Annotated in this window: 207 protein-coding genes and 1 tRNA gene (2 of these 208 running past the window's edge); 74 read left to right on the top strand and 134 right to left on the bottom strand. The window is 68.8% G+C overall.

Annotation, left to right across the window (positions count from 1 at the left end; translation table 11 throughout):
• The 10 genes from HHL11_RS31490 to guaB all read right to left on the bottom strand — a co-directional run.
• Positions 1-766, bottom strand: partial view of an LD-carboxypeptidase gene (locus HHL11_RS31490; protein WP_342593305.1) — the 5' portion only. Its footprint begins 152 nt before the window's first position; only the first 766 of its 918 coding nucleotides appear in the window; it begins with the start codon at positions 764-766; its stop codon lies beyond the left edge, outside the window.
• On the bottom strand, positions 763-2118 hold the full coding sequence (tadA, locus tag HHL11_RS31485) for a tRNA adenosine(34) deaminase TadA (RefSeq protein ID WP_169422684.1): 1356 nt from the start codon (positions 2116-2118) through the stop codon (positions 763-765). The genes HHL11_RS31490 and tadA overlap by 4 nt, the downstream gene beginning before the upstream one ends.
• A 29-nt stretch (positions 2119-2147) precedes the next feature.
• Positions 2148-2360, bottom strand: coding sequence for a hypothetical protein (locus tag HHL11_RS31480; RefSeq protein ID WP_169422582.1), 213 nt, complete (start codon positions 2358-2360; stop codon positions 2148-2150).
• Positions 2360-2980 (bottom strand): FMN-binding negative transcriptional regulator, encoded by a 621-nt coding sequence (locus HHL11_RS31475; RefSeq protein WP_169422581.1) that lies wholly within the window; start codon positions 2978-2980, stop codon positions 2360-2362. The genes HHL11_RS31480 and HHL11_RS31475 overlap by 1 nt, the downstream gene beginning before the upstream one ends.
• Positions 2981-3004: 24 nt before the next feature.
• Positions 3005-3295, bottom strand: coding sequence for a DUF5710 domain-containing protein (locus tag HHL11_RS31470; RefSeq protein ID WP_169422330.1), 291 nt, complete (start codon positions 3293-3295; stop codon positions 3005-3007).
• 16 nt (positions 3296-3311) lie between these two features.
• A complete protein-coding gene (locus HHL11_RS31465; RefSeq protein ID WP_342593304.1) occupies positions 3312-5363 on the bottom strand; it encodes a RecQ family ATP-dependent DNA helicase in 2052 nt (683 codons plus the stop codon).
• A 13-nt stretch (positions 5364-5376) separates the two neighbouring features.
• Entirely contained in the window at positions 5377-6996 is a 1620-nt protein-coding gene (guaA, locus tag HHL11_RS31460; protein WP_169422580.1) for a glutamine-hydrolyzing GMP synthase, read from the bottom strand.
• A gap of 2 nt (positions 6997-6998) precedes the next feature.
• Positions 6999-7415 carry a PIN domain-containing protein gene (locus tag HHL11_RS31455; protein WP_169422579.1) on the bottom strand — a complete coding sequence of 139 codons (417 nt, stop codon included), beginning with the start codon at positions 7413-7415 and terminating at the stop codon, positions 6999-7001.
• Positions 7402-7710, bottom strand: a complete 309-nt coding sequence (locus HHL11_RS31450; protein WP_169422578.1) for a type II toxin-antitoxin system Phd/YefM family antitoxin — start codon at positions 7708-7710, stop codon at positions 7402-7404. Before HHL11_RS31450 ends, HHL11_RS31455 begins: the two co-directional genes overlap by 14 nt.
• A gap of 101 nt (positions 7711-7811) precedes the next feature.
• Entirely contained in the window at positions 7812-9281 is a 1470-nt protein-coding gene (gene guaB / locus HHL11_RS31445; protein ID WP_169422577.1) for an IMP dehydrogenase, read from the bottom strand.
• Positions 9282-9405: 124 nt separating this feature from the next.
• On the opposite strand from guaB, the gene HHL11_RS31440 reads away from it, so the two are divergent.
• Positions 9406-9882: a DUF4124 domain-containing protein gene (locus tag HHL11_RS31440; protein WP_169422576.1), complete on the top strand. Its 477-nt coding sequence runs from the start codon at positions 9406-9408 to the stop codon at positions 9880-9882.
• A 4-nt stretch (positions 9883-9886) separates the two neighbouring features.
• On the opposite strand, the gene HHL11_RS31435 is transcribed toward HHL11_RS31440, so the two are convergent.
• Positions 9887-10201: an RnfH family protein gene (locus HHL11_RS31435; protein ID WP_169422575.1), complete on the bottom strand. Its 315-nt coding sequence runs from the start codon at positions 10199-10201 to the stop codon at positions 9887-9889.
• Complete coding sequence (locus HHL11_RS31430; RefSeq protein ID WP_169422574.1) at positions 10198-10644, bottom strand: type II toxin-antitoxin system RatA family toxin; 447 nt, start codon at positions 10642-10644, stop codon at positions 10198-10200. The genes HHL11_RS31435 and HHL11_RS31430 overlap by 4 nt, the downstream gene beginning before the upstream one ends.
• Positions 10645-10701: 57 nt before the next feature.
• Here HHL11_RS31430 and smpB point away from each other — a divergent pair, with 57 nt between their 5' ends.
• The 5 genes from smpB (at position 10702) to HHL11_RS31405 (ending at position 13366) form a co-directional block, all read left to right on the top strand.
• Entirely contained in the window at positions 10702-11175 is a 474-nt protein-coding gene (smpB, locus tag HHL11_RS31425) for an SsrA-binding protein SmpB (RefSeq protein WP_169422573.1), read from the top strand.
• 71 nt (positions 11176-11246) lie between these two features.
• Positions 11247-11651, top strand: a complete 405-nt coding sequence (locus tag HHL11_RS31420) for a COG4315 family predicted lipoprotein (protein ID WP_169422572.1) — start codon at positions 11247-11249, stop codon at positions 11649-11651.
• An 11-nt stretch (positions 11652-11662) separates the two neighbouring features.
• Complete coding sequence (locus HHL11_RS31415) at positions 11663-12019, top strand: hypothetical protein (protein ID WP_169422571.1); 357 nt, start codon at positions 11663-11665, stop codon at positions 12017-12019.
• Between the two features lie 11 nt (positions 12020-12030).
• Positions 12031-12546 carry a sigma-70 family RNA polymerase sigma factor gene (locus tag HHL11_RS31410; RefSeq protein WP_169422570.1) on the top strand — a complete coding sequence of 172 codons (516 nt, stop codon included), beginning with the start codon at positions 12031-12033 and terminating at the stop codon, positions 12544-12546.
• Between the two features lie 4 nt (positions 12547-12550).
• Positions 12551-13366, top strand: a complete 816-nt coding sequence (locus HHL11_RS31405) for an anti-sigma factor family protein (RefSeq protein ID WP_169422569.1) — start codon at positions 12551-12553, stop codon at positions 13364-13366.
• Here the strand turns inward: HHL11_RS31405 and HHL11_RS31400 are convergent.
• The 9 genes from HHL11_RS31400 to HHL11_RS31360 form a co-directional block, all read right to left on the bottom strand.
• A complete protein-coding gene (locus tag HHL11_RS31400; protein ID WP_169422568.1) occupies positions 13363-14445 on the bottom strand; it encodes an enoyl-CoA hydratase/isomerase family protein in 1083 nt (360 codons plus the stop codon). The two genes, HHL11_RS31405 and HHL11_RS31400, sit on opposite strands and share 4 nt — an antisense overlap.
• Positions 14442-15314 (bottom strand): DMT family transporter, encoded by an 873-nt coding sequence (locus HHL11_RS31395; protein ID WP_169422567.1) that lies wholly within the window; start codon positions 15312-15314, stop codon positions 14442-14444. The genes HHL11_RS31400 and HHL11_RS31395 overlap by 4 nt, the downstream gene beginning before the upstream one ends.
• 68 nt (positions 15315-15382) lie before the next feature.
• Positions 15383-17215, bottom strand: a complete 1833-nt coding sequence (typA, locus tag HHL11_RS31390; protein ID WP_169422566.1) for a translational GTPase TypA — start codon at positions 17213-17215, stop codon at positions 15383-15385.
• Positions 17212-18165, bottom strand: a complete 954-nt coding sequence (truB, locus tag HHL11_RS31385) for a tRNA pseudouridine(55) synthase TruB (protein WP_169422565.1) — start codon at positions 18163-18165, stop codon at positions 17212-17214. Before truB ends, typA begins: the two co-directional genes overlap by 4 nt.
• Before the next feature lie 3 nt (positions 18166-18168).
• Entirely contained in the window at positions 18169-18537 is a 369-nt protein-coding gene (rbfA, locus tag HHL11_RS31380) for a 30S ribosome-binding factor RbfA (RefSeq protein WP_169422564.1), read from the bottom strand.
• Between the two features lie 146 nt (positions 18538-18683).
• On the bottom strand, positions 18684-21611 hold the full coding sequence (infB, locus tag HHL11_RS31375) for a translation initiation factor IF-2 (RefSeq protein WP_169422563.1): 2928 nt from the start codon (positions 21609-21611) through the stop codon (positions 18684-18686).
• Between the two features lie 21 nt (positions 21612-21632).
• Positions 21633-23129: a transcription termination factor NusA gene (gene nusA / locus HHL11_RS31370; RefSeq protein ID WP_169422562.1), complete on the bottom strand. Its 1497-nt coding sequence runs from the start codon at positions 23127-23129 to the stop codon at positions 21633-21635.
• Positions 23126-23704, bottom strand: coding sequence for a ribosome maturation factor RimP (gene rimP / locus HHL11_RS31365; RefSeq protein ID WP_169422561.1), 579 nt, complete (start codon positions 23702-23704; stop codon positions 23126-23128). The genes nusA and rimP overlap by 4 nt, the downstream gene beginning before the upstream one ends.
• Before the next feature lie 67 nt (positions 23705-23771).
• Entirely contained in the window at positions 23772-24125 is a 354-nt protein-coding gene (locus tag HHL11_RS31360) for a hypothetical protein (protein ID WP_169422560.1), read from the bottom strand.
• 233 nt (positions 24126-24358) lie between these two features.
• Here HHL11_RS31360 and HHL11_RS31355 point away from each other — a divergent pair, with 233 nt between their 5' ends.
• On the top strand, positions 24359-25771 hold the full coding sequence (locus tag HHL11_RS31355; RefSeq protein WP_169422559.1) for a selenium-binding protein SBP56-related protein: 1413 nt from the start codon (positions 24359-24361) through the stop codon (positions 25769-25771).
• On the top strand, positions 25768-26400 hold the full coding sequence (locus HHL11_RS31350) for a hypothetical protein (RefSeq protein WP_205964766.1): 633 nt from the start codon (positions 25768-25770) through the stop codon (positions 26398-26400). The genes HHL11_RS31355 and HHL11_RS31350 overlap by 4 nt, the downstream gene beginning before the upstream one ends.
• Before the next feature lie 42 nt (positions 26401-26442).
• Here the strand turns inward: HHL11_RS31350 and HHL11_RS31345 are convergent, their stop codons facing one another.
• The 12 genes from HHL11_RS31345 to HHL11_RS31290 all read right to left on the bottom strand — a co-directional run bounded on the left by HHL11_RS31345 (position 26443) and on the right by HHL11_RS31290 (position 40006).
• Entirely contained in the window at positions 26443-27057 is a 615-nt protein-coding gene (locus tag HHL11_RS31345) for a nucleotidyltransferase family protein (RefSeq protein WP_169422558.1), read from the bottom strand.
• The gene (locus HHL11_RS31340) at positions 27054-27977 is read right to left on the bottom strand and encodes an XdhC family protein (RefSeq protein WP_169422557.1); all 924 of its coding nucleotides are present in this window, start codon (positions 27975-27977) and stop codon (positions 27054-27056) included. Before HHL11_RS31340 ends, HHL11_RS31345 begins: the two co-directional genes overlap by 4 nt.
• A complete protein-coding gene (locus HHL11_RS31335) occupies positions 27974-29107 on the bottom strand; it encodes a vWA domain-containing protein (protein ID WP_169422556.1) in 1134 nt (377 codons plus the stop codon). Before HHL11_RS31335 ends, HHL11_RS31340 begins: the two co-directional genes overlap by 4 nt.
• Positions 29101-29991 carry an AAA family ATPase gene (locus HHL11_RS31330; protein WP_169422555.1) on the bottom strand — a complete coding sequence of 297 codons (891 nt, stop codon included), beginning with the start codon at positions 29989-29991 and terminating at the stop codon, positions 29101-29103. The genes HHL11_RS31335 and HHL11_RS31330 overlap by 7 nt, the downstream gene beginning before the upstream one ends.
• Positions 29988-30569: an SRPBCC family protein gene (locus tag HHL11_RS31325; protein WP_169422554.1), complete on the bottom strand. Its 582-nt coding sequence runs from the start codon at positions 30567-30569 to the stop codon at positions 29988-29990. The genes HHL11_RS31330 and HHL11_RS31325 overlap by 4 nt, the downstream gene beginning before the upstream one ends.
• 4 nt (positions 30570-30573) lie before the next feature.
• Positions 30574-32979: an aerobic carbon-monoxide dehydrogenase large subunit gene (locus tag HHL11_RS31320; protein ID WP_169422553.1), complete on the bottom strand. Its 2406-nt coding sequence runs from the start codon at positions 32977-32979 to the stop codon at positions 30574-30576.
• 10 nt (positions 32980-32989) lie between these two features.
• The gene (locus tag HHL11_RS31315) at positions 32990-33478 is read right to left on the bottom strand and encodes a (2Fe-2S)-binding protein (RefSeq protein WP_169422552.1); all 489 of its coding nucleotides are present in this window, start codon (positions 33476-33478) and stop codon (positions 32990-32992) included.
• Between the two features lie 12 nt (positions 33479-33490).
• A complete protein-coding gene (locus HHL11_RS31310; protein ID WP_169422551.1) occupies positions 33491-34357 on the bottom strand; it encodes an FAD binding domain-containing protein in 867 nt (288 codons plus the stop codon).
• Between the two features lie 109 nt (positions 34358-34466).
• Positions 34467-36071: an ABC transporter ATP-binding protein gene (locus HHL11_RS31305; RefSeq protein ID WP_169422550.1), complete on the bottom strand. Its 1605-nt coding sequence runs from the start codon at positions 36069-36071 to the stop codon at positions 34467-34469.
• Complete coding sequence (locus HHL11_RS31300) at positions 36068-37087, bottom strand: ABC transporter permease (RefSeq protein WP_240980517.1); 1020 nt, start codon at positions 37085-37087, stop codon at positions 36068-36070. The genes HHL11_RS31305 and HHL11_RS31300 overlap by 4 nt, the downstream gene beginning before the upstream one ends.
• 67 nt (positions 37088-37154) lie before the next feature.
• Positions 37155-38204: a microcin C ABC transporter permease YejB gene (locus tag HHL11_RS31295; RefSeq protein WP_169422549.1), complete on the bottom strand. Its 1050-nt coding sequence runs from the start codon at positions 38202-38204 to the stop codon at positions 37155-37157.
• A gap of 2 nt (positions 38205-38206) precedes the next feature.
• Entirely contained in the window at positions 38207-40006 is a 1800-nt protein-coding gene (locus HHL11_RS31290) for an extracellular solute-binding protein (protein ID WP_169422548.1), read from the bottom strand.
• Between the two features lie 42 nt (positions 40007-40048).
• Here HHL11_RS31290 and fabI point away from each other — a divergent pair, with 42 nt between their 5' ends.
• Complete coding sequence (gene fabI, locus HHL11_RS31285) at positions 40049-40831, top strand: enoyl-ACP reductase FabI (RefSeq protein ID WP_169422547.1); 783 nt, start codon at positions 40049-40051, stop codon at positions 40829-40831.
• 24 nt (positions 40832-40855) lie between these two features.
• Here fabI and HHL11_RS31280 read toward each other — a convergent pair whose 3' ends face one another.
• Positions 40856-43138 carry an arginine/lysine/ornithine decarboxylase gene (locus HHL11_RS31280; RefSeq protein WP_169422546.1) on the bottom strand — a complete coding sequence of 761 codons (2283 nt, stop codon included), beginning with the start codon at positions 43136-43138 and terminating at the stop codon, positions 40856-40858.
• Between the two features lie 114 nt (positions 43139-43252).
• On the opposite strand from HHL11_RS31280, the gene HHL11_RS31275 reads away from it, so the two are divergent.
• Together HHL11_RS31275 and HHL11_RS31270 are read left to right on the top strand one after the other, a co-directional pair.
• A complete protein-coding gene (locus tag HHL11_RS31275) occupies positions 43253-43675 on the top strand; it encodes an NfeD family protein (RefSeq protein ID WP_169422545.1) in 423 nt (140 codons plus the stop codon).
• Between the two features lie 29 nt (positions 43676-43704).
• Positions 43705-44661, top strand: a complete 957-nt coding sequence (locus tag HHL11_RS31270) for an SPFH domain-containing protein (RefSeq protein WP_169422544.1) — start codon at positions 43705-43707, stop codon at positions 44659-44661.
• On the opposite strand, the gene HHL11_RS31265 is transcribed toward HHL11_RS31270, so the two are convergent.
• Together HHL11_RS31265 and HHL11_RS31260 are read right to left on the bottom strand one after the other, a co-directional pair.
• Positions 44622-45002, bottom strand: a complete 381-nt coding sequence (locus HHL11_RS31265) for a hypothetical protein (RefSeq protein WP_169422543.1) — start codon at positions 45000-45002, stop codon at positions 44622-44624. The two genes, HHL11_RS31270 and HHL11_RS31265, sit on opposite strands and share 40 nt — an antisense overlap.
• Before the next feature lie 16 nt (positions 45003-45018).
• The gene (locus HHL11_RS31260) at positions 45019-46527 is read right to left on the bottom strand and encodes a MerR family transcriptional regulator (protein WP_169422542.1); all 1509 of its coding nucleotides are present in this window, start codon (positions 46525-46527) and stop codon (positions 45019-45021) included.
• A 253-nt stretch (positions 46528-46780) separates the two neighbouring features.
• Here HHL11_RS31260 and HHL11_RS31255 point away from each other — a divergent pair, with 253 nt between their 5' ends.
• Complete coding sequence (locus HHL11_RS31255) at positions 46781-47536, top strand: hypothetical protein (protein WP_169422541.1); 756 nt, start codon at positions 46781-46783, stop codon at positions 47534-47536.
• Here the strand turns inward: HHL11_RS31255 and HHL11_RS31250 are convergent.
• The 8 genes from HHL11_RS31250 to HHL11_RS31215 all read right to left on the bottom strand — a co-directional run bounded on the left by HHL11_RS31250 (position 47446) and on the right by HHL11_RS31215 (position 61310).
• Positions 47446-48615: an FUSC family protein gene (locus HHL11_RS31250; protein ID WP_169422540.1), complete on the bottom strand. Its 1170-nt coding sequence runs from the start codon at positions 48613-48615 to the stop codon at positions 47446-47448. The two genes, HHL11_RS31255 and HHL11_RS31250, sit on opposite strands and share 91 nt — an antisense overlap.
• Positions 48616-48659: 44 nt before the next feature.
• A tRNA-Ser gene (locus tag HHL11_RS31245) sits at positions 48660-48750 on the bottom strand.
• 43 nt (positions 48751-48793) lie between these two features.
• Positions 48794-50866, bottom strand: a complete 2073-nt coding sequence (locus HHL11_RS31240) for a hybrid sensor histidine kinase/response regulator (protein ID WP_342593303.1) — start codon at positions 50864-50866, stop codon at positions 48794-48796.
• A 12-nt stretch (positions 50867-50878) separates the two neighbouring features.
• Positions 50879-57475 carry a HAMP domain-containing protein gene (locus tag HHL11_RS31235; RefSeq protein WP_169422538.1) on the bottom strand — a complete coding sequence of 2199 codons (6597 nt, stop codon included), beginning with the start codon at positions 57473-57475 and terminating at the stop codon, positions 50879-50881.
• Between the two features lie 282 nt (positions 57476-57757).
• Positions 57758-58885, bottom strand: coding sequence for a branched-chain amino acid ABC transporter substrate-binding protein (locus HHL11_RS31230; protein WP_169422537.1), 1128 nt, complete (start codon positions 58883-58885; stop codon positions 57758-57760).
• A 165-nt stretch (positions 58886-59050) separates the two neighbouring features.
• The gene (locus HHL11_RS31225) at positions 59051-59344 is read right to left on the bottom strand and encodes a hypothetical protein (protein ID WP_169422536.1); all 294 of its coding nucleotides are present in this window, start codon (positions 59342-59344) and stop codon (positions 59051-59053) included.
• Positions 59344-59781, bottom strand: a complete 438-nt coding sequence (locus HHL11_RS31220) for a DNA polymerase III subunit chi (protein ID WP_169422535.1) — start codon at positions 59779-59781, stop codon at positions 59344-59346. Before HHL11_RS31220 ends, HHL11_RS31225 begins: the two co-directional genes overlap by 1 nt.
• Positions 59778-61310: a leucyl aminopeptidase gene (locus HHL11_RS31215; RefSeq protein ID WP_169422534.1), complete on the bottom strand. Its 1533-nt coding sequence runs from the start codon at positions 61308-61310 to the stop codon at positions 59778-59780. Before HHL11_RS31215 ends, HHL11_RS31220 begins: the two co-directional genes overlap by 4 nt.
• Before the next feature lie 39 nt (positions 61311-61349).
• Here HHL11_RS31215 and lptF point away from each other — a divergent pair, with 39 nt between their 5' ends.
• The 5 genes from lptF to HHL11_RS31190 are packed head-to-tail and all read left to right on the top strand — an operon-like array spanning position 61350 to position 66056.
• On the top strand, positions 61350-62456 hold the full coding sequence (gene lptF, locus HHL11_RS31210; protein ID WP_169422533.1) for an LPS export ABC transporter permease LptF: 1107 nt from the start codon (positions 61350-61352) through the stop codon (positions 62454-62456).
• Positions 62453-63553 (top strand): LPS export ABC transporter permease LptG, encoded by a 1101-nt coding sequence (gene lptG, locus HHL11_RS31205; protein ID WP_169422532.1) that lies wholly within the window; start codon positions 62453-62455, stop codon positions 63551-63553. Before lptF ends, lptG begins: the two co-directional genes overlap by 4 nt.
• The gene (locus tag HHL11_RS31200; RefSeq protein WP_342593302.1) at positions 63550-63906 is read left to right on the top strand and encodes a sirohydrochlorin chelatase; all 357 of its coding nucleotides are present in this window, start codon (positions 63550-63552) and stop codon (positions 63904-63906) included. Before lptG ends, HHL11_RS31200 begins: the two co-directional genes overlap by 4 nt.
• Before the next feature lie 48 nt (positions 63907-63954).
• Positions 63955-64899, top strand: coding sequence for a CysB family HTH-type transcriptional regulator (locus HHL11_RS31195; protein ID WP_169422531.1), 945 nt, complete (start codon positions 63955-63957; stop codon positions 64897-64899).
• Between the two features lie 2 nt (positions 64900-64901).
• Positions 64902-66056 (top strand): pyridoxal phosphate-dependent aminotransferase, encoded by a 1155-nt coding sequence (locus HHL11_RS31190; protein ID WP_169422530.1) that lies wholly within the window; start codon positions 64902-64904, stop codon positions 66054-66056.
• On the opposite strand, the gene HHL11_RS31185 is transcribed toward HHL11_RS31190, so the two are convergent.
• From HHL11_RS31185 to HHL11_RS31170, 4 genes are all read right to left on the bottom strand, one after another.
• Positions 66053-66757 (bottom strand): Rieske (2Fe-2S) protein, encoded by a 705-nt coding sequence (locus HHL11_RS31185; protein WP_205964764.1) that lies wholly within the window; start codon positions 66755-66757, stop codon positions 66053-66055. The genes HHL11_RS31190 and HHL11_RS31185 overlap by 4 nt on opposite strands.
• 48 nt (positions 66758-66805) lie before the next feature.
• Complete coding sequence (hrpA, locus tag HHL11_RS31180) at positions 66806-70609, bottom strand: ATP-dependent RNA helicase HrpA (RefSeq protein ID WP_240980509.1); 3804 nt, start codon at positions 70607-70609, stop codon at positions 66806-66808.
• Between the two features lie 131 nt (positions 70610-70740).
• Positions 70741-71973 carry a GGDEF domain-containing protein gene (locus HHL11_RS31175; RefSeq protein WP_169422529.1) on the bottom strand — a complete coding sequence of 411 codons (1233 nt, stop codon included), beginning with the start codon at positions 71971-71973 and terminating at the stop codon, positions 70741-70743.
• A 57-nt stretch (positions 71974-72030) separates the two neighbouring features.
• Positions 72031-73254 carry a 7TM diverse intracellular signaling domain-containing protein gene (locus tag HHL11_RS31170; RefSeq protein WP_169422528.1) on the bottom strand — a complete coding sequence of 408 codons (1224 nt, stop codon included), beginning with the start codon at positions 73252-73254 and terminating at the stop codon, positions 72031-72033.
• 79 nt (positions 73255-73333) lie between these two features.
• Here HHL11_RS31170 and argA point away from each other — a divergent pair, with 79 nt between their 5' ends.
• The 4 genes from argA (at position 73334) to HHL11_RS31150 (ending at position 77588) form a co-directional block, all read left to right on the top strand.
• Positions 73334-74683 carry an amino-acid N-acetyltransferase gene (argA, locus tag HHL11_RS31165; protein ID WP_169422527.1) on the top strand — a complete coding sequence of 450 codons (1350 nt, stop codon included), beginning with the start codon at positions 73334-73336 and terminating at the stop codon, positions 74681-74683.
• Positions 74684-74863: 180 nt separating this feature from the next.
• On the top strand, positions 74864-75550 hold the full coding sequence (locus tag HHL11_RS31160; protein ID WP_169422526.1) for a dienelactone hydrolase family protein: 687 nt from the start codon (positions 74864-74866) through the stop codon (positions 75548-75550).
• Positions 75547-76239: a phosphoribosyltransferase gene (locus HHL11_RS31155; protein ID WP_169422525.1), complete on the top strand. Its 693-nt coding sequence runs from the start codon at positions 75547-75549 to the stop codon at positions 76237-76239. Before HHL11_RS31160 ends, HHL11_RS31155 begins: the two co-directional genes overlap by 4 nt.
• Complete coding sequence (locus tag HHL11_RS31150; RefSeq protein WP_169422524.1) at positions 76236-77588, top strand: erythromycin esterase family protein; 1353 nt, start codon at positions 76236-76238, stop codon at positions 77586-77588. Before HHL11_RS31155 ends, HHL11_RS31150 begins: the two co-directional genes overlap by 4 nt.
• Before the next feature lies 1 nt (position 77589).
• On the opposite strand, the gene HHL11_RS31145 is transcribed toward HHL11_RS31150, so the two are convergent.
• The 7 genes from HHL11_RS31145 to HHL11_RS31115 form a co-directional block, all read right to left on the bottom strand.
• Entirely contained in the window at positions 77590-78117 is a 528-nt protein-coding gene (locus tag HHL11_RS31145; RefSeq protein ID WP_169422523.1) for a disulfide bond formation protein B, read from the bottom strand.
• A gap of 43 nt (positions 78118-78160) precedes the next feature.
• Entirely contained in the window at positions 78161-79279 is a 1119-nt protein-coding gene (locus HHL11_RS31140) for a sulfate/molybdate ABC transporter ATP-binding protein (protein ID WP_169422522.1), read from the bottom strand.
• Positions 79276-80175, bottom strand: a complete 900-nt coding sequence (cysW, locus tag HHL11_RS31135; RefSeq protein WP_169422521.1) for a sulfate ABC transporter permease subunit CysW — start codon at positions 80173-80175, stop codon at positions 79276-79278. Before cysW ends, HHL11_RS31140 begins: the two co-directional genes overlap by 4 nt.
• Positions 80172-81059 carry a sulfate ABC transporter permease subunit CysT gene (cysT, locus tag HHL11_RS31130; RefSeq protein WP_169422520.1) on the bottom strand — a complete coding sequence of 296 codons (888 nt, stop codon included), beginning with the start codon at positions 81057-81059 and terminating at the stop codon, positions 80172-80174. Before cysT ends, cysW begins: the two co-directional genes overlap by 4 nt.
• Before the next feature lie 10 nt (positions 81060-81069).
• Positions 81070-82062: a sulfate ABC transporter substrate-binding protein gene (locus HHL11_RS31125; RefSeq protein ID WP_169422519.1), complete on the bottom strand. Its 993-nt coding sequence runs from the start codon at positions 82060-82062 to the stop codon at positions 81070-81072.
• A 12-nt stretch (positions 82063-82074) separates the two neighbouring features.
• Positions 82075-82716, bottom strand: a complete 642-nt coding sequence (locus HHL11_RS31120) for a peroxiredoxin (RefSeq protein WP_169422518.1) — start codon at positions 82714-82716, stop codon at positions 82075-82077.
• A 97-nt stretch (positions 82717-82813) separates the two neighbouring features.
• A complete protein-coding gene (locus HHL11_RS31115) occupies positions 82814-83572 on the bottom strand; it encodes an IclR family transcriptional regulator domain-containing protein (RefSeq protein WP_169422517.1) in 759 nt (252 codons plus the stop codon).
• Between the two features lie 123 nt (positions 83573-83695).
• Between HHL11_RS31115 and pobA the strand changes: the two genes are divergently transcribed.
• A complete protein-coding gene (gene pobA, locus HHL11_RS31110; RefSeq protein ID WP_169422516.1) occupies positions 83696-84868 on the top strand; it encodes a 4-hydroxybenzoate 3-monooxygenase in 1173 nt (390 codons plus the stop codon).
• Between the two features lie 13 nt (positions 84869-84881).
• On the opposite strand, the gene HHL11_RS31105 is transcribed toward pobA, so the two are convergent.
• Complete coding sequence (locus HHL11_RS31105; protein ID WP_169422515.1) at positions 84882-85862, bottom strand: Bug family tripartite tricarboxylate transporter substrate binding protein; 981 nt, start codon at positions 85860-85862, stop codon at positions 84882-84884.
• An 86-nt stretch (positions 85863-85948) separates the two neighbouring features.
• On the opposite strand from HHL11_RS31105, the gene HHL11_RS31100 reads away from it, so the two are divergent.
• Positions 85949-87772 (top strand): CocE/NonD family hydrolase, encoded by a 1824-nt coding sequence (locus tag HHL11_RS31100; protein WP_169422514.1) that lies wholly within the window; start codon positions 85949-85951, stop codon positions 87770-87772.
• A 6-nt stretch (positions 87773-87778) separates the two neighbouring features.
• Here the strand turns inward: HHL11_RS31100 and HHL11_RS31095 are convergent, their stop codons facing one another.
• Positions 87779-88750: a tripartite tricarboxylate transporter substrate-binding protein gene (locus HHL11_RS31095; protein WP_169422513.1), complete on the bottom strand. Its 972-nt coding sequence runs from the start codon at positions 88748-88750 to the stop codon at positions 87779-87781.
• A 66-nt stretch (positions 88751-88816) separates the two neighbouring features.
• Complete coding sequence (locus HHL11_RS31090; RefSeq protein WP_169422512.1) at positions 88817-91030, bottom strand: YgiQ family radical SAM protein; 2214 nt, start codon at positions 91028-91030, stop codon at positions 88817-88819.
• Positions 91031-91205: 175 nt separating this feature from the next.
• On the opposite strand from HHL11_RS31090, the gene HHL11_RS31085 reads away from it, so the two are divergent.
• Positions 91206-92813: a methyl-accepting chemotaxis protein gene (locus HHL11_RS31085; protein ID WP_169422511.1), complete on the top strand. Its 1608-nt coding sequence runs from the start codon at positions 91206-91208 to the stop codon at positions 92811-92813.
• Positions 92814-92907: 94 nt separating this feature from the next.
• On the opposite strand, the gene HHL11_RS31080 is transcribed toward HHL11_RS31085, so the two are convergent.
• Genes HHL11_RS31080 through HHL11_RS31065 form a run of 4 tightly spaced genes read right to left on the bottom strand, consistent with a single transcriptional unit; the run spans position 92908 to position 96056 of the window.
• Positions 92908-93867: an aldo/keto reductase gene (locus tag HHL11_RS31080; RefSeq protein WP_169422510.1), complete on the bottom strand. Its 960-nt coding sequence runs from the start codon at positions 93865-93867 to the stop codon at positions 92908-92910.
• 57 nt (positions 93868-93924) lie between these two features.
• Entirely contained in the window at positions 93925-94119 is a 195-nt protein-coding gene (locus HHL11_RS31075; RefSeq protein ID WP_169422509.1) for a hypothetical protein, read from the bottom strand.
• Positions 94116-95702: an FAD-dependent monooxygenase gene (locus tag HHL11_RS31070; RefSeq protein ID WP_169422508.1), complete on the bottom strand. Its 1587-nt coding sequence runs from the start codon at positions 95700-95702 to the stop codon at positions 94116-94118. Before HHL11_RS31070 ends, HHL11_RS31075 begins: the two co-directional genes overlap by 4 nt.
• Positions 95703-95759: 57 nt before the next feature.
• A complete protein-coding gene (locus tag HHL11_RS31065) occupies positions 95760-96056 on the bottom strand; it encodes a hypothetical protein (protein WP_169422507.1) in 297 nt (98 codons plus the stop codon).
• Between the two features lie 60 nt (positions 96057-96116).
• Between HHL11_RS31065 and HHL11_RS31060 the strand changes: the two genes are divergently transcribed.
• Complete coding sequence (locus HHL11_RS31060; protein ID WP_169422506.1) at positions 96117-96668, top strand: DUF924 family protein; 552 nt, start codon at positions 96117-96119, stop codon at positions 96666-96668.
• Here HHL11_RS31060 and HHL11_RS31055 read toward each other — a convergent pair.
• Both HHL11_RS31055 and xth read right to left on the bottom strand, forming a co-directional pair.
• Positions 96665-97279 (bottom strand): hypothetical protein, encoded by a 615-nt coding sequence (locus HHL11_RS31055; protein ID WP_169422505.1) that lies wholly within the window; start codon positions 97277-97279, stop codon positions 96665-96667. The two genes, HHL11_RS31060 and HHL11_RS31055, sit on opposite strands and share 4 nt — an antisense overlap.
• Positions 97280-97371: 92 nt before the next feature.
• Positions 97372-98202 (bottom strand): exodeoxyribonuclease III, encoded by an 831-nt coding sequence (gene xth / locus HHL11_RS31050; RefSeq protein WP_169422504.1) that lies wholly within the window; start codon positions 98200-98202, stop codon positions 97372-97374.
• A gap of 87 nt (positions 98203-98289) precedes the next feature.
• On the opposite strand from xth, the gene HHL11_RS31045 reads away from it, so the two are divergent.
• Complete coding sequence (locus HHL11_RS31045) at positions 98290-98481, top strand: hypothetical protein (RefSeq protein WP_169422503.1); 192 nt, start codon at positions 98290-98292, stop codon at positions 98479-98481.
• Here HHL11_RS31045 and HHL11_RS31040 read toward each other — a convergent pair.
• Positions 98478-98705 (bottom strand): hypothetical protein, encoded by a 228-nt coding sequence (locus HHL11_RS31040; protein ID WP_169422502.1) that lies wholly within the window; start codon positions 98703-98705, stop codon positions 98478-98480. The genes HHL11_RS31045 and HHL11_RS31040 overlap by 4 nt on opposite strands.
• A gap of 32 nt (positions 98706-98737) precedes the next feature.
• On the opposite strand from HHL11_RS31040, the gene HHL11_RS31035 reads away from it, so the two are divergent.
• From HHL11_RS31035 to HHL11_RS31020, 4 genes are all read left to right on the top strand, one after another.
• Entirely contained in the window at positions 98738-99229 is a 492-nt protein-coding gene (locus HHL11_RS31035) for a hypothetical protein (protein WP_169422501.1), read from the top strand.
• 42 nt (positions 99230-99271) lie between these two features.
• Positions 99272-99442, top strand: coding sequence for a hypothetical protein (locus HHL11_RS31030; protein ID WP_169422500.1), 171 nt, complete (start codon positions 99272-99274; stop codon positions 99440-99442).
• 113 nt (positions 99443-99555) lie between these two features.
• Positions 99556-100515, top strand: a complete 960-nt coding sequence (gene ku, locus HHL11_RS31025) for a non-homologous end joining protein Ku (protein WP_169422499.1) — start codon at positions 99556-99558, stop codon at positions 100513-100515.
• Between the two features lie 22 nt (positions 100516-100537).
• Positions 100538-101200, top strand: a complete 663-nt coding sequence (locus HHL11_RS31020; protein WP_169422498.1) for a hypothetical protein — start codon at positions 100538-100540, stop codon at positions 101198-101200.
• Here the strand turns inward: HHL11_RS31020 and HHL11_RS31015 are convergent.
• Together HHL11_RS31015 and HHL11_RS31010 are read right to left on the bottom strand one after the other, a co-directional pair.
• Complete coding sequence (locus HHL11_RS31015) at positions 101139-101540, bottom strand: SRPBCC family protein (protein ID WP_169422497.1); 402 nt, start codon at positions 101538-101540, stop codon at positions 101139-101141. The two genes, HHL11_RS31020 and HHL11_RS31015, sit on opposite strands and share 62 nt — an antisense overlap.
• Complete coding sequence (locus tag HHL11_RS31010; protein WP_169422496.1) at positions 101540-102490, bottom strand: LysR substrate-binding domain-containing protein; 951 nt, start codon at positions 102488-102490, stop codon at positions 101540-101542. Before HHL11_RS31010 ends, HHL11_RS31015 begins: the two co-directional genes overlap by 1 nt.
• A gap of 79 nt (positions 102491-102569) precedes the next feature.
• On the opposite strand from HHL11_RS31010, the gene HHL11_RS31005 reads away from it, so the two are divergent.
• Both HHL11_RS31005 and HHL11_RS31000 read left to right on the top strand, forming a co-directional pair.
• A complete protein-coding gene (locus HHL11_RS31005; RefSeq protein WP_169422495.1) occupies positions 102570-102836 on the top strand; it encodes a DUF2917 domain-containing protein in 267 nt (88 codons plus the stop codon).
• Positions 102837-102942: 106 nt separating this feature from the next.
• A complete protein-coding gene (locus tag HHL11_RS31000) occupies positions 102943-103341 on the top strand; it encodes a response regulator (RefSeq protein ID WP_169422494.1) in 399 nt (132 codons plus the stop codon).
• On the opposite strand, the gene HHL11_RS30995 is transcribed toward HHL11_RS31000, so the two are convergent.
• Positions 103338-104078 (bottom strand): aldolase, encoded by a 741-nt coding sequence (locus HHL11_RS30995; protein WP_169422493.1) that lies wholly within the window; start codon positions 104076-104078, stop codon positions 103338-103340. The two genes, HHL11_RS31000 and HHL11_RS30995, sit on opposite strands and share 4 nt — an antisense overlap.
• Before the next feature lie 121 nt (positions 104079-104199).
• On the opposite strand from HHL11_RS30995, the gene HHL11_RS30990 reads away from it, so the two are divergent.
• From HHL11_RS30990 to HHL11_RS30965, 6 genes are all read left to right on the top strand, one after another.
• Positions 104200-104397, top strand: coding sequence for a hypothetical protein (locus HHL11_RS30990; protein WP_169422492.1), 198 nt, complete (start codon positions 104200-104202; stop codon positions 104395-104397).
• A gap of 151 nt (positions 104398-104548) precedes the next feature.
• Positions 104549-105157 (top strand): biliverdin-producing heme oxygenase, encoded by a 609-nt coding sequence (locus tag HHL11_RS30985; protein WP_169422491.1) that lies wholly within the window; start codon positions 104549-104551, stop codon positions 105155-105157.
• On the top strand, positions 105135-107327 hold the full coding sequence (locus tag HHL11_RS30980; RefSeq protein WP_169422490.1) for an ATP-binding protein: 2193 nt from the start codon (positions 105135-105137) through the stop codon (positions 107325-107327). The genes HHL11_RS30985 and HHL11_RS30980 overlap by 23 nt, the downstream gene beginning before the upstream one ends.
• Positions 107327-107788, top strand: coding sequence for a response regulator (locus HHL11_RS30975; protein WP_169422489.1), 462 nt, complete (start codon positions 107327-107329; stop codon positions 107786-107788). Before HHL11_RS30980 ends, HHL11_RS30975 begins: the two co-directional genes overlap by 1 nt.
• Positions 107781-109727 (top strand): hybrid sensor histidine kinase/response regulator, encoded by a 1947-nt coding sequence (locus HHL11_RS30970; RefSeq protein ID WP_169422488.1) that lies wholly within the window; start codon positions 107781-107783, stop codon positions 109725-109727. Before HHL11_RS30975 ends, HHL11_RS30970 begins: the two co-directional genes overlap by 8 nt.
• 120 nt (positions 109728-109847) lie before the next feature.
• Complete coding sequence (locus HHL11_RS30965; protein ID WP_169422487.1) at positions 109848-110177, top strand: hypothetical protein; 330 nt, start codon at positions 109848-109850, stop codon at positions 110175-110177.
• Between the two features lie 48 nt (positions 110178-110225).
• On the opposite strand, the gene HHL11_RS30960 is transcribed toward HHL11_RS30965, so the two are convergent.
• A complete protein-coding gene (locus HHL11_RS30960; RefSeq protein ID WP_169422486.1) occupies positions 110226-111005 on the bottom strand; it encodes a transglutaminase family protein in 780 nt (259 codons plus the stop codon).
• 218 nt (positions 111006-111223) lie between these two features.
• On the opposite strand from HHL11_RS30960, the gene HHL11_RS30955 reads away from it, so the two are divergent.
• The gene (locus HHL11_RS30955; protein ID WP_169422485.1) at positions 111224-113188 is read left to right on the top strand and encodes a response regulator; all 1965 of its coding nucleotides are present in this window, start codon (positions 111224-111226) and stop codon (positions 113186-113188) included.
• Here the strand turns inward: HHL11_RS30955 and HHL11_RS30950 are convergent.
• Positions 113185-115548, bottom strand: a complete 2364-nt coding sequence (locus HHL11_RS30950; protein ID WP_169422484.1) for a DUF3482 domain-containing protein — start codon at positions 115546-115548, stop codon at positions 113185-113187. The two genes, HHL11_RS30955 and HHL11_RS30950, sit on opposite strands and share 4 nt — an antisense overlap.
• 121 nt (positions 115549-115669) lie before the next feature.
• Positions 115670-115852: a DUF3606 domain-containing protein gene (locus HHL11_RS30945; protein ID WP_169422483.1), complete on the bottom strand. Its 183-nt coding sequence runs from the start codon at positions 115850-115852 to the stop codon at positions 115670-115672.
• Positions 115853-116003: 151 nt separating this feature from the next.
• On the opposite strand from HHL11_RS30945, the gene HHL11_RS30940 reads away from it, so the two are divergent.
• Complete coding sequence (locus HHL11_RS30940; protein WP_205964761.1) at positions 116004-116621, top strand: DUF2059 domain-containing protein; 618 nt, start codon at positions 116004-116006, stop codon at positions 116619-116621.
• 80 nt (positions 116622-116701) lie between these two features.
• Here the strand turns inward: HHL11_RS30940 and HHL11_RS30935 are convergent, their stop codons facing one another.
• Positions 116702-118858, bottom strand: a complete 2157-nt coding sequence (locus HHL11_RS30935) for an AAA family ATPase (protein WP_169422482.1) — start codon at positions 118856-118858, stop codon at positions 116702-116704.
• 493 nt (positions 118859-119351) lie between these two features.
• Here HHL11_RS30935 and HHL11_RS30930 point away from each other — a divergent pair, with 493 nt between their 5' ends.
• From HHL11_RS30930 to araD, 3 genes are read left to right on the top strand one after another with little or no spacing between them, the layout of a single operon-like run.
• A complete protein-coding gene (locus tag HHL11_RS30930; protein ID WP_169422481.1) occupies positions 119352-119858 on the top strand; it encodes a hypothetical protein in 507 nt (168 codons plus the stop codon).
• 30 nt (positions 119859-119888) lie between these two features.
• Positions 119889-120605, top strand: a complete 717-nt coding sequence (locus HHL11_RS30925) for a DnaJ domain-containing protein (protein WP_169422480.1) — start codon at positions 119889-119891, stop codon at positions 120603-120605.
• Between the two features lie 41 nt (positions 120606-120646).
• Complete coding sequence (gene araD, locus HHL11_RS30920) at positions 120647-122374, top strand: L-arabinonate dehydratase (protein WP_169422479.1); 1728 nt, start codon at positions 120647-120649, stop codon at positions 122372-122374.
• Here the strand turns inward: araD and HHL11_RS30915 are convergent.
• Entirely contained in the window at positions 122371-123213 is an 843-nt protein-coding gene (locus tag HHL11_RS30915; RefSeq protein ID WP_169422478.1) for a LysR family transcriptional regulator, read from the bottom strand. The two genes, araD and HHL11_RS30915, sit on opposite strands and share 4 nt — an antisense overlap.
• A 98-nt stretch (positions 123214-123311) precedes the next feature.
• Here HHL11_RS30915 and HHL11_RS30910 point away from each other — a divergent pair, with 98 nt between their 5' ends.
• The 4 genes from HHL11_RS30910 (at position 123312) to HHL11_RS30895 (ending at position 126018) form a co-directional block, all read left to right on the top strand.
• Positions 123312-124475 carry a mandelate racemase/muconate lactonizing enzyme family protein gene (locus HHL11_RS30910; protein WP_169422477.1) on the top strand — a complete coding sequence of 388 codons (1164 nt, stop codon included), beginning with the start codon at positions 123312-123314 and terminating at the stop codon, positions 124473-124475.
• Between the two features lie 106 nt (positions 124476-124581).
• A complete protein-coding gene (locus HHL11_RS30905) occupies positions 124582-124908 on the top strand; it encodes a hypothetical protein (protein ID WP_169422476.1) in 327 nt (108 codons plus the stop codon).
• Positions 124909-125008: 100 nt separating this feature from the next.
• Positions 125009-125461 carry a J domain-containing protein gene (locus HHL11_RS30900; protein WP_169422475.1) on the top strand — a complete coding sequence of 151 codons (453 nt, stop codon included), beginning with the start codon at positions 125009-125011 and terminating at the stop codon, positions 125459-125461.
• A 107-nt stretch (positions 125462-125568) separates the two neighbouring features.
• Positions 125569-126018: a YXWGXW repeat-containing protein gene (locus HHL11_RS30895; protein ID WP_169422474.1), complete on the top strand. Its 450-nt coding sequence runs from the start codon at positions 125569-125571 to the stop codon at positions 126016-126018.
• A 30-nt stretch (positions 126019-126048) separates the two neighbouring features.
• On the opposite strand, the gene HHL11_RS30890 is transcribed toward HHL11_RS30895, so the two are convergent.
• The 8 genes from HHL11_RS30890 to HHL11_RS30855 form a co-directional block, all read right to left on the bottom strand.
• Positions 126049-127437 (bottom strand): efflux transporter outer membrane subunit, encoded by a 1389-nt coding sequence (locus HHL11_RS30890; RefSeq protein ID WP_169422473.1) that lies wholly within the window; start codon positions 127435-127437, stop codon positions 126049-126051.
• The gene (locus HHL11_RS30885) at positions 127437-128651 is read right to left on the bottom strand and encodes an HlyD family secretion protein (RefSeq protein ID WP_169422472.1); all 1215 of its coding nucleotides are present in this window, start codon (positions 128649-128651) and stop codon (positions 127437-127439) included. The genes HHL11_RS30890 and HHL11_RS30885 overlap by 1 nt, the downstream gene beginning before the upstream one ends.
• A 1-nt stretch (position 128652) precedes the next feature.
• Entirely contained in the window at positions 128653-129225 is a 573-nt protein-coding gene (locus HHL11_RS30880; RefSeq protein ID WP_169422471.1) for a DUF3302 domain-containing protein, read from the bottom strand.
• A 93-nt stretch (positions 129226-129318) separates the two neighbouring features.
• Positions 129319-129771, bottom strand: coding sequence for an SRPBCC family protein (locus tag HHL11_RS30875; RefSeq protein ID WP_169422470.1), 453 nt, complete (start codon positions 129769-129771; stop codon positions 129319-129321).
• Complete coding sequence (locus tag HHL11_RS30870; RefSeq protein WP_169422469.1) at positions 129666-130103, bottom strand: metalloregulator ArsR/SmtB family transcription factor; 438 nt, start codon at positions 130101-130103, stop codon at positions 129666-129668. The genes HHL11_RS30875 and HHL11_RS30870 overlap by 106 nt, the downstream gene beginning before the upstream one ends.
• A 13-nt stretch (positions 130104-130116) precedes the next feature.
• Positions 130117-130518, bottom strand: a complete 402-nt coding sequence (locus HHL11_RS30865; RefSeq protein WP_169422468.1) for a VOC family protein — start codon at positions 130516-130518, stop codon at positions 130117-130119.
• Between the two features lie 17 nt (positions 130519-130535).
• Positions 130536-130883, bottom strand: coding sequence for a GFA family protein (locus HHL11_RS30860; protein ID WP_169422467.1), 348 nt, complete (start codon positions 130881-130883; stop codon positions 130536-130538).
• A 105-nt stretch (positions 130884-130988) separates the two neighbouring features.
• On the bottom strand, positions 130989-133418 hold the full coding sequence (locus tag HHL11_RS30855) for a DUF6351 family protein (RefSeq protein WP_169422466.1): 2430 nt from the start codon (positions 133416-133418) through the stop codon (positions 130989-130991).
• A gap of 167 nt (positions 133419-133585) precedes the next feature.
• On the opposite strand from HHL11_RS30855, the gene HHL11_RS30850 reads away from it, so the two are divergent.
• Together HHL11_RS30850 and HHL11_RS30845 are read left to right on the top strand one after the other, a co-directional pair.
• A complete protein-coding gene (locus HHL11_RS30850; protein ID WP_169422465.1) occupies positions 133586-134791 on the top strand; it encodes an acetyl-CoA C-acetyltransferase in 1206 nt (401 codons plus the stop codon).
• Positions 134792-134799: 8 nt separating this feature from the next.
• A complete protein-coding gene (locus HHL11_RS30845) occupies positions 134800-136941 on the top strand; it encodes a 3-hydroxyacyl-CoA dehydrogenase NAD-binding domain-containing protein (protein WP_169422677.1) in 2142 nt (713 codons plus the stop codon).
• Here HHL11_RS30845 and glnA read toward each other — a convergent pair whose 3' ends face one another.
• Both glnA and HHL11_RS30835 read right to left on the bottom strand, forming a co-directional pair.
• Positions 136942-138357 (bottom strand): type I glutamate--ammonia ligase, encoded by a 1416-nt coding sequence (gene glnA, locus HHL11_RS30840; RefSeq protein ID WP_169422464.1) that lies wholly within the window; start codon positions 138355-138357, stop codon positions 136942-136944. It lies immediately after the preceding gene.
• 83 nt (positions 138358-138440) lie between these two features.
• Positions 138441-139727 (bottom strand): M20/M25/M40 family metallo-hydrolase, encoded by a 1287-nt coding sequence (locus tag HHL11_RS30835; RefSeq protein WP_281068753.1) that lies wholly within the window; start codon positions 139725-139727, stop codon positions 138441-138443.
• Between the two features lie 82 nt (positions 139728-139809).
• Here HHL11_RS30835 and HHL11_RS30830 point away from each other — a divergent pair, with 82 nt between their 5' ends.
• From HHL11_RS30830 to HHL11_RS30815, 4 genes are read left to right on the top strand one after another with little or no spacing between them, the layout of a single operon-like run.
• A complete protein-coding gene (locus tag HHL11_RS30830) occupies positions 139810-140736 on the top strand; it encodes a bifunctional helix-turn-helix transcriptional regulator/GNAT family N-acetyltransferase (protein WP_169422463.1) in 927 nt (308 codons plus the stop codon).
• An 8-nt stretch (positions 140737-140744) separates the two neighbouring features.
• Positions 140745-141626: a DMT family transporter gene (locus HHL11_RS30825; protein ID WP_205964760.1), complete on the top strand. Its 882-nt coding sequence runs from the start codon at positions 140745-140747 to the stop codon at positions 141624-141626.
• A gap of 7 nt (positions 141627-141633) precedes the next feature.
• Positions 141634-142224, top strand: a complete 591-nt coding sequence (locus HHL11_RS30820) for a chromate transporter (RefSeq protein ID WP_169422462.1) — start codon at positions 141634-141636, stop codon at positions 142222-142224.
• A complete protein-coding gene (locus HHL11_RS30815) occupies positions 142221-142793 on the top strand; it encodes a chromate transporter (protein ID WP_169422461.1) in 573 nt (190 codons plus the stop codon). The genes HHL11_RS30820 and HHL11_RS30815 overlap by 4 nt, the downstream gene beginning before the upstream one ends.
• Before the next feature lie 6 nt (positions 142794-142799).
• On the opposite strand, the gene HHL11_RS30810 is transcribed toward HHL11_RS30815, so the two are convergent.
• The 7 genes from HHL11_RS30810 to HHL11_RS30780 all read right to left on the bottom strand — a co-directional run bounded on the left by HHL11_RS30810 (position 142800) and on the right by HHL11_RS30780 (position 147032).
• Positions 142800-143120 (bottom strand): DUF5615 family PIN-like protein, encoded by a 321-nt coding sequence (locus tag HHL11_RS30810; protein ID WP_169422460.1) that lies wholly within the window; start codon positions 143118-143120, stop codon positions 142800-142802.
• A complete protein-coding gene (locus HHL11_RS30805) occupies positions 143104-143322 on the bottom strand; it encodes a DUF433 domain-containing protein (protein ID WP_169422459.1) in 219 nt (72 codons plus the stop codon). Before HHL11_RS30805 ends, HHL11_RS30810 begins: the two co-directional genes overlap by 17 nt.
• 66 nt (positions 143323-143388) lie before the next feature.
• Entirely contained in the window at positions 143389-143718 is a 330-nt protein-coding gene (locus tag HHL11_RS30800; protein ID WP_169422458.1) for a hypothetical protein, read from the bottom strand.
• A gap of 3 nt (positions 143719-143721) precedes the next feature.
• On the bottom strand, positions 143722-144441 hold the full coding sequence (locus tag HHL11_RS30795) for an NAD-dependent protein deacylase (protein WP_169422457.1): 720 nt from the start codon (positions 144439-144441) through the stop codon (positions 143722-143724).
• The gene (locus tag HHL11_RS30790) at positions 144438-145553 is read right to left on the bottom strand and encodes an FAD-dependent oxidoreductase (protein ID WP_169422456.1); all 1116 of its coding nucleotides are present in this window, start codon (positions 145551-145553) and stop codon (positions 144438-144440) included. Before HHL11_RS30790 ends, HHL11_RS30795 begins: the two co-directional genes overlap by 4 nt.
• On the bottom strand, positions 145550-146293 hold the full coding sequence (gene rlmB, locus HHL11_RS30785) for a 23S rRNA (guanosine(2251)-2'-O)-methyltransferase RlmB (RefSeq protein WP_169422455.1): 744 nt from the start codon (positions 146291-146293) through the stop codon (positions 145550-145552). The genes HHL11_RS30790 and rlmB overlap by 4 nt, the downstream gene beginning before the upstream one ends.
• Before the next feature lie 46 nt (positions 146294-146339).
• Entirely contained in the window at positions 146340-147032 is a 693-nt protein-coding gene (locus tag HHL11_RS30780) for an ABC transporter ATP-binding protein (RefSeq protein WP_169422454.1), read from the bottom strand.
• Between HHL11_RS30780 and HHL11_RS30775 the strand changes: the two genes are divergently transcribed.
• Both HHL11_RS30775 and mnmH read left to right on the top strand, forming a co-directional pair.
• The gene (locus tag HHL11_RS30775; protein ID WP_169422453.1) at positions 147031-147678 is read left to right on the top strand and encodes an arylesterase; all 648 of its coding nucleotides are present in this window, start codon (positions 147031-147033) and stop codon (positions 147676-147678) included. The two genes, HHL11_RS30780 and HHL11_RS30775, sit on opposite strands and share 2 nt — an antisense overlap.
• A complete protein-coding gene (mnmH, locus tag HHL11_RS30770) occupies positions 147675-148727 on the top strand; it encodes a tRNA 2-selenouridine(34) synthase MnmH (RefSeq protein ID WP_169422452.1) in 1053 nt (350 codons plus the stop codon). Before HHL11_RS30775 ends, mnmH begins: the two co-directional genes overlap by 4 nt.
• Here mnmH and HHL11_RS30765 read toward each other — a convergent pair.
• Both HHL11_RS30765 and HHL11_RS30760 read right to left on the bottom strand, forming a co-directional pair.
• Positions 148724-149494 carry a DUF2189 domain-containing protein gene (locus HHL11_RS30765; RefSeq protein WP_425355231.1) on the bottom strand — a complete coding sequence of 257 codons (771 nt, stop codon included), beginning with the start codon at positions 149492-149494 and terminating at the stop codon, positions 148724-148726. The genes mnmH and HHL11_RS30765 overlap by 4 nt on opposite strands.
• Positions 149491-150681 carry a PLP-dependent transferase gene (locus HHL11_RS30760; RefSeq protein WP_169422451.1) on the bottom strand — a complete coding sequence of 397 codons (1191 nt, stop codon included), beginning with the start codon at positions 150679-150681 and terminating at the stop codon, positions 149491-149493. The genes HHL11_RS30765 and HHL11_RS30760 overlap by 4 nt, the downstream gene beginning before the upstream one ends.
• 39 nt (positions 150682-150720) lie before the next feature.
• Here HHL11_RS30760 and HHL11_RS30755 point away from each other — a divergent pair, with 39 nt between their 5' ends.
• Complete coding sequence (locus HHL11_RS30755) at positions 150721-151281, top strand: GAF domain-containing protein (RefSeq protein WP_169422450.1); 561 nt, start codon at positions 150721-150723, stop codon at positions 151279-151281.
• Between the two features lie 30 nt (positions 151282-151311).
• Here HHL11_RS30755 and HHL11_RS30750 read toward each other — a convergent pair whose 3' ends face one another.
• From HHL11_RS30750 to HHL11_RS30655, 20 genes are all read right to left on the bottom strand, one after another.
• Entirely contained in the window at positions 151312-151836 is a 525-nt protein-coding gene (locus HHL11_RS30750; RefSeq protein ID WP_169422449.1) for a phosphoribosyltransferase, read from the bottom strand.
• 13 nt (positions 151837-151849) lie between these two features.
• The gene (locus HHL11_RS30745) at positions 151850-153181 is read right to left on the bottom strand and encodes an adenylosuccinate synthase (protein ID WP_169422448.1); all 1332 of its coding nucleotides are present in this window, start codon (positions 153179-153181) and stop codon (positions 151850-151852) included.
• 32 nt (positions 153182-153213) lie between these two features.
• Positions 153214-154380, bottom strand: coding sequence for an ATP phosphoribosyltransferase regulatory subunit (locus HHL11_RS30740; RefSeq protein ID WP_169422447.1), 1167 nt, complete (start codon positions 154378-154380; stop codon positions 153214-153216).
• Between the two features lie 56 nt (positions 154381-154436).
• Positions 154437-154625 (bottom strand): DUF2065 family protein, encoded by a 189-nt coding sequence (locus tag HHL11_RS30735; RefSeq protein ID WP_169422446.1) that lies wholly within the window; start codon positions 154623-154625, stop codon positions 154437-154439.
• Between the two features lie 5 nt (positions 154626-154630).
• Entirely contained in the window at positions 154631-155542 is a 912-nt protein-coding gene (gene hflC, locus HHL11_RS30730) for a protease modulator HflC (RefSeq protein ID WP_169422445.1), read from the bottom strand.
• 9 nt (positions 155543-155551) lie between these two features.
• Positions 155552-156877, bottom strand: coding sequence for an FtsH protease activity modulator HflK (gene hflK / locus HHL11_RS30725; protein ID WP_169422444.1), 1326 nt, complete (start codon positions 156875-156877; stop codon positions 155552-155554).
• A gap of 41 nt (positions 156878-156918) precedes the next feature.
• Entirely contained in the window at positions 156919-158073 is a 1155-nt protein-coding gene (gene hflX, locus HHL11_RS30720) for a GTPase HflX (protein WP_169422443.1), read from the bottom strand.
• A 64-nt stretch (positions 158074-158137) separates the two neighbouring features.
• A complete protein-coding gene (gene hfq, locus HHL11_RS30715; RefSeq protein ID WP_425355232.1) occupies positions 158138-158386 on the bottom strand; it encodes an RNA chaperone Hfq in 249 nt (82 codons plus the stop codon).
• Positions 158387-158533: 147 nt separating this feature from the next.
• Complete coding sequence (gene der, locus HHL11_RS30710) at positions 158534-159871, bottom strand: ribosome biogenesis GTPase Der (protein ID WP_169422441.1); 1338 nt, start codon at positions 159869-159871, stop codon at positions 158534-158536.
• Positions 159872-159884: 13 nt separating this feature from the next.
• Positions 159885-161033, bottom strand: coding sequence for an outer membrane protein assembly factor BamB (gene bamB, locus HHL11_RS30705; RefSeq protein ID WP_169422440.1), 1149 nt, complete (start codon positions 161031-161033; stop codon positions 159885-159887).
• A complete protein-coding gene (locus HHL11_RS30700; protein ID WP_169422439.1) occupies positions 161030-161701 on the bottom strand; it encodes a YfgM family protein in 672 nt (223 codons plus the stop codon). The genes bamB and HHL11_RS30700 overlap by 4 nt, the downstream gene beginning before the upstream one ends.
• 109 nt (positions 161702-161810) lie before the next feature.
• Positions 161811-163151, bottom strand: coding sequence for a histidine--tRNA ligase (gene hisS / locus HHL11_RS30695; RefSeq protein WP_169422438.1), 1341 nt, complete (start codon positions 163149-163151; stop codon positions 161811-161813).
• A gap of 5 nt (positions 163152-163156) precedes the next feature.
• Positions 163157-164428 carry a flavodoxin-dependent (E)-4-hydroxy-3-methylbut-2-enyl-diphosphate synthase gene (gene ispG, locus HHL11_RS30690; RefSeq protein ID WP_169422437.1) on the bottom strand — a complete coding sequence of 424 codons (1272 nt, stop codon included), beginning with the start codon at positions 164426-164428 and terminating at the stop codon, positions 163157-163159.
• Positions 164429-165445, bottom strand: a complete 1017-nt coding sequence (locus HHL11_RS30685) for a helix-turn-helix domain-containing protein (protein ID WP_169422436.1) — start codon at positions 165443-165445, stop codon at positions 164429-164431.
• Complete coding sequence (gene pilW, locus HHL11_RS30680) at positions 165438-166271, bottom strand: type IV pilus biogenesis/stability protein PilW (protein WP_240980508.1); 834 nt, start codon at positions 166269-166271, stop codon at positions 165438-165440. Before pilW ends, HHL11_RS30685 begins: the two co-directional genes overlap by 8 nt.
• Positions 166268-167425 carry a dual-specificity RNA methyltransferase RlmN gene (rlmN, locus tag HHL11_RS30675; RefSeq protein WP_169422435.1) on the bottom strand — a complete coding sequence of 386 codons (1158 nt, stop codon included), beginning with the start codon at positions 167423-167425 and terminating at the stop codon, positions 166268-166270. The genes pilW and rlmN overlap by 4 nt, the downstream gene beginning before the upstream one ends.
• A 7-nt stretch (positions 167426-167432) precedes the next feature.
• Positions 167433-167858, bottom strand: coding sequence for a nucleoside-diphosphate kinase (ndk, locus tag HHL11_RS30670; RefSeq protein ID WP_169422434.1), 426 nt, complete (start codon positions 167856-167858; stop codon positions 167433-167435).
• 102 nt (positions 167859-167960) lie between these two features.
• Entirely contained in the window at positions 167961-169391 is a 1431-nt protein-coding gene (locus HHL11_RS30665) for a pseudouridine synthase (RefSeq protein ID WP_169422433.1), read from the bottom strand.
• A 6-nt stretch (positions 169392-169397) separates the two neighbouring features.
• The gene (gene scpB, locus HHL11_RS30660; RefSeq protein WP_169422432.1) at positions 169398-170150 is read right to left on the bottom strand and encodes an SMC-Scp complex subunit ScpB; all 753 of its coding nucleotides are present in this window, start codon (positions 170148-170150) and stop codon (positions 169398-169400) included.
• Between the two features lie 70 nt (positions 170151-170220).
• Positions 170221-171210 carry an RluA family pseudouridine synthase gene (locus tag HHL11_RS30655; protein ID WP_169422431.1) on the bottom strand — a complete coding sequence of 330 codons (990 nt, stop codon included), beginning with the start codon at positions 171208-171210 and terminating at the stop codon, positions 170221-170223.
• A gap of 93 nt (positions 171211-171303) precedes the next feature.
• On the opposite strand from HHL11_RS30655, the gene HHL11_RS30650 reads away from it, so the two are divergent.
• Positions 171304-172080, top strand: coding sequence for an outer membrane protein assembly factor BamD (locus tag HHL11_RS30650; protein WP_425355230.1), 777 nt, complete (start codon positions 171304-171306; stop codon positions 172078-172080).
• A 31-nt stretch (positions 172081-172111) separates the two neighbouring features.
• Here HHL11_RS30650 and yoaA read toward each other — a convergent pair whose 3' ends face one another.
• Both yoaA and HHL11_RS30640 read right to left on the bottom strand, forming a co-directional pair.
• Positions 172112-174118: a DNA repair helicase YoaA gene (yoaA, locus tag HHL11_RS30645; RefSeq protein ID WP_240980512.1), complete on the bottom strand. Its 2007-nt coding sequence runs from the start codon at positions 174116-174118 to the stop codon at positions 172112-172114.
• A 68-nt stretch (positions 174119-174186) separates the two neighbouring features.
• Positions 174187-174390 (bottom strand): YdcH family protein, encoded by a 204-nt coding sequence (locus tag HHL11_RS30640; RefSeq protein WP_169422429.1) that lies wholly within the window; start codon positions 174388-174390, stop codon positions 174187-174189.
• A gap of 83 nt (positions 174391-174473) precedes the next feature.
• On the opposite strand from HHL11_RS30640, the gene HHL11_RS30635 reads away from it, so the two are divergent.
• Complete coding sequence (locus HHL11_RS30635) at positions 174474-175238, top strand: PP2C family protein-serine/threonine phosphatase (protein ID WP_169422428.1); 765 nt, start codon at positions 174474-174476, stop codon at positions 175236-175238.
• A gap of 87 nt (positions 175239-175325) precedes the next feature.
• Here the strand turns inward: HHL11_RS30635 and HHL11_RS30630 are convergent, their stop codons facing one another.
• From HHL11_RS30630 to HHL11_RS30595, 8 genes are all read right to left on the bottom strand, one after another.
• Positions 175326-175976 carry a hypothetical protein gene (locus tag HHL11_RS30630; protein WP_169422427.1) on the bottom strand — a complete coding sequence of 217 codons (651 nt, stop codon included), beginning with the start codon at positions 175974-175976 and terminating at the stop codon, positions 175326-175328.
• Positions 175973-177070, bottom strand: coding sequence for a cell division protein ZapE (gene zapE / locus HHL11_RS30625; RefSeq protein WP_169422426.1), 1098 nt, complete (start codon positions 177068-177070; stop codon positions 175973-175975). The genes HHL11_RS30630 and zapE overlap by 4 nt, the downstream gene beginning before the upstream one ends.
• Before the next feature lie 124 nt (positions 177071-177194).
• Positions 177195-178613 carry a dihydrolipoyl dehydrogenase gene (gene lpdA / locus HHL11_RS30620; RefSeq protein WP_169422425.1) on the bottom strand — a complete coding sequence of 473 codons (1419 nt, stop codon included), beginning with the start codon at positions 178611-178613 and terminating at the stop codon, positions 177195-177197.
• Between the two features lie 10 nt (positions 178614-178623).
• Positions 178624-179895: a 2-oxoglutarate dehydrogenase complex dihydrolipoyllysine-residue succinyltransferase gene (gene odhB / locus HHL11_RS30615; RefSeq protein WP_169422424.1), complete on the bottom strand. Its 1272-nt coding sequence runs from the start codon at positions 179893-179895 to the stop codon at positions 178624-178626.
• A 90-nt stretch (positions 179896-179985) separates the two neighbouring features.
• Positions 179986-182856: a 2-oxoglutarate dehydrogenase E1 component gene (locus HHL11_RS30610; protein ID WP_169422423.1), complete on the bottom strand. Its 2871-nt coding sequence runs from the start codon at positions 182854-182856 to the stop codon at positions 179986-179988.
• A gap of 179 nt (positions 182857-183035) precedes the next feature.
• Positions 183036-185150, bottom strand: coding sequence for a methyl-accepting chemotaxis protein (locus HHL11_RS34775; protein ID WP_342593301.1), 2115 nt, complete (start codon positions 185148-185150; stop codon positions 183036-183038).
• Positions 185151-185249: 99 nt separating this feature from the next.
• The gene (locus HHL11_RS30600; protein ID WP_169422422.1) at positions 185250-187154 is read right to left on the bottom strand and encodes a propionate--CoA ligase; all 1905 of its coding nucleotides are present in this window, start codon (positions 187152-187154) and stop codon (positions 185250-185252) included.
• 73 nt (positions 187155-187227) lie between these two features.
• Entirely contained in the window at positions 187228-187824 is a 597-nt protein-coding gene (locus HHL11_RS30595) for an isochorismatase family protein (protein ID WP_169422421.1), read from the bottom strand.
• Between the two features lie 67 nt (positions 187825-187891).
• On the opposite strand from HHL11_RS30595, the gene HHL11_RS30590 reads away from it, so the two are divergent.
• Genes HHL11_RS30590 through HHL11_RS30580 form a run of 3 tightly spaced genes read left to right on the top strand, consistent with a single transcriptional unit; the run spans position 187892 to position 190705 of the window.
• Positions 187892-188881: an ATP-grasp domain-containing protein gene (locus tag HHL11_RS30590; RefSeq protein ID WP_169422420.1), complete on the top strand. Its 990-nt coding sequence runs from the start codon at positions 187892-187894 to the stop codon at positions 188879-188881.
• Between the two features lie 43 nt (positions 188882-188924).
• Entirely contained in the window at positions 188925-190019 is a 1095-nt protein-coding gene (locus HHL11_RS30585; RefSeq protein ID WP_169422419.1) for an ATP-binding response regulator, read from the top strand.
• Between the two features lie 32 nt (positions 190020-190051).
• The gene (locus HHL11_RS30580) at positions 190052-190705 is read left to right on the top strand and encodes a response regulator transcription factor (protein WP_169422418.1); all 654 of its coding nucleotides are present in this window, start codon (positions 190052-190054) and stop codon (positions 190703-190705) included.
• Here HHL11_RS30580 and HHL11_RS30575 read toward each other — a convergent pair.
• A complete protein-coding gene (locus HHL11_RS30575) occupies positions 190695-191816 on the bottom strand; it encodes a PQQ-dependent sugar dehydrogenase (RefSeq protein ID WP_169422670.1) in 1122 nt (373 codons plus the stop codon). The genes HHL11_RS30580 and HHL11_RS30575 overlap by 11 nt on opposite strands.
• A gap of 147 nt (positions 191817-191963) precedes the next feature.
• Between HHL11_RS30575 and HHL11_RS30570 the strand changes: the two genes are divergently transcribed.
• Together HHL11_RS30570 and HHL11_RS30565 are read left to right on the top strand one after the other, a co-directional pair.
• Positions 191964-192578: a C40 family peptidase gene (locus HHL11_RS30570; RefSeq protein WP_169422417.1), complete on the top strand. Its 615-nt coding sequence runs from the start codon at positions 191964-191966 to the stop codon at positions 192576-192578.
• 43 nt (positions 192579-192621) lie between these two features.
• Complete coding sequence (locus tag HHL11_RS30565; protein ID WP_169422669.1) at positions 192622-193101, top strand: pilin; 480 nt, start codon at positions 192622-192624, stop codon at positions 193099-193101.
• Here the strand turns inward: HHL11_RS30565 and lpdA (HHL11_RS30560) are convergent, their stop codons facing one another.
• From lpdA (HHL11_RS30560) to aceE, 4 genes are all read right to left on the bottom strand, one after another.
• A complete protein-coding gene (gene lpdA / locus HHL11_RS30560) occupies positions 193102-194904 on the bottom strand; it encodes a dihydrolipoyl dehydrogenase (protein WP_169422416.1) in 1803 nt (600 codons plus the stop codon).
• The gene (locus HHL11_RS30555; protein ID WP_169422415.1) at positions 194904-195491 is read right to left on the bottom strand and encodes an Ntn hydrolase family protein; all 588 of its coding nucleotides are present in this window, start codon (positions 195489-195491) and stop codon (positions 194904-194906) included. Before HHL11_RS30555 ends, lpdA (HHL11_RS30560) begins: the two co-directional genes overlap by 1 nt.
• A gap of 13 nt (positions 195492-195504) precedes the next feature.
• Positions 195505-197154, bottom strand: a complete 1650-nt coding sequence (gene aceF, locus HHL11_RS30550) for a dihydrolipoyllysine-residue acetyltransferase (RefSeq protein WP_169422414.1) — start codon at positions 197152-197154, stop codon at positions 195505-195507.
• Between the two features lie 61 nt (positions 197155-197215).
• On the bottom strand, positions 197216-199921 hold the full coding sequence (aceE, locus tag HHL11_RS30545; protein WP_169422413.1) for a pyruvate dehydrogenase (acetyl-transferring), homodimeric type: 2706 nt from the start codon (positions 199919-199921) through the stop codon (positions 197216-197218).
• Between the two features lie 184 nt (positions 199922-200105).
• On the opposite strand from aceE, the gene HHL11_RS30540 reads away from it, so the two are divergent.
• The 9 genes from HHL11_RS30540 to HHL11_RS30500 all read left to right on the top strand — a co-directional run bounded on the left by HHL11_RS30540 (position 200106) and on the right by HHL11_RS30500 (position 211984).
• Positions 200106-202643, top strand: a complete 2538-nt coding sequence (locus tag HHL11_RS30540; RefSeq protein ID WP_169422412.1) for a PAS domain S-box protein — start codon at positions 200106-200108, stop codon at positions 202641-202643.
• Positions 202640-203266, top strand: coding sequence for a response regulator transcription factor (locus tag HHL11_RS30535; protein ID WP_169422411.1), 627 nt, complete (start codon positions 202640-202642; stop codon positions 203264-203266). The genes HHL11_RS30540 and HHL11_RS30535 overlap by 4 nt, the downstream gene beginning before the upstream one ends.
• 121 nt (positions 203267-203387) lie before the next feature.
• Positions 203388-204236, top strand: coding sequence for a bifunctional methylenetetrahydrofolate dehydrogenase/methenyltetrahydrofolate cyclohydrolase (locus tag HHL11_RS30530; protein ID WP_169422410.1), 849 nt, complete (start codon positions 203388-203390; stop codon positions 204234-204236).
• A gap of 205 nt (positions 204237-204441) precedes the next feature.
• Entirely contained in the window at positions 204442-205788 is a 1347-nt protein-coding gene (locus HHL11_RS30525; RefSeq protein ID WP_169422409.1) for a substrate-binding protein, read from the top strand.
• A 25-nt stretch (positions 205789-205813) separates the two neighbouring features.
• Positions 205814-206689 (top strand): branched-chain amino acid ABC transporter permease, encoded by an 876-nt coding sequence (locus HHL11_RS30520; RefSeq protein ID WP_169422408.1) that lies wholly within the window; start codon positions 205814-205816, stop codon positions 206687-206689.
• Positions 206686-208524, top strand: coding sequence for an ABC transporter permease subunit (locus HHL11_RS30515; protein WP_169422407.1), 1839 nt, complete (start codon positions 206686-206688; stop codon positions 208522-208524). The genes HHL11_RS30520 and HHL11_RS30515 overlap by 4 nt, the downstream gene beginning before the upstream one ends.
• Positions 208521-209219: an ABC transporter ATP-binding protein gene (locus tag HHL11_RS30510; RefSeq protein ID WP_169422406.1), complete on the top strand. Its 699-nt coding sequence runs from the start codon at positions 208521-208523 to the stop codon at positions 209217-209219. Before HHL11_RS30515 ends, HHL11_RS30510 begins: the two co-directional genes overlap by 4 nt.
• A 70-nt stretch (positions 209220-209289) precedes the next feature.
• Positions 209290-211311 (top strand): M3 family metallopeptidase, encoded by a 2022-nt coding sequence (locus HHL11_RS30505; RefSeq protein WP_169422405.1) that lies wholly within the window; start codon positions 209290-209292, stop codon positions 211309-211311.
• Positions 211312-211345: 34 nt separating this feature from the next.
• On the top strand, positions 211346-211984 hold the full coding sequence (locus tag HHL11_RS30500) for a glutaredoxin domain-containing protein (RefSeq protein WP_169422404.1): 639 nt from the start codon (positions 211346-211348) through the stop codon (positions 211982-211984).
• On the opposite strand, the gene rpiA is transcribed toward HHL11_RS30500, so the two are convergent.
• Positions 211981-212652, bottom strand: coding sequence for a ribose-5-phosphate isomerase RpiA (gene rpiA, locus HHL11_RS30495; RefSeq protein WP_169422403.1), 672 nt, complete (start codon positions 212650-212652; stop codon positions 211981-211983). The two genes, HHL11_RS30500 and rpiA, sit on opposite strands and share 4 nt — an antisense overlap.
• 44 nt (positions 212653-212696) lie before the next feature.
• Between rpiA and HHL11_RS30490 the strand changes: the two genes are divergently transcribed.
• Positions 212697-213743: a quinone-dependent dihydroorotate dehydrogenase gene (locus tag HHL11_RS30490; protein WP_169422402.1), complete on the top strand. Its 1047-nt coding sequence runs from the start codon at positions 212697-212699 to the stop codon at positions 213741-213743.
• A gap of 3 nt (positions 213744-213746) precedes the next feature.
• Here the strand turns inward: HHL11_RS30490 and HHL11_RS30485 are convergent, their stop codons facing one another.
• Together HHL11_RS30485 and HHL11_RS30480 are read right to left on the bottom strand one after the other, a co-directional pair.
• Positions 213747-214859 carry an NAD(P)/FAD-dependent oxidoreductase gene (locus HHL11_RS30485; protein WP_169422401.1) on the bottom strand — a complete coding sequence of 371 codons (1113 nt, stop codon included), beginning with the start codon at positions 214857-214859 and terminating at the stop codon, positions 213747-213749.
• On the bottom strand, positions 214859-215716 hold the full coding sequence (locus HHL11_RS30480; protein WP_169422400.1) for an N-formylglutamate amidohydrolase: 858 nt from the start codon (positions 215714-215716) through the stop codon (positions 214859-214861). Before HHL11_RS30480 ends, HHL11_RS30485 begins: the two co-directional genes overlap by 1 nt.
• A 74-nt stretch (positions 215717-215790) precedes the next feature.
• On the opposite strand from HHL11_RS30480, the gene HHL11_RS30475 reads away from it, so the two are divergent.
• On the top strand, positions 215791-216588 hold the full coding sequence (locus HHL11_RS30475) for an efflux RND transporter periplasmic adaptor subunit (RefSeq protein ID WP_240980511.1): 798 nt from the start codon (positions 215791-215793) through the stop codon (positions 216586-216588).
• Positions 216589-216597: 9 nt separating this feature from the next.
• On the opposite strand, the gene HHL11_RS30470 is transcribed toward HHL11_RS30475, so the two are convergent.
• The 4 genes from HHL11_RS30470 to HHL11_RS34215 form a co-directional block, all read right to left on the bottom strand.
• The gene (locus tag HHL11_RS30470) at positions 216598-217626 is read right to left on the bottom strand and encodes a uroporphyrinogen decarboxylase family protein (RefSeq protein ID WP_169422398.1); all 1029 of its coding nucleotides are present in this window, start codon (positions 217624-217626) and stop codon (positions 216598-216600) included.
• Positions 217627-217686: 60 nt separating this feature from the next.
• Positions 217687-218844: a lysozyme family protein gene (locus HHL11_RS30465; protein ID WP_169422397.1), complete on the bottom strand. Its 1158-nt coding sequence runs from the start codon at positions 218842-218844 to the stop codon at positions 217687-217689.
• A gap of 95 nt (positions 218845-218939) precedes the next feature.
• Positions 218940-219266 carry an ElaB/YgaM/YqjD family protein gene (locus HHL11_RS30460; protein ID WP_169422396.1) on the bottom strand — a complete coding sequence of 109 codons (327 nt, stop codon included), beginning with the start codon at positions 219264-219266 and terminating at the stop codon, positions 218940-218942.
• A 104-nt stretch (positions 219267-219370) separates the two neighbouring features.
• Positions 219371-225569, bottom strand: partial view of an LEPR-XLL domain-containing protein gene (locus HHL11_RS34215; RefSeq protein WP_281068752.1) — the 3' portion only. 49607 nt of this gene lie beyond the right edge of the window; only the last 6199 of its 55806 coding nucleotides appear in the window; its start codon lies off the right edge, out of view — the gene reads right to left on this strand; its stop codon occupies positions 219371-219373.

The following is a 225569-nucleotide window of genomic DNA, read 5'->3' as shown; positions in this document are numbered from 1 at the left end:
CCACCGTGTGCAGCTTGTAGCCCTTGTCGTGCGGCACCGGCGTCCAGTTGGTGAAGTGGCCCAGGATGATCGCCTTCTGCTTCTGCAGCACGCCCGCATAGAGCAGCTGCGTCAGCATGCGCTCGACGCGATAGGGATGCTCGCTCACGTCCTCCAGGAACAGGATGCCGTTCTTCACCTGCGGCAGCCACGGCGTCCCCACCAGGGAGGCAACCATCGCGAGGTTGCTGCCCCAGAGCACGCCCTTGGCCTGCCAGGGTTCGGCGCGGGCTTCGGCCTTGGGCAGCTGCCAGCCGGTGCCTTCGCCCTGCTCCTCGACCAGGTCCTCGAAGCAGGCCTGCATGATGTCGTCCGGCTCGGACTCGCCGCCGAAATCCTCGCCGACCGCCGGGCCGGCCCAGGTGACGCGGCCCGTTTCGGCCAGCACCGCGCATTGGAACGCGGTGAAGTCGGAGAGGCCGACGAAGCGCGTCTCGCGGTCGATCGCCTTGGCGATGGCCTTGTACGGCAGCCGGGGCAGCAGGCGCGTCAGGCCGTAGCCGCCGCGCGTGATGATGGCCACGTCGGCGCCGCTGGCCGCCGCGCGCTCGATGCCGGCCAGCCGCACCTCGTCGTCGCCGGCGAAGCGCATGTGGGTGGAGAAAGCGCCGGGATCCAGTTCGACCTGGTGGCCCATCGCCTTGAGCCGCGCGATGCCGCGGCGGACGGCTTGCTTGTTGCGGACGGCGCTGGAAGGCGAATAGACGTAGATTGTTTTTGCGGTCACGGGTGGAAGTATCCCACTGCCTCGCGCGCGACCGCCTCGCCGTGCTCCTGCACGAAGTGCCCGGCCTGCGGCAGCAGCATCGGTTCGGGGCAGCCGCGGATCTGCGCGCGCAGCGCTTCCATCACGTGCACGCCCAGCACCGGGTCCATGGCGCCGACGGCCATGAAGCTGCGGCCGGCCCACTGCGTTCGCAGGAACTCGCGCGCCTCGCGCGAGAGCGCGGCGCCGTCGGCATCGGGCCGGTCCGGCACCATGGGCGGGAAGGCGCGCAGCGCGGCGCGGTGGCCGGCATCGGGAAACGGCGCATCGTAGGCCGCGCATTCGGCCGCGCTCATCTGCGGGTTGCCGCGCGCGAACAGGCGCGCGACGTCGAAGTTCGGGTTCTTCGCGCACATCTCGCGCCACGCGAGGAAGCCGGGGCTGAGCGGCGCGTCGCCCGTGCCCAGCGTGGTGTTCATCACCAGCAGGCCGCGGTAGCGGTCCGGCTCCGCCATCGGCAGGGTCAGGCCCAGCAAGCCGCCCCAGTCCTGCACCACCAGCACGACGTTGCGCAGGTCCAGCCGCTGCGCGAACTCCAGCAGCACCTGCCGGTGCCAGCCGAAGCCGTGCGCGGACTCGCGCTTGGGCTTGTCGCTGCGGCCGAAGCCAGGCAGGTCCGGCGCCACCACCCGGCCGCCCGCGCCCAGGAACACCGGGATCATCCTGCGATAGACGTAGCTCCAGGACGGGTTGCCATGCAGGCACAGCCAAGTGATGGGCGCGTCACGCGGCCCCTCGTCCAGGTAGTGCATGCGCAGGCCCGCGAGCGCCGGCAGGTCGTTCAGGTAACGCGGGGCCCAGGGATAGCCCGGAAGGTCCTGGAAGCGGGCTTCCGGCGTGCGCAAGGCGTCGTCGCGCAGCGGCTGCGCAATCGCGCGAGCTTCCTGCCGGCGCTGGCGGAAGAAGTCCGACAGCAGCGCACTGCAGTCCTCGGCCAGCACGCCGCCCTGCACCTGCGTCTGGTGATTGAGGCGTGATTCGGCGAACAGGTCCAGCACGGAACCGGCGACGCCAGTCTTGGGATCGGGCGCGCCGTAGACCACGCGCTGCACGCGCGCGTGCAGCATGGCGCCGCTGCACATGGCGCAGGGCTCCAGGGTCACGAACAGCTCGCAGCCGTCGAGGCGATAGTTGCCCAGGTGCGCCGCGGCCTCGCGCAGCGCCTGGATTTCGGCGTGGGCCGTCGGGTCGTGCGCACCCACCGGATGGTTGTGGCCGCGGCCGATGACCGCGCCATCGCGCACCACCACCGCACCCACCGGCACTTCGCCCGCCGCCAGCGCCAGGCGGGCCTGCGCCAGCGCCTCGCGCATGCAGGCAGCGTCGCCGGCGGCCGCTTCGCTCACTTGGATTCGTCGGGCATGGGGCGCGGGGTCTGCATCGCGCCTTCCACCGCCTTCTGGAATTGCTGCACCTGCTGCTGCGGCGTGGCGGTGGTGCCGGGCGCTGCGCCCGCCACCGGAGGCGCCACGCCTGCCGTCAGCTGCTTCTTCGCCAACACGCCCACGATCGCCAGCACCACGACCAGGCTCACGACGGTAAACACTGCACGCATCACTTCCCCTCCATGCCGAGCCGCTGCATCCAGGCGGCCAGTTCCTTTTCCTGCTCGCCGCCCGCGCCGTAGCCCTCGCGCATGCGCGCGTGCGCCTCAGGGCGGTGCTGGTTCAGTTTCAGCTTGCAGGACCATTCCTCCACCGCCAGCTCGAAGCCGACGATGCCGGCCAGCATCTTCTGCTGGAACTCTTCGCCCAGGCTCTTCCACTGCTGCGCGTAAGGTGGCTCGTGGTCGCCGATCAGCTTCTTCAGCAGCGCATCCTTGCCCGCGGCGTCTTCCACCAGCCGCGCGCGGACCTTGCAGTGCACGGCCAGGTAGTTCCAGGTCGGCACGCGCTGCCGGTCCGGGTAGACCGAGGGCGACAGGTAGGCGTGCGGGCCCAGGAAGGTCGCCAGCGCCTGCGGCCGCGCCTGCAGGTGGCGCCATTGCGGGTTGGGCTTGGCGCAGTGGCCCCACAGCACGAAGCCGCTGCCCTTCTCTTCCAGGTGCAGCGGCAGGTGCGTGACGAAGGGGAAGCCCGCGTCGTCGGTCGTGACCTGGCTGGCGAACGGGTAGCGCCGCATCAGCTCCGCGGCGATGGCTGGATCGTCCGTTTTGAACTGCGGCGGCTGGTACATGGCGCGATTGTGCCCCCGGTGCGATCACGCGCCGTTCGTCGGTGCCAGGCGGGTGTGGACGCAGGGCTCCCAGGGCAGCACGTCGCAGCCGCAGTGCGCGGGCGGCTCCTTCGGGCCCGTCCGCGGTGCCCGGGCCGGAGCCGACGCCGGCGCCGCCGCCGGCGCCGGCGCCGCGCCATCCTCGTTCAGCCACCGCGCGAAAGGCGCGAGGTCCTTGTCCTGCACGTACCAGCGCTTGCGGGTCGGGTCCCAGCGCGCACCGAGCGACTTCGCTTCGTCCTTTTCCGCGTAGGGGACGGTGAGGAATTTCTTCATGGAGTCCGTTCAATCTTCAAGGGAGTTGGTGCAACACCAGCGGCAGCACCGCAGCGGCGCCCGCTTCGCGCAACAGCGCCGCCGCCACGGTCATCGCCCAGCCGCTGCGATAGCTGGCGTCGACCAGCAGCAGCGGCCCGGCCGGTACTTCGGCCCCGGGCGCCAACACCAGGGCCTTGTTCAGCGCCGCGACCGTCGCGCCCGACGCCAGGTCGGCGTTCGGCGCAGGGCCCGCCAGGCGCAAGACATCGGCGACCGGCAACCGGCCCACCGAGGCCACATGCGACGCCACCGAGCGGACCAGTTGCGGATGCTGCGCCGAGGGCATGGGCACCACGGCGACCGGCCTGGTCGGCCAGTTGCGCCGCCAGCGACCGAGCACGCCGACGACGCCGTCCAGCAGTTCCGCGGGCGCTGGCCCGTCCGGCGCGGCGAACACGCGCAGCAGTTCCTCGGCCCAGCCGGGTTCGTTGGCAAAGGCCAGGGCGCGGCCTTCGCTGCAGCCCGCGATGCGGCCCTTGCGCGGGCCGCCCGCCGGCCACAGTTTGCGCGGCTCGATGACCACGTCCTGGCCACGCGCAAACACGCGGGCTGCCTCGACCCGCTCCGCCGCGGGCATCGCGCCCGGTGCAGGAAGCCTGCCGGTGCACACGCTGCAGCGTCCGCAGTCGCGCGGATCGGGGTCGTCCAGCGCTTCCTGCAGGAAGCGCATCAGGCAGCCCTGCCCCGCGGCGAATGCACGCATCAGGCCCGCCTCGCGCTCGCGGACCTGCGCCAGCGCCTGCCAGCGCGCGGCGTCGTAAGTCCAGGTCTTGCCGGTCAACGCCCAGGCCGAGCCTTCGCGCTGCACCACCTCGTCCACCGCCAGGATCTTCAGCAGCCCCTCGAGGCGTCCGCGCCGGATCGCAGTGGCGTTCTCCAGTTCCACCAGGCCCTGCGGCTTCTGCCCCAGGGCGGCGAGGACCTTGGCTACGCGCTGTTCATCGGGCACGCCGGCGGTCGCGAAATAGGCCCAGATCTGTTCGTCGGTCTCGGCCGGCAGCAGCACGGCCACCGCATCGTCCAGCGCCCGGCCCGCGCGGCCGACCTGCTGGTAGTAGGCGACGGGGGACGACGGCGAGCCGACGTGGATGCAGAAAGCGAGATCCGGCTTGTCGTAGCCCATGCCCAGCGCCGAAGTCGCCACCACGGCCTTCAGCGCATTGCGGCGCAAGGCATCCTCGACGTCCTGCCGCACGTTCGCCTCGAGCCCTCCGTGGTAGGCCGCCACCTCGAACCCGCAGGATTTCAGGAAGCCGGCCAACCTTTCGGTTTCGGCGACGGTCAGCGCGTAAACGATGCCGGAACCGGGAAAGGTGTCCAGCGCGTCGGCCACCCAGGCATAGCGTTGCAGCGAGCCCAGCCCGGGCACCACGGCCAGGCGCAGGGACGAACGCGCGAGCGAGCCGCGGAATGTCAGCGCCTGCGGGCCGAGCTGGCGGGCGATGTCCTGCGTGACCCGTTGGTTGGCCGTCGCGGTGGTGGCGAGCACCGGCGTGCCGGCGCCGATTCCGAGCAGCGTCTTCGCCAGGCGCTGGTAATCGGGGCGGAAATCGAAGCCCCAGTCCGAGATGCAATGGGCTTCGTCGATCACAACCAGCCCGGCGGCGCCTAGCAAGCCGGGCAGGCGCCGCGCAAAACCCGCGTTGCCCAGCCGCTCGGGCGAGACCAGCAGCACGTCCAGGCGGTCGGCGGCGATGTCGTCGAAGACCTGGTCCCAGTCCTCGAGGTTGGTGGAGTTGACCGTCGCTGCGCGAAGCCCGGCCTGCGCCGCCGCGGCGACCTGGTCGCGCATCAGGGCCAGCAGCGGCGAGACGATCAGCGTGGGCCCCTTGCCCGCGGCGCGCAGGGCGGACGTCGCCGCCCAGTACACCGCCGACTTGCCCCAGCCGGTGGCCTGCACGACGAGCACCCGCGCTTGTTGCTCGACGAGCGCCGCCACGGCCGCGACCTGGTCCGCGCGCGGGCGCGCCGCCGGCCCCGCCATCGCCGCGAGGACCCGGCGCAGGTGGGTTTCGGCCAGGCTCACCGCCGGACCCCGTTCACTCCCACTCGATGGTCGCCGGCGGCTTGCTGCTGACGTCGTAGGTCACGCGGTTGATGCCGCGCACCTCGTTGATGATGCGGCTGGACACCTTCTTCAGCAGCGCATAGGGCAGCTCGGCCCAGTCCGCCGTCATGAAGTCGCTGGTCTGCACCGCGCGCAGCGCCACCACGTAGTCGTAGGTGCGGCCGTCGCCCATGACGCCCACGCTCTTCACCGGCAGGAACACCGTGAAAGCCTGCGACGTCAGGTCGTACCAGGTCTTGCCGCTCTTCTCGTCGCGGAAGTTGCGGAGTTCCTCGATGAAGATGGCATCGGCGCGGCGCAGCAGGTCCGCGTATTCCTTCTTCACTTCGCCGAGGATGCGCACGCCCAGGCCGGGGCCCGGGAAAGGATGGCGGTACACCATCTCCGGCGGCAGGCCCAGCGCCACGCCCAGCTCGCGCACTTCGTCCTTGAACAGGTCGCGCAGCGGCTCCAGCAGCTTCAGCCCCAGCTGCTCCGGCAGGCCGCCCACGTTGTGGTGGCTCTTGATGGTGACGGCCTTCTTGCTCTTGGCGCCGCCCGACTCGATGACGTCCGGGTAGATCGTGCCCTGGGCCAGGAAGGTCGCGCCCTTGTGGCCGGCGCCGGACGCCTTGAGCTTGGCGGCTTCGGCCTTGAAGACGTCGACGAACAGGCCGCCGATGATCTTGCGCTTCTGCTCGGGGTCGCTGACGCCGTGCAGCTTGCCGAGGAACAGCTCGCTGGCATCGACGCGGATCACCTTCGCGTGCAGCTTGCCCTCGAACATGTCCATCACCATGTCGCCCTCGTTCAGGCGCAGCAGGCCGTGGTCGACGAACACGCAGGTGAGCTGGTCGCCGATGGCGCGGTGGATCAGCGCCGCGGCCACCGAGGAATCGACGCCGCCGGACAGGCCGAGGATCACCTCCTCGTCGCCGACTTGCTTGCGAATGGAATCCACCGCTTCGGCGATGTGGTCGCGCATCACCCAGTCCGGCTTCGCCTTGGCGATTTCGCGGACGAAGCGCTCGAGGATGACGTGACCCTGCACTGTGTGCGTGACTTCGGGGTGGAACTGCACGGCGTAGAAGCCGCGTTCCTCGTCGGCCATGCCGGCGATCGGGCAGCTGTCGGTGGACGCCATCAGCTTGAAGCCGGGCGGCATCTCGACCACCTTGTCGCCGTGCGACATCCACACGTCCAGCATGCCGTGGCCGTCCGCCGTCGTGCGGTCGGCGATGTCCTTCAGCAGCGCGGTGTGGCCGCGGGCGCGCACGGAGGCGAAGCCGAACTCGCGCTTGTGGCCGGCTTCCACCTTGCCACCGAGCTGCTGCGCCATCGTCTGCATGCCGTAGCAGATGCCCAGCACCGGCACGCCGAGTTCGAACACGGCCTGCGGCGCGCGGTCGGTGCTCTCCTCGTACACGCTGGCATGGCTGCCGGAGAGGATGACGCCCTTCAGCTTGCCGTCGGCCGCGTACTGGCGCACCCAGTCGTCACCGACGTCGCAGGGATGCACCTCGGAATAGACATGGGCCTCGCGCACCCGGCGCGCGATCAGCTGCGTCACCTGGGAGCCGAAGTCGAGGATGAGGATCTTGTCGTGTTGCATGGTCAGGGGAGATCGGTGATGTGCGGGTGGTCCAGCTTCAGGCAGGCGCGGCGCAGGGCCTGGTCCATGGTGACCAGGGGCGCCTTGAGGTCGACCGCGACCTTCAGGTACGCGGCGTCATACGGTTTCAGTTCCAGCGACTGGCACCAGGTCCAGAACTCCAGCGGCGAAACGCGCGTCGGCGCCAGCGTCACCGGCAGGCGCGCCAGCAACCGCAGCACGTGCTGGTGCACGCTGGGCGTGAAGCGGCCGCGGGCCAGCGCCTTGCCGGCCGCGTGCAGCGCTTCCAGCGGGAAGATGGAGGCGCTGGTCGCGCTCTCTTCCTCGGTCATGACGCGGATCAGCGCCTGGGAGACCTTGTCGCCGGTCTCGTCGGGAAAAGCCCAGCTCGCGAAGGCGGAGGCGTCAACGACCAGCACGGCTCGCCTTCGGTTCGTCGGTCCAGGCGTCGCCGCGCTCGTCGCGCTCGCGCTTGTGTTCTTCCCACAGCTCCTGGAAGCCGGGGCCGGCGCCCACCTTGGCGCGCAGCGCCGCGAGTTCGGCGACGATCGCCTGGCGGCGCCCCTCGATGCTCGGTTGCTCGGTTTCCGGCTCCTTGATCAGGCGGATCACCCGCTTGCCGTGCCGCGTCAGCACGACTTCCTCGCCCTGCTCCACAGCGCGGATCAGTTCGGAAAGCTGGCTCTTGGCCTGGTGGATGGGGACCGTTTGCATGAGCTTCTGGTCTGAATTGGGGAAGTCGGACCAGATTTTAAGGCGGCAAAAGAAAAAAGGCCAGAAAATTCTGGCCTTTTTACCTGGAAACCGCGGGGAACTCAGTCCGCGCGGTAGTTCGGCGCTTCCTTGGTGATCTGCACGTCGTGCACGTGGCTTTCGCGCATGCCGGCGGAAGTGATCTCCACGAATTCGGCCTTGGCGCGCATCTCGTCGATGCTGGCGCAACCGCAGTAGCCCATGGCGGCGCGCACGCCGCCCGCCAGCTGGTACACGATGCTGACCAGCGAGCCCTTGTAGGGCACGCGGCCCTCGATGCCCTCGGGCACCAGCTTGTCCGCGTTCGGGTTGGTGCTGGTCGCTTCCTGGAAGTAGCGGTCGGCGCTGCCCTGCTGCATGGCGCCGATGGAGCCCATGCCGCGGTAGCTCTTGTAGCTGCGGCCCTGGTACAGCACGATCTCGCCCGGCGCCTCTTCGGTGCCGGCGAACATGCCGCCCATCATCACGGTGTTGGCGCCGGCGGCGATGGCCTTGGCGATGTCGCCGGAGAAGCGGACGCCGCCGTCGGCGATCATTGGCACGCCGCTGCCGGCGAGCGCCGTCGCCACGCTGTCGATGGCCATGATCTGCGGCACGCCCACGCCGGCCACGATGCGGGTGGTGCAGATGGAGCCGGGGCCGATGCCCACCTTCACTGCGTCGGCGCCGGCTTCCACCAGCGCGCGCGCGGCCGCGCCGGTGGCAATGTTGCCGCCGATCACGTCCACTTGCGGATAGTTCTGCTTGACCCAGCGCACGCGGTCGATCACGCCCTTGCTGTGGCCGTGCGCGGTGTCGACGACGATGACGTCGACGCCGGCCTTCACCAGCGCTTCCACGCGCTCCTCGGTGCCCTCGCCCACGCCGACCGCGGCACCCACGCGCAGGTGGCCGCTGGCGTCTCGCGCGGCGTTGGGGAAGCTGGTCTGCTTGGTGATGTCCTTGACGGTGACCAGGCCCTTCAGCTCGAAGGCGTCGTTGACCACCAGCACGCGCTCCAGCTTGTGCTTGTTCAGGAGCGCCTTGGCGTCGGCGAGGCTCGTGCCCTCCTTCACCGTGATCAGCTTGTCGCGCGGGGTCATGATCTGGCTGACCGGGACGTCGTAGCGCGTCTCGAAGCGCAGGTCGCGACCGGTGACGATGCCCGCCACCTTGCCGGCGTCGATGACCGGGAAGCCGGAGTAGCCGAACTGCTCCTGCATCGCCAGCACCTGGCGCACCGTGTGCTGCGGGGTGATGACCACGGGGTCGCGCAGCACGCCGGATTCGTAGCGCTTGACGCGCGCCACTTCGGCCGCCTGCTGCAGCGGCGTCAGGTTCTTGTGGACGATGCCGATGCCGCCTTCCTGCGCGATGGCGATGGCCAGCCTGGCCTCGGTCACGGTGTCCATGGCAGCGGACACCAGCGGGAGGTTCAGCGTGATGTTGCGGGAGAGGCGGGTCGCGAGGGACGTGTCCTTGGGCAGGACCTGGGAGAACGCCGGCACCAGCAACACATCGTCGAAGGTGAGCGCTTTACCGAGGAGGCGCATTGATCAGAGCTCCAAAAGATGGATTGTACCCGCGTGCAAAAGTGCACGCTGGAACGCGGCTTGCAGGCAACGTTGGGGCAATCGCACTAAGGCCTAAGGATGACAGGCAGCTACACTGCGGCGCATGAAAGCGACCCGACTCGTCCTCGCCGCCCTCCTCTGCACCGCGCCCCTGCTGGCCTCCGCCCAGTGGATCTGGCTGGACAAGGACGGTCGCAAGGTCTTCAGCGACCAGGCGCCGCCGCCGGAAATCGCCCCCAACCGCATCCTGAAGCAGGCCGGCCAGCGCGCCCCGGCCGCCGACGCCGCCCCGGTTGCCGCCGCGACGGCCGCCACGCCCACGGGCAAGGACAAGGACCTGGAAGCGAAGAAGAAGGAAGGCGATGCCGCCGCCGCCGCCAAGAAGAAGGGCGACGAGGAGAAGGTCGCCCAGGCGAAGTCGGACAACTGCGCCCGTGCCAAGTCCGGCAAGGCCACCTACGAATCCGGCACCCGCGTGGTGCGCACCAACGACAAGGGCGAGCGCGAATACCTCAACGACGAGGAACGTGCGCGCGAGATGAAGCGGCTCGACGGCATCATCGCCACCGACTGCCACTGAGCGGCTAGTATCCCGGCTTCGCCCCGGGCCTGCGCTTCGCGAACAGGCCCGCGGCCCGCGCGCCCTGCTTCTGGAAACGCTCGCGGCGCGCGACCTTGGGATCCACCAGCAGGCCGCGGTAGATCTCCACCCGGTCGCCTTCGCGCAGCTGCGCGTCCGGGCTGGCCTTGCGGCCCCAGACACCGACTTCCGCGCCATCGGCGGCCAGCTGCGGGCAGGCCTGCAGCGCATCCCTCACCGTTGCGCCTTCCGGCAGTTCCAGCGGCCACTCCAGCACTTGGCGCGGCGCCGGCGAACAGGCAACGACCACGCGGATCATGCCGTGCCGTACACCTGTTCGGCGCGCTTGACGAAGGCGTCGACCAGGCTGCCCGCGATCTTGTCGAACACGGGGCCGACCACGGCCGCCAGCGCGGTGCTCTTGAAGCTGTAGCGAAGTTCCAGCGACACCTTGCAGGCGCGCTGGTCGCCCTGCCCCAGCGCCTGGAACTTCCAGCAGCCGTCCAGGTTGGAGAACGGGCCGTCCACCAGCTTCATGCGCACTTCGCGTGCGGGCACGTGCGTGTTGCGGGTGGTGAAAGTCTGGCGGATGCCGGCGAAAGCGATGCCGACTTCCGCCTTCATGCCGTCCGGCTCGATCGCCAGCACGGAGGCGCGATCGCACCAGGGCAGGAACTCGGGATATTTCGCCACGTCGGTGACCAGCGCGAACATCTCCTCGGCGCTGTACCAGATGAGGACGTTCTTGTGGATGGTTTTCATAGAATGCGGGACCCGGCGGCATTGTAGAGAGCGTGCCGTAACCCAACCTGTCAGTGCATGTCGACAAAGAAAGAAACTCCCCGCCGGATCGCCGATAACAAGAAGGCGGCCTACAACTACTTCTTCGAGGAGAGGTACGAGGCCGGCATCGTCCTGGAAGGCTGGGAGGTGAAGGCCCTGCGCGAGGGGAAGGTCCAGCTCACCGACGGCTACGTCGTCATCCGCAGCGGCGAGCTGTTCCTGATCGGCTGCCAGATCAATCCCCTGCTCACTGCCTCCACCCACGTGCGGCCGGACTCGGTCCGCAGCAAGAAGCTGCTGATGAAGAAGGACGAGATCCGTCGCCTCATCGGCAAGGTGGAGCAGAAGGGCCACACCCTGGTCGCCCTCCAGTTGTACTGGAAGGAAGGCAAGGTCAAGGCCGAAATCGCGCTGGCCAAGGGCAAGGCCGAACACGACAAGCGCAGCACCATCAAGGACCGCGAAGGCAAGCGCGAGGTGGAGCGCGCCATGAAGGAGCGGCACCGCTAGAAAAATCCGGGGGCCGGTGGAATAAACCGCCCCACCGCGTCGTTCATCCAGGAAACCACCTGGAGAACGCGATGAAGAAACTTGCCTCCCTCACGCTGGCCGCCGCGGTCGCGGCCTCCGCCCTGCTCGCCGGCTGCGAGTCCATGCAGTCCGCCATGGGCATGTCCAGCGCGCCGGCCAAGGTGGCCGACGGCGCCTGGGTCGGCCCCAATGGCATGACCCTCTACACCTTCGACCGCGACGCCATGGGCGCCGGCAAATCGGCCTGCAACGGCCCCTGCGCCGCCAACTGGCCGCCGCTGATGGCCAACGCGGGCGACCAGGCCGCGGGCGAATGGACCATCGTCGCCCGCGACGACGGCAGCCGCCAGTGGGCTTTCCGCGGCAAGCCGGTCTACTACTGGTCCAAGGACGCCAAGGCCGGCGACCGCACCGGCGACGGCTTCAACAACGCCTGGCACATCGCCCGGCCCTGAGGCGGCGCGGCATGCGCTCTCTCTCGCTCGGGCGGCGCCTGCGCCTGCTGGAAGCCGCCCTCAGCTCCTGGCCTTGGTACGCCCAGCCGGTGGCGGCACATCCCGCGGGCAGCGAACTGGACCCCGTGCGCGAGGCGATGCGCGCCGTGGCCCAAGCCACACCCGGCTTCGCCGCGGCCCGCCTGGTCGTCCTGGTGCGTTCGTGCAAGGACCTGCATGGGCTCTGGCACCTGCGCATGCCGCTCGCGCAGGCGTTGGCCGCGGCCGGCGGCGAGGCCCATGCACGGCGTGAGATGGTGCGCGTCGACGCCGCTTTCCGCGCGGTCTGGCCGGACGCCCCGGTTTCGCGCAGCAGCGATCTGAGGTAGCCTGCGCGCCCATGACTCCCGCTTCCGAGGGCCTCGTGCGCCACATCCCCGACCTGCGCCGCTACGCGCGGGCGCTGGTGGGCGACAGCTGGAGCGCGGACGACCTCGTGCAGGACACGCTGGAGCGCGCCTGCGAGCGCTGGAGCCTGTGGGCGGCCGGCAGCGACCTGCGCGCCTGGCTGTTCACGCTGATGCACAACCTGTTCGTCGACGGCGCCCGCCGCGCGCTGCGGCAGCAGGGCCAGCGGGTCGATGTCGACGACGTGGCGAACGAACTGGTGGCGCCGGCGGGAGGCACCGAGCAGGCGCTGGACCTGCAGCGCTGCCTGCTGCGGCTGCCCGAGGAGCAGCGCGAAGTGCTGCTGCTGGTGACCTTGCAGGACCTGGGCTACGAGGACGTGGCGCGCATCACCGGGGTGCCGGTGGGCACCGTGATGTCGCGGCTGTCGCGCGCCCGCAGCCGGCTGCGCGAGCTGATGGAAGGCGCGCGTCCCGCGGGAGCCGTGCCGCTGCGGCGGCTGAAGTGAAACCATGAACCAAGACAACAACCTGCTGCGGGACGAGGCGAAGCTCCATGCCTTCGTCGACGGCCGGCTCGCGCCGGACGAGCGCGCACAGGTGCAGGCCCGCCTGGACGCGGATCCCGAGGCGGCCCGCACCGTGCGCGCCTGGCAGGAGCAGAAGGCGATGCTGCAGGCGCTGTACGGCGAGGTCGCGGACGAACCCGTGCCCGTCCCGCTGCTGCACGCCGCGCAGCAGCTGCACCACCGCAGCAGCCGCGTGAACCGCTGGGCCCGCTGGGGCGGCATGGCGGCCGCCCTGCTGCTGGCCTTCGGCCTGGGCTGGGGCGGCAACATGCAATGGCAGTCGTGGCACGACGGCATGGGCTTCGGCATCGCGCGTGGCCGCGGCCCCGCCGAATTCGCGCGCCAGGCCCAGATGGCGTTCACGGTCTACAGCCCGGAAGTGCGGCACCCGGTGGAAGTGGAGGCGGCGCAGCAGCAGCACCTGGTGCAGTGGCTGTCCAAGCGCCTGAACCGGCCGCTGAAGGTGCCCAACCTCACCGAGCAAGGCTACGAGCTGGTCGGCGGCCGCCTGCTGCCCGGCGACCAGGGCGCGCGCGCGCAGTTCATGTACCAGAACGCGCGCGGCGAACGCATCACGCTGTACGTCGGCGCCATCGACCCCAAGGCCGGCAGCAACGGCGAGACGGCTTTCCGCTTCACCAGCGAAGGCGGCGTCAACAGCTTCTACTGGGTGGACCAGGGCTTCGGCTATGCGCTGACCGGCAAGGCGCCGAAGTCGGGGATGCTGGTTCTCGCGGAGAACGTCTACAAGCAGCTCTAACGCAGGTCGTGCAAGGGGTGCGCATGCGCCGGCCAGGGGCTGGCGAAAAACGCCTGCACCATCTCCTGCGTGACGTCCTCGATGCGCGGCGGATTCCAGCGCGGCGCATGGTCCTTGTCGACCGCCAGGGCCCGGATGCCTTCCATGGTCTCGCCCGCGGTGCCGGGGCGCAGCTGGAAACAGTTGCGCACCATCTCGCGCTCCATGCGCAGGTCCGACACCAGCGTCATGTGGCGCGCGCGGCGCACATGCTCCAGCGTCACGTGCAGCATCAGCGGCGAACGCTTGCGCAGCAAGGCGGCGGTCTCCGTGGCCCAGGCCGAGCCGTCGGCTTCCAGGCCCTGCACGATGTCCTGCACGGTCGCCAGGCCGAAGTAGCGGTCGATGTCGGCGCGCTGGCTGGCCAGCGGACGCGCGACCGAAGGCGCGTCCCGCAGGCGCTCGCGCAGCAGCTCGAAACTGTCCGCATGGGCCAGCGCTTCCCAGGCCGCCGGCAGTTCGCTGGACACCAGCACGCCGTCGGCCAGGCGCGCGGCCACCGCGTCGCCGCCGCCGATCACCTGCCCCGTGAGCGCCAGGTACTCCCCCATGCGGCCCGGGCAACGCGCCAGGAACCAGCCGCCTCCCACGTCCGGGAACAGGCCGATGGCGGTCTCGGGCATGGCCATCTTCGTGCGCTCGGTGGCGATGCGCAGGCTGTCGTCGCTGCCGTGCGCCGAGATGCCCATGCCGCCGCCCATCACCACGCCGTCCATGAAGACGACGTAGGGCTTGGGATAGCCGTGGATCAGGTGGTTGAGGGTGTATTCCTCGGTGAAGAAGTCCTCCAGCCGCGGGTCGCCGGCCAGCACGGCCTGGTGGAAGAAGCGGATGTCGCCGCCGGCGCAGAAGGCGCCGAAGGGGCCTTCGCGCCCCATGCCGCGCACGGCCACGCGGTGCACGCGCGGGTCTTCGGCCCAGGCCAGCAAGGTGGCCGTGAGCGCGCGGATCATGTCCAGCGACAAGGCGTTCAGCGCCTTCGGACGGTTCAGCGTGACGAGGCCTGCGGTGCCCCGGATTTCCGCAACGATTTCGCTCATGCCCTTGCCCTCCACCCTGCCAGCTCGTTGGCGACCAGCGCGCCTATGACCAGCGCGCCGCCGGTCAGCACCGCCTCGCTCGGGATCTCGTCGGCGCCGATCCAGGCGAGGATGATCCCGAAAATCACTTCCAGCAAGGCAAGCAGGGCAATCTCCGGTGCCTTCAACACCCGGGCGCAGAGCACGGCCAGCACGCACGGGATGGCCAGCTGCACCAGCCCCAGCAAGGCGAGCAGGCCGATGTCGTGCGCGGAGGCATGGAATGGCATGGCCAGCGGCAGCGTGACCACCGCGCTGATGGCGGCGCCGACCAGCACCGCCGGCACCAGGTCGACCTGGTGGCCCTGCGCCGAGGAGCGCTGCGTGACGGTCCAGTTCACGCCGGAGGCCAGGGGCACGAACAGGGCCACCACGGTCCCGGCGAGATGGCCTTGCCGGATCTGCGTGCCGTACATCCAGGCGATGCCCGCGCCCGCCACGAGGATGGCCGCCCAGGTGCGCGCCGGGATGCGGTTGCCGATGAAGGCGCGCGAGATCAGCGCGGTGAGGAACGGGCCCAGCGCCATGGTCACCAGCACGTTGGCCACGCTGGTCAAGGTGAGCGCCACCATGAAGGCCGTGAACATCACCGACCAGCACAGGCCGGACAGCCACAGCGCCCAGCCGCCATGGCGGATCTTCGTGAACACGGCGCGGCCCTGGAAGAAGGGCAGGATCACCAGCAGCGACAGCACGGTGAAGAAGCTGCGCCAGAAGGTCACCTCGAAGCTGCGCGCGTGTTCCAGCTGCCGGGTGATGACGCCCGCGATCGACCACATGAGGGTGACCGCGACCATGCCGAAGACTGCCTGGGTGTGGGTGAGTCTCATCGTTCTTGTTCTTGCGGACGAAAAAAAGGCGGGCCGCCGGGCCCGCCTTCGATCTTACGCGGCTTCGTTCAAGCCGCTTCGCGCAGCGCCCGCTTGCGCTCGTGCTCCTTGAGGAAGCGCTTGCGCAGGCGGATGGACTTCGGGGTGATTTCCACCAGTTCGTCGTCCTCGATGAACTCCACGCCGTATTCCAGCGTCAGGTCGATCGGCGGCGTGACCTTGATCGCGTCTTCCTTGCCGGACACGCGGAAGTTGGTCAGCTGCTTGGTGCGCGTCGCGTTCACGATCAGGTCGTTGTCGCGGTTGTGCACGCCGACGATCATGCCTTCGTACACCGGGTCGTTCGCCTTCACGAACATGCGGCCGCGGTCGTCCAGCTTGCCGAGGGCATAGGTGAAGATCTCGCCGTCGTCCATGGAGATCAGCACGCCGTTCTTGCGGCTGGCGATCTCGCCCTTGTAGCCCTCGTAACCGTCGAAGATGTTCGAGATCAGGCCGGAGCCGCGGGTCAGGTTCAGGAACTCGTTGCTGAAGCCGATCAGGCCGCGCGCCGGAATGCGGTATTCCAGGCGCACGCGGCCGCGGCCGTCCGGCTCCATGTTCACCAGCTCGCCCTTGCGCTCGCCCAGGGCCTGCATCACGCCGCCCTGGTGCTGCTCCTCGATGTCGGCCGTCACCAGCTCGATCGGCTCGCTCTTGACGCCGTCGATGTTCTTGAACACCACGCGCGGCTTGGACACGGCCAGCTCGTAGCCTTCGCGGCGCATGTTCTCCACCAGGATGGTCAGGTGCAGTTCACCGCGGCCCATCACTTCGAACACGCCTTCCTCGTCGGTCTCGCTGACGCGCAGCGCCACGTTGGACTGCAGTTCCTTCTGCAGGCGGTCCCAGATCTGGCGGCTGGTCACGAACTTGCCTTCACGGCCCGCCAGCGGCGAGGTGTTGACGCAGAAGTTCATGGTCAGCGTCGGCTCGTCCACCTTCAGCATGGGCAGCGGCTGCGGATTGGCGGGGTCGGTCACGGTCACGCCGATGCCGATTTCCTCGATGCCGTTGATCAGCACGATGTCGCCGGGGCCGGCTTCCTTCACCTGCACGCGGGTCAGGCCTTCGAAGGTCAGGACCTGGTTGACGCGGCCCTTGACCTGCTTGCCGTCCGGGCCTTCCATCACCAGCACGTCCGTGGATGGCTTGATCGTGCCCTGGTTGACGCGGCCCACGCCGATGCGCCCCACGAAGCTGGAGTAGTCCAGCGCGGAGATCTGCAGCTGCAGCGGCGCGCTCTCGTCGCCTTCGTGCGGGGGCACGTGCTTGAGGATGGTGTCGAACAGGGCCGACATGTCGGGGCCCCACTGCTCGCCGGCCGCGCCCTCTTCCAGCGAGGACCAGCCGTTGATGCCGGAGGCGTAGACCACCGGGAAGTCCAGCTGTTCGTCGGTGGCGCCGAGCTTGTCGAACAGGTCGAAGGCGGCGTTGATGACCTTGTCGGGGTTGGCGCCCGGCTTGTCGACCTTGTTCACGACGACGATCGGACGCAGGCCCAGGGCCAGCGCCTTCTTCGTCACGAAGCGGGTCTGCGGCATCGGGCCTTCCTGGGCATCGATCAGCAGCAGCACGCTGTCGACCATCGACAGCGCCCGCTCCACCTCGCCGCCGAAGTCCGCGTGGCCGGGGGTGTCGACGATGTTGATGTGGGTGCCGTTCCAGCTGACGGCGCAGTTCTTGGCCAGGATCGTGATGCCGCGCTCGCGCTCGATGGCGTTGTTGTCCATCACCGTGTCGACCACCTTCTCGTGGTCGGCGAAGGTGCCGGACTGGCGCAGCAGCTGGTCGACCATGGTCGTCTTGCCATGGTCCACGTGGGCGATGATCGCGATATTGCGGATTTGTCGATTGCTCATGTCGTTTCGGTCTCGGCCTGGCCGAGCATTTGCTGGATTTCTAGGGGGCTCAGCAGGCGCGAGGGAATGAGTTCTCCCGCCTTGATATGGGCAGTGCCCAAAAGTGCCCGCGGCGCGTCCCCGAAAACCGCGGCATGTTCTGTTTCGGCCCAACGGCCGCGCCGGCGCAGTCCGCTCAGGAACCGTCCAGCATCTTCCGTGCCCAGCGTGACCGGCGTGTGTCCGGGCAGCAGGGCTTCCACCGGCAGCAGCCGGGCCAATCTTTCAGACTCGGGCAGCGCCTCGAGTTCCATCAAACCTATGCATTGATCCATGCCGAATGGACCGGTGGCAATTCTGCGCAGGGCCGCCAGGTGGGCGCCGCAGCCCAGGGCCTGGCCGATGTCCTCGCCCAGGGTCCGGATGTAGGTGCCCTTGCTGACCTTGGCGACGATGCGCAGCAGGTCCGGCTCGACCAGGGCCAGCTGCAGCTCGAAAATGGTCACGTCGCGCGCGGCACGTTCCACCTCGATCCCGGCGCGCGCATACTCATATAGGGCCTTGCCGTCCTTTTTCAAGGCACTGTGCATGGGCGGCACCTGGCTGATCGCGCCCAGGAACTGTGCCTGGACTTCGGCCAGGCGTTCCGGCGTGATGGCCGGCACTTCGCGCCGCTCGATGACCTCGCCTTCGGCGTCGCCCGAAGTGGTGCGCACGCCCAGCCGCGCCAGGGCCTCGTAGGTCTTGTCGGCGTCCAGGTGCAGCTGGCTGAACTTGGTGGCCGCGCCGAAGCACAGCGGCAGCACGCCGGTGGCGCGGGGGTCCAGCGTGCCCGTATGGCCGGCCTTCTCCGCCCGCAGCAGCCACTTGGCTTTCTGCAGTGCATCGTTGCTGGACAGACCCAGCGGTTTATCGAGCAGCAACACCCCATGCACAGGGCGCCGCTGCACCCTGGTGCGTGGCGCGTTCAAGTGCTAGTCGTCCTTGGAACGGGAAGAAACGGCCTTGGCGATCAAGGCGTTCATGTCGGCCGCGCGCTCGGTGGTGCGGTCGAAATGGAAATGCAGCGTCGGCACCGTGTGGATGTGCAGGCGCTTGAACAGGTGGTTGCGCAGGAAGCCGGCGGCCTGGTTGAGGGCCTCCTCGGTTTCCTGCGGGTCACCCACCAGCAGGCTGAAGAACACCTTGGCGTGGGCGTAGTCCGGCGTGACCTCCACGGCCTGGATGGTCACCATGCCCACGCGCGGATCCTTCAGCTCGCGGGCGATCAGCTCCGTCAGATCGCGCTGGATCTGGTCGGCGATCTGGAAGCCGCGGTTGGGTTTGGCGGTGCGCTTCGGCATGGTGGTTGGTGCGCGTGCTGGGATTGAACTGCCCGACGCAAAAGTCGCAAAGGAACGCAAAGGTCGCAAAAGGAAAATCTAAGCGGATTTCTTTTGCGTCTTTTGCGTACTTTCGCGTATTTTGCGTCCGGCAGTCCGTCTTTGCCTTACAGCGTCCGCGCAATCTCCTTGACTTCGAAGAATTCGAGCTGGTCGCCTTCCTTGATGTCGTTGTAGTTCTTCAGCTTGATACCGCACTCGAAGCCTTCCTTGACTTCGCGCACGTCGTCCTTCATCCGCTTCAGCGACTCGAGTTCGCCCGTGTAGATCACCACGTTGTCGCGCAGCAGGCGGAAGTGCGCGCTGCGGGTGACCTGGCCGGACGTGACCATGCAGCCGGCCACCGTGCCGATCTTGGACGCCACGAACACCGTGCGGATCTCGGCCGAGCCGATGACCTCTTCGCGCTTCTCCGGGGCCAGCATGCCCGACATCGCCGCCTTCAACTCATCGACCGCGTCGTAGATGATGTTGTAGTAGTGGATGTCGACGCCGTTGCCCTCGGCCAGCTTGCGCGCGCCGGCGTCGGCACGCACGTTGAAGCCGATGATCAGCGCCTTGGAGGCGATCGCCAGGTTGACGTCCGACTCGCTGATGCCGCCGACCGCCGCGTACACCATCTGCACCTTCACTTCGCTGGTGGAAAGCTTCTGCAGCGATTGCGACAGCGCTTCCTGCGAACCCTGCACGTCGGCCTTGACGATGATGGGCAGGGTCTTCACCTCGCCCGCCGTCATGTCGGAGAACATGTTCTCCAGCTTGGCGGCCTGCTGCCTGGCCAGCTTGGTGTTGCGGAACTTGCCGGCACGGTAGGTCGCGATTTCGCGCGCCCGGCGCTCGTCGGACATCACCATGAACTCGTCGCCCGCCTGCGGCACTTCCGTCAGGCCCTGGATCTCCACCGGGATGGAGGGACCGGCCGACTTGATGGCCTTGCCGTTCTCGTCCAGCATGGCGCGCACGCGGCCGTAGGTCTGGCCCGCCAGCACGACGTCGCCGGTCTTCAGCGAGCCGGATTGCACCAGCACCGTGGCGACCGGGCCGCGGCCCTTGTCCAGCTGCGCTTCGATGACCAGGCCCTTGGCCATGGCATCCACCGGCGCCTTCAGTTCCAGCACTTCGGCCTGCAGCAGCACCTGTTCCAGCAGGTCGTCCACGCCCTGGCCGGTACGGGCCGAGACGTTCACGAAGGGCGACTCACCGCCGTACTCTTCGGGCACGACTTCCTCGACCACCAGCTCCTGGCGCACGCGCTCGGGGTTGGCATCGGGCTTGTCGATCTTGTTGACCGCCACGACGATGGGCACGCCCGCCGCCTTCGCGTGCTTGATGGCTTCCTTGGTCTGGGGCATGACGCCGTCATCGGCCGCCACCACTAGGATCACGATGTCGGTCGCCTGGGCGCCGCGGGCACGCATGGCGGTGAACGCCTCGTGGCCCGGGGTATCCAGGAAGCTGATGACGCCGCGCGGCGTTTCGACGTGGTAGGCGCCGATGTGCTGCGTGATGCCGCCCGCTTCGCCCGCCGCCACCTTGGCGCGGCGGATGTAGTCCAGCAGCGAGGTCTTGCCGTGGTCGACGTGGCCCATGACGGTCACGACCGGCGCACGCGGCAGGGCCTCGGCGGCCTGGCCCGACACTTCCTCTTCGGTGAAGGCTTCCGGGTCGTCCAGGGCGGCCGTGACCGCCTTGTGGCCCATTTCCTCGACCACGATCATGGCCGTGTCCTGGTCCAGCGACTGGTTGATGGTCACCAACTGGCCCATCTTCATCAGCGACTTGATCACCTCGGAAGCCTTGATCGCCATCTTGTGCGCGAGCTCGGCGACCGTGATGGTCTCCGGCACGTGCACTTCGATGATGCGCTGCTCCACCGGTGCGGAACCCATGCCGCCACGGTCGTCGCGGTCACGGTGGTCGCCACGGCGGCCACTGCCGCCACGCGGGCCGCCGCGCCACGAATTGCGGCCGACGCCGCCGGACGCATCGCCGCGGGTCTTGATTTCCTTCTTCTTCGCCGGATCGTTGGCCCAGCTGGAAGACAGCTTGGCCGACTTGACTTCCTTGCCGGCGCCGGGAGCCGCGGGGGCTCCGGCAGGCGCGGGCGCACCCGGACGGCCGGGTTGCGCCGGCGGCTTATGCAGCGTGCCCTTGACACCCGGCTTCGCGGGTTCCGGCGCCTTGGCCACCGGCTTCTCGGGCGCCTTGGCGACCAGCACCTTCTTCGGCGCGCTCATCATCTGGCGGATGGCGGCGGCTTCGGCTTCCGCCTTGCGGCGGCGGTCCTGCAGGTCGCGGGCGCGAACGGCTTCCTCGTCGGCTCGTGCCTTCGATTCGGCGGCGGCCTTCTCGCGCGCTTCAGCGGCGGCCTTTTCACGGGCTTCGGCTTGCGCCTTGGCCACGGCCTGCGCAGCCTCGGCTTCGGCGGCCTTGGCGGCGCTGGCGCCAGCCTGGGCGGCGGAATACGCCTCAGCGCGTGCGGCTGCTTCCCTTTCGGCGGTGGCGCGCGCTTCTTCCTCGGCGCGCTGGCGGGCTACCTCGGCGCGCTGGCGCGCTTCGGCTTCCTCGCGCTCGCGGCGGTTCGCGGCCAGTTCTTCTTCCTGGCGGCGGATCAGTTCGGCCTGGTGCTGCGCTTCCGCTTCGCGGCGGGCCAGTTCAGCCTGGTCCACGGCGGGCGGCGCGGGCGGGGCCGCCGGCGCCTCGGGCGCTTCGACGACGGCCGTGTCCGAGCCTTCGTCGCGCTTGACGAAGGTGCGCTTCTTGCGCACTTCCACCTGGATGGTGCGCGCCTTGCCGGTGGCATCCGCCTGCTTGATCTCGCTGGTGGATTTCTTCACCAGGGTGATCTTCTTGCGCTCCGGAGAGGCCGTGCCGTGGCTGGCCTGCAGGAAGCCCAGCAGCTTCTGCTTGTCGGCATCGCTCAGGGAGTCCGTGGGGGCGGACTTGGCTACGCCGGCGCTGCGCAGCTGTTCCAGCAGCGTGTCGGTCGATTTCTTGAGTTCGTTCGCGAACTCGGCGACGGTGGTACTAGACATGTGTTCTTTGTCCCCCTCCCATTACTCATGGGCGGCAGCGGCGTTGGCGAACCAGTGCTCGCGCGCCTTCATGATCAGGGCCTTGGCCTCGTCCGCGGACTGGCCGGTGATTTCGGTGAGCTCGTCGACCGCGAGGTCGGCCAGCTCGTCGCGCGTATGCACGTTGTGGTCGGCCAGCTTCGCGATCAGCTGCGGGTTGAGGCCTTGCAGGTCGCGCAGGTCCTGCGAGACTTCCTCGACGCTCTCCTCGCGCGCGATCTCCATCGTCAGGAGCGCATCCTTGGCGCGCGTGCGCAGCTCGTTGACCGTGTCCTCGTCGAAGGACTCGATCTCCAGCATCTCGGAGATCGGCACGTAGGCCACCTCCTCCAGGCTGGTGAAGCCTTCGACGATCAGGATGTCGGCGATTTCCTCGTCGACATCGAGCTTCTCCATGAACAGCGAGCGGATCGTGGACTGCTCCTCGGCCTGCTTCTGCGCGGACTCGTTGGCGTCCATGATGTTGATCTTCCAGCCGGTCAGCTCGGAAGCGAGCCGCACGTTCTGGCCGCCGCGGCCGATGGCGATGGCGAGGTTTTCCTCGTCGACCACCACGTCCATCGCGTGCTTCTCCTCGTCGACGACGATGGAGGTCACGTTGGCGGGCGCCAGGGCGCCGATCACGAACTGCGCGGGGTCCTCGGACCACAGCACGATGTCGACGCGCTCGCCAGCCAGCTCGTTGGTCACCGCGTTCACGCGCGAACCGCGCACGCCGACGCAGGTGCCGATCGGGTCGACGCGCTTGTCGTGCGAGACGACGGCGATCTTGGCGCGCGAACCGGGGTCGCGGGCGCAGCTCTTGATCTCCAGCAGGCCCTGCTCGATCTCGGGCACTTCCTGGCGGAACAGCTCGATCATGAACTCGGGGGCCGCGCGCGACAGGATGATGGGCGCGCCGCGCAGCGTCAGGTCCACTTCCATGATCATGGCGCGGACGCGGTCGCCGTTGCGCAGGTTCTCCTTGGGGATCATCTCGCTGCGACGCAGGCGGCCTTCGACCCGCCCGCTCTCCACGATGATGTCGCCCTTGTCCATGCGCTTGACGGTGCCCACGAAGATCTTGTCGCCGCGCGACATGAAGTCGTTCAGCAGCATCTCGCGCTCGGCGTCGCGGATCTTCTGCAGGATCACCTGCTTGGCGGCCATGGCGCCGATGCGGCCGATCGGCAGCGATTCGATGCCTTCCTCGATGTGCTCGCCCTCTTCCACTTCCGCCACGCGCTCCTTGGCGTCCATCAGCAGTTCTTCGGCGTCGGGGTTCTGCAGGCCCGCGGTGTCGGGCACCACCAGCCAGCGGCGGAAGGTTTCGTAATCGCCGCTGTCGCGGTCGATGGCCACGCGGATGTCGACCTCGCCCTGGTACAGCTTCTTGGTCGCCTGGGCCAGGGCCGCTTCCACGGCGCCGAACACCACGTCGCGCTCCACGTTCTTCTCGCGCGAGATGGCGTCCACCAGCATCAACAGTTCGCGATTCATTTCCCTTGCTCCTGAACCCCGGGACGTTTGCGCCCCTTGAAATCTACGATCGGCGCAAGACGCGCTTCCTTGAGCTCGTCCAGCGTGAAACCCAGCACCTGCAGGACAGGCGCCTCCTTCTTTTTCTTCGACGGCTTCTGCCCAGGCAGGGGCTCGGGCTCATCGCTCCACGTCACCTGCCAGCCGGCGCCTTCGGCCTTTTCCAGCGTGCCGCGGAACTTGCGGCGATTGGCAGCCACCTGGCCCGCCGCCGCCGCGCCCATGGGCGCCTTCAGCACGATGTCGACGACCTCGCCGGCGAAGCGCTCGAAGTCCTTGTCACCGCGTAACGGCCGATCGATGCCGGGCGATGACACTTCGAGCCGCTTGTAGTCGACGGCCTCGACCTCCAGCGTGTATTGCAACTGGCGCGTGACGCGCTCGCAATCCTCGACATTCACGAACTTTTCTTCTTCCGCACTGTTCCACGGGAAGTCGATCGTGACGCGCAGGGTGCCGCCGGCGGAACGTTCGAGTTCCACCAGGTCATAGCCGAGACCGGCTACGGTTTGGGCCACCAAGTCGTGCAATGCCAATGTGTGAAGCAAAAAAAACGGGCGGTTGGTACCCGCCCGTTTGGTCGTGAAGCCTAGATTGTAACGTCTAAAGCCTTGTCCTGCAAGGCTTTAGGGTGCATTCACGCAGTGTGCGGGCGGGGTTGCCGGGGGTTGCGCGCTGGCCGGCTCCGGCTTTGGAAGAGATGCCTCCCGGCGGCCGAAATTCAAGTGTGCAGCCAATCCGGCGCGCGCTCCCGCTGGGCCAGCGCCCGGCGGCCCCCGGGCCCGGCAACGCGAGCACGGGCAACAGGCTGCCGGCCAGCATGCCGAAGTGGGCGCGCGGCAGCTGGCTCCAGTGCCAACCGAGCACATCCACGGATTCCGCCTCGCCCGCGGTGCACAGCGCGGCCAGCCGCGCCAGCCCGCCGGCCCGGCTGTCGAGCCAGAGGCCCATCAGCATGCCGGCCGTGCCAAGCAGAAGGCTCCAGCGCGCGTGCGCATGGCCGGGCCGAGGCGGCCGCAGGCCATCGACAGCGGCCAGCCCTGCCAGCGCGACGGCAGCCGTGAATGCGGATCAGGCCCAGGTGTCCATCGATGCCCCTGCAATGTGCCCCGCCAATTGTCCGCAACGGCTTGACGCGGCGCGACCCCTGGCGAGACTTAAGGGGCCCTTGCCAACCCCTGGAGGCCCGCATGAGCACGTTCGAGTCGCTGCGCCCGGATCCCACCTTCCATCCCTCGCCCCGCCTCGCCATGGAGGCCGAACCGGAGCGACTGGCCTACACGGCGTTGCTCTCGCCGGACCGCTCGCGGCCCGATGCGCTGGCAGTGGTGGACGTGCAGCCCGGGTCCAAGAGCTACGGCCAGGTGTTGAAGCGCCTGGACATGCCGAACAAGGGCGACGAGTTCCACCATTTCGGCTGGAACGCCTGCAGCTCCGCGCTGGCCCCGATGTCGGGCCACGCCTTCCTGCAGCGCCGCTACCTGGTGATCCCGGGCCTGCGCTCCTCGCGTGTGTACATCGTCGACACGCAGCCCGATCCCGCCAACCCGAAGCTGGTGAAGACCATCGAGCCGGAGGAGATCTTCCGCAAGACCGGCTACTCGCGGCCGCACACCGTGCACTGCGGGCCGGAAGGCATCTACATCAGCTGCATCGGCGGCGCCGGCGCGGACGGCACGCAGGGGCCACCCGGCGTGTTCCTGGTCGACTGCGAAAGCTTCGAGGTGCTGGGACGCTGGGAGATCGAGCGCGGCCCGCAGAAGCTGCACTACGACTTCTGGTGGAACCTGCCGCGCGACTACATGGTGTCCAGCGAATGGGGGTTGCCGCCGCAGTTCGAGAACGGCATCGTCGCCGAGGACCTGCTGGCCAACCGCTATGGCCACCAGCTGCATTTCTGGGACCTGCGCGATCGCAGGCACACGCAGGTGATCGACCTGGGCGCGAACCACCAGATGGCGCTGGAAGTGCGCCCGGCGCACGACCCGACGCGCGAATACGGCTTCCTCGGCGTGGTGGTGGACACCACGAATCTCGAGGCCTCGATCTGGACCTGGTGGCGCGAGGGCGGCAAGTTCCAGGCGCGCAAGACCGCGACCATCCCGCCCGAGGCGGCGCCAGTGGACCGCCTGCCGGTACTGCTGAAGGGCTTCGGCGCCGTGCCGCCGCTGGTGAGCGACATCGACCTGTCGCTCGATGACCGCTTCCTCTACGTCGCCTGCTGGGGCACCGGCGAGCTGCGCCAGTACGACGTCAGCGACCCGATGCTTCCCAAGCTGGCCGGCAGCGTGCGCATCGGCGGCATCGCGCGGCACGAGAACCATCCCACCGGCAGGCCTTTCGGCGGCGGCCCGCAGATGGTGGAAGTCAGCCGCGATGGCAAGCGCGTGTACTTCACCAACTCGCTGTACAGCGCCTGGGACCCGCAGTTCTATCCGGACGGCGTGCCAGGCGTGCAGGTGATGTGCAATGCCGGCGCCGATGGCGGCATCGAGCTGGAGCGCGAGTTCTACGTCGATTTCGGCAAGGACTACGGCGCCCACCAGGTGCGGCTGCAGGGCGGCGACTGCTCCACCGACTCCTTCTGCTACCCCTCGGCTTGAGCGCCAGCGCCGCCCTCTGGGCCACCATCCTCGCCCTCGGCCTGTACCACGGCCTCAATCCGGCCATGGGCTGGCCGATCGCGGTGGCGCGTGGCCTCGAGCAGCGGCGCGCCGCCGCAGTGTTCGGCACCCTGCTCCCCCTGGGCGCGGGGCATTTCGCGGCGATGGCGGTGGTGCTGGTGCCGCTGGCGTGGCTGTCGTGGGTGCTGGCGTGGAGCCGGCCCATCCGGCTGGTGGCGGGCACGGTGGTGCTGCTGTTCGGCGTCTACAAGCTGCTGCGGCCGCGCCATCCGCGCGCGCTGGCGCGGATCCGGCCCGGGCAGCTTGCATGGTGGTCCTTCCTGATGGCGACGGCGCATGGCGCGGGCCTGATGCTGGTGCCCTTCATGCTGGGGCTGTGCAGCGAAGACGACATGTTTACTTCGCTGGCGCGCTCGGATGTCGCCACCGCGCTGGCGGTGGCCGTGGCGCACACGCTGGCGATGGTGCTCGGGGGGCTGGGGATGGCGTGGGTCGTGTACCGCTATCTCGGCCTGCAGTTCCTGCGGCGGGCGTGGTTCAACCTCGATGCGGCGTGGGCGGCAAGCCTGGTGCTTGCGGGTGGCGCGGGCGTGGCGATGGCGTTGTGAGGCTGGCGTTGCGTGCCGCGGTGCGCATTCGCGCAACCCAGCCTACAAGGCGACCGTCAGCCGGGAGAGCACGCGCCGGTAATCGTCCGGCGTATCCATGTCGCTCGTGAAGCGGTCGTGGGAAGCCTCGTGGTACCAGGTCTCTTCGGGATATTGCTGCGCCAGCTTGCGGCAGCCGATCAAGCGGCGGCCAGCTGCGACTTCGGGTGCATAGGAGGCCGCGAACACGATCGGGTTGCCGCGCGCGCCCTCGAAGCGCGGGATGACGATGGAGCATTCCGGATGCGCCTCGTACATCGCCATCAGCTCGCGCAGGTCGGCCGGCTCCAGCAGCACCATGTCGCCCAGGCAGACCAGGATGGCGTCGGTGGCCTGCGCCAGGGCGGCCACGCCGGCAGCGACCGATCGCATCTGGCCGTCCTCGTAGCGCAGGTTCGGCTGCACGGTCACCGGCAGGTCCAGCACGGCGCGCGCGACCTCGCGGCCCTGGTGCCCGGTGACCACCACGGTTTCCTGCACGCCTGCAGCCAGCACAATGCGGACGCTGCGCCGAATGGCCGGCTCGCCGCCCACGTCCAGCAGCAGCTTGTTCGCGCCGTCCATGCGAGACGATGTGCCGGCGGCCAACACCACGGCCGAAAAACGCTGGATGCTCATGCCGCCTCCTTCAGCGCGCCGCGCTGGGCTGCCTGGACGGCGGCATAGCGCGCCGGATCGCGCTCGAATTCCAGCTTGCAGCCATCGCAGCAGAAGTAGAAGCGCTGGCCCTCGTAGCTGAGGGTGTGCATCGCGGTGGCGGGATCGACGGCGGCGCCGCACACGGGGTTGACATAGGCCGGTGCGGGCCGGGCCGCGACCGGTTGCGCCAGGGCCGGCAGGCAGGCGATGGCGCCGCCCACCGCGGCCAGCGCGATGTGCGCCGGCGTGTGGGCACCGATGTCGGGGCCGGCCGGCGCCTGGATGGCCGCCAGCCGCGCCTCGGGCAGGCCGCGTTCACGCATCGCGGCACGCAGGCGGTCCGCTTTGCGCCGGCTGGCCACCAGCAGCACCTGCGCGGACGGGCCTTCCAGCGCGGCTTGCAACGCGGGCTCGTCGCCCTCGCCCTGCGTGGCGACCAGCGCGATCGCGGCCTGCGCCGCTTCCGGCGCGTCGGGCCGGCTCGCAACCCGAAAGCCGCACTGCAGGGCGAAGGCGCGCGCCTGCTCGGCGCAGGGCGTGGCGCCCAGCACCAGGAGCAGCGGCGCCGGCCGGTGCGGATGCACGAAGAGCTCGATCTCGCCATTGCTCGCACAGCGCATCGGATGGCGCTGCACGCCCTCTTCGGCCGCCTCCGCATTGCTGATCAGGACCAGCCGCGCGGCGCCATTGCGCAGCGCCTCCAGCGCGGCCTGCACCACGACCTCCTTGGCGCAGCCGCCGCCCACGGTGCCCTGCATCGTGCCGTCGGCCAGCACCAGCGCCTGGGCGCCGACGTAGGCGGAGGTAGGAGGGCTCGTCCGCACCACGGTCACCAGGGCATAGGGCTCGCCGCGCTGTTGCAGCAGGCGGGCCGCTTCGAGCAGGTCTTCAGGGCTCATGACAGTGCCTCCAGGATGCGGGGCAGGACGGCAGCGAGCGAAGCGAGGTCCGCACCGGGGGCCAGCAGGTCCAGATGGGGCAGCGCCGCCTGCATGCCCTGGCTCACGGGCGCGTAGCCGGGCCGGCTGCACAAGGGGTTGAGCCAGACGATGCGGCGCGCGCGCCGGCGCAGCCGCGCCAGTTCGGCCGCCAGCAAGGCCGGTTCGCCGGTGTCGTAGCCGTCGCTGAGGACGATGACCGCGGTGCGCGCATGCACGAGCCGCGCTGCGTGTTCGCGGTTGAACTGCGCCAGGCTTTCGCCGATGCGGGTGCCGCCACCCCAGCCCTGGGCCAGCAGGTGCAGCCGCTCCTGCGCGCGCCAGGGATCGGGGTCGCGCAGCGCTTCCGACACCGCCGTCACGCGCGTGTGGAAGATGAAGCTGTGGACGTCCGCCAGTTCGCCCGCAAGCGCTCGCGCGAGGCGCAGGTAGAAGAAGCTGTAGGGCGCCATCGAGCGGCTCACGTCCAGCAGCAGCACCAGCCGCGGCCGCACCCGGCGGCGGTCGCGCCAGGCCAGGTGCAGCGGCGTGCCGCCGGTGGCGACGCTGCGCCGGATCGTGGCGCGCAGGTCCAGCCGGCGGCCGTGCCGGGCGCGCGCTTCACGCCGCAGGCGCAGGTGCTTCAGCCGCCGCGCAAACTGCCGCATCAAGGCTTCCAGGTCCAGCTGGTGTTCGCGTTCCAGCAGCTCGCTGAAATCGGTGCGGGCCAGCAGCTCGCGCGCGCTCGCGGCGCGGCGCGCATCACGCGGATGATCCTGGCCCGCGCCGCGGCCCGCTTCGCCGTGCACGCCGCTCTCGAGGCCGGCTTCGAACTCGCGCGCTTGCGGCGCGCTCCAGCGATTGGGCGGCAGGAACCAGGCGTCGAACAGCTCGCCGAAGCGCCGCCACTCGTCGCAACGGCCGCACAGCAAGGCCTGCAGGCTCCAGCGCAGCAGCTCGCTATCGAGCACGCCGACGTGCTGCGCCGCCTGCAGCACCTGCTGCGCATCGCCGCCGCCCACCGCGAAGCCATTCGCGCGCAGGAAGCCGCAGAAGCCCGCGAGCCTTTGCGTCACGCGCGCTTCGAGTTCCGGATCGGCCAGGTTCAACATGCAGCCGCCAGGCGCGCGACCGCCTCGCGCGGAAAGGCCGCGCGATCCTCGCGCGTCTTCACCAGGGCACCGAGCGTCTGCAGGATGCGCTCGGCACCGTCCTTCTCGATGACCGAGATGCCCAGGCGCAGCAGCGAGGCCGTCCAGTCCAGCGTCTCGGCGATGCCAGGCTTCTTCTGCAGCTCCATGCGGCGTACGGCCTGCACGAAGGCCACCACCTGGCGCGCCAGCGCCGGCGCAGCCTGCGGCGCCTTCAGGCGCACGATGGCCAGCTCCTTCTCGTAGTCCGGATAGTCCAGGTACTGGTAGAGGCAGCGGCGCCGCAGCGCGTCCGACAGTTCGCGGGTGCCGTTGGAAGTGATCACCACGACCGGCCGGCTGATGGCATGCACCGTGCCCAGTTCGGGGATCGACAGCTGGAAATCCGACAGCAGCTCCAGCAGGTAGGCCTCGAAAGCTTCGTCGGCGCGGTCCACCTCGTCGATCAGCAGCACCGGCGGCTGCTCGCAGCTGATCGCCTCCAGCAGCGGGCGCTTGAGCAGGTAGCGCTCGGAGAAGATGTCCTGCTCCTTCTCGGCGACGCTGCGCGCGTCCTGTTCCAGCAGCTTGATCGCGAGCAGCTGGCGCTGGTAGTTCCATTCGTAGAGCGCGGCGTGCGCGTCCAGCCCTTCGTAGCATTGCAGGCGGATCAGGCGCGTGGCGCGCACGGCGGCCAGCGCCTTCGCGACCTCGGTCTTGCCGACACCGGCATCGCCTTCCAGCAGCAGCGGCCGGCCCAGGTCCTGCATCAGCAGCAGCGCCGCCGCCAGCGCGGGCTCGGCGATGTAGCCCGCCTCGGCCAGTGCCTGCTGCAGGCCCGTGACCTCGGCGAGGCGGTCGTTCATGCTCTCCGCGCGAACAGCGAATGGAGCCACTCGCGCAGCATGGCCCAGGCGAGCGCCAGGCCATTGAGCGGCTTCGCCTCGGCCGGTGGCGCGACAGCGGCGGCTGCGGGCAGGGCGGCGGCCTGCGCCTGCACCTTGGCGGCGAAGTTGCCCGCGAACTGCGCCAGCACCTGGTCCGCCACTGGCCCCATGAGGCGCGCGCCGAAGGTGGCGACCTTGCCGCTCATGGAGACTTCGCTCGTGCCCACCAGCCGGCTCGAGCTGCCGTCGACCGCCTCGATGTGCGCGGCCAGTTCCATCGACGCGCCCGAGGTGCCGGTGGCGTCGGTGCCGCGCCCGAGCAGGCGGATGGACCGGGCGCCGGCATCGAGCGCCTTCACCTCGATCTCGCCGCGGAAGCTGAGGCTGGCCGGCCCCAGCTTCACCGCCACCGTGCCCTTGTAGTGCGAGTCGTGGATGCGCTGCGTGATCTGCGCGCCCGGCATGCAGCCGGCCACGGCTTCCACATCCTGCAGCACGGCCCAGCCCGCCTCGGCGGACCCGGGCAGCGCGAAGCTCCGGGAGATTTCGACTTTCATGGTGTCAGTGCTGGTCCAGGCCCAGCGCATGGCACTGCTGCCAGACGCGGTAGGCGCTGTGCGGCATGTCCATGTGCTTGACGCCCAGGTGCGAGAAGGCGTCGATGACGGCGTTGCTGAAGCAGGGGATGCCGCCCACGTGCGGCGACTCCGCCACGCCCTTGGCGCCCAGCGGGTGGTGCGGGCAAGGCGTGACGGTGTGGTCCGTTTCCCAGTGCGGCGTTTCCACCGCGGTGGGCAGGAAGTAGTCCATGAAGCTGTTGCCCAGGTGGTTGCCGTTCTCGTCGAACGGGATCTGCTGCCCCATGGCGACGGCGAAGGCTTCGGTCAGGCCACCGTGGATCTGGCCTTCGATGATCATCGGGTTGATCCGGGTGCCGCAGTCGTCCAGCGCATAGAAGCGCCGCACCTTGACCTCGCCGGTGTACTTGTCGATGTCGACCACGCAGCAGTAGGCGCCGAAGGGATAGGTCATGTTCGGCGGGTCGTAGTAGGCCGTGGCGTTCAGGCCCTGCTCCATGCCCGGCGGCAGGTTGCCGGTGTGCGAGACCATGCAGATTTCCTTCATGGTCTTGAACTGGCCGGGGTTGCCCTTGACGGTGAAGCGGTCCACTTCCCAATCGAGGTCGCCCTCGCCCACTTCCAGCAGGTGCGCCGCGATCTGCCGCGCCTTGTCCTTGATCTTGCGCGAGGCACGGGCCGTCGCCGCACCCGACACTGGCGTCGAGCGCGAGCCCCAGGTGCCGGCGCCATAGGGCGCCTTGTCGGTGTCGCCCTCTTCCACCACGATGTCGCTGGCCGGCAGCCCCAGCTCGCTGGCGATGATCTGCGCGTAGGTCGTCGCGTGGCCCTGGCCCTGGCTCATGGTGCCCAGGCGCGCGATGACGGCGCCGGTGGGATGCACGCGGATCTCGCAACTGTCGAAAAGGCCGATGCCCAGGATGTCGCAGGCCTTGGTGGGCCCGGCGCCGACGATCTCGGTGAAGGTGGACAGGCCGATCCCCATCAGCTCGCCCTTCGCGCGCTTCTCGGCCTGCTCGCGCCGCAGGCCTTCATAGTCCACGGCCTTCAGCACGCGCTCCAGCGCCGTCGGGTAGTTGCCGCTGTCCATGGTCCAGCCGAAGGCGGTGGTGTACGGAAACTGTTCCGGCTGGACGAAGTTGCGCCGCCGGATCTCCGCCTTGTCGACGCCGACCTGCTGCGCCAGCACGTCGATCATGCGTTCGATCAGGTACACCGCCTCGGTCACGCGCAGCGAGCAGCGGTAGGCCACGCCGCCCGGCGCCTTGTTGGTGAAGACCGCGTCCACCCGGCAATAGGCGTTGGGGATGTCGTAGGAGCCGCTGCAGATGTTGAACAGGCCGGCCGGGAACTTGGTGGCCGACACGTGCGAATTGAAGGCGCCGTGGTCGGCTAGTGCACTGAAGCGCAAGCCCTTGATGCGGCCGTCGGCGTCCGCCGCCAGCTCGCCGGTGCAGTGGTAGTCGCGGGCGAAGCCGGTCGTGGAGATGTTGTCGATGCGCGATTCGATCCACTTGATCGGCACGCCGGTCACGATGGAAGCGACGATGGCGACGACATAGCCCGGATAGACCGGCACCTTGTTGCCGAAGCCGCCGCCGATGTCGCCCGAGACCACGCGGATCTTGCTTTCCGGGATGCCGGACAGCATGGCGAGCACCGTGCGCACCAGGTGCGGCGCCTGCGAGGTCAGGTACACCGTCAGCTGGCCGGTGGGCTTGTTGAAGGACGCCACGCAGCCGCAGGTTTCCAGCGGGCATGGGTGCACGCGCGGATTGAGGATCTCCTCCTTCACCGTGATCGCCGCACCGGCGAAGGCGGCGTCGGCCGCGTCCTTGTTGCCCGCTTCCCAGGTGAAGATGTGGTTCGGGTGGGTGCGCGGCCCGTGCCCCACTTCCTTCTTCTCCGCGATGTCCTCGCGGATGACGGGCGCATCCGGGAGCATGGCCTTCTTCGGGTCGACGATCGCCGGCAGCTCCTCGTAGTCCACTTCCACCAGCGCCGCGCCATCGGCGGCGGCATAGCGGTCGGTGGCCAGCACCATCGCCACCTCCTGCAGCTGGAAGCAGACCTTCTGGTCGGCCAGCACCGCCTGCACGTCGCCCCCCAGGGTGGGCATCCAGTGCAGGTTGACCGGCTTCAGGTCGTCGGCCGTCAGCACCGCCACCACGCCTGGCGCGGCCAGCGCCCTGTCCTTGTTGATGCCCTTGATGCGGGCATGTGCGTAGGGGCTGCGCACCAGCGCGCCGAACAGCATGCCCGGCAGCTTGACGTCGTCGACGTAGCTGCCCTGGCCGCGGATGAAGCGCGCGTCTTCCTTGCGCAGCAGCGAGGTGCCGAGGCCTTGCAGGGCCTCTTCCCTTTGATGCAGTTCGGACATGTCGCCCATGACGCTCTCCTCAGGCAGCGGCGGTCGCGGCCAGCTTGCGCGCCGCCGACTGCACCGCCTTCACGATGTTCTGGTAGCCGGTGCAGCGGCACAGGTTGCCGGAGAGCCAGTAGCGGATCTCTTCCTCGCTCGGGTCCGGGTTCTCCTTCAGCAGCCGCCAGGCGCGCGTCAGCATGCCCGGCGTGCAGAAGCCGCACTGCAGGCCATGCTCCTCGTGGAAGGCCTGCTGCAGCGCGTGCAGCACGCCACCCTGCTCCAGCCCTTCGACGGTCAGCATCTCGCTGCCCTCGCACTGCACCGTGAGCACCGTGCAGGCCTTCACCGAGCAGCCGTCCAGGTCCACCGTGCAGGCGCCGCAGTGCGAGGTCTCGCAGCCGATGTGCGGGCCGGTGTGCAGCAGTTTCTCGCGCAAGGTGTGGATCAGCAGTTCGCGCGGTTCGACCGCGACGTCGGCTTCCTTGCCGTTCAGGCGGAACGACACCATCGTCTTCTGGGCCATGTCGCGCTCCTCTCAGTGGCTGGCTCGGGAACTGGCGGCAAGCAGCGCGCGGCGGGTCATCTCGCCGGCCATCGCGCGCTTGTAGTCGGCGTCACCGCGCTGGTCGGCGACGGGGTCGCAGATGGCCATGGCCAGGCGTGCGGCTTCGGCCAGGCTCGCCTCGTCCAGGGCCTGGCCGGCGAGGAAGTTCTCGGCGTCGCGGGCCTTCAAAGGCGTCGTCGCGACGTTGGTCAGCGCGATGCTCGCGCTGGCCACCTTCCCGCCTTGCAGTCGCAGCAGCACGGCGGAGGCGGCCGTGGCGAAGTCGCCGACCTTGCGCTTCAGCTTCTGGTAGCTCCAGCCCGTGCCCGGCGGCGGCACCGGGATGCGGATGCGCGTCAGCACCTCGTCGGGCGCCATGTCCGTCGCATAGAGACCCTGGAAGAAGGCGTCGGCCTGCACCACGCGCTCGCCGCGCGCGCTGCGCAGCACGAAGGAGGCGTCGAGGGCGAGCATCAACGCCGGATGGTCGTTGCCGGGGTCGCCGTGCGAGATGTCGCCGCCGATGGTGCCGCGGTAGCGCACCTGCGGATCGGCGATGGCGCGGGCGCCTTCCACCAGCAGCGGCAGCTTGTCGGCCAGCAGCTTGGACCAGACGATCTCGTTCTCGGTGGTCATGGCGCCGATGTGGATCTCGCCGCCGGACTCGACGATGCCGCGCAGGTCCGGGATGCGGCGCAGGTCGATCAGGTGCGCCGGCTCCGCGAAGCGCAGCTTCATCATCGGCAGCAGGCTGTGGCCGCCGGCGAGCAGCTTGGCGCCGTCGCCGAACTGCCCGAGCAAGGCAAGGGCGTCAGGCAGGCTGGTCGGCGCGTGGTATTCGAAAGCGCTTGGAATCACGCTTGTCTCCTCCGCGGCCAGACCGCCTGCACGTTTCCCGGCCGCGGGGGAAACGCGAGCGGAAAGTACTCCTATTGCCGCAGCCGCGCAATGCGGGTTTGGGGGAGGTTCAGGTGGCCGCGGCGACCAGGGCGCGGGTGTACGGGTTGCGCGGCTGCGCCAGCACGTCGTCGACGGTCCCCGATTCGAGGATCTCGCCTTCCTTCATCACCAGCACCTCATGCGCCATGGCGCGAATGACGTCCACGTCGTGCGTGATCAACAGGTAGCTCAGCCCGCGTTCGCGCTGCAGGCGCTGCAGCAGTTTCAGCACCTGCTGCTGGATGGTGACGTCCAGCGCGCTGGTGGGCTCGTCCAGCACCAGCAGCTGCGGCTGCACGATCAGCGCCCGCGCAATCGCCAGCCGCTGCCGCTGGCCGCCGGAGAACTCGTGCGGATAGCGCTGCAGCAGGCCGGGGAACTGGGATTCCGCAAGGCCGACGTCCTGCAGCGTGGCAATGACCTGTTCGCGCCGCTGCGAAAGCGACAGCTCCGGCGCGTGCACCAGCAGCCCTTCGCCCACGATCTCTTCCACCGTCATGCGCGGGGACAGCGAGGAGAACGGGTCCTGGAACACCACCTGCACCTGCTTGCGGATGGGCCGGTTCGCCGCCGTGCCCTTGCCCCATTCCTGCCCCACCACCTTCAGCTCGCCGCGGTGCGGCACGAGGCCCAGCGCGGCGAGCGCCATGGTCGATTTGCCGGAACCGGATTCGCCGACGATGCCCAGCGTGCCGCCAGGCGGGACCTCGAACTCCGCGCCCTTGACGGCGACGAACTCGCCCTTCTTGAACCAGCCGCGGAAACCGGACAGCGGCACCGGGTAGACCACGCGCAGGTCCTTGGCCTGCATCGGCGTCGGCTCGCCGCTGCGGGGCTGCGGCACGTCGCGCTCCGGTCGGCTTTCCATCAGCTTGCGCGTGTACGGATGCTGCGGCGCGCGGAACACTTCGGCCACCGCGCCTTCCTCCACCAGGTGCCCGCTTTCCATCACCGCCACCCGGTCCGCGAAACGCTTGACCAGGTTCAGGTCGTGCGTGATCAGCAGCACCGCCATGCCGGTCTGGCGCTGCAGGTCGGCCAGCAGTTCCAGGATCTGCTGGCGCAGCGTGACGTCCAGCGCCGTCGTCGGCTCGTCGGCCAGCAGCAGGCGCGGCCGGCAGGCCAGTGCCATCGCGATCATCGCGCGCTGGCGCTGGCCGCCCGAAAGCTGGTGCGGGAAGTTGTTGGCGCGCCGCGCGGGCTCGGGAATGCCGGTGGCAGCCAGCGCCTCGATGGCGGCCTGCCAGGCCTGGCGCGGCGTCAGGCCCTGCTTCAGCTGCAGCACCTCGGCCACCTGGTCGCCCACGGTGTACAGCGGGTTCAGGGCCGTCATCGGCTCCTGGAAGATCATGGCGATGTCGCGCCCGCGGATGCCGAGCAGCTCGCGCTCGGAGGCCTGCAGCAGGTCGATGGGCGCGCCACCCGGCTGCTCGGGCGCCATGCGCGCCGAGCCGGTGACACTCGCGCCCTGCACCAGCCGCACGAGGCTGAGCGCCGTCACCGTCTTGCCCGAGCCGGATTCGCCGACCAGCGCCAGCTTCTCGCCCGCCGCGATCGTCAGGTCGACGCCATGCACGACCTCCTTGTTGCCGAAGGCGACGCGCAGGTCCTTGACTTCGATGAGAGGCGTCATGCGTCGGCTTTCCGGGGGTCCAGCGCGTCGCGCAAGGCGTCGCCCATGAAGGTGAGCAGCAGCAAGGTCACCACCAGCACCCCGAAAGTGGACAGCGAGATCCACCAGGCATCGAGGTTGGCCTTGCCCTGGTTGAGGAGTTCGCCGAGCGATGGCGTGCCGGGCGGCACGCCCAGGCCCAGGAAGTCCAGCGAGGTGAGCGCGAGGATGGCGGCGCTCATGCGGAAAGGCAGGAAGGTCACCACCGGCGTCATGCTGTTCGGCAGGATGTGCTTCCACATGATCCGGCTGTTGCCCACGCCCAGCGCCTTGGCGGCGCGCACGTAGTCCATCTGCCGGTTGCGCAGGAACTCGGCCCGCACGTAGTCGGACAGGCCCATCCACCCGAACAGCGACAGCAGCACCAGCAGCAGCCCGATGCTGGGCGATAGCACCGCGCTGAAGATGATCAGCAGGTACAGCTCCGGCATCGAACCCCAGATTTCGATGAAGCGCTGGAAGCTCAGGTCGGTCTTGCCGCCGAAGAAGCCCTGGATGGCGCCGGTGAGGATCCCGAGCAAGACGCCGGTAACCGTGAGCGCGAGCCCGAACAGCACGCTGACGCGGAAGCCGTAGATCAACTGCGCCAGCAGGTCGCGGCCGCGGTCGTCGGTGCCGAAGATGTTGTCGCGCGACGGCGCGGCGGGGTTGGGCTGGCTGGCGAAGTAGTTCAGCGTCCGCGGCCCGTAGGGGTTGAGCGGATAGAGCGCGAAGTTGCTGCCCTGCTTCAGCTTCTGCCGGATGAACGGATCGAGGTAGTCGGTGGGCGTCGGGAAGTCGCCGCCGAATGTGGTCTCCGGGTAGTCCTTCGCGATCGGGAAGTAGAACTGCCCTTCGTAGCGCACCACCAGCGGCTTGTCGTTGGACAGCACCTCGGCGAAGAGGCTCAGCACCACCAGCGTCACGAAGACCACCAGGCTGACGAAGCCCAGGCGGTTGCGGCGGAAGCGCACCCAGGCGCGCCCACCCGGCGACATGTGCTTGGGCGGCGGCGGCGCCGGCGGGGCCGGCACCTGCGGCTCCTGCGCCTGCACCGGCGGCATCTCAATCAAATTTGACACGCGGGTCCACCAGCACGTAAGAGAGGTCGCTGACCAGCTTGGTGACCAGGCCGATCAGGGTGAAGAGATAGAGCGTGCCCAGCACCACCGGGTAGTCGCGCCGGATCACGCTCTCGTAGCTCAGGAGGCCCAGGCCGTCGAGCGAGAACAGGGTCTCGATCAGCAGTGAACCGGTGAAGAAGGCGCCGATGAAGGCAGCCGGGAAGCCGGTGATGATGGGGATCAGCGCGTTGCGGAACACGTGCTTCCACAGCACCCGCCGCTCGTCCAGGCCCTTGGCCCGCGCCGTCAGCACGTATTGCTTGCGGATCTCCTCGAGGAAGGCGTTCTTGGTCAGCATCGCTGTCACCGCGAAGCTGCCGAACACCATGGCCGTCACCGGCAGCACGATGTGCCACAGGTAGTCGGTGACCTTGCCCAGCAGGCTCATCTGCGCCCAGTCCGGCGAGGTCAGCCCTCGCAAGGGGAACCACTGCAGCTGGCCGCCGAAGATCACCAGCAAGGCCACCCCCAGCACGAAGCCCGGGATGGCGTAGCCCACCAGCACGACCAAGGTGGTGGCCAGGTCGAAGCGCGTGCCGGCGCGCACCGCCTTGGCCACGCCCAGGGGCACGGCGATGCCGTAGCTGATGAAGAAGGTCCACAGCCCCAGGCTGATCGAGACCGGCATCTTCTCCTTCACCAGCTGCCACACCGCCTTGTGCTGGTAGAAGCTCTGGCCCAGGTCGAAGCGGGCGAACTGGCCCAGCATGCTGACGAAGCGTTCGGCCGGCGGCTTGTCGAAGCCGTACAGCTTGCGGATTTCGGCGATCTGCTTTTCGTCGATGCCCTGGCGGCCACGGTAGCCGCCCGCGCCGCCGAGGCCGCCGCCCCCGCCGGCGCGTTCACCACCGCTGTTCTGCCCCTGCAAGGTGGCGACCATCTGTTCCACCGGGCCGCCGGGGACGAACTGGATGACGATGAAGGTCAGCAGCAGCACCCCGAACAAGGTCGGGATCATCAGCAGCAGGCGCTTGAGGATGTAGGCAGCCATGATCAGCGGTTCTCGGGCGACGCCCACCAAGTCGACATCGCCCACCCGTGCACGTCATAGTAAGGCGGGATGACCGCCGGCAGGACGAAGCGCTTCGGCCGGTAACCGACCAGGAAATCGCTGCCGTACCACTGCGGGATCGAATACCAGCCGGCCCGCAGCACGCGGTCCAGCGAGCGCATGGCCGCGTCCAGGTCCGGCCGGGTCTGCGCGCCGATCACCTTCTGCAGCAGCGCGTCGATGGCCGGGTCGGCCAGGCCCCAGATGTTGCTGGAGCCATGCGTATGCGCGGCCTTCGAGCCCCAGCGATCCAGCAGTTCGCTGCCGGGCGCGACGCTCGCCACCAGCCGGCGCGAGGTGAGCTCGAACTGGAACTGGTCCATCCGCTGCTTGGCCAGCGACGCGTCGACGATGCGGTAGATCAGCCGGATGCCCAGCTTCTGCAGGGCAACCTCGAACGGCGCCACCGTGCGGTTGCCGGAAGGCTGGTCGTTCAGGTACTCGATCGTGAACTCCTCGCCCTGCGCATTGCGCAGCGCGCCGTCACGGTAGGTCCAGCCGGCTTCCTTCAACAAGGCCTGGGCGTGGCGCAGGTTTTCGCGCAGGCTGTGGGGCGGCTCGGTGGTCGGCATCGGCGGCGCCGGGCCGAACACTTCGGGCCGCAATTGCGAACGCAAAGGCTCCAGCAAGGCCAGCTCCTCCGGCTTCGGCAAGCCTTCCGCCTTGAACTCGGAGTTGGGGAAGTAGCTGTCGACCCGCTGGTAGATGTTGTAGAACAGGTTGCGGTTCAGCCAGGGGAAGTCGAAGGCGTAGTTCAGCGCCTGGCGCACCCGGAGGTCCTGGAACTTCGGGCTGCGCAGGTTGAAGATGTAGCCCTGGAAGTCGCCCGGGTTGCGGTTGGGGAAGGCGCGCTTGACGACGTCGCCGCTCCTGAACTGCTTGCCGTAGTACTGGCGGGCCCAGTTGCGCGAGATGAACTCGCGCATGAAGTCGAACTCGCCGGCCTTGAAGCCCTCGAAGCGCGCCGTGTCGTCCAGGTAGATCCGGAAGGTGATGCGGTCGAAGTTGTACATGCCCTTGCGGGTGGGCAGGTCGCGGGCCCAGTAGTTCGGGTCGCGCGCATAGGTGACGTCGCGGCCGCCCAGCCGGGTGTCGGCCAGCTTGTAGGGGCCGGAAGAGATCGGCACCTCCGTCACCACTTCGTCGAAGGCCTTGCCGCGGCCCCAGTCGCGGCTGAAGACGGGCAGGCCGCCCACGATGAGGGGCAGCTCGCGGTTCGGCTGCTTGAAGTCGAAGCGCACGGTGCGCTCGTCGACCGCCGTGACGCCCTTGACCTCGCCGAAGTACACCCGGTACTGCGGAGCCGCCTTGTCGCTGGTCAGCGTCTTGAAGCTGTACACCACGTCGGCCGCCAGCACCGGCTGGCCGTTCTGGAACTTGGCCTTCGGGTTCAGCCGGAAGGTGGCCGAAAGCCGGTCGGGCGCGACGGCCACGTCCTCGGCCAGCAGGCCGTAGGCCGTGGTCGGCTCGTCGGAGTTGCCCGTCAGCAGCGTGTCGAACAGCAGGTCGCCCTCGCCCGGCGGTTCGAAGCCCTTCAGCGTGAACGGGTTGAACTTGTCGTAATTGGTCGGCGTGGTCGGCGGGACCATGCGGATTTCGCCGCCCTTGGGCGCGTCGGGATTGACGTAGCTCCAGTGGGCGAAACCGGGCGGATACTTGATGTCCCCGAACTGCGCGTACGCATGGGCGGCCCAGGAAGGCGCCGCGGCAAGCAGCCCCAGGGCGATGAACAAACCTCGCATGCGACAATTCTGCCGAGTTTTCCTAATTCCGTGAGAAGAACCATGGGCTTTCTGACTGGCAAGAAACTGTTGATCACCGGCGTGCTGTCCAACCGCTCCATCGCCTACGGCATCGCCAAGGCCTGCCGCGAGCAAGGCGCGGAGCTGGCGTTCAGCTACGTGGGCGAGCGTTTCAAGGACCGCATCACCGAATTCGCGGCCGAGTTCGGCTCCAACCTCGTGTTCGATTGCGATGTCGGCGACGACGCCCAGATCGCCAAGCTGTTCGAGGACCTGTCGGCCACCTGGCCGAAGTTCGACGGCTTCGTGCACGCCATCGGCTTCGCCCCGCGCGAGGCGATCGCCGGCGACTTCCTGGACGGCCTGTCGCGCGAGGCGTTCAAGATCGCCCACGACATCAGCGCCTACAGCTTCCCGGCGATGGCCAAGGCGGCGCTGCCCTACCTGAACGACAAGTCGGCGCTGTTGACGCTGTCCTACCTGGGCGCGATCCGCACCGTGCCGAACTACAACACCATGGGTTTGGCCAAGGCTTCGCTGGAAGCCTCGGTGCGCTACCTGGCCGAGTCGCTGGGCCCCAAGGGCATCCGCGTCAACGGCATCAGCGCCGGCCCGATCAAGACGCTGGCGGCCAGCGGCATCAAGGGCTTCGGCAAGATCCTGGCTACGGTCGCCGAAACCTCGCCGATCCGCCGCAACGTGACGATCGAGGACGTGGGCAACGTCGCCGCCTTCCTGCTGTCCAACCTGGCAGGCGGCGTGTCGGCGGAGATCACCTACGTGGACGGCGGCTTCAGCCAGGTGGTCGGCGGCATCGCCGAATGAAAAAAGCGGCCTGTGGCCGCTTTTTTATTTTCCGTTCACGACGTCCAGCGCCACGCAATCCGCGTAGTAGCGCATCTTGCCGTCCTCGCCCACCTCGGTCACCAGGCCGTGGATGTCGGTCTCGAAGCCGGGGCATTCGGCGTTGAAGGCGCGGGCGAACTTCAGGTAGTCGACGATCTTCCGGTTGAAGACCTCGCCCGGGATCAGCAGCGGGATGCCCGGCGGGTAAGGCGTCACCAGGCTGGTGGTGATGCGGCCTTCCAGGTGGTCGATCTCCACCCGCTCGGTCTTGCGGTGCGCGATGTACGCGAAAGCGTCGCTCGGCTTCATGGCCGGCTGCAGGTCGCTCAAATAGATGTCGGTCGACAGGCGCGCGATGTCGTACTTGGCATACAGCTCGTGGACGTACTGGCACAGGTCGGCCAGGCCCATGCGCTCGTAGCGCGGGAACTTCTGGCAGAACTCCGGCAGGATGCGCCACATCGGCTGGTTCTTGGCGAAGTCGTCCTTGAACTGCTGCAGCGCGGTCAGCAGCGTGTTCCAGCGGCCCTTGGTGATGCCGATGGTGAACATGATGAAGAAGCTGTACAGGCCCGTCTTCTCCACGATCACGCCGTGCTCCGCCAGGAACTTGGTGACGATGGCGGCCGGGATGCCGGTCTTGGCGAACTTGCCGTTCAGGTCCAGGCCGGGCGTGACGATGGTGGACTTGATCGGGTCCAGCATGTTGAAGCCTTCGGCGAGGTTGCCGAAGCCGTGCCATTTGGCGGTGCGGGCCTCGCCCTTGATGATCCAGTCGTCGGCGCGGCCGATGCCCTCTTCCACCAGCTTGTCCGGCCCCCAGACCTTGAACCACCAGTCCTTGCCGTACTCCTGGTCCACCTTGCGCATGGCGCGGCGGAAGTCCAGCGCTTCCATGATGGACTCTTCCACCAGGGCGGTGCCGCCGGGCGGTTCCATCATGGCCGCGGCCACGTCGCAGCTGGCGATGATCGCGTACTGCGGGCTGGTCGAGGTGTGCATCAGGTAGGCCTCGTTGAACAGGTGGCGGTCCAGCTTGTTCTCGTTGGCGTCCTGCACCAGCACGTGGCTCGCCTGGCTGATGCCGGCCAGCAGCTTGTGGATGGACTGCGTGGCGTACACCAGCGACTTCTGCGGCCGCGCCCGCTTCTTGCCCATGGCATGGAAGGCGCCGTAGAAGGGGTGGAAGCCGGCGTGCGGCAGCCAGGCCTCGTCGAAGTGCAGCGCCTCGACGTAGCCATCCAGCATGCCCTTGATGGTTTCCGTGTTGTACAGGACCCCGTCGTAGGTGGACTGGGTCAGGGTCAGGATGCGCGGCTTGACCTTGTCCGGGTTCACGCCCTTCAGCAGCGGGTTGGCCTTGATCTTGGCCTTGATGCTGGCCGGCTCGAACTCGCTTTGCGGGATGGGCCCGATGATGCCGAAGTGGTTGCGCGTCGGCCGCAGGAACACGGGGATGGCCCCGGTCATGATGATCGAGTGCAGGATGGACTTGTGGCAGTTGCGGTCCACCACCACCACGTCGCCCGGCGCCACCTCGTGGTGCCACACCATCTTGTTGGAGGTGCTGGTGCCGTTGGTGACGAAGAAGCAGTGGTCGGCGTTGAAGATCCGCGCCGCATTGCGCTCGGAAGCCGCGACCGGGCCGGTGTGGTCCAACAGCTGGCCCAGTTCGTCCACCGCGTTGCAGACGTCGGCGCGCAGCATGTTCTCGCCGAAGAACTGGTGGAACATCTGGCCCACCGGGCTCTTGAGGAAGGCGACGCCGCCCGAGTGGCCGGGGCAGTGCCAGGAATAGGAGCCGTCCTCCGCGTAATCGAGCAGCGCCTTGAAGAACGGCGGCTGGATGCCTTCCAGGTACGAGCGGGCTTCGCGGATGATGTGGCGCGCCAGGAACTCCGGCGTGTCCTCGTTCATGTGGATGAAGCCGTGCAGCTCGCGCAGGACGTCGTTGGGCAGGTGCCGCGAGGTCTTGGTCTCGCCGTGGATGTAGATCGGCACCTCGGCGTTCTTGCGCCGCACTTCCTGGATGAAGTTGCGCAGGTTCACCACGGCGGGCTCCAGGTCCGGCCCGGGCGCGAACTCCTCGTCGTCGATCGACAGGATGAAGGCGCTCGCGCGGCTTTGCTGCTGGGCGAACTGCGACAGGTCGCCGTAGCTGGTCACGCCCACGACCTCGAAGCCTTCGGCCTCGATCGCCGCCGCCAGGGCACGGATGCCCAGGCCGGAGGTGTTCTCCGAGCGGTAGTCTTCGTCGATGATGACGATGGGGAAACGGAACTTCATGGGCTGTCCAGGGGCGAAAAAGGCAAAAGAGACGCGGAGTGTATGAAATCCGCGAGGCGGGAAAGTTGCACCGCCGAGCTTTTTGCCCACAATGCGACGAAAGGGGACTTAGAGATGGCGGACGCGAGCACCTGGTGGCTGCTGGCCGGCGCGGCGGTGGTCGTCGAACTGGTCACAGGCACTTTTTACCTCCTGATGCTGGGCATCGGGATGGCGGCCGGCGCCCTGGCGGCGCTTGCGGGTCTGGGGCAATCCGGCCAGCTGCTGGCCGCGGCCCTCGTAGGCGGGGGCGCCGTCGTCACCTGGCACTTCGTGCACAAGCGCCGCTTTGCCCAACCCAGCGACGCCAACACCAACATGAACCTGGATGCCGGCGAGATCGTGCAGGTCGACGCGTGGGCCGAAGACAACACGGCGGCCGTGCGCTACCGCGGCACGGTCTGGACGGCCGTGCCCGCAGGCGGCACGCCGCAGGGCACGGGCCTGCACAAGGTCCGGGAGTTGAGCGGCAGCCGGCTGGTGCTCGAGAAGGTCTGAATCCGGACAAGACAAGGAGAAGAAAACCCATGGAAGTCGCAGTCGTCATTTTTGTTGTTGCCGTCATCTTCGTGGTGCGGTCGGTCAAGGTCGTGCCCCAGCAGAACGCCTGGGTGGTGGAGCGCCTGGGCAAGTACCACGCCACGCTGACGCCCGGCCTGAATTTCCTGGTCCCCTTCGTGGACCGGGTGGCCTACCGGCACAACCTGAAGGAGATCCCGCTGGACGTGCCCAGCCAGGTCTGCATCACCCGGGACAACACGCAGTTGACCGTGGACGGGATCATCTATTTCCAGGTGACCGACCCCACCCGGGCCAGCTACGGCTCGTCCAACTACGTCGTGGCCGTGACGCAGCTGGCCCAGACCTCCCTGCGCAGCGTCATCGGCAAGCTGGAACTGGACAAGACTTTCGAGGAACGCGACATCATCAACGCGCAGGTGGTCCAGGCCATCGACGAAGCGGCGCTGAACTGGGGCGTAAAGGTGCTGCGCTACGAGATCAAGGACCTGACGCCGCCGCAGGAGATCCTGCACGCGATGCAGCGCCAGATCACGGCGGAGCGGGAAAAGCGCGCCCTGATCGCGGCCTCGGAAGGCCGGCGCCAGGAGCAGATCAACATCGCCACCGGCGAGCGCGAAGCCTTCATCGCCCGCTCCGAAGGCGCGAAGCAGGCCGAGATCAACAAGGCCCAGGGCGAAGCCGCTGCCATCGTGGCCGTGGCCGAAGCCACGGCGGACGCGATCCGCAAGGTGGCCGAAGCGATCCGCCAGCCGGGCGGCGAGCAGGCGGTGCAGTTGAAAGTGGCCGAACGTTCGGTGGACGCCTTCAGCAAGGTCGCCCAGGACTCCAAGACCACCCTCCTCATGCCGGCCAACATGAGCGAGGTGTCGGGGCTCATCGCTTCGGCCATGCAGATGGTCGCCAGCGTCCGCGCCACCCCGGCTCAGCCCTCGTCCGAACCGGGCGGCCGGCTGGGCCGGTAGCTGCCGTTCAGCGGGCTGGGCCGCGAGCGCAGCCCGCGCGGCAGGAAGTCGGTGAACAGCTCGCTCAGGTCTTCCAGCTTTTCGCGGGCGATGACCTCGCCGTGGCTGCGCGCGAGCATGTGCATCAGTTCGCCGCGCATGTACCACAGCGCCTCCAGGTCCGCGGCATAGCGGATGCGCCGGATCAGGCTGGCCGCGCGGTCGTCCGTGGTCAGGCCGGCGAGGGCCAGCATCGCTTCCCGCACGTCGTCCGGGCTGTGGTGGTGGCCCTCGGGCGGGGCCTCGCTCACGGACGTGCGCACGCTGAAGATCGAGTGGATGCTGCTGCGAAGCCAACGCATGGGACAACCTTTCTTGTCAGCCGGCGGCGCCCGCGGCGGCGGGCGGAGTCGGGAATTGGAGTTCTAGGAGTTCGGCCACGGCGAGCTCGGCGACACGCGCCGGCACCGAGGCGGGTGCAATTTCCGAGAGGCGCGCAAACGTGAAAAGAAGGGGTGCATCGCCCTCCCCGCGATGCACCCCGTACGTCAGGCGCTGCCGGTCTGGCGCCGGCAGTTTCCCGACCAGGCTGCGGGTGACCACGATGGCCCCCACGCGTGCGACCCGGGCCAACTGGTCCGCCCGGTCCGCAGCGTCGCCCAGCACGCGTACCTCGCGCTGGCCGGCAGCTCCCACGACACCCATCCACTCCTCGCCCTCGTCGATCCCGATGTTCAGCAGGATCTCGACGTCCCAGCTCTTGCGCGCGCGCCAGCGGCGGCTCACCTGCCGCATCGCGTCACGGGTCTGCTGGGCCGCCGCGAGGGCGTTCCACAAATAACTGCTGTCCGCGTCCGGCAGGAAATAGCAGGCCAGGACTTCGCCGGCCTGCCGCCCGGGGCGGCCCCGGTGCTGGCGGAAGACGCGGTCGAGTTCGGCCCCGACCTCGTTCAGCAGTTCGAAATATTCGGGCGCGGTCAGGCGCACCCACAGGCCGGCGGCGTCCTGCAGCGAGGTGACCAGCACGGCCACCGGCGTCAGAAGCGGCTCGGCCGCCGCCAGCGCGGACCGCGTTTCGGCGGCCTCGGTGGCCGGCTGCCAGGCGAACAACACGCCTTCCCGGAAATGCATGGCGTAGGCGACGCGGGCGGGATGGCCCGCGGCCGCCGGGATGCGCGCCTGCGTCACCACGCCCGGCTCGGTCTGCGAACCCTGGCGCAACAAGGCCTCGATGCGGCCGGCCTGCTCGGGCGACAGTTCGCGCACCAGTTCCGGCGCGGCGGCCTGGCGGTCGCGCGCGGCCTCGACGTGGAAGCGCAGGACCGCCTCGTCCAGGCCCAGCAGGTACGGAAGGATGGCCGCGCCGGCGGCGGCGCCGCTGCCCGCCAGCGGCGAAACGTGGTTCTCGCGGGCCTGCTCGTTCAGCCAGACCAGGCGGAAGCGGTCGTCGACCAGGTAGGCCGGCTGGCGCACGCCGGCCAGCGACAGGCGCAGCGGCGACTCGGCTGCGATGACGGCCAGCGGCACGGCCACCGCGGCGGCCGGCACCGAAGGCGTGGGCAAGTGGAATGGCAGCGCCGCGGACGCAGCCGACATGAAAGGTTGTGGTGCTGGCGCCGCGGGACGCTCATCGGCGACTGCGGCCGCGGGCTGGGCCGCGAAGTGCTGGGCGATCCGGGTGATGCTCCAGCCTTCCTGCTTCAGCCGCTGGATCTCCTGCACCCGCTCGATCGTGTCGTCCGGGAAGTAGCCGATGCGAGGCGCTCCACCATCCTGCGGACCGGGCGGCAGCACTTGCGGCCGCGGCACCAACCCGCTGCTGATGTAGTTGTTGAGCGTGGCACGCGAGATGCCGGTCCGCTCGATGATCTCTTTGCTGGTCAGCAAGAGCGCCCCTATGTCCAAGACTGTGTAGATGGACTGTAGAGATGTCCAATTGAACAGTCAATGAGTGTCTAGACACCTGTGTTGCAAAGGCAACGGATTTATTTGCAAGTCGCTGCACCGGCTGAGTGCAGGAAGTGTCCAAGTGTCTGTCTAATTGTCTAATTTGTCCTTGGTCACTGTCCAAATAACTGTCCAAATGGCTCGGCCGAGTATGCTTCTCGTTACATAAGCAACAGCGAGGTCTCTGTCGAGCATGCGCGTTCAGCTTTCTGCCGCCCTGGCGGCCGCCCTCCTCGTCCTGGCCGGCTGCGGCGGCGGCGACGACGAAACTCCCGGGCCGGCGCAAGCCGCCGACGGCCTCTGGATCGGCAGCACCGGATCCAACCGCACCGTCACCGGCCTCGTGTTCGCCGATGGCTCCTACTACGTGATGTACTCGTCGCCCGGTTACCCCAACGTGCTGGGAGGCGCGGTGATGGGCCAGGGCAGCATGACCGACGCGGCCTTCACGTCCGCCAGCGCCCTGCACCTGAACCTGGAAGGCCTGGGCGTGCTGCGGGCCTCGGTGGCGGCCACGGTCGCGAAAAAGCAGAGCTTCGACGGCACGATCAATTCCACCGGCATCCCGCCGGTGACCTTCACGTCCACGTACAACACCGACTACGAGCGCCAGGCCACCGGCGCCGCACTGGTGGGCAGCTACGCGGGCCTGCTGGGCACGTCCAAGGGCAAGCTGAGCGCGACCTGGAGCGTCCGCGACTCCGGCCTCTCTTCCAGCCTGGTCGCCCTGGTGGCCGCCAACGGCTGCACGGCGCAGGGCACCGCCCTGCCGCGCGGCGGCGCCAACGTCTACAACCTCACCCTGAGCTTCGGCCCGGCGCCCTGCCCGCTCGCCGGCCAGACCGTGAACGGCGTCGCCTACCTGCGCGCCACCGACAAGCAGCTGTTCGTGGCGGCTCCCAACGCCGACGGCTCCGACGCGGCGCTGCTGTCCGGCACGAAGCAGTAGGCGGTCAGCGGCCGGCAGGCAGGCAGCATGCGGCGCAGCAAGCGCTCCGCCGCTTCGCGCAAGGGCGGGCTGTGCAGGCAGGCCCCGCCCGCCAGCCCGGCCAGGCAGCCCAGCACCGTGTCGAGGAAGCGCGCGCGGATCAGGCCCTGCGGCAGCATCGTGCCGAGCTGGGCCCCTTCGGCCAGCAGCAGGGCGAGCGGCGTGAAGAAGACGGCGGCCGCCGCGTAGTGCCGCACCACGATCGATTCGACCACCAGCGTCAGCACCGTCACGCCGATGGCGATGGTCCAGGCATCCAGTGGCAACCAGGTTGCCAGCGCCCAGAACAGCAGCAGGCCGACGCCGGTGCCGGCGATGCGATGCAGCTGGCGCGTCCAGACCGCGCGGAAGGTCACGCCCTGGATCACGGCCAGGCAGCTGACCGGCACCCAGTAGGGCCGCTCCAGCCCCAGCAACTGCGCGATCGCCAGCGACAGGCCGACGAACAGGCCGATCACCACCGGATCGAGCACCACGAAACCGAAATCCCGCTGCACCGCCGGCGGCTGGCCGCGCGGATGGTCGACCCACAGGCCGTAGCAGAGAGCGATGCTGCAAGCCAGCACGGCGCCCATCGTCACCAGGCCGACCTGCCCCGCAAAGGCCGCCGCGCTCACCGGCGTATAGGCGGCAATCGCCGCAGCCATCACGAAGAACAGGCTGCCGGGCGGCGGCACCGCATAGAAGCGGCAGACCATGGTGACCAGGATCGTGATCAATGCCAGCATGGGCACGACCAGCGCCGGCAGCAGGTGGCACAGCAGGCCCAGCGTGTAGCTGCCGGCGAGGCCGAAAGCGCAGGCCATGAGCCAGGCCATGCGGTGCGACAGCGGCGTGGCCGGCATATAGAGAAAGGCGAGCCCGCCCAGCGACGCCGCCACGCCCTGCCCCACCTGGCCATGCCAGGCAGCGATCAGGAGGGGCAGCCCGCTCGCCAGCGCGGCCGCCAGCGGCATCTGCCAGGGCCGGTTGCTCGCGTTGACGACGGCAAGGTGCCGCCACTCGCGGGCGAGGAATGCGCGCAGGCCTGCGTTGTTCATGGGGGACAAAAACAAAACCCGCCGGGTGGCGGGTTGTTGTCGTTTGGCGGAGAGGGCGGGATTCGAACCCGCGGAGGGCTATTAACCCTCACACGCTTTCCAGGCGTGCGACTTAAACCGCTCATCCACCTCTCCAGCAAGCCTGCGATTGTAGCAGGCCGCGCAAGCATTCCTGAGATCAGGCTGTCACCGCGGCCTTGCGCGCTTCCTGCGGGTCGGCCAGCATAGCCAGCAGCACGTTCACGTCCGCCGGCTTGACCATGTGGAAATCGAAGCCGGCCTGCGCGGAGCGCGAGCGGCTTTCGGCCTCGCCGTAGCCGGTCAGCGCGATCAGCAGCGCCTGCCGTGATTCCGGCTGGCTGCGCAGCCCGTGCGCCACCTCGAAGCCGTTCATGCCCGGCAGGCCGATGTCCAGCAGCACGACGTCGGGCTTGAACTCGCGTGCCACGGCCAGCGCCTCCTGCCCTTCGTGCGCCATGCGCACCTGGAAGCCTTCCATCTCCAGCAGCGTCATCAGCGTCTCGGCCGAGGCCGCCAGGTCGTCGACCACCAGGATGCGCGAAGCGGCCGGCTTGCGCGGCGCGACGCGAACCGGCGCGGCCGGCTCAGGCGCCGCCGCGCCCGGCGCGACCAGCTGGCCGGGCAAGGACACCGTGAGCGTGGCGCCCTTCCCCAGGCCCTCGCTGCTGGCGGACACATGGCCGCCATGCAGTTCGACCAGGTGCTTCACCAGCGTGAGGCCGATGCCCAGGCCGCCTTGCGAGCGGTCCAGCGACTGGTCGGCCTGCGCGAACAGGTCGAACATGCGGGGCAGGAACTCCGGCGCGATGCCGGCGCCCTCGTCCTTCACCGCGATATCCAGCTCGCCATTGGCGAAGCTGGCTTCCAGCCGGATACGGCTGCCCGGCGGCGAGAACTTGGACGCGTTGTTGACGAGGTTGGACAGCACCTGCGCCAGCCGCACCGCGTCGCCTTCGAGCTCGATCGCTTCCTTGGGCAGCAGCACGTCCAGCACCTGCTCACGCTGGCCCAGGCGCGGCGCGCTGGCTTCCACCGAGCGCTCGATCAGCATCGCCAGGCCCAGCTTCTCGGGCTTCACCGCCACCTTGCCCTGCACGATGCGCGAGACATCCAGCAGGTCGTCGATGAGGCGCGCCATGTGGTCGGCCTGGCGGCCGATCACGTCGCGGGCCCAGGCCAGCTTGGCGGGCAGCTCCTGCGCCGCCGTCAGGATGTGCACCGCGTTCCGGATCGGCGCCAGCGGGTTGCGCAGTTCGTGGGCCAGCATGGCCAGGAACTCGTTCTTGCGCTGGTCGGCCTCCTGCACCGCCGAATAGAGGCGCGCGTTCTCCATGGCGATGGAGGCGCGGCCCGCGAACTCGCGGATCAGCGCCACGCGCGTGGCGTCGAAGAATGCGGTATCGGCCAGCAGCGCCAGCGCACAGTGGATCTCGTCGCCCGCCAGCAGCGGGCAGATGGCGGCGGCCCGGCCGTCGCCCAGCGACTGCACGCGCAGCTGCTTGTCGCGGATGACGCGGTCGGCGGCGGCGCGCAGTTCCGGCGTGAAAACCTCGGCGTCGTCGGCGCGCGGGGCCGGATGCATTTCCAGCCGGCGCACCCCGCCTTCCTTGTCCGGAATGCCCAGCACGGCGCGCTCGCCCAGCATCGGCACGCTCATGTCCAGGATGGCGGCGATGGTGTCGTCCAGGTTCAGGGACTTGGACAGCGCCTGGCTGGCCTCGGCCAGGAAGTCCGCGCGGTGGATGGCCTCCTCCGCCGCCGCCCGGGCCGCCTCGGAGCGCGCCAGCGCCTCGCGCTGCGCCGCCTGCTCGCGCAGCTGGCGGTTCATGCGGAACAGCTCCACGAACACGCGCACCTTGGAGCGCAGCACCTCGGGCACCACCGGCGAGGGGATGTAATCCACCGCGCCCAGCGCATAGCCGCGGCGCGCCTGCAGTTCGTCGACGTAGGCGGTGATGAAGACGATCGGCGTCTGCGAGGACTTCTTGTACTGGCGGATCAGGCTCGCCGTCTCCAGGCCGTCGATGTCCGGCATGTTGACGTCTAGCAGGATGACCGCGAACTCCATCTCCAGGATGTACTTCAGCGCCTCCTGCCCGGACCGCGCGCTGACGATGTTCTGCCCCAGGTCCTCGAGGATCGAGCTGAAGACGACGTGCTTCTCCGGCAGGTCGTCCACCACGAGGATGTTGACCTTGTCCGGAGCCTCCGGGGAGGACGCAGCGCTCACCTGATTTCCCATCTATTGCTGGAGCCAGGCGCGCAGGACCGCCAGCAGGTCCGGCGTGTTCACCGGCTTGGCGAGGTAGTCCCAGGCGCCTGCCTCGATGCACTTCTCGCGGTCGCCCTTCATGGCCTTGGCCGTGACCGCAATCATAGGCAGGTTGCGGCCCTGCGGGAGCTTGCGGATCTCCTTCATGGTCGCCATGCCGTCCATCTCCGGCATCATGATGTCCATCAGCACCACCTGGATGCCGGGGTCGTTGGCCACCCGGTTGATCGCCTCCCGGCCATTGTCGGCCCAGACGATGTCCATGCCGTGCTCCTCCAGCACGGTGGCCAGCGCGAAGATGTTGCGCATGTCGTCGTCCACGATCAGCACCCGCTTGCCGGCCAGCGGCTTGGTGGATTCGTAGACGTTGTCGATCACGTTGCGCTTCACCTCCGGCAGCCGCGCCAGGCTGCGGTGCAGCGCGATCAGCGTGGCGTCGAACAGCGGCGCGCCGCTTTCCACCTCGTGCACCGTGATGCCGTCGTCGGAGTGCCAGCCGTTGCGGCTGCCCGGGCCGCGGTACAGGACCAGCGGCACCGGCCCGATGCTGGCCTGGGCGGCGATGCCGCGCCGCAGGTCGCGCTGGTCGGCGCCGGCGAAGCCGTCCTCCAGCACCACCGCGTCGAAGCGGCCGTCGTCCAGCGCCTGTTGCAGTTGCTGTGCGCTGGCCACCACCGTCACGTCGACCTGCTCGCCCTCGATCTGCGCCAGCAGTTCGTTGCGCACGTCGCGGTCGTCCAGCGCGACCAGCAGGCTCTTTTCGGCGCGCGAGACGTAGCCGTGCAGCTTCTCCAGCATCGCATCCAGCACCTCCTTGGAGCGGATCGGCTTCTCGACGAAGGCCAGGGCGCCGGACTGGAAGGCCCGGTCCTTGGAGTCGTCGGTGGAGATCACGCACACGGGCACGTGGCGCAGCGACAGGTCGTGCTTGATGCGGTCCAGCACGCGCCAGCCGGCCATGTCCGGCAGGTGCATGTCCAGCGTGACGGCCGAAGGCTTGTGCTGGTTGGCCAGGGTCAGCGCGCCGGCGCCGGCGGTGCTGACCAGGCCCTTGAAGCCCTTGCTGCGCGCCGCATCCAGCAGGAAGCGGGCGAAGGCCAGGTCGTTCTCCACGATCAGCAGCACCAGGTCGCCCTGCTGGATGTTGTCGCGGTCGTCGTTGGCCAGGTTGTCGGCGGCCAGCAGGTCCTCCGCCTCGGTCGGAATGTCGACCGACTGGTCCTCGACTTCCTGCACCGGCTGCGGAGGCGCCAGCCGCTTGGGCTGCGAGGCCACCGTCTGCTCGGTGCGGTAGTCGGTGGTGACCCGGCGCGCCGTGCGCGTGGCCATGTAGACCAGCGGCAGGTACAGCGTGAAAGTGGAGCCCTGCCCCGGCGCGGAGATCAGGCGGATCTCGCCACCCAGCAGCTTGGACAGCTCGCGGCTGATGGCGAGGCCCAGGCCCGTGCCGCCGTACTTGCGGCTGGTGGAGCCGTCGGCCTGCTGGAAGGCCTCGAAGATGATCTGCTGCTTGTCCGGCGAAATGCCGATGCCGGTATCCGACACCGAGAAGGCGATCACCTGCTGGGCGCGGTTGAGGTCCTCGTTCTCGGGGTTCCAGCCGGCGAACACTTCCTCCAGGGTCAAGGTGACGTGGCCCTGGTGCGTGAACTTGAAGGCGTTGGACAGCAGGTTCTTCAGGATCTGCTGCAGGCGCTTCGCGTCGGTGACCATCGATCCCGGCAGGTTCAGGCCGGTGCGGACCGTGAAGTCCACGTTCTTCGCCTCGGCCACGTGGCGGAAGGTGCGCTCCACGTACAGCTGCAGGTCCGACAGGCGCAGCTCGTTGACGTCCACCACCACCGTGCCGGACTCGATCTTGGACAGGTCCAGGATGTCGTTGATCAGCATCAGCAGGTCGTTGCCGGACGAATGGATCGTCTTGGCGAACTCCACCTGCTTGGGCGTGAGGTTGCCTTCCGGGTTCTTGCAAAGCTGGTCGGACAGGATCAGCAGCGAGTTCAGCGGCGTGCGCAGCTCGTGCGACATGTTGGCCAGGAACTCGGACTTGTACTTGGAGGTCAGGGCCAGCTGCTTGGCCTTTTCTTCCAGGGCCTGCCGCGCTTGCTCCACTTCGGCGTTCTTGCGCTCCACCTCCTGGTTCTGGTGGGCCAGCAGCCGCGCCTTTTCCTGCAGCTCCTCGTTGGTCTGCTGCAGTTCTTCCTGGCGGCTTTGCAGTTCCTGCGCGAGGGACTGCGACTGGGCCAGCAGGTCCTCGGTCCGCATGTTGGCCTCGATCGTGTTGATCACGATGCCGATCGATTCCGTCAGCTGGTCGAGGAAGGCCTGGTGGGTCGGGTTGAAGCGCTCGACGCTCGCCAGTTCGATCACGCCGCGCACCTGCCCTTCGAAGATGATCGGCAGCACCAGCACGTTGAGCGGCGTCGACTCCGTCAGGCCGGAGGCGATCTTCAGGCTCTCCGGGAAGCTGGAGGTCAGCATGATCTTCTTCTTGTCGAACGCGGCCTGGCCGACGAGGCCCTGGCCGAGGTCGATCTCCTTGCCGTAGGCGCCGTGGCCGTCGGAGGCATAGGACGCCATCAGGCGCAGCTTGGGCTGCTCCTGCGTGTAGCGCAGCACGTAGAACTCGGCCTGCTGCGCGCCGACCACCGGCGCCAGCTCGGACAGGATCAGGTGGCCCACGGCGACCAGGTCGCGCTGGCCCTGCAGCATCCGCGAGAACTTGGCCAGGTTGGTCTTCAGCCAGTCCTGCTCGGTGTTCACCTGCGTGGTGTCGCGCAGGTTGCTGATCATCTCGTTGATGGTGTCCTTCAGCGCCGCCACTTCGCCCTGCGCTTCCACGGTGATGGACCGCGTCAGGTCCCCCTGCGTCACGGCGGTCGCCACTTCGGCAATGGCCCGCACCTGGGTGGTGAGGTTGGCGGCCAGCTGGTTCACGTTTTCCGTCAGGCCCTTCCAGGTGCCAGCGGCGCCCGGCACCTTGGCCTGGCCGCCTAGCTTGCCTTCCACGCCCACTTCGCGCGCCACGGTCGTCACCTGGTCGGCGAAGGTGGCCAGCGTGTCGGTCATGGAGTTGATGGTGTCGGCCAGCGAGGCGATCTCGCCCTTGGCTTCCACCGTCAGCTTCTGTTCGAGGTCGCCGTTGGCCACCGCGGTCACCACCTTGGCGATGCCGCGCACCTGCGAGGTCAGGTTGCCGGCCATGAAGTTCACGTTGTCGGTGAGGTCCTTCCAGGTGCCGGCCACGCCCTGCACGTAGGCCTGGCCGCCCAGCTTGCCTTCGGTGCCCACTTCGCGCGCCACGCGGGTCACTTCCGAGGCGAACGAGGAGAGCTGGTCCACCATCGTGTTGATGGTGTTCTTCAGCTCCAGGATCTCGCCCTTCACGTCCACCGTGATCTTCTTGGACAGGTCGCCGGCGGCCACGGCCTTCGTCACGTCGGCGATGTTCCGCACCTGCGAGGTCAGGTTGCCGGCCATGAAGTTCACGTTGTCCGTGAGGTCCTTCCAGGTGCCGGCCACGCCCTGCACGTAGGCCTGGCCGCCCAGCTTGCCCTCGGTACCCACTTCACGCGCCACCCGCGTCACTTCCGACGCAAAGCTGCGCAGCTGGTCCACCATCGTGTTGATGGTGTTCTTCAGTTCGAGAATTTCACCCTTCACGTCCACGGTGATCTTTTTGGACAGGTCGCCCGCGGCCACGGCAGTCGTCACCTCCGCGATATTCCGCACCTGCGCCGTCAGGTTGCCGGCCATGGAGTTCACCGAATCGGTCAGGTCTTTCCAGGTACCCGCCACGCCTTGCACATCGGCCTGGCCGCCCAGCTTGCCTTCGGTACCCACTTCGCGCGCCACGCGCGTCACTTCCGAGGCGAAGGACCGCAGCTGGTCCACCATCGTGTTGATGGTGTTCTTCAGTTCGAGAATCTCACCCTTCACGTCCACGGTGATCTTCTTCGAGAGGTCACCGGCAGCCACGGCCTTCGTCACGTCGGCAATGTTCCGCACCTGCGAGGTGAGGTTGCCGGCCATGAAGTTCACGTTGTCCGTCAGGTCCTTCCAGGTGCCGGCCACGCCCTGCACGTCGGCCTGGCCACCCAGCTTGCCTTCGGTGCCCACCTCGCGCGCCACGCGCGTCACTTCCGAGGCGAAGGACCGCAGCTGGTCCACCATCGTGTTGATGGTGTTCTTCAGTTCGAGAATCTCACCCTTCACGTCCACCGTGATCTTCTTGGTGAGGTCACCGGCGGCCACCGCCTTCGTCACGTCGGCGATGTTCCGCACCTGCGCCGTCAGGTTGCCGGCCATCGAGTTCACGGAGTCGGTGAGGTCCTTCCACGTGCCGGCCACGCCTTGCACATCGGCCTGGCCACCGAGCTTGCCTTCGTTACCCACTTCCCGCGCCACCCGCGTCACTTCCGAGGCGAACGAGGACAGCTGGTCCACCATCGTGTTGATCGTGATCTTCAGCTCGGAGATCTCGCCCTTCACGTCCACGGTGATCTTCTTCGACAGGTCACCGGCCGCCACGGCCTTGGTCACGTCGGCGATGTTCCGCACCTGCGACGTCAGGTTGCCGGCCATGAAGTTCACCGACTCGGTCAGGTCCTTCCAGGTGCCGGCCACGCCCTGCACGTCGGCCTGGCCACCGAGCTTGCCTTCGGTGCCCACTTCCCGGGCCACCCGCGTCACTTCGGAAGCGAAGGAGGACAGCTGGTCCACCATGATGTTGATGGTGTTCTTCAGCTCCAGGATTTCGCCCTTCACCTCCACGGTGATCTTCTTGGACAGGTCGCCGGCCGCCACGGCGGTCGTCACTTCCGCGATGTTCCGCACCTGCGCCGTCAGGTTGCCGGCCATCGAGTTCACGGAGTCGGTCAGGTCCTTCCAGGTACCCGCCACGCCCTGCACGTCGGCCTGGCCACCGAGCTTGCCTTCGGTGCCCACCTCGCGCGCCACGCGCGTCACTTCCGAGGCGAAGGATCGCAACTGGTCCACCATCGTGTTGATGGTGTTCTTCAGCTCCAGGATTTCGCCCTTCACGTCCACCGTGATCTTCTTGGACAGGTCACCGGCGGCCACCGCCTTCGTCACGTCCGCGATGTTCCGCACCTGCGCCGTCAGGTTGCCGGCCATCGAGTTCACCGAATCGGTCAGGTCCTTCCAGGTGCCAGCCACGCCTTGCACGTCGGCCTGGCCACCGAGCTTGCCTTCGGTACCCACTTCACGCGCCACGCGCGTCACTTCCGACGCAAAGCTTCGCAGCTGGTCCACCATCGTGTTGATGGTGTTCTTCAGCTCCAGGATTTCGCCCTTCACGTCCACGGTGATCTTCTTCGACAGGTCACCGGCGGCCACCGCCTTCGTCACGTCGGCAATGTTCCGCACCTGCGACGTGAGGTTGCCGGCCATGAAGTTCACCGACTCGGTCAGGTCCTTCCAGGTGCCGGCCACGCCCTGCACGTCGGCCTGGCCACCGAGCTTGCCTTCGGTGCCCACTTCGCGCGCCACCCGCGTCACTTCCGATGCGAAGGAGCGCAGCTGGTCCACCATGGTGTTGATGGTGTTCTTCAGTTCGAGGATTTCACCCTTCACGTCCACGGTGATCTTCTTCGAGAGGTCGCCGGCCGCCACGGCCTTGGTCACCTCCGCGATGTTCCGCACCTGCGCCGTCAGGTTGCCGGCCATGGAGTTCACGGAGTCGGTCAGGTCCTTCCAGGTGCCGGCCACGCCCTGCACTTCCGCCTGGCCGCCCAGCTTGCCCTCGGTGCCCACCTCGCGCGCCACGCGCGTCACTTCGGCGGAGAAGGTCCCCAGCTGCTGCACCATCTTGTTGATGGTCATCGCGGTGCGCAGGAACTCGCCTTCCAGTGCCCGGCCATCGGCCTCGAGAGCCATGGACTTGGACAGGTCGCCCTGGGCCACGGCGCCGATCACGCGCGCCACTTCGGACGTGGGGTGCACCAGGTCCGAGATCAGCGAGTTGATCGATTCCGCCGAGTCGCGCCAGAAGCCGCCGGCGCTGGGCATGGCGGCGCGCTCCTTCAGCTTGCCTTCCTTGCCGACCACGCGCGACAGCCGCGCCAGTTCCTGCGACATGCGCACGTTCTCGGCGACGACGTCGTTGAAGGCATCGGCGACCTTGCCGAACAGGCCGGTCCAGTCGTGCGGCAGTTCGGTCTGGAGGTTGCCCTTCTTCAGTTCCGTCAGCGCCGCCAGCAGCGTGCGGGTGCGCTCCGCCGAGCCCTCCACGTCGTCCAGCAGGTTGTTGACGCTGGCGACGTTCTCCTGCCAGAAGCCGGTGAGCTTCTCGTCACCGAGCCGGCGGCCGGCGCGGGCTCCGGCATGCGGCCCGTTCGCGAGGCCCTTCAGGCGGGAGTGGGTGCGCGAGGACTGGGACGAGAGATCGTTGAACTCGGCGGCGATCTTGCCGAAGACGCCGTCCCATTCGGTCGGCAGCGTGACGCCCTGCTCGCCACGGCGGAAGGCCGACAGCGCCTTCAGAACGAGTTTCAGGTCACCACCATCGCGGTGGTCCGTGGCGGGCAGCTTCGCCAGAACTTCCATGTCGTCATCCCCCAATGGGTAAGCAGTTGTTGGACGGGCCAACAGATTTCTGGGAGGGTAGCGGAAGCAGCATGGGCCGACAACGCGGCCGCGCTGCAAATCACCCGCAGAACCAGCACTGGCGCGGGTCGTAGGACTGGGCCGACAGCAAGTCTTCGCGCGAACCTACACGCACGAAGCGCCCGCGCAACGCCGGTGGAAGGCTGCAGCGGAAAACAAAAAAGCCGCCCCGGAGGGCGGCTTCATGATACAGGCGCTTACGCCCGATCAGCCAGGGGCCGATTAGAGCGCCGTCTTCTTGCCGTCGACGTACTTGTACAGGGTGGTCGCCGCGTTCTTCAGTTCGCCATTGGGCTCGAACTGGATGTTGGCGGTGACGCCCTTGTAGTTGGTCTTCTTCAGGAAGGGGATGTACTTCTTCGGGTCGGTCGAACCGGCGCGCTGCATGGCGTCGACCAGCACGAAGGTCGCGTCATAGGTGTAGGGGCTGTACACCTGGAACTGGTTCGGGTACTTCTCGTCGTAGCGCTTCCTCCAGGCCGTGCCGCCGGGCATCTTGGCGATGGAGGCGCCGCCTTCGGCGCAGATCACGTTTTCCAGCGTCTTGGCGCCGGCCGACAGCTTGGCGATCTCGGCCGTGCAGATGCCGTCGCCGCCGAAGTACTTGACGTTCGTCATGCCCAGCTGCTCCATCTGGCGCAGCATCGGGCCGGCTTGCGGGTCCATGCCGCCGTAGAAGATGGCGTCGGGGTTCTTGGCCTTGATGGCGGTCAGGATGGACATGAAGTCCGTGGCCTTGTCGTTCGTGAACTGCTCGTCGACGACCTTCATGCCCTTGGACACGGCGGTCTTCTTGAACACTTCGGCGACGCCCTGGCCGTAGGCCGTGCGGTCGTCGATGATGGCGACGTTCTTCAGGTGCAGCTTGTCCGAGGCATACAGGGCCAGCGCAGCGCCCAGGGCGTTGTCGTTGGCGATGATGCGGTAGGTGGTGTCGTAGCCGGGCTTGGTCAGGGCCGGGTTGGTGGCGGCGCCGGTGACGTGCGGGATGCCGCAGTCGTTGTAGACCTTGGAGGCGGGAATCGTCGTGCCGGAGTTCAGGTGGCCCACCACGCCGGCGACCTTGGCGTCGCACAGCTTCTGGGCGGCGGCCGTGCCCTGCTTCGGGTCGGCGGCGTCGTCTTCGGCCTGGATCTCGAGCTTGACCTTCTTGCCGCCGATGCTGACGCCCTTGGCGTTCAGGTCTTCGATGGCCATGCGGACGCCGTTTTCATTGTCCTTGCCGTAGTGGGCCTGCGGACCGGACAGCGGGGCGACGTGACCGATCTTGACGACCGTTTCCTGGGCCATGGCGAAACCGCACACGACCGCAATAGCGGCGGCGACCGTCAGTCTCAGCTTCATCTGCATAGAGAACCTCCAATATTTGAAAAGGGTTGAGATCCGTCTTGTGTTTGCTCAACGGGCGGGACCATATCGCAATTTCCGGGCCCGGGCCATAGGGAAAGCCTAGGTGGAGCGGCGTGGTCCCGCGGTCAACCCGCGGAGGGTTCCGGCGTTGACGCTTCCGCAGCGTCAGCGTTGACGCGCAGCCATCTCCTCGGCGACAGCGGCGGCGACGAGTTCGCGCACCGTGTGCTCGAGGCGTTCGCGCAGCAGCGGCACGAGGGCTTCGGTCTGTTCGAGGATGACGCTGGCCATGGCCTCGCGCAGGCGGCGCTCCAGCACGAGGTCGACCCGCTGCAGCACGCGCTGCGCGAGTTGCTCCTGCGACAGCGCGGCTTCGGCGGAAGGCGACAGTGGCGCCGCGCCGGAGTGCACGACTTCGGTCAGGGTGGGCACGAAACGGGGCGGCAGGCGCGTAGCCATCAGCGTGCCTCCGGCTGCGCGAGGTCGTGCCGCTTGATCGCGTAGCCGCGGTCGGCGTAATGCTTCCAGCGCCCGCGCGCCAGCACGCGGTCCTCGGGCTCCTGCGTCACCACCTCGATCAGGCGCTCGAAGCGCTCGAAGGACTCGGGCACCTTCTCGCCGAGGTTCACCAGGATGTCCAGGTGCGGGGCGGCGCGCGGCGAGTCCGCCAGCACCACCGGCGTCGCTTCCACCACCTGCGGCTGCGCCGAGGCGGTGTAGCAATGCGGGATGAACTCCAGCGCGGAGAAGCTCCACAGCTCGGTGTCCAGGCTACGCAGCATGCCGGGGTCGCCGGTGACCACCACGCGGGCGCCGGTGCGGTGCACCTTGCGCAGCAGGCGGCACGCGTAGGCCACCTTGTCGGGGACGTTGAAGTGGAACGCGACCTCGGTCATGCGCGCGCCGCGGCCTTGGACCGCTTATTCGCGGGCGCGGCCTTGGCAGCCTTGGACGCCTTCGCGCTCGCCTTGGGCGCGGCTGGGGCGGCGCCGTCCTGCGCCATCAGGAACTCGAGCAGCAGGCCCACCGGCCGGCCGGTCCCGCCCTTGGCCGCCCCGCCCTTCCAGGCGGTGCCGGCGACGTCCAGGTGAGCCCAGGGATAGGCCTGCGCGAAGCGCTGGAGGAACTTGGCGGCGACCACCGCGCCGGCGGCGCGGCCGGCCACGTTGGCGACATCGGCGAAGTTGGTCTTCAGGCCTTCGGCGTACTCGTCGTCCAGCGGCAGGCGCCAGCAGGGGTCGAGCGCGGCGTCGCCGGCGGCCTGCAGTTGCGTCGCGAGCTGGTCGTCGCTCGCGAACAGGCCGCTGCGGATGCCGCCCAGGGCCACCACGCAGGCGCCGGTGAGCGTGGCGATGTCCACCACCGCGCGCGGCTTGAAGCGCTCGGCATAGGTCAGCGCGTCGCACAGGATCAGCCGGCCCTCGGCATCGGTGTTCAGCACCTCGATGGTCTGGCCGCTCAGGCTGGTGAGGATGTCGCCCGGCTTGTAGGCGGCGCCATCCGGCATGTTCTCGCAGCTGGGGATGAGGCCCACCACGTTGACCTTGGGCTTCAGTTCCGCGAGCGCACGGAAGGTGCCCAGCACGCTGGCCGCGCCGCCCATGTCGAACTTCATTTCGTCCATCTCGCCCGAAGGCTTGATGGAGATGCCGCCGGTGTCGAAGGTGATGCCCTTGCCCACGAGCACGATCGGGGCGTCGCCGCGGCTGCCGCCTTCGTAGCGCAGCACGATGAAGCGCAGCGGTTCGGCCGAACCCTTGGCCACGCTCAGGAACGAGCCCATGCCGACCTTGGCCACTTCCTTCGGGCCCATCACTTCCACGCCGAAGCCGCTGGCCTTGGCCAGCTTCTTGGCTTCCTCGCCCAGGCGGGTCGGGGTGGCGTAGTTGGGCGGCAGATTGGCCAGTTCGCGGGCGAACTCGATGCCGACGGCGGCCGCCTTGGCGCGGGCGAAGGCGCCGCGCTGGGCGCCGGCGTCTGCCACGCCCACGGTCACCTTGCGCAGTTCCCGCCCTTCCGGCTTGGACTTGGTGGCGACGTAGACGTAGCTGCTTTCGGCGGTGCCGCAGACTGCGGCCCGCACCGCATCGCCGCCGCTGGCAGCGGGCAGCAGGATCGTGAGCTTTTTCGCGGCGGAGGACCGCAGCACGCCGGCGGCGGCCTGCACGGCCTGTTGCACTTTGCGGCCCGAGCCATCGCCCGCGCCGGCCAGGAGCACGCGCGGGGCGGCGATGCCCTCGCTGCGATAGGCCTGCAGCAGCTTGCCGGCCTTGGGTTCCAGGTCACCGGCGTCCAGGGCAGCTGCCACCAGTCGGGAGACGGGATCTTTTCCGGCCCGGAACGAATCCGTCACCAGGACCAGGAGCACGTCGCATTTTTCCGATGCAGCACCCGCCGCATCCAGGGTCTTGAGTTCGAAGTCCATAATCCGTTGTTGTTCCGCGTTAGCCGCGCCTGGCCGCCGATGTTATTCCATTCAACCGTTCGCAAGGAGCTGGCCCGAAGTTTCGGCGCCTCCCTGGTGGTGCTCGTCACCATCGTCATGACCATGACCCTGATCCGCACGCTGAGCCTGGCCAGCCGCGGCAGCGTCAACCCCGAGGAGGTCATGATGGTGATGGGCTACACCGTCCTTGGCTACCTCGCCACCATCCTCACGCTGTCGCTGTTCATCGCGATCGTGGGCACGCTCTCGCGCATGTATCGCGACAGCGAGATGGTCATCTGGTTCGCCGCCGGCCGCGGGCTGTCCTCGCTGCTGAAGCCGCTGTTCGGTTTTGCCTGGCCGGTGCTGCTGGTCGTGGCCCTGCTGGCGCTCTGGATCTGGCCCTGGGCCAACCAGCAGACGCAGGAACTGAAGGACCGCTACGGCCGCCGCGGCGACCTCGAGCGGGTCGCGCCCGGCCAGTTCCAGGAGTCGGCCAACGGCCGCCGCGTCTTCTTCCTGGACAAGGACACGCCGGACAACAAGTCGGGCCACAACATCTTCATCTCCAGCCGCGAGCGGGACCGCGAGACCGTCACTTCGGCGCGCAGCGGCCACGTCGAAAACATCGGCGACAGCCAGTTCCTGATCCTCGAAAACGGGCAGCGGCTGGAAACCTTCCTGGCCAACGGCGAGATGCGCATCAGCGAGTTCGAGCAGCACGGCAGCCGGGTCACGGGCACCGCCCTGGGCAACGTGCTGGAGGAAGGCCCGGCCAAGGCGCGCTCCACCCTGTCGCTGCTGCGGCAGCCGACGCCGGTGAACCAGGGCGAGCTGGGCTGGCGCCTGGGCACGGCGCTGGCCGCGCTCAACTTCGTCGTGCTGGCCATCACCGTGTCCAGCGTCAACCCGCGGGTGGGACGCAGCGGCAACCTGATCTTCGCCCTGTTCGCCTTCGTCGTGTATTTCAACCTGTTGAACCTGGGCCAGAGCTGGATCAGCGGCGGCCGCTTCAAGCTGCTGCCCTTCATGCTGCTGCTGCACGGCGGCACCCTGCTGCTGGCGGCGCTGTGGCTCGGCAAGCAGCACAACAACTGGTCGATCGCCGCGCTGCGGCGGCGCCTGCGTGGCGGGAGCCCCGCATGAAGACGCTGCGGCGCCTGATCTACGTCGAAGTCTTCTACGCGGTCCTGTACGTCTGCATCGGCTTCCTCGCACTGTTCTTCTTCTTCGACGTGCTGGACGAACTGCCGGCGCTGGACCGCCACGTGCAGGCCTACCGGCTGACGCAGGCGCTGGGCTACGTCGCGCTGCGGATCCCGGCCCACCTGTACGAGCTGCTGCCCATCGCGGTGCTGATCGGCACCATCTTCGTGATGGCGCGCTTCGCGCAGAGTTCGGAATACACCATCCTGCGCACCAGCGGCCTCGGCCCCTGGCGCGCCTTGCGCATGCTGCTGGTGCTGGGCCTGGGCTTCACTGTCATGACCTTCGTCGTGGGCGACTACCTGGCGCCGCTGGCCGACAACACCGGCCAGCTGCTGAAGGCGCGCGCCGACGGCGGCGTGTCCCTCGGCGGCACCGGCGCCTGGCTGAAGGAGCGGCAGCGCTATGCCTCGTTCAACGTCAACGTCAAGGTGCTGACGCCCGAGGGCGAGATGCGCGGCGTGCGCATCTTCGAGAACGATTCGCGCGGCTACCTGGTGTCCATCACGCAGGCCGGCGTGGCGCGGGTGGAGGAAGGCGCCTGGATCCTGAAGGACGCGGCGCGCACCGAGTTCGGCGCGGGCGACAAGCAGCAGGACCGGGTGCAGCACATTGCCCTGCCCACCCTGCGCTGGCCGACCGAGATCACGCAGGAAATGGTGTCGGTGGCGCTGCTGAAGCCGGAGCGCATGAGCACGGTCGCCCTGTTCCAGTACATCCGGCACCTGGAGGCCAACTCGCAGAGCGCGCAGCGCTACGAGCTGGAGTTCTGGCGCAAGGTGTTCTACCCGTTGTCCTGCCTGGTGATGGTGGTGCTGGCCCTGCCCTTCGCCTACCTGCACTTCCGCCAGGGCGGTATCACCAGCTACGTGTTCGGCGGCGTGCTGATCGGCATCAGCTTCTTCCTGTTGAACAACGTGTTCGGCTACATCGGCGTGCTGCAGAACTGGAGCCCCTGGATAGCGGCGGGCGCCCCCGGCTTCATCTACACGGTGATGTCGCTTTGCGCCTTCGGCTTCCTGGTGCTGCGCCGGTGAAAGGCGTCGTCCTGTTCGGCCACGGCTCGCGCGACCCGCTGTGGCGCCTGCCCATGGAGCAGGTCGCCACGCGCGTGCGCACCCAGCACCCGGGCGTGCCGGTGCGCTGCGCCTTCCTGGAGCTGGAGCAGCCGGACCTGGGCACGGCCGCGGCCGACCTGGTGCTGGCCGGCGCGCGCGAGATCGTCATCGTCCCGATGTTCCTGGGCGCCGGGCGGCATGCCCGGGAGGACCTGCCGGAACTGGTGCGGCAGCTGCAGGCCCTGCGGCCCGACATTCGCTTCACGTTGCAAAAGCCGGTCGGCGAAGACGGCCGCGTCCTGGACTTGCTCGCAAAGATTGCGCTGGAATAAAGACCGCGGGCATAATGAATTTCTGCCTTAGTAGAAATTCGCAATAAGATGAACCTGCATCAGTTCCGCTTCGTCCAGGAGGCGGTTCGCCGCAACCTGAACCTGACGGAAGCAGCCAAGGCGCTGCATACCTCCCAACCCGGCGTCTCGAAAGCCATCATCGAACTGGAAGAGGAGCTCGGCGTCGAGATCTTCGCCCGCCACGGCAAGCGCCTGAAGCGCGTCACCGAGCCGGGCCAGCACGTCCTCAAGAGCATCGAGCTGATCATGCGCGAGGTGGGCAACCTCAAGCGCATCGGCGAGCAGTTCAGCGCCCAGGACAGCGGCACGCTGTCCATCGCCACCACCCACACGCAGGCCCGCTATGTGCTGCCGGTGCCGGTGGCGAAGCTGCGCGAGGCTTATCCCAAGGTGTCGGTCAGCCTGCACCAGGGCTCGCCCGACCAGGTGGCCCGCATGGTGCTGGACGAAGTGGCCGAGATCGGCATCGCCACCGAGTCGCTGTCCGACTACCAGGACCTCGTCACCATGCCCTGCTACGAGTGGCAGCACGTGCTGGTGCTGCCGCTGGCGCATCCGCTGGCGAAGAAGGAGCGGGTGACGCTGGAGGACATCGCCGCCGAGCCGCTGGTGACCTACCACCCTTCGTTCACCGGCCGCACGCGCATCGACAACGCGTTCCACCAGAAGAAGCTGACGCCGCAGATCGCCCTGGAGGCGATCGACTCCGACGTGATCAAGACCTACGTGCGCCTGGGCCTGGGCATCGGCATCGTCGCCGAGATGGCCGTGCGCGACGAGGCGAACAACAGCGACCTGGCGGTGCGGCCCCTGGGCAACCTGGTGGGCCACAACCTCGCGCGCGTCGCCTTCAAGCGCGGCGCCTACCTGCGCAACTTCGTGTTCCGCTTCGCCGAACTGCTGTCCGACCGCCTCGACCGGAACCTGATCATGAAGGCGATGGCCGGCCACGGCTCCGATTACGATCTCTGACCATGAGCCGCACCCCCGCCATCCAGACCAAGTTCCCCACGATGGGGACCACGATCTTCACGGTGATGTCCGCCCTGGCCGCCGAGAAGAACGCCGTCAACCTGGGCCAGGGCTTCCCGGATTTCGACTGCGACCCGAAGCTGGTCGACGGCGTCACCGAGGCCATGCGCAAGGGCCTCAACCAGTACCCGCCGATGCCGGGCGTGCCGGTCCTGCGCGAGGCGATCGCCGCCAAGGTGGAGACGCTGTATGGCCGCAAGTACGACCCGGCCTCGGAGATCACGGTCACCGCCGGCGCCACGCAGGCCATCATCACGGCGATCCTGGCCATCGTGAAGCCGGGCGACGAAGTGATCGTGCTGGAGCCCTGCTACGACAGCTACGTGCCCAACATCGAGCTGGCCGGCGGCAAGGTGGTGCGGGTGCCGCTGGTGCCCCACAGTTTCCGGCCGGACTTCGCCAAGATCGCCGCGGCCCTGTCGCCGCGCACCCGCGCCATCCTGGTCAACTCGCCTCACAACCCGAGCGCCACGGTTTGGACGCGCGAGGAGATGCTGCAGCTGCAGGACCTGCTGGCGCCGACCGACGTGTTCGTGATCAGCGACGAGGTCTACGAGCACATGGTGTTCGACGGCCAGCAGCACCAGAGCGCGGCCCGCTTCCCCGGGCTGGCGGCACGCTCGTTGATCGTCTCCAGCTTCGGCAAGACCTACCACGTGACCGGCTGGAAGATCGGCTACGTCGCGGCGCCGGCAGCGCTGACCGCCGAATTCCGCAAGGTGCACCAGTTCAACGTGTTCACCGTCAACACGCCGATGCAGTACGGCCTGGCCTCGTACATGGCCTCGCCCGAGCCCTACCTGCAACTGCCCGCCTTCTACCAGCGCAAGCGCGACCTGTTCCGTGAAGGCCTCGCGCGCACGCGCTTCGAGCTGCTGCCCTCGCAGGGCAGCTACTTCCAGTGCGTGGACATCTCCAAGGTCAGCGACCTGGGGGAAGCGGACTTCTGCAAGTGGCTCACCAGCGAGATCGGCGTGGCGGCGATCCCGCTATCCGCCTTCTACGGCGACGGCTTCGACCAGCGGGTGGTGCGCTTCTGCTTCGCGAAGAAGGACGAGACCTTGCAGACCGCACTGGACCGGCTGGCGAAGCTCTAACACTGGATCGGGTTCCGGCAGAACTTCTCCAGCGGATAGACCACCGTCTTTCCATTGACCGGATCGTGCGCCTTCGAGCCCACGTCCAGGCTCAGCTTGGCCGCGTACTTCTTGAAGAACTCGTCGAACAGCTCGCCGCCCAGGGTGGCATAGGCCGTGAGGCTGTCCACCCGCGGGTCGTACGACAGCAGCACCGCGCACAAGGGCTGCCGGGCCGGCCCGGCGAGCACCTCGGCGCCGCGCGCGGGGTCGTACTGGCTGTGCTCGGCGCAGCAGTGGATCAACGCGTCCTGCACGCCGCGCTGCGCACGGGTCTTGCGGAAGCTGATGAAACTCACCTCGCGCGTGGGGAACACCAGCTGGTGCGCGCAGATGGCGGAGAACGCCACGACGCTGCGCTTGTTGCCCACTCCGCCCGGCCAGTTGTAGGGCTCGTGGCCCGCGGTGCTCAGCGCACGCGGCTGCGCGGCTTTCCCCAGGTCCAACAGGAACACCGGCGTGGCCAGGTAGGGATAGTGGAAGACGTAATTCGCCTGCTCCTTCAGGTCCGCGGCGCGCAGCGGGTCGCCGCGATCGGTGACCAGCAGCGCGGGCGCGTAGGCCCGGGGCTTGGCGTTGGCCCACGCATCGGGCCAGCTGGCCGCCAGCGTGAGCCCCGCGGCGCCCGCACTGCAGGATTCGATGAAACCGCGCCGGTCCATGCCCTCTTGTACTCCAGCGTCCACGCGGGAGCCAGAGGGTAAGAGGTATCAACTATTCAGCTGGGACCAGAGTTTTTCCAGGCGCTTGGTACTCACAGGCTGCGGGGTGCGCAGCTCCTGCGCGAAGAAGCTGACGCGCAGCTCCTCCAGCAGCCAGCGGAAGTCCTCCATGCGCTCGTCCATGACGCCCTTGCGTTCGGCGAGCAGGCGCAGGTAACGCTGTTCCTGCGGCTTGATTTCGGCCTGGCGCTGGCTGTCGCGCGCCGGGTCGGCGCGCAGCTTGTCCAGCCGCAGCACGATGGCCTTCAGGTAGCGCGGCAGGTGCTGCAGCCGCGTCCACGGCGTGGCGGCCAGGAAGCGCTTGGGCACCAGGCGCTGCAGTTGCTGCGCGGCATCGGCCGTGACCTCCGGCTGGATCTTCGTGTCCTTGATCTTGCGCGCGGCGGCCGCGTACTCCACGAGGATCGTGCCAGCGAGCCGCGCCACCTCGTTGGCGATCAGCGTCAGCCGGCCGCGGCCCTCGTCCAGGCGGCGCTTGAAGTCCGCGGCGTTCGCCGGCAGCGGGTCGAGCAGGAAGGCGCGGTCCAGGGCCACCTCGGTGACCTGGTCGCGCAGTTCCTCCATCGTCCCCAGCGGCATGAAGGCCACCGCCATCTTCTGCAGGTCGGGGATGTTCTTTTCCAGGTACTTCAGCGCGTCGCGCAGCTGCAGGGCGAACAGCCGGCGCAGGCCCGCGCGATGCTTCGCCGCCGCGACCTCGGGCTCGTCGAACACCTCGATGGCGACCGCCTCGCGATGGTCGATCAGCGCCGGGAAACCGACCAGCGAGGTGCCGCCCTTGCGCACTTCCATCAGCTCGGGGAGCTCGCCGAAGGTCCAGCTCGTATAGCTGGCATTTTCTCCTCCCCCCGCTGGGGGGAGGCTGGGAGGGGGGCTCGCGGGCGAGGACGTCGTCGCCGCGCGGGCGCCCCCACCCTGCCCTGCCCCGGCGGGGGAGGGAGCGTCGGGCTTGTTCGTCACCTTGAGGCCGGCGAGCGCCTGGAACGCCCCGCGCGCCTGCGCGCCCCACTCCGCTTTCAGCGCCGGCAGGTTGCGGCCCATGCCCAGCTGGCGGCCGTGCTCGTCGACCACGCGGAGATTCATGAACAGGTGCGCCGGCAACATGTCCAGCTTGAAGTCCGTGCGCTTCACGTCCAGGCTCGTCGCCTCGCGCACCTGCTTCAGCAAGGCGTCGGTGAGCCCGCCATGGGCGAAGCGCACCGGGTCGTTCATCACCTCCGCGAGCCGCGCCGCCGATTCCGGCAGCGGCACGAAGCGCGAACGCGGCTTCTGCGGCAGGCTTTTCAGCAGCGCCTGGATCTTGTCCTTCAGCATGCCGGGCACCAGCCACTCGGCCCGCTCCTCGCTGACCTGGTTCAGCACGAACAGCGGCACGGTCACGGTCAGGCCGTCGCGCGCATCGCCCGGCTCGTGCAGGTAAGCGGCCGCGCAGTCGACGCCCCCGAGCTTCACCACCTTCGGGAAGGCATTGCTGGTGATGCCGGCGGCCTCGTGCCGCATCAGCTCCTCGCGCGTCAGCTTCAGCAGTTCCGGCTTGCCGCGGCTCGCCTCGCGGTACCAGCGCTCGAAGGTCTGGCCGCTGTACACGTCGCGCGGCACCTGCTGGTCGTAGAAGGCGTAGATCAGCTCCTCGTCCACCAGCACGTCCTGCCGGCGCGACTTGTGTTCCAGCTCCTCCACCTGCCGCACCAGCTTCTGGTTGGCGGCCAGGAAAGGCAGGCGCGTTTCCCATTCGCCGGCCACCAGCCCGGCGCGCACGAAAATGTCGCGCGCACCCTGCAGGTCGACGCGGGCGAAGGGCGTGCGCCGCCCGCTGTAGATCACCAGGCCGTAAAGCGTGGCGCGCTCCAGGGCCACCACTTCCGCCGCCTTCTTCTCCCAGTGCGGGTCGAGCAGCTGCTTCTTCAGCAGGTGGCCGGCGACTTCCTCGATCCACTGCGGGTCGATGTTGGCGATGCCGCGGCCGAACAGGCGCGTGGTCTCCACCAGCTCCGCGCAGACGATCCAGCGCCCGGGCCGCTTCTTCAGGTGGGCGCCGGGATGGCGGTAGAACTTGATGCCGCGCGCGCCGAGGTAGGCCTCGTCGTCTTCCAGCTTGAAGCCGATGTTGCCCAGCAGGCCGGACAGCATGGACTTGTGCAGTTGCTCGTAGCTGGCCGGCTGATCGTTGAGGCGCCACTTGTGCTCGGTGACGACCGTCAGCAGCTGCGAATGCACGTCGCGCCATTCGCGCACGCGCCGCACGTTGATGAAGTTGGCCCGCAGCAGTTGCTCGTACTGCCGGTTGGACAGGCGATGGTCCGTGCCATGGCCGCCGCGCGACTCTTCCAGCCACTGCCACAGCCTCAGGTAACCCGAGAACTCGCTCTTCTCGTCGTCGAACTTGGCGTGCTGCTGGTCGGCCTGGGCCTGCATTTCCAGCGGCCGGTCGCGCACGTCCTGCAAGGACAGCGCCGACGCGATCACCAGCACTTCCTGCACCGCGCCGCGCTGGCGCGCTTCCAGGATCATGCGGCCCACGCGCGGGTCCAGCGGCAGGCGCGCCAGTTCGCCGCCCATGGGTGTCAGCTCGTTGTTGTCGTCCACCGCGCCCAGCTCGTTCAGCAGGTCGTAGCCGTCCGCGATGGCGCGCCGCGACGGCGCGTCGATGAAGGGAAAGTCCTCCACCACGCCCAGGTGCAACGACTTCATGCGCAGGATCACGCCCGCCAGAGAGGAGCGCAGGATCTCGGGGTCGGTGAAGCGCGGCCGGCCGGTGAAGTCCTTCTCGTCGTACAGCCGGATGCAGATGCCGTTGGCCACCCGGCCGCAGCGGCCGGCGCGCTGGTTGGCCGCGGCCTGGCTGACGGGTTCCACCAGCAGCTGTTCCACCTTGCTGCGGAAGGAGTAGCGCTTCACGCGCGCGGTGCCGGTGTCGATGACGTAGCGGATGCCCGGCACCGTCAGCGAGGTCTCGGCCACGTTGGTGGCCAGCACGATGCGCCGGCCGCTGTGGCTGTCGAAGATGCGGTCCTGTTCCGCCTGCGACAGGCGCGCGAACAGCGGCAGCACCTCCGCGTTGCGCGTCAGCGGGTCGTGCGCGAGGTGCTTGCGCAGGTGGTCGGCCGCCTCGCGGATTTCGCGCTCGCCGGGCAGGAAGACCAGGATGTCGCCCGGCGCGTTGCCGCGCCACAGGTCGTCGACGCCCTCGGCGATCGCGTCGTTCAGGTCGAACTCGCGCGACTCCTCGAAGGGCTTCCAGCGCTGTTCCACCGGGAACATGCGGCCGGACACATAGATCACGGGCGCAGGGCCTTGAGCCGAAGCGAAGTGCTGGGCGAAGCGCTCGGCGTCGATGGTCGCCGAGGTCACGACGATCTTCAGGTCCGGCCGGCGCGGCAGCAGCTGGCGCAGGTAGCCGAGCAGGAAGTCGATGTTGAGGCTGCGCTCGTGCGCCTCGTCGATGATGATCGTGTCGTAGGCGCTGAGCAGCGGGTCCGACTGCGTCTCGGCCAGCAGGATGCCGTCGGTCATCAGCTTGACCGAGGCGTCCTTGGCCAGCCGGTCCTGGAAGCGCACCTTGAAGCCGACCACCTCGCCCAGCGGCGTCTGCAGCTCCTGCGCGATGCGCTTGGCCACGCTGGAGGCGGCGATCCGCCGCGGCTGCGTGTGGCCGATCAGCTTGCCCTTGCCGGCGGGCGCATTGAGCTTGCCGCGGCCCATGGCCAGCGCGATCTTGGGCAATTGCGTGGTCTTGCCCGAGCCGGTCTCGCCACAGACGATGACGACCTGGTGGGCGGCCATGGCGGCCATGATCTCTGCGCGCTTGGCGGAGACGGGAAGCGCGTCCGGGAAGGTGATGGAAAGCGGGGCAGGCAAGGCGGAAACCAGCGGAAAAGCCCGCAATTATGGGCTGGCCCGGCTCTCCTCAGGATTCAGCCGCTTCAGGCGGCCTCGCGCTGCTCCCGCGGCTCCTCGGGCGGGAGCTCCGCGATCTGCCCGGCTTCGGTGTCGTAGCGGGCCAGCCGGCTGCCGTAGCTCCAGGCCGTGCGGGCCATGGCGCGGGCCGTTCCGACCGCCTGTGAGGGCCGTGCCTGGGTCGTGGTGCCCAGCACGCCGACGCCGACCTCGGCGATCCACGTCGTGCCGGCCGCGTCCAGGCCGGCGGCGTCGCGGCTGGTGCTGAGCGCCACCGGCCGCGCCAGTCGCTCGCGCACGGTGCGGGCCAGCTGCTCCACCCGGCTCATGTCGTCGCCGTTGCGCACCAGCAGCAGGAAGCCGTCCTCGCCCAGGCGCCCCATCTCCACGTACTGCGGCACGCAACGCCGCAGCCGCCCGGCGCAGACGAACAGCGCGTGGTTGAACGCGGCGCGCCCGTGCAGGTTCTCCAGCGCATACAGGTTGGCGATGCAGATCGCGATCACGCCCACCCGCTGGGCCTCGCCTTCGCGGCGGAAGAACACGTCGCCCACCAGCTGCCCTGTCTCGCTGTGCGAACGCATGCGCGTGACCGGGTCGTAGCTGGGGCCGTGCCGCATGACTTCGGCCAGCTCCAGCAGGTAGGAATAGCGCGCCCACAACATGCGGGCGATGATGCAGAGATAGGCGATGGCCGCCAGCGCGCTCACCGCATGCACCGGCCACTCGGCGGGCCGCTTCAGCGCGATCCACGTCAGGCCCGCAACCGACACCATGGCCAGCACCAGCACGGCGCTGGCGACCCAGCCGGCGCGGTCGCCGCGGCGGGCGCCGCGCACCGCCACCACGACCATCGCGGCGGCCAGCGTCATCGCGTAGAGCGAGCCCAGGGCGAGCTGCTGCGTGGGCTCCAGCAGCCAGCCCACGACGATCGCCAGCGCGCCGGTCGCGAGCACGGGCACCAGGGCGCGCTGGTTGACCGCCCCGCGCCGCAGCATGCCCAGCATCAGCATGAGCATCAGGGCCAGCGCGATCGCGGCCACGACCGCCACGTGCCCCAGCACGCGCGCTTCCACCTCCAGCCCGATCGGCAGCCAGCCGAGGTAGGCGACGACGAAGGCGGCGGAGACCAGCGAGGTCAGCGCCGCCATGAGGGCGACCCGCTTGTGCGACTGGACGAAGGCGGCCAGCGACATCAGCAGCATCAACGCCGCCGTGCAGAAGAAGGCTCCCCAGAAACCCGCCGCCACCCTGTCCATGGGCGGACGATACCCGAAAGGCGCAGCGCTTCCCCGGGTTGTGGCGCCAATACCGCGTCAGGCGACGCTGGCGGGCTGCAACGGCAGTTCGGCGATCCGGCCCTGCTCCGCGTCGTACACCGCCAGCCGGCTGCCGTAGCTCCAGGCCGTGCGCGCCATCGCGCGCGCCGTGGCGATGGCCTGCGAGGGCCGCACCTGCGTGCTGGTGTTGAGGACGCCGATGCCCAGTTCCGCCGCCCATTGGGTGCCCGCCGCCTCCAGGCCCGCGGGCTCGCGGCTGAGGCTCAGGGCCAGCGGCCGCGACAACCGCTCGCGCACGATGCGCGCGACCTGCTGCACGCGCTCCAGGTCGGACGGGTTGGGCAGCAGCAGCAGGAAGCCGTCCTCGCCCAGCCGCCCCATCTCCATGTTGGCCGGCACGCAGCGGCGCAGACGGCCAGCGCAGACGAACAGCGCATGGTTGAACGCCGCCCGCCCGTGCAAGTTCTCCAGCGCATACAGGTTGGCGATGCACACGGCGATGACGCCCACCGGCCGGGTCGCGCTGCCTTCGCGGCGGAAGAAGAAATCGCCCACCATCTGCCCGGTCTCGCTGTGCGAGCGCATGCGCGTGACCGGGTCGTAACTGGGACCGTGCGCCATCACCTCCGCCAGTTCGAGCAGGTAGGAGTAGCGCGCCCACAACGCAGCGGCCATCACCGAGAGATAGGCCATGCCGGCCAGCGCACTGATTGCGTGCACGGGCCAGGGCGTGCTGCGGTTCAGGGCGATCCAGCTCAGGCCGGCCAGCGCCACCAGCATGCAGCCCACGCCGGTGACGCTGCCCCAGGCCAGGCGGTCGCCGCGCATGGCACTGCGGACCGCCACCAGCATCATCAGCAGGCCCACGCCCAGCGCGGCCAGCGAGCTGAGCGCGAGCGCCTGTTCCGGCCGCAGCAGCCAGCCCACAACGATCACCGCCAGCGCGAAACCGCCCAGGCCGGCGAATGCGCGCTGCGCCCGCGCGCCCTGGCGCAGCAGGCCCAGCATGGACAGCAGCATCAGGGCCAGGACGCTGGCCACGCCCATGGCCACATGGGCCAGCACGCGCGCCTCGGGGCCGGGCTCCAGCGGCAGGAAGCCGAGGTAGGCGATGGCGAAGGCGGCCGACATCAGCGCGGAGAGGCCGGCCATCAGCGCCACCCGGCGGTGCGAGCGGACATAGGCGGCCAGCGACACCAGCAGCATCAATGCCGCCGTGCCGAAGAATGCACCCCAGAAACCCGCCGCCAACGCGTCCATCCCGCCACGATAGCGCAAAGGACGGGCTGGGCTTATACACTGTCGCGTCTTTGCCTCTCCCGAGCCTTCCAGACCGTCAATGTCCGCGATCTTCAACTTCACCTTCGTGCCCTGGTTCCGCTCGGTGGCGCCCTACATCCACATGCACCGCGGCAAGACCTTCGTGGTGGGCATCACCGGGGAGGCCGTGGCCGCGGGCAAGCTGCAGGCCATCGCCCAGGACCTGGCGCTGATCCAGAGCATGGGCGTGAAGGTGGTGCTGGTGCACGGCTTCCGGCCGCAGGTGAACGAGCAGCTGAAGGTCAAGGGCCATCCCGCGCGCTACTCGCACGGCATGCGCATCACCGACGAAGTGGCGCTGGACGCCGCGCAGGAAGCCGCCGGCCAGCTGCGCTACGAAATCGAAGCGGCCTTCAGCCAGGGCCTGCCCAACACGCCGATGGCGGGGTCCACCGTGCGTGTGATCTCCGGCAACTTCATCACGGCGCGGCCGGTCGGCATCCTGGACGGCATCGACTTCCGGCATTCGGGCCTGGTGCGCAAGGTGGACGGCGCCGGCATCAAGCGCACCCTGGACTTCGGGGCCATGGTGCTGCTGTCGCCCTTCGGCTTCTCGCCCACCGGCGAGGCTTTCAACCTGACGATGGAAGAAGTCGCGACCAGCGTCGCCATCGCGCTGCAGGCCGACAAGCTGCTGTTCCTGGCCGAAGTCCCCGGCGTGCGCATCCAGCCGCTGGAGCCGGAGAGCGAGGACAACCCGATCGACACCGAGCTGCCGCTGGCCGCCGCCAAGCAGCTGCTGGCCAGCCTGCCGCCGGCGCAGAACCCGAGCGACATCGGCTTCTACCTGCAGCACTGCGTGAAGGCCTGCGAGGCCGGCGTCGAGCGCAGCCACGTCATCCCGTTCGCCGTCGACGGCTCGCTGCTGCTGGAGGTGTACATGCACGACGGCATCGGCACGATGGTGGTGGACGAGAAGCTGGAGGAACTGCGCGAAGCGACCGCCGACGACGTGGGCGGCATCCTGCAGCTGATCGAACCCTTCGAGAAGGACGGCACGCTGGTCAAGCGGGACCGCACCGAGATCGAGCGCGACATCGCGAACTACTCGATCATCGACCACGACGGCGTGATCTTCGCCTGCGCGGCGCTCTACCCCTACCCGGAAGCGCGCACTGGCGAGATGGCCGCGCTGACCGTGTCGCCGCAAAGCCAGGGCCAGGGCGATGGCGAGAAGATCCTGCGGCGCGTGGAACAGCGCGCCCGCGCCATGGGGCTGGACAGCATCTTCGTGCTCACCACGCGCACGATGCACTGGTTCCTGAAGCGCGGCTTCGTGCAGGTCGACCCCGAGTGGCTGCCCGATGCGCGCAAGCGCAAGTACAACTGGGACCGCAAGAGCATGGTCTTCGTCAAGAAGCTCGCCTGAGCTTCCGCTGACCCGGGGCTGCTCGGCAGCAGCCCCTTCCCCTGCACGCGTAGAGCTGCCGGTGACAAAGCCCGGGCAGAGGACTATCTTTGTCCTGGCACGCTGGGCGTCCTACAGCGGCCGGGCACGATTCCGACACCGCCGAGGCGAGGCGCCCCCTAGCTTGCAGGAGGAGAAGCCATGGCCACCGCGCATCACGCCACGCCGCTGCAGGAAGTCCGCATCCCCTCCGCCGGCGCGTGGCTGCAGGGCGACCTGGGCCTGCCGGCCGAGTTCATCGGGCTCGTGCTGTTCGCGCACGGCAGCGGCAGCGGCCGCCACAGCGCGCGCAACCGCCTGGTGGCGCGCCGCCTGCAGCAGGCCGGCATCGCCACATTGCTGTTCGACCTGCTCACGGTGCAGGAAGAAGAGGTGGACCTGCGCACGCGGCAGCATCGCTTCGACATCGCGCTGCTCACCCGCCGCATGGAAGACGCGACGACCTGGGCGTCCACGCAAAACGCCGTGCGCGGCCTGCCCATGGGTTACTTCGGCGCGAGCACCGGCAGCGCCGCGGCGCTGATCGCCGCCGCCCACCTGGGCCACCGCGTGGCGGCCGTGGTGTCGCGCGGCGGCCGTCCCGATCTGGCGGGCCCGGCGGCGCTGGGCGCCGTCACCGCGCCCACGCTGCTGATCGTCGGTGGCGACGACCGCGAAGCGCTGCACCTCAACGAGGAAGCGCTCGAGCGCCTGCAGTGCCCCAAGCGCCTGTCCGTCGTGGCGGATGCCACGCACCTGTTCGAGGAGCCGGGCACGCTGGAAGAAGTGGCCGACCTGGCCGCGGCATGGTTCAGCCGCCACCTGCTGCGGACCGAACACCTGGTATGAGCGAAGCGCCGCGCCTGCCCTACACCGACCGCGAGGAAGCGGGCCGCGTGCTGGCGCTTGCGCTGGAGCACCTGCGCGGCCGCGCCGGCCTGCTGGTGCTGGCCCTGCCGCGTGGCGGCGTGCCGGTGGGCTACGAAGTGGCGCGCGAACTGGGCGCGCCGCTGGACGTGCTGATCGTGCGCAAGCTGGGGCATCCGGGCCACGAGGAATACGCCATGGGCGCCATCGCCAGCGGCGGCATCCGCGTGATGAACCCCGACGCCGAACGCTACGTGAAACGGGAGGACGTGGAACGCATCGCGCGGCGCGAACAGGAAGAACTGCAGCGGCGCGAACTGCTTTACCGCGGCGACGCGTCGCCGCTGGCGCTCTCCAACCGCGTGCTGGTCTTGGTCGACGATGGCCTGGCCACCGGCTCGACGATGCGTGCCGCTGCGCGCGCCGTGCGGCAGCAGAAGCCCGCCTGGACCTGCATCGCCGTGCCGGTGGGGGCGCCCGAGACGGTCGAAGACCTGCGCGCGGAAGCCGACGAAGTCGTCTGCCCGGCGCAACCCATTCCTTTCCGCGCGGTCGGCCTCTGGTACCGCGCTTTCCCGCAGACCAGCGACGAGGAGGTGCGCCACCTGCTCGACGCCGCCCGGCAGGACCTGCCGGCCGCTGCCCTGGCGTCCCCTGGAAGTACCGCATGACCACCAGCAATCTGCGCGCCGATGCCGCGCTGCTCGAGAAACTCCGCCCCCATCTCCGCCCCCTGCTCCCGTCCGCCTCCGCCGCCGACGACAACGTGCTGGTCGATCGCATTTCGGCCGCCCGCCTGGCCCTGCTGGGCGAGGCCTCGCACGGTACCCACGAGTTCTACGCCGAGCGGGCGGACCTGACCCGCCGTCTCATCACCCACCATGGCTTCAACGCCGTCGCGGTGGAGGCCGACTGGCCCGACGCCTGGCGGGTGAACCGCTACGTGCGAGGCCTCTCGGACGACACCGATGCGGCGGCGGCCCTCGGCGGCTTCGAGCGCTTTCCCACCTGGATGTGGCGCAACACCGTGGTCCGCGATTTCGTCGAATGGCTGCGCGAGCACAACCGCGCCCTGCCCCCTTCGCGCCAGGCGGGCTTCTACGGCATGGACCTGTACAGCCTGTACAGCTCCATGCACGCGGTGCTGGACTACCTGGATCGCACCGACCCGGAGGCCGCGCGGCGCGCCCGCGCGCGCTACGGCTGCTTCGACCACTTCGGCGAGGACTCGCAGGCCTACGGCTACGCCGCGAGCTACGGGCTGCAGGCGAGCTGCGAGGACGAGGCGGTCACGCAGCTGCGTGAATTGAACCAGCGTGCCGCGGCGCAGCTGGCCGGCAGCCAGGACGGCGACGACGTCTTCTACGCGCAGCAGAACGCGCGCCTGGTGCGCAACGCCGAGGAGTACTACCGCACCATGTTCCGGGGCCGCGTCTCGTCCTGGAACCTGCGGGACAACCACATGGTGGAGACCTTGCAGGCCCTGGAGAAGCACCTGCAGCAGCGCGGCACCGGGCCGAAGATGGTGGTGTGGGCGCACAACTCGCACCTGGGCGACGCCAGCGCCACCGAGATGGGCGACATGGGCGAATGGAACGTGGGCCAGCTCGCGCGCGACCGCTGGGGCGACGCTGCTTGCCTCGTGGGCTTCAGCACGCACCACGGCACGGTGACGGCCGCTTCGGAATGGGACGCGATGGCGGAGCGCAAGCGCGTGCGCCCCGGCTTGCCGGGCAGCTTCGAGGACCTGTTCCACCAGACCGAGGAAGAGCGCTTCTGGCTGGACCTGCGCGGCGACGCGGCGCTGGCGCAGCTGCTGCAGGAACGCCGGCTGCAGCGGGCGATCGGCGTGATCTACCTGCCGCACAGCGAGCGCCTGAGCCACTACTTCCACGCGCGCCTGCCGGCGCAGTTCGACGCCCTGCTCCACATCGACGCCACGCGGGCGCTGGAGCCGCTGGTGGCCGAACCGGAGTGGCACGCCGGCGAACCGGCCGAGACCTATCCGTCCGGCCTGTGACTCAGGCGAAGGCGTGGCGGCGCGCGCCGCCACGCAGCCGGCGACCCGCCAGCACCAGCAGGATCACCCCCAGCACGACGAAGCACACGAACGACCAGTTGGCGATCGAGCCGCCGAGGAAGGTCCAGTCGACCTTGGTGCAGTCGCCGCCGCCGCGGAAGATCATGGGAATCGCGCGCTTCAGCGGGAAGGTCTCGATCATCCCGTAGAAGTCGCGGCCGCAGGACGCCGTCTCGGGCGGGTACCACTGCAGGAAGCTCTGGCGGGCGGCGACGAAGGCGCCGAAGCCCGCGGCCAGCACGGCCAGCAGGCTGCCCGTGACGTGCACGGCGCGGCCCTTGAAGGAAGCCGCGACGCCGGCCACGAGGGCCACCAGCACCAGCGCATAGCGCTGCACGATGCACATCGGGCAAGGCTCCAGCCCCACCACGTGCTGCAGGTAGAGCCCGAAGGCCAGCATGGCCACGCAGGCCAGGGCCACCAGGGCCAGGACGCGCCGCGGCGCGGTATCGAACCAGTTCAGGACCATCCGTTCATTCCCCCAACAGCGGGCCGGCCGGTGGCTCCCGGGTTCAGCTCGCGTTCTCCACGAAGACACGGGCCCGGCGCGGCGTCACCACCAGCGTCTCGCCCTCCCGAAAGCCCATCTCGTTGAACTGCTGCGCAGGGATCTGCGCCTCGATCACGGACTCCGGTGCCGCATTTTCCACAGGTTTGTTGTCGTCGACCGGAATTAGTTCCAGCCTGGCGACCGGACCGACCACGATCGCCCGGGCCAGCTGCGCAACGATGCCGCGCGGCCGACCGGCGGCGTCCACGCCCGCGCCCGGCGAATAGCGCTCGACGTCCAGGTCGTGCGGGCGCACGTAGGCGTAGGCCTTCTGGTTCTGCGCGTCGGCGTGTTCCGGCGAGGACAGCTGCAAGCCGTCCAGCAGCACCTCGCCCTCGTGGGCGCGGCCGTGGAACAGGTTGACGTCGCCCAGGAAGCCGTAGACGAAGGGGCTGGCCGGATGGTCCCAGACCTCCTGCGGCGAGCCGACCTGCTCGATGTTGCCGGCGTTCATCAGCACCACGCGGTCGGCCACTTCCAGCGCCTCTTCCTGGTCGTGCGTGACGAAGATGGAAGTGACGTGCAGGTCGTCGTGCAGGCGGCGCAGCCAGCGGCGCAGTTCCTTGCGCACCTTCGCGTCCAGCGCGCCGAAGGGCTCGTCCAGCAGCAGCACCTTGGGCTCCACGGCCAAGGCGCGGGCCAGCGCGATGCGCTGGCGCTGGCCGCCGGACAGCTGCGAGGGGAAGCGGTCGGCCAGCCAATCGAGCTGCACCAGGTTCAGCAGCTCGTGCACCTTCTGCTTGATCTGCGCTTCGCTGGGGCGCTGCGAACGCGGCTTCACGCGCAGGCCGAAGGCGACGTTCTCGAACACCGTCATGTGGCGGAACAGCGCGTAGTGCTGGAACACGAAGCCGACCTGGCGTTCGCGCACGTGCACGTCGGTGGTGTCCTCGCCCGCGAACAGGATGCTGCCGCGGTCGGCGGTCTCCAGGCCGGCGATGATGCGCAGCAGGGTCGTCTTGCCACAGCCCGAGGGGCCCAGCAGCGCGACCAGCTCGCCCGAATCGATGTTCAGGCTGACGTCGCGCAGCGCCTTGAAGTCGCCGAAATTCTTGGAGACGTTGCGGATCTCGATGCTCATGCAGTTTTCTCCAGCGCCATCGGGCGCTCGGGCGGCGCTTCATTGGCCGCCTTCAGGTCGCGTTCCTGCTTCCATTCGGCCAGCGACTTGATCACCAGCGTGACCAGGGCCAGCAGGGCCAGCAGGGAAGCGACGGCAAACGCCGCCACCGACTGGTATTCGTTGTAGAGGATCTCCACGTGCAGCGGCATGGTGTTGGTCTGGCCGCGGATGTGGCCGGAGACGACCGACACCGCGCCGAACTCGCCCATGGCGCGCGCGTTGCAGAGGATCACGCCGTAGATCAGGCCCCACTTGATGTTGGGCAGCGTCACGTGCCAGAAGGTCTGCCAGCCGGTGGCGCCCAGCACGATGGCCGCCTGCTCCTCGTCGTTGCCCTGCGCCTGCATCAGCGGGATCAGCTCGCGCGCGATGAAGGGGAAGGTCACGAACACGGTGGCCAGCACGATGCCCGGCACGGCGAAGATGATCTTGATGTTGTGGTCGGACAGCCAGGGGCCGAACCAGCCCTGGGCGCCGAACACCAGCACGTAGATCAGGCCGGCGACCACGGGCGACACCGAGAACGGCAGGTCCACCAGCGTCGTCAGGAAGGCCTTGCCGCGGAACTCGTACTTGGCGATGCACCAGGCCGCGGCCACGCCGAACACCAGGTTCAGCGGCACGGCGATGGCCGCGGTGAGCAGCGTCAGCCGGATGGCGGCCCAGGCGTCCGGCTCCTTCAACGCATCGAAGTAGGCGCCCAGGCCCTGGCGCAGCGCCTCGGTGGCAACCGCCGCCAGCGGCAGCACCAGGAACAGCAGCAGGAACAGCAAGGCGATGCCGATCAGCACCGCCCGCACCCAGGGCGCTTCGGTGGTGGTGATGCGCTTGCGCGTGAGGTCGGTGGCGCTCATTTGATGCCTCCCGAGCGCTTGCGCTGCCAGGCCTGCAGCGCATTGATCACCAGCAGCAGCACGAACGAGAACATGAGCATGACGGTGGCCACGGCGGTGGCGCCGGCGTAGTCGTACTGCTCCAGCTTGCCGATGATGATCAGCGGCGTGATCTCGGACACCATGGGCATGTTGCCGGCGATGAAGATCACCGAGCCGTACTCACCGATCGCACGGGCGAACGCCATGGCAAAGCCGGTCAGCAGGGCCGGCATGATCGAAGGCAGGATCACCTTGGTGAAAGTCTGCAAGCGGGTCGCGCCCAGGCACATGGCGGCCTCTTCCAGCTCCTTCTCGGACTCCTCCAGCACCGGCTGCACCGTGCGCACCACGAAGGGCAGGCCGATGAAGATCAGCGCGATCACCACGCCGTTCGGGTTGAAGGCGAGCTTGATCCCCAGCGGCTCCAGGTACTGGCCGATCCAGCCGTTGCCGGCCAGCAGCGCGGTCAGTGAGATGCCGGCCACCGCGGTCGGCAGCGCGAACGGAAGGTCCACCAGCGCATCGACGATGCGCTTGCCGGGAAAGGAGTAGCGCACCAGCACCCAGGCGACCAGCAGGCCGAACACCACGTTGACGCAGGCTGCGATGAAGGAAGCGCCGAAGGTCAGGCGGTAGGAGGCCAGCACGCGCGGCGAGCTGACGGCGGCCCAGAACTGGTCCCAGCTGAGGGTGAAGGTCTTCAGGACCAGCGCAGACAGCGGGATCAGGACGATGAGCCCCAGGTACAGCAGCGTGTAGCCGAGGGTCAGGTTGAACCCGGGCAGCACCTTCCTGCTGCCACCCCGGGAAGACGAAGGCGCCGCTGCCGTGCCCGGCAGCGGCGCCGAGAGGGCGCCACTCATGGATGTCGGCTTACTTGACGGTGTAGATCTTGTCGAACTGGCCGCCGTCGTTGAAGTGGACCTTCTGCGCCTCGGCCAGCGAGCCGAACAGCTCCTGCACCGTGAACAGCTTGATCTGCTTGAACTTCGGATACTTCTTCAGCACGGCTTCGCTGGTCGGGCGGATGTAGTGCTTGGCCGCGATTTCCTGGCCCTCGTCGGAGTACAGGAAGTTCAGGTAGGCCTTGGCGAGGTCCGCCGTGCCCTTCTTCGCCACCGTACGCTCGACGACGGCAACCGGGTTCTCGGCCACGATGCTGATCGAGGGATAGACCACGTCCACCTTGTTCGCGCCGAATTCCTGGTTGACCGATTCGACCTCGGACTCGAACGTGATCAGCACGTCGCCCGTATTGCGCTGCAGGAAGGCGCTGGTGGCGTCGCGGCCGCCGCGGGCCAGCACCGGCACGTTCTTGTACAGCTTGCCGACGAATTCCGCGGCCTGGGCGTCGGTGCCGCCCTTCTTCTTGACGTAGCCCCAGGCGGCCAGGTAGGCGTAGCGGCCGTTGCCGCCGGTCTTGGGGTTCACCACCACGACCTGCACGCCGGGCTTGACCAGGTCGTCCCAGTCCTTGATGCCCTTCGGGTTGCCGTTGCGCACCAGGAACAGCATGGTGGACGTGGTCGGCGCCGCGTTGTGCGGGAAGCGCTTCTGCCAGTCCTTGGCCACGACGCCCTTGTCGGCCAGGAAGTCGATGTCGGTCGTGGTGTTCATGGTCACCACGTCGGCGTCCAGGCCGTCGGCCACGGCGCGCGCCTGCGCGCTGGAGCCGGCGTGCGACTGCTCGATCTTCACGTCCTTGCCCGTGGTCTTCTTGTAGAAGGGCACGAAGGCGGCGTTGACGTCCTTGTAGAACTCGCGCGCGACGTCGTAGGAGACGTTCAGCAGGGACTGCGTCTGCGCGGAGGCGAGGCCGCTGGCGGCCAGGGCCAGGGCGGCGAAAAGGAGCTTGGCGGATTTCATCAGGGCGCGATTTTATTTATTCGGCTGGGGGGTCAGGCGCAGGTAGGGTCGAACGGCCCGGAAACCCTTGGGGAAACGCTCGGCCAGCTCCTTGGGATCCTGGATGGCGGGGATGATCACGACCTCGTCGCCGTCCTTCCAGTTGGCCGGCGTGGCGACCTTGTGGCTGTCAGTCAGCTGCAAGGAGTCGATGACGCGAAGGATCTCGTCGAAGTTGCGGCCGGTGGAGGCCGGGTAGGTCAGCGTCGTCCGGATCGTGTGCTTCGGGTCGATGATGAACACGCTGCGCACCGTGGCGTTGGCCAGCGAGTTCGGGTGGATCATGTCGTACAGCGTGGCCACCTTGCGGTCGGCGTCGGCCAGGATCGGGAAATCGACCGTGGTGTTCTGCGTCTCGTTGATGTCGTTGACCCAGGCCTTGTGGGAGTCGACGGGGTCGACGCTCACGGCGATCGGTTTGACGCCGCGCCTGGCGAACTCGGTCGTCAGCGCCGCGGTCTTGCCCAGCTCGGTCGTGCAGACCGGGGTGAAATCGGCGGGATGCGAGAACAGCACGACCCACTTGCCGCCGGCCCATTCGTGGAACCGGATCGGGCCTTGGGTGGAATCCTGGGTGAAATCGGGCGCGGTATCGCCCAGACGCAGACTGGCCATCTTTCTTCCTCTTGACGGGGTTGAAGCTGGATTGTGGGGAGCGCTGTATAAAACCACAACGAATATCTCGTTGTGAGCTTATTCCGAATCCGCGGGGTCAGAGCAGCGGCCGCAACTCCCGCGCCGCCTCCAGCAGCAAGGGCAGCAGGTCCTTCTGCAGCACCCTCGCCTCCAGCCTCTGCGGCGGCGCGACCACGTTCAGCGCCGCCACCGTGCGGCCTTCCATGTTCCGCAGCGGCACGGCCAGCGCATGCACGCTCAGTTCGTGCTCTTCGCTGGCCACGCACCAGTCCTGTTGCCGCACCTCTTCGATCAGCGCGCGGAAGCGCTTGGGGTCGACCTGGGTGTGGGCCGTCAGCCGCGCGAGCTCGCGGCCCTTCATCCAGGCATTGAAGTCCGCCCTGGTCTTGGCCGCCAGCAGCACCCGGCCGGTGGACGTGGCGTGCGCCGGCAGCCGCGCGCCCAGGTGCAGGCCGTAGGCCAGCATGCGGTGGTGGCCGCTGCGGGCGATGATCACCACCTGTTCGCCATCCAGCACCACGGCGGAAAAGGATTCGCCGGTCTGCGCGGCCAGCCGGTTCAAGGTGGGCTGGATCACCCGCGGCAGCCGCGCCGAGGCCAGGTAGCTGCCGGAAAAGCGCAGCACCTTGGGCGCCAGCCAGAAATAGCTGCCGTCGGTTTCCAGGTAGCCCAGGTGGGCCAGGGTCAGCAGGTGGCGGCGGGCGGCGGCGCGCGTCAGGCCGGCGCGCTGCGCGGCCAGCGTGGCGTTCAGGCGCTGGCGCTCGGTGTCGAAGCTTTCCAGCACCGCCATGCCCTTGGCGATGCCGGCGATGAAATCAACGTTCGCGATGGTCATGGCGTCATGGGCGTGGTGCGCGATGATCGCGCAACGGGTGCAATGATCGCACAAGCATGCGCGCCCTCCCCTGGGCGCGGCCTCCGGCGCGGCCTATGCTGGCGCCCAAGAAGGAGACAGTCCATGCGTACCCAGGTCGCCATCATCGGCGCCGGCCCCTCGGGCCTGCTGCTCGGCCAGCTGCTGCACAAGGCCGGCATCGACAACATCATCCTCGAGCGCCAGACCGGCGACTACGTGCTGGGCCGCATCCGCGCCGGCATCCTCGAGCAGGTCACCGTGGACCTGCTGCGCGAGTGCGGCGTGAACGCGCGCCTGGACCGCGAAGGCGTCGTCCACCACAGCATCGAACTGGTGTTCGGCGGCAGCCGCCACCCGATCGAGATCGACAAGCTCACCGGCGGCAAGGTGGTGACGGCCTACGGCCAGACCGAACTGACGCACGACCTGATGGACGCGCGCCAGGCCGCCGGCCTGACGACCATCTACCAGGCCGCCAATGTCAGCATCCACGACTTCGAGGGCGGCAAGCCCGTGGTGCGCTACCAGAAGGACGGCGCCACCCACGAGATCGCGTGCGACTTCATCGCCGGCTGCGATGGCTTCCACGGCGTCAGCCGCGCCACCGTCAAGGACAAGATCACTGAGTACGAGCGCGTCTACCCCTTCGGCTGGCTGGGCGTGCTGTCGGACACGCCGCCGGTCTCGCCGCACGCCATCGTCTATGGCAACAGCCCGCGCGGCTTCTCGCTGTGCTCGATGCGCAGCCTCATGCGCAGCCGCTACTACGTGCAGTGCCCGCTGGACGACAAGGTGGAGGACTGGAGCGACCAGCGCTTCTGGGACGAGCTGCGCCGCCGCCTGGACCCGGAGCTGGCCGAGAAGATCGTCACCGGCCCCAGCATCGAGAAGAGCATCGCGCCGCTGCGCAGCTTCGTCGCCGAGCCGATGCGCTTCGGCCGCCTGTTCCTGGCCGGCGACGCCGCCCACATCGTGCCGCCTACCGGCGCCAAGGGCCTGAACCTGGCCGCCACCGACGTGAAGTACCTGGCGGGCGCCCTGATCGAGCACTTCCAGGAAAAGAGCGACGCCGGCATCGACACCTATTCGCAGCGCTGCCTGCGCCGGGTGTGGAAGGCCGAGCGCTTCTCCTGGTGGCTCACGAACCTGATGCACCGCTTCCCGGACACCGAAGGCTTCGGCCAGAAGGTGCAGGAGGCGGAGCTGGACTACCTGGTGAATTCGACGGCGGCGTCGACGGCGCTGGCCGAGAACTACGTCGGTCTGCCCCTGTAGCCGCCGCCGTTCCCTACTCGATCTGGATCTTCAGGTCGCGGATCAGCCCGCCCCAGATCCGCGCCTCGTTCTCCGCGCGCCGCTGGATGTCCGCCGGCGTGCCGGGGATGGGGAACAGGAACTGGTTGACCAGCATCTGGCGGGTTTGCGGATCCGCCAGGAAGTGGTTCACCGAGGCCGCGACCTTCTGCGTCACCTTGGGGTCCATCTTCGCCGGCGCGACCAGCGCATACCAGCCAGGCAGCGCCGGCACGTCCGGCGCCAGCTCCTTCAGCAGCGGCAGGTCGGGCAGTTGCGGCGAGCGCACCTCGCCGGACTGCGCGAGGCCGACCACCTTGCCGGCCTTGATCTGCGCGAGGCCCGTGGCGGTGGTCACCGTCATGAGGTCGGCTTCGCCGGCCACCACGGCCATCAGCGCCGGGCCGGAGCTCTTGTAGGGGATGTGGCGCAGCTTGATGCCGGTGCGCAGCGCGATCATCTCGGAATAGAGGTGCGTCGAGTTGCCGAGCCCGGCGCTGGAGAACGTGAGCGCGTCGGGCCGCGCCCTGGCCTTCGCCACCATGTCGGCGAAGGACTTGATGCCGCTGGCGTTGCTCGCCACCAGCACGAAGCCGGCGTCCGCCACCGGCGCGACGAAGGTGAAGTCCTTCAGCGGGTCGTACGGCACGCTCTTGTACAGGAACTGGTTGAAGCTCACCAGCGACACGCTCGTCAGCAGCAGCGTGTAGCCGTCCGCCGGCTCGCGCTGCACCAGTTGCGACGCGATGATGCCGTTGGCGCCGGGCTTGTTGTCCACCACCACCGGGACCTTCAGGTCCTTGGCCATGAAGTCGGACAGCATGCGGCCCACCACATCGGCGCCGGAACCCGGCGCCTGCGGAATCACCAGGCGGATCGGCCGCGCCGGGTAGTCCTCGGCCAGCGCGGGCAGCGCGCTGCCGGCGAGCGCGAACGAAGCAAGGGAGCCGAGGAGATGGCGGCGCGTACTGGGCATGGGGGGCGGTTCTCTGGTGGGATGGAAAGACCTGGCTGGCACAATGCAGCGGCATTGCAGTTTAACGGCAGCCCCTCTCCCTACCTATGCCCGATCGCGACGACCTCGGCCAAGCCTGGCAACTCCCGCCCTCCCGCTACCTGCATCAACGGCCCGCGCCGTACGGCATCGGTGCGCCCGCCGCCTGCTACGTGACCATGCGCGACGGCGTGCGCCTCGCGGTGGACGTGTACCTGCCGGAAGGCGCGCCGCGCCCGCAGCGCGTGCCGGCCATCGTGATCCTCACGCCCTACTACCGGCGCTTCCAGGTGACGGGGCCCGGCGCCGAGCCCGCGCCCAACATCGCCATCTACCGCGACATGTTCGTGCCGCGCGGCTACGCGCTGGTGACGGTGGACGTGCGCGGCTGCGGCGCCAGCTTCGGCACGCGGGACTGCTTCCGCTCGCCGCGCGAGCGCGACGACCACCGCGAGATCGCCGACTGGATCGTGGCGCAGCCCTGGTCCAGCGGCGTGATCGGCTCCACGGGCATCTCGTACCTGGGCGCCGCCGCGTGCTTCCTCGCCAGCACCGGGCATCCCGCGGTCAAGGCCATCGCCCCGATCTGCGCGGTGCACGACACCTACACCGACCACGTGTTCCCCGGCGGCATCAAGTGCACCACGGTGACGGAGAACTACGACGAACTCGTCGAGGCGCTGGACCAGGACAAGCGCGACATGCTCGCCCCGTATCCGTACTTCAACGACAAGCGCTACGCAGGCCCCGCGCCGGTGGACGAGGACACCGGTGGCAAGCTGCTCGCCGCCGCGATCGCCGGCCATGCCGACAGCTTCAAGATGCGCGACCTGGCGCCCGAGTTCGCGTTCCGCGAAGGCGCGGCGTCGCACGATCCCGCGCTGCACAGCGGCGCCTTCAGCCCGTACTGGTATCTCGGCGACATGCCGGGCCAGGTGAACGTCCTGTCGATCTCCGGCTGGTACGACGGCAGCGCGTTCGCCAATGGCTCGATCGCCCGCTTCCTGAGCAACCCCGGCGCGGACAACCGCCTGCTGCTCGGTCCCTGGGACCACGGCGCGCGCACCAACGGCTCGCCGTTCCGCGACAGCCGGCCGCTGCCCGAGTTCCCGGTCCTGGCCGAGATCCTGCGCTTCTTCGACGAGCACCTGGCCGGCATGGACACCGGCTTGCGCGACGAGGCGCCAGTGCACTTCCACACGGTGCGCGGCGAGAAGTGGCAGGCCGCCACCAGCTGGCCGCCGCACCCGGCGAACACGCGCATGTTCCTCGCGGCGGATGGCGTGTTGGCGTCGCAGGCGCCCGGCGAAACCGCGGTCGCGGCCTACCAGGCGAGCTTCACCACGGCGACCGGCCGCAACAGCCGCTTCGAGCGGCTCGGCGCGCTGCCGGTGGTCGACTACTACAAGGACTGGAACGGGCGCGAGGAGCGGATGCTCAGCTTCGCGACCGCGCCGTTCGCGCGAGACACCGAACTCACGGGCCATGCGACCGTGCAGCTGCACGTGTCGACCTCCGAGCACGATGCGGGCCTGTTCGTTTACCTGTCGGAGGTCGATGCCGACGGCCGCTCGTGGTTCATCACCGAGGGCCTGCTGCGGCTGCTGCATCGCACCGAGGGCCAGCCGCCGGCGGGCTATCAGGCCACCTGGCCGTGGCGCAGCTTCCGCCGCGAGGACGCGAGGCACATGCAGCCCGGCGTGCCGGAAACGGTGCGCTTCGCGCTGCTGCCCGTGTCGTGGACGCTGCAGGCCGGCAGCCGCCTGCGCGTCGCGATTGCCGGGGCCGACGCCGACCACTTCGCGCAGGTCACGCCGGGACGGCCGCCGTCCCTCGAGTTCACGCTGGGCGGCGCGAACGCGTCGTTCATCGACCTGCCGCTGCGCGGCTAGCCGCCATCAATCGGCGAATTTCCCGCCGGCCTTGATGATCGGCCCCCAGCGGTCGATCTCGGACTTCAGCCAGACGTGCAGGCTGTCGGGGGTGAGCTTGTTCTCACCCACGATCTCCGCGCCGAGGTCGTCCATGCGCTTGACCACGTCCGGGTCCTTCAGCGCCGTGCGCACCGCGGCGTTCACCTTCTCGAGGATGGGCCTGGGCGTGCCCTTGGGCGCGTAGATGCCGTGCCAGACGACGACCTCGAAGTCCTTCAAGCCCTGCTCCGCCAAGGTCGGCGCATTGGGCAGCACCTTGATGCGCTTGGCCGTGGTCACGCCGAAGAACTTCACGCGGTTCGCGTTGATGTAGGGAACGGTCTGCGTGGTCTGGTCGCAGAGCAGGTCCACCTGGCCGCCCAGCAGCGCGTTCATCGCGGGCGCCGTGCCCGAAAAGGGAACCTCGGTCAGCTGCACGCCCACGGCACGCTGGAACATCATTCCGCACAGCTGCGACACCGCGCCAAGACCGGCGTTGGCGAGGTTCACCTTGTCCTGGTTCGCCTTCAAGTAGGCCAGCAGCTCGGTGAAGTTGTTGGCCGGGAAGTCCTTGCGCGCCAGCAAGGTCATGGGCACTTCCACCGCCTGGCTGACGAATTCGAAGTCGTTCAGCGGGTCGAAGGACAGCTTGCGGTACAGCGCCGGCGAGGTCGCCATGCCGTTGTGGTGGATGAAGAAGGTGTAGCCGTCCGGCGCCGCCTTGGCCACGTAGGCCGCGGCTATCGTGCCGCCGGCGCCCAGCTTGTTCTCCACCAGGATGCTCTGCCCGAGCGTCTTCTGCATGGACGCGCCCAGCGTGCGCGCCACGACGTCGGTGGGGCCGCCGGCGGCGAAGGGCACGACCAGCGTGATGGGCCGCGTGGGCCAATTGCTCTGGGCCTGCGCAAAGGCGGCGCTGCCCACCGCGAGCAGCGCAACCAGGGATCGCTTCCGCATGGCACGTCTCCTGTCCGGAAATTCCGTGCAGGGTAGCCGCGGGCGCCGGGCGCCCGCCATCCGGGTTTACTTGGCCTTGTTGCGCGACGGCTTCGCGCTGCCCGTCACCCGCGGCGGCAGGCCGGTGTGCTGCGTCAGCACGCGCCCCTTGGCCGGCGCGCCGGTCGAATTCTTCCGGCGCGGGCTGGCATAGCTGCCGTCGGTGATCGGCTGGTAGGTCGGGATCAGGTGGTGCTTGCCGTTGCCGATCAGGTCGGCGCGGCCCATGGCCTTCAGCGCCTCGCGCAGCATCGGCCAGTTGTTCGGGTCGTGGTAGCGCAGGAAGGCCTTGTGCAGGCGCCGCCGCCGCTCGCCGCGCACGATGTCCACGGTCTCGCTGTCGCGCGTCACCTTGCGCAGCGTGTTCTTGCCCGAGTGGTACATGGCCGTGGCCGTGGCCATGGGGCTCGGGTAGAAGGCCTGCACCTGGTCGGCGCGGAAGCCATTGCGCTTCAGCCACACGGCCAGGTTCATCATGTCCTCGTCGCTGGTGCCCGGGTGGGCGGCGATGAAGTACGGGATCAGGTATTGCTCCTTGCCCGCCTCCGCCGAGAACTTCTCGAACATCTGCTTGAAGCGGTCATAGCTGCCCACGCCCGGCTTCATCATCTTGGACAGCGGGCCCTGCTCGGTGTGCTCGGGGGCGATCTTCAGGTAGCCGCCCACGTGGTGCTGCACCAGCTCCTTCACGTACTCGGGCGACTGCACGGCCAGGTCGTAGCGCAGGCCGGATCCGATCAGGATCTTCTTGATGCCCTTCAGCGCGCGAGCGCGGCGGTAGATCTTGACCAGCGGACCGTGGTCCGTGTTCAGGTTCTGGCAGATGCCCGGGTACACGCAGCTGGGCTTGCGGCAGGCGGCCTCGATCTCGGGCGACTTGCAGCCGATGCGGTACATGTTGGCCGTGGGGCCGCCGAGGTCGGAGATGACGCCGGTGAAGCCCTTCACCTTGTCGCGGATCTCCTCCACCTCGTGGATGATCGAATCCTCGCTGCGGCTCTGGATGATGCGGCCCTCGTGCTCGGTGATCGAGCAGAAGGTGCAGCCGCCGAAGCAGCCGCGCATGATGTTCACGCTGAAGCGGATCATCTCCCAGGCCGGGATCTTCGCGTCGCCATACGACGGGTGCGGCCCCCGCGCGTACGGCAGGCCGAACACGTGGTCCATCTCCGCCGTCGTCAGCGGAATCGGCGGCGGGGTCAGCCAGACGTCGCGCTCGCCGTGCGCCTGCACCAGCGCGCGCGCATTGCCCGGGTTCGTTTCCAGGTGCAGCACGCGATTGGCGTGGGCATACAGCACGGGATCGGCCTTCACCGCCTCGAAGGACGGCAGGCGGATGACCGTGCGCTCGCGATTGAGCTTGACGCGCGGATTGGGCACGAACTGCAGCGTCTGCGGCGCGGCGTCGCCCTCCTCCTTCGCGCAGGACTGGCCCTGGGCCTTCGCCTGCTCCGCGATCGTCATGTAGGGGTTGACGTGGTCTTCCACGCGGCCGGGCGTGTCGACGCTGGTGGAGTCGACCTCGAACCAGCCTTCCGGCGTCTCGCGGCGGAAGAAGGCGGTGCCGCGCACGTCGGTGATCTGCGCCACCGGCTCCTTGGCGGCGAGCCGGTGCGCGATTTCGACGATGGCCCGTTCGGCATTGCCATACAGCAGCAGGTCGCACTTGCTGTCCAGGACCATGCTCTGGCGCACCTTCTCCGACCAGTAGTCGTAGTGGGCGATGCGGCGGAGCGAACCTTCGATGCCGCCCAGGATGATGGGCACGTCCTTGTAGGCCTCGCGGCAGCGCTGGCTGTACACGATGGCCGCCCGGTCGGGCCGCTTGCCGCCCACGTCGCCCGGCGTGTACGCATCGTCGCTGCGCAGCTTCCGGTCCGCCGTGTAGCGGTTGATCATCGAGTCCATGTTCCCGGCGGTCACGCCCCAGAACAGGTTGGGCTTGCCCAGCGCCTTGAAGGGCTCGGCGCTCTGCCAGTCCGGCTGGGCGACGATGCCCACGCGGAAGCCCTGCGCCTCCAGCACCCGGCCGATCACCGCCATGCCGAAGCTGGGGTGGTCCACGTAGGCGTCGCCGGTGACCAGGACCACGTCGCAGCTGTCCCAGCCGAGCGCTTCCATCTCCTTCCGGCTCGTGGGCAGGAAGGGCGCGGGGCCGAAGCGATGCGCCCAGTACTTGCGGTAGCTGGTGATCGGCTTGGCGGCGCGGGCGAAGAAGGAGACGTCGAGGGGGGCGTTCATGCAGGCGGGGAGGCGGAGGCCAAGCATTGTAGGAGGCCTCGGGAAGCCGGAAGTTCACAGGGAAATTTCGCCCTCCGCCGCCTCCTCCGAAAGGCCGTTGCAACAATCCGACACAAATTGGACGACGCCCTTCTCAACTGGCATCCTCCCAATGGTCCGTACAAAGCATCCCCCCATGCGCAACCTCAAGATGGCCACCCGGCTGAGCCTCGCCTTCAGCCTGCTTCTCGCCTTGATGGTGCTCGCGGTCGCGCTGGCGCTGGGGGCCTTGCAGAAAGCCCAGGACCAGAGCGCGCGGCTGGAGAGCGAAACGCTGGCCCTGCTGGACGCGGTGGGCGCCATGCGCGTGGCGCAGCTGGGAGAAGCGGTCGCGATCCGCGACTTCGTCGGCCAGACCGACAGCGACCGCCAGCGCGCCGCCAACGACGCGCTGCGGGCCAGCGAAAAGGCCTACGCCGATTCCGCCGCGACGCTGGAGCGGCTGGCCGCCGCGATGCATGCGGACGACCGCATCCTGGCGCTGGTCGCCAAGCTGAAGAAGGCCAACGCGCCGATCGCCGGCCAGTTGCAGGAAGCCATGGACCTGTCGGACCAGGCCGAGTACCCGCAGGCGCAGGGCATCGTCTACGGCACCGTGCGGCCACTGCAGGCGGCCATCGCGGCCGACCTGCAGACACTCGCCAGCGCCGCGCGCACGCTCGGCTCCGAACGCGCCCAGGCGGCGCAGGCCGAATCCCGCCTCACCCAGTGGCGGCTGGGCCTGATGCTGCTGCTGGCCCTGGCCGTCGGCGCGGTGGCGACGGCCGTCATCACGCGTGGCATCGTGCGCCCGCTGCGCTCCGCGGTGGAAGCGACCGAGAAGGTGGCCGACGGCGACCTGCGCCAGCTGGCCCTGGCGGCGCGCAACGACGAAGCCGGCCGCGTGCTGGCCGCGCTGGCCGGCATGCAAGGACGACTGAACACGCTGGTGCGGGCCATCCGCGACAGCGCCGCGGCGGTCAGCCGCGCTTCCGACCGCATCTCTCACGGCAACACCGAACTGGCCGCCCGCACCGAGGAGCAGGCGGCGGCGCTGGAGGAAACGGCGGCGAGCGTCGAGGAGCTCACCGCCATCGTCAAGCAGAACAGCGAGAGCGCGGCCCGGGCCCGCGAGCTGGCCCGCGAGGCGTCGGAGCTGGCCGAAGCGAGCGGCGCCGACGTGGGCGGCGTCGTGCGCACCATGGCCGGCATCCACCAGTCCTCGCGCAAGGTCTCGGACATCGTGTCCGTCATCGACGGCATCGCCTTCCAGACCAACCTGCTCGCGCTGAACGCCGCCGTGGAAGCGGCGCGCGCGGGCGACCAGGGCCGTGGCTTCGGCGTGGTGGCGGCGCAGGTGCGCGAGCTGGCGCAGCGCAGCGCCGAGGCTTCGCGCGACATCAAGAAGCTGGTGGGCGAGGCGCTCGGCGAAGCCGGCCAGGGCAGCGCCGCGGCCGAGCGCGCCGGCGGTTCGATGGCCAAGGTGGTGCGGGTGGCGCACGAGCTCGCGCAATTGGTGGCGGACATCGCCCGGGCCGGCGAGGAACAGCGCGCCGGCATCGAGCAGGTCAACACCACGATCAGCCAGATGGACACCTCCACCCAGAGCAACGCCGCGCTGGTGCAGGAGATCAACGGCTTCATCGACGCCCTGCTCGCGCAGGCGCGCGAGCTGCAGGAGGCGACCAGCCGGTTCCGGCTGGAAGACGCGGCGACCGGGCCGGCGCCCGCGCCGATGCTTTTGCGGCCGGCCGCGGCGATGTGAACAGTCTTGTAGGGTGCGCAGCTCTGCTGCGCACCGCGTGACAAGGCCGCCGCGTCGTGCGGTGCGCAGCGAAGCTGCGCACCCTATGGACCCGTCAGGCCGTTTCGGCACTGGCCTCGTTCAGCAGGGACAAATCCTCCTTCGACAGCTTCAAGCGCGCCGCCGCGGCCAGCTCATGCAGTTGCGCCAGCGAAGTCGCGCTGGCGATCGGCGAGCTCACCGCGGGCTGCGCCAGCAGCCAGGCGATCGCCACCTGGCCCGGCTTCGCGCCCTGCCGGCCGGCCACGCGTTCCAGCGCCGACAGGATGCGCAGGCCGCGCTCGTTCAGGTAGCGTTGCACCACGGTCTGGCCGCGCGCGCTGCGCGCCGCGTCGGCGGCACTGCGGTACTTGCCGGTGAGGAAGCCGGACGCCAATGCGTAGTAGTTGATCACGCCGACCTGCTCGCGCGTGCACAGCGCCGCCAGCTCGCCTTCGAACACCGCGCGATCGCACAGGTTGTACAGCGGCTGCAGGGTCTCGAAGCGCGGCAGCCCCAGGCGCTGGCTGGTCGCGAGCGCCTCCGACAGCCGCGTGGCGCTATAGTTGGACGCACCGAGCACGCGCACCTTGCCTTCTTCCACCAGCCGCGCGAAGGCGCCCAGCGTGTCGGCCAGCGGCGTCTGCTGGTCGTCCTTGTGCGCCTGGTACAGGTCGATGTGGTCGGTCTGCAGGCGCCGCAGCGAATCCTCCACGGCTTGGCGGATGCGCTCCGGCTTCAGCCCGGTGCGGCCCTCGCCCATGTCCATGCCGACCTTGGTCGCCAGCACGACGCGCTCGCGCCGGCCGCCCTGGCGCAGCCATTTGCCGAGGACGGTTTCCGACTCGCCGCCGGCATGCCCCGGCACCCAGCGCGAATACACGTCGGCGGTGTCGATGAAATTGAAGCCGGCGTCCAGCCACGCATCGAGCAGCGAGAACGAAGTGCGCTCGTCCACGGTCCAGCCGAATACGTTGCCGCCGAAGCACAGCGGCGAGACCTCGAGGGCCGAGCGGCCCAGTGTGCGCATGTCCATGTTCAACTGCCTCCGGGCGCGATGATAGGCCGGCGCACCGCGGCCGGGGGCCGGGCGTCAGGCCTCGTGCGCCGGCTGCAGGCAGCGCTCGCGGGCACGCTCGATCAGCGGCAACAGCTCGTCGGCGCTGTCGCGCCGCGCCATGAGCGACAGGCAGAGCATGGCCAGCAGCAGTTCGCTGCGCTGCGGCCCGACGGCGCCCAGCGCTTGGGCCAGTGCCGTGTAGCTGCGGTCGAGGTCGGCATCGGTCATGCGAGCAGTCCTTGCTGCCGCAGGGCGGCGGTCAGTGGCGCCGGATCCCGGCCGCGGCAGCGGGCCAGCACATAGCCGTCGGGCCGGACCAGCACCAGGCCGGTGGCGTCGCCCTGCGCGAGGCCGTAGCGCTCACGGGCCTGGCCGCGGCTGTCGGCCTCGGGCGGGATGTCCAGCACCGCGATGCCTTGCCGCGCCAGCGCGGCCAGCGCCTGCGGCAGCGGGCCATCGCCGAACACCAGGCAGGTGAAGTCCACGCCGAAGCATTGGGTGAGATGGAAGCTGCCCTGCGGCCCCGCGAGCAGCGCCTCGGGCGCGGGCTGGCCGGGCGCGGCGGCGTCGCTGGACCATGCCCCGAGCTCGGGGCCGTTCAGCGGCGAGTCGCGGTAGGCCACCGGGGCCGACTGGCGCGGGTTGATCAGCGGCCGCACGGCGGGGTCGTCCAGCGCGACGCGCAGCGTGGCCTCGCGCAGCAGCCGGAAGGCGAAGTCCGGCGGCGCCATGAACTCGGTGCTCTTGGAGCCGTAGGCGATGTTCTCGCGCGCGGCCTGCACCCTTTCGTGCGAGTACGTGTCGAGCAGCGCCGCATCGGCACCCTCGAGGACCGCGGCCAGCTTCCAGGCCAGGTTCGCCGCATCGTCCAGCCCGGAGTTGAGGCCGCGCACGCCGAAGATCGGCACGAGGTGCGCCGCATCGCCGGCGAACAGCACGCGGCCGTGCCGGTAGGCCGGCAGGGTCAGGCACTTGGCGTTGTACATCGAGGCCCACAGCAGCTGCCAGGGCGCGTCCTCGCCCACCATGGCCAGGTGGCTCTGCACGCGCGGCAGGATGTGCTCCGGCTTCAATGCCTGCTCCGCGTCCTCGTCGTCGCGCAGCTGGTAGTCGATGCGCCAGACGTCGTCCGGCTGCCGGTGCATCAGGATGGTCGAGCCCGGGTTGGACGGCGGGTCGAACCAGGCCAGCCGCTCCACCGGCCGGCGCGTCTTCTGCACGATGTCGACGATGACGTAGCGGCCTTCGTACTGCGTGCCCTCGAACTGCAGCCCGAGCTGCTCGCGCACGGTGCTGCGGCCGCCGTCGCAGGCAAGCAGCCAGTCCGCCTGCACGACATGCGTGCTGCCGCCCTGTTCCACTTCCACGCGCACGCCCTCATCGGACGGCTGCACCGCCGCCACGCGCGCGGACCAGGCCACCTGCGCCAGCTCCGGCGCGCGCTGCAATGCCTCGTGCACGTACTGCTCCACGTAGAACTGCTGGATGTTGACCATGGGCGCGAAGCGCTGCGCCGGCTCGCTGGGCATCTGGAACTGCAGCACCTCGGCGTCGCGATGGAAGCTGCGGCCGCCGGTCCACGGCAAGGCCTTGCGCGCCAGCGCCTCGCCGGCGCCGGCCCAGGCCAGGATCTCCTGCGAGCGGCGCGAAATGCAGATGGCGCGGCTGCCGGTGCAGTAGCCGGCATCGGCCTCGGCCACCAGGCTGGCCACGCCGTGGCGAGCCAGGAGCGCGGCCAGGGTGAGCCCGACGGGGCCGCCGCCGGCGATCAGGACCGGCACGCGCGCCGGCAGGGTCTGGGTAGCGGGCAAGCGTCCTCCGTTGCTGCGCGCGCAACTCTAGGCGGATGTGCCTGCGCGCGCAACGGCTCAGCGCTCCTTGGGCGGATGGCCGCGCGCGGCGTCCAGCTCCCAGGGGCTGTCCTCGACGTTCGGGCCATCGGGGTAGGCGTCGGCGCCCTTCTTCACGCCGGGCCGTGGGCGGCTGCCAGGAACGCCGGCCGGCACTTCGGGCGCTGCTTTCTCGACGACGCTGGCGCCCGCCGGCGGCTGCTGCGTCGCCTGCTCGCCCAAGGTCTTGTTGCCGCAGCCGTCGGCGTTGCCGTGGCTTTCGTTGCCGCCGCGGTCCTGGTCCGGACCGATGCTGGTGTTGGTGCTCGTGCTCATGGCCCGATCTTGCGAACGGGCCCGGCCCCCGCGTGTAGGCTGCCCGCGCAAAATGCACGGATGACCGAGCCTGCCCTGCCCTCCGCGGCCGACCTGGTGGCCTTCTGGCAAGCCGCCGGCCCCAGCCGGTGGTTCCGCAAGGACCCCGCCTTCGACGACGAATTCCGCGCGCGCTTCCTGCGCCTGCATGAGGCAGCTGCGGCCGGCGCCCTCGCCTCGTGGATCCAGGATCCGCAGAGCGCGCTGGCCCTGGTGCTGCTGCTGGACCAGTTCCCGCGCAACGCGTTCCGCGGCAGCCCGCGCATGTACGCGACCGACTGGCAGGGCCGGGCGGCGGCGCGCGCGGCGATCACTGCCGGCCACGACCAGCGTGTGGACGCCGAACTGCGCCCGTTCTTCTATCTCCCGCTGATGCATTCGGAAGAGCCGCAGGACCTCGCGCGCTGCGTCGAACTGATGGAGCCCCTGGGCGGCGAGCACCTGCGCTATGCCCAGCACCATCGGGACATCGTCGACCGCTTCGGCCGCTTCCCGCACCGCAATGCGCTGCTCGGGCGCGCGAGCACGCCCGCGGAGGAAAGCTTCCTGGCGGGAGGCGGGTTCGGGGGCTAGACGCGCAGTTCCGGCTGCGCGGCCGGGATGCCGGCGAGCGACGACAGGTCGATCTCCGAATCCTGGAAATCGGCCGCATGCTCGGCATGCCGGCCGACCCGGCCCGGGGTGTAGGTCTCGGGGGAGATGACGATGCCGCCAGCCACGGCGCCGGATGCGACCTGCGCGGCGCGCTCGGGCTGCGAGCCCAGCGGCGTGCACCACAGGCGGCCCTGGCAGCGGAAGAAGGCCAGCGTGCAGGGGCCGCTCACCACGCCCACCCGCAGGTCCAGCCCCTCGGCCGCGCGCTGCAAGGCCATGGCCATGCGCACGGCCGCGGCCGGGTCCTCGAAAGTCGCCAGCACGTTCGCGTTGCCATAGGGGTCGAGCCGGCCCTGGTAGCGCGCTGCAAGCCGCTGCAGTTCGTGGCAGAAGCGGCCCCAGGCCTCGGGGCTGGCGTCCGCCGGCAGGCGGGCGTCGGCATGCACCAGGGTCAGGTGGCGCCGCTCGAAATGGATGCTGGCGCGGCCTTCGCCGAGGAAGAGTCCTTTCCAGACGGCGGGCGGCAACTGGTGGAGCACCTTGTCGGACAGTGCTTCCAGCAGCAACGCTTCGTCATTGTTCTCGTCCATCGCGCAGCTCCCTGTATCTCGCGTAACGGGATGAAACCACGACGATGAGGCACCGGCCTAGGTGAATGCTCCGGCCGAATTAAGAAAATCCCCTAGCTCCTGCGCGACCTTGCCGCCATCGCACTGGGCCGCTTGCGGGCCGGCGCGGCTTGCAGTTCCAGTTCCACCCAGGTCGGCGCATGGTCGCTGGCCTTCTCCAGGTCCCGCACCCAGGTGTCCACGCCCGCGGCGCGCAGCCCGGGCGCGGCCTGCTGGTTCAGCAGCAGGTGGTCGATGCGCAGGCCGGCGTTGCGTTGCCAGTGCTGGCGGAAGTAGTCCCAGAAGGTGTAGATCGGCTCGTCCGGGTACTGGTGGCGCAGCGCGTCGGTCCAACCCTGCTCCAGCAGCTGTGCATAGCGCTCGCGGCTTTCCGGTTGCAGCAGCGCGTCCTTGCGCCAGGACTTCGGGTTGTAGATGTCGAAATCGGTGGGCACCACGTTGTAGTCGCCCGCCATCACCACGGGGTGGCCGCAGTCCGCCAGCGTGCGGGCGTGCTGCAGCAGGCGGTCGAACCAGGCCAGCTTGTAGTCGAACTTGGGACCCGGCTGCGGGTTGCCGTTGGGAAGGTACAGGCAGGCGATGACGACGCCGTTGACGGCCGCCTCGATGTAGCGGCTGTGGTCGTCCCCCGGGTCGCCGGGCAGCTCGCGCCGCACCTCGACCGGTTCGGTGCCGCGCGCGAGGATGGCCACGCCGTTCCACGAGCGCTGGCCCTTCCAGATGGCCTGGTAGCCGGCGGCGCGGATCTCGGCGGCGGGGAAGCCTTCGTCGAGCGCCTTCAGCTCCTGCAGGCAGGCGACGTCCGGCTGCTCCTGGTCCAGCCACTGCAGCAGGTGCTGCAGCCGCGTCTTGATGCCATTGACGTTGAAAGTGGCGATCTTCATGGGCTTGCTCGGCGTGCGACTGCATCCTACATATCGTGGGGCAGTGCGCGTTTAAATTGAAACGCAACATCCCGACTGGAGAGACCCATGCCCGATGCGAAGAACAACGCGAAGCTCACTGGCGACACGCACCTGCCCGACGTCGACGACGGCGATGCCACGCCCGAAGCGCGGCTGCGCGACGACGAGGACATGGAGGAAGAGGCCGGCGAGGAGGAGGCCCGTTCCACGCCGGGCAAGAAGAAGCAACCCGCCGCCGGCAAGGGCAAGCCCCGCTAGCCCTGGGCCGGCTTCACGTGGCGCCGGCTGCAGGCCTCGGCGCCACCGCTGCCGCCGCCGTCCGGGAAATCGTGCGCATCGAGGCGGCCGCGCCCTGGCTTGAGCGGCGCTTCGACGATGGTGCTGGCGGAGTTCTCGCTGGCGTCCGGCCTGGCCGGCACCGAGGACGTGGGCCGCTCTCCCAGATGCGCCCGGCTGGAACTTGTCGCGGAACGGGAGGTCATGCAAGGAAGTTAAGGCCCCTGGAGGTGGCCCCATGTCGGACAAGGACGCGAACGCGACCATGCGCTTTCCCGCTGCCACGCTGGGGGCGCTGCTGCTGGCGCTGCTGCCCGTGGCCCTGCCGGCGCAGGTCGACCCGCTGAAATCGCCGGCTTGCGCCGAAGCGCTCACCGCCTTGCAGCAGGCGCGCGCGCAGCACGAAGGCGCCGAGGCCGCGCGGGCGCGCGCCGCCAGCATCTGCCTGGGCAGCCCCGAGCTGCCGACGCGGCCCTCGCGCGTGATGCAGGCACCCATCGCCGTGCCCGGGCCGGTGATCACGCCGCCCACCGCCAGCCTGCCGTTGCCGCCCCTGACGACGGTGCCCCTGCCGCCGCCGGTGGCGGTGCAGAGGCCGCCGACACCGGCGCATTGCGACGGGGGCGGCTGCTGGTCCGACAATGGCCAGCACGTGCAGATCCTGCCCCCCAACCTGGCGGGTCCCAACGGCCAGTGCGTGCCCCATGCCGGGCTGGTGTATTGTCCGTAGCCCGCGAAATTCGCAAAACCCAGGCATTGAAAGGAAAAAACCATGGGAAACCACATCGTTACCGAAGCTGACCGCAAGCGCACCCCGGCGTCCAAGACCGCCGAGGGCAACAACGTCACCCGCCACGGCCGCGGCCAGAAGATCAGCCTCGAGCGTGGCACCTCCACGCGCAGCAAGAAGAACCCGGGCAAGCGCCCGCACAAGGGCGGCTGAGCCCCGGCCCGCCAGCGGGCCGCAGACAGGCGGAACCTGCACCGCCTGCCTGCACCGTCCTACAGCCCCCTGCTTCCCACGTCTCTACCGTGGGAAGCAGACAAGGACGCTCCATGCCCGCACCCACCAGTTCCCGCACCCTCTGGAAGGGGGCCATCAGCTTTGGGCTGGTGCACATCCCCGTGACCCTGCATTCGGCGACCGCCGAAAACCGGATGAAGTTCAACCTGCTGGACAAGCAGACCATGGCCCCCGTGGGCAACAAGCAGGTGAACAAGGCCACCGGCGAATCGATGGCGCGCGAGGAGATCGTCAAGGGTTTCGAGGTGGAGAAGGACCAGTACGTCGTCCTCACGCCCGACGAGATCAAGGCCGCCCTGCCCAAGTCGACCCAGACCATCGCGATCGAGTCCTTCGTCGAACGCGAACAGATTCCCACCGTCTTCTTCAACAAGCCCTATTACGTGACTCCCGCCGGCACCGGCGGGCGCAAGCCCTTCGCGCTGCTGCGCGAGACCCTGGAACGCACCAACAAGGTCGGCATCGCCCGCGTGGTGATCGCCACCAGGCAGCACCTCGCGGCGCTGATCCCCGATGGCAATGGCTTGGTGCTGAACCTGCTGCGCTGGGAGGACGAGGTGCGCGATGTCGCCGGCCTCGCCTGGCCCGGTGACGACGTGGCCGTCAGCGCCGCCGAACTGAAGATGGCCGAACAGCTCGTCGCCGCGATGGCGGGCGAGTGGCAGCCGGACCTGTTCCACGACGAGTTCCGCGAGAAGCTGATGGCGCTGGTCGAGGAGAAGGCGCGCGCCGGCGGCATGCAGCAGGTGGCGCCGCTCCCCGGCGAGGAAGTGGCGCCCAGCGCCGAGGTCATCGACCTCACCGAGCTGCTGCGGCGCAGCCTGAAGGGCAATGCCGCCGCGCCGGCGCCCGCGAACAAGGCCCCAGCCCGCCGCGCCAGCGCAGCGGCGGCCAACGACGAGGCGGCGCCGCTGCGCAAGGCGGCGGCCCGCAAGACCACCAGTTCCGCGCGAGCCAGCACCAAGCCGGCCTCGCGCCGCAAGAGCGGTTGAGACCCGCAAGATCCCCGACGCCATGAAGTCCATGAATTTGAAGGCGGCAGCCTGCCTCCTCGCCCTGCTGGCCGCCAGCCTGCTCGCCGCCTGTGGCGAGCGCAGCGCCAGTTCCGGCAACCACACGGCCGTCCTCGGCAGCGCCGCCGCGCCGGCCCCGGCCAGCGCAATGCCGGCCCCGCCGGCGCCCAAGGGTGCCAGCCCGCAAGTCGTCCAGGCTTCGCCCGGCACCGGCCTCGCGGCCTGGCTGCAGGACGGCCACGTGGTGGCCTCCAACTGGCAGTCCGGCACCGGCTGGAGCGCGGCGCAGCCGCTGGAGCAGATCTACGGCGAGCCCAGCGACCCGCAACTGGCCACCGACGGCAAGGGCAACGCGATGGCGATCTGGCGCCACACCGTGGGCAGCATCGAGAGCCTGCGCTACAGCCGCTACGACGTCAGCGGCTGGAGCGTGCCGGACGTGATGCCTGGCGCGCTGCCGCGCGCACGCAACGAACACAGCGCCGCGCCGCGCCTGCACATGGACGCCAGCGGCAACGCGACGGCCGAATGGGCCAGCGGCTTCGACCCGAAGCAGACGCAGACGGCGAGCTACGTGCCAGGCGTTGGCTGGAGCCACGCCGTCAACGTGGCGTCAGCCGCGCCTGCATCGCCCGCGCCCCCGTCTCCATCATCTGCTCGATAGCCGGCGCCACAGCGTCGGGCAACAGGTCGGTGGTCCACACGAAGCGGCAGCGGTCCGCGCCGAGCGGGACCACCTGCGCCGCGGCGTTGTGGTGCGTCGCCCGCCCGCCGGTGGCGCTGTAGACCAGGCGGCGTTCCGCTTCGTCCAGCGTCACCAGCCGTTCGCGCACCTGCATGCCGTTGGCGAAGGTGACCAGGCGCACGGCGCCGCCCTCTTCCAGCGCACACGCGGCGACGAAGCCGGTGGCGAGCTTGTCATGCACCGCGCCGAAATCGCGCAACGCTGCCCAGACCGCGTCGGCGGATGCGGGCACATCGAACTGCTTGCGGATCGTGGCCATCAGGCCCTCCTTTTCTGCGGGACCGATGCGGCTTCGGCCTGCAGCCAGTCGGCGAAGGCATGGGCATCGGGGTTGTGCGCCGCGTGCGGCGCCAGGAGCACGTAGTAGCCGCGGCGCGAGGACGCCGGGCTGCGGAAGGGCGCGACCAGCTTCTTCTGCCGCACCAGGTCGGCCAGCAGCGGCAGCCGGCCGATGACGATGCCGTGGCCGGCCACCGCCGCTGCCACCGCCTCGCTGTACTGCGTGAAGCGCATCGTGTGGGCCATCTGCACGTCGCGCAGCCCCATCAGCTGCAGCCAGGGTTCCCAGTCCACCGTCAGCGGCTCGTCGCGCATCTCCACCGACAGCAGGGTGTGCCGCGCCAGGTCGGACGGCGTCGCCAGCGGCCGCGCCGGATCGCGCAGCAGCTGCGGCGAGCACATGGGCTGGACTTCCTCCTCGAACAGCACCGGCCCGCGGCCCTGCGCGGTAGGCACGAAGCGCACCGCCAGGTCGAGGCTGCTGCGTTCCAGGTCGACGAGGTCCTGGGTCGCCGAGATGCGCACGTCCACCTCGGGATGCGCCGCCGTGAAGCGGGCCAGCCGCGGGATCAGCCAGAAGGACGCGAAGCCCGTGGTGCAGGTGACGGCGACGTGGCGGGCGCGGTCGGTCGAGCGGATGCGGGCGGCGGCGTCGCGCAGCCGTTCCAGGCTGTCTTCCACCGCCCGCTGCAGGATGCGCCCGGCCGGCGTGAGGGCCAGCGCGCGATGGCGCCTTTCGAACAGCGCGGCGCCCACGCTGTCTTCCAGCTGCTGGATCTGGCGGCTGACCGCCGACTGGGTGAGGAACAGCTCCGCCCCGGCCCGGGTGAAGCTCAGTTGCCGCGCGGCCGCCTCGAAGGCCGGCAGCAGGTCCAGCCGGAGCTGCTGCGAGCGCGGCGGCGGCTCCGCCTTCGCATTCCCTGTTTGCATGCGACCCATGCAAATCCACCGTTTCAAGAGGAGGGATGCGGCCAGTATATTGATTCGCAGCACGCATGCAAGGACCGCCATGGACAGCCTCACCCGCCAGTTCGCGCACCGCACCGTCTTCAGCATCCCCGATGCCAGCGCCGTGCAGGTGCGCTGCACGGCCGGCACCTTGTGGCTGACGCTGGACCACGATCCGCGCGACGTCATCCTGACCGCCGGCGAGAGCTTCGTCACCACCGAACACCGGCGCGCCCTGCTCTACGCGCTGGAGCCCGCCGCCTTCACCCTGGCCAGCCTGCAACGCGGCCCGGGCGTGGTGCCGCTGGCCGCGCCCGCGGCAGCTTGAACGCTCAACATAGGGTTCTGTCCTACGCCAAAAGGCGCAACACGGGACTAGGCTTCGCCTTCGAATGTGATGGCGCGTCGCCATTGCGCGCGCTCATGGCGGGAGGTTGCGTTTGCCGGTCGAGGTGCTGCTGATCGAGGACCTGAAGAACATCCAGAGCGCGATGGCGCAGATGCTCCAGGGCCTGGGCGATTTCCAACTGGCCGCCACGATTGCCACCGAGGCGGAAGCGCTGGCGTGGCTGGAGCAGAATTGCGGGCGCTGGGACCTGGCCATCGTCGACCTGGTGCTTGACCAGGGCAGCGGCATGGGCGTGATCAGCCGTTGCCGCCGCACCTCGCCCGAAGGCAAGGTCGTCGTCTTCAGCAACTTCGTCAGCCCCGGCATCCGCGCGCACTGCATGCGCCTCGGCGCCGACGCCGCGTTCGACAAGAACACGGAGCTGCGCGCCTTCGCCGATTACTGCGCGGCGTTGTCGCCGCCCTCGGCCCAGCCCGTTTCCTAGCGCACCATCCGCCGCAGGCTCTCGAAGAACAGCTCCGACTGCAGCCGCTCGCCCAGCGTCTGCGCGGCCACGCGTGCCGCGAGTTCCGCCGGCACCGGCTGCAGGGGACGCCCCGTCGACATCGCGATCACCTGCGCCATGCAGGCGCGCTCCAGGTAGTACAGGTCGTCGAAGGCGTGGGCGATGTGTGCGCCGCACACGATCACGCCATGGTTGCCGAGGAAGGCCACGTCCGCGCCCTGCATCGCGCGGGCAATGCGCTCGCCTTCGCTCGCGTCCAGCGCGAGGCCGTTGTACGCCGCGTCGACCGCGATACGCCCGTGGAAGCGCATCGCGTTCTGCGACAGCGTGGTGTCGAGCGCGCGCAGGTCGGTCAGGGTCAGCGCGGTCGCATACGGCATGTGGGTGTGCATCACGCACGCCTGGCCCGCGATGCGGTGCACGGCCGCATGGATGTACATCGCCGTCGGTTCCACCGGATGCGCGCCGGCCAGCGGCTGGCCCGCGCTGTCCACGAGGACGATGTCGTGGCCCTGCACCTCGCCCCAGTGCAGGCCGCGCGGGTTGAGCAGGAACCAGTCCGGATGTCCCGGCACCGCCACGCTGAAATGGTTGCACACGCCTTCGCCCAGGCCATGGTGCGCGGCCGCGCGCAGTGCCAGCGCCAGGTCCGCGCGCAACGCCCGCAGCGCTGGCACCTGGAACAGCGCTTCCGCTTCCTGCTTCGATTGCTCCATCTTCCACCTCCGATCCAGTCATCCTAGCGGCCCCGCGTTGCAGCGTGTCGGTTCCCGTCCTACGCGCCGGTCTCGGACGCGCTGACAGCCATTGCTGGCCCAGCCTTCACACTGGATTCACATGCAAGGGGAAGCCGTGGCGAAACGCAGCCCGCGAGGCGCCAAGCCGGCGCGCAAGAAGCAGCAGGAAAGCAAGCCGATGGCGCCACTCGAACGCCATAGCGGCGAGGGGTCGGCCAGCGCGCTCGAGATGCTGCAGCGCATGGAAGACCGTCGCCGGTTGCCGGCCCGCCCGGCCAAGGACGATCCGGAGGCCTGAGCGCAGCGACCAACGCGCACAGGTTACGCACATATGCTGTGCGTGCCTCGGCACGAGCACTGGATGTTGTCCTACACACCGGCGGCAACGGCGATGACAGGATGTGCGCTGCCTTGGCGCCGCCCTTTCGCGCGCCGCGACACGCCGAACATTGAACCATCCCGCCGACCTCCACGAGCCCCCGCGTCCCGACGGCGCGCTTACCGCACTGCGAGCCGCCACCCGCGAGCGGCACCAGCGGGTCGACCGCCTCATGGACCTGCGCCGGCTGCGCGAGCGCGCGCACTACGGGCGGGTGCTGCAGGTGCTGGATGCCTTCCTGGGTCCCTGGGAGGAAGCGGTCGCGGCCGCCCTGCCCGCGGCCTGGCACCCGTGGCTGTGGGAACGCTCGCGCCGCACCTTCCTGCAAGGTGATCTGCAGCAACTTGGGCTGCGTCCGCTGCCGCCCGCGCAGCTCGCGCTGCAACTGCCGAACGCCGCCGCGGCCTGGGGCTCGGTCTACGTGCTGGAGGGCTCGGCCCTCGGCGGCCAGGTGATCACGCGGGCGCTGGCGCAGACCGGCCTGCAAGCCGCCAGCAGCTATTTCCATGGCTGGGGGGCCGACACGCAGGGCATGTGGCAGGAGTTCCGCGACCACCTGCAGGCCGAAGTGACGGAATCCGCATGGGTCGAGGCCGCGTGCGATGCCGCCTGCCAGACCTTCGACAACCTCGCCTCCCTGCTGGAAAACCACCTGAATGAGCGCACTGCCCTTGCCTGACCTGGCGCAGTGCGCCGCCGAACCGATCCGCACGCCCGGCGCGATCCAGCCCCACGGCCGCATGACGGTGCTGGACGCCGCCAGCGGCGAGCTCCTGGCCTACAGCGCCAACTGGGGCAGCGAGCGGGAAGTACGCGAGGCCCTCGCGCTGCTGCCGGCAGACCACGCCCGGCTCGCGCCCGGCACCGGTCCGGCCTGGATCGGCAGCCTGCCGCTGGCGGGCCGCACGCACGACGCCACGGCGCACCGCCAGGGCGATTGCGTCATCCTCGAATACGAGCCCGGCGGCCCGGTGGCCACGATGCACGCGCCCATGTACGCAGTCGCGCACGAAGTGCTGCCCCTGCTCACGCAGGCCGACTCGCTCACGGCGCTGTGCCAGGCGGTGGCGCGCGAGATGAAGCGACTCACGGGCTACGGCCGCTGCCTGGTCTACCGCTTCGACGCCGACGGCCACGGCGAGGTGCTGGCCGAACGCGCGGACCCGGGCTACGACTCCTATGCCGGCCATCGCTTCCCGGCCAGCGACGTGCCGGCCCAGGCGCGCGAGCTCTATCGCGTGAACCACATCCGCGTGATCCCGGACGCCAACTACGACCCGGTGCCCCTGGTGCCGGCGGAGGGCGCGCGCAGTCCCGCGGCGCTGGACCTGAGCTTCGCGTCCCTGCGCAGCGTGTCGCCGGTGCACCTGGAATACATGCGCAACATGGGCACGCCGGCGTCCATGTCGGTGTCCATCGTCTCGCGCGGACGGCTGTGGGGCCTGATCTCCTGCCACGACCACCAGCCGAAGTCCCTGACCTTCCAGGCCCGCGTGGCCTGCGAGCACCTGGGCCGCCTGCTGTCGCTGCAGGTGCAGGCGCTGGAGGACAACACGGAAGTCGCACAGCGGCTGGCGTTGCACCAGCGCGTGCTGACGCTGGTGGCGCTGATGGCCGAGACCGACGGCACCTTGCAGAAGCTGGTGAGCCCCGCCCTGGCGCTGCACGAACTCACCGACGCCACCGGCGCCGCCGTGGTGCTGAACGACATCTGCTGGACGATCGGCAAGACGCCGCCGCCGGAGCAGGTGCGCGAGCTCGCGCACTGGATCGTCGGCCGCGGCGAGGACCTGTTCTGCACCGACCGCCTGCCCGAGGCCTGGCCCGGAGGCGAGGCGCTGCTGCCGCATTGCGCCGGCGTGCTGGCCGTCTCGATCTCGCAGGTGCACCGCCACGTGGTGCTGTGGTTCCGGCCCGAGCTGGTGCAGGCGATCCAGTGGGCCGGCGACCCGCGCAAGACCTTGCCCTCCAGCGGACGCATCCACCCGCGCCACAGCTTCGACGGCTGGCAGGAACTGGTGCGCGGCCGCTCCGCGCCCTGGCTGCAGGCGCAACAGGCGGCCGTCAGCGAGCTGCGGCAGGCGCTGATCGCGCTGGTGCTGCGCCGCGCCGAGGAAATGGCGGGCCATGCCATCGAGCTGGGCCGCGTCAACAAGGAGCTGGAGGCTTTCAGCTACACGGTGTCGCACGACCTGCGCGCGCCGATGCGCCATATCGCGGGCTACGTCGACCTGGTGCTGGAGGACAACGCGGACAAGCTGGACGAGCGCTCGCACCGCTACCTGCAGCACGTGAAGGACGCCGCGTCGTATGCCGGCCAGCTGGTCGACGCGCTGCTCGATTTCTCGCGCATGGGCCGCTCGGGCCTGAAGCCCGGGCCGGTCGACGCCGGCGCGCTGGTGGAAGACCTCGTCGAGGAACTGAAGCACGGCGAGCGCGGCCGCCTCATCGAGTGGGAGATCCGCGGGCCGCTGCCCTGCCTGTGGGCCGACCCTCTGCTGCTGCAGGTGGCGGTGCGCAACCTGCTGGCCAACGCCGTGAAATACACGCGCGGCCGCGACCCCGCGCGGATCGTCGTGGCGGCCACCGCCACCCCGCTGGGGCCGGGCCTGGAGATCACGGACAACGGCGTGGGCTTTCCCATGAAGTACGTCGGCAAGCTGTTCGGCGTGTTCCAGCGCCTGCACCGCGCCGAGGATTTCGACGGCACCGGCATCGGCCTGGCCAACGTCAAGCGCATCGTCGAGCGCCATGGCGGCACGGTGTGGGCGCGCGGCGAACCCGAGCGCGGCGCCACCTTCGGCTTCGTCCTGCCTCCTGCCCCCTCCCGCCCCGTGGAGTCCTCCTGATGCTGAAACCCATCCTGCTCGTCGAAGACGACCCCCGCGACCTCGAACTCACGCTCGTCGCCCTGGAACGCAGCCAGCTCGCCAACGAAGTGATCATCGTGCGCGACGGCGAGGCCGCCCTCGACTACCTGCAACGCAACGGCGAGCACACGGACCGCGCCGAGGGCAACCCCGCCGTCGTCCTGCTGGACCTGAAGCTGCCCAAGGTGAACGGGCTCGAAGTGCTGCAGTCGGTGCGCGCGACCGAGGGCTTGCGCAGCATCCCGGTGGTCATGCTGACCTCCTCGCACGAGGAGACCGACGTGCTGCGCAGCTACCAGCTGGGCGTGAACGCCTACGTGGTGAAGCCGGTGGAGTTCAAGCAGTTCGTCGAGGCGATCGCAGACCTCGGCATCTTCTGGGCGGTGCTGAACGAGCCGCCGCCCGGATCGTTGAAGACGACGAGGCGGCGGCATGAGTGAAGCGGAAGGCGTGGACGGGCGGCTGCTGCGCGCCCTGCTGGTCGAGGATTCGCGCCTGGACGTGGAACTGCTGCGCGTGCAGCTGCTGAAGACCTATCCCAACGTGCGGCTGGAGGTGCTGCGCGAGGAAGCCGCGTTCATCCAGGCGCTGGAAAGTGGCGGCTGGGACGTGGTGCTGTCCGACTACGAGCTGCCGGGCTTCACCGGCGCCGACCTGCTGGAGCACCGCAACCAGCTCGCGCCGGAAGTGCCCTTCGTGTTCGTCTCCGGCGTGATCGGCGAGGACAACGCCGTCGAACTGCTGAAGCGCGGCGCCACCGACTACGTGAGCAAGGCGCGGCTGGCGCGGCTCGCTCCGGTGCTGCGGCGGGCGCTGCGCGAGGTGGACGACCGCCGCGCGCGCGACCTGGCCGAACGCCAGCTGCGCCAGGCCGACATGACCTTCGCCAAGGTGGTGGACGGCCTGCAGGAATATGCCGTGGTGCTGATCGACAATGCCGGCCGCGTCGAATTCTGGAACCGCGCCGCCAGCGCCATCTTCGGCTACGACTCCGAGGAGATGCTGGGCCAGTCCGCCGCCCTGCTGTTCCCGCCGGAGACGCAACCGCGCAAGGCGCTGCTGCAGGAGATGCAGTGCGCCCGCAGCTTCGGCAAGGCCGCCGACAACCGCTGGCTGGTGGCCAAGGACGGCCGCCGCCTGTGGGCCGAGGGCGTGCTGACCGCGCTGGACGACGACGAAGGCCGGCCCGCCGGCTACTGCAAGCTGGTGCACGACGCCACCGAGGGCCACCTGGCGGCCGAGGCGCTGCGCGCGGCCAAGGAGGAAGCGGACCGCGCCAACCAGGCCAAGGACCGCTTCCTGGCGGTGCTCTCGCACGAACTGCGCACGCCGCTCGCGCCCATCACCACCGCCGTCCACGTGCTCGAGAAGGTGGCCCAGGTCGACGACCGCCACCGCGACCTGCTGCCCATGATCCGCCGCAACGTCGCGCTCGAGGCGCGGCTGATCGACGACCTGCTGGACCTCACCGCCATCAGCGCCGGCAAGGTGAACCTGCGGCGCGGCCGGGTGGACATGCACCAGCTGGCACGGGCGGTTGTCGCCATGGTCGGCGACTCGATCCGCGACAAGCAGATCGCGCTGGAACTGGCGCTGGAGGCCGCGGACCCGCACGTGGACGCCGACCAGGCGCGCATGCAGCAGGTGCTGTGGAACATCATCCGCAATGCCGTCAAGTTCACGCCGCAGGGCGGGCGCATCCGCCTGCGCAGCGACAATGCCGGCGGCCAGTTCAGCCTGCACTGCAGCGACTCCGGCATCGGCATCGCGGCGGATGCGCTGCCGCGCATCTTCCGGCCCTTCGAGCAGGCGGACGCCGAGGTCGCGCGCAGCTACGGCGGCCTCGGGCTGGGGCTGGCCATCGCCCACGGGCTGATGCAGCAGCACGAAGGCCTGATCCGCGCCTCCAGCGAGGGCCGCGGCAGCGGCGCCACCTTCACCATCATGCTGCCGGGCGCCGGCGGAACCGCGAGCATCATGGCGGCGTCGCCGGCCAGCGAGGCGCCCGCGAGCGACCGCAAGCGGGTGCTGCTGGTGGAGGACAACGAGGACGCGGCGGTGGCGCTCGCCATGTGCCTGGAGGAATACGGCTACGTGGTGGAGCACGTCGGCACCTGCGCCGACGCGCTGCGGGTGGCGAGCAGCGGCGTGTTCGACGCGGTGCTCACCGACCTCGGCCTGCCCGATGGCAGCGGCATCGACGTCGGCCGCGCGCTGTCCAAGCAGCTGCCGGTGCTGGCACTTAGTGGCTACGGCCGCGAGCAGGACCGCCAGCGTTCCGCGGAAGCCGGCTTCTTGGCCCACCTGGTGAAGCCGGCCGATCCGGCCGAGGTGCACGCCAAGCTGGCGCAGGTCCTGTCGGGCCAGGCCGTCGCCTGAGCAAGGCTTTCGGCTACGGCCGAGGCGTCGCAGGCGGACAGGCCTTGCCGTCCGGCTCTGACAGCCGGGCTTTGCCGGGGCTCCCATACTTCGCTCACACAAACCGAAGGGAGCCTAGCCATGCGTAATCACGCCATCGTCCTTGCCTGCCTTGCTTCTGCTGCGTCCCTGGCCCTGGTGGGCTGCGACGTCCGCAAGACCCAGGAAGGCAACGTCGACATGCCGAAGTACGAAGTGTCCAAGACCAAGGACGGCGACGTCACGCTGCCGAAGTACGAAGTGACCCCGCCGAAGGTGGACGTGACCACCACGGAAAAGGACGTCAAGGTGCCGGAAGTGCACGTGGACTCGCACGAATCCACGATCACCGTCCCCAAGATCGAAGTGACGCCGGGCAAGGACCGCGTCGCCGAGGACAAGAAGGACGAGACGGTCGCCACGAAGAAGTAAGGACCGCGCTATCCGCGCAGGGCCGGGTCACCGGCCCTTTTTTTTCGATCAGGCGGCCGTCACGCTGACTTCCATGTTCGTGATTTCCAGCGGGCCGTAGTTCGAGAGGAAGGCCACGTCGGCGATGTCGCGGCCGTGGGCGACCACGATGCGGCCGCCGCGCGGCTTGTCCTGCGTCGCATCGAAGGCGAACCAGCGCCCGCCGAGGAACACCTCGTACCAGGCGTGCATGTCCATCGGGTCGAGCTCGTGCAGGTAGCCCACCACCACGCGGGCCGGCAGCACCAGGCTGCGGCACAGCGCCACGCCCACGTGCGCGAAATCGCGGCAGACGCCGGCGCCGCCGCGCAAGGTATCGAGCGCGCAGGTGCTCTCGGTGCTGACGCCCCCGCGGTAGGCGACGTTCTCGCGGATCCAGTCCTGGATGCGCTCGGCCTGCGGATAGCCGGGCGCGCAACCATGCACGATGTCGCGGGCGCGCTCCTCCATCTTGTCGCTCGGGCAGTAGCGGCTTTGCAGCAGGTAGAGCAGTGTCTCATCGGGCAGTTGCCCAGGCGGCACGGCCGGGGCGCGCCGGTCGACGTCGATCTGCTCGGTGACCTCCACTTCGCTGTCCACGGTGATGGCGCTGTCGCCGGCCGGCAGCGTGAAGCGCTGGCACAGGTTGCCGAAGCAGTCCACGTATTCGGAGGCGGGCACCCAGGGTGCGATCTCGTAACGCTCGGACACGACCCATTGCTCGGCGCTGCTGCGCGGGCGCAGCACCGCGGCGAGCGGGCAGTCCTCATCGCAATGCAGTTCGATCCGGTTACGGGCCTTCAGGCGCATGACAAAAAATGCCCGGCGCGGGGCCGGGCTGAATGATTCCAAGGCATCGGGGCAGCACCCTGCCCCAGTGCCATGGTGCGCAACCGTCGCCGCCTCGGCCGTAGGACAGCAACCTGACGCGCCGCCGGCCGGGGCCGCATGCGGCCGTGGGCTGGCCCCGCCCGCGGGAAAGCGTCTTAGACTCCGCCTGCCGGACCTCGCCGGCGCCTTCGAACAACGTGCCCCACACCACCGTACCCGCGAACGTCCTTCTCGTCGACGACCAGCCCGCCAACCTGCTGGCGCTGGAGGCTGCGCTCGACACCCTCGGAGTCAACCTCGTGCGCGCCGAGTCCGGCCTCGAAGCCCTCGCCGCGCTGGAGCGGCAGGACTTCGCCGCCGTGCTGCTGGACGTGCGCATGCCCGGCATGGACGGCTTCGAGGTCGCGCGCCAGATCCGCGCGCGGCCGCGCAGCCGCTTCACGCCCATCCTGTTCGTCACCGCCGGCGACGACCCCGACGACGCCATGCTTTCGGCCTACGCGCTGGGCGCGGTCGACTTCCTCGCCAAACCGCTGCGCACCGAGGTGCTGAAGGCCAAGGTCGGCGTGTTCGTCGAGCTCTATCGCAGCAAGGAGGAACTGCGCGCGCGCGAGCGGCGCGACTTCGAGCAGCGGCTGGAAGTGAAGGAGGAGCGCTACCGGGCGCTGTTCGAGTCGATCGACGAGGGCTTCTGCGTGGTCAAGCTGCTGCGCGGCCCGGACGGCAAGGTGCACGACTTCCTTTACGAGGAGGCCAACGAGGCCTTCTGCATGCACACCGGCCTGCAGAACCCGGTGGGCCACACGATGTGCGAGCTGCTGCCCGGCTACGAGGGGCAGCGCTTCGAGGTCTACGACCGCGTGGCGCGCACCGGCGAAGCCACGCGCTTCGTGCAGGAAGACCGCATCATGAACCGCTGGTTCGACATCTACGCCACGCGGCTGCGCGGCGGCGGCGCCGACCTGGTCGCGGTGCTGTTCTCGGACATCACGCAGCGGCTGCTGGCGGAGCAGGACCTGCGGCGCCTGGCCGACCAGCTGGCCGAGGCGAACAAGCGCAAGACCGAATTCCTCGCGACGCTCGCCCACGAGCTGCGCAACCCGCTGGCGCCCTTGTCCAACGGGCTGCACCTGATGCGCATGGGCGCCGGCAAGCCGGAGATGCTGGAGAAGACGCGGCAGATGATGGAGCGCCAGATCCAGCACATGGTGCACCTGGTGGACGACCTGCTGGACGTGGCGCGCATCAGCACCGGCAAGGTGGAGTTGCGGCGCCAGTCCATGGACCTGCGGGACGTGGTGTCCACGGCGGTGGAGACCAGCGGCTCGCTGATCGAGAACGCCGGCCACAAGCTGTCGGTGGACCTGCCCGCCGAGCCGTTGCCGATGGACGCGGACCCGACCCGCATCGCGCAGGTGGTGAGCAACCTCCTGAACAACGCGGCCAAGTACACGCCCGAGTGCGGCGCGATCGCGCTGAAGGCCTGGCGCGAAGGCGGCGAAGCGGTGGTGTCGGTGACGGACACCGGCATCGGCATCGAACCGGCGGCGCTGGGCAAGGTGTTCGAGATGTTCGCGCAGGTGCCCAGCAACGAAGGCCGGCCCCAGGGCGGCGGTCTCGGCATCGGGCTGTCGCTGGTGCAAAGCCTGGTGGCGCTGCACGGCGGCAGCGTCGGCGCGTCCAGCGCCGGGCGCGGCAAGGGAAGCACCTTCACCGTGCGCTTGCCGCTGGCGAAGCCGCAGGCAACCGGCGGCGGCGAAGCACCAGCGTCGCGAGGCGGCAAGCTTGGCCAGTTGCGGGTGCTGGTGGTGGACGACAACGCGGACGCGGCCGAGAGCCTGGGCGTGCTGATGGAGATGGAAGGCCACGCGGCCCACATCGCCCACACCGGCCAGGAGGCGCTGGCCGTCGCGCCGGAGTTCCGCCCCGACGTGGTGTTCCTCGACATCGGCCTGCCGGACGTCAGCGGCTACGACGTGGCACGCCGCCTGCGCGCCATGCCTGCGGGCGAACGGGCGATGCTGGTCGCGCTGACCGGCTGGGGCACGCAGGAGGACCGCGATCGCACGCGCGACGCGGGCTTCGACCGGCACCTGACGAAGCCGGCTGAATTGACGGCGGTGGAAGAGCTCCTGCGCGCTGCTTCGCAGCAGAAGGCCTAGTTCACACGCGCGAGCAGCCCGCGCGTGACGCTGCCCAGCACCTGCGCCAATTCGCGCACCACGCCTTCCTCTTCGCGCGCCGTGCGTGCCTGCAGCCACAGCGGCGCGAGTTCCTGGCGCCGCGCCGCGACCGCAGCCACCACCTCACCACGCCAGGCCGCCGGCGCCTCGGGCCGCGTGCCGCCTTCGCGGTGCGCCACCGCCAGGTAGCCGGCCAGCGCGCTTTCGGCCAGTGTCAGCAACATGTCTTCGCTCAATTGCACGAGCGACTGGCCGGCCGGCGCTGCGCGGTTCTTCCAGGCCGCCGCGACCCAGGCCGCGCCGCCGCCGATGACCGCGCCCAGCGCCGCGGCCATGCCCAGCGACAGGCCGCCCGTCATCACGTCGATGCCCGCGCCCAGCGCGGCGCCGCTGGCCGCGCCCGCCATGCCGGCCTGCGGCGCGTCGACCGCGTGCTGCACCACGAAGCCCTGCTCCATGCGCGCGGCCGGCACCGGCGCGGCCGGCGCCTCCAGCTTGTGCAGCCGCATCAGCTCCGCCAAGGTCGCCGTCTCCTCCGCATGCACGCGCAGCAGAAGAGCCTGCGCCGCGGCATCGCGGGCGCGCTGGCCCGCTTCGCGCTCGCCGGCGTCCACCAGCTGGCGCAGGTTCACTGGCGCCGCGCCCACCTCCTCGTGCTCGCGCGCGGCGTGCACCAGCAAGGCGGCCAGCTGCCGCATGGCCTCGTCGAAGCGGCGCTCGTTGCGTTCGGCCCAGGCCGCGGCGACGCGGGCGAAGCCGGCCCGCTTGCTGGTGGCCAGGTGCGCGCCGATCGCCTCCAGCAGCCGCTCCTCGCGCACCCAGTGGCCGGCGGCCTGGTCCAGGTCCAGCACCTCGGCGGCCAGGCCCAGGCGCTGCACTGCGGCCCGGTAGTCCTGCAGCACCTGCTCGTCGCCGTGCGCGTCGGCCAGCACCAGCGCCGGCTGCGCCACCCAGTGCAGCAGGCGCGTGGCCTGTTCCAGGTCGCCGACGTCGGCCGGCAGCAGCAGCACGAAGTCGGTGTCGGCCAGGCTGGCCTGCAGTTCGTCGTCGCGAGTCGCGACTTGGCGCGCTCCCTTGAAGCGGCCCAGCAGGTCCTGCAGCCAGGCCTGCGCCGCGCTGGCGCCCTCCAGCGGCCGCGCGGCGGGGCCCTGCGGCGGCTGGTAGTCCGGCGGGATGTCGAACACGCGCAGCACGTCGCCCTTGGGCGTGGTGAGCACGGTGCGCGGCCCCGCGCCGCGGCCGCCCCGCTCCGCGGCTTCCTGCAGCAGGCGCTGCAGCAGCGCGCGCCCGCGGCCCGGGCGTGCCAGCACGCCGAGCGTCACCCGCGCCGGGCTCACGCGCGCCAGCACCTCGACGTAGTAGGGATCGCGCAGGTCGATGCGCACGGCGCGCCCGAGGCGGCGCCGGCGCCAAGCCGCCCAGCCCGCCAGCAGCGTGCGCGGCACCAGCACCACCACGCCGAGCAGCGCGAGATACATCCACACCCAGCGCCGCGCCTCCTCGACGCCGATGGCCGCGCCCGAGCTGAAGGCCATGCGCTGCAGGTCCGCCGCGCTGAAGGCCTGGAAGGGCAGCAGGCCCACGACCGGCGCGAACAGCGTGCTCAGGACCGCGTGCACCTGCGGAAGGTCCAGCAGGGTGCTTTCCCAACCCACGCGGTACTGGCGCACCAGCCCGCCCAGCACGATGGACACCGCCAAGCCGCCCCCCCAGCCGGCGGCCGTCAGGTGCAGCAGCTGCTTGAACCACAGGAGCTGCTGGCGCGCGGTGGCCTGCAGCCATTGCTGGTGGAAGCGCGCGGAGACGTCGATGCGCAGCCGCCCCGTGCGCCGCCCGTGCCCGGGCAGGCCGGCGAACCAGCGCTGCAGCAGTGCGAGTACGCGGGCGCCCTGCCAGGCGGGCGGCGCGAACGCGCAGGCGAGCAGCAGCAGGTACATGCCGACGTTCCAGGCCAGTACGCCCAGCAGCGGCGGCGACAGCATGTTCACCTTCTGCGGGTTGTCGATGCGGTCCAGCGCCGCGCCGCCGATCGCCGCGGCCAGCGGCAGCACCCAGAGCAGCCAGGCGCGCCAGGGCTCGGGATCCTGCAGGGCGGCCAGTTGCGGATGGCGGTTCTCCACCGCTGCCAGCACCTTGCGTGCGCGCTGCTGGAGGTACTGCGCGAGGTCCAGGTCGGCCGCGGGCGAAGCGCGCCGGCTCGCCTCCAGGGCATCGCGTTCCAGCTGCTCGCGCTCCACCTCGCTCAGCAGCTTGCCCTGCGTGTCCACGTCGTCGATGGCACGCACCAGCACCAGCTGGCGGGCAGTGGCCTCGTCGAGACGGAGCGTGCTTTCTTCCATGTAACAAGGAGTCTAGAACGCAGCGCGGCGATTCGCGAGAGGCAGTCACAAGCCGTAACCCCTCTCCGTGTAAATCATGCTCGCGCGCGTGCCGCGCGCGGCATCCGTCCCGCGTGTACTTCTAGATGCGCGCCTGCCGCAGGAAGCGCCGGACGTTGTCCGGGTCGTGGCCGACGTAGGTGACCGCGTGCTCGAGTTCCGCTTCGCTGCAACTGAGCCAGTTGCACCAGTTGCGGCGCTCCCATTCGGGTTCCAGGTGGATCAGCAGCTGCTCGGCGCCGCTCTTGTTGCTGTCTTCGGACATGGTCAGTTCCTCCTTGCCGATGCTTCCAGAATAGGCAAGGCGGCGTCCAGGCGCGGCAAGACAAGGCAGCGCCATGGCGTGCGCTCGCGGTAGCGCCAGCTGTAGGAACGTGGGTTAGGGAGCCGTCAGCCGCAACGTTTAAGATGCGCCGATGTTGAAGAAATCTTTCGTCCTCCTCACGCTCGCCGCCGCCTGCACCCTGGCGCAAGCCCAGTCCACGCCCGCCAAGAAGGAACTGTCGGCCAAGATCCTGAAGCTGCAGCAGGCCGGCATCGAGGCGATGGCGCGCGACCTGGTCAAGCAGCCCGCCAACGAGCTGATCGCCGGCGCGCTCGACTACGTGCAGCAGCAGGTGCCGCAGGACAAGCGCGAAGCCATCGGCAAGGGCCTGCAGCAGGATGCCGACAAGTACATGAACGACACCTTCCCGGTCGTCCGTGACAAGGCGATCAAGCTGGCCCCGGCCACCGTCGGCGCGATGCTGGAGGAGAAGTTCACCGAAGACGAGCTCAAGCAGGTCGTCACGATGATGGAATCGCCCGTTTACCAGAAATTCCAGACCATGGGCGGCGACATGCAGCGCGTGCTGCTCGCCAAGCTGGTGCCGGACGTGCGGGCGGACGTCGGCTCGCACCTGCGCGTGCTGGACGAGTCCATTGCCAAGCGCCTGGGCGTGCAGCCGGCCACCGGCTCCGGCGGTGCGGCTGGCGGCGCCCCCGCAGCGGCTGCTCCCGCGGCACCGGCTGCCAAGCCTGCTCCCAAGAAGTAAGCCAGGCCGCCATCCGGTAACGGATTGCAAAAAAAAGGGGCGGCTCGCAGGCCGCCCCATCGACTCCTCTGAAAGACGGCCTAAGCGGCCGCGTCGGGTGTCGGCTCCGCGCTGGACGCGCCGTTGAGTCCCACCTTCGAATCGAAACTGAAGCAGGCCGCCTCGAAGGAGCGGATCTCGAACAGCGCTCCCTTCAGGCTCATCTCGCCCGCATCCATCAGCTTGCCCGCCAGGTGCTCGGTCAGCGGCTTCTGGCGCGCGAGCAGGGTCTTGGTCTCGCCATAGAGCCGCTCGCTCTGCAGCTCCATGATGGTCCGCGTTTCCTCGTCGACCGAACGGTTGCCCGAGTCGCTCAGCGCGCCGAAATTCAGGCGCGTCTTGCGGTACATGCCCATCTCGGCCACCGCGTGGTGCAGCAGCTTGGTGACGCGCGTGATGTCGTTGTGGGCGCCGTTGGTGGTGCCCTCCTCGCCGAAGAACAGTTCCTCGTTGGCCATGCCGCCCAGCAGGACGCGGACGTCGTGCTCGATGTCCGACTTGGTCTTCAGCAGGTTGCTGCCCTGCTTGTGGAAGACGAAGCCCAGCGCGTTGTTGCGCGGGTTGGCCTTCAGCGAGATCTTGATGGTCTTCATCTCGCTGAGGATCTTTTCCCAGTCGCCGCCGGCGCGCTTGCGCTCCAGGTCGAAGTCCACCAGGAAGTGGCCCCACTCGTGGATGGCGATGATGCGGCGGTCGCGCTCGCGCTCCTTGGTGGTGTTGGCGTTGACGTTGCCCACCAGCACGCGCTCGGCGGCATGCATCAGCGTGTCGCCCGCGATCAGCTCGCCGCCCTGCACCGCGGTGATGCCGGCCTGGTTGACGATGGTCTCCAGGTCCGCCGGGCTGCGGCCTTCCGTCACTTCGACGATGGGACGCAGGTCGATGCCGTCGGCCACCTTGTCGGCCCGCTGGTCGAGGTAGTGGTCGATGATGGCGCGGCGCTCTTCCTTGTTCGGCAGGCGGAAATCCACCTTCATCTGGAAGCGGCGCAGCATGGCCTCGTCCATCGGCATGGACTCGCTGTTGAAGTTGGAGGCGACGATCCAGATGATCTCGGCATCGCTCTTGGTGCGGACGCCGTCGAGGATGGCCAGCAGCATGTTCTGCGTGTCGTCGTCGAACTTGCGGTGGCCGCCACGCTTCATGAACAGGTCCTGCGCCTCGTCCAGGAACACGATGCAGCGCTTGCGCCGCTTGGCCATGGAGGCGATCCGCGCCAGCGTGTTGGAGCCGCCGGCGACAAAGCCGGTCTCCAGGTTGGCGGCCGAATGGAACAGGATCGGCAGGTTCAGCTCCTTGGCCAGGTAGCTCGCCAGCTTGGTCTTGCCCGTGCCCGCCGGGCCGCTGAACATCACGTTGAACGGCTTGTTGATGCCGTACTCCGCGTATTCGGCGCGCCGCTCGTACTGGTCCTTGATCTGGCGCACCTCGGACTTGATGTCGTCCATGCCGACCAGGTCGTCGATGGAACCGTGCACCTGGTTCGGCTCGATGAAGCGCAGCGACTTGAACTGGCCCTTCAGGTGGAAGGCCAGGAAACCCAGCAGGCCCAGGGTCAGCGCGGCCGACAGCACGCCGCTGACGCCGGCCTTCCAGCCGTCCTTTTCACTCTGCGGGCGGGCGCCGGCGAAGCGCTCGTCCAGCTTCTCCAGCATGTCGAGGCTGGTGGCCGAAAGCTCGGACCGCGGCACGAAGACCAGCTTGCTGCCCCAGGAGGCGCTGACGGCCTTGTCCGTGAAGATCTTCGTCTCCATGTCACTGGGGTAGTAGGCGTACAGCTTGCCCTGCGACTCGATCAGCAGGATGCGTTCGGAGACGTTCCACATCAGCGGCTTGTAGACCACCGTGATGCGGTCGACCGGGCGGCTTTCCAGGAAGCCCAGCACCGAGCCGCTGCCGAACACCACCGGCAGCTTGTCGTTGAGGGTCCACATCTGCTCGGTGCCGGAGGCGCCGGCCATGGCCTTCACCTGTTCGGCGACGGCGGCCTGGCGCTGCCACAGCGCAAAGGAGTAGCTGGCGGTCAGAGGAATCAGGATGGCCACCACGACCACCATCATCTTGACGGCGGTCGGCTGGATGGTGAACCAGTCCTGCACGCGGCAGAAGAGCTTCTTGAGGGCGAGCCAGGGGCTCGGGGTGGCCGCGCCGGAGCCGTCGGTTTCGACGGCGTCTTTGCTGGCGGACAGATCGGACATGCGGTTCCTGTGCTGGTGGCTGCCGCGCGCTGGCAGCGCGACGGCCAAGAATTGTCAGAAGAAGCCCCTCCCTGGGGGGCACTACTGTCAGAGTCATCCTACAGAAAGGGTTCCCCGGAGGCGACACGAAAATCCGGCGTTCACCGACGTGCCGGACGGCCCGTGACAAATTCACGAAAGGAAAGTTGCCGTTTCGCCGCAAATGGAAGCAATCGCGCGTGTTTCAGGAACCCGGCACGCGTTATGCAATCTCACAGCTTGAGCCGGGTTCTTTTTCAAGTTTCTTTCCCGGCTATTTATCCCCCTGGTGCGCCAAGCACCGGGGGATTTTTTATTGGGGCATCCGCCAAATGGGTGGCGCGCCCGCGCGACAGCCGGCGGCCCTGAAGGGGCCGGATTCCACGTCTGCTTCGTATACTCCCGTAACAAGATGAGTCACGGGAGGCTGTTTTTGGCAACCGGGAGGAGCGGCCTGGCCGCTATCTCATTCGCGATGCTCGCCGCCGCGGCGGGCCCCGCGCATGCGGGCGACCTGTTCAAGTGCGGCACCACGTTCCAGGACCGGCCCTGCGCCGACCGGGCCGTGCAGCAGCGCTTTTCGCTCACCCAGGGCGAATTCGCCATCCAGCAGGTCAACCCCGACACCGACCGCGATTGCGCGCGGGTCGCCGCCGACGCCATGGGCTGGTGGCAGCGCATGGCCGCCGGTGAAACCAAGCAGCGGCTGAACGCCGAGATCCAGGCCCGTCCCATCGAGCGCCAGCAGAAAAGCCTGCTGCGCGACGTGCTCAACGTGCTGGGCGAGATGCGCGGGCAGCCGGTGGAAGTTCGGTCGCAACTCGAATCGCGCTGCATGGCCTACAAGCGCAACCACGGCTACGCGACGGAACGCGAAGTCGCGCGCTCCACCGACGCCGACGTCTGGCGCGCGGAAGCCGAGGCGCGGCGGGCGGAGGCGGAAGCACGCCAGGCCGAAGCGCGGGCCCGCTTTTGGCGCTGAAAGAATAGAAGCAAGGAGAGGAGGAGAACGATGCGGTCCGCATACATGGTGCTGGGCGTTCCCGGCGATGCCACGACGGAAGAAATCGAAGCGGCCTACGGCAAGGCGGAGCGGATGTTCACGCGCGAGCGCCTGGCCCAGGACGATGGCGCACTGGCCCGGCTCGGCGAACTCAAGTCGGCCTACCAGGTGCTGCGCGACCCGGCGTCGCGCGCGGCGCACGACCGCAAGCTCGCGGAACCGGCGCGGCCCGGGGTGCAGCCCACCAGGGTGATCGTGCGGCACGAGACGCCCGCCGGCGGCAGCCGCGTGCTGACCGCGGTGCTGTGGCTGATCGGCCTGGCCATCGTCACGGGCGCCGTCGTGAGCTGGCGCAACGCCGAGGCCCGCAAGGAGCAGGAGATCGCCGCGCGCAAGGAAGCCGAGGCGGCGGCCACGCGTGCCCGTGACGAGGAACAGCGGCTGGCCGCGCAGCGCGCCACTGTGGCCGCGCAGGCCGAGGCCAACGAGAAGCAGCTGATGCAGGAAGCCCAGGTTTCCGCTGCCCGCGCCAACGCGACCATGCGGGCGCAGGAAGCCAATGCGACCTACGCGCGCCGCCAGGAGCTCGCCGAGCAGCAGCGCCAGGAATCCATGCGCCGCAACGACGAATACCGCGCGGCCGCCGAGTCCCGGGCCCGCACCGAGCGCGACAAGCAGCGCGTGCGCGAGCTCTGCTACCAGCAATACCGCCGCGCGGATTGCTGAGGGGCCTGCCGGGCTCCTAAACTCGCCGCAGGAGACCCGGCATGCCACTCGAAAAACTCCGTTCGCAGCGCTGGCTGGCGCGCGACGATTTCCGCAGCTTCAACCACCGCTCGCGGATCATGCAGATGGGCTACGACCCGCAGGACTGGGAAGGCAAGCCCGTCATCGCCATCTGCAACAACTGGAACGACTACAACCCCTGCCACCAGCACTTCAAGCAGCGGGTGGACGAGGTCAAGCGCGGCGTGCTGCAAGCCGGCGGCTTTCCGCTGGAACTGCCGACCGTGTCGCTCGGCGAAGCGATCATCAAGCCGTCCGCCCTGCTCTATCGCAACCTGCTGGCGATGGAAGTGGAGGAGATGATCCGCGCCTACCCGGTGGACGGCGTGGTGCTCATGGGCGGCTGCGACAAGACCACGCCGGCCATGCTGCTGGGCGCGACCAGCGCCGGCATCCCCGCGATCTTCCTTCCCGCCGGCCCGATGCTGCGCGGCATGTCGCGCGGCCAGGCACTGGGCTCGGGCTCCGATGCCTTCAAGTACTGGGACGAACGCCGCGCCGGCACCATCAGCGAACCGCAATGGCAGGCCATCGTGGGCGGCATCGCGCGCAGCGCGGGCACCTGCATGACGATGGGCACGGCCAGCACCATGACCTCCATCGCCGAGGCGATCGGCATGACCCTGCCCGGCGCGGCGTCCATTCCCGCCGTCGACGCCAACCACCAGCGCATGGCGGCGCAGGTGGGCCGGCGCATCGTGGCGATGGTGCACGAAGACCTGCGGCCCGCGCGCATCCAGACGCGAGAGGCCTTCCTGAACGGCATTGCGGTGGCGATGGCGCTGGGCTGCTCCACCAACGCCATCATCCACGTCATCGCGCAGGCGCGCCGTGCCGGCGCCGACATCTCGCTGGCGGACTTCGACCGCGCCAGCCGCGAAGTCCCGGTGCTGGCGAACATCCGCCCGAACGGCAGCAGTCCGTACCTGATGGAGGACTTCCATTACGCCGGCGGCCTGCCGGCGCTGATGCAGCAGCTGAAGCCCTTCCTGCGGCTGGACCAGCTGACCGTGAACGGGCGCACGCTGGGCGAGAACATCGAAGGCGCCGAGTGCTTCGACACCGAGGTGATCCGGCCGCTGGCCAACCCGGTCTACGGCGAAGGCGCGCTCGCGGTGCTGCGCGGCAACCTGGCGCCGGATGGCTGCGTGATCAAGCCTTCGGCCATGAGCGCGAAGTTCCTGCAACACAGTGGCCCGGCGCTGGTGTTCGACGACTATCCCAGCCTGAAGAAGATGCTTGACGACCCTGAGGCCGAGGTCACCGAGGACCACGTGATCGTGCTGCGCAACGCCGGTCCCAAGGGCGGCCCCGGCATGCCCGAGTGGGGCATGATCCCGCTGCCCGTGAAGCTGCTGAAGCAAGGCGTGCGCGACATGCTGCGCATCAGCGATGCCCGCATGAGCGGCACCAGCTACGGCGCCTGCGTGCTGCACGTCGCGCCGGAAGCTTTCGTCGGCGGCAACCTGGCGCTGGTGCGCACCGGTGACGTGATCGCCGTGGACATTCCAGCGCGGCGCATCCACCTGGACGTCGGCGACGCGGAGCTGGAGCGCCGCCGCGCCGCCTGGACCGCACCTGCGCCCCGTTACCAGCGTGGCTATGGGTGGATGTTCACGCAGCACATCCTGCAGGCCAACGAGGGCTGCGACATGGATTTCCTGCGGACGGAGTTCGGCGAGAGCGCCGGGGAGCCGGACATCTTCTAGCGCGCCGCGGCAAGCCAGAACGCCTCGGCGTACGCTCCCAACGGCGCCGGATCGCGATACAGCCGGATCTCCAGGTCCACCACCCAGTGCGCCGGCCCGTGCACCGCCAGGCGACCACTGGCGAGCTCCTCGCGCACCAGCGACTCCGGCAGCCACGTCAGTCCCCTGCCCTCCAATGCCATGGACTTCAGGACGGAAGCGAGGTGCGCGGTGAACACCGCCTGCAGGCCCGCGAGCTCCTGGCCAACACGTTGCCGCACGATCCGCCCCAAGCCGGATTCGTCGCTGAAAGCCAGCAACGCCCCCTCGGGCGCCTGGGCCGAGCGCACCGGCAACAGGCGGTCCCGGCCAATCGTGATGGCAGGCACGCCGGCCGCATCGAGCAAGCCGGATTCGCCCGCCGGCGCATGCGCCACCACGAACTGCACCTGCCGCTGCTGCAGCAAGGCCTCGCAGCGTTGCAGCACGTCGGACACCAGCTGGATCGGCCCATTGGCCTGCAGGGCCTGCAGCCAGCCCGGCACGAAGGAGAAGGACAACGCATGCGTCGCCGCCAGCCGCAAGGTGGAGGAATGCGCCTCCGCCACCGCCCGCGCTTCGCCGGGCAGCCGCGCCACCCGAGCCAGCAGGTCCTGCGCGATCGGGCGCAGCCACTCGCCGGCGGCGGTCAGCCGCGCCGGCTGGCTGCTGCGGTCGAACAGTTCGGCGCCCAGCCACTCCTCCAGCGCGCGGATGCGCCGGCTGAAGGCCGGCTGCGTCATGTGCCGCTCCTGGGCGGCGCGCGAGAAGTTGCCGCTGGCGGCCAGCGCGAGGAAATCTTCCAGCCAGGACAGGTTCATGAGTGGCGGTGCCGGGACGGCATCAAACGAGAAAAAACAGGCATTGGCGCTGCGGGGCCCCGCGCGGGCATCATCGCGTCCTGCCCCTTGGAGAGACCATGAAGATCGTCGAGATCCGCGAGAAGACCGTTCCCATCAGTTCCCCGATCCGCAATGCGTACATCGACTTTAGCAAGATGACGCTGAGCCTCGTCGCCGTCGTCACCGACGTCGTGCGCCATGGCAAGCCGGTCATCGGCTACGGCTTCAACTCCAACGGCCGCTACGGCCAGGGCATGCTGATGCGCGAGCGCTTCATCCCGCGCGTGCTGGAGGCCAGGCCCGAAAGCCTGCTGGACGAGCGCGGCATCCTCGACGCCCACAAGGTGTGGAACGCGATGTTCACCAACGAGAAGCCGGGTGGCCACGGCGAGCGCTCGGTCGCCATCGGCACCATCGACATGGCGGTGTGGGACGCGGTGGCGAAGATCGAGGACAAGCCGCTGTTCCAGCTGCTGGCCGAGCGCTACGGCGACGGCCAGGTGAACCGCAAGGTCTTCGTCTATGCCGCCGGCGGCTACTACTACCCCGGCAAGGACGACAGCCAGCTGAAGGACGAGATGCGCAAGTACATCGCCCGCGGCTACTCGGTCGTCAAGATGAAGATCGGCGGCGCCTCGCTGGACGAGGACCGGCGCCGCATCGAGTCCGTGCTGTCCATCCTGGAGGACGGCCAGCGCCTGGCCGTGGACGCCAACGGCCGCTTCGACCTGGACACCGCCATCGCCTATGCCAAGGCGCTCGCACCCTACAACCTGTTCTGGTACGAGGAAGCGGGCGACCCGCTGGACTACGAGCTGCAGGCGACGCTGCGCAACTACTACCCCAACCCGATGGCGACCGGCGAGAACCTGTTCTCGATGCAGGATGCGCGCAACCTCGTCCGCTACGGCGGCATGCGTCCCGACCGCGATTGGCTGCAGTTCGACTGCGCGCTCTCGTACGGCCTGGTCGAATACCTCCGCACGCTCGACATGCTGAAGCAGCACGGCTGGTCGCCCAGCCGCTGCATCCCGCACGGCGGCCACCAGATGTCGCTGGCCATCGCGGCCGGGCTGGGGCTGGGCGGCAACGAGTCCTATCCCGACCTGTTCCAGCCCTATGGCGGCTTCCCCGACGGCGTGAAGGTGCAGGACAGCCACGTGGTGCTGCCCGAGCTGCCCGGCATCGGCTTCGAGGGCAAGAGCGACCTCATTCGCGAGATGCACGCGCTGGCTGCGTGAAGGAAGTTTGTAGGACCGCGCCGCGATTGCGTTCCGCTGAGCTCCAAGCGGCGACGAGGCGTCGCAAACTCCCGCCGCAAGAAGCGAAGTGCAGGGAGCGATTGCGATGGAAAGAGTCTGGGGGCCGCTGAACGGTTTCTACATCACGGCGTATGCGGCGGCCGTGGGCGACGGCGAGCGCTTCTGCAGCTACGCCAAGGTGTGCTGGACCCGGCCGGACAACTACTGGGAAGCCGAGTGCGCCTTCAAGATCTTCGGCGGCGAGCAGCATCGCTCGCTGGAAGGCGCGCTGACCTGGGTCTCGCTGGAAGCGCGCAACGAAGTCTCGCTGCTGCCCGACCAGGCGCGTGCGCTCGCCGAGCGCCGCCAGCGCCACCACGTGCCGGTGCCGCGCCTGTTTGCCACGGCCTTCTTCCGCCACCGCCTTGCGTGACACGGATTGCAACGGTTTTTGTAGCAAGCCACCCACAGCCAGCCGGGCGCAACGCAGGTTTTGCTGGACGCCGCGCGGCGCGGCCCTAACATCCTGAGCGATGGCCACCGAGTCCATGCCCACCTATTACGACGTGCTGCAGGTCGAACGCGACGCCTCGCCCGACCTCGTGCGCGCCGCCTACCGCAAGCTCGCGCACAAGTACCACCCGGACAAGATGCCAGGCAATGCCAATGCCGTGCGCGCCATGGCCGCCATCAATGCCGCGTACGAGGTGCTGTCGGATTCGCATCGCCGCGCCGAGCACGACCTGTGGATCCGCCGCATGGAACGCCCGGCCGCGCCCGCGCGCTCCGTGGCGCCGACCAGCCTGTGGGCCTTCGTACACCCGGCCCAGCACTGGGCCCGGTACCTGCTGTGCGGCACGCTGCTGTTCGTGGTGGTCACGCTGTCCACGGCTCTGTACCTGACGTCCAGGCCGGCCCGCGCCGCCATGGCGCCGGCCTGCCAGCTCGCCGCGCCGGCGCCTGCCGCCGGCTGCCCCGGCCGCTAAGCCTTCCGTGCTCGCCAGAACCGGCTGACGGACAGAGCCGGCGCGCGCCTATGGCAGCGCTCGCAGCCCGACGGCACCTTGGGAACATAGATCTCAAGGAGTTCGACATGAAGAGCAAGATCCTCGCCCTGTCCCTGGCCGCCGGCGCCCTGCTGGGGGTCGCGTCCGCCCAGGCCACGCCCGCGGTCGTCGCCGGCACCGGCTACGGCTATGGCTCCGGGTACGCCCCGAGCCCGGAAGTGATCGTGCAGGGCGCGCCGCCGGCGCCGATCTACGAGGCCGCGCCGCCCGCACGCCCAGGCTACGTGTGGACGCCGGGCTACTACGAGTGGCACGGCGACCGCTACGCCTGGAGCGGCGGCCACTGGGTGGAAACCCGCCCGGGCTACGCCTGGCAGGAAGCGCGCTGGGTGCAGCGCCAGGACGGCTCCTGGCGCCTGATGGGCGGCCACTGGGTCCGCGGTGAGGGCTATGCCTACTACGGCGGCCGGGATCGCGACGGCGACGGCGTGCCGAACCGCTACGACGCCTACCCCGACAACGCGTATCGCCGCTGAAGCTGAGGCGACGCTGGGGCGCTGCGCGCCTCAGCGCTGCTCGAAGCCGCCACCCAGCGCCAGGTACAGGTTGACGCGCTGCACCAGCCGCTCTGCCTGCACCTGGGCCAGGGTGGTGCGCGCCGCATGCAGCGCCAGCAGCTGCTGTTGCACGGCACGCTGGTCGGCGTTGCCCACGTTGTAGCGCACGCGCACGTAACCCAGCGCGCTTTCGTTGGCGCGCACCGTGCGCAGCAGGACCTCGGCCCGGCTGTCCAGGTTGAAGGACTGCGCGAGGGCGCCCTCCACTTCGCCGAAAGCGCGGGCGCCGATGCGCCCGTATTCCGCGATGGCGGCCTTCTGGTCGGCCGTGCGCACGTCCACCTGCGCCTGCAGCGCGCCGGCGTTGAAGATGGGCACGAGGAGGTTGGCGCCCAGGCCCCAGATCGGGTTGTTGCGGTCCTGCAGCACGAACACGTCGCTGCTGATCGTGTTGATGCTGGCCGTGAGCGAGATGGCGGGCAGGCGCGCCGCCTGCGCCTCCTCGGTGCGGTAGAAGGCGGCGGCCACGCGGCGCTCCGCCGCGCGCACGTCGTAGCGGCGCTCCAGCAACTGCGAGGGCAGGCCCGCGGGCACCGGCCCGGGCAAGGGCGGCAGGGCCGTGCCGGGGTTGACCGTCGCCGACGGATAGCGGCCGGCCAGCAGCTCGATCGCGCGCCGCGCGTTCTGGCCGGCGCTTTCGGCCTGCAGCTGGATGTCGCGGTAGGCGAGCGCGCTGGCTTCGGCCGTGGTCACGTCGTAATCGTCGCCCTTGCCGATGCGCAGGCGGTCGCGCGAGAGTTCGACCAGCGAATTCGACGAAGCGATCATGTCGCCCGCGATCGCGTACTGCACCGCGGCCTGCTGCGCCAGGAACCAGCTCTTGGCCAGCATCGCCGCGATCGATTCGCGCGCGTACTGGTAATCCAGCGAGGTCGCCTCGTACTGGGCGCCGGCGGCGGCGCGCGCGGAACGCACGCGACCCCACAGGTCCAGCTCCCAGTTGGCGAACAGGCCGATCATCTGGGTGCCGCTGCCGTCGCCGCCGGACTTGCCGCCGCCGTGGCCGGCCAGGTTCAGCTGCGGATAGAGCTTGGCGCCCGCCGCCCGCGCCGAGGCCTCCGCGGCTTCCATGCGCGCCGCGGCGACCTGCAGGTCGGTGTTGTAGGCCATGGCCTCGACCACCAGCTTTTCCAGCTCCGGCTGGTGGAAGCTGGCCAGCCAGCCGCCCTGCACTTCGCCGGCAGCGGCGGGGCCGCCGCTCCACAGCGCCGGGATCTGCGTGTTGGGCAGTGCCTGGGCGCGCACGTCCTGCGGCGCCGGCGGCGGCTTCAGGGCGCAGCCCGCCAGCGCCGCGAGCAGCGCCGCCAGGCTCAGCGAAGTCAGGCCCGTGCGGTCCATCAGTGCAGCTTCAGGATCAGGTAGTTGATCTTGGTGCTGACCCGCAGCAGGATCTTGCGCAGGATCTGGATCGCCTCCAGGTGCTCGGTGTAGATCGCCGCGCTGCCGCGCGCGCCGGCAGCGAAGAACACGTCGCGGAATTTCGGGTCTACCTTGAGCTTCACCGGAAAGCGGCCTGGCGGCGCGCTGCGGACAGTCTCGGGCAGGCTGAAGCCCGTAGTCACCTGCCCCTGGCCCTGGGCCCAGATGATGGAGTCCACCGTGGCCTTGATGATTTCGCCGGGCAAGGTCTCGAGCACGATCTCGGCCTCGTCACCGGGTTTGACCTTCGTCAGCTCGTTCTGGTCGTACAGCGCGATCACGCTGAACTCGTCCTCCACGAAGGTGAGCGCGGGCGTGTTGGCGAAGGTGGCGACAAGGGCGCCGGGCCGCAGTTGCACGTTGACCGGCGTGCCATTGGCGGGCGCATACACGGTGGTCTGCGCGAGGTCCCACTTCGCCTGCTCCAGCTGGGCGCGGATCTGCGCGATCTGCGCCCATTCGCCATTGGACTTGGCGCCCATCTTCTGGCGGATCTGGCGTTCGCCGGCCAGCGCCTGGCCGTAGGCGCTCTGGGCCTGGGCCTCGGCGCTGCGCGCGCCATCGACGGCGCTCTGGGCGTTGCGCAGGTTGGTCTCGGCCTGCTCCAGGTCGAAGCGGTTGCCGGCCCCGGTGGCCACGAGTTCGCGGTTCTGCACGGCCCGTTTGGTGGCCAGTTCCAGGTCCGCGTTGGACGTCACCACGCGCGACTTGGCCTGGTCGATCGCCGAGCGGGACTGGGACACCTGCTGCTCGGAGCCGGCCAGCTGCTCTTCCAGCTCCTTGCTGCTGCCCACCGAGTTGGCGAGCTGCGCTTCCAGCGCGTTCACCTGCAGCTGGTACGGCGTCGGATCGACCTTGTAAAGGACGTCGCCCTTCTTCACCGGCTTGTTGCCGTCCACGATCTCGAGGATGCGTCCGCGCTGCTGCGACGACATGTTGACGACGTACTTGATGACGCGCACGTCGTGCGACGAGGGCGCGACCACGTTGAGCGCCAGGATCAGCGCCGTCAGGCCGACGACGGGAATGATGACGACGATGACCTGGGACACCGTGTTCCACGGCAGCCACTTCAACTTGATGAAGATGAGCCAGACGAAGAAGGAATAGATCGCGAGCAGCAGGACTTCCATCTCAGCTCTCCGTTCCCGCAGGAACCTCGGCCGAGCGCGGCCGGGTGACGATGGGCGGCACCGCCGCCGGCGGCCTGGCCAGGGCCGGCAGGGTATCGAGCCGGTCCGCCAGCAGTTGCAGGTCGGCTCGCAGGGGGGCCTTGTTGGCCATTGCGGCCAGGTCGGCGCGCAGGGCCGCTGCGTCTTCCGGCGAGAGCTTGCCCTCGTGCAGCTCCCGTGCCTTTTCCAGGTAGAAGTCCTCGTGCTTCTCGGTGCCGTAGATCATCCGGTAGCCGATGGGCTTGGTATACGCCCACAGCCAGGCGATCGGCCACAGCATGCCGCCGAAGAACAGCGACAGGATGCACAGCACCTTGATCGAATCCTTGTGCGGGTGGTGCTTCTTCTCGGCAATCTTTTCCGGCAGCACGTGCACGAACAGGAAGCCGACGATGGCAACCACGGGCACCAGGAACAGGATGAACCAGGACAGCCAGTTGGCGGCCGTATCCAGCGCGTCCCCGGACAGGAAGGAGGCGCGTGCCGAGATTGGCGCGAGCAGCGCCACCAGCAAGGAGGCAAAACGCAGGTTCATGGGCGCGGCCGGAAGAGGGACTACTGCGCGAAGCGTGCCCCACGGCCGCGCAGGCCGGAATTGCCCTTTAGGGCTACGGCCGCACCCTGCCCCTCAGTTGGCTGTCAGGAAGGCATGCAGCTTGGCGATGGTGGCGGCCCAGCCGCGTTCATGGTTGGCGCGGGCGGCCGCGTCGGCGAAGCGGTCGTGCACGAGCTCGAGCTCGGTGCCGCCCTCCACCGGCCGCAAGGCCACGGCCAGGCGCGACACGCGCTCCGGCGTGCTATGCCAGGCCCAGCTGGTGACCAGGCGATACGGCGGCTTTACGAATTCGTAGGTCCCGCCCACCTCGTGCTGTTCGCCGTCCGGCGTGGCGAAGCGGATCCGCCAGCGGCCGCCCGGGCGCAGGTCGACCTCCGCGAGCAGCACCGAGTCCGGTTCGCCGGGACCGAACCAGGCGCTCAGCGCTTGCGGGTCGGTCCAGGCCCGCCAGACTTCTTCGGGGGCGGCCGGGTAGCGGCGGCGGATGCGGAGTTCCTGCCTTTGCGCGCCGGGCGGGCTGTCCATGGACGCACCTCCTCCTGGTGGTACAGATAGCGGCCGAGCGCATCGAGCTGCGCGCTCCAGAACTTCTCGTAATGCGCGAGCCACATGGCGGCGTCCTCCAGCGCGCGCGGCGCCAGTTCGCAGCGCACCGTGCGGCCTTCCTTGGCGCGCACGACGAGCCCCGCCTCTTCCAGCACCCGCAGGTGCTTCATGAACCCCGGCAGCGACATGGCATGCGGCTGCGCGAGGTCGCTCACCGAAGCCGGCCCCTGCGTCAGGTGCTCGATGACGCCGCGCCGGGTGGCGTCGGAGAGCGCCCAGAACACCTGGTCCAGCAGCGCGCCGTCAGCCACGCGGGAAGCGCCTTCAGGCCGACCCCGGCATCAACGGCTGCAGCATGCTGAGGCGGTTGCGCTCGGTGTCGTGGAAGGCGACGTACTGGCCGACGCCGGGGATCTCCATCGGCTCGCCCAGCACTTCGCCGCCCGCCTGGTTCACCTTCTTCATCGAGGCGCGGATGTCGCCGACGGCGATGACCACGGACGGATGCTGGCCCGGCATCTTCTCGTCGTAGGGGAACAGGCCGCCGTTGATGGCGCCGCGGAAGGCGCCCTCCTGCGGGGAGTCCTGCGAGGCCGTGGTGGCCAGCATGTAGTTGCCCATCTCGGGGCCGAACTTCTGGGTCTTCCAGCCGAAGGCCGTCTCGTAGAAACGGCCGGCGCGGTCGCGGTCCTTGTAGGGCATCTCGAAGTGGACGACGGGATCCATGGCTTGCTCCTTGCAGGTCAGTGCGAACGGCCGTCGTAATGCTTGACGGCCACCTTGGCGATGTCGAAGTCCTCCAGCACGCGCAGGTTCACCGCCGCCATCGGCTGGCCGTTCGGGGCCTTGGCCTCGCCGAAGGCGTGGATGCCGCAGTGCGGGCAGAAGCGGTGCCGGATGACGTGCTTGTTGAACAGGTAGGTCCCCGCGTCCGCTTCGTCCGTGAGCAGCCGCAGCTTGTCGCGCGGCACGAACCACAGCAGCGAGGCGCGCCGGGCGCACATCGAGCAGTTGCACGCCATGCCGCCATCGACCTCGCCTTCGACCTCGAACCGGATGCGGCCGCAATGGCAGCTGCCCTGGTAGACCATGGGGGACCTCGCCTTAGTTAACCTGATGGTTTAGTTTAGGCGAGGCCGTCGCGCTGTCAAGCGCGACAGGAAAAGCGCGTCACCGCGCCCGTTCCTCCCGCTCCCTCAATCCTGCGCGGAGACCGGCGGGTTGCCCAGGGCCGTGCCGCCCGGCCCGCTCTTGAAGGTCAAGGGGCTGGCCACCGCCTGCTGGCCGACGCCCGCCTTGGTCCAGTCGCACACGCCGCCGGTGAACACCGCCTGCAGGCGCGCGAACTGCGAGCCCGTGAAGACGCCGGCCGGGTAGTCGCCCTGGATCAGCGGCTTCAGCTGGCACTTGAGGATGTCCTCCGCGCGCGGGCCGCCCGCCACCTGGCGCGGCGAGGCCGCCGGCTTCAGGAAGGGATCGGCGTCGCAGGCACTCTGGTCATAGACCTTCGTCGATTGCGTCGCGTCGGTCGTGAGGATGCAGAAGTCGCGCGCATTGGCCGGCTTCGCGGCGCGCACGCGGCTTTCGACGGTGCCGCTGCCGCCGGCCGTCACCAGGCTCGTCAGCCACTGGTCCATCGTCTGCAGCGCCTCGAGGCTCAAAGTGCCAGGAGCGGACAGGCCGGTAGCGGCGAAGCGCCACAGCACCTGGTTGCCGGCGTCGCCGGCGTCGCGCGTGATGCGCTCGCGGATCGCCCAGCTGAACCACTGGTGGTGGATGCCGAGCGCAGCGGCGGCCGGCAGGGACGGCGGCCGGTTGACGGTCGAATCGTCCCAGCCCCGCAGGTCGATGATCGCGCCCTTGGCCAGCTGCTTGCCCGAGCCCACGATGCCGGCCCGGTAAGCGGTGGCCAGTGCATCGCTGTCCGCCGCGGCACGCGCCGCCGTCGGCGTGGAGTCGTGGTCGAACCCGCCCACCACTTCATTCAGCGTGACGAACTCCTCCGGCGTGATCATGCCGTTCAACAGCGCGGCCAGCCCGTACTGCACGCCGGTGTTGTCGCGCGTCTCGCGCGCCGCGGGGCTGCCCGGCACCTTGCCCCACAGCGATTCGGCCCAGGACCAGGCGTTGCAGCGCGGCAGGCTGGCCGTGGCGACAGGATTCGCCGGGTCGTACACCGCGCTGTTCGGCAGTTCGCAGTTGTTGGTGGGCGTCGCGTCCTGCGTGATGACGCCCGTGGCGGTATCGGCTGGATTGACGTGACGGTAGTTGTAGAGGCCGGCCTTGCCGTTGCTGCCGAAAAAGTTGAACCAGGCCTGGCAACCGGTCTGGTCGGGATGCCCGTTGATGGCGGCCTTCTTGGCGTTGATGGTGGCCTGCGGCAGGCCGGTCCACAGGGCCAGCATCTGCGGCTTCTGGTAGGCCTCCACCAGCTGCGAGCAGTCGCCGACCTCGATGGCCGTGGTCTCCGAATCCGGGTAGGTGCAGCTCGTGATGACGCCATCCAGCAGGCCCGGCATCGTCGACAGGTTCATGTTGGAGTTGATCGAGCCGCCCGAGCAACCGGTGCCGATGGTGAACTTCACCAGGCCGTAGGTGTCGATGACGTGCTCCTTCATCATCATCACCGTCTCGCTCATCGAGATGCGATTGGAGTTGCGCGAGGAGTCCGTCATGCTGTTGGCGGCCACGAGGAATCCGCGCTTCAGTTGTTCCTCCTGCAGCGGCCAGCGGTTGGAGTTGTCCGGCCGCACCTGGCGGCGGGGCTGCCCGGTGCTGGCGCCGAAGGTGTACCAGACCTTGCCGTTCCAGCCGGCCTGCGGCGCGGTGGGCGTCCAGGGCTTGCTGGGGTCGAACAGCACCGCGATGTCGTAGATGCCGCGGTTCATCGTGCCTCGCTCCACTCGCACGATGAAGGGCACGGTGACGCCGGCGTCGGTGGTGACCGCGGCCGCCATGTCGGCCGGCTGCGAGCCGGGCGTGTACTCCTTCCAGCATTGCACGGCGGGCGCCGCCGGTTGCGCCAGCGTCGTGTTGCTGAACGGGTCGGGCAGCGAGCAGCCGCCGGCCGGCGCAGCAGCCGTCGTCCGGTAGTAGAGCTTCGTCTCGGACGCGATGCCGCAGTTGGCGTCCGCCGTCCCCGCCAGCCCGCTGGGCGCCGTCTGCGGCACGTTGCCGCTGGCGGCCTGCGGCGTGCTCGTCGCGCAGTAGAAAGGCTGGGTCTGCGCGCCGGAAAGCACCGGCCCGGAACGCGGCGAGTTGTTGACGACGATGTGCGCGGTCGCGGCGTCGCTGGCGGAGGCGCGCACGGTGTTGTTGCCTGCGGCCAGTCCGGTGACCAACCCGAGGATGCGGCCGCTGGACGTGCGCGTGAAGGCGCTGCTGACGTCGCGGTCACCCACGGTGACTTTCAGCGCGTTCGCGCTGCTGCCCGAGGGCGGCACGATCTCCATCAGCACGTCGCCGTCGCTCACGAGATCCGCGCGGTTGGACAAGGTGCGAAGCTGCAAGGGCTGGGTGTCGTCATCGCCGCCGCAAGCGGCGAGGATGCATGAGAGCAAGAGCACGCCGGCCCACCCGGCGGCACGCGGGCGCCGCAGCGCCCCCTGCAAGAGAAGTCGGGCCACGGTTGTCTCCTTGTTCGGGCCCACCTAGGACTGGTGGGCTCCGCCGCGCAATCTATCCCTGCGGGCCACGGCGTGGGGCGGCATTTTTCACTGCGCGTCACGTGGGCGACAGGCACTGCCCATCCATGGCCTGGCTCCCTATACTGGCTGCTCCCTGGAGGACAGCCATGACCGAAGCGTTTGTCTACGACGCCATCCGAACGCCCCGCGGCAAGGGCAAGAAGGACGGCAGCCTGCATGAAGTGAAGCCGGTGAACCTGCTGGCCGGCGTGCTGGCCGAACTGCAAAGGCGCAACGACTTCGACACCGGCCAGGTGGACGACGTCGTCATGGGCGTGGTCTCGCCCATCGGCGAACAGGGCTCGGTCATCGCCAAGGTGGCCGCGCTGAAGGCGGGCTGGGACTGGCGCTGCTCCGGCGTGCAGCTCAATCGCTTCTGCGCCTCCGGGCTGGAGGCCGTGAACATGGCGGCGCAGAAGGTGCGCTCCGGCTGGGAAGACCTGGTGGTCGCCGGCGGCGTGGAGAGCATGAGCCGCGTGCCGATCGGCTCCGACGGCGGCGCCTGGGCGCAGGACCCCGAGACGAATTCCGCGACTGCCTTCGTGCCGCAAGGCATAGGCGCGGACCTCATCGCCACGCTCGAAGGTTTCTCTCGCACGGACGTCGATGGCTTCGCGATGGAGTCGCAGCGCCGCGCCGCGCGCGCGCGCGAAGGCGGCTTCTTCGCTGGCTCGGTGGTGCCGGTGAAGGACATGCTGGACCAGGTGATCCTGGAGCGCGACGAGTTCATCAAGCCGCAGACGACGCTGGAAGGCCTGGGTGCGCTCAAGGCTTCCTTCGAGCAGCTGGGCGCCATGGGTTTCGACCAGGTGGCGATCAGCCGCTATCCGCAGGTGGAGCGCATCCACCACGTGCACCACGCGGGCAACTCCAGCGGCATCGTCGATGGCGCAGCGGCTGTTTTGATTGGCAGCGAGGCGGCTGGCAAGGCCCACGGCTTCACGCCGCGCGCACGCATTGTCGCGGCGGCGCTATCCGGCGCCGACCCGACGATCATGCTCACCGGCCCGATGCCGGCGGCGCGCAAGGCGTTGGCGAAGGCGGGCCTCACGGTGGACCAGATCGACCTGTTCGAAGTGAACGAGGCCTTCGCCGCGGTGCCGCTGAAGTTCATGAAGGAGATGGGCGTGCCGCACGACAAGGTCAACGTCAACGGTGGGGCCATCGCCATGGGCCACCCGCTGGGCGCCACCGGCGCCATGATCCTCGGCACCCTCGTCGACGAGCTGCACCGCAGGAAGCTGCGCTACGGCCTGGCGACGCTGTGCGTCGGCGGCGGCATGGGCATCGCCACCATCGTGGAGCGCGTATGAGCCACACCATGAAGACCCTGCGCTACGAGCTGGCGGACGGCATCGCCACCCTCACCTTCGACGAGCAAGGCTCGCCGGTCAACACCATGTGCCTGCAGTGGCAGGAGGACCTGGGCGCCGCCGTGCAGCAGGTGCTGCAGGACAAGGACGCGATCCGCGGCATCGTCCTCGCCTCGGCGAAGAGCACCTTCTTCGCCGGCGCCGACCTCAAGGGCACGATGCGCCTGCAGCCTGCGGACGCACAGCAGGTGTTCCGCGAGATCGAGCAAGTCAAGAAGAACTTCCGCACGCTGGAGACGCTGGGCATGCCGGTGGTGGCCTGCCTCAATGGCACGGCGCTGGGCGGCGGCTGGGAGCTGGCGCTGGTCGCGCACCATCGCGTGGCCGTCGACGACGCGAAGATCCAGTTCGGCCTGCCCGAGATCACGCTGGGCCTCATCCCCGGCGCGTCCGGCATCACCAAGATGACGCGGCTGCTGGGCCTGCTGGGCGCGCAGCCCTACATCCTGGAAAGCAAGCTGTTCTCGCCGCGCGAGGCACTGTCGCTGGGACTCGTGCAGGAACTGGTGCCGGACGCATCGGCCCTGCGCGCCGCGGCGCTGGCCTGGATCGACGCGAACCCGCAGTCACAGCAGCCCTGGGATGCCAAGGACTACCGGATCCCCGGCGGCACGCCGTCGAACCCGAAGATCGCGGGCATGCTCTCCGTGGCGCCCGCCGTGCTGAAGCAGAAGACACGCGGCCTCTACCCCGCGCCGGAATACGCGCTGGCCGCGATGGTGGAAGGCGCCCAGGTGGACTTCGACACCGCGCTGCGCATCGAGTCGCGCTACCTCGCCAAGCTGATCGTGTCGCCGGTGGCGAAGAACATGATCAACACCTTCTTCTTCGACCTGAACGCCATCAAGGCCGGCGCTTCGCGACCCAAGTGGGACGGCCGCTTCAAGCCGAAGAAAGTGGGCATCCTCGGCGCCGGCATGATGGGTGGCGGCATCGCCTACGCCCAGGCAAGCCGCGGCATCGCCACCGTGCTGAAGGACGTCTCGCAGGCCAAGGCCGAAGCCGGCAAGGCCTACAGCGCCAAGCTCACGCAAGGCCGCGTCGACAAGGGGCGCATGAGCGCGCAGGACCAGCAGGCGCTGCTGGCGCGCATCACGCCGACGGAGTCTACGCAGGACCTGCGCGACTGCGAGCTGATTGTCGAAGCGGTGTTCGAGAACCGCGAGCTGAAGGCGCGCGTGACGATGGAAGCCGAGCCTTTGCTGGCCGCCGGCGGCTTCTTCGCCAGCAACACTTCCACCCTGCCGATCACGGGCCTGGCGAAGGCGAGCGCGCGGCCGGAGAAATTCGTCGGCATCCACTTCTTCAGCCCCGTCGACAAGATGAAGCTGGTGGAGATCATCCGCGGCCAGGCCACCGACGACGAGACCATCGCGCGCGCCTACGACTACGTGCAGGCGCTGGACAAGATCCCGATCGTGGTCAACGACTCGCGCGGCTTCTTCACCAGCCGCGTGTTCGGCACCTTCGTGATGGAAGGCGCAGCCATGCTGGGCGAAGGCATCCCGGCGCCGGTGGTGGAACAGGCCGGCTTGCAGGCCGGCATGCCGGTGGGCCCGCTGGCGGTGCTGGACGAGACGGCGCTGTCGCTGTCGGTGCACGTGCTGGACCAGACCCGCGCCGACGTGCGCGCCGAGGGCGGCACCTACATCGCGAGCCCGGGCGAGCTGCTGGTGGAGCGCATGGTCAAGGAGTTCGACCGCAACGGGCGCGCGGCCGGCGGCGGTTTCTACGAGTACCCGGCGGGCGGCAAGAAATTCCTGTGGCCGGAGTTGAAGACCTTGTTCGAGCAGCCTGGTACCGCCTGGGAGCTGCAGGACCTGAAGGACCGCCTGCTCTATCGCCAGGCCGTCGAAACGGCGCGCTGCCTGGCCGAAGGCGTGCTGACCAGCGTGCACGATGCCAACGTCGGCTCCATCTTCGGCATCGGCTTCCCGGGCTGGACCGGCGGGGCGCTGCAATTCATCTACGGCACCGGCATCGCCGCCTTCCTGCATCGCGCGGAAGTGCTGGCCGCGAAGTACGGGCCGGGCTTCGTGGTGGCGCCGCAGGTGAAGGACGCGATCCGGAAGTTCGAGCCGAGGTGGTGATCACAGGCTGTAGTACATGTCGAACTCCACAGGGTGGGTCGTCATCCGCAGCCGCGTGATCTCCTGCTCCTTCAACTCGATGTAGGCGTCGATCAGCGCATCGCTGAACACGCCGCCTTGCGTCAGGAAGGCGCGGTCGCGGTCCAGGTAGTCGAGCGCCTGTTCCAGGCTGGAGCAGACCGTCGGGATCTCGGCCTCCTCCTCCGGCGAGAGGTGGTACAGGTCCTTGCTCGAAGCCTCGCCCGGGTGCTTGCGCTTCTCCACGCCGTCCAGCCCCGCCAGCAGCATCGCCGAGAACGCGAGGTAGGGATTGCATTGCGCGTCGGGGAAGCGCACCTCGATGCGGCGCGCCTTCGGGTTCGGTACGTAGGGGATGCGGATCGAGGCCGAGCGGTTGCGGGCCGAATACGCCAGCTTCACCGGCGCTTCGAAGCCCGGCACCAGGCGCTTGTAGCTGTTGGTGCCCGGATTGGTGATCGCGTTCAGCGCGCGCGCGTGCTCGATGATGCCGCCGATGTAGTACAGCGCGAATTCGCTGAGGCCCGCGTAGCCGTCGCCGGCGAAGAGGTTCTTGCCTTCCTTCCACACGGACTGGTGCACGTGCATGCCGGAACCGTTGTCGCCGACCACCGGCTTGGGCATGAAGGTCGCGGTCTTGCCGTGGGCATGCGCGACGTTCTGGATCACGTACTTCTGCAGCTGCAGCCAGTCGGCGCGCTGCACCAGCGTGCTGAACTTCGTCCCGATCTCCTGCTGCCCGGCGCCGCCCACCTCGTGGTGGTGCACTTCGGTGGGAATGCCCAGCGACTGCAGCACCAGGCACATCTCGGAACGCAGGTCCTGGAAGGAATCGACCGGCGGCACCGGGAAGTAGCCGCCCTTCACCGGCGCGCGGTGCCCCGTGTTCCGGCCGTCGACCAGCCTGCCGCTGCTCCAGGAACCTTCTTCCGAGCCGATGGCATACGAAGCGCCGGCCATGTCGATGTTCCAGGTGATGCTGTCGAAGACGAAGAACTCCGCCTCGGGGCCGAAGAACGCGGCGTCGCCCGTGTTGGTCGCCTGCAGGTAGGCCTCGGCGCGCTTCGCCAGTGAACGCGGGTCGCGCTCGTAGGGGCGGCCGTCCCCGGGCTCGACGACGTCGCAGGTCAGCATCAACGTCGTGTCCTTGTAGAAAGGATCGAGGTTGGCCGTTGCCGGGTCGGGCAGCAGCAGCATGTCGGAGGCCTCGATGCCTTTCCAGCCGGCGATGGAGGAGCCGTCGAACGCGTGCCCCGCCGTGAACTTGTCTTCACCGAAGGCCCACTCGGGCACGGAGACGTGCTGCTCCTTGCCCCGGGTGTCCGTGAAGCGCAGGTCGATGAACTTGACCTTGCGCTCCTTGATCAGCTGCATGACGTCGGCGGCGGACTTGGCCATGGCGATCTCCTTCGCGCGTGCGAGGAGAAGCGTAGTCCTGTGGCGGCACGGACTCAGGATGCCCGCGTCGCCATCGCTGTCATTCAGAGTCCCTTGCCCTTCGCCACATCCATCACCACCCGCGCCACCAGGTAAAGCCGCGGCTCGATGGCATCGACCAGCACGTACTCGTCGTTGGCCGAATGCGCGCCATAGCCCGGCAGGCCGAAGTGTTCGATGACCGGCGCCTTCGTCTGCAGCGCGGCAAAGGCGGCGTCGGTGCCGCCGCCTTCGGCGCGGTCGACCACTTCCAGCTTGCGGCCGACCTCGCCGTAGATCGCCTGCGCTTGCGCGGCCAGGCGGCGGCTGGCATCGGTGGCCTCCAGCGGCGGGCGGCGGCGTTCGAACTTCACCGTGACCTTGGCTTCCGGCAGCAGCTGCTGCTTCGCCCGCTCGCGCACCGTCGCCTCCAGGCCGTCGTAGTCGGCGACGCGCAGCACGCGCACGTCGGCCTCGGCCTTCGCGTCGGCCGGGATCACGTTGCGGTTGGTGCCGGCCTGGGCGATGGTCCAGTTCATCTTCACGCCGGTGTCCGGGTTGGACAGGTCGCGCATCTGCAGCACCTGGTGCGACAGCTCGTACAGCGCGTTGACGCCGCGCTCGGGCGCGCCGCCGGCATGCGAGGCGCGGCCTTCCACGTGGATCTGCACCGCGCCGATGCCGCTGGTCGCGAGCGAGAGCTTTTCGTTGTCGATGCGCGTCGCCTCGAAGGACAACACCGCGTCCTGCCGGGATGCCGTCTCGGTGATGGTGCTGCGCGAGCCCGGCGAGCTGATCTCCTCGTCGCCGTTCACCAGCACCGTCAAGGTGCCGTAGTCCTGGAAGTGCAGGGCCTTCAGCAGCGCCACGGTGTGCAGCGCCAGCGCCACGCCCTGCTTCTCGTCGGCGATGCCCAGGCCGTAGGCGCGGTTGCCGTCGATGCGGAAGGGCTGCTTGGCCAGCATGCCCTTCAGGTACACCGTGTCCATGTGCGCCAGCAGCAGGATGCGCTTGCTGCCGGTGCCCTGGAAGGTGGCGCGCACCATGCGACCGATCTTCGGCGGCGTATCGGCCATGCGGTAGGTCGTGGCCTCCTGCGGCTCGATCACCTCGACCTGGCCACCGAGCGCGCGCAGCTTTGCCGCGATCAGCTCGGCGCTGCGGGTGAGGCCTTCGTAGTCGCGGCTGCCGGTTTCGATGCCGACGAGGTCCTTCAGGGTGTCCAGCAGCGGCTGCTTCTGGGCGGCGGCGGCCTGCTGCACGGCGGCATCCGGGCCGTTGGCCTGGGCGGCGGCGGAACCGCAGGCAATCATCGCGGCCAGGGCGGCCGCGGCGAACGGGAACAACTTCAACGCAATCTCCAGGGGCGAAAGGGTGAGAGGATAAGGTCGCCAATTACTTGACTCCGGCAATTAATTGCACCAGACTGCCGGGATGGCCTCCCCTGCTCCCGTCTCTTCCGCCCAGGTGAAGGCGGTCCGCGCCTTCAACCGCTTCTACACGCAGCGCATCGGCGTCCTCAAGCGCTACCTGGACACCGATTTCACGCTGACCGAGGTGCGCGTCCTGTACGAGCTGGCGCACCGCCAGGGCCTGACGGCCACCGACCTCGTGCGCGAGCTGGCGCTGGATGCCGGCTACCTCAGCCGCATCCTGCGCCGCTTCGAAACGCAGGGTTGGATCACGCGCGCACCCGCGCCCCACGATGGCCGCCAGAGCCTGCTGCAGCTGACCGAGACGGGCCACGCGACCTTCGCGCCGCTGCAACAGAAGTCACGCGACGAAGCGGTCGCCCTGCTCGCGCCGCTGCTGCCGGAAACGCGCGGCCGCCTGATCGGCGCCCTGGGCACGGTGCACGGCCTGCTGCAGCCCGAAGCCGGCCGCCAGGTGCTGCTGCGCGATCCCGGCCCGGGCGACCTCGGCTGGGTCGTACAGGCGCACGGCGAGCTCTATGCGCGCGAGTTCGGCTACTCCAGCGAGTTCGAGGCGCTGGTGGCGGAGATCGCGGCCCAGTACCTGCGCAAGTTCGACCCGGACCGGGAAAGAGGCTGGATCGCGGAAGTGGATGGCGAAAGAATCGGCAGCGTCTTCGTGGTGCGCAAGTCGCCGCGCGTGGCCAAGCTGCGCCTGCTGATCCTGCTGCCGCAGGCGCGCGGGCTTGGCCTGGGCGGCCGGCTGGTGGACGAATGCATCGCCTTCGCGCGGGCCAAGGGCTACCGCAAGCTGGTGCTGTGGACGCAGAGCCACCTGGAAGCGGCGCGGGGCATCTACGCCGCGCGCGGCTTCCAGCGCGTCGCGTCCGAGGACTACCACGCCTTCGGCAAGGACCTCACCAGCGAAACCTGGGAGCTCGCGCTCTGAACCGCGCCTTGCTCGCGGCGGCCGGCTCCGGCGTGCTGGTGGGCGCGGCCATCGTCGCCACCCGCTTCGCCGTGGCGGAGGTGCCGCCGCTCACGCTGGCCCTGCTGCGCTACGCGATCGGCTTCGTGTGCCTGCTGCCCTTCGCGCTGGCGCCGCTGCGCGGCGTGCGGCTGCAGCGCGGCGACCTGCTGGCGATGGCCGCGCTGGGCATCGGCCAGTTCGCGCTGCTGATCGCCTTCCTGAACTGGGGCCTGCTGCACATCGGCGCGGCGCAGGCGGCGCTGATCTTCAGCCTGTTCCCGCTGCTCACGTTGCTGCTGGGCGCTTTGCTCGGGCGCGAGGAAGTGACGCCGCAGCTCGCCATCGGGGTGCTGCTGTCGATCGCCGGCGTGGCGGTGTCGCTATGGCCCAAGCTGCAGGGCGGCCACGGCGGCGGCTGGTGGGGCGAGCTGGCGGTGCTGGCGTCCGCTGCCATCGGCGCGGCCTGCAGCGTGCTGTACCGCCCTTACCTGCAGCGCTATCCGACGCTGCCGGTGTCGGCCTTCGCGATGCTGGCCTCGGTGCTGTTCCTCGCGGTGGCGGCGCTGGGCGAGCACTGGCCGCAGCGGGTGATGCATCTTTCCGGCACGGCGTGGGCGGTGGTGGCCTTCGTGGGCCTGTCCAGCGGCCTGGGCTATTTCTGGTGGCTCTATGCGCTGAAGCGCGAGTCGCCCACCCGCGTCACGGTGTTCCTTGCGCTCAATCCGGTGACGGCGGCGGTGCTGGGCGCGCTGCTGCTCGGGGAAGCGCTTTCGTTGTCCACGGGGCTCGCGCTGGCGCTGATTGCGGCCGGCCTGTGGTTCGCCACGCGGCCCGTGGCGTCGGGCAGCAGACAGGTCCGCGCCGGATAATGGGCGCATGAGTGCCACCGTCACCGCAGTAGAAGACGCGGCCCCGCCGCGGCCCCGGCCTGCCTCCCTCACCGACCTCTTCGTTTCCTTCACCCTGCTGGCGCTGCAGGGTTTCGGCGGCGTGCTCGCCGTGGTGCAGCGCGAGCTGGTGGAGAAGAAGGGCTGGATGACGAAGGAGGAGTTCATCGAGGAATGGGCCGTGGCGCAGATCATGCCCGGCCCCAACGTGGTCAACCTGTCCATCACCCTGGGCGCACGCTACTTCGGCTGGCGCGGCGCCGTGGTGGCGGTGGCCGGCATGCTCACCTGCCCGCTGCTGGTGGTGCTGGCGCTGGCCCTGGCCTACGCGCACTACGCGGACAGCCCGCAGGTGGCGGGCGCGCTGCGCGGCATGGGCGCGGTGGCCGCCGGCCTGATCATCGCCACCGGCCTGAAGCTGATGCCGGCGCTGAAGAAGAACGCGATGGGCCTGCCCCTGTGCATCGTGCTGGGCCTGCTCACCTTCGTGGCCATCGTGGTGTTCCGGCTGCCGCTGCTGTGGGTGCTGGGCGGGCTGGGCGGCATCGGCTGGGCCTTCGCGTACCGGGGGCTGCGATGAGCATCACGATGCAACCCGCCGACTGGCTCTCGCTGCTGGTGCACTTCCTGCAGCTGTCGCTGCTGACCGTGGGCGGCGCCATCACGACCGCGCCCGACATGCATCGCTTCCTGGTGCAGGAAAAGGGTTGGCTCACGGACCCGCAGTTCAGTGCTTCCATCGCCATCGCGCAGGCGGCGCCCGGCCCCAACGTGCTGTTCACGGGCCTCATGGGCTGGAACGTGGGCCTCAACGCCGGCGGGCTGTCGACCGCCTTCTTCGGCCTGCTGGTGTGCCTGGGCGGCATCATCGTCCCCAGCTCGGTGCTGGCCTATGCCACCGCGCAGTGGAGCCATCGCAACCGCGACGTGCGTGCGGTGCGTGGTTTCAAGCAGGGGATGGCGCCGCTGGTGGTGGCCTTGCTGGTCTCCACCGGCCTCATCCTGGCCACCGCCTCCGGCAGCGGCTGGGAGCACTGGCCGGCCTGGGCCATCACCGCCGTCGCGGCCATCCTGGTGTGGCGCACGCGCATCCACCTGCTGTGGCTGCTGGGCGCGGGGGCCGTGATCGGGGCGCTGGGTTACGTGTGAATTGAGCTACGCACCGATCCTGACAAGAGTCCGTGGAGCCAGCTGCTCGAGTGCCTCCATGATCTGTGGAAGCAGCGCTCGGAGAGTCTCCAGGCGGTTATTGCGTGCCACCACAACCACGATCGCGATTGGAAGCGCAGCCAGATTTTGCTGGTACTCGAGATTCTGGTCGGCCGTCACGAAGACGTCGTGCGCCTTGGCAGCTAAAGCGAGCAATACACCGTTCTTCTGACCTGACCACCCGCACTCAGCCACCGTCATGACCGAATGACCGACCAATCCATCGGCCAGTCGCCGCGGCAGCGATTCGTCAAGCAGGATGCGCATCGCGCATCAGGGCCTTGTGAGCTTCCTCCAGCGCCTTGACGGCCTGCCCGTGAGAGACGGATGGAAAGTCGTGGAGGAAATCCTCCAGCGAATCGCCACCTTCCAGGTAGTCGAAAAGATTCTTCACAGGAACTCGCGTGCCAGCAAAGACCGGCACTCCCCCCTGGATTTCAGGATCGATGCGAATGACTGAGGCTGGCATCCGGCTCTCCTTGCCGACAACTGTACATGGATGGCAGCACGGTTCCAAGCGGAACAACCCCGCGTCTTACCGCGGGTTCTCGAAGAACACGTAATTGTCGAAGCCGCCGATTTCGAAGTAGACCTTCTTCTCGCCCGGGTCGGCGACGAAGTTGAGGTTCTCGTCGAGGATGCCGTAGCCATAGCGATAGGCGCGCGCCTGGCCGTCGCTGGTGCCCAGCGCGGTGCTGAGCTTGTCCACCTTGAGGAAGCGGCGCACCAGCTTGTCGCCGGCGTAGACCTCCAGCACGCCGTTGGTGCCGGTCCAGTTCTGGATGTCGCGCCCCAGCTTGTTCTGCTGCTCCTGGGTGCAGGCAGCCAGCAGGCAGGCGACGGCGAGCAGGGACACGAAGCGCACGGATCAATCCTCCAGCAGTTGCGGCAGCAAGGTCGCCGCCGTCCCGCGCAACACCACGTCGGCGGCATCATCCAGTTCGCTGGCGACGGGGTTCACGACCACGACCCGCCCGCGCGTGGCACGCGCCAGGCCGGCCGCGGGGTAGACCACGCCGGACGTCCCCACCACCAGCATCAGGTCGCAAGCGGCAGCGGCCTCTTCGGCGGCCGCGAGCACGTCCGCCGGCAGCATCTCGCCGAACCACACCACCGCCGGCCGGCGCAGGTTGCCGCACGTGGCGCAGGAGGGCGGATGACCCGGCACCGGCGTCTGCGCCAGGCAGCAGGGGCGCGAGGCATCCAGCCACTTGTCCTCCGCGACGTTCCCGTGCAGGGCCAGCACGCCCGGCGAGCCGGCGCCCTGGTGCAGGCCGTCGACGTTCTGCGTGGCGACGGTGAGCCGGCCGGGATGCCGCTGCTGGAACGCTGCGACCGCCAGGTGGCCGGCGTTGGGAGATACCTTCGCCACCATCTCGCGCCGCATTGCGTACCAGTCCCACACCATGCGCGGGTCGCGCCGGAAGGCGTCCTCGGTCGCCAGGTCCTCGGGCCGGAACTTCGCCCACAGCCCGGTCTGCGCATCACGGAAGGTGGGCACGCCGGACTCCGCGCTCATGCCGGCGCCGGACAGCAGCACGACGCGATCCGCCGCGCGCAACCAACCGCGGACCACGTCAACGGTCAAGGCTTCGCCCCGAGCTCCGCATGCGCCTTGCGGTGGAAGTACACCTCCTCCGCCAGCTTGCGCATGGGCGCCGTCCCCAGCAGCACGTTGAAGGCCCAGTCGTTCTGCAGGATCTCGAACAGCCGGCGCACCAGGCGCTTGGTGCGGAAGCTCGGAAACTTCGCCGGCAGCCATTCGGCCGGATCCGCGGCGCGGCCAGCGCGGAAAGCAGCCACCGCTTCGCCCGCCTGCTGGCCATGCAGCAGCGCGGTCTTGATGCCGCCGGCGGTGGCCGGCGAAACCAGGCCCGCCGCGTCGCCCACCAGCAGCGCGCCGGGTTGCGCCACGCGCGGCAGCAGGCCCCCGCAGGGAATCATGCCGGCGCGCACCGAGCGCGGCTCGCCCACCGGCCGCACGACGCCGGCCGTCTTCGCCAGCAGCGCATCGAGCCGCAGGCGGCCATGGCCGGAGCCGGGCTGCACGCGGCGCGCCAGGCCGATCTGCGCCGTGCCCACGCTGGACACCGCCCAGCCGATGTAGCCCGGCGCGAGCTCGCGGTCCAGGAAGCAGTGCAGGAAGTTGCGCTCCATCTCGGCGTCCGAGTATTCGTGCTCCACGCCGAACAGGAACTCGCGGTTCTGCGACAGGCCCAGCGACTTGGCCACGCGCGAGAACGGCCCGTCGGCGCCCACGAGATAGCGCGCCCGCAGTTCCTCGCCGCCCGCGAGCGGGATGGTCCACTGGCGCTCGGCCTCGTGCCAGCGCGCTTCGGTGAAGAGCGTTTCCAGCCGCACCTCAGCGCCGGCCGCGCGCACCGAGCCCACCATCCAGTCCAGCAAGCCTGTCGTGTCCGTGGCCCAGAAGTAATAGCCCGGCGCATGCAGGTCCAGGTGGCGCAGGTTGGGGGCATACATCCGCACGCCGTCGATGCGCCGCACCAGGTGGGACGGCAGCTCGCGCAGCCAGGCGACCTCGTCGATCGCATCCTTGACGATCAGGCCCGTCGTGTGCAGCCGCGCGCCGGAGCTCGTCTTCTTTTCCAGGACCAGCACGGACAGGCCGGCCAGCGCCGCGGACCGGGCGCATGCGAGGCCGGCGAAGCTCGCGCCGACCACGACCAGGTCCCAGGTCATTTTGCCTGCCGCTGTCGCACCGCCTCGTACAGGCAGATGCCACTGGCCACGGAGACGTTCAGGCTCTCGACCCCGCCCAGCATGGGAATGGACACCAGCCCATCGCAGGTCTTGCGCGTCAGCTGGCGCAGGCCGGTGCCCTCGGCACCGAGCACCAGCGCCGTGGGCGTCTTCAGGTCGCTCTGGTACAGCGAATGGTCGGCCTCGTCCGAGAGGCCCAGGCACCAGATGCTGCGCTCCTTCAACTCGCCCAGGGTGCGGGCCAGGTTGGTCACCATGAAGTACGGCACCGTCTCGGCGGCGCCACTGGCCACCTTGGCCACCGTGGCATTGATGCCCACGGCGTGGTCCTTGGGCGCGATCACGGCGTGCGCGCCGGCGCCATCGGCCACGCGCAGGCAGGCACCGAGGTTGTGCGGATCGGTCACGCCATCCAGCACCAGCAGCAGCGGCGGGCCTTCCAGGCCATCCAGCAGGTCGTCGAGCGAGGTCTGCACCGGAATCGGCGCGACGCGTGCCACCACGCCCTGGTGGCCGGCGCTGCCGGCCAGCTTGGCCAGGCGCAGGGCATCGCCCTCGATGGTGCGCAGCCCGGCCTCCTGGACCTTGTGGAGGAATTGCCGCATGCGCGCGTCCTTGCGCGTCGCCTCGACGTAGATTTCGATGATGGAGCCTGGCGCGGTACGCAGGCGCACGCCCACGGCGTGGAAACCGAACAGGACTTTGGGGGAAGTCGACATTGCCCGGATTATCCCGCCCCCGGGCCCCCTCCCGGCGGGTGGGGCGCTATGCGGTGATCGCGCCGGTGTCGCTGCCGACCCGTCCGGCGTCGATGGTGATGCGGCGGTCGCAACGCTCGGCGATGCCGCGGTCGTGCGTCACCAGCACCAGGGTCGTGCCTTGTTCCCGGTTCAGGTCGAACATCAGGTTCATCACCGTCTCGCCGGTGGCGAAGTCCAGGCTGCCGGTCGGCTCGTCGGCCAGCAGCACGGCCGGCTGCACGACAAAGGCGCGGGCCAGCGCCACGCGCTGCTGTTCGCCGCCCGAAAGCACGCGGGGGTAGTGCCCCAGCCGTTCGGACAGCCCGACCCGGGCCAGCATCTCGGCGGCAGCCTTGCGGGCGTCGCGCCGGCCGGCCAGTTCCAGCGGCAGCATCACGTTTTCCAGCGCCGTCAGGTTCCCCATCAGCTGGAAGCTCTGGAACACGAAACCCACCTGGCGGGCCCGCAGCGCCGCCCGCTCGTCCTCGTCCAGCGTGAACAGGTCCTGGCCGGCCAGCAACACCCGGCCGCGGGTGGGCGTGTCCAGGCCGGCGATGATCGACAGCAGCGTGCTCTTGCCCGAGCCCGAGGCGCCTACGATGGCCGCGGTTTCCCGCGGCGCCAGGGCGAAATCGATATCGCGGAGAATGTCGAGCGTCCCCGTGGAATCGGTGACGGATTTGTAGACGTGCTGGATGGAGATGATGGGTTCGGACATGCGTTCTGCGGCTTGGACGCGGCGTGACTTTATCGCGGCTGGATTAGCAGCCGCTTACGCGGGTGCCTCCGCCGCGGCGCCGGGCGCCCCGCCGGTCATCCTGGTCGTGGGCGACTCGCTCAGCGCCGAGTATGGCCTGAAGCGGGGCAGCGGCTGGGTGGCTTTGCTGGAGCAGCGGCTGGCCAGGGAGAAAATCCCCGCCAAGGTGGTCAACGCCAGCATCAGCGGCGACACCACGGCCGGCGGCCGCTCGCGCCTGCCCGGGCTGCTGAACCAGCTGAAGCCCACCCACGTGATCCTGGAGCTGGGCGCCAACGACGCCCTGCGCGGGCTGCCGCTGGCGATGACCGAGGACAACCTGAACGCCATGACGCAGGCGGCGCAGAAGGCCGGCGCCCGGGTGCTGCTGGTGGGCATGCAGGTGCCGCCCAACTACGGCAGCGACTACACGCAGCGCTTCGGCGCGGTGTTCCCCAAGGTGGCTAAGGACAACAAGGCGGGGCTGGTGCCCTTCCTGCTGCACAACGTGGCCGACGTGCCGGACGGCCTGCGCATGTTCCAGGCCGACCGCATCCACCCCAAGGAAGAGGCGCATCCGCTGATCCTGGACAACGTCTGGCCGGAACTGAAGAAGCAGTTGAAATGAGCGTGGTGAACATTCCTGCCGCCGAGGCCATCGCGCGCCTGGGCGGCTTCGACGCGGTCATCGACGCGCGCAGCGAGTCGGAGTATGCCGAAGACCGGCTGCCAGGCGCGATCAACTGGCCCTCGCTGAACGACGCCGAGCGCGCCGAGGTCGGCACGCTATACAAGCAGGTCAACCCCTTCGAGGCGCGCAAGCGCGGCGCCCACCTGGTGGCGGCGAACATCTCGCGCCACATCGCCGCCGGCGTGATGGACAAGCCCAAGGGCTGGCAGCCGCTGGTGTACTGCTGGCGCGGCGGCCAGCGCAGCAACTCGCTGGCGCTGGTGCTGGGGCAGATCGGCTTCCGCGTGCACCTGGTGGAAGGCGGCTACAAGGCCTTCCGCGCGGCGGTGCTGGCGGACCTGCCGGCGCTCGCGCAAAAGCTGCAGTACCGCGTGGTCTGCGGCCCCACCGGCTCCGGCAAGACGCGCCTGCTGCAGGCCCTGGAAGCCGCCGGCGCGCAAGTGCTGGACCTGGAGGCGCTGGCCAGCCATCGCAGCTCGGTGCTGGGGCTCATCCCCGGGCAGCCGCAGCCGACGCAGAAGCGCTTCGATACCCTGGTCTGGGAGAAGCTGCGCGGCTTCGACCCGGCGCGCCCCGTGTTCGTCGAGAGCGAGAGCCGCAAGGTCGGCAACCTGGCGGTGCCGGAAGCGCTGATCACGGCCATGCGGGCGAGCGCCTGCCTGCGCCTGGAGCTGTCCGAGGACGAGCGCGTGAAGCTGCTGCTGGAGGACTACGCCTTCTTCGCGCAGGACCCGGAGTTCTTCTGCGCCCGGCTGGAAGCGCTGGTGCAGTTGCGTGGCCGCGAACAGGTGAAGTCGTGGCAGGCCCAGGTGCGCGCGGGACAGGTGGAGGACGTGGTGCGCGAGCTGCTGGTGAAGCACTACGACCCGGGCTATGCGAGTTCGACCGCGCGGAACTTCAAGAGCTTCGGCGACGCGCCAGTGATCGCGCCGCGGGACCGCACGCCGGAAGCGATGGCCGAACTCGCGCGGACCCTCGTTTCCTAATCCCAGGTCACCGCGTCGCGATAGGCATGCCAGGTGGCGTGCCCCAGCCACGGGCCGACCACCAGCAGCCCCAGGCTCCAGGGCCAAAGCGCCAGCAGCGTGAGCGCCACGACCAGCGCGCCCCACAGCAGCATCGCACCCGCGTTCTGCAACACGGCCTGGAAGCTGGTGAGGGCCGCCGTGATGGCATCGGTGTCGCGGTCCAGGATCATCGGGATCGAGACCGCGGTGGTGCAGAAGACCAGGGCCGCGAACAAGCCGCCCACCACCAGGTAGACGGCCAGGAACTCCCAGTTGCGCGGGTTGAACACCGCCTGCAGCACGCTGGCCGTCGACGGCATGCCGGTGTCGAAGAACACCGCGAACACCACCAGCGAGGCGCGGCCCCACAGCAGCTCCAGCAAGGTCAGCACCAGGACCAGCAGGCCCATGCTCCCCAGGTGGCGCTGCCAGCAGGTGAGCGACGAGCCGAAGTCGGGCCGCTCGCCCCGTTCCAGCCGCCGGCTGACTTCGTAGAGGCCCATCGCCAGGAAAGGCCCCACCAGCAGGCAGCCGGAGACGATGGTCATCGTGTATTCCGGCTTGCTCCGGAACACCGCCGCCAGGACCGCTGCCATCGCCCAGAAGCAGGCGCCGTAGAACAGCGCGATCCCCGGCTGCCGCCGCAGGTCCCGCGCGCCGCGGGCCAGCCAGGCCAGCGGCGCGCCGAACGCCAGCCTGCGCACGTGCGGCAGGGCCGGAGCGGCCGGCGGCAGGGCTTCGTTCACGATTTGCCGCGCAGCGCCTCGAGGGCCTGCTCCAGGTCCGCCCGCAGGTCTTCCACGGCCTCCAGGCCCACGGAGAATCGCACCAGGATGCCCGGCTGCGTCCAGGTCCCCAACTGCGCGGTGCGCATGGCGGGGATGTCGTAGGGCACCACCAGGCTGATCGGGCCGCCCCAGGAATAACCGAGCTTGAACAGCTTCAGGCGGTCGCAGAAGGCGTCGACCTGCGCCGCCTGGAAGCGGCCGTCGAACACCACGGAGAACAGGCCCGCGGCCAGGCCGTCGATGCCGCACAGCGCCTTCCAGTTCTCGTAGCCGGGCGAGCCGCTCAGGGCCGGATGCAGCACCTGCGCCACCTCCACGCGCCCGCGCAGCCAGCGCGCCAGCTCGCGCGCGGCGCGGTCCTGGGCGCGATAGCGCACGTCCAGGCTGGGCAGCGAACGCAGCACCGCCTCGGCGTCGTTGCCCGCCACGCCCCAGCCCAGGCGCATGTGCGTCAGCTTCAATTGCTCGTGCAGTTCCTGGTCGCGCGTGACGATGCTTCCCATCAGCACGTCGCCGCCGCCGCTGGGGTACTTGGTGAGGGCCTGCGCCACGATGTCGGCGCCGGCGGCGAAGCCATCGAAGGCCAGCCCCGCGCCCCAGGTGTTGTCCAGGGCGCACAGGACGCCCTTGGCCTTGCAGACCCGGGCCAGCTCGCCGAGGGGCGGGAACTCCATCGTCACCGAGCCCGGGGCTTCCACCCACACCAGCTTCGTCTTGGGCCCGATGCGCGCCTCCAGGTCGGCCGGCTTCATCGGGTCGTACAGCTGGTGGGTGATGCCCCAGTTCTTCAGCTCGCCGTTGGCGAGGGCCTTGCTCGGGCCGTAGACGTTGTCCGGCAGCAGCAACTCGTCGCCCGCGTGCAACAGCGCGAGGTCCACGTTGGCGATGGCGGCGAGGCCGCTGGGCACCAGCACGCACTGCTCGCCGTGCTCCAGGGCGGCGATGCGCTCCTCCAGCAGGAAGGTCGTGGGCGTGCCGTGCAGGCCGTAGGTGTAGCCGTTCTTGTGCTTCCAGTCGCGCGCCCGCATGGCGGCGACGTTGGGGAAGATGACCGTCGAGGCCTTGTACACGCCGGGCTGCGGCGCGTGAAATCCTGCCGGAGGCAGGTAAGGATGGTGAATCAGCTCAGTCACGGGCTTGGTCATGGCCGTTATCCTATCGCCGCTGGAAAACCAAACAAAAGCATGCTGCTGGATTACTCCCCCGATGACCTCGATGTGCAGATCGCCGAACTGCTGGTCGCCACCGCCGACACCGCCGACGAAGCGGTGGACGGCCACGTGCAGGAGGTGCTGAAGCTCCTGCGCGAAAAGATGGGGATGGACGTCGTCTTCGTGTCGCGCTTTGGCGACGGCCGCCGCACCATCCTGCGGGTGGAGCACCGCCCGGGCGTGAACGTGTTGCGGCCCGGGGCGTCGGACCCGCTGGAGGAGAGCTGGTGCCAGCACGTGGTGGACGGCCGCCTGCCGCGACTGGTGCACGACGCCCGGCCCTTCGTGGCGGCGAAGAAGGTGCCGGCCCCGCCCTTCCCCATCGGCACGCACCTCAGCACGCCGGTCGCCGCGCGTGACGGTGCCACCTTCGGCACCCTGTGCTGCTTCAGCTTCCAGCCGCGCGAAGGCGTCGGCGAGCAGGACCTGAAGCGCCTGCAGTACGCCGCGGAACTGCTCACCGCGCGGCTGCAGAAAGCGCAGCCGCCCGCGCGGGAGCTCTCGCTGGCGCCGCAATCACCGCGCCGCCCATGAAAAAAGCGGCCCGCGGGCCGCTTTCTCATCTCAGATCTTCCACTTCTCGATCAGCTTTTCCGGCCGCATCGAGTCGTAGGTCTCGAAGGGCTGGTGGATCCAGGGGTTGGTGGGCAGGTAGTCCACCGAGTAGTCCGACGTGAAGGTGGACAGGCCCTTGGTCCAGATCACCGCGCTGCGCAGCTCGGTGATCTTGGCGTACTTGGTGCGCAGCATCTCCACCACCTTGTGCAGGGTGTGGCCCGAGTCCGCCAGGTCGTCCACCAGCAGCACCTTGCCCGCGATCTCGCCGCGCGGCGTGGTGATGTAGTGGGCGATGTCCAGGTGGCCCTGCACCGTGCCGGCGTCGGCGCGGTAGGAGCTGGTCGACATGATCGCCAGGGGCTTGTCGAAGATGCGCGAGAGGATGTCCCCCGGGCGCATGCCGCCGCGGGCCAGGCACAGGATGGTGTCGAATTCCCAGCCCGACTGGTGCACCTTGATCGCGAGCTTCTCGCAGAGGTTGTGGTACTCGTCGTAACTGACGTACAGGTGCTTGCCGTCTTCCGTCAACATGCCTGGTGTTCCTTTAATCGGCGAGGTAGGGGTGGCGCATCATGATCGTGTGATCACGATCCGGGCTGGTCGAGATGATATCGACCGGCACGCCGGTCACCTGCTCGATCCGCTGCAGGTACAGGCGGGCGTTGACCGGCAGCTTGTCGTACTGGGTCACGCCCACGGTCGAATCGGTCCAGCCTTCCAGCGTCTCGTACACCGGCTGGCAGCGGGCGATCTCGTCGGCGCCCATGGGCAGGATGTCGATGTGCTCGCCATCGAGCTCGTAGCCGGTGCACAGCTTCAGCTCCTTCAGGCCGTCCAGGACGTCCAGCTTGGTGATGCACAGGCCGGACAGGCCGTTCACCTGGGCGCTGCGCTTCAGCAGCGCGGCGTCGAACCAGCCGCAGCGGCGCGAGCGGCCGGTGGTGACGCCCTTTTCCGCGCCCACGGTGGACAGGTGGTAGCCCACGGTGCCGGGCTTTTCCCAATCGAGTTCGGTCGGGAACGGGCCGCCGCCCACGCGGGTGCAGTAGGCCTTGGTGATGCCCAGGATGTAGTGCAGCATGCCGGGGCCGACGCCGGCGCCGGCGGCCGCATTGCCGGCCACGCAGTTGCTGGAGGTGACGTAGGGGTAGGTGCCGTGGTCCACGTCCAGCAGCGTGCCCTGCGCGCCTTCGAACAGCAGGTTGTCGCCGTGCAGGTAACCTTCGTTCAGCTCGCGCGAGACGTCGGCCATCATCGGGCGGATGATTTCGCCGTGCTTCAGCGCCTCGTCCAGCACCGTCTGGTAGTCCAGCGGCTGGGCGTGCAGGTACTGCGTCAGCACGAAGTTGTGCAGGTCCAGCAAGTCCTTCAGCTTGGCGGCGAAGCGCTCGGGGTGCTTCAGGTCCTGCACACGCAGCGCGCGGCGGGCGATCTTGTCCTCGTAGGCCGGGCCGATGCCGCGGCCGGTGGTGCCGATCTTCTCGGTGCCGCCCTTTTCGCGGGCGGCTTCGCGCGCGACGTCCAGCGCGGCGTGGAAGGGCAGGATCAGCGGGCAGGCTTCGGAGATGCGCAGGCGCGAGCGCACTTCGACGCCGGCCTTCTCCAGGCCTTCGATCTCTTCCAGCAGCTTGGCCGGCGACAGCACCACGCCGTTGCCGATGTAGCACTTCACGCCCGGGCGCATGATGCCGCTGGGGATGAGGTGCAGCGCCGTCTTGACGCCGTTGATCACCAGCGTGTGGCCGGCGTTGTGGCCGCCCTGGAAGCGGACCACGCCCTGCGCCATCTCGGTCAGCCAGTCGACCAGCTTGCCCTTGCCTTCGTCACCCCACTGGGTGCCGACCACGACCACGTTGCGGCCTGTCGTCTTCGTCATGATTGCTCTTCGCGGAAAAGTTGGTAGGGGGTTCAGAGGGCGCGGACGGCCCAGCGGCCGGCGGCGTCACGGGCCAGTTCGCGGTCGCAGCGGAATTCATCCACCGTGCTCTCGTGGCCCGGCAATGCGCAGACCACGGTCTCGCCGGAGCGGCGCAGCGCGGCGATGGACGCGCGCAGTTCGGCGGCATCCGCCGCGCCGCTGTCCAGCCAGGGCGCGCGGATGGCGGCCTTCAGCGGACGGTTTTCAGCGACGCCGACGAGTTCCTTCACGTCCAGGCTGAAGCCGACGGCGGGGCGGTTGCGGCCGAACACCGCGCCCACCTCGTCGTAGCGGCCACCGCGCACCAGCGCGTCGCTGGCGCCCGGCGTGTAGATGCCGAAGCGCACGCCGCTGTAGTAGGCGTAGCCGCGCAGGTCGGCCAGGTCGAAGCGGACCGCGGCGCCTTCCACGCGGCTGGCCAGCCACTTCAGCTGCTCCAGCGCTTCGCGGATGGCCGGCGTGGCGGGCAGCACCTGGGCGGCCTCGGCCAGCACCTTGGCGTCGCCGTAAAGGCCGATCAGGGCCTGCAGCGCGGCGCTTTCGGCGGCCGGGAAGGACTTGGTCAGCGCGGCCAGCTCGGTCGCGTCCTTGGTCGCCAGGGCGGCGTGCAGCGCCGCCAGGCGCGGGGCGTCGAGGCCCAGGCCAGCGACCAGCGCGCGCACGATGCGGGCATCAGCCATGTCCACGGTCAGCGGCGCGACCTTGGTGGCGCGCAGGCAGTCCAGGGCCAGCAGCAGCGCTTCGGCGTCGGCTTCCAGGCCGGCATGGCCGTAGATCTCGGCGCCGAACTGCAGCGGCTCGCGGGTGGCGTGCGGGCGGTCGGGACGAGTGTGCAGCACCGGCCCGCAGTAGCACAGGCGGGTGACCCCGGGGCGGTTCAGCAGGTGGGCGTCGATGCGGGCGACCTGCGGCGTGGTATCGGCGCGCAGGCCCAGCATGCGGCCGGACAGCTGGTCGACCAGCTTGAAGGTCTGCAGGTCCAGGGCTTCGCCGGTCCCCGTGAGGAGCGACTCCAGGTGCTCCAGCATGGGCGGCATCACCAGCTCGTAGCCGTAGGCACGGGCTGTATCCAGCAATTCGCGGCGCAGTTCTTCGATGTGCCGGGCCTCGGAAGGCAACACATCGGCGATGTGATCCGGCAGGACCCAGGCGGACATGGGAATGCGGGGGCTGTTAAAAACGTGATTCTACCGGGGTCGGGCCCCGGTAGCCTTCAGAGGGTCGCCCAGAGGGCGACCAGCCCCAGCAGGATGCTCACCAGCCCGAAGAAGCGCAGCTGCCCGTCGCGCAGCGAGAGCAGCTTCTCGAAGGTCTTGCGCCACCCGCCCGGCGACAGGAAGGGGAACAAGCCTTCGAACACCAGCATCAGGGCCAGCGCGGCCCAGAACACCTGCGAGCTCACCGGCTTCAGCGGTGCGGCGCGGCCGGGGCGGGAGCGGCGTTGCCGCCGTTGCGGAAGGCGCGGAAGAACTCGATGCCGTTCGGGTCCACGACCATCACGTCGCTCTTCTTGTTGAAGCTGGACTTGTAGGCCTCGAGGCTGCGATAGAACTGCGCGAACGCGGGATCGCGGCCGAAGGCCTCGGCGTAGAGCGCCGCGGCCTGGGCATCGCCCTCGCCCTTCACCTTCTGCGCGTCGCGGTAGGCGTTGGCCACGATCACCTCGCGCTGGCGGTCGGCGTCGGCGCGGATCTTCTCGCCCTCGGCGGCGCCCGTGGAGCGCAGCTCGTTGGCCACGCGCTTGCGCTCGGCTTCCATGCGGCGGTAGACCGACTCGGTGATGGCTTCGACGTAGTCGGCGCGGGTGATGCGCACGTCGACGATGTCGACGCCCCAGGGCTTGGCGCCCTTCACCACCTCCAGCACTTCGCGCTTGACGTCGGCCATGATCTGCTCGCGCTTGACCGACAGCAGCTCGCGCACGGTGAAGCGGTTCACTTCCTCCTGGAAGGCGCTGCGCACCACGCTGTTCAGGCGGCTGGCGCCGGCGGCTTCGTCCAGGCCCACGTTGCGGATGTACTGCGACGGGTCGCTGATGCGCCAGCGCACGAACCAGTCGATCACGACGCGCTGCTTCTCCGCCGTCAGCATGGACTCGGTGTCCACGCTGTCCAGCGTCAGCAGGCGCTTGTCCAGGTAACTGACGTTCTGGAAGGGCGGCGGCAGCTTGAAGTTGAGGCCGGGCGTGGTGATCACGTCCTTGATCTGGCCGAAAGCGTAGACGACGCCGAACTGGCGCTGGTCGACGACGAACAGCATGGAGCTGAGCAGCGCGACGGCCACCAGCAGCGAAGTGACGATGAATCCTATCCTGTTCATGGCGGTGTCCTAGCGCGTCTCGCGCTCGCGGCTGCGGCCGTTGTCGCGGGTGCGCGCGTCGCCGGCGGCGGGCGGCAGGGAGCCGGAGCTCGAGGCTGCCGGCGGCGCGGTATCCGGCGCCGGGGCAGCCGGCGCGCTGCTCGCGGCAGCGCCCTGGTTCGACACCTGCTGGATGATCTTGTCCAGCGGCAGGAACAGCATGTTGCCGCCCGCGCGCGATTCCATCATCACCTTGGTGACGTTGCTGTAGATGTTCTGCATGGCCTCGATATAGAGGCGGTCGCGCGTGACCTGTGGCGAGCGCTGGTACTCGGCCAGCAGCAATTTGAAGCGCTGCGAGTCGCCCTGGGCCTGCGCGACGATGCGCGCCTTGTAGCCCTCGGCTTCCTGCTGCAGGCGCGAAGCGGCGCCGGCGGCGCGCGGGATCACGTCGTTGGCATAGGCCTGCGCCTCGTTCTTGGCGCGCTCGCGCTCCTGGCCGGCGCGCAGCACGTCGTCGAAGGCCGCCTGCACCTGCTCGGGCGGGCGCACCCCGCCTTGCTGCAGGTTGATGGCGACGACTTCGACGCCGATGTTGTAGCGGTCCAGGATGCTCTGCATCAAGGCGCGCACGCGCGGCGCGATCTGGTCGCGCTCCTCGGCCAGCGCCGAGTCCATGCGCATCTTGCCGACGACTTCGCGCACCGCGGTCTCGGCGGCCTGCACCACCGCTTCCTGCGGGTTCTTGCTTTCGAACAGCCAGGCCCGCGCGTTGTTCAGGCGGTACTGCACGGCGAACTTGATCTCGACGATGTTCTCGTCCTCGGTCAGCATCGCCGACTCCTTGAGGCCGGTCGCGCGCACGACGTTGTCGCGGCCCACGTCCACCGAGCGGATCTGCGTGACCTGCACCACCTCGTGGCGCTCGATCGGGTACGGCAGGCGCCAGTTGAAGCCCGCGCCGACCGTGGCGCTGTACTTGCCGAAGCGCGTGATGACGGCCTGCTGCCCTTCCTGCACGATGAAGATGCCGGTGCCCATCCAGATGATGACCACCACGATGGCGATGAGGCCCGCGCCGACGCCGGCGCTCTTCATGTCCGGCTGGAAGTTGCCGTTGCCGCCGCCGTAGCCGCCGCCCTTGCGGCCCCCGAAGAGGCCTCCGAGCTTGCGATTGAAATCTCGCCACAGCTCGTCGAGGTCCGGCGGGCCCTGGTTCGGTCCCTTGCCCTGGTTCCGGTCGTCGCCGGAATTCTTGTCCTCGCCACGGCCCCAGCGGGGATCGTTCAGATTGAACATCCCCCTCAGGCGGCCACGCAGGCCGGCCGGGACCAGGCTTCGCGAAAGAAGCTTCATTCGGTGCGTACTCTTGTTGTCGGCAAGCGCATTGTGCCCGTTCAGGCTGAGGTTTCGGCTTGCGCCGGCTCAAGCGGAGCGCGCTCTGCCAGGATGCGCGCCAGTTCGCCGCGCAAGGCAGGCAGGCCCTCGCCGGTCTGGCTGCTCACGAAGACGCGCGGCGCCTGCCTGCCTTCGACCTCGAAGCGGTCGACCATGCGTTGCGGCTGGCGCTCGGGCGGCAGCGCGTCGATCTTGTTGAAGACGATCAGCTGCTGCACGTCGGCCGCGCCGATCTCGTGCAGCACGCGCTGCACTTCCTCGATCTGCTCGGAATGGTGCGGGTTGGCCGCGTCCACCACGTGCAGCAGCAGGTCGGCGTCGGCCGCCTCCTGCAGGGTCGCCTGGAAGGCGTCGATCAGGCCGTGCGGCAGGTCGCGGATGAAGCCGACCGTGTCCGACAGCGACACCGAACGCCCCGCTTCGCCGAGGTACAGCTGGCGGGTGGTCGTGTCGAGCGTGGCGAACAGCTGGTTGGCCGCATAGGCGCGCGCCTTCACGAGCGCATTGAACAGCGTCGACTTGCCGGCGTTGGTGTAGCCGACCAGCGAGATGGTGAAGGTCTCGCGCCGTTCGCGCTGGCGCCGCTGCGTCGCGCGCTGCCGCTTCACCTTCACGAGGCGCTCGCGGGTGCGCTTGATCGATTCGTCGATCATGCGGCGGTCCAGTTCGATCTGCTTCTCACCCGGGCCGCCACGCACGCCGGCGCCGCCGGTCTGGCGCTCCAGGTGCGACCAGCGCCGGACCAGCCGCGTGCTGAGGTACTGCAGGCGGGCGAGCTCCACCTGCAGCTTGCCCTCATGGCTGCGGGCGCGCTGGGCGAAGATCTCCAGGATCAGCAGCGTGCGGTCGTTGACCGGCAGGCCGAGGTGGCGTTCCAGGTTGCGCTGCTGCCCGGGGCTCAGGGCCTGGTCGAACAGGATCTCGCTGGCGCCGGTTTCCACGGCAAGCTGCTTGATCTCGTCGGCCTTGCCGCTGCCCACGAACAGCGCGGCGTCGGGCGCCTTGCGCTTGCAGGTCACGCGGGCCACCGGCTCCAGGCCGGCGGTCTGGGCCAGCTGGCCCAGTTCCTCGAGTTCGGAATCGAAATGGGGAAGGCCCAGGTCGACGCCGACCAGGATGGTGGCGGCGACCGGGCGCTCGGAGGTTGCTGGCAAAGCGGCTACCAATATTCAGGAATGCAGGTGGCGCCCGCCGGCAGCGGTAAGCGGGGAAAGGCGCTCAGGTCGGGGTGCCTTCGTTCGCTTCGGCCGCCGAGAAATTCACGGCGCGGCCCGGGACGATGGTGGAGATCGCGTGCTTGTAGACCATCTGGGTGACGGTATTACGCAGCAGCACGACGTATTGATCGAAGGATTCGATCTGGCCCTGGAGCTTGATGCCGTTGACGAGGTAAATCGACACCGGAACATGTTCCCTTCGCAGGGTGTTCAGGAAGGGGTCTTGTAGTAGCTGCCCTTTATTACTCACGATATGCTCCGTGTTCAAGCGTTGTTGGAGATTGCACATTACCACAGCAAGGGGCGCTGTGCGGTCGCCCCCGACAGCTGATCTGCTGCCGTTTGCCGGTTTTTCAAGACCGTTAGGCGGGGCCGGCAGCCTGCGCTGCCCTCTTCCCTAGTCTTTATCGGCGTAGGGGTTCTTGCTGGTCCGCATTTCGATGCGCAAGGGCGTCCCGACCAGGTTGAACTCCTTGCGGAACCGGCCTTCCAGGAAACGCTTGTACGCATCGGTCACGTGCTCAAGGGAGTTCCCGTGGACCACGATCACCGGCGGGTTCATGCCGCCCTGGTGCGCGTAGCGCAGCTTGGGCCGGAACATGCCCGAACGCTTCGGCGTCTGGAACTGCACCGCGTCTTGCAGCAGGCGCGTGAGCACCGGCGTGGACATCTTGGTCATGGCCGACTTGTGGGCCTGCGCGATCGAGCCCCACAGCGGGCCGAGGCCCTGGCGCTTCTGCGCCGAGATGAAGTGCAGTTCGGCGAACTTCAGGAACGGCAGGCGCACTTCGATCTGCCTGCGCACCAGCTCCCGGTTGTACTCGTCCACCGCATCCCACTTGTTCACGGCCAGCACCACGGCACGGCCCGATTCGAGGATGTAGCCGGCAATGTGCGCGTCCTGGTCGGTCACGCCTTGCGTGGCGTCCAGCAGCAGCAGCACGACGTTGGCCGACTCGATGGCCTGCAGCGTCTTCACCACGGAGAACTTCTCGATGGCCTCGAACACCTTGCCCTTGCGGCGCAGGCCGGCCGTGTCGATCAGCTCGAATTTCTGCCCGCTGCGCTCGAACGGCACGCTGATGGCGTCGCGCGTCGTGCCCGGCAGGTCGAAGGCCACCAGGCGCTCTTCGCCCAGCCAGGCGTTGATCAGCGTGGACTTGCCGACGTTGGGGCGGCCGGCGACGGCCAGCTTGATGATGCCGGCCTGCTGCGCCTCGGCGGCCTCGTCCTCTTCCGGCGGCGGCAGGTGGGCGAACGCGGCGTCCACCAGGCTGCGGATGCCCTGGCCGTGCGCGGCGGAGACCGGGTTGATCTCGCCGAAGCCCAGCTCGTAGAACTCGGCCAGCTGCGGGCCTTCCTGCATGCCTTCGGCCTTGTTGGCGGCCAGCACCGCCGGCTTGCCCAGCTTGCGCAGGTAGTTGGCGATGTCGTAATCCTGCGCGGACAGGCCCGCGCGGGCATCGACGACGAAGACCACCACGTCCGCTTCGGCGACGGCCTGCTTCGTCTGCTTGGCCATCTCCTTGTAGATGCCCGACTCCGCCGTCGGCTCGAAGCCGCCGGTGTCGATGACGATGAACTCGTGCTCGCCGTGCTTGGCGTTGCCATAGTGGCGGTCGCGCGTGAGCCCGGCGAAATCCGCCACGATGGCGTCGCGCGACTTGGTCAGCCGGTTGAACAGCGTCGACTTGCCGACGTTGGGGCGGCCCACCAGGGCCATGACCGGCTTCATGAAACTCTCTACCTTATTGCGGGGTGAACCCGAAGATGCCGCCGTTGCGGGTCACCACAACGAGCGTGTTGCCGGCCAGCACCGGGGCGGCGGCGATGGCCGAGCCGTCGGTGCTGAGGCGGTTCAGCAGCGAACCGTCCTCGCGCGAAAGCATGTGCACGTAGCCGAAGTCGTCGCCGACGACCACGGAGCGGCCCAGGGCGAAGGGGGTGCCCAGGCCACGGTGCAGCAGCTTCTCGTTGGTCCAGGCGCGCTGGCCGCTGTCGCGTTTCCAGGCCACGACCTTGCCGTCCGATTCGGTGCCGAAGACATTGGCCGGATCGCCGGCCAGGCCCTCGCTGCCGGTGGCGCGCTGCGTCCAGACCAGCGTGCCGCGGCTGGCGTCCACGCAGCCCACGGCCGCCTGGAAGGCTCGGGCGCACACCGTGTCGCCGACGCGGCTGGCGCGGCCCACCAGGTCGACCAGGCGTTCGACGTCGTTGATGCCGCGCGGCGTCGCGATCGGCGCTTCCCAGCGGACGGTGCCGTTCAGCGGGTTGAGGCCCGCCAGGCGGCCGCCCTGCCCCACGACCAGCGTGTCGCCCACGGCCAGCATCACTCCGGCCTCGCGCAGCACCAGCGGCTCGCCGGGGCGCGCCTGGCTCCACAGCCGCTTGCCAGTAGCGCCGTCGAAAGCGGAGACCGAGCGGTCGGCGCCCAGCACGAACACGCGCTTGCCCGCGACCAGCGGCGCGGTGAAGGACAGTGCGGTGAGCCGCTGGCGCCAGGCCTGCTTGCCACCGTCGAAGGCGACCAGGTCGTTGGCACGGGTGATGACGGCGGCGGTGCTGCCGTCGCTGCCCACGCCCGCGGCCAGCGGGCCGCCGGCGCTGGCGCGCCACAGTTCGCGGCCGCTGTCGGCGTCGAGCGCGAGCACGGTGCCGTCGGCGCCGGCCACGGTGGCCTGGTTGCCGTTCACGGCCACCGCCAGCGGGAAGTCGACGCCGGCAACGCGCGCGCTCCAGGACTGGCGCACGCCCATCAGGTTCGGGTTGGGCTGCAGTTCGGCCGGCTGCGGTTTTTCCACCGAGCCCGTGAACGGCATCCAGCTGGGCATCGAGGAGCAACCGGCCAGGACGGCCAGCGCCGCGCCCGCGACGAGGAGGCGAGCCGCCGTCCTCATGACTTGGCGCTTTCCGCCGGCTTCAGGCTCTGCACGTCGACGCCCAGCGCGGTGAGCTTGACCTCGACGAGGGTGCGGTAGTCGGTGCCGGCCAGGCCCTGCCAGGCCTTGGTGTATTCGGCCTTGGCCTCGGCGTTCTTGCCCTGCAGGCGGTAGATGTCGCCGCGGCGGTCGGCCGCCAGCGCTTCGAACTGCTTCGGGAAGCTGCCCGAAAGCTGCTTCAGCGCTTCGTCGTAGTTCTTGGCATCGGCCAGCAGCGAGGCCAGGCGCAGGCGTGCGACAGCCTGGTAGCCCTCGTCCTTGGCGTTGGTTGCGGCCCATTGCAAGGCGGCCTTGGCCTGGTCGGACTGGCCCTTCTCGGCGAACACCTTGGCGTCCAGCAGCGCGGCCTGCGCGGCGTAGGCGGTGCGGCCGAACTTGTCCTCGATGTCCTTCACCGCCTGCTGCAGGCGCGCGGTGTCGCCGGCCGTGGCGGCCTTGTCGACCTCGTCGTACAAGGCCGCGGCCTGCACGCCCTGGTGGCGCTGCCAGTACTGCCAGCCGTTCCAGGCGGCAAAGGACCCGAACACGGCAATCAGGACCCAGGTGATCAGGTTGCCGTACTGGTTCCAGAAGTGCTTGAGCTGGTCAAGCTGTTCCTGTTCTTCGAGATCGAGATGTCGTGCCATCGTTGCTGCTCTGTTTGGGCGGGGATTGTAGGCTGGGTTCGACGCCAGCCGGCCCCGGCCACGGGGGAGCTGGGGTGCGCTGCGCGCAACCCAGCCTACGAGGGCCAGCCTACAGGAGGCTGGTCGCCCAGGAAGAAACGTCTGCCAGCGGCCGCAGCACCTGCTCGCCGCCGCGCAGCGGCTTGACGGAAACCTGGCCCTGCGCCAGTTCGTCGCCGCCGAAGATCAATGCGAAACGGGCGCCGCTGGCGTCCGCCTTCTTGAACTGCGACTTGAAGCTGCCGGGGCCATCGGCTCCGCCGGCGTGCTGCTGCACCCGCACCCCGGCGGCGCGCAACTGCTCCAGCAGCGCCATCACCGGCGGCAGCGGCGTGCCGGGCGGCACGACGGCATACGCGTGGGGCGCGGCGTCCGGCACGGGCAGCTTCAGTTCCTGCAGCAGCAGCAGCAGGCGCTCGATGCCCAGGCCGAAGCCCACGGCCGGCGCCGGCTTGCCACCCAGCTGGCCGATCAGGCCGTCGTAGCGGCCGCCGCCGCACACCGTGCCCTGGGAGCCAAGCTGGTCGGTCACCCACTCGAACACGGTGAGGTTGTAGTAGTCCATGCCGCGCACCAGGCGCGTGTTGACGCGATATTCCAGGCCCACGGCATCCAGCACGGCACGGACGGCGTCGAAGTGCGCGCGCGAGGCTTCACCCAGGAAGTCCATCAGCCTGGGCGCGCCCTCGATCAGGGCCTGCATCGCCGGGTTCTTGCTGTCCAGGATGCGCAGCGGGTTCGTGTGCAGGCGCCGCTGCGAATCCTCGTCCAGCTGCTCCTGGTGCTGGCCGAAGTAGGCCACCAGCGCATCGCGGTGCTGCTTGCGCTCCTCGGGCTGGCCCAGGCTGTTGATCTCCAGCCGCACGTGCTGGCCTTCGACCAGGCCCAGCGCGCGCCACAGGCTGCGCGCCATCAGGATCATCTCGGCGTCGACGTCCGGGCCGGCGTAGCCCAGCGCCTCGACGTCCAGTTGGTGGAACTGACGGTAGCGGCCCTTCTGCGGCCGCTCGTGGCGGAACATCGCGCCGATGGTCCACAGGCGCAGCGGGCCGTTGTACAGCGCGTTGTGCTCGTTCATCGCGCGCACGATGCCGGCCGTGGCCTCCGGCCGCAGCGTCAGCTTGTCGCCGTTCATGGAATCGGTGAAGGAGTACATCTCCTTCTCCACGATGTCCGTCACCTCGCCCAGGCCGCGCACGAACAGCGCGGTCGGTTCGACGATGGGCGTCAGCAGGTACTGGTAGCCGTAGCTCGCCATCACCTGGCGCACGCTGGTTTCGAACCATTGCCACAGGGCCGAATCCGGCAGCTTCTCCGTGCGCGGCACGGAGGGCGGCAGGATGTCGTTCATGCCCTTGACGGCAACGAGCTTCTCCGCCTTCTTCGCGGCGGTGTTGTTCTCAATGGTCATGTCGCTCAGGCGTGTTCGGCAAGCTGGCCGAAACGCTTCTCGATGTAGTTCTCGACGATCGCGTGGAACTCGCGCGCGATGTTCTCGCCGCGAAGAGTCAGGGCCTTCTGGCCGTCGATGAAGACGGGCGCCGCGGGCGCCTCGCCGGTGCCGGGCAGGCTGATGCCGATGTCGGCATGCTTGCTCTCGCCCGGGCCGTTGACGATGCAGCCCATCACGGCCACCTTCATCTTTTCCACGCCCGGGTACTTGGCGCGCCAGACCGGCATCTGGGCGCGCAGGAAATCGTCGATCTGCTTGGCGAGTTCCTGGAAGGTGGTGCTGGTCGTGCGGCCACAGCCCGGGCAGGCGGTGACGCTCGGCACGAAGCTGCGCAGGCCCAGCGACTGCAGGATCTCGGAGGCGATGACCACCTCCTGCGTGCGCGACTCGCCCGGCTGCGGCGTCAACGACACGCGGATGGTGTCGCCGATGCCTTCCTGCAGCAGGATGCCCATGGCCACGGCGGACGCCACCGTGCCCTTGGTGCCCATGCCGGCTTCGGTCAGGCCCAGGTGCAGCGGGTAGTCGCAGCGGCGCGCGAGCTCCCGGTAGACGGAAATGAGGTCCTGCACGCCGCTGACCTTGCAGGACAGCAGCACCTGCTCGTGGCGCATGCCCAGTTCTTCAGCAAGTTGGGCCGACTGGATCGCGGAGGTGATGAGCGCTTCGTACATCACCGACTTCGCGTCCCAGGGCTGGGCCCGCTTCGCGTTGTCGTCCATCAGCTGGGCGAGCAGCTCCTGGTCCAGGCTGCCCCAGTTGACGCCGATGCGCACCGGTTTGTCCCACTTCAGGGCGGCCTCGATCATCTGCGCGAACTGGCGGTCCTTCTTGTCGCCCTTGCCCACGTTGCCGGGGTTGATGCGGTACTTGGACAGCGCCTGGGCGCAGTCCGGGAACTCGGTCAGCAGCCGGTGGCCGTTGTAGTGGAAGTCGCCGATCAGGGGCACGTCGATGCCCATGCGATCGAGCTGCTCGCGGATGTACGGGACCTGCTGCGCCGCCTCCGGCGTGTTGACGGTGATGCGCACCAGCTCGCTGCCGGCCAGCGCCAGTTCCTTCACCTGGATCGCGGTGCCGATGGCATCCACGGTGTCGGTGTTGGTCATGGACTGCACGCGCACCGGCGCGTCGCCGCCCACCGTGACCACGCGCGAGCCCCAGGCCACGCGGGCCTGGACGGAGCGGCGCGCCGCGGGTGCGGCAGGTTCGATGGGCAGGCAGTTCTCAGGCATTCAATTCACTTGGAAACGGGCCACGTTGTCGTGCGACACGGGCTGCAGGTTGTAGGGCTTGCCGCGCACCTCCACCTCCGTCTGCTCCACGCTGCCCACGGTGACGGACAGCGGCAGCGCGCCGCTGGCGCCGGCGGTCTCGCCGGCTTCCAGCAGCTTGCGCAGCACGGGCGTGCCGTGGGCGTCGGTCACCTGGACCCAGGAGCTGCCCTTGGCGCGGAATGTGACGATGCCCTTGGCGGCGATCGGCGCGCCGGAGGCGGCCGGGCCGCTCGCGGCCGGTGCGGCAGGCACGGCAGCCTTGGCCACGGGAGCCGAGGCAGCAGCGGCCGGCACCGATGCCGATCGTGCGGGCGCGGCCGCAACGGCCGAAGCCGGGCGCAGCGGCATGGGGGTAGCGTTGGCCGGCGCGGCGGCGACCGGCGCGGGAGCGGCAGGTACCGGCGCCAGCGCGGGGCTGGGCGTGAGCGGCGCGGAAGCCGCCACGGCCGGCGGATTCTCCGACGGCGGATTGATCACCACCGGCGTGCCGGGTGGCATCGCCGGTTCGTTGTTCTTGGCGGCCTGGCTGGCGTCCTCGTGGCGCTGGGCCACCGGCAGGAAGATCAGCACCACGGCGGCCAGCAGCAGCGCCACCACGGTCAGGGCCACCGGGCGCGAGACCTGGTCCAGCCAGCCGGAACGGGGCGCGTCACCGCGCGCGCTGAAAGGCGCGTTGATGCCGTCGCGGTCGGCCGCGAGGCGCGGCTTGGCGGTCTGCGGCAGGCGCTCCAGCACCGGCTGCGGGTCGATCTTCAGCGTGCGGGCCACGCTGGAAGCCAGCGCGCGCACGAACACCGAATCGCCGATCTGGTCGTACTGGTCCTCTTCCAGCGCCTCGAGCTTGCGCACCGGCACCTTGAGGTTGGCCGCCAGGGTGGCGACGTGCAGGCCGGCGGCTTCACGGGCTTCGCGCAGCAGCTGGCCGGCGGTCGGACCCTGGGGCTGCTGGCCGGGCTCCAGCGGCGCCTCACTCATCGAAGGCCCTCCGGTCCAGCGACAGGCGTTCCTTCGATTGCGGGAAGCGCTTGCGCAGCTGCTCGCCGAGCTGCTGCATGGCCACCTGGTCGTTCATGCGCTGTTCCACCTTGATGCCCAGCCACAGCGATTCGGCGTTGGCCAGCTCGCTGTTGTTCAGGCGGCGGATGTAGAACTGCGCGCGCTGGTAGTCGCCGCGCTGGTACAGCAGCTGCGCCAGGTTGTAGCCGGTCACCGGGTTGCCGGCGTCGAGCTCGTAGGAGCGCGCCAGGCTCTTCTCCGCCTCGGGCTTCAGGCCGGCCCGCGCCTGGCAGATGCCCAGCGCCAGGTAGGTCTTGGAGCGGCCGCCATAGGTGGGGTTGGCCAGCGCCGCCTCGAAGGACTTGAACGACTCCGGGTAGCGGGCCATCTGGCACTGCATCCAGCCGTAGTTGTGCTGCACGTTCGCGTCGCGCGGATTGAGCTGCAGCGCGCGCCGGAAGCTGTCCTCCGCCTGGCGGTTGTCGCCCATCCGCATGTAGATGAGGCCCCGCATGTTGAAGGCCTCGGCGTAGGTGGGATCGATGGAGATGACCTGCTTCAGCTCGTCGAGGGCGACTTCGGTCTTGCCTTCCTCGAAGTAGCCGGAGGCCAGCTCCAGCCGGATGCGCGCGCGGCGGCGGTTTTCCGGCTCGTCGGATGGCGTCACCATCCCGTCGTTCGCGCTCGCCTGGTCGGCCCCCGTGTTCGGGGTGGCGCAGCCCGCCAGCCCCAGCATCACACCACCTGCGGTGGCCGCCAGCAGCAAGGCGGCCCGCAGGCGCCCCCACGCCATGCTCGTTCTCATGTTCCCCTCTCGTCGTTGGACGCGGCATCCACCGGGACCGGCTTCAGCATCACCGTGCGCTGCTGCGCGATGCGCTCGCCCACCCGGGTCCGGTCCTTGACGTCGCCGGCCAGCTGGCCGCAGGCCGCATCGATGTCGTCGCCGCGCGTCTTGCGCACGGTCGTGACGATACCAGCATCACTCAGGATTTTCGCGAAAGCCTGGACGCGCTGTTGCGGCGAACGCACCAGCCCCGAGGCTGGAAAGGGGTTGAAGGGAATCAGGTTCAGCTTGCACGGCACGCCGGTGCCGCCGTGGCTGCGCACCAGCTTCACCAGCTCGCGCGCGTGTTCGGGCTCGTCGTTGACCCCGTCCAGCATGCAGTACTCGAAGGTGATGAAGTCGCGCGGTGCATGCACCAGGTAGCGGTTGCAGGAGTCCAGCAGCTCCGCGATCGGGTACTTTTTATTGAGCGGAACCAGCTTGTCGCGCAGTTCGTCGTTGGGCGCGTGCAAGGAAACCGCCAGCGCCACGGGCACGTCCTGCGCGAGGCGGTCGATCATGGGGACCACGCCGGACGTCGACACCGTCACGCGCCGGCGCGACAGGCCGTAGCCATGGTCGTCCAGCATCACGCGAAGAGCCGGCACCAGGGCCGAATAGTTCTGCAGCGGTTCGCCCATGCCCATCATCACCACGTTGGAGATGACGCGCTCGCCATTCGTCTTCAGGTGGCCGCGCAGGAAGTGCTCGGCGAACCAGAGCTGGGCGAGGATCTCGCCGGTCGTGAGGTTGCGCGAGAAGCCCTGGTGGCCCGTGGAGCAGAAGCGGCAGCCGACGGCGCAGCCGGCCTGGGAGGAGATGCACAGGGTGCCGCGGTCGTCCTCGGGGATGAACACGGCTTCGACGGCGTCGCCGTTGCCCACGTCGAACAGCCACTTGATCGTGCCGTCGGCGGACTCGTGCTGCGTGATGATGCGCAGGCCCTCGACCCGGGCGCTGCCTTTGAGCTTTTCGCGCAACGACTTGGCCAGGTCGGACATCTGGTCGAAGTCGCTGGCGCCCTTCTGGTGGATCCAGCGGAACAGCTGGGTCGCCCGGAATTTCTTTTCGCCGAGCGACGCGCAGAACGCGGCCAGACCCTCGAGGTCGTAATCGAGCAGGTTGGCCGTCATCGCATGCTTAGCGCGAGTAGATGTTCATGCCCGGGAAGAAGAAGGCGACTTCGTTCTTCGCGGTTTCGGCGGCGTCGGAGCCGTGCACGGCGTTGGCGTCGATGCTGTCGGCGAAATCGGCGCGGATGGTGCCGGGGGCAGCCTTCTTGGGATCGGTCGCGCCCATCAGGTCACGGTTCTTCAGGATGGCGCCTTCGCCTTCCAGCGCCTGGATCATCACCGGGCCGGAGACCATGAAGTCCACCAGGTCCTTGAAGAAGGGACGCTCCTTGTGCACGGCGTAGAACTGCTCGGCTTCGCCCCGCGACAGGTGGGCCATGCGGGCAGCGATGACCTTCAGGCCGGCGGCTTCGAAGCGCGCGTAGATCTGGCCGATCACGTTCTTCGCCACGGCGTCGGGCTTGATGATGGAGAGGGTGCGTTCGATTGCCATTTGGGTTTCCTGGGTTCGTTCTTTAGGGTTTTGCCGGATGAAGAAAGTTCGGCAAAGCCCGCAATTCTAGCTTGCGGGCATGACATATGCATGGCCCGGGGCTTAGCCGCGCCCGCGCCGCTGGCCGCCGCGGCGCTGGCCGCCACCGCCGCCCATGCCGCCGCCCCCCATTCCACCACCCTGGCCGCCACCGCGGCGCTGGCGGTTGAAGCTGTCGGCGCCGATGTAGCCGAAGGATGTCTTCATCGGATCGGGCTGGCCGCCGCCGGCACCACCACCGCCGCCGCCCCCGCCGCCACCGCCGCCACCGCCGCCGCCCCGCTTGCCACCGACGGAGGTCTTCATCGGGTCCGGCTGGCCGCCGCCGCCCTTGTTGCGGCGCTGCTGGCCTTGGCCTTGACCCTGGAACGGGCCCTGCCCTTGGCCCTGGCCCCGGGGCGACGGACCGCCCTGCGGCCGCGGACCGTCGCCGCGCGTGCCGCCGCGGCGCTTGTTGCGCCCGCCGCCGCCCTTGCCTTCGCCCTCGCCGCGGCCCTGCGGGCGCGTGAGGTCGGCACCAGCCGCCGCGCCGAGCGAGTTGATGTCGCGCTCGTCCAGCTCCATCCAGGCGCCGCGCTTCAGCCCGCGCGGCAGCACCATGGCGCCGTAGCGGATGCGGATCAGGCGACTGACCGCATGGCCCACCGCCTCGAACAGCCGGCGCACTTCGCGGTTGCGGCCTTCGCTGATGGTCACGCGGTACCAGACGTTGGAACCCTCGCCGCCGCCCTCGTCGATGCTGCCGAAGCCGGCCTTGCCGTCTTCCAGGTCGACGCCATCGAGCAGGCGTTGGCGCTCTTCGGAGCTCAGCGCGCCCAGCACGCGCACGGCGTACTCGCGCTCCAGGCCGAAGCGCGGGTGCATCAGCTTGTTGGCCAGTTCGCCGGAGCTCGTGAACAGCAGCAGGCCTTCGGTGTTCAGGTCCAGCCGGCCGACCGACTGCCACTTGCCCTGCTGCAGCTTGGGCAGCTTGCGGAACACCGTGGGGCGGTTCTGCGGGTCGTCGTGCGTGACGACCTCGCCCACCGGCTTGTGGTACGCGATGACGCGCGGCGGCGGCGGCGCGATGCGCACGCGGATCGGCTTGCCGTTGACCTTGATCGAATCGCCGTACTGGATGCGTTGGCCGATGTGGGCGGGCTCGTTGTTGACCGAGATCCGCCCTTCCATGATCAGCTGCTCCATCTCCAGCCGCGAGCCGAGGCCGGCCTGGGCGAGCACCTTGTGCAGCTTGGGCGTTTCGGGCTGCGGAGCCAGCACGCGCTTGGGCCGGTCGCCCTCGGGCTGCTCCTCCTCGGCGTCGAAGCGGCCGCTGACGACGTCCTCGAAACGCACGGCGGGCTCGGGGCCTGCGGTGGCAGCCGCGGGCGCAGCGGGCGCCTCGTCGTCGACCCCCTGCTCCTCGCCCTGCTGGGCTTCAGCGGCGGGGAGATCGTCCTCGGCCGCAGGTTCGTCGTTGGGGCGTCGCGCCATGGCTTCGGTCGGGTCGTTCATGGGTGTTCAGGTCTCGATGGCTTGGGCCGCGTTCGGGTCGGCGCCGTCGTCGTCCGGCCCGCGGCTGGGCTCCGGAATCTCTGGCGTGGCCTGCGGCTGGTCTTCGGCTGCCAGGGGCTCCAGCGGCAGCGAAAGCTCGGGGGACGGTTCGGAAGCGGCGGATTCGCCCTCGCCGCCTTCGGCGATGGGCAGCGGGGGCTGCTCGCCCAGGCCACGCTCCAGCGCGCTGAAGACATCGGCCTGCTGTGACGGGCTCTGCAGCTCCGGCAGCTGGTCCAGCGAAGCCAGGCCCAGGTCGTCCAGGAAATTGCGGGTGGTGGCGTAGAGGCCGGGACGGCCCACGGCTTCGCGGTGGCCGATCACCTCGATCCAGCCGCGATCTTCCAGCTGCTTCAGGATCTGCGAGTTGACGGTGACGCCGCGGATGTCTTCCATGTCGCCACGCGTCACGGGCTGGCGGTAGGCGATGATCGCCAGCGTCTCCATGGCGGCCCGGCTGTACTTGGGCGGCTTCTCGGGATGCAGGCGGTCGAGGTACTCGCGCATCTCGGGCCGGCTCTGGAAGCGCCAGCCACTGGCCACGCAGACGAGCTCGACGCCGCGCAGGGCCCATTCGTCCTGCAGCTGCCCCAGCAGCTCCTTGATGGTGTCCGCGCCCAGCTCGTCGCCGAACAGCACGCGCAGCTCGCGCACCGTCAGCGGTTGATGGGTGCAGATCAGCGCGGTTTCGAGGACGCGCCGGGCATCCGCCGTAGTCATGGTCTTGTGTTTGTCCGGTGGGGTCCGGGGGCAAGGCGCCTGGAAGCGCTCTTGCGCGGGGGGCACGCCTTCAGGGCGCCGCCGCGGGCTGGCTCGCAAGCCATTCGGATTCATTGTAACGCAGGCCCCAGGCTGCCCACGCCTGCCGCAAGTCCGCCGGTGGCGGGGCGAAAAAGCTGAGCCGCTCGCCCGTGGCCGGATGCGCGAAAGCCAGGTGGAAGGCATGCAGGGCCTGGCGCTGCAGGCCCGCCGCCGGCGCCCCGCCGTAGAGCGGATCGGCCAGCAGCGGATGGCCGACGTGGGCAAGGTGCACGCGGATCTGGTGGGTGCGCCCCGTCTCCAGCGTGCAACGCACGGCGCAGCCCTGGGCGGTGGTATCCAGCAGGTCCGCCACGGTGGCGGCCGGCTTGCCCGGATTCCGCTCGGGATCGACCACCGCCATCCGCAGGCGGTTGCGCGGGTCGCGTCCGATCGCGCCTTCGATGCGGCGGTGCGGCGCGCCCTGCCATTCCCGGTGCGCGAGCGCCAGGTACTGGCGCGTGACCTCGCGGGCAGCGATCAGCCCGACGAGCGCATCCATCGCCTGGCGCGTGCGCGCCACCACCATCAGGCCGCTGGTGTCCTTGTCCAGGCGATGCACGATGCCGGCGCGGGGAAGCGTGCGAGCCTGGGCGTCGCGCGCGAGCAAGGCATTGAGCAGCGTGCCGCTCCAGTTGCCGGGCGCGGGATGCACCACCAGGCCGGCCGGCTTGTCGACCACCAGCAGGTGCGCGTCCTCGTGCACCACCGTAAGCGGGATGTCCTCCGGCTGGAAAGCCTGGCTCTGGGGCGTGGGCCGCAGCTCGATGTTGCCCGCGTCGCCGGCGCGCACCTTGTGCGAGGGCTTGCCGGCGACGGCGCCGCCCAGCTTGACGGCGCCGGCGTCCACCAGCTGCTGCAGGTAGCTGCGCGAAAACTCCGGCACGAGCGCAGCCAGCGCGCGGTCCAGCCGCTGCTGGTGCAGGGCCGCGGGAATGGTGAAGACGCGGGTTTCCGCTTCGGCGCCGGGTTCTTCCAGCACGTCTTCGTTCGAATTGTCTTGGGGGTCGTGCGCTAGAATGGTTCAGCCCTATCTGAGAGAGAGTTGCGCGTGGTTTTGAGCCGTAAATTATCCGTGGTCCCAGCCCTGCTGGCCCTGGCCGTGCTGGCCGGCTGCGCCACGAAAGACGACGACAAGACGGCCAACTGGAGCCCGAACCGCATTTATTCGGAGGCCAAGGACGAACTCGAGTCCGGCGCCTACGAAAAGGCGATTCCACTGTACGAGAAGCTGGAAGGCCGCGCCGCCGGCACGCCGCTGGCGCAGCAGGCGCAGCTGGAACGCGCCTACGCCTACTACAAGTCCGGCGAGCCGGCGCAGGCGCAGGCCACGCTGGATCGCTTCATGAAGCTGCACCCGGCCAGCCCGGCGCTCGACTACGCGTTGTACCTGAAGGGCATCACGAACTTCAACGACAACCTGGGTTCGTTCTCCTTCCTGTCCCGCCAGGACCTGTCGGAGCGCGACCAGAAGGCCGCCAAGGAATCGTTCGAGTCCTTCCGCGAGCTGGTGGAGCGCTTCCCGGACTCCAAGTACACGCCCGATGCGCGCGCCCGCATGACGTACATCGTCAATTCGCTGGCGGCGTACGAGGTGCACGTGGCGCGCTACTACTACACGCGCGGCGCCTACGTGGCAGCGATCAACCGCGCGCAGGCCGCGCTGGCGGATTACCGCGACGTGCCGGCGCTGGAAGAGGCGCTCTACATCCTGATGCGCTCCTACGACGCGCTGGGCATGGCGCAGCTGCGTGACGACACGCGGCGCGTGCTGGAGAAGAACTATCCGCAGAGCGAGTACGTCAGCCGCGGCGGGAGGAAGAAGGACGACCCGTGGTGGAAGCTCTGGTGAGCTGAAGAAAGGGCCGCTTCGCGGCCCTTTTTCATTGGGGTCGGGCCGCCAGTTCCTCGAGGGCCTGCTCGAACTCCGCCTCGTCGTTCAAGCGCCGCATCGGCGGCAGCGCACCCAGCAGCCGGCGCCCGTAGCCCATGGACACCAGCCGCGTGTCGCACACCACCAGCAGCCCGCGGTCGGTCTCGCGGCGGATCAGGCGGCCGGCGCCCTGCTTCAGCGCCACCGCCGCTTCCGGGATCGAATAGTCGTTGAACGAGCTGCGGCCCTGGGCCTCCAGGCGCTGGCTGCGCGCCTCCACCAGGGGGTCGCCCGGCGGCGGGAAGGGCAGCTTGTCGATGATGACCATCTCCAGCGCTTCGCCCGGCACGTCGACGCCTTCCCAGAACGAGGCCGAAGCCACCAGCACGCAGCCGGGCCGGCCGTCCGACGCGCCTTCGCGAAAGCGTTCGATCAGCCGGCGCTTGGGCCACTGGCCCTGCACCAGGATCTCCAGCTCCAGGCTGCCGGCAAAGCGCTCCTGCAACTGCTCGCCGATGGCGCGCAGCGCGCGCAAGGTGGTCGTGAGCACCATGGTGCGGCCGCCCAGGCGCTGCGCCGCGCGTTCGGCCAGCGCCGCGACGGCGCCGCTGTGCCCGGCCTCGTTGGGACGCGGAAAGCGGCGCGGCACGTAGAGCGACGCCTGCGACGGATAGTCGAAGGGGCTGGCCACGCGCAGCACCTCGGCTTCTTCCAGCCCGCAGGGCTCGGTGAACCAGGACAGGCGCGCATCGTCGCCCAGCGTGGCGGAGGTGAAGATCCAGCTGCGGCGGTTGGCCTCCGCATCGTGGTCCTCGCCCTGTTTCAGCAGCTTCTGCTGCACGGCCTGCGCGATGTCCAGCGGCGACTCCACCAGCCGCAGCTGGTTGCCGGCGTCCACCCAGCGCACCGCGCCTTCGGCCGGCTCGCGCGTGAAGGCATGCAGGCTGCGGTGCAACGTGAGCGCGCGTTCGTGCAGGCGCACGAAATCCGGCGCCATCTCGCTGACGGTGCCCAAGCCTTCGGCGGCCTGCTCCAGCGCGGCCGCCAGCTGCGCCAGGGCATCGTTCCAGGTCTCTTCGTGCACGCCTTCCGGCGCGACGTCGGACCAGCGCACGCGGCTTCCGGGCGGCAGCCGGCCCATCGTCAGGCGCAGGTCGCGCGCCGCGCGCTCGGTGGCGCCGGCAAGCAGTTGCCAATCGACCAGGCCGCGCGCGAACTGCAGGCCCGCCCCGAGCATGTCGCGCGCGAAATCCAGCACCTGGCCCGTGCCGACCTGGCGCCCCAGGAACTGCACGCCGGTTTCATTGAGCTGGTGCGCCTCGTCGAAGATCACCACGCGCACGGTCGGCAGCAGTTCCGCCATGCCCGACTCGCGCACCGCGAGGTCGGCGAAGAACAGGTGGTGGTTGATCACGACCACTTCCGCGGCAAGCGCCTCGCGGCGCGCCGCGTTCACGTGGCACTGGCGGAACTTGGGGCAGTCCGAGCCCAGGCAGTTGTCACGGGTGGAGGTGATGTAGGGAAGGACCGGCGAGCGCTCGTCCAGGCCCGTCATTTCCGCCAGGTCGCCGGTGCGCGTGGCCTGCGCCCATTCCTCCACCTTGGCCAGCGTGCGCAAGGCACTGCGGTCCGGGAAGCTCCCGTCCTGGCGCGCGAGCTCCATGCGGTGCAGGCACAGGTAGCTGCCGCGGCCCTTCAGCAAGGCCATGCGCACCGGCAGGCCCAGCGCTTCGGCCAGCCGCGGCAGGTCGCGGCCGAACAGCTGGTCCTGCAGGGTCTTGGTGGCGGTGGAGATCAGCACGCGCTCGCCGCTCAGGAGCGCGGGCACGAGGTAGGAGAAGGTCTTGCCGACGCCCGTGCCGGCTTCCACCACGAGCGCCCCACCCTGCTCGATCGTGCGGGCGACGGCGATGGCCATCTCGGTCTGGCCGCCGCGGGGGCGGAAGGCTTCGGCCGCACGCGAAAGCACGCCACCGGGCACGAAGGCATTGCGCGCGAGTTCGCTGAGGCTCTGCATCGGGACGGCAGGCACGCCCTCCCCCGGCTCCGCGTGGCTTCCGGGCCACGCCACTGCTGAATCCGTCATCACGCGGGTTCTTTGGGATCGAGCACCAGTTCGAGGCGGGCGATCTCGTCGCGCAGGGCCAGGCGGCGCTTCTTGAGGCGGCGCAGCATCAGTTCGTCGAGCGGAAGCTGCTCGCTGGCGCGGTCGATGAGGGCATCGAGGTCGGCATGTTCCATGCGAAGCTCGATGAGGCGCCGCTCGGGGGAGTGCAGGTTGGTATCCAAGGTAACAGGCGGGCGCCGCGGCGGGATCATTCGATAATACGTCTTTCGAAAGCAATAATCGAGCGGACCTGTCCGCCAGCCCCATGAGCAGCAGCAAAGGCTACCGACTTACCGCATCGACCGGCATCCACAAGGGGGACCGGGAATACCAGCAGGACCAGATCGCGCTCGTGACCCATCCGCGCATCAACGGGTGCGTGCTCGGCGTGGTGGCCGACGGCATGGGCGGGCGCAGCGGGGGCCGCAAGGCGAGCGACCAGGTCATGATGACCTGCAAGCAGCTGTTCGAGCGCTATTCGCCGGACCATGACGACACGCCCTCGGTGCTCAAGCAGATGGTGCACGAGTCGCACCTGGTCATCAAGCTGACGGCCATCTCCTCCGAGCAGGAGCCGCACAGCACCATCGCGGCCTTCATCATCAACCCCAACGGCGAGTGCTACTGGGTGCATGCGGGCGACTCGCGCATCTACCACTTCCACAGCAACCGCCTGGTGAAGCGCACCATGGACCACAGCTACGTGCAGACGCTGGTGGACCGCGGCGAGCTCACGGAGGAAGAAGCCAACGTGCACCCGCAGTCCAACATCCTCATGGGCTGCCTGGGCGCGGAAGACGACCCGCCCGCCGACCTGCACCACATCGACCAGCTGCGCCCCGGCGACACGCTGCTGGCCTGCAGCGACGGCGTCTGGCACTACTTCAACGCGGAGGAACTCGGCTCGGTGCTGTCGTCGCTGTCGCCGCGCGAAGCGACGGAATTCCTGATCGAGAAGGCGCGCTCGCGCGCGCACGGCGGCGGCGACAACCTGTCGCTGGTGATCGTGAAGCTGGAGCCTTTGGGCTGATCTGTCATTGCGGGCTCGACCCGCAATCCATCATGGCGCGGCGCCACGCCGGCACGGATCCCGGGTCAAGCCCGGGATGACGACGGGTCAGTTCGGCGGAGGCGGCAGCGCGGAGGCCGCCGGCTTCGCGCGCTTCGCGTTGCGCTCCTCCACCGCCTTGCGGTGTTCGGCCGCTTCCTGCTGGCGCTGCTCGTACTTCTCGCGGTTCTCGGCAACCTTGGCGGCGTCCGCCTGGGACGTGGCCGGGTTCGCGGTATGCGGCGTGCCCTGTGGGCCCGGTGCGCCCTTGGCTTCCTTCGGAGCGCGCGGATGCGCCGCGCGGTCGGCCTCCTGCGTGGCGCGCTTGGCCGTGTTCTCGTCGAACTCCTTCTGCCGGCGCGCGCTGTCCTCCAGCGCCCTGGCGCGCCGGTCGCCTTCCTGCTGCTGCTTTTCGGGCGTGAACTTCTCGTTGTACGCGCGCTGGCGCTCCTCTTCGCGGCGCTTGCGGTCCGCGTCGTTCAGCGCCACTTCCTGCCGGCGCAATTCGGCCATCGCATCGTCGCGGGTGCGCTTGGCCTTGCTGATGCAGTCGTTGACGGCAAAGTGCTTGCGGCAGGCTTTTTCCTCGGTGACGAAGCGATCCTGCGCCACGTCGCGCTCGTGCTTGATGCGGGCGCGCTCGGCCTCCTGGTCCCGGTCCTGGGCCAGGGCCGGCAGCGTGGCCAGCAGCAGGAGCGAGGCGGCAGCAAGGGCTTTCATGTGAGGCGGGTGTCGACGGCGCGGTGCTCGAGGGCGAGGAATTCGGCGGACTGCATCTCCGTGAGGCGGGATACCGTACGCGGGAATTCATGGGCCAGCGGCCCTTCCGTGTACAGCTCCTCCGGCGGCACTTCCGCGGACAGGATCAGTTTGACACGGCGATCGTAAAGAACGTCCACCAGCCAGGTAAATCTTCGTGCTTCCGAAGCCAGCCGCACCGACATCTTCGGCACGTCGCTGAGCAGCACCGTGTGGAACTGCGTCGCGATCTCGAGGTAGTCGTTCTGCGAGCGCGGGCCGCCGCAGAGCGTCTTGAAGTCGAACCAGACCACGCCGCCGGCCTTGCGCCGGGCGCGGATCTCGCGGTGCTCGATGTGCAGCACCGGGTCCTCGTCGTGCGCCTCGGCCAGGCGCGTGAAAGCTTCGTCCATCTCGGCGTCGGCCTGCGCGCCCAGCGGCGTGTGGTACAGCTTCACCTGCTCCATCGTGCGCCGGCGGTAGTCGGTGCCGTTGTCGACGCTGATCACTTCCAGCTTGTCCTTCAGCAGCTCGATGGCCGGAAGGATGCGGTCGCGGTGCAGGCCGTTGGGATAGAGGTCGTCGGGCCGGAAGTTGGACGTGGTGACGAAGCCCACGCCGTTGTCGAACAGCGCGTCCAGCAGCCGGTGCAGGATCATCGCGTCGGTGATGTCGGCGACGTGGAACTCGTCGAAGCAGATCAGCTTGTAGCGCCTGGCGATCCGCTCGCCCAGCACGTCCAGCGGGTTCTGCGTGCCCTGCAGCTCGGCGAGCTCGCGGTGCACCTCGCGCATGAACTCGTGGAAGTGCAGCCGCGTCTTGCGGACGATGGGGACCGCCTGGAAGAAGCAGTCCATCAGGAAGCTCTTGCCGCGCCCCACCCCGCCGTACATGTACACGCCGCGCGGGATGGAGGGCCGGTTGATCAGCTTCTTGAAGGCGTTGGAGCGCTGGTCCTTGTACTGCGACCACTCCGTGGCGCAGCGATCCAGCGCTTCGATGCCGCGCAGCTGCGCGGGGTCGCTGTCGTAGCCCCTGGCCTTCAGTTCGTCGTAGTAGACGTCGCGGACGCTCATCGGAAAAGGCGAACCTCCGGTCGCAAAGGACGCAAAGGGAACGCAAAGGACGCAAAAAAGACTTTCATTGAATCCTTTTGCGATCTTTGCGTTCTTTTGCGCTTTTTGCGTCCGGCAGTCCGACTTAGAAGTTCAGCGTCCGCTTGTCCACCGCCAGCGCGGCTTCCTTCGTCGCTTCGGACAGCGACGGGTGCGCGTGGCAGATGCGGGCGATGTCCTCGCTGGAAGCGCGGAACTCCATCGCGACCACGGCCTCGGAGATCAGCTCGCTGGCCATCGGGCCGACGATGTGCACGCCGAGGATCTCGTCGGTCCTGGCATCGGCCAGGAACTTCACCATGCCCGTCGTGTCGCCCAGCGCGCGCGCGCGGCCGTTGGCCAGGAACGGGAAGGTGCCGGCCTTGTACTGCACGCCGGCGGCCTTGAGCTGCTGCTCGGTCTGGCCCACCCACGCGATCTCGGGGCTGGTGTAGATCACCCAGGGGACGGTGTTGAAGTTGACGTGCCCGTGCTGGCCGGCAATGCGCTCGGCCACCGCGACGCCCTCTTCTTCCGCCTTGTGCGCCAGCATCGGGCCGCGCACCACGTCACCCACCGCCCACACGTTGGGCAGGCTGGTGCGGCACTCTTCGTCCACCACGATGGCGCCACGCTCGTCGAGCTTCAGGCCCACGGCCTCGGGGTTCAGGCCGATGGTGTTGGGCACGCGGCCGATCGAGACGATCAGCTTGTCGGCTTCGATCTTCTGCGCCTCGCCCTTGGCGTTGGTGTAGTTCACCGTCACGCCGGCAGCGGTCTTGGCGATGTCGCCGACCTTCACGCCCAGCTCGATCTTCAGGCCCTGCTTGTCGAAAGCCTTCTTGGCTTCCTTGGCGATCTGCTCGTCGACGGCGCCCAGGAAGGTGGGCAGCGCTTCCAGCACGGTGACTTCCGCGCCGAGGCGGCGCCACACCGAGCCCATTTCCAGGCCGATCACGCCGGAGCCGATCAGCACAAGCTTCTTCGGCACGGCGCCGACGCGCAGCGCGCCGTCATTGGACAGCACGACCTGCTCGTCGAAGGGCACGCCGGGCAGCGCGCGGGCGTTGGAGCCGGTGGCGACGATGACGTGCTTGCCGGTGATGGTCTCTTCACCCGCCTTGATCTCGTAGCCGTCCGCGCCGGCCTTGACGAAGGAGCCGCGGCCGTGGAAGAAGCTGACCTTGTTCTTCTTGAACAGGTACTGGATGCCGTCGTTGTTCTGCTTCACGACGCTGTCCTTGCGGCCCAGCATCTTCGCCACGTCCAGGCCCAGGCCGGACACGTTGATGCCGTGGTCCGCGAAGTGCTTGGAAGCGTGCTCGTAATGCTCCGAGGACTGCAGCAGCGCCTTGGACGGAATGCAGCCGACGTTGGTGCAGGTGCCGCCCAGGGCGGGGCCGCCCTTGTCGTTCTTCCACTCGTCGATGCACGCCGCGTTGAAACCCAGTTGCGCCGCGCGGATGGCGGCGATGTAGCCGCCGGGACCGCCGCCGATGACGATCACGTCAAATTGCTTTGCCATGGTGATCGCCTCAGATATCGAACAGCAAACGAGCCGGGTCTTCCAGCGCTTCCTTCATCGCCACCAGGCCCAGCACGGCTTCGCGGCCGTCGATGATGCGGTGGTCGTAGGACATGGCCAGGTAGTTCATCGGCCGGACCACGATCTGGCCGTTCTCCACCACGGCGCGGTCCTTGGTGGCGTGCACGCCCAGGATCGCGGATTGCGGCGGGTTGATGATGGGCGTGGACAGCATCGAGCCGAAGGTGCCGCCGTTGGAGATGGAGAACGTGCCGCCGGTGAGCTCTTCGAGGCCCAGCTTGCCGTCCTTGGCCTTCTGGCCGAACTCGGCGATTTTCTTCTCGATGTCGGCGAAGGACATCTGGTCGGCGTTGCGCAGGATCGGCACCACCAGGCCGCGCGGCGAACCCACCGCGATGCCGATGTCGAAGTAGCCGTGGTAGACGATGTCGTTGCCGTCGACCGAGGCGTTGATCACCGGGTACTTCTTCAGCGCATGCACGGCGGCCTTCACGAAGAAGGACATGAAGCCGATCTTGACGCCGTGTTCCTTGGTGAACTGGTCCTGGAACTTCTTGCGCATCTCCATCACGGGGGCCATGTTCACTTCGTTGAACGTGGTCAGGATGGCATTGGTGGACTGCGACTGCAGCAGGCGCTCGGCGACGCGGGCGCGCAGGCGCGACATCGGCACGCGCTGCTCGGGGCGGTCGCCCAGGCTCGGGGCGCCGACAGGCGCGGCCACCTGGGGCAGCGCGGCGCGCGGGGCGGCGGCGGGCACGGCCACCGGGGCGGCCACGGCGGCCTTGGCGGCGGTGCCACCGGCGATGGCGCCGAGCACGTCGCCCTTGGTCACGCGGCCGTCGCGGCCGGTGCCGGCCACGGAACCGGCGGCCAGGCTGTTGTCCGCCATCAGCTTGGCGGCGGCGGGCATGGCGATGTCACCCTTGGCGCCGCCAGCGGCAGCGGCGGGGGCCGGGGCGGCAGCAGACGGCGCGGGCGCGGCGGCGGCCGCGGCAGGAGCGGCGGCGCCGGCCTTGCCTTCGGTGTCGATCCTGGCGATCAGCTGGTCGGAGGTGACCGTGCCGCCGTCGGCGACCACGATCTCGGCCAGCACGCCGGAGTCGGGCGCGGGGACTTCGAGCACGACCTTGTCGGTCTCGATCTCGATCAGGATCTCGTCCATCGCCACGGCTTCGCCGGGCTTCTTCTTCCACTGCAGCAGGGTCGCTTCTGCAACCGATTCGGACAGTTGCGGGACCTTGACTTCAACGATAGCCATTTGATTTTCCGTTTTGGGTTGAGCGTTGAGGGTTGAGCGTGCCCAGCGCCGGGCACACGCCCAACGCCGAACGCCCAACGCTCAACCTGTTTATTTGGTAAGAACGAAGCCCTTGAGCTTGGCGAAGGCCCCATCGACCAGCGCCTTCTGCTGCTCCACGTGCAGGTGCGAGTAGCCCGCGGCGGGCGACGCGGAGGCCGCGCGGCCGGCGTAGCCCAGCTTCTGGCCTTCGACCATGTTCTCGTGGATGTTGTGCTGCACGAAGAACCAGGCGCCCTGGTTCTGCGGCTCGTCCTGGCACCACACGAGGTCCGTCACGTTCGGGTACTTCTTCAGTTCCGCGGCGAAGGCCTTGTGCGGGAAGGGGTACAGCTGCTCGACGCGGATGATCGCCACGTCGTCGATGCCCTTCTCCTCGCGCTTCTTGGCCAGGTCGTAGTAGACCTTGCCCGAGCACATGACCAGGCGCTTGACCTTGTCGGCCTTCAGGTCCTTGTTGTCCGGGATCACCGTCTGGAAGCCACCCTTGGTGAACTCGGACAGCGGCGAGGTCGCGTCCTTGTTCCGCAGCAGCGACTTCGGCGTCATGATCACCAGAGGCTTCCGCAGCGGACGGATCATCTGGCGGCGCAGCACGTGGAAGATCTGGCTGGCCGTCGTCGGCTGCACCACCTGCATGTTGGTGTCGGCCGACAGTTGCATGAAGCGCTCCAGGCGGGCCGAGCTGTGCTCGGGGCCCTGGCCTTCGTAGCCGTGCGGCAGCATCAGCGTGATGCCGTTGACGCGGCCCCACTTCACTTCGCCGGAGGCGATGAACTGGTCGATGACCACCTGGGCGCCGTTGGCGAAATCGCCGAACTGCGCTTCCCAGATCACCAGCGTGTGCGGGTCGTTCGAGGCGTAGCCGTATTCGAAGCCCAGCACCGCCTCTTCCGACAGGATGGAGTCGATGCAGGTGAACGGGGCCTGGTTCTCGGCGACGTGCTGCAGCGGGATGTACGTGCCGACGTCCCACTTCTCGCGGCTCTGGTCGTGCAGCACGGCGTGGCGGTGCACGAAGGTGCCGCGGCCGACGTCTTCGCCGGACAGGCGCACCGGGTAGCCGGAGGCGACCAGCGAGGCGAAGGCCATGTGCTCGCCCATGCCCCAGTCGATGTTGGCTTCGCCGCGGCCCATGGTGGCGCGGTCTTCCAGCACCTTCTTCACCAGCGGGTGCACGCCGAAGTCCCCGGGCACGGTGGTGATGCGCTCGGCCAGGCGCTTCCACTCGGCCAGCGGGATGGCCGTGTCGGCGCTGTCGGTCCACTTCTTGTTCAGGTACGGCGCCCAGTCGACGGCGTACTTGCTCTTGAAGTTGGACAGCACGGGGTCGACGGTGTGCTTGCCGGCGTCCATGGCGGCGCGGTAGGCCTTGACCATGTCGTCGCCCAGCGTCGCGCCCATGCCCTGCGCGGACAGCTTGTCGGCGTACAGGCGGCGCGTGCCGGGGTGGGCCGCGATCTTCTTGTACATCAGCGGCTGGGTCAGCGCGGGGGTGTCCTGCTCGTTGTGGCCCAGCTTGCGGAAGCACACGATGTCGACGACGACATCCTTGTTGAACTCCATGCGGTACTCGAGCGCCAGCTGCGTCGCGAGCACCACGGCTTCCGGGTCGTCGCCGTTCACGTGCAGCACCGGGCACTCGATCATCTTGACGATGTCGGTGCAGTACAGCGTGGAGCGGGCGTCGCGCGGGTCGGAAGTGGTGAAGCCGATCTGGTTGTTGATGACGATGTGCACCGTGCCGCCCGTGTAGTAGCCACGGGTTTCGGCCAGCGCCAGCGTCTCCTGCACCACGCCCTGGCCGGCGATGGCGGCGTCGCCGTGCACCAGCACGGGCAGCACCTGCTTGCCCAGTTCGTCGGCGCGGCGGTCCATGCGCGCACGCACGGACCCCTCGACCACCGGGTTCACGATTTCCAGGTGCGAGGGGTTGAAGGCCAGCGACAGGTGCACCGGGCCGCCGGGGGTGGTGACGTCGGAGCTGAAGCCCTGGTGGTACTTCACGTCACCGGCGGGCAGTTCCTCGGGGGCGCTGTGGTCGAACTCGGCGAACAGGTCCTTGGGCATCTTGCCCAGGGTGTTCACCAGCACGTTCAGGCGGCCGCGGTGCGCCATGCCGATCACGATTTCCTGCACGCCCTTTTCGCCGGCGCGCTGGATCAGTTCGTCCATCGAGGCGATGAAGCTCTCGCCGCCTTCCAGCGAGAAGCGCTTCTGGCCGACGTACTTGGTGTGGAGGAAGCGCTCCAGGCCTTCGGCCGCGGTCAGGCGGTCGAGGATGTGGCGTTTCTTTTCGGCGTTGAAGCTCGGCTTGGAGCGGATCGCTTCCAGCTTCTGCTGCCACCAGCGCTTGCGGTTCTGGTCGCTGATGTACATGAACTCGGCGCCGATGGTGCCGCAGTACGTCTCGCGCAGCGCGTTGAGCAGCTCGCGCAGCGGCATGCTCTCCTTGCCGAAGAAGGTGTTGCTGGTGTTGAACACCGCTTCCTGGTCGGCGTCCTTGAAGCCGTAGAAGGACGGCTCCAGCTCGGGGATGTTCTCGCGGACGTCGCGCTTGAGCGGGTCCAGGTCGGCCCAGCGGGCGCCGACGTTGCGGTAGGCGGCGATCAGCTGCTGGACGGCCGTGCCCTTGCGGGCCAGTTCGAGGTCGCCACCGGCGGCGACCACGACCTTCGTGCCACCGGCCTTGGCGCGCTCGGCGAAGGCGTTGACGACGGGAAGGTGGGGGACGTCCTTGGCGTTGCTGCCGTCGACGGCAGGAACGTTCTGCAGGGCGTCGAAGTATTCACGCCAGATGTCGGGCACGCTGCCCGGGTTGGCGAGGTAGTTCTCGTACATCTCCTCGACGTACGGAGCGTTGCCGCCAAAAAGATAAGAATTGCCGTTGAAGGCCGTGTAGACGGAGCTTTGGTCGCTCATCCTCTGCGCTACTTTCCGCTTCCCTCCGGGAAGCATGGAGCTGGTTGGTATACCTTCCGCGACACGGCTGAACCGGTTGGCGGATGCGACTGTGGGGGAAGGGCCCTGGTTGCGGTGCGGAGTATGCCACCGAATCAGGGTTTCCATGGGGGCGGGGGTGGAATCCCCGTTTCAGCGCGTCAAAACTCCTTCCAGTCCGCGCCGGCTTGGGCCTTTTGTGGGACAGCCCGTGGCGCGGCCACGACGGGAACGGGGTGCAGGCCCAGGCGCGCGGCGCCGCGGCTGCTGTTGCGCGCCTGCGCGATCGCCTCGCGCGCTTCCCGGGTTTCCTCGCGTCCATGCAGCTTGAACATGGCCACGGCCTCCGCCAGCCGGCCGGCCTGCTCGCGCATGGACTGGGCGGCGGCCGAGGCCTCCTCCACCAGCGCGGCGTTCTGTTGCGTGACCGAATCCATCTGACTGATGGCCTGGTTGACCTGCTGGATGCCGGTGGTCTGCTCGGTGCTGGCCGCCGCGATCTCCGCCATGATGGACGTGACGTCCCGGATGCCGACCACCACTTCGTCCATGGTCTGGCCGGCGCGGGTGACCAGCGCGCTACCGGCCGCGACCTTGCCGACCGAGTCGTCGATCAGCCCCTTGATCTCCTTGGCCGCAGCCGCGGAGCGCTGCGCCAGGCTGCGCACCTCCGCGGCCACCACCGCGAAACCGCGGCCCTGCTCCCCGGCCCGGGCCGCTTCGACGGCTGCATTGAGCGCCAGGATATTGGTCTGGAAGGCGATGCCGTCGATCACGCCGATGATGTCGACGATCTTGCGCGAAGCGGCATGGATGGACTCCATGGTCTCCACCACCTCGCCCACCACGGCGCCGCCGCGGGTGGCCACGTCCGACGCCGACTGCGCCAGCAGGTTGGCCTGCGTCGCGTTCTCGGCGTTCTGCTTGACGGTGCTGGTGAGCTCCTCCACCGAGGCTGCGGTCTCCTCCAGCGTGCTGGCCTGCTCCTCGGTGCGCTGCGACAGGTCGGCATTGCCATTGGCGATCTCGTCGGTGCCTCCCAGCAACGAGCCCGAGGCAGCGCGCACCCGCGCGATCATCGCGCCCAGCGCGTCATCGGCTCGCCGCAGTTCCTCCACCAGCGCGCCCAGCTCGTCGCGCGAGGCCGCGGCCGGCACGCGTCCCAACTCGCCACGCGCCAGCGAGCGGGCCGCGCCCTCGGCGGCCTGCACGCCGGCCTGCATCGCGTAGTACATGCCCAGGAACAGGTAGACCGACAGCAGCATGGCTGCGGCCAGCGTGGCCACCAGCGCGTTGCGCTTGAACGTCGCGGACGCGCTGCGCTCCTGCAGCAACTGGTCCATCAGGGAGCGGTTGGCTTCCACCAGGTCCCACGATGCGGCGACGGCGGCGGCCGACGCCTCCTGCACCTGCTGTTGCGTGGCCTGGATGGCTTCCGCCTCGGTGAAGTTCCGGCGGATGAAGCCCACCATGTCCTTGGAGCTTGCCTTCAGCTTGTCGAAGCTGGCCGAGAGGCGCTCCTGCACCACAGGGCTCACCGCCATCGACTGCTTCAGCATGGTCTCGACGCCCGTGAAGGTGTCGTCCAGGCGGGCCTGCGTGACCTCGTAGAACACCTTGTCGGCGGGGCGGATCTCGCCGCGCGACACGTTCATGGTGGCGTAGGCCATGATCCGCACGATGATGCCGGCGGTGCTGGGCGAGTTGTTCGCCAGCGGGAAGCCCAGGTAGAACAGGTCCAGGTCCGGATCCAGCGCCATCTTCGAGCGGTTGCCCAGGTCACGCATGTAGGCGTACAGGCGCGCGTACTCCGGCGCGTGGGCGACGAAGCCCTTGGCGGAAAACTCGCGGTCCAGGGGCAGCGCCGCCAGCTTCTTCTGCAAGTCTTCCCAGCCCTGGCGCATGGCCTTGGTTTCCGGACCCATGTCGTACATCGGCCTGGCCGCCGCGACCTGCGCCTCGATGCGCACCAGCACCTTCTCGATGACCACTGCCTGCGCCTGCAGCCGCTGGCGCACGGACTCGTCGCCTGGTGGCGCCATGATGACGATGCGGCGGCTCTCGATCAGCACCTTGTTCCACTCGACCAGCGTCGCCATCAGCGCCACGGCGCTGCGCTCGGACTCGATCATGTGGATGCGCTCGCCCAGGCGCTCCGCCTGGGTGATGCCCAGCCACAGCAGCAGGGCCGCGGTGATGCCGCCGCAGACGACGAACTTCGAACGGAAGCGCAAGCGCGCCATCAGCGCCACCACGGGCGCGAACAGGCCTTTCACGGTGGACCCCTCTTCGCTCTGGTTGTCTATGCAACTCAGTGTTACCGGAAAGCCTGTTCGTGCGCCAGCACCAATGCTACGTTTTGTAGCAATTCAGCCTCACTCTCCCGCGGGCTTCAACAAATCCTTGATCTGCTGCAAGGCCGAGGGATCCTCGATGGTCGTCAGGTCGCCGGCGTCCCGGCCTTCGCACACGGCCTGGATGGCGCGGCGCAGCAGCTTGCCGCTGCGCGTCTTGGGCAGCAGCGTCACGAAGCGCACGCGGGCCGGCCGGGCGACGGCGCCCAGCTGCTCGTCGACCACCTTCATGATCTCGCCTTCCAGCTTCAGCTTCGCGGCTTCGTCCACGAGGCCGGAAGCGTCCCGCGGCACGCAGAAGGCCATGGCCACCTGCCCCTTCAAGGCATCGGCCACGCCGACGACGGCGACTTCCGCCACGTTCGGGTGCGAGGAGATGCTCTCCTCGATCTCGCGCGTGCCCAGGCGGTGCCCAGCCACGTTGATCACGTCGTCGGTGCGGCCCAGGATGTAGTAGTAGCCGTCGGCATCGCGGATGCCCCAGTCGAAGGTGCTGTACACCTCCTGCCCCGGGATGCTTTTCCAATAGGTGTCCACATAGCGCCCGTCGTCGCGCCAGACGGTCTGCATGAAGCCGGGCGGCGTCGGCCCGGCGATGACGACCACGCCCTTCTGGCCCGGCTCCTTCAGCTCCTCGCCGGTGGACTCGTGCACCAGCCGGACGTCGTAGCCGTACATCGGCAGGCCCGGGCTGCCGAACTTGCTGGCCTGCGGCTCCACGCCGTTGGCGATGGTCAGGATCGGCCAGCCGCTTTCGGTCTGCCAGTAGTTGTCGATGACGGGCACGCCCAGGCCGTCGCTGATCCAGCGTGCGGTGGGCTCGTCCAGCGGCTCGCCAGCCAGGAACAGGGCCTTCAGGCTGGACAGGTTGTACTTCTTCAGGAAGGCCGGGTCCTGCTTCTTCAGCACGCGCACCGCGGTGGGCGCGCTGAACATCGAGGTGACCTTGTATTTCTCCACCAGGCTCCACCAGATGCCGGCATCGGGCCGGACCGGCAGGCCTTCGTACAGGATGGTCGCCATGCCGGCGATCAGCGGCCCGTAGACGATGTAGCTGTGGCCCACGACCCAGCCGATGTCACTGGTGGAGAAGTAGGTCTCGCCCGCCTTGGCCAGGAAGATGTGCTTCATGCTCGCGGCCAGCGCCACCGCGTAGCCGCCGACATCGCGCTGCACGCCCTTGGGGCGGCCGGTCGTGCCGCTGGTGTAGATGGTGTAGCTGATGTCGGCGGCGTCCAGCCAGGTACAAGGCACTTCGGAACGCGCGTGCTGGTCCGCCAGCGTGGCCCAGTCGTGGTCGCGCCCCGGCACCTTCTCCATGGGCGCGAGGCCGCGGTCGACCAGCAGCACGGCCTGCGGCTGGTAGCTGGAAAGGCGGACGGCCTCGTCCAGCAGCGGCTTGTAGGGCACCACCTTGCCGCCGCGCGAACCGGCATCGGCGCTGACGATCACCTTCGGTTCCGCGTCCTCGATGCGAGTGGCCAGCGACACCGACGCAAAGCCGCCGAACACCACGGAGTGGATGGCGCCGATGCGCGCGCAAGCCAGCATGGCGAACACGGCCTCGGGGATCATCGGCATGTAGATCAGGACGCGATCGCCCTTCCCTGCGCCCAGCGAAGCCAGCACCGCCGCCATCTTCTGCACCTCGCGGTGCAGTTCGCGGAAGCTGTAGACGCGTTCCTGGTTGGTCTCGGTGGAGACGTAGATCAGGGCCGCCTGCTCCGCCCGGTCCTTCAGGTGCCGGTCCACCGCGTTGTGGCACAGGTTGGTCGTGCCGCCGGCGAACCAGCGCGCGAACGGCGGCTTGCTGTTGTCGCAGGCCTGCTGCGGCGGCACCTGCCAGTCGATCAGGCGGGCCTGCTCGGCCCAGAAATTCTCGCGGTCCTGCAGCGAGCGGCGGTGGAAGTCGGCGTACGACGGCATCGGCTTGGTCTCCTCGGGTCTGCGCGCCCATTGTGGGCACGCGCCTTGCCGCAGCCTGACGCACCGCCCGCGCCTATTTGATCAGGCTCAGGACTTCCTTGAATTGGGGATGATCCGCGCCCCGCAGCCATTCGAAGGCCACCATTTCCGTGGTGACCAGCTCCGCGCCGGCAGCGGCCAGGCGGTCGAAGGCCGCGTCGCGGTTGCGCTCGGTGCGCGAGCTGCAGGCGTCCGTCACCACCCACACGTCCAGCTCCTCTTCCAGCAGCCCCAGCGCCGTCTGCAGCAGGCACACATGGGCTTCGCAGCCGGCGATGACCACGCACTCGCGGCCCGGGGGCGGCGCGGCTTTCTGCAGGTGCTTGGGCAGGCTGCGCGCGTTGCCGCCCTGGCGCGGTGCGGGTTTCAGGCGCGGCAGCAGCGCGCCGCTGCCGTCGAAGTCGATCTTCTGCACGATGCGGCCAGCCACCAGCGGAGCCAGCGGCTCCACCGTGGGACCCAGCGATTTCGCGTTCTCCTCCGTGGCCCACAACGGGACCTCGAGCAGTCCGGCGAGCCGGGCCAGCCGCACGGCATTGGCCAGCACGAAGTCCCCTTCGTGGATGGCGGGCATCAGGCGTTGCTGGTAATCGACCAGCACGAGTTGGCAATCTTCGGCGTCCAGCAGCATGCGTTTTCCTTTGCCGCGATTATTCCCTGCCCCGCGGGGGGCACAGGCAGCCCGGTACCATCACGGGATGAATTCCCGCCCCGACCTCGTCGTCCTGCACGAGCACCCCGAGTGGCAGAAGCCGCTGTTCGCCGCCCTGCAGCGACGCGGCGTCGCCTTCGAGGCCTTCGACGTCACGCATGCCGCCTTCAACAACGTGGACGCGCCGCGGGCGCCCCTGTACTTCAACCAGGCCAGCCCCAGCGCCTACCTGCGCGGCAACACCCGCGCCGTGCCCTTCGCGCTGGCCTACATGCGCACGCTGGAGCAACTGGGCGCCCGAGTGCTCAACGGCGCCGACGTCTTCTCACTGGAACTGAGCAAGAGCGTGCAGGCCACGCTGCTGCACACGCTGGGCATCGCCACGCCGCGCTCCGTCACCTTCAATGACCCGCAGGCGCTGCGCGCCCAGGCGGCCGGCATCACCTTCCCGGCCATGCTCAAGCCCGACCAGGGCGGCAGCGGCGCGCGCATCCAGGTGGTGGAGTCGCTCGACGAGGTGGACCGCATCTTCCGCGCCGACCCGTCCATCTGGCAACCCGACAACCTGTTCCTGTTGCAGGAATTCCTGCCGCACGACCCCGCGCAGGGCATCGTCCGCCTGGAGTTCCTGGGGGGCGAGTTGCTGTACGCCATGCGCGTGAAGACGCACGGCCGCTTCAACCTGTGCCCTTCGCCGGTGTGCAACCCCGACGACGGCGACGGCATCTGCGAAGTGCCGGCGCAACAGGTGGAAGCGCCACCCGTGGAGTTCTATCCTTATCCCGAGGTTCCGCGGGAGGCGGTCGAGACGGCCAAGCGCATCGTCCGCGCCGCTCGTCTGGACGTGGGCGGCATCGAATACCTGGAGACGCCCGACGGCCGCCGGGTGTTCTACGACGTCAACGCCAATTCGAACCTGCGGCCCTCGGTGGCCGAGGCCTTCGGCTTCGATCCGTTCGAACGCGTGGTGGATTACCTGGTCGACCAGATCCGATGCACCCGAGCCCAGGCGCAAGGTGTTAGGGAACTCGCCTAAGCAGTCCATGGTCAGCGCGACGGTAAACTCTGCGCCGCTCCCCATGTCCAGTCGCGCCGTTTCCGATCTTCGACCGATCCGTGTCTTGTGCGTCGAGGACAACCCGGACGACGTCGAGCTCATGAGCATCGCCCTCGAGCGGGCGGATCCGTCGCGCAGCTACGAGCTGCATCGCGTGGACAACGCCGCCAGCTTCGTCGAGGCGCTGGCCGGCGGCTACGACGTCATCCTGTGCGACTTCAACCTGCCCCGCTTCTCGCCGTATGCCGCGCTGCAGATCCTGGTGACGCGGCGCAGCTCCATCCCGCTGATCGTGCTGACGCGCGCCATCGGCGAGGAGGCGGCGGTCCACGTGCTGCGTTGCGGCGCCAAGGACTACCTGACCAAGGACAAGCTGGGGACGCTGCCGCAGATCATCGGCCGGGTGCTGGAGGAACGGCGGCGTGCACAGGAAAAGGAAAAGCTGGACGCCGAATTGCAGGCCGCCTACGCGCGCCTGAAGGAGCTGTCCGCGCGCTTCGTGCTGGCGCAGGAGCGGGAACGCTCGCTGATCTCGCGCGAGCTGCACGACCAGCTCGGGCAGACGCTGACGGCGGTGGTGATCCACCTGCATGCGGCGGAGCGCGCGCCGGAGCCGGTGGCATCTCGCAAGCACAGCGCGACGGCGACCGAACTGGTCAACGGCGCGCTGCAGCAGCTGAAGACGCTGTCGTTCTCGCTGCGGCCGGCGCAGCTGGACCTGCTCGGGCTGGTGCCGGCCGTGCAGTCGGCGATGCAGCGCATCGCGGAGCCGGCCGGGCTGGACTGGGAAGTGACCACGCGTGGCGAAGAGCCGAAGACGCTGGAAGAGAACGCCGCCGTGGCGGTGCGGCTGGTGCAGGAGGCGTTGACGAACTGCGTGCGCCACGCGCAGGCTTCGCGGGTACGCGTCCGGCTGCGCTTCCTGCCGGGCAAGCGCATCAGCGTGCTGGTGCTCGATGACGGCCGCGGCTTCGAGAAGGCCGAGGTGCTGAACGGGCAGCAGAGCGAAAGGAACATCGGCCTTTACGGCATGATCGAACGGACCGAGCTGGCCGGCGGGCGGCTGCACATCCGCACCGCGCCGGGCCGCGGGGTTGCCGTGCGGGCCGTCGTCTAGACAATGAAAGAGAAGAGTCGAGGGGGTAGAACATGATCCAGAACACCAGCCATCCGGGCGGCGCCATTCGCGTCGTCCTCGCCGACGACCACGACCTGGTCCGCTCCGGCATCAAGGCGCTGCTGTCGACCGTGGAAGGCGTGGAAGTGATCGCCGAAGCGCGCAACGGCAACGAACTGCTGGCGCTGCTGGAAACCGTGCAGCCCGACGTGGTGATGACCGACATCTCCATGCCCGGCATGGACGGCATCACCGCGATCGCCGAGATCCACAACCGCCATCCCGAAGTGCGCGTGATCGTGCTGTCGATGTACGACACGGTGGACTTCGTCAAGCGCGCGGTCGCCAACGGCGCCTGCGGCTACCTGATGAAGGACGCGCCGCCCTTCGAGCTGGAGCAGGCCTTGCGCAGCGTGATGGCCACCGGCAGCTATTTCAGCGCCGCGGTCGCCCAGCGCCTGCTGCAACCTTCCGAACCCACGGTGGACGATGAACTCACCGTGCGGCAGGTCGAGATCCTGACCCTGATCGCCCAAGGCAAGTCCGCCAAGGAAATCGCCTTCGAACTCGGCCTGAGCCCGAAGACCGTGGACGTGCACCGCGCACGGATCATGGAGCGGCTGCGCTTGAACGACATCGCGAGCCTGACGCGGTACGCCGTGCGCAAGGGATTGGTCAAGGCGTGAGCCGCACCAGCTTCCCGTTGTCTTCGTCCGTCAGCACATAGAGCAAGCCATCCGGCCCCTGCCGCACGTCGCGCAGGCGGCCGATGCCTTGCAGCAGTTTCTGTTCGCGCACGACCTTGCCGCCGGCGAGTTCGATGCGATCCAGGAACTGGAACTTCAGCGAGCCCACGAACAGGTTGCCCTTCCACTCCGGGCCATAGCGGTCGCTGGTAAGGAAGGCCATGCCCGATGGCGCGATCGAGGGCACCCAGTAGTGCAGCGGCTGCTCCATGCCTTCCTTGTGCGTGATGCCCTCGCCGATCTTGCCGCCGCCGTAGTTCTCGCCGTACGTGATGACCGGCCAGCCATAGTTGCGCCCGGCCTGCAGGATGTTGATCTCGTCGCCGCCCTGCGGCCCGTGCTCGATCTCCCATAACGCCCCGTCCGGCCCGAACGCCAGGCCTTGCGGATTGCGGTGCCCGTAGGTCCAGGTCTCAGCCAATGCGCCGGCGCGGCTGGCGAACGGGTTGTCCTTCGGCACGCTGCCGTCCTTGGCGATGCGCACCACCTTGCCCAAGGTGTTGTCCAGGGTCTGCGCCTTCTCCTTCGGATAGAAGCGCTCGCCCAAGGCCAGGAACAGGTGGCCGTCCGGCGCCTCCGCGATGCGGCAGCCGTATTGCAGGTTGCCGGACTCCTTGGGCCGCTGGCGCAAGATCACCTTCACGTCCTCCAGCCGGCGCCCATCTTCAGCGAGTTGGGCGCTCGCCAGCGCAGTGCCGCTGCCGCCCTGCCCCGCCTCCGAATAGCAGAAATAGAGCGTGCGATTGCGGGCGAAGCCGGAGTCGAGCGCCACATCCAGCAGCCCGCCCTGCCCGCGCGCCACCACGTCCGGCACGCCGGCGATCGGTGCCCCGACCTTGCCATCGGCTTCGATGATGCGCATGCGCCCGGCACGCTCCGTCACCAGGAAGCGCCCTTGGGGCAGGAATACCACCGCCCACGGATGTTCCAGGCCGCTCGCCAGGGTTTCCGGGCGCGGTACTTGGGCAATGGAAGGATTTGCCAGGAAAGCTGCGACAATCAGCGCCACGCAATGTGTGGCTATCCGGCGACAGATCGGGTGCTGCGACATGGTCGAAATCGGGAACAGGGTGTAACCCGCCATTGTTCTCTTCCTCGGCGCCCACCGGTGGCTTCGAACGATTTCGATACAAATCAAGAACTTGGAATGCTTTCTTCATTTGACTTCGGGCTTGCCCGGCGGATAACCTCGGCCTCCATGAAGGAATGGCTGAGCTTGATCCTGCTCGCGGCTGCCGCGGGCGCCCACGCGGCGCCGCCGGCATCCGCCGAAGACGATGTCGGCCGCTTCATGGCGGAAAAGAAGTTCGTCCAGCGCCTCGACGAAGTCCGGGCCAGCGTCGGCGACAAGGTGTCCGAAGCTTCCAGCAACGTGGCGAGCAAGACCTCGGAACTCGTCGTGAACGCGATGGGCTTTCTGGGCGTGCCCTACCGGCGCGGCGGCAGCAATGCCAGCACCGGTTTCGACTGCAGCGGCTTCGTGAAAGCCATGTACGAACAGACGGTGGGCCTCATCCTGCCGCGCCGCGCCAACGAGCAGGCCGCGGCCACCCAGAAGATCGACCGCCAGGATCTCCAGCCCGGCGACCTGGTGTTCTTCAACACCATGAAGCACGCCTTCAGCCACGTGGGCATCTACGTCGGCGACGGCAAGTTCATCCACTCGCCCAAGCCCGGCGCGCAGGTGCGCGTGGAGGACATGGGCGTGTCCTACTGGAAGGCGCGCTTCGACGGCGCGCGCCGCGTGCTCACCGGCCAGCCGCCGGCTGCGCCCGCCCCGGCGGCGACCGCCGCCGCAGTCCAGGCGCAATAAGGCCGCCCCGGCCGCCCTGCGCGCGGCCGCCATAATCGCCTGCATGAAGAAGGGGCGCCGCGGTTTCACGCTGATCGAGTTGATGGTGGCACTCGCCGTGCTCGTGATCCTGATGCTGGCGACCATGCCCAGCTACATCGACCGGCTGGTGCGTGACCAGGTGACGGAAGCCCTGTCGCTCGCGGAGATCGCCAAGCCCGCCATCGAAGCCGCCTGGCGCGCCGGCACGCCGCTGCCGGCCGACAACGCCGCAGCGGGCCTGCCGCCCCCGGAAAAGATCGTGAACCAGCGCGTGCTGTCGGTCAGCGTGACCGATGGCGCCATCAACATCCGCTTCGGCAACCACGCGCACCAGGCGCTGCAGGGGCTCGTCCTGACCCTGCGGCCGGCCGTGGTGGAAGGTGCGCCGATCGTGCCGGTGACGTGGCTGTGCGGCACCGCCGCCCCGCCGGGCAAGATGACGGCGGAGGGCACCAACCAGACCAGCGTGCCGAAGAAGTTCCTGCCGCTGGCCTGTCGCTGACTACTTCCTCGGCGGCGGCACGTCCGTGCAGGTGCCGTGCGCGATTTCCGCGGCCATGCCGACGCTTTCGCCCAGCGTCGGGTGCGGGTGGATGGTCTTGCCGATGTCGATCTCGTCGGCGCCCATCTCGATGGCCAGCGCCACCTCGCTGATCAGGTCCCCGGCATGCGTGCCGACGATGCCGCCGCCCACGATGCGGTGGGTATTGGCGTCGAACAGCAGCTTGGTGAAGCCTTCGTCGCGCGTGTTGGCGATCGCGCGGCCGGAAGCGGACCACGGGAAGTGGCCCTTCTTCACGGCGATGCCCTGCGCCTTGGCCTGGTCCTCGGTGAGGCCCACCCACGCGACCTCGGGGTCGGTGTAGGCCACGCTCGGGATCACGCGCGCGTTGAAGGCGCCGCGACGCAAGGCGTCGTCTCCGAGCATTTCGCCCGCCGCCACTTCGGCCGCCACGTGCGCCTCGTGCACCGCCTTGTGGGCCAGCATGGGCTGGCCGACGATGTCGCCGATGGCGAAGATGTGCGGCACGTTGGTGCGCATCTGGATGTCCACCGGGATGAAGCCGCGGTCGGTCACCGTCACGCCGGCCTTCTCGGCGCCTATCTTCTTGCCGTTGGGCGTGCGGCCCACGGCCTGCAGCACCAGGTCGTAGACCTGCGGTTCCCTGGGCGCCTGTTCGCCTTCGAACCTGACCAGGATGCCGTCCTTCGTCGCTTCCGCGCCGACGGTCTTGGTCTTCAGCATGATGTTGTCGAAGCGCGGGGCGTTCATCTTCTGCCACACGCGCACCAGGTCGCGGTCCGCGCCCTGCATCAGGCCGTCCAGCATTTCCACCACGTCCAGGCGCGCGCCCAGCGTGGAGTACACCGTGCCCATCTCCAGGCCGATGATGCCGCCGCCCAGGATCAGCATGCGCTTCGGGTCGGTCGCCAGGTCCAGCGCGCCGGTGGAATCCACCACGCGCGGGTCCTTGGGCATGAAGGGCAGCGACACGGCCTGCGACCCGGCCGCGATGATCGCGTTCTTGAACCTGATCGTCTGCTTCTTGCCCGTGGTGTCCTTGCCGTCGCCGCTGGTCTCCTCGACCTGCAGGTGGTGCGGGTCGAGGAAGGTGCCGATGCCGCGCACGACCGTGACCTTGCGCATCTTCGCCATCATGGCCAGGCCGCCGGTCAGCTTGCCGGTGACCTTGTCCTTGTGCGCCTTCAGCTTGGCACGGTCGACGGTGGGCTTGCCGTAGGAGACGCCCAGGTCCGCGAAGTGGTTCACTTCGTCCATCACCGCCGCGACGTGCAGCAGCGCCTTGGACGGGATGCAGCCGACATTGAGGCAGACGCCGCCCAGCGTGGCATAGCGCTCCACCAGCACCGTCTTCATGCCGAGGTCGGCGGCACGGAAAGCGGCCGAGTAGCCGCCGGGGCCGGCGCCCAGCACCAGCATGTCGCATTCCAGGTCGGCGCCGCCGGCATAGCTGGACGCGACAGGGGCCGGACCGGCAGCAGCCGGCGCGGGCGCGGCGGCCTTGGCAGGGGCGGGAGCCGGCGCCGGTGCGGCAGCACCAGCCGTTGCTTCAACGGTCAGCAGCACGGTGCCTTCAGCCACCTTGTCGCCGACCTTGACCTTCATCTCCTTGACCACGCCGGCGTGGGTCGAAGGAATCTCCATCGAGGCCTTGTCGCTCTCGACGGTGACCAGGGACTGCTCGAGCTTGACCGTGTCGCCGGGCTTCACCAGCACCTCGATCACGGCCACTTCCTTGAAGTCGCCGATGTCGGGGACTTTCACTTCCGTCACGGAGGCCATTATTTTTCTTTCGATTTGACTGTGAAGAGGTCGCAGGGCAGTTCGGAGTTGCGGTCGAACTCGCAGCCCGCCGCGATGCCCGCCTCCGCGACTTCGCGCGCGGTCTTGGCCTTGGCGTAGGCAGCATGCATGGCGCCCAGCGCGAAGCTGCGGCCCGAGCCGATGCCCCAGAACTCCTTGAACTCGAACACCTCGCGGTAGCTGTACAGGCCGTAGATGCCGCTCGCGTTGGCGATCACCACGCTGAACTGGCTGGACTCGTAAGGGTCGCTGTCCTCTTCCTTGGTCTGCAGGAAGAAGTTGTCCTTGAGGTAGGGGTGCAGCTTCGTGAAGGTATCGAAGACCTCGTCCTTGCTTCCGAGCTTGAGGATCTCGCGCGGCATGGAGCCCATCGCCTTGCGCAGCACGGGGAAGTGCGCCACCGTGCCGGCCATGCCGATGTAGCTCGGGCCGTCGTCGGTTTCGACGCGGAAGATCTTCGTGTTGTCCTCGAAGCGGTGCGCCAGGCGGGTATCACCGAAGGTCACCAGCGTGTCCGCTGCGATCGCGATCTGCCCGGCTTTCTTCACCACCACTACTGTTGTCATCGACGTTGTTCTTCTAGAGGAGTACGCGGCGGAAGTCCGCCAGGATCTGCCCCAGGAAGGCGTTGAAGCGCGCCGCTGCGGCGCCGTCGATGACCCGGTGATCCCACGACAGCGAAAGCGGCAGCATCAGCCTTGGCTGGAACTGCTTGCCATCCCAGACCGGTTCGGTCTGGGACTTGCAGACGCCAAGGATAGCGACTTCCGGCGCGTTGATGATCGGGGTGAAGTACCTGCCACCGATACCGCCGAGCGAAGAAATCGTGAAAGTGGCGCCGGACATGTCCGCAGGGCTGAGCTTGCCGTCGCGCGCCTTCTTCGCGAGCTCGGCCATTTCCTGGCTGATCGCGAGCACGCCCTTCTTGTCGGCGTCCTTGATGACGGGCACCACCAGGCCGTTCGGCGTGTCGGCCGCGAAGCCGATGTGCCAGTAGTTCTTGAGCACCAGTTCGTCGCCGTCGAGCGAGCTGTTGAACTCGGGGAATTTCTTCAGCGCGGCCACGCAGGCCTTGATGAGGAAGCCCAGCATCGTGACCTTGATGCCGCTCTTCTCGTTCTCCTTGTTGGTCGCCACGCGGAAGGCTTCCAGCTCGGTGATGTCGGCGTCGTCGTGGTTCGTGACGTGCGGGATCATCACCCAGTTGCGGTGCAGGTTCTGCGCGCTGATCTTCTTGATGCGCGGGCGTTCCTTGCGCTCGATCGGGCCGAACTTGGCGAAGTCGACCTTGGGCCAGGGGATCAGGCCCAGGCCTTCGCCGCCACCACCGGAGGGCGCCTTGGCGGACGCGGCCTTGGTGCGCGTATCACCAGCCATCACGGCCTTGGTGAACGCCTGCACGTCTTCCTGCGTGATGCGGCCCTTGGGGCCGGTGCCCTTCAATTCCTCCAGCGGCACGCCGAGCTCGCGGGCGAACTTCCGCACGGACGGCGATGCATGCGGCAGCGTGCCGGTGGCCGCGGCGGGCTCGTGCGGCGGCAGCGAGGCCGTCGGCGGGATGTGCGCGGGGACCGGCGCGGGCGCCGTGGCTTGTGCCGGTGCCGGCGCGGCCGCGGCAGCCTGTGCGGGTGCCGGCGCGGGAGCGGCCGCGCCGCCCGCGCCTTCGACCACGGCGATCAGGTCACCGATGTTGATCTTGTCGCCGATCTTGACCTTCAGCTCCTTGAGCGTGCCGGCCGCGGACGACGGGATCTCCATCGAGGCCTTGTCGGACTCCACGGTGATGAGCGACTGCTCCACCTTCACCGCGTCGCCGGGCTTGACCAGCACCTCGATGACGGCGACGTCCTTGAAGTCGCCGATGTCGGGGACACGGACTTCGACGCGGCCGCCTGCGGCCGGAGCCGCGGCAGGCGCGGGAGCGGCAGCGGCCGGCGCGGGCGCCGGAGCGGCAGCCTGCGCGGGCGCAGGGGCGGCGGCCTGCGCCGACGCCGCGGCTTCCACCACGGCGATGACGGAGCCTTCGGCGACCTTGTCCCCGAGCTTGACCCGCAGTTCCTTCACCACGCCGCCGGTGGACGACGGGATCTCCATGGAGGCCTTGTCGCTTTCCACCGTCAGCAGGGACTGTTCCGGCTTGATGGTGTCGCCCGGCTTCACGAGCAGTTCGATGACGGCGACTTCCTTGAAGTCCCCGATGTCGGGGACCTTCACTTCGACGAGTGCCATGTTTCTTGTTCTCCTCGGCCCCCGCGCGCGCGGGAGCCTTCTTGTTGTGGGTGGAAGGACGTCAGGCGTACAGCGGGTTGATCTTGTCGGCCTTGATGCCGTAGCGCTTGATCGCCTCGCTGACCTTGGCGGCCGGCACCGCGCCTTCGTCGGCCAGCGACTTGAGCGCAGCCACTGCAATGTAGTGGCGGTTCACCTCGAAGTGTTCGCGCAGCTTGCTGCGGAAGTCGCTGCGGCCGAAGCCGTCGGTGCCCAGCACCTTGTACGAGCGGCCCTTCGGCACGAAGGCGCGGATCTGCTCGACATACTGCTTGATGTAGTCGGTGGAGGCAATCACCGGGCCTTCGCTCTTCTCGAGCTGCTGGGCGACGAAGGGCACGCGCGGCGTCGCGTCCGGGTGCAGCATGTTCCAGCGATCGCAGTCCTGGCCGTCGCGGCCCAGTTCGTTGAAGCTGGGGCAGCTCCACACGTCGGCCTGCACGCCCCAGTCCTTGTCCAGCAGCTCCTGGGCCGCCAGCGCTTCGCGCAGGATGGTGCCGGAGCCGAGCAGCTGCACGCGCTTCTTGCCCTTGCCGCCCTGCTTGAACAGGTACATGCCCTTGACGATCTGCTCCTCGGTGCCGGGCTGCAGGCCGGGCATGGGGTAGTTCTCGTTCAGCAGCGTGATGTAGTAGAAGACGTTCTCCTGCTTCTCCACCATGCGCTTCAGGCCGTCCTGCATGATGACCGCCACTTCGTGCGCGAAGGTCGGGTCGTAGCTCACGCAGTTGGGGATGGTGCCCGCCAGGATGTGGCTGTGGCCGTCCTCGTGCTGCAGGCCTTCGCCGTTCAGCGTCGTGCGGCCCGACGTGCCGCCCAGCAGGAAGCCGCGCGCCTGCATGTCGCCGGCGGCCCAGCACAGGTCGCCCACGCGCTGCAGCCCGAACATCGAGTAGTAGATGTAGAACGGGATCATGATGCGGTTGCTGGTGCTGTAGCTCGTCGCCGCCGCCACCCAGCTGGCCATGCCGCCCGCCTCGTTGATGCCTTCCTGCAGGATCTGGCCGTTCTGGTCTTCCTTGTAGTAGGAAACCTGGTCGCGGTCCTGCGGGGTGTACTTCTGGCCTTCGTGGTTGTAGATGCCGATCTGCCGGAACAGGCCTTCCATGCCGAAGGTGCGGGCCTCGTCGACCAGGATGGGCACCGCGCGCGGGCCGAGCTCCTTGTCACGCAGCAGCGTGGTGAGGAAGCGCACGTAGGCCTGCGTCGTGGAGATCTCGCGGCCTTCGGCCGTCGGGTCCGTGACGGCCTTGAACACGTCCAGCGCCGGCACCTTCAGCTGCTCTTCGGCCTTGGCGCGGCGATGGGGCAGGTAGCCGCCCAGCGCCTTGCGGCGGGCGTGCAGGTACTGCATCTCCGGCGTGTTCTCTTCCGGCTTGTAGAAGGGGATCTCGTCCAGCTTCTCGTCCGGGATCGGGATGTTGAAGCGGTCGCGGAAGGCGCGGATGTCGTCGTCCGCCAGCTTCTTGGCCTGGTGGGCGATGTTCTTGCCCTCGCCCGCCTTGCCCATGCCGAAGCCCTTGACGGTCTTCACCAGCAGCACCGTGGGCTGGCCCTTGGTGTTGGCGGCCTTGTGGAAGGCGGCGTAGACCTTCTGCGGATCATGGCCGCCGCGGTTCAGGCGCCAGATGTCCTCGTCGCTCATCTTGGCGACCATTTCCAGCAGCTTGGGATCGCGGCCGAAGAAGTGCTTGCGGACGAAGGCGCCATCGTTGGCCTTCATGGCCTGGTAGTCGCCATCCAGGACGTCCATCATCACCTTGCGCAGGCTGCCGTCCTTGTCGCGGGCCAGCAGCGGGTCCCAGTAGCTGCCCCAGATCAGCTTGATGACGTTCCAGCCGGCGCCGCGGAACTCGCCTTCCAGCTCCTGGATGATCTTGCCGTTGCCGCGCACCGGGCCGTCCAGGCGCTGCAGGTTGCAGTTGACGACGAAGATCAGGTTGTCCAGCTTCTCGCGCACGGCCACGCCGATGGCGCCCAGCGACTCCACTTCGTCCATCTCGCCGTCGCCGAGGAAGGCCCAGACCTTGCGGTTGCTGGTGTCGGCAATGCCGCGGGCGTGCAGGTACTTCAGGAAGCGCGCCTGGTAGATCGCCATCAAGGGGCCCAGGCCCATCGACACCGTCGGGAACTGCCAGAACTCGGGCATCAGCTTCGGGTGCGGGTAGCTGGAGAGGCCCTTGCCGTCCACTTCCTGGCGGAAGTTCAGCAGCTGCTCTTCGCTGATGCGGCCTTCCATGAAGGCGCGGGCGTAGATGCCGGGGGCGCTGTGGCCCTGGATGTAGAGGCAGTCGCCGCCGTGGTTCTCGCTCTCGGCGTGCCAGAAGTGGTTGAAGCCCGCGCCCAGCATCGTGGCCAGCGAGGCGAAGGAGCTGATGTGGCCGCCGAGGTCGCCGCCGTCCTCGGGGTGCAGGCGGTTGGCCTTCACCACCATCGCCATGGCGTTCCAGCGCATGTACGCGCGCAGGCGCTCTTCCACTTCGAGGTCACCGGGGCAACGCTCTTCGTCTTCCGGCTCGATGGTGTTGACGTAGCCGGTGGTGGCGCTGAAGGGCATGTCGATGCCTTCCTGGCGCGCCTGTTCGAGCAGCTGCTCGAGGAGGAAGTGACCGCGCTCCCGACCCTCGGAGGCAATCACGGCGGAGAGGGCGTCGAGCCACTCTCGGGTTTCCTGCGTATCGGCGTCATTGGCGGCGGCGCCGAACAGGTTGTCGGGCTGAGCGGACATGTTGTCTCCTTGTGGGTCGCGGAAGAAATTTAGTACGGTGGTGCGTACTGCGGGGGCGAGTGTGACATAAGTTGAGGGCGATTTCAAATGGTGCGCTGCGGTTTCATAATGTGAACTGGTGTGCACGGCCGTAGGGTTCGCCGCGTTGGCCTGGGAGGCGCGCACCCCTAAACTATTGGTCTTCATGCACGATTCACCCCCCTCCGAGCTACTGCCCGAAGGTCCCATTCCCAACTGGTGGCGCCACTGGTGGCGCCGCCAGACCCCCACCCGGCAGGACCGTTACGCCATGCTGGCACCGCTGGCGGCGGTGCTGCTGTTCCTGGCGGCCATCGTCTCGGCCTTCTGGTACCTGCGGCTGGAAGAAATGGACCGCGAGCAGGAAGCGGTCAAGCGCGACGTCGAATACGCCCAGCAGCGCATGCGCCTGCGCCTGCTGGAACGCCAGGAACAGCTGATGCGGGTGGCCCGCGACATCTCCAACAAGGAGGTGGACAGCGAGGAATTCGTGGTACGGGCCGAGTCGATGATCGCCCAGTACCCCGAGCTGCTGATGCTCACCTGGATCGACGAGCGCCGCCGCATCAAGGCCGCCTACGCCGCGCCCAGCATCAGCAATGCGCAGGTGCGCGTGCCTGGCGAAGTGCTGCGGCCCGGCGAGACCGAAAGCATGTACGGCCTCGCGCGCGACCTGCAGCAGCCGGTCTACTCGCAGCCAGTCGCGGGCAGCGAAAGCGCCGGCCTGCTGCAGTTGCACGTGCCGCTGGTGGACCAGGGCAAGTTCGGCGGCGTGATCCTCGGCGAATACTCCATCGACGGCCTGCTGCGCTACGGCGTGCCGACCGAGATCGCGGCCAAGTACGCGGTGTCGCTGCTCGATGGCAAGGGCCGCATGCTGGCCGGCGTCTCGGTGCCGCCGCGCAACCCCGCCACGCAGTTGCTGCCCTGGGCCGCCCAGCCCAACGAATACGAAGTGCCGGTCTCGCCCGTAGGCAACGGCCTCGTCGTGCGCGCGCAGGCCTACCGCACCGGCCTGGGCGTGATCGGCTCCGGCCTGTTCTGGCTGGTCGGCGCGCTGTCCGCCATGACCGGCTGGATGCTGATCGCCAATTGGCGGCATACGCGGCGGCGCATGCAGGCGCAGCAGGCGCTGATGGCCGAGACGAACTTCCGGCGCGCCATGGAGAACTCCATGCTGACCGGCATGCGGGCCCTTGACATGCATGGCCGCATCACCTACGTCAATGCCGCCTTCTGCCAGATGACGGGCTGGACCGAGGCAGAGCTGGTTGGCCGCACGCCGCCCTTCCCCTACTGGCCGGAAGAAGACCGCGAACTGATGTCGGCGCGGCTGGAAGACGAACTGCAGGGCCGCACCGTGCAGGGCGGCTTCCAGGTGCGCGTGAAGCGCAAGGACAGCAGCCTGTTCGATGCGCGCCTCTACGTGTCCCCGCTGGTGGACGCCAAGGGCCACCAGACCGGCTGGATGACGTCGATGACGGACATCACCGAGCCGACCCGCATCCGCGAGCAGTTGCAGGCATCCCACGAGCGCTTCACCACGGTGCTGGAGGCACTCGACGCCTCCGTGTCGGTGGCGCCGCTGGGCAGCGAGGAGCTGCTGTTCGCCAACAAGCTGTACCGCCTGTGGTTCGGCAGCCAGGCCATGGGCCACCTGAACATGGTGGCGCAGGCCGGCATGACGGAACAGCCGCGGGCCAGCGACGAAGTGAATGACGAGGTCGACGCCTTCGTCGGGCTGCCCACCGGCAGCCTGACGACGGCCGTGTCCGAGAACGCCGAGATCTTCGTGCCCGAACTGGGCAAGTGGCTGGAAGTGCGCTCGCGCTACCTGAACTGGGTGGACGGCCGCCTGGCGCAGATGGTCATCGCCACCGACATCACGTCGCGCCGCGCCGCCGAGGAACAGGCAGCCGCGCAGGCCGAACGCGCGCAGACCTCGAGCCGCCTGATCACCATGGGCGAGATGGCCTCCAGCGTGGCGCACGAACTGAACCAGCCGCTGACGGCCATCAGCAACTACTGCAACGGCTTGGTCTCGCGCATCAAGAGCAAGCAGATCAGCGACGACGACGTGCTGGCGGCGCTGGACAAGACGGCGCGGCAGGCACAACGCGCCGGCTCCATCATCCAGCGCATCCGCAGCTTCGTGAAGCGCAGCGAGCCGAACCGCACGCTGTCCGACGTGAGCGTGATCGTCAGCGAGGCGATCGAGCTGGCCGAAATCGAGCTGCGCCGGCGCAACGTGCGCATGTCGCACTATGTGGCCGCCCGCCTGCCCGAACTGATGGTGGACCCGATCCTGATCGAGCAGGTGCTGGTGAACCTGCTGCGCAACGCCGCCGAGTCCATCGAGCAGGCCCGCCGCCCGCCGGGCCGCCGCAGCGTCGAACTGCGCGTCATTCCCAAGCAGATCGACGAACAGCCGGTGGTGGAGTTCTCGGTGCTGGATTCCGGCCAGGGCCTCGCGCCCGAGGTGATGGACCGGCTCTACGAAGCCTTCTTCTCGACCAAGCCGGAAGGCATGGGCATCGGCCTCAACCTGTGCCGGACGATCGTGGAATCGCACCACGGAAGAGTCCATGCCGAGAACATCTACAATGGCAGCGAAGTTGCCGGATGCCGGTTTTCCTTCTGGATTCCCGTTTCCGGTGCTACAAATCCGATAGCCGGCAAGGACGCGGGGGTGACGACGGTATGAGCTTGATTCCCAAGAAGGGCACCGTGTATGTGGTGGACGACGACGAGGCCGTCCGCGATTCGCTGCAATGGTTGCTCGAAGGCAAGGACTACCGGGTCCGCTGCTTCGATTCCGCGGAGAGTTTCCTCGCCCGCTACGACCCGCGCGAAGTCGCCTGCCTGATCGTCGACATCCGCATGGGTGGGATGACGGGCCTGGAACTGCAGGACCGGCTGGTGGAGCGCAAGTCGCCTCTCCCAGTGGTCTTCATCACCGGCCACGGCGACGTGCCGATGGCGGTGAACACCATGAAGAAGGGCGCGATGGATTTCATCCAGAAGCCCTTCAAGGAAGACGAACTGGTGAGCCTGGTCGAGCGCATGCTCGAACGCGCCAAGGACACCTTCGCCGAATACCAGAGCGCCGCCAGCCGCGACGCCCTGCTCTCCAAGCTGACCTCGCGCGAGGCCCAGGTGCTCGAACGCATCGTGGCCGGCCGCCTGAACAAGCAGATCGCCGACGACCTGGGTATCAGCATCAAGACGGTGGAGGCGCACCGCGCCAACATCATGGAAAAGCTGAACGCCAACACGGTGGCCGACCTGCTGAAGATCGCTTTGGGCCAGACTCCTCCGAAAGCCTGAGTACCGCGCCAACGCCTTTTGAACGCAGAAGGCGCCAAAGTACGCGGAAGACGCAGAACTCCAGATGGACTCTTCTGCGTCTTTTGCGTTTCTTCTGCGTTCTTGAAACCTCTCCGAACCCATGACCGCCCAGATCATCGATGGCAACGCGCTCGCCAAGAAGACGCGCGAAGAAGTCGCCGGCCGCACGGCTGCCCTGAAGGCCAAAGGCGTCGAGCCGCACCTCGCCATCATCCTGGTGGGCGAGGACCCGGCCAGCCAGGTCTACGTGAAGCACAAGGTGGCCGACAGCGAGCAGACCGGCCTGAAGGCCACGCTGGAGCGCTACCCCGCGACCATGAGCGAGGCCGACCTGCTCGCCCGCGTGCAGGCGCTGAACGCCGACGCCAAGGTGCACGGCATCCTGGTGCAGCTGCCGCTGCCCAGGCACATGGACGCGCAGAAGGTCATCGAGACCATCGCGCCGGCCAAGGACGTCGATGGCTTCCACGTGCAGAGCGCGGGCGCCCTGCTCACCGGCCTCCCCGGCTTCTGGTCCTGCACGCCCTATGGCTGCCTGAAGCTGATCGACTCGATCGGCTTCGACCTCAAGGGCAAGAACGCCGTCGTCATCGGCCGCAGCAACAACGTCGGCAAGCCGATGGCGCTGATGCTGCTCGGTCGCGATGCGACGGTCACCCTGTGCCATAGCCGCACCAAGGACCTGAAGGCGCACACGCTGATGGCCGACGTCATCGTCGCCGCCGTGGGCCGTCGCAACGTCGTGACCGCGGACATGGTGAAGCCCGGCGCCGTCATCATCGACGTCGGCATGAACCGCAACGACGAAGGCAAGCTGTGTGGCGACGTCGACTTCGCGGGCGTCAAGGAAGTCGCGGGCTGGATCACGCCCGTGCCCGGTGGCGTCGGCCCGATGACGCGCGCGATGCTGCTGGTGAACACGATCGAAGCCGCCGAACGCGCCGCTTGATCGAAGCGGGTTCGCCGAGCGCGAACCTCGCTCATTGCTCCACTCCTTGTTCCTTACACAACCCTGACTCTTCAGGGTTGTGCGCACGCATTCGCGCATCGCTAAGGGCTTGTGCGGATGGCAACGACTTGTCACGCGCCGATAGACTCGAAAAGTATCGCGTGAAGATATATCCGTGCCGGTCGACGAATCAAGGAGATTCCAGATGAAGCATGAGCGTTCCTCTTCCCCCAGCCGGCGCAGCGTGCTGCGCGCAGGCATCGGCGCCGCCGGGGGCCTTGCATTGCCATCGCTGCTGGTCACGCCAGCCCATGCGGCGGACCAGCCGCCGATAGGCACCTGGCCCGCGGGCACGCAGGGCGATTCGGTCTTCATCGGCATCTCGGTGCCACGCACCGGCACCTACGCGGTGCAGGGCGAAGACGAACTCAAGGGCTACCAGCTGGCCATCGAGCACATCAACGAAGGCCACCCGCTGATCAAGGCGATCTCGCCGAAGACCACCAAGGGCGTGCTCGGCAAGCAGCTGAAATTCGGCGTCGCCGACTCGGCCGCCAAGCCCAACGACGCGGTGCAGGCGCAGCAGCGTTTCATCACCGAGAACAAGGCGATCATGATCACCGGCGGCACTTCGAGTGCCGTGGCGGTCGCGCTGAACAAGCTGGCGCAGCGCGAGAAGGTGCTGTTCGTCTGCGGCATCTCGGGCTCCAACGACACCACCGGCAAGGACTGCGTGCGCTACGGCGTGCGGCAGAACTTCTACGGCCAGACCGCCGCCGACGCCATCGGCCCGGCCCTGCTGAAGGCCTACGGCAAGAACAAGAAGATGGCGTTCATGACGCCCGACTACACCTACGGCCACACGGTGACGAAGTCGGTGAACGACTTCCTCACCAAGAACGGCGGCTGGCAGATGGTGACCAACCAGGTCTCGCCGCTGGGCGCGCCGGACTACAGCTCCTATCTCACGAACATCGCCAACTCGGGCGCCGAGTTCCTGATCAACGTGAACTGGGGCCACGACGCGGTGCTGTCAACGCAGCAGGCCAAGCAGTTCGGCCTGCTGCCGAAGATGAAGCTGGTGATCCCGTACCAGATCCCCTTCCTCGCGCGCGAGGTCGGCCCGGACGTCACCGAGGGCGTCTACGCCGCCACCGATTTCTGGTGGACGATGGAAGACAAGTACCCGCTGGCCAAGCAGTTCGTCGAAACCTTCGAGAAGAAGTTCGGCTACAAGCCCGAGTGGGGCGCCGAGAACGCGTACATGGAGTTCGCGCTCTGGGCCGAGGCTGTGGAGCACGCCGGCACCTTCTACCCGCCGGACGTGATCAAGTCCTACGAGTCGCCGCGCAAGCTCAACTCCTTCGTCGGCGAAGTGAGCTGGCGGCCGGAAGACCACCAGCTGATCCGCCCGGTGGTCATCGTGCGCGGCAAGAAGCCGAGCGCGATGCGCAACAAGGAAGACTACTGGGAAGTGGTGGAAGTGGTCCCGGGCGCCGGCCTGATGCAGAAACCGGACGCCTTCGGCTGCAACCTCGGCGGCTACACCTGAACGTGCGGCGCGCAGCGCAGGCCGCATGATCACCTGGTCGAACTTCCTCTCGCAGCTGTTCAACGGCCTCGCTCTCGGCGCCTTGCTGGCGCTGATAGCGTCCGGGCTGACGATCATCTACGGCACGCTGGGCGTGCTGAACCTGGCTCATGGCGCCATGTTCATGGTGGGCGGCTACGCAGGCTATGCGGCCTGGCAGGCGAGCGGGTCCTTCCTGCTCGCCCTGCTGGCAGGCACGCTGTGCGTCGGCCTGCTGGGCGTGCTGATGGAGCGCGTCATCATCCGGCACTTCTACCAGCGACCCGGGGAGGACCAGCTATTGGTCACCTTCGGGCTGGCGATCTGCTTCGTCGAGATCATCCGGCTGATCTTCTCCAGCCTCACGAAGACGGTGACGCCGCCTTCGCTGCTGTCCGGCATCACCAACCTGGGCATCATGTTCTACCCGACCTACCGGCTGGCGGTGGTCGGCATCGTGGCCATCGCGCTGCTGGTGCTCTACGTGGTGCTCTATCGCACGCGGCTGGGCCTGATCGTGCGCGCCGGCATCGACGACGCGGTGATGGTCGACTCGCTGGGCATCGACGTCTATCGGGTCTTCATGATCGTCTTCGGTATCGGCTCGATGGCGGCGGGTTTCGCCGGCATCGTCAATGCGCCGGTGGTGTCGTTGACGCCCGAGGTCGGTGAAGCGATCCTGGTCCAGACCTTCGTGGTGGTTGTCATCGGTGGCGTCGGCTCCTTCCCGGGCGCCATCCTCGGCGGACTCATCGCCGGTGAGATCATCAGCCTGACATCCATGGTCAACCCCGGCTATGCCTACGTGATGCTGTTCGCTGCCATGACCTTGGTGCTGCTGGTGCGGCCGCACGGCCTGCTGGGCACGCGGGGGCGCGAGTGACGCGTCGCAACCGCTTCCTGCTGGAGATCGTCGCCGCGGTGCTGCTGGTGGCGGCACCCTTCGTGCTGCCGCTGCTCGGCGCGGCGCCCAATACCGTCAACCGCGTGCTGGTCTGGGGCCTGTTCGGCCTGGGCTTCGACATCCTGTTCGGCTACACCGGCCTGCTGTCCTTCGGCCAGTCGGCCTTCTACGGCACGGGCGGCTTCGTCGCCGCCTGGCTGCTCACGAAGGCCGGCTTTCCCAGCGTGCTGCTGGCACTGATCATCGGCATGGTGGCCGCGGCAGTGGTCGGCTACCTGATCGGCCTGCTGGCGCTGCGACGCACCGGCATCTACTTCGCGATGATCACGGTGGCCATCGCCGAGATCTTTTTCTTCGTCGAGTTCAATCCGCTGTCGGACTTCACCGGCGGCGAGAACGGCCTGCCGGGCGTGCCGAACCCGGTGCTGAACCTGGGCTTCCTCACGCTGAACTTCACCTCCGGCTGGTCGCTCTACCCCTTCCTGGCCTTCTGCTACTTCGTCGGGCTGGTGATTGCATTGCGCATCGTGCGCTCGCCGGTCGGCGCCGTGTTCGAGGCGATCCGCGAAAACCCGCTGCGCGCGGCCGCCGTGGGCCACAACGTGCAGTCGTACAAGCGCACAGCCTTCGTCATCGCCGCGGCTTATGCCGGCATCGCCGGCGGCCTGCTGGGCGTGCTGCAGGCCTTCATGCCGCCGGACGCCTTCATGTTCGAGACCTCGGGCCAGCTGATCATGCAGACGGTGATCGGCGGCCGCGGCACCCTGGTCGGTCCGCTGCTGGGCGCAGGCGTCTGGCTGTTCCTGCAGGACTTCCTGCAGGCCTCGCTGGGCCTGGGCGCGGCCTGGAAGCTGGTGCTGGGCGTGGTGTTCGTGCTGCTGGTGTGCTTCCTGCGCCAGGGCATCCTGGGCGGCCTGCGCGACCTGTGGCTGCTGGTCACGGGTGGCAAACGCAAGCCGGCGGAACAAGCCGCCGCCCCCGTCGCTGCGCCGGCGCAGCCGCTGGTGATGCCGATGCGCGCCACCCACCACGCGAACAAGGACTACCAGGGCCCGCTGCTGCAGGCCACCGGCCTCACCAAGCGCTTCGGCGGCGTGGTCGCCAACCAGGGCATCGACTTCACCGTGAACGCCGGCGAACTGCGCGGCATCATCGGCCCCAACGGCGCTGGCAAGTCCACCTTCTTCAAGATGCTCACCTGCGAGATCCCGCCGACCTCGGGCCGCATCGTCTTCGAAGGCCGCGACATCACCGGCATGGACGTCACCGACGTCTGCCAGCTGGGCCTGACCAAGAGCTACCAGGTCAACCAGCTGTTCAACAAGCTCACGGTGCGCCAGAACGTGACGATCGCCGCGCTGGCGGAGCTGCGCGGCAAGTTCCGCCTCGACCTGCTGCGCAGCCCGGACAAGGTGCCTGGCCTGCGCGAACAGGTGGAGCACACGCTGGCGCTCGTCCACCTCACCGCCCGCGCCGATGCGCCGGTGGCGGAACTGGCCTATGGCGAAAAGCGCCGGCTCGAGATCGGCCTCGCTCTCGCCTCCTCGCCCAGCCTGCTGTTGCTGGACGAGCCGCTGGCCGGCATGAGCCCCAGCGAGCGCGTCGAGACCGTGGCCCTGCTCAAGACCATCGCCAAGGGGCGCACGCTTGTGATCATCGACCACGACATGGACGCCCTGTTCGAACTCGCCGAGCGCATCACAGTGCTGCAGGAAGGCAAGCTGCTGGTCGAAGGCACGCCCGAAGAGATCAAGGCCAACACGCTGGTCCAGGAAGCCTACCTGGGCGGCGTGCACGAGGCGGTGGCCGCATGAGCCTCCTCGAAGTCAAGGGCATCAACAGTTACTACGGGGATTCGCACATCCTGTTCGACGTGTCCCTGCACGTCGAGAAGAATGAAGTGGTCGCCCTGCTGGGGCGCAATGGCGCCGGCAAGAGCACCACGCTGAAGAGCCTGATGGGCGTGGTCACGCCGCGCAGCGGCTCCGTCAAGCTGGACGGCGTCGAGCTGGTCGGCCGCAAGAGCCACTCGGTCGCCCGCGAAGGCATGCAGCTGGTGCACGAGGAAAGGCGCATCTTCGGCAGCCTCAGCGTCGAGGAGAACCTGGTGCTGGCCGGGCTGACGGCGCCGCAGCGCTGGCCGCTGGCCCGCGTCTACGAGATGTTCCCGCGCCTGAAGGAGCGCCGCACGAGCCGCGGTACCGACCTCTCGGGCGGCGAGCAGCAGATGCTGGCCATCGGCCGCGCGCTGATCCGCTCGCCCAAGATCGTGCTGCTGGACGAGCCCTTCGAAGGCCTGGCGCCGGTGATCGTGCACGACCTCATGAAGGCCTGCCGCGACCTGGCCGCCGCCGGCCAGACCATCGTGCTGGTCGAACAGAACCTGGCCGCCACCTTGCAGCTGGCCCAGCGCGTCTACATCATCAACAACGGCCACGTCGCCCACGAAAGCTCGGCGGGCGAACTGCGGGCGCGCCCCGAGCTGCTGCAGAAGTACCTGGGCGTCTAATCGCCACTATCGGAATTGCCAATGCCCGCAAGGGCATTGAAGAGTCGCCGCCTGCCTCAAAATGGACGGCATGAGCAATCCCCTCCTGGACTTCCAAGACCTCCCCCTGTTCGACCAGGTCAAGCCCGAGCACGTCGTGCCGGCGATGGACGAATTGCTGGGCCAGGCGGACCGCGCGCTGGCGGCCGTCACCGATTCCGCCTTCCCCGCCGACTGGAGCGCCATCGCCAAGGTGCTGGACGTCGCCACCGAACGCCTGGGCCGCGCCTGGGGCGTCGTGGGCCACCTCAACGCGGTGGCGGACACGCCGGAGCTGCGCGCCGCCTACAACGAGGCCCTGCCCAAGGTCACCGACTTCTGGACCCGCCTGGGCGCGGACGAGAAGCTGTACGCCAAGTACAAGGCCATCGACGCCGCCAGGCTGACGCCGGAGCAGCAGCAGGCGCACAAGAACGCGCTGCGCAACTTCCGCCTGTCCGGTGCGGAGCTCGCCGGCGCCGCCAAGGAGCGCTTCGCCGCCATCCAGGAGCGCTCGGCCGAACTGACGCAGAAGTTCAGCGAGAACGCGCTGGACGCAACCGACGCCTTTGCCTATTACGGCGACGCCAGCGAGCTCGATGGCGTGCCGGAAGACGTGGTGCAGGCCGCCCGAGCCGCCGCCGAAGCCGAGGGCAAGCCCGGCCACAAGCTGACGCTGAAGATGCCCAGCTACCTGCCCGTGATGCAGTTCGGCACCAACCGCGCGCTGCGCGAGCGCCTGTATCGCGCCTACGTCACGCGGGCCAGCGACCAGGGCGACCCGAAGTTCGACAACTCGGCGCTGATCAAGGAGATCCTGGCTCTCCGCCAGGAAGAAGCGAAGCTCCTCGGCTACCGCAACTTTGGCGAAGTCTCGCTGGTGCCGAAGATGGCCGACTCCCCCGACCAGGTCATCCAGTTCCTGCGCGACCTTGCCCGGCGTGCCAAGCCCTACGCCCAGAAGGACGTGGACGACCTGCGCGAGTTCGCAGCGGCCAAGCTGGGGATCACCGATCCACAGGCCTGGGACTATCCGTACATCGGCGAGAAGCTGAAGGAGGAGCGCTATTCCTTCAGCGAGCAGGAGGTCAAGCAGTACTTCACGGCGCCCAAGGTGCTGGCCGGCCTGTTCAAGATCGTCGAGACCCTGTTCGAGGTGGAAATCCGCCGCGACTACGCCCCGGTCTGGAACCCCGCCGTGGAGTTCTACCGCATCGAGCGGGCCGGCAAGCTCGTTGGCCAGTTCTACCTGGACCCCAACGCCCGCACCGGCAAGCGCGGTGGCGCCTGGATGGACGACGTCCGCGCCCGCTGGCTGCGGCCGGACAGCGGCCAGCTCCAGACGCCGGTGGCGCAGCTGGTCTGCAACTTCGCCGAGGGCGTCGAAGGCAAGCCACCGTTGCTTACGCACGACGATGTGATCACCCTTTTTCATGAGTCCGGCCACGGCCTGCACCACATGCTGACGCAGGTGAACGAGCGCGACGTCTCGGGCATCAGCGGCGTGGAATGGGACGCGGTGGAGCTCCCCAGCCAGTTCATGGAGAACTTCTGCTGGGAATGGGGCGTGCTGAAGCACATGACGGCCCACGTGGATACCGGCGAGCCGCTGCCGCGCGAACTGTTCGACAAGATGCTGGCCGCCAAGAACTTCCAGAGCGGGCTGGCCACCCTGCGCCAGATCGAATTCGCGCTGTTCGACATGCTGCTGCACACGTCGCACGACCCGCAATCGGACATCATGCCGCTGCTGCAGCAGGTGCGCGAAGAAGTGGCGGTGCTGCAGCCGCCGGCGTTCAACCGCATGGCGCACACCTTCAGCCACATCTTCGCCGGCGGCTATGCCGCGGGCTACTACAGCTACAAGTGGGCCGAGGTGCTTTCCGCCGACGCTTATGCCGCCTTCGAGGAAACGGCGGGTAAGGACGGCTTGCCGAGCGTGCAAACCGGGCGAAAATACCGCCAGGCCATCCTGGAGGCCGGCGGCAGCCGTCCCGCGATGGAGTCGTTCAAGGCCTTCCGCGGCCGCGAACCGACGCTGGACGCCCTGCTGCGCCACCAGGGGATGGCCTGAACATCTACAACGAACGGGAGCTGGAGGAAGGAAGATGGCGTCTGTTTCCATGCAACGCATGGTGTTGGCCGCGCTCTGCGCGACCAGCCTGGGAGCTTCGGCACAGGTCTATCGCATCGTCGGGCCGGACGGCAAGGTGACTTTCTCCGACCGGCCTCCGGCAGAAACTGCCGCCAAGCCGGCGGCAGCAGCGCCGGCCGGCGGCAACACGGCGAACGCCGGCGGCGGCCTGCCCTATGACGTGCGCACCGCTGCGGGCAAGTACCCGGTCACGCTGTACACCGGCACCGATTGCGCGCCCTGCAACAGCGCGCGCAACTTCCTGTCCGGCCGCGGCATTCCCTATTCCGAGAAGACGGTCAGCACCAACGACGATGCGGCCGCCCTGCGCAAGCTCTCGGGCGAGGTGCGGGTGCCCTTCCTGACCATCGGCGGCCAGCAGCTGCATGGCTACTCGGAGACCGAGTGGTCGCAGTACCTGGACGCCGCTGGCTACCCGAAGGCGTCGAAGCTGCCTTCGGGCTACCGCAACCCGGCGCCCACGCCGATGGTGGCGGTGCAGCAGGCCCAACCCGCGGCCGCCGCCGCGGCGCCGCAGGCACCCGCCGTGGCCCCCGTGCCCGACGCCCCGCCCGCCACCACGGCCGACAACCCGGCCGGGATCCGCTTCTAGTACGCTATCGTCCGCACGCCGGACGCCGTCCCCAGGAGGCACACCGAGGCCTTCTGGTGGGCGAACACGCCCACGGTCACCACGCCCGGCCACTGGTTCACTTCGCTCTCGAAGGCAAGCGGCTCGCGGATCTGCAGGCCGGTGACGTCCAGGATGTGCTGGCCGTTGTCGGTGACCAGCGGCTGGCCGTCCTTCTGCCGCACCTGGGCCGTCCCGCCCATGGCCTCGAACTGGCGCACGATGCGCTGGGTCGCCATCGGGATCACCTCCACCGGCAGCGGGAACTTGCCCAGGAATTCGACCTTCTTCGATTCGTCAGCGATGCAGACGAAGCGGCGCGACTGCGCCGCGACGATCTTCTCGCGCGTGAGCGCCGCGCCGCCGCCCTTGACCATGTAGCCGCGGCCGTCGATCTCGTCGGCGCCGTCGATGTAGACCGCCAGCTCGCGCACCTCGTTGCTGTCGAACACGCGGATGCCCAGCGCCTGCAGGCGCTCCGTGGAGGCCACCGAGCTGGAAACGGCGCCCGGAATGCGGTCCTTCATGCCGGCCAGGGCCTCGATGAACTTGTTGACCGTGGAGCCGGTCCCCACGCCCACGATCTCGCCGGGCACCACGTACTGCAGCGCCGCCCGGCCCACCAAAGTCTTGAGTTCGTCCTGCGTCACGCGACAATCCCCGGTTCGTCTGTTGAAGAAACCGGAATTATCGGATGTCCCTCCTTCCCTACGGCCTGGCCCGGCCTTTCCTGTTCGGGTTCGACCCGGAAACCGCCCACGAGCTGACCCTGGGCTCGCTGGCCCGGCTCCAGGGCACGCCGCTGGCCATGGCCTACAGCAACCGCTTCGTGGCCGACCCGATCGAGCTGGCCGGCCTGCGTTTCCCCAACCGGGTGGGCCTGGCAGCCGGCCTGGACAAGAACGCGCGCTGCATCGACGGGCTGGGGGCGATGGGTTTCGGGTTCGTCGAGGTGGGCACGGTGACGCCCAAGCCGCAGCCGGGCAACCCCAAGCCGCGGATGTTCCGGCTGCCGCAGGCCAACGCGCTGATCAACCGCCTGGGTTTCAACAACGACGGGCTGGATGCCTTCGTCGCCAACGTCCAGCGCTCCAGCTTCCGCCGCAAGGGCCGCATCCTGGGCCTGAACATCGGCAAGAACGCGGCGACGCCGATCGAGGCGGCCACCAGCGACTACCTGATCGCGCTGGAAGGCGTGTATCCGCACGCCGACTACGTCACGGTCAACATCTCCAGCCCCAACACCAAGAACCTGCGGGCGCTGCAAAGCGACGAGGCGCTGGACGCCCTGCTCTCCGCGGTGGCAGAGAGGCGCGAGCAACTCGCGCAGCAGCATGGCCGGCGGGTGCCGATCTTCGTCAAGATCGCGCCCGATCTCGACGAAGCGCAGGTGCAGGTGATCGCCGCGACCTTGCGCCGCCACGGCATGGATGGCGTGGTCGCCACCAACACCACGATTTCGCGCGATGCGGTGAAGGGGCTTCCTCACGCGGAAGAAACGGGCGGCTTGAGCGGCGCGCCGGTGCTGGCGGCCAGCAACCGAGTCATCGCGCAGCTGCGCGCGGCGCTGGGCGCGGGCTTCCCGATCATCGGCGTGGGCGGCATCCTGAGCGCGCAGGACGCGCTGTCCAAGCTGCAGGCCGGCGCCGACGTGGTGCAGATCTACACGGGCCTGATCTATCGCGGCCCGGAGCTGATCGACGAAGTGGCGCGCGCCTTCCAGCGGCAGCGGCGCGCGTGAGCGTCACATTGACGCGGCGACGAGTTCCGCGATCGCCATGGAACTCGTGAGCCCCGGCGATTCGATGCCGAACAGGTTCACGAGGCCCGGAACGCCATGGAAGGCCGGCAGGTCGATGCGGAAATCCGGCGCCTTCTCGTTCGGTGCGTGGATCTTCGGCCGCACGCCGCTGTAGCTGGGCGCCAGCGCGCCATCCGGCAGGCCCGGCCAGTAGCGCCGCACCTCGGCGTAGAAGCCTTCGGAGCGCGCCGGATCGACCTGGTAGTCGATCTCCTCCGGCGTGCGCACGTCCAGCCATTCGATGTCCGGCCCGAACTTGGCCTGGCCACCCAGGTCCAGAGTCAGGTGCGTGCCCAGGTGCGCATCGGCCGGCGCCGGGTAGATCAGGTGCGTGAAAGGCGCCCGCCCCGCCAGCGCATAGTAGTTGCCCTTGGCGAACCACTCGCGCGGCACGAAGCGGGCGTCCAGGCCCTCGAAGCTGCGCGCCAGCGCGGGCGCATGCAGCGCCGCGGAGTTCACCAGCAGGTCGCAGGCCAGCTCGCTGCCGTCGGCGAAGCGCACCAGGTGCGGCTCGCTGGCACGGGTGGACAGGCGCGTCGACACGACGCGCGAGCCGAAGGCCATCATGCCGCCGGCGCGTTCCAGGTCGCCCTGCAAGGCCAGCATGAAGCCGTGGCTGTCGACGATGCCGGTGCTGGGCGAGGAAAGCGCCGCGATGCAGCGCAGTTCCGGCTCCAGGGCGAGCGCTTCGCGTTGCTCCAGAAACTGGACCGGTACGCCGTTGGCAGCCGCGCGGTCCTGCAGCGCGCGCAGGGCAGCCACTTCCGCCTCGCTGTTGGCTACCGTCAGCTTGCCGCAGCGGCGGTGCTCCACGCCATGCGAGGCGCACAGCGCATAGAGCAGCTCCTTGCCGCGCACGCACAGCTTCGCCTTCAGCGAACCGGGCTGGTAGTAGAGGCCGGCGTGGATCACCTCGCTGTTGCGCGAGCTCACGCCCTGACCGATGCCGTCGGCCGCCTCGGCCACGATCGTCTCGCGGCCGGCCTGGGCCAGCGCCCGTGCGACGGCCAGCCCCACCACGCCCGCGCCGATCACCAGCGCGCCGACGCGGTCCATCAGGCGAGCTTCCTCGGGTCGGTGGCCAGCAGCTGTTCGACCATTCGGCGCAAGTTGGCGTGCAGGGTCTCGAAGCCGGCGTTCGGCTGCAGCGTGGCTTCGTCCATGTACAGCTTGCGATTCAATTCGACCTGGATGCTGTGGCGCTGTGCCGCGGGCTTGCCGTAGCGGCGCACCAGTTCCACGCCCTTGTACGGGTGGTTGTACGAGACGTCGTAGCCGAAGCCGCGCAGGATGTCGCACAGCCGCTGCGACAGCGCCGGATCGGCCGTCGTGCCGTCCCGGTCGCCGATGACGAAATCAGCGTGGGCCAGGCCGGGGAAATCGGTGGCATAGGTCGAGGCCACCGCCGGCATCGAGTGGCAATTTAGGTGGATGCTGTAGCCGTAGCGCGCGTGGGCGGCGTCAATGGACTCTTCCACCGCCTGGTGGTAAGGCCGCCAGCAGCGGTCGATGCGCTCGCGGAGCTCCGCCGCCGTCAGCTTGCGGTCGTAGATGGGCACGCCGTCGTCGGTCATGCGCCAGATCAGGCCCTTGCCCAGGCGGACCTTGTTCAAGGCCTTGGGGTCGGTTTCGACGGCGTCGGACCAGGCGTCCTCCAGGAGCGTCACGTCCACCTCGGTGGTGTTGCGGTTCACGTCGATGTAGCTGCGCGGAAACAGAGCCTCGACCCAGGCCACGCCCAGGGCGGGCGCGAAGTCGTACAGCTTCTCCACATGGGTGTCTTCGGCCTGCCGCAGCACGGCCAGCTCGCAGGCATGGCCGAAGTCCGCGGGGTAGGCGACGCCGCTGTGCGGCGAATCCAGGACCAGTGGCGCGCTGCCCGGAAGGTATCGGATCAGCGGAGATGATGGCATCCCGCCATTGTCGCCGAGCCCGATGCCGCTTAGGATGGCCCGAAACAATGCCGGGCAGGAGGCTTGCGGTGCGGATGCGATTGGCGGCGACGACTGCCCTGCTCTCGGCGGCCCTGGCCGTCCACGCGCAGGAATACGACTGCATGATCGAGGCGCGCCAGAACGTCGAGATCCGCAGCCCGGTGGAAGGCCTCATCGAACACGTGCAGGTCCAGCGCGGCGACAGCGTTCGGCGCGGCCAGGTGCTGGCCATCGTCGAATCCAGCATGGAAAGGGCCGCGCTCGACGTCGCCCGCACCCGCGCCGACATGACCGGCGAGATCAAGGTGGCCGAAGCGCGGGTCGAACTCGCCACCAAGAAGATGGAGCGCGCCCGCGAGCTGTTCCGCCAGCAGTTCGTGTCCGCCAGTGCGCTGGACGAGGCCGAGGCCGAGTACAAGCTGTCGATGGAGGACCTGCGCCGCACCCGCGAGAACCAGCGCCTGGCCCAGGTCGACATGACCCGGGCCCACGCGGCGCTTGAGTTGCGCACCATCCGCTCGCCCTTCAACGGCGTGGTGGTCGAGGTGCTGCTGCGGCCGGGCGAGCTGGCCGCCACCGCCACCGTGAAGAACCCCGTGATGAAGCTGGCCGAGGTCGACCCGCTGCACGTGGAGGTGGTGCTGCCGTCCAAGCTGTTCGGCAGCATCCGCCGCGGCCAGCAGGCCACCGTGCTGCCCGAGGCGCCCGTCGCCGGTACGTATCGCAGCACCGTGAGCGTCGTCGACCGCGTGATCGACGCGGCGAGCGGCACCTTCGGCGTGCGGCTGGAACTGCCCAACCGCGAAGGCCGGGTGCCAGCCGGGATGCGCTGCCGCGTCCGTTTCCAGTGAGGCCTGCGCTCAGGCCGCGCGGTACTCCTGCCTGAGCATTCCGGCGGCGCGGACCATCGCCGCGAGCTTGCCGCGCGCGGAATCGCGCGGCAGGTACTTCATGCCGCAATCCGGGGCCAGGATCACTTGCTCCGGCGCGATGTGCTCCAGCGCCCGGCGCACGCGATCGGCGACCTCCTCCGGCGTCTCGACGGCTGGGTCGTCCAGGTTGAGACAGCCGACCAGCACCTGCTTGTCGCCCAGCTCGCGCAGCACCCGGGTGTCCAGCTGCGACTGCGCCGTCTCGATCGACACCTGCCGGCAGCGGCAGCCGGCCAGCTCCGGCAGGAAGGAATAGCCGCTGGGCCGCTGGTGGATGATGGCCGCATAGCCGAAGCAGATGTGCACGCAGGTCGTGCCTTCCACGCCTTCGAGCGCGCGGTTCAGCGCCGCCAGGCCGTACTGGCGTGCCTTCTCGGGCCGCGCCTGCATGTAGGGCTCGTCGATCTGCACCACGTCGGCGCCGGCGGCGAACAGGTCCTTGATCTCCGCGTTGACGGCTTGCGCATAGTCCATCGCCGCTTCTTCCTCGCTGGCGTAGAAATCGTTCTGCGCCTGCTGCAGCATGGTGAAGGGACCGGGGACGGTGATCTTGGTCCTGCGCGTCGTTTGCCGCTTGAGGAACAGCAGGTCGTCCACTTCCACCGCATGCCGGCGGCGGATGCGCCCGACGATGCGCGGCACCGGGTTCGGGTGGCCGGAGCGGTCCAGCGCGCTGCCCGGGTTGTCCAGGTCGACGCCTTCGAGGGCGGTGGCGAAGCGGTTGGAATAGCTTTCGCGCCGGATCTCGCCGTCGGAGACGATATCCAGGCCGGCCTCCTCCTGGAAGCGGATGGCCAGCAGCGTGGCGTCGTCCTGCGCCTGCGCCAGGTAAGGCTCGGGGATGCGCCACAGCTCGCGGGCGCGCACGCGCGGCGGGAAGCGGCCCGCAAGCTTCGCGCGATCGATCAGCCACTCGGGCTGGGGAAAGCTGCCGACGATGGTGGTGGGAAACAGCATGCGGGGCTCCTCCTGGGATCGGCGCACTCTGGCACGCCGCCCCGGGCCCCGCATCCCGGTTTACCCGGCGCGCGGCGTCCAGGTGATGTAGTTGCCGCCGTGCCTGGGCGCCTGCTTGCCGACGCGGCCGTCCGAATACGCGACGTACTCGCGATGGCCGCCGCCTTGCGCGTCCGACTTGGCCCAGGCGATGGTGCCGACCACCTTGGGCGGAGCGGCCTTGGCCACCTGCGTCGCGCGGCGGTGCGGCGACGCCGCGGCGTGCGTGAGCGTCTCCGTAGCCACCCGCGCCAGGACCAAGGGCGCCGGCGCCGGGATGGACGGCATGGGCAGCGCGCCGCCGGCCAGCAGGCTCTCGGCCTGGCGGGCGCCCATGAACACGTTGCGGATGTGGCGCAGCGTCTCCACCGGCAGCTGCTGCGTGTTCAGCCCGCTCCAGGCGCTGCGGGCGTGGCTGGACAGGTTGTAGTAGATCGAGATGCCTTCGCGCAGCTTCTGCGCCCGCGCGTCCGGCGCCAGGTCGAGGCGGGCGACGCGCTGGGCGCTCCACACGGCGGCCTCCTTCAGCAGGCGCGCCGCGGCATGCACCGCTTCGACGGCATCGTTGGGATTGCGCAGGCCGACGGCCTTGGCGGTGCCCGGCTCGAACTGCGCCAGGCCCTGGCTCGTCACGCCGTTGCGGCCCATGCCGCTACGCGGCACCCAGCTGGTTTCCGCGTTGATGACGCCGTAGACGTCGCGGAAATCCAGGCCCACGTCGGCGAGCCCTGCGCGCGCCGCCGCGGAGCGGGCCAGCAGCAGGCGCGACTGCGCATCGGGCGTCACCATCTCCCGGCCGCCCACTTGCACCTGCACCCACTTCAGGCGCGAGCGCAGCTGTTGCAGGTCCGGCAGCGGTTCCTTTTCGGCCACTGCGATGATGGCCGGTTCGGCTTCGGCTGGCGCCAGGGGCAGCTGCTGAAGGACCGGCTCTTCTTCGCCGGCCTCGTCGCCCTCTTCCGTATCGGCGGGTTCCTCCGCGGCCGGGCCTGCAGCCACCACGTGCCGGGCCGCCGGCACGGCGGCGATGGCAAGCGGTTTCGCAGACTGGCTCAGCAGCGGCTGCGGCACGGCGGCGGGTCGCAGGGGCAGCGTCGAGGCCGTCACGCCGGCGGCCAGGAGGGCCAGCGCGAGGACATTGCGGACGGGAGCGGCGAAGGAGGAGTCAGGCTTCTGCATCAAGCCTTGTCTGACCCGTCCTACACGAGGGGTTCCATCCGTCCTACGCCGGGCTGCGTGAATGCGTCACGAAAGGCCGGCTGGCTTCACCTGAGCTAGTCGCGCCGGCTCAGCATTGCGCTCAGCGCAAGGCCGACCACGGCGCCTACCGCGGCCGCGACGCCGACGGCCTGCCAGGGATGGTCGCGCACGTAACCGTCGGTGGCGCGGCTGGCGGCCAGCGTGCGGTCGCGCACGCCCTGCTCCAGCGAGCCCAGCCGCAGCCTGGCGGCCGCCAGGCTCTGCTGCAGCCGCCCGCGGACCTCTGCCGTGGCTTCGCCGGCACCGTTGGCCGCCGAGCGCAGCAGCGCCTCCGCGTCATCGACGACGGCGCGCACATCACGCGCCAGTTGGCCTTGCTGTTCGGACTGGGTTTCGTTCATGGAAAGCTCCTTGTTGCGATAGCGCTGCGACCGCCCCAGTCTCCGGCGCGGCGCGCAGGCGGCGCTTGATGCAAGTCAAGCGGCCTGCGCGCGGTCCCGTCCCGCTACAGCCGGATGCGGATATTGGCGTTCGGGTCCTGCTTGCGACCCAGCTGGTTCGCGAAGCTCTCCATCCACTCCGGCGACGAGGCCGGCGGCAGGTCGCCGTCCAGCCGACCGTTCCAGTCGATCACCGGCGCGGACGGCGCGCCGGTGGTCGTGCCCTTGGCCGACACGTTGGCGCTGCGGACCAGGCCGGTGGGCAGCGATGCGCGGTTGTTCTGCTCCACCACGTTGAGGCCGCCGTCGCCGCGGGCGTCGTCGGACGCCGAGGAGATGCCCAGCTTGTCGATCAGCCGCGCCAGCGCGGACAGCAGGCCCGAGCCCGTGCCGCCCGCCTGCACCGCAATCGTCGTGTCGTTGTCGCCGACCACCGTGTCGTTGCCGTCGCCGCCGCGCAGCGTGTCGCGGCCGGCCTTCACGTCGAGGTTGTCGACCAGCTCCGTGCCTCCCAGCTGCACGGCCGCCGCTACCGGCGTGCCGAAGCCGCCGCGGAAAGCGGAGACGATGGTCTGGCTGTCGCCCACCAGCGTGTCGTTGTTCGCGCCGCCCACGAGCACGTCGTCGTCGGCGCCGACGCTGACGTAGCCGAGCAATTGCGTCACCTGCAGCGACAGCGTGCCGCCGGACGGCGTGGGGCCGGTGGCCGGACGCGCATCGACCAGCGCCGCAACCGCGAGCGCCTGGTCGCCGGTGAGGGTGTTGTTGCCCGCGCCGCCGTCCAGCGAATCCTCGTCCGCGCCCACGCTCAGCGAAGGCACCAGCGAGCCTATGCTGACGCTGACCGCGCCGGAGATGCCGCCCTCGTCGACCACGCCCACCACCACCACCTGCTGGTCGCCGATCAGGACGTCGTCGCCATTGCCACCCAGCAGCGTGTCGCGCCCCGCGTTCACGTCGAGGTTGTCGATGAGGCCGTTGATTGCGATGCTGCGCGCGCCCGCGCCGTCCTGCAGCCGCACGCCCGCCAGCCGCACGTCGTTGTCGCCGGTGAGCACGTCGTTGCCATCGCCGCCTTCCAGGCGGTCGCCCGCGCCGTCCAGCGTCACGTGGTCGGCCAGCGAGCTCACCACCACCTGCACGGCATCGTTCGGCTGGCCACCCGTGAGGACCAGGCCCGCCGTGAGCATGTTGTCGCCCGCCAGGTCGTCGTTGCCGCCGTCGCCATGCAGGTAGTCGACGCCCGCCTGCACGTGCAGGTCGCCCAGCAGGTCGCCGACCAGCACCGACAGCTTCAGCACCGGCGCCAGCGAGTTGCCGGTGCCCGCGCCGCCGCCCACCACGACGGCTAGGTTGGCCGTGTTGTCACCCACCAGCAGGTCGTTGCCGTCGCCGCCGGCCAGCGTGTCGGCGCCAGCGTCGAGGTCGGCATGCGCGACCAGTTGGTCGAAGGACACCAGTGTCAACGTCGCGGGCCAGCCGGAAGTCGGCGCCTGGTAGCCGCTGACCATGGCACCGGTGACTACCGCACTCACCAGCAGGTCGGAGTCGCCAGTGAGGCGGTCGTTGCCGGCATCACCGCTGAGCGTGTCGTTGCCCGTGTCGACGTCCAGCGAGTCCACCAGGTTGCCGAAGTCGACCGGCACGGCCCTCTGCGATAGCCACCAGACGCTGGCGACCGGGGCCGCGGCGCCGGCTTCGGCTGCGAACAACGGGCCGGATACGGCCGCCACGACCTGCACCTGCTGGTCGCCGATCAGTTCGTCGTTGCCGTCGCCGCCGGACAGCACGTCATTGGCGCCATTCAGTTCGATGCTGGCGGCGAGGTCGTCGAATTCGACCAGGCTGCCGTCGAACAGGCGCCGACCGGTGTAGCTGCCGGTACCCGGCGAGGCCAGCACCACCTGGCCGTCGACGATGGCGGCAACGGTGAGCGTGTCGTCCCCGACCAGGCTGTCGTCGCCCGCGCCGCCCTGCAGGTTGTCGGCGGCGCCGAAGGAGGCCACCGTGTTCACGATGCCGTCGAAGTCCACCAGGGCCGCGTAATTCCAGGCCCAGCCCGTCGTGAAGGCGGCCGTTCCCGTGAGCAGCGGGCCTTGGGTGGCGGCGACCACGCGCAGCGAGCTGTCGCCCACCAGCCGGTCGTTGCCGTCCACGCCCTGGAGCACATCGGAAGCGCCGTAGACGTTGAGGCCATCGACGATGCCCCGCACTTCCACCGCGCTGCCGCCCACGTAGCCGACCACCGGCACCGAGGAGCCTTCGGCCGACAGCACCGGGCCGGCGACCAGCGCGCCCATGAGCACCTGGTGGTCGCCAACCAGCGTGTCATCGCCGGCATCGCCGCTCAGCGTGTCCGCCGCGCCGACCAGGTTGACATCGTTCACCAGGCCGACGATCTTGACCTGGTCATAGCCCGGACCATGTGGGGCCCAGGACCAGCCGCCCCAGTGGCGCCAGTCGCCCGGGCCCTTCCAGTGCCACCAGTCGACGCCCAGCGACAGCGGACCGCCGGCGAAGGCATAGGCCGTGAAGCTGTCGTCGCCCACCAGCAGGTCGTTGCCGTTGCCGCCAGACACCTGGTCGGCCGCACCGGTCATGGTGATGGTGTCGACCAGGTTGTTGACGACCACGGTGCGGTCGTAGGTCTGGTAGCCCGCGGGACCAGCCAACGGCCCTTCGATGAGTACCGAGATCGTGACGCTGTCGTCGCCGGTGATGCGGTCGTCGCCGTCACCGCCATTGAGCACGTCGGTTGCGCCGCGCAGCGTGACCTGGTCCACCAGGCCGCCGATGTTCAGCGTGACGAAGCCGCTGCCCGCCGCCGCCGGCGCGGCCGGCAGGGCCGGCGCGAACGGCAGCATGATGGTGTCGGCCGGGCCGTCGCCAGCGGCTTCGGCATCGAGCTGCTGCAGCGCGTCCGGATCGCCCAGCGGATCGGCGCCCACGCCCACCGTGACCAGCAGCTGCGAGTCGCCGACCAGCTGGTCGTTGCCCGCGTTGCCGGACAGCGTGTCCGAGTTGCCGGTGATCGTCAGCGCAGGCAGGTGCACCAGCGACAGCCAGTCGGGCGCGCCGCTGGCCTGCACGTCGACGGCCACAGTGACGGCGACGCTGAAGTCGCCGACCAGGCGGTCGTTGCCGTCGCCACCGGACAGGGTGTCGCGGCCGCTCGTGTAGTCCAGCGGCTGCAGCACGCCCTTGACCGGCTTGCCCATGGCCTGCACGGCGATGCGGAAGTCGTCGGCCGCCTGCTCCAGGCCCGGTTGCAAGGTGGTGGCGTGGCCGCTCGCGCCTACCAGCACGAAGCTGGAGTCGCCGACCAGCAGGTCGTCGTCCGCGCCGCCGTTCAGGCTGTCGCTGGCCACCGTGACGGCCGGCGTGGCCTGCGGCGGCAGCACGCGGTCGATGCGCGCCAGTTCCTGCATGGCCGTATCGAAGTCCGACAGCAGGTTGGCCAGGTCGCGCTGGAAGGGATCGACGATGACGCTGTCGTCGCCGACCAGGCGGTCGTTGCCGGCGTCACCGCTCAGGCTGTCGTTGCCCAGCAGCAGGCCCGTGTGGCGGCTCACGTCCGGCAGCGCCGCGGCGAAGACCGTGTGCGTGCCCAGCGCGTCCTTGTAAGGCGTGAGGCCGGTGAGCAGCGACATGTTGCGGTCGCCCTCGTACACCACGGTGCCGAAGGGATCGACCCCTTGCAGGCCCGAAGGCAGCAGCGTGGTGCCGGGCGCGACGATCGCCGCCAGCGAACCTTCGGCGCCGCGGCCCAGGCCGTAGGCATGCGCCACGATCGGCAGGCCTTCGTCGGTGGCGGCGAAGTGGTAGCTGTTGTCGCCGATCAGGATGTCGTCGCCGTTGCCGCCGGAGATGGCGTCGTTGCCCTCGTTGCCCTCGATGTAGTCGTTGCCGTCGCCGCCGGACAGCGTGTCGTTGCCGCCCTGGCCGAACAGCATGTCGTCGCCGGCGCCGCCGCTGATGACGTCGTTGCCCTCGGCCATCAGGGAGACCGACAGCAGGTGCGTGGACCAGCGGCCCCAGGCGTCCTGCGTGCCGGTGACCAGCCACAGGTCGTCGCCCATCTGGCTGGTGGCCATGGCGTTGTTCGAGGACAGGTCGCGCCGGCCCGTCACCGTGCCGTCGTCCAGCAACAGCACCTGCACGGGGCCGGTGGCGCCGCGATACACCAGGCCTTCGTCACCCAGCACGATGTCGTTGCCGTCGCCGCCGGACAGCGTGTCGTTGCCGTAGCCGCCGATGACGATGTCGTTGCCGCCCTGGGCATCGATGGTGTTGTCCTGGTCGTTGCCGACGAGGATGTCGTCCTGCTGGCTGCCCGTGAGGTCCTCGAAGGCGGCGCCGGTCGTCAGCGTGAGCGTCAGGTTGGCCGGGTCGATGACCTGCGAGGTGCTCTTGCGCAGGTCGATGCTGACTGTGCCCGCGAACTCGCTGAAGTCCAGGCTGTCGCGGCCCGTCGTGGTCGTGCTCTCGAAAGCGGTATCGGTGCCCAGGTGGCCGCCCTGGAAGACGTAGCGGTCGCCGCCGTCCTCACCGTACAGCAGGTCGTTGCCGGCGCCGCCGTACAGCACGTCGTCGCCCGCGCCGCCGTGGATGACGTCGTTGCCGCTGCCCAGGCCGGTCGCGGTATCCGCCACCTTGACGACCGCGCCGTTGGCGAAGGTGATGGTCGCGCCGTCGCCGATCAGCCAGTCGTTGCCGGTGCCGCCGTCGATGGCGTCGTTGCCCGCGCCACCTGCGATGACGTCGTTGCCGTCGTCGCCGGTGATGCTGTCGGCGCCGCCGGTGGCTTCGCTCACGCTGAGGCTCTGGACGAGGCTGCCGCCGGCGAAGGACAGGCTGGCGCTGTCGCCGTAGATCACATCGTCGCCGGCATCGCCGTGCAGCGTGTCGCCCAGTGCGCCACCGACCAGGATGTCGTTGCCATCGTTGCCGTTGATCGTGTCGATGCCGCCGATGCCGGTGTTGATGCTCGCCGCCGAGACGCGCAGCCCGCCTTGCAGGCTGACCGTCGCCTCGTCGCCGAACAGCAGGTCATTGCCCGCGTCGCCAGTGATCGTGTCGCCGGCCGCGCCGCCGATGACGATGTCGTCGCCGGCATCGCCGTGCAGCTGGTCGGCGTCGCCAGTGCCGCTGGCGGTGGAAGTGGCCGTGCGCAGGTCGCCGCCGATGTACGAGAGCTGGCCGCTGTCGCCCAGGATCAGGTCGTTGCCGTCGCCGCCGTTGACCATGTCGCCGAAGGCCCCCGCGACGATGACGTCGTTGCCGGCGTCGCCGGTGATCGTGTCGGTGCCGCCCACCGCTTCGGTAATGCTGGTGGCTGAGTCGAGCACGCCGTCCACCGAGCCGGTTCCGAGGAAGTTCAGGCTCGCGCTATCGCCGAAGATCAGATCGTCGCCGGCATCGCCGTGCAGCGTGTCGCCCAGTGCGCCACCGACCAGGATGTCGTTGCCATCGTTGCCGTTGATCGTGTCGATGCCGCCGGTGCCGGTGTTGATGCTCGTCGCCGAGACGCGCAGTCCGCCTTGCAGGCTGACCGTCGCCTCGTCGCCGAACAGGAGGTCATTGCCCGCGTCGCCGGTGATCGTGTCGCTGGCCGCGCCGCCGATGACGATGTCGTCGCCGGCATCGCCGTGCAGCTGGTCGGCGTCGCCAGTGCCGCTGGCGGTGGAAGTGGCCGTGCGCAGGTCGCCGCCAATGTAGGAGAGTTGGCCGCTGTCGCCGAGGATCAGGTCGTTGCCGTCACCGCCATTGACGGTGTCGCTCATGGCGCCCGCGATGATGGCGTCGTTGCCGGCGTCGCCGGTGATGATGTCTGCGCCGCCCGTAGCTTCGTTGGTGCTCGCCGCCGACTGCAGCACGCCCTGCACCAGGCTCACCGTCGCTTCGTCGCCGAAGATGAGGTCGTTGCCGGCGTCGCCATGCAGCGTGTCGCCGCCCGCGCCACCGACCAGGATGTCGTTGTCGTCGCCACCGCTGATGGTGTCGATGCCACCGACGCCGCCAGCACTGCTGGTGATCGTGATCAGGTCGCCGTTGTTGTAGGCCAGGCTCGCGTTGTCGCCGACCAGGTAGTCGTTGCCGGTGCCGCCGCTGATGCCGTCGCCGCCGAAGCCGCCGACCACGGTATCGAGGCCATCGTCACCGGTGATCGTGTCGTCACCACCGATGGACGTGTTCAGGATGGAAGCCGACTGCAGCACGCCCTGCACCAGGCTGACCGTCGCCTCGTCGCCGAAGATGAGGTCA

It is taken from the genome of Ramlibacter agri (assembly GCF_012927085.1).
GTDB lineage: Bacteria > Pseudomonadota > Gammaproteobacteria > Burkholderiales > Burkholderiaceae_C > Ramlibacter > Ramlibacter agri.
Note: the sequence above shows the minus strand (reverse complement) of the source record. Positions and strands in the feature narration are given on the sequence as shown.

Coding starts and splice junctions, on each gene's coding strand:
- HHL11_RS31120 (WP_169422518.1), bottom strand. CDS start 82,716: ATGGCCAGTCTGCGTCTGGGCGATACCGCGCCCGATTTCACCCAGGAT.
- HHL11_RS30790 (WP_169422456.1), bottom strand. CDS start 145,553: ATGACCTGGGACCTGGTCGTGGTCGGCGCGAGCTTCGCCGGCCTCGCA.
- scpB (WP_169422432.1), bottom strand. CDS start 170,150: ATGACTACGGCGGATGCCCGGCGCGTCCTCGAAACCGCGCTGATCTGC.
- HHL11_RS31085 (WP_169422511.1), top strand. CDS start 91,206: ATGCGCAACCTCAAGATGGCCACCCGGCTGAGCCTCGCCTTCAGCCTG.
- HHL11_RS31015 (WP_169422497.1), bottom strand. CDS start 101,540: ATGGCCACGATCCGCAAGCAGTTCGATGTGCCCGCATCCGCCGACGCG.
- HHL11_RS30760 (WP_169422451.1), bottom strand. CDS start 150,681: ATGACCAAGCCCGTGACTGAGCTGATTCACCATCCTTACCTGCCTCCG.
- HHL11_RS30580 (WP_169422418.1), top strand. CDS start 190,052: ATGATCCAGAACACCAGCCATCCGGGCGGCGCCATTCGCGTCGTCCTC.
- HHL11_RS31065 (WP_169422507.1), bottom strand. CDS start 96,056: ATGAGCACGAGCACCAACACCAGCATCGGTCCGGACCAGGACCGCGGC.
- HHL11_RS30915 (WP_169422478.1), bottom strand. CDS start 123,213: ATGAACCTGTCCTGGCTGGAAGATTTCCTCGCGCTGGCCGCCAGCGGC.
- HHL11_RS30745 (WP_169422448.1), bottom strand. CDS start 153,181: ATGACGAAGACGACAGGCCGCAACGTGGTCGTGGTCGGCACCCAGTGG.
- HHL11_RS30980 (WP_169422490.1), top strand. CDS start 105,135: ATGAGCGCACTGCCCTTGCCTGACCTGGCGCAGTGCGCCGCCGAACCG.
- HHL11_RS30850 (WP_169422465.1), top strand. CDS start 133,586: ATGACCGAAGCGTTTGTCTACGACGCCATCCGAACGCCCCGCGGCAAG.
- odhB (WP_169422424.1), bottom strand. CDS start 179,895: ATGGCTATCGTTGAAGTCAAGGTCCCGCAACTGTCCGAATCGGTTGCA.
- HHL11_RS31020 (WP_169422498.1), top strand. CDS start 100,538: ATGAAGTCCATGAATTTGAAGGCGGCAGCCTGCCTCCTCGCCCTGCTG.
- hflC (WP_169422445.1), bottom strand. CDS start 155,542: ATGAACAGGATAGGATTCATCGTCACTTCGCTGCTGGTGGCCGTCGCG.
- HHL11_RS31335 (WP_169422556.1), bottom strand. CDS start 29,107: ATGTTGAACCTGGCCGATCCGGAACTCGAAGCGCGCGTGACGCAAAGG.
- HHL11_RS30860 (WP_169422467.1), bottom strand. CDS start 130,883: ATGGTCTACCAGGGCAGCTGCCATTGCGGCCGCATCCGGTTCGAGGTC.
- HHL11_RS31480 (WP_169422582.1), bottom strand. CDS start 2,360: ATGCGTGCAGTGTTTACCGTCGTGAGCCTGGTCGTGGTGCTGGCGATC.
- HHL11_RS30950 (WP_169422484.1), bottom strand. CDS start 115,548: ATGGAAGAAAGCACGCTCCGTCTCGACGAGGCCACTGCCCGCCAGCTG.
- der (WP_169422441.1), bottom strand. CDS start 159,871: ATGAAGCCGGTCATGGCCCTGGTGGGCCGCCCCAACGTCGGCAAGTCG.
- HHL11_RS31295 (WP_169422549.1), bottom strand. CDS start 38,204: ATGGCTGCCTACATCCTCAAGCGCCTGCTGCTGATGATCCCGACCTTG.
- guaB (WP_169422577.1), bottom strand. CDS start 9,281: ATGCGCCTCCTCGGTAAAGCGCTCACCTTCGACGATGTGTTGCTGGTG.
- HHL11_RS31105 (WP_169422515.1), bottom strand. CDS start 85,862: ATGCCCAGTACGCGCCGCCATCTCCTCGGCTCCCTTGCTTCGTTCGCG.
- HHL11_RS31435 (WP_169422575.1), bottom strand. CDS start 10,201: ATGATCCGCGTGGTCGTTGCCTGTTCGCCGGCGCCGCGCCAAGTGCTG.
- HHL11_RS31100 (WP_169422514.1), top strand. CDS start 85,949: ATGCCCGATCGCGACGACCTCGGCCAAGCCTGGCAACTCCCGCCCTCC.
- HHL11_RS30575 (WP_169422670.1), bottom strand. CDS start 191,816: ATGTCGCAGCACCCGATCTGTCGCCGGATAGCCACACATTGCGTGGCG.
- HHL11_RS30940 (WP_205964761.1), top strand. CDS start 116,004: ATGTTGAAGAAATCTTTCGTCCTCCTCACGCTCGCCGCCGCCTGCACC.
- HHL11_RS31220 (WP_169422535.1), bottom strand. CDS start 59,781: ATGACCGAGGTCGCGTTCCACTTCAACGTCCCCGACAAGGTGGCCTAC.
- HHL11_RS30885 (WP_169422472.1), bottom strand. CDS start 128,651: ATGGAAGTCCTGCTGCTCGCGATCTATTCCTTCTTCGTCTGGCTCATC.
- HHL11_RS31060 (WP_169422506.1), top strand. CDS start 96,117: ATGACCGAGCCTGCCCTGCCCTCCGCGGCCGACCTGGTGGCCTTCTGG.
- HHL11_RS31040 (WP_169422502.1), bottom strand. CDS start 98,705: ATGACCTCCCGTTCCGCGACAAGTTCCAGCCGGGCGCATCTGGGAGAG.
- aceE (WP_169422413.1), bottom strand. CDS start 199,921: ATGTCCGCTCAGCCCGACAACCTGTTCGGCGCCGCCGCCAATGACGCC.
- HHL11_RS31155 (WP_169422525.1), top strand. CDS start 75,547: ATGAGCGAAGCGCCGCGCCTGCCCTACACCGACCGCGAGGAAGCGGGC.
- yoaA (WP_240980512.1), bottom strand. CDS start 174,118: ATGCAGAGCCTCAGCGAACTCGCGCGCAATGCCTTCGTGCCCGGTGGC.
- HHL11_RS31150 (WP_169422524.1), top strand. CDS start 76,236: ATGACCACCAGCAATCTGCGCGCCGATGCCGCGCTGCTCGAGAAACTC.
- HHL11_RS30810 (WP_169422460.1), bottom strand. CDS start 143,120: ATGCGCATCCTGCTTGACGAATCGCTGCCGCGGCGACTGGCCGATGGA.
- HHL11_RS30820 (WP_169422462.1), top strand. CDS start 141,634: ATGAGTGCCACCGTCACCGCAGTAGAAGACGCGGCCCCGCCGCGGCCC.
- HHL11_RS31405 (WP_169422569.1), top strand. CDS start 12,551: ATGAACCAAGACAACAACCTGCTGCGGGACGAGGCGAAGCTCCATGCC.
- lptF (WP_169422533.1), top strand. CDS start 61,350: ATGTTATTCCATTCAACCGTTCGCAAGGAGCTGGCCCGAAGTTTCGGC.
- HHL11_RS31125 (WP_169422519.1), bottom strand. CDS start 82,062: ATGAAATCCGCCAAGCTCCTTTTCGCCGCCCTGGCCCTGGCCGCCAGC.
- lptG (WP_169422532.1), top strand. CDS start 62,453: ATGAAGACGCTGCGGCGCCTGATCTACGTCGAAGTCTTCTACGCGGTC.
- HHL11_RS30775 (WP_169422453.1), top strand. CDS start 147,031: ATGCGTTCTGCGGCTTGGACGCGGCGTGACTTTATCGCGGCTGGATTA.
- HHL11_RS30750 (WP_169422449.1), bottom strand. CDS start 151,836: ATGTTGACGGAAGACGGCAAGCACCTGTACGTCAGTTACGACGAGTAC.
- HHL11_RS31080 (WP_169422510.1), bottom strand. CDS start 93,867: ATGGACATGCGCACACTGGGCCGCTCGGCCCTCGAGGTCTCGCCGCTG.
- ndk (WP_169422434.1), bottom strand. CDS start 167,858: ATGGCAATCGAACGCACCCTCTCCATCATCAAGCCCGACGCCGTGGCG.
- HHL11_RS31395 (WP_169422567.1), bottom strand. CDS start 15,314: ATGAGACTCACCCACACCCAGGCAGTCTTCGGCATGGTCGCGGTCACC.
- HHL11_RS31305 (WP_169422550.1), bottom strand. CDS start 36,071: ATGACGCCTCTCATCGAAGTCAAGGACCTGCGCGTCGCCTTCGGCAAC.
- HHL11_RS30585 (WP_169422419.1), top strand. CDS start 188,925: ATGTCCAGTCGCGCCGTTTCCGATCTTCGACCGATCCGTGTCTTGTGC.
- HHL11_RS31035 (WP_169422501.1), top strand. CDS start 98,738: ATGTCGGACAAGGACGCGAACGCGACCATGCGCTTTCCCGCTGCCACG.
- HHL11_RS31330 (WP_169422555.1), bottom strand. CDS start 29,991: ATGAACGACCGCCTCGCCGAGGTCACGGGCCTGCAGCAGGCACTGGCC.
- glnA (WP_169422464.1), bottom strand. CDS start 138,357: ATGGCCAAGTCCGCCGCCGACGTCATGCAGCTGATCAAGGAGCGCAAG.
- HHL11_RS30490 (WP_169422402.1), top strand. CDS start 212,697: ATGTCCCTCCTTCCCTACGGCCTGGCCCGGCCTTTCCTGTTCGGGTTC.
- HHL11_RS31010 (WP_169422496.1), bottom strand. CDS start 102,490: ATGCAAACAGGGAATGCGAAGGCGGAGCCGCCGCCGCGCTCGCAGCAG.
- smpB (WP_169422573.1), top strand. CDS start 10,702: ATGTCGACAAAGAAAGAAACTCCCCGCCGGATCGCCGATAACAAGAAG.
- HHL11_RS30890 (WP_169422473.1), bottom strand. CDS start 127,437: ATGGACCGCACGGGCCTGACTTCGCTGAGCCTGGCGGCGCTGCTCGCG.
- HHL11_RS31045 (WP_169422503.1), top strand. CDS start 98,290: ATGCCCGATGCGAAGAACAACGCGAAGCTCACTGGCGACACGCACCTG.
- HHL11_RS30865 (WP_169422468.1), bottom strand. CDS start 130,518: ATGGATCCCGTCGTCCACTTCGAGATGCCCTACAAGGACCGCGACCGC.
- HHL11_RS30845 (WP_169422677.1), top strand. CDS start 134,800: ATGAAGACCCTGCGCTACGAGCTGGCGGACGGCATCGCCACCCTCACC.
- HHL11_RS30570 (WP_169422417.1), top strand. CDS start 191,964: ATGAAGGAATGGCTGAGCTTGATCCTGCTCGCGGCTGCCGCGGGCGCC.
- HHL11_RS30780 (WP_169422454.1), bottom strand. CDS start 147,032: ATGTCCGAACCCATCATCTCCATCCAGCACGTCTACAAATCCGTCACC.
- HHL11_RS30465 (WP_169422397.1), bottom strand. CDS start 218,844: ATGCAGAAGCCTGACTCCTCCTTCGCCGCTCCCGTCCGCAATGTCCTC.
- rlmN (WP_169422435.1), bottom strand. CDS start 167,425: ATGACGGCCAACCTGCTCGATTACGACCTCGAGGGTCTGGCCGCGTTC.
- HHL11_RS31450 (WP_169422578.1), bottom strand. CDS start 7,710: ATGCAAACGGTCCCCATCCACCAGGCCAAGAGCCAGCTTTCCGAACTG.
- HHL11_RS31355 (WP_169422559.1), top strand. CDS start 24,359: ATGAGCACGTTCGAGTCGCTGCGCCCGGATCCCACCTTCCATCCCTCG.
- xth (WP_169422504.1), bottom strand. CDS start 98,202: ATGAAGATCGCCACTTTCAACGTCAATGGCATCAAGACGCGGCTGCAG.
- HHL11_RS30755 (WP_169422450.1), top strand. CDS start 150,721: ATGCTGCTGGATTACTCCCCCGATGACCTCGATGTGCAGATCGCCGAA.
- HHL11_RS30970 (WP_169422488.1), top strand. CDS start 107,781: ATGAGTGAAGCGGAAGGCGTGGACGGGCGGCTGCTGCGCGCCCTGCTG.
- HHL11_RS30600 (WP_169422422.1), bottom strand. CDS start 187,154: ATGCCGTCGTACGCCGACTTCCACCGCCGCTCGCTGCAGGACCGCGAG.
- HHL11_RS31415 (WP_169422571.1), top strand. CDS start 11,663: ATGCGCTCTCTCTCGCTCGGGCGGCGCCTGCGCCTGCTGGAAGCCGCC.
- aceF (WP_169422414.1), bottom strand. CDS start 197,154: ATGGCACTCGTCGAAGTGAAGGTCCCCGACATCGGGGACTTCAAGGAA.
- HHL11_RS31185 (WP_205964764.1), bottom strand. CDS start 66,757: ATGGACCGGCGCGGTTTCATCGAATCCTGCAGTGCGGGCGCCGCGGGG.
- ku (WP_169422499.1), top strand. CDS start 99,556: ATGCCCGCACCCACCAGTTCCCGCACCCTCTGGAAGGGGGCCATCAGC.
- HHL11_RS31300 (WP_240980517.1), bottom strand. CDS start 37,087: ATGTCGCCGGGTGGGCGCGCCTGGGTGCGCTTCCGCCGCAACCGCCTG.
- HHL11_RS31290 (WP_169422548.1), bottom strand. CDS start 40,006: ATGCGAGGTTTGTTCATCGCCCTGGGGCTGCTTGCCGCGGCGCCTTCC.
- HHL11_RS30500 (WP_169422404.1), top strand. CDS start 211,346: ATGGCGTCTGTTTCCATGCAACGCATGGTGTTGGCCGCGCTCTGCGCG.
- HHL11_RS30930 (WP_169422481.1), top strand. CDS start 119,352: ATGCTCGCCGCCGCGGCGGGCCCCGCGCATGCGGGCGACCTGTTCAAG.
- cysT (WP_169422520.1), bottom strand. CDS start 81,059: ATGAGTGGCGCCCTCTCGGCGCCGCTGCCGGGCACGGCAGCGGCGCCT.
- HHL11_RS30665 (WP_169422433.1), bottom strand. CDS start 169,391: ATGAACGACCCGACCGAAGCCATGGCGCGACGCCCCAACGACGAACCT.
- HHL11_RS30815 (WP_169422461.1), top strand. CDS start 142,221: ATGAGCATCACGATGCAACCCGCCGACTGGCTCTCGCTGCTGGTGCAC.
- HHL11_RS30960 (WP_169422486.1), bottom strand. CDS start 111,005: ATGCGCCTGAAGGCCCGTAACCGGATCGAACTGCATTGCGATGAGGAC.
- HHL11_RS30555 (WP_169422415.1), bottom strand. CDS start 195,491: ATGACAACAGTAGTGGTGGTGAAGAAAGCCGGGCAGATCGCGATCGCA.
- HHL11_RS31430 (WP_169422574.1), bottom strand. CDS start 10,644: ATGAAAACCATCCACAAGAACGTCCTCATCTGGTACAGCGCCGAGGAG.
- HHL11_RS30945 (WP_169422483.1), bottom strand. CDS start 115,852: ATGTCCGAAGACAGCAACAAGAGCGGCGCCGAGCAGCTGCTGATCCAC.
- HHL11_RS31055 (WP_169422505.1), bottom strand. CDS start 97,279: ATGGACGAGAACAATGACGAAGCGTTGCTGCTGGAAGCACTGTCCGAC.
- HHL11_RS31345 (WP_169422558.1), bottom strand. CDS start 27,057: ATGAGCATCCAGCGTTTTTCGGCCGTGGTGTTGGCCGCCGGCACATCG.
- HHL11_RS30595 (WP_169422421.1), bottom strand. CDS start 187,824: ATGCTGCTGGACGCCGAAGATTGCCAACTCGTGCTGGTCGATTACCAG.
- HHL11_RS31160 (WP_169422526.1), top strand. CDS start 74,864: ATGGCCACCGCGCATCACGCCACGCCGCTGCAGGAAGTCCGCATCCCC.
- HHL11_RS30510 (WP_169422406.1), top strand. CDS start 208,521: ATGAGCCTCCTCGAAGTCAAGGGCATCAACAGTTACTACGGGGATTCG.
- HHL11_RS31315 (WP_169422552.1), bottom strand. CDS start 33,478: ATGGCCCAGAAGACGATGGTGTCGTTCCGCCTGAACGGCAAGGAAGCC.
- HHL11_RS30935 (WP_169422482.1), bottom strand. CDS start 118,858: ATGTCCGATCTGTCCGCCAGCAAAGACGCCGTCGAAACCGACGGCTCC.
- HHL11_RS30700 (WP_169422439.1), bottom strand. CDS start 161,701: ATGGCACGACATCTCGATCTCGAAGAACAGGAACAGCTTGACCAGCTC.
- HHL11_RS30505 (WP_169422405.1), top strand. CDS start 209,290: ATGAGCAATCCCCTCCTGGACTTCCAAGACCTCCCCCTGTTCGACCAG.
- HHL11_RS30460 (WP_169422396.1), bottom strand. CDS start 219,266: ATGAACGAAACCCAGTCCGAACAGCAAGGCCAACTGGCGCGTGATGTG.
- mnmH (WP_169422452.1), top strand. CDS start 147,675: ATGAGCGTGGTGAACATTCCTGCCGCCGAGGCCATCGCGCGCCTGGGC.
- HHL11_RS30875 (WP_169422470.1), bottom strand. CDS start 129,771: ATGGACAGCCCGCCCGGCGCGCAAAGGCAGGAACTCCGCATCCGCCGC.
- HHL11_RS30540 (WP_169422412.1), top strand. CDS start 200,106: ATGCACGATTCACCCCCCTCCGAGCTACTGCCCGAAGGTCCCATTCCC.
- lpdA (WP_169422425.1), bottom strand. CDS start 178,613: ATGGCAAAGCAATTTGACGTGATCGTCATCGGCGGCGGTCCCGGCGGC.
- HHL11_RS31265 (WP_169422543.1), bottom strand. CDS start 45,002: ATGCGTTGGCTTCGCAGCAGCATCCACTCGATCTTCAGCGTGCGCACG.
- typA (WP_169422566.1), bottom strand. CDS start 17,215: ATGAGCAATCGACAAATCCGCAATATCGCGATCATCGCCCACGTGGAC.
- HHL11_RS31275 (WP_169422545.1), top strand. CDS start 43,253: ATGGCGGACGCGAGCACCTGGTGGCTGCTGGCCGGCGCGGCGGTGGTC.
- HHL11_RS30965 (WP_169422487.1), top strand. CDS start 109,848: ATGCGTAATCACGCCATCGTCCTTGCCTGCCTTGCTTCTGCTGCGTCC.
- HHL11_RS31190 (WP_169422530.1), top strand. CDS start 64,902: ATGAGCCGCACCCCCGCCATCCAGACCAAGTTCCCCACGATGGGGACC.
- fabI (WP_169422547.1), top strand. CDS start 40,049: ATGGGCTTTCTGACTGGCAAGAAACTGTTGATCACCGGCGTGCTGTCC.
- HHL11_RS30590 (WP_169422420.1), top strand. CDS start 187,892: ATGAATTCCCGCCCCGACCTCGTCGTCCTGCACGAGCACCCCGAGTGG.
- HHL11_RS30990 (WP_169422492.1), top strand. CDS start 104,200: ATGCAAGGGGAAGCCGTGGCGAAACGCAGCCCGCGAGGCGCCAAGCCG.
- HHL11_RS31320 (WP_169422553.1), bottom strand. CDS start 32,979: ATGGGCGACATGTCCGAACTGCATCAAAGGGAAGAGGCCCTGCAAGGC.
- guaA (WP_169422580.1), bottom strand. CDS start 6,996: ATGCAACACGACAAGATCCTCATCCTCGACTTCGGCTCCCAGGTGACG.
- HHL11_RS31470 (WP_169422330.1), bottom strand. CDS start 3,295: ATGAAGAAATTCCTCACCGTCCCCTACGCGGAAAAGGACGAAGCGAAG.
- argA (WP_169422527.1), top strand. CDS start 73,334: ATGTCCGCGATCTTCAACTTCACCTTCGTGCCCTGGTTCCGCTCGGTG.
- HHL11_RS31075 (WP_169422509.1), bottom strand. CDS start 94,119: ATGACCGATGCCGACCTCGACCGCAGCTACACGGCACTGGCCCAAGCG.
- HHL11_RS31440 (WP_169422576.1), top strand. CDS start 9,406: ATGAAAGCGACCCGACTCGTCCTCGCCGCCCTCCTCTGCACCGCGCCC.
- HHL11_RS30925 (WP_169422480.1), top strand. CDS start 119,889: ATGCGGTCCGCATACATGGTGCTGGGCGTTCCCGGCGATGCCACGACG.
- HHL11_RS30485 (WP_169422401.1), bottom strand. CDS start 214,859: ATGGACCGCGTCGGCGCGCTGGTGATCGGCGCGGGCGTGGTGGGGCTG.
- HHL11_RS30895 (WP_169422474.1), top strand. CDS start 125,569: ATGAAGAGCAAGATCCTCGCCCTGTCCCTGGCCGCCGGCGCCCTGCTG.
- tadA (WP_169422684.1), bottom strand. CDS start 2,118: ATGCGCGAGGCGCTGGCGCAGGCCCGCCTGGCGCTGGCGGCGGGCGAA.
- HHL11_RS31230 (WP_169422537.1), bottom strand. CDS start 58,885: ATGCAGATGAAGCTGAGACTGACGGTCGCCGCCGCTATTGCGGTCGTG.
- HHL11_RS31270 (WP_169422544.1), top strand. CDS start 43,705: ATGGAAGTCGCAGTCGTCATTTTTGTTGTTGCCGTCATCTTCGTGGTG.
- HHL11_RS31235 (WP_169422538.1), bottom strand. CDS start 57,475: ATGGAAGTTCTGGCGAAGCTGCCCGCCACGGACCACCGCGATGGTGGT.
- HHL11_RS31340 (WP_169422557.1), bottom strand. CDS start 27,977: ATGAGCCCTGAAGACCTGCTCGAAGCGGCCCGCCTGCTGCAACAGCGC.
- HHL11_RS31400 (WP_169422568.1), bottom strand. CDS start 14,445: ATGAGCGAAATCGTTGCGGAAATCCGGGGCACCGCAGGCCTCGTCACG.
- lpdA (WP_169422416.1), bottom strand. CDS start 194,904: ATGGCCTCCGTGACGGAAGTGAAAGTCCCCGACATCGGCGACTTCAAG.
- HHL11_RS30900 (WP_169422475.1), top strand. CDS start 125,009: ATGGCCACCGAGTCCATGCCCACCTATTACGACGTGCTGCAGGTCGAA.
- HHL11_RS30975 (WP_169422489.1), top strand. CDS start 107,327: ATGCTGAAACCCATCCTGCTCGTCGAAGACGACCCCCGCGACCTCGAA.
- HHL11_RS31005 (WP_169422495.1), top strand. CDS start 102,570: ATGGACAGCCTCACCCGCCAGTTCGCGCACCGCACCGTCTTCAGCATC.
- HHL11_RS31250 (WP_169422540.1), bottom strand. CDS start 48,615: ATGAACAACGCAGGCCTGCGCGCATTCCTCGCCCGCGAGTGGCGGCAC.
- HHL11_RS31115 (WP_169422517.1), bottom strand. CDS start 83,572: ATGACCATCGCGAACGTTGATTTCATCGCCGGCATCGCCAAGGGCATG.
- ispG (WP_169422437.1), bottom strand. CDS start 164,428: ATGCCTGAGAACTGCCTGCCCATCGAACCTGCCGCACCCGCGGCGCGC.
- hrpA (WP_240980509.1), bottom strand. CDS start 70,609: ATGGCCGCCATGGCCGCCCACCAGGTCGTCATCGTCTGTGGCGAGACC.
- zapE (WP_169422426.1), bottom strand. CDS start 177,070: ATGAGCGTCCGCGACGTCTACTACGACGAACTGAAGGCCAGGGGCTAC.
- HHL11_RS30525 (WP_169422409.1), top strand. CDS start 204,442: ATGAAGCATGAGCGTTCCTCTTCCCCCAGCCGGCGCAGCGTGCTGCGC.
- HHL11_RS31280 (WP_169422546.1), bottom strand. CDS start 43,138: ATGAAGTTCCGTTTCCCCATCGTCATCATCGACGAAGACTACCGCTCG.
- rlmB (WP_169422455.1), bottom strand. CDS start 146,293: ATGTCGACTTCCCCCAAAGTCCTGTTCGGTTTCCACGCCGTGGGCGTG.
- cysW (WP_169422521.1), bottom strand. CDS start 80,175: ATGAGCGCCACCGACCTCACGCGCAAGCGCATCACCACCACCGAAGCG.
- HHL11_RS30685 (WP_169422436.1), bottom strand. CDS start 165,445: ATGAGTGAGGCGCCGCTGGAGCCCGGCCAGCAGCCCCAGGGTCCGACC.
- HHL11_RS30910 (WP_169422477.1), top strand. CDS start 123,312: ATGAAGATCGTCGAGATCCGCGAGAAGACCGTTCCCATCAGTTCCCCG.
- HHL11_RS31475 (WP_169422581.1), bottom strand. CDS start 2,980: ATGTACCAGCCGCCGCAGTTCAAAACGGACGATCCAGCCATCGCCGCG.
- HHL11_RS30480 (WP_169422400.1), bottom strand. CDS start 215,716: ATGCCATCATCTCCGCTGATCCGATACCTTCCGGGCAGCGCGCCACTG.
- pobA (WP_169422516.1), top strand. CDS start 83,696: ATGCGTACCCAGGTCGCCATCATCGGCGCCGGCCCCTCGGGCCTGCTG.
- HHL11_RS31410 (WP_169422570.1), top strand. CDS start 12,031: ATGACTCCCGCTTCCGAGGGCCTCGTGCGCCACATCCCCGACCTGCGC.
- HHL11_RS30880 (WP_169422471.1), bottom strand. CDS start 129,225: ATGAACCTGCGTTTTGCCTCCTTGCTGGTGGCGCTGCTCGCGCCAATC.
- HHL11_RS31225 (WP_169422536.1), bottom strand. CDS start 59,344: ATGGCTACGCGCCTGCCGCCCCGTTTCGTGCCCACCCTGACCGAAGTC.
- HHL11_RS31195 (WP_169422531.1), top strand. CDS start 63,955: ATGAACCTGCATCAGTTCCGCTTCGTCCAGGAGGCGGTTCGCCGCAAC.
- hflK (WP_169422444.1), bottom strand. CDS start 156,877: ATGAAGCTTCTTTCGCGAAGCCTGGTCCCGGCCGGCCTGCGTGGCCGC.
- HHL11_RS31360 (WP_169422560.1), bottom strand. CDS start 24,125: ATGCTGATGGGCCTCTGGCTCGACAGCCGGGCCGGCGGGCTGGCGCGG.
- HHL11_RS30630 (WP_169422427.1), bottom strand. CDS start 175,976: ATGAAAGCCCTTGCTGCCGCCTCGCTCCTGCTGCTGGCCACGCTGCCG.
- HHL11_RS31170 (WP_169422528.1), bottom strand. CDS start 73,254: ATGGACGCGTTGGCGGCGGGTTTCTGGGGTGCATTCTTCGGCACGGCG.
- HHL11_RS30475 (WP_240980511.1), top strand. CDS start 215,791: ATGCGATTGGCGGCGACGACTGCCCTGCTCTCGGCGGCCCTGGCCGTC.
- infB (WP_169422563.1), bottom strand. CDS start 21,611: ATGTCTAGTACCACCGTCGCCGAGTTCGCGAACGAACTCAAGAAATCG.
- HHL11_RS31140 (WP_169422522.1), bottom strand. CDS start 79,279: ATGAGCATCGAGATCCGCAACGTCTCCAAGAATTTCGGCGACTTCAAG.
- HHL11_RS31030 (WP_169422500.1), top strand. CDS start 99,272: ATGGGAAACCACATCGTTACCGAAGCTGACCGCAAGCGCACCCCGGCG.
- HHL11_RS30530 (WP_169422410.1), top strand. CDS start 203,388: ATGACCGCCCAGATCATCGATGGCAACGCGCTCGCCAAGAAGACGCGC.
- HHL11_RS30610 (WP_169422423.1), bottom strand. CDS start 182,856: ATGAGCGACCAAAGCTCCGTCTACACGGCCTTCAACGGCAATTCTTAT.
- HHL11_RS30830 (WP_169422463.1), top strand. CDS start 139,810: ATGGCCTCCCCTGCTCCCGTCTCTTCCGCCCAGGTGAAGGCGGTCCGC.
- HHL11_RS30520 (WP_169422408.1), top strand. CDS start 205,814: ATGATCACCTGGTCGAACTTCCTCTCGCAGCTGTTCAACGGCCTCGCT.
- bamB (WP_169422440.1), bottom strand. CDS start 161,033: ATGAGGACGGCGGCTCGCCTCCTCGTCGCGGGCGCGGCGCTGGCCGTC.
- HHL11_RS30470 (WP_169422398.1), bottom strand. CDS start 217,626: ATGCTGTTTCCCACCACCATCGTCGGCAGCTTTCCCCAGCCCGAGTGG.
- HHL11_RS30565 (WP_169422669.1), top strand. CDS start 192,622: ATGAAGAAGGGGCGCCGCGGTTTCACGCTGATCGAGTTGATGGTGGCA.
- HHL11_RS30905 (WP_169422476.1), top strand. CDS start 124,582: ATGGAAAGAGTCTGGGGGCCGCTGAACGGTTTCTACATCACGGCGTAT.
- rbfA (WP_169422564.1), bottom strand. CDS start 18,537: ATGCCGAAGCGCACCGCCAAACCCAACCGCGGCTTCCAGATCGCCGAC.
- HHL11_RS30995 (WP_169422493.1), bottom strand. CDS start 104,078: ATGGAGCAATCGAAGCAGGAAGCGGAAGCGCTGTTCCAGGTGCCAGCG.
- araD (WP_169422479.1), top strand. CDS start 120,647: ATGCCACTCGAAAAACTCCGTTCGCAGCGCTGGCTGGCGCGCGACGAT.
- HHL11_RS30805 (WP_169422459.1), bottom strand. CDS start 143,322: ATGCCAGCCTCAGTCATTCGCATCGATCCTGAAATCCAGGGGGGAGTG.
- HHL11_RS30535 (WP_169422411.1), top strand. CDS start 202,640: ATGAGCTTGATTCCCAAGAAGGGCACCGTGTATGTGGTGGACGACGAC.
- HHL11_RS31145 (WP_169422523.1), bottom strand. CDS start 78,117: ATGGTCCTGAACTGGTTCGATACCGCGCCGCGGCGCGTCCTGGCCCTG.
- HHL11_RS31090 (WP_169422512.1), bottom strand. CDS start 91,030: ATGAACGCCCCCCTCGACGTCTCCTTCTTCGCCCGCGCCGCCAAGCCG.
- HHL11_RS31325 (WP_169422554.1), bottom strand. CDS start 30,569: ATGAAAGTCGAAATCTCCCGGAGCTTCGCGCTGCCCGGGTCCGCCGAG.
- pilW (WP_240980508.1), bottom strand. CDS start 166,271: ATGAGAACGAGCATGGCGTGGGGGCGCCTGCGGGCCGCCTTGCTGCTG.
- HHL11_RS31215 (WP_169422534.1), bottom strand. CDS start 61,310: ATGGACTTCGAACTCAAGACCCTGGATGCGGCGGGTGCTGCATCGGAA.
- HHL11_RS31420 (WP_169422572.1), top strand. CDS start 11,247: ATGAAGAAACTTGCCTCCCTCACGCTGGCCGCCGCGGTCGCGGCCTCC.
- HHL11_RS31095 (WP_169422513.1), bottom strand. CDS start 88,750: ATGCGGAAGCGATCCCTGGTTGCGCTGCTCGCGGTGGGCAGCGCCGCC.
- HHL11_RS30635 (WP_169422428.1), top strand. CDS start 174,474: ATGAGCAGCAGCAAAGGCTACCGACTTACCGCATCGACCGGCATCCAC.
- hisS (WP_169422438.1), bottom strand. CDS start 163,151: ATGACCATTGAGAACAACACCGCCGCGAAGAAGGCGGAGAAGCTCGTT.
- HHL11_RS30740 (WP_169422447.1), bottom strand. CDS start 154,380: ATGTCCGCCTGGGTCCTGCCGGATCACATCGCCGATGTGTTGCCTTCC.
- HHL11_RS31175 (WP_169422529.1), bottom strand. CDS start 71,973: ATGGACAGGGTGGCGGCGGGTTTCTGGGGAGCCTTCTTCTGCACGGCG.
- HHL11_RS31255 (WP_169422541.1), top strand. CDS start 46,781: ATGCGCGTTCAGCTTTCTGCCGCCCTGGCGGCCGCCCTCCTCGTCCTG.
- nusA (WP_169422562.1), bottom strand. CDS start 23,129: ATGAATCGCGAACTGTTGATGCTGGTGGACGCCATCTCGCGCGAGAAG.